Source organism: Propioniferax innocua (assembly GCF_006716235.1).
Classification (GTDB): domain Bacteria; phylum Actinomycetota; class Actinomycetes; order Propionibacteriales; family Propionibacteriaceae; genus Propioniferax; species Propioniferax innocua.
The window spans coordinates 115,343-346,028 of sequence record NZ_VFOR01000002.1 but is presented as its reverse complement, the minus strand read 5'-3'; the positions used below and the strand labels follow the sequence as shown (position 1 = coordinate 346,028).

The window sequence follows — 230,686 nt, the reverse complement described above, 5'->3', positions numbered from 1 at the left end:
GCGCCCCGGAGCTTGTAGGAGCGCACCGGCTGGAGATCTTCCCGTTTGAGGAGCACGCGAGCGCCGGTGAACTCACTGAGCCGCTCGTTGTACTGCAGCGGTGAGCGGTTCACCACCGTCCGGACGTTGGCTACGGCCTGGTCGATGTCGGCCGCTGTGGGCAGGGGGCTGGTGGTGGGGTCATTCACAACGATTCATTGTGCCTTGTTCACCCCGTGCTCCAGAGACCGTCCCGCTCGGTGGTTGATGAGATGTCGTCGCCAACGTCCGGATGCGAGCCGTCGTCGCCACCATCGTCTGCCTCCAATGCCGGTGATGCCGGGGTTCGCGCGTCGTCGGGATCGGCGAAGAACTCCTCGGCACTCACGCTGCGGGGCAGCTCCTCGACCGCCTTGAGGCTCTTGAGCTCGGTGTCGCTGACATCCATGGCCGTGAACCTGCGTGCGGTCACCATGACGCGGGCCTCCAGCGACCCGACCATCTCGTTGTACGACCGCACCGCCGTGTTCAATGAGCGGCCGGTCTTCTCCACATGCGCACCCATCTTGGCCAGGCGTCCGTGCAGCTCGCGTCCGAGTTCGAGCACTTCTGCAGCGTCCTCGGCGAGGGAGACCTGTTTCCAGCCGTACGCGACCGCGCGGAGCATCGCGATGAGGGTGTTCGGTGTGCCGATCACGATGTTCTTCGACGCCGCGTATTCGTGCAGGTCCGGGTACTGTTCGAGAGCCTCGAACAGGAAGTTTTCGTTGGGAAGAAACAGCACCACGAACTCCGGGGTGCCGATGTCGGCCTTCCAGTACTCCTTGCTCGAGAGGTCGTCGATGTGGCTGCGGACGTTCTTGCCGAACTGCTTCATCTTCTCGGCCCGCGTGGTGTCGTCGGCGGCTTCGAGTGCGTCGAGGAATGCCGAGAGGGGCACCTTGGCGTCGACGAACACGTGACGCCCATTGGTCAGGTTGACCCGCATATCGGGACGGATCGTGCGATCGGCGGAGGTCGTGGTGGTCGTCTGGGTGTCGAAATCGCAACGTGACACCATGCCCGCGTACTCGGCGATGCGTCGCAACTGTGTTTCGCCCCATGCCCCGCGCACCTGAGGTTTGCGTAGAGCCGTGGCCAGCGAGTGGGTCTCCCGGCGCAGGTGCTCCCCGGTCATCTGGACCGCCTGCACCTGGCTGCGCAGATCGGCCGCCATCGTGGCACGTTCCTTCTCCACCTCCGTGAGCCGGTTCTGATATCGCTCCAACAACGCCTGCAGTGGCTCCAGGGCCTGCTGCGTCCTCTTCAGGCGTTCCTCCGCCGTGGCATCGGCAGCCTTGCCCTGACGCTCGAGCGATTCCCCGCTGAGCACCTTGAACTGGTTGACCAAACTCTCGCGATCGGCGGCAAGTTGCTGGGCACGTTGGGTCGCGGCATCGCGTTCGGCCCGCATCCCAGCCAGTTGTGCCGAGGCCTCGGCCTGCTCGGTGCGGGCAGCTGCCGCCTCGGCTCGGGCTTCGGCGACATCGGCGCGGTATTGCTCGACATCGGCCTTCGCTTCGGCACGGAGCCCCCGCAGTTCGGCGGTCTCGGCGCGGGCACTCTCGGCATGGGCGGTGAGCTCCTGGAGCCTGGCGTCGCGTCGGGAGGCTGCGAGGCGGGCTCCGATCAGAAGACCGATCGCCACGCCCGCAGCCAGCGTGAAGATCAGCAGAAGAACCGATGTGATGTCCATGCCGACATCCTGACGCAGGGGTACGACAAATCTGGCGCGGGAGGTTTTCGGATCGGCAACCCCGTCAGGTGTCATGCAGGGGCACGGTGATTGGATGGTCCCATGCCACACACAGATGCACCGCCGCATGCCGAGAATCTCGCCGCCTTCGTCCAGGCCTCGCCCTCGAGTTACCACGCGGCCAACGCCGTGGCCGACCTGCTCGTCGAGGCCGGCTTCACGCGTCAGGACGAGACCGAGGCGTGGGACGCGAGCCCCGGAGGGCATGTGCTCGTCAGAGACGGTGCGGTGTTGGCGTGGCGTGTGCCCGAGAACGCCACGCCCGGTGACGTGGGATTTCGCATCGTGGGTTGCCACACCGACTCCCCGGGATTCAAGGTGAAACCCGATCCGACGCTCGGGGCTGCTGGGTGGCAGCAGGTCGGCGTCGAGGTCTACGGAAGCCCGCTGCTCGGTTCGTGGACCGATCGAGAACTCGGCATTTCCGGGCGCGTCCACACCCGGAGCGGGGAATGTCGGCTGGTGCGACTCGACGGGCTCATGCGGATCCCGCAGTTGGCCATCCATCTCAACCGTGGCGTCAACAACGACGGGCTCAAGCTTGATCCGCAGACGCACGTGCAGCCCATCTATTCGGCGCGTCGTCCCGACCTGCGTCTGCTCGACCTGCTCGCTGAGAAGGTGGGGATCGAAGCCGAGGACATCGCGGGCCACGACCTCTTCGCACACACCTGCCAGGCGCCCGAGGTCTTCGGCGCCGATGACGAGTTCTTCGCCTCGCCGCGACTCGACAACCTCTCCAGCGTCCACGCCGCACTGATCGCGCTCATGAATGCGGACGAATGCGATGACATCCAGGTGTTGGCTGCCTTCGACCACGAGGAGGTTGGGTCAAGTACCCGTTCAGGGGCCGCCGGGCCGCTTCTGGAGGACGTCCTGCGGCGCACTGCCCACGCCCTGGGTGCCGACGCCGACCAGTTCGCGCGCATGATCGCCCGCTCCACCTGTATCTCGGCCGACGCCGGACACGCGGTGCATCCGAACTACGCCACGTTCCACGATCCGGTGCACCATCCGTTGTTGAACGAGGGGCCGTTGTTGAAGGTCAACGCCAATCAGCGTTACACGTCGGATGCCTCCGGGGCGACCCTGTGGGAGCGGGTGTGTGCCGTGGCCGGGGTGCCGACGCAGACGTTCGTCTCCAACAACCAGCTCCCGTGTGGATCAACGATCGGCCCCCTCACCGCGACGCGGTTGGGGATCACGACCGTTGATGTCGGCGTCCCTCTGCTGAGCATGCATTCGGCGCGGGAGATGGCTGGTGTCGACGATCTGTATTTCCTGACGCGTGCCCTGCAGGCCTACTGGGCAGGTGCCTGACCGTTCTTGCGGACGCCCGGTAACGTTGAGGTCAACCGAGCCGACAGACCTGCGGTCGGTACCGACAGGGAAGGGTGAAAACCATGGCCGAGCACAAGTGGACCCAGCGTATGGAAGTGGCTGGAGAAGAACTCGTCGATCAGATCAAGGCCCTGTTCGATGATGCGAACGCCAAGCGGGTGGTGATCCGTGACCAGCAGAACCGCGAGTTGCTCGCAGTGCCGTTGACTCTCGGCGTCGCCGGTGGGGCGATCACCGTGCTCGCTGCTCCGATTCTGGCTGCGGTCGCCGCCATTGGAGGAGTGGTGGCGAAGGTCCGTCTGGACGTGGAGCGTGTCGACAACCCCACGATCCCCGGCGAGGCGGTGGACGCCGATCAGGCCGCCGAAGAGGACGGCCAGTCGGCATGATCTGATGCCCCGGCGTGGGGTCGCCCGGCGTTGAAGGGGATCAGCGCGTCCTGGTGAACCTGATACGCCACACGTCGGGGCCTTCTGTCACATACTCATGCCTGACCTCATCGCCGTGCCGGCTCTCGATCTCGGCGATGAGGGGGAGTGGCTTGTGGGGTGCAGCCAGGATGAACTCGCCTCCGGGCTGCAATGAGTCGACGACCCCGTTGATCGCAGCATGGCGGATCGCATGTGGGATCGTGCGGGCATCGAGCTCGGGAGTGCCGTGGTCGTGGCCGCAGGCGCAGCCGTGATTCTCGGTCAAGGGAATGTTCACAACTCCATAATAATCACACTTCCCTCGTTGAATAAAGGGGGTTGGCGTCTCCTCTTTTCTGTGTGACCTGCATCACTTAGGGTGGGGGTCCCGATCAGTGCCGATCGGGTGACGCCAAAGAAGGGCCTGACCATGACCGTGTATGCACATCCAGGTACCGACGGAGCGATCGTCGAGTTGCAGAGTCGCTATGACCACTGGATCAACAACGAGTTCGTTGCCCCCGTGAACGGTGAGTATTTCGAGAATCCATCGCCGGTGACGGGGAAGATCTACTGCGAGGTGGCCCGCGGTACCGCGGGTGACATCGAGGCGGCGCTGGATGCCGCTCACGCTGCAGCCGGAAGCTGGGGAAAGACATCCACCCAGACCAGAGCGGGCATTCTCAACAAGATCGCAGATCGTATCGACGAACATCTCGAGCAGCTCGCCGTCATCGAGACCTGGGACAACGGCAAAGCCATCCGTGAACCGCTGAATGCAGATCTGCCTCTGGCGGCCGACCACTTCCGCTATTTCGCAGGGGCCCTGCGAGCACAGGAGGGGTCCCTGTCGCAGATCGATGATGAGACCGTCGCCTATCACTTCCATGAGCCCTTGGGGGTCGTGGGCCAGATCATTCCCTGGAACTTCCCGCTGCTGATGGCTGTATGGAAGCTCGCTCCGGCGTTGGCGGCCGGCAACTGCGTCGTGCTCAAGCCGGCGGAGCAGACGCCGGTGTCGATCCTTGAGTTCATGAAGCTGGTCGGGGATCTCCTCCCGCCGGGAGTGGTCAACATCGTCAACGGGTTCGGGGCGGAGGCGGGCAAGCCCCTGGCCTCGAGCCCGCGGATTGCGAAGATCGCCTTCACCGGTGAGACCACCACCGGCCGGCTCATCATGCAGTACGCCTCACAGAACCTCATCCCGGTGACGCTCGAGCTCGGCGGCAAGAGCCCCAATGTGTTCTTCGCCGATGTGATGGATGCCGATGACGCTTTTCGCAACAAGGCGTTGGAGGGATTCACCCTGTTCGCGCTGAATCAGGGAGAGGTGTGCACCTGTCCATCACGTGCGCTGATCCAGGAGTCGATCAATGACCGGTTCCTCGAGCTGGCGCTCGAGCGCGTGAGCCAGATCAAGCAGGGAGACCCGTTGGACACCGAGGTCATGATGGGTGCGCAGGCGTCGAACGACCAGCTCGAGAAGATTCTTTCCTACCTCCGCATCGGTCGCGAAGAAGGCGCCGAAGTGCTCATCGGTGGGGAGCAGAAGCATCTGGACGGCGCATTGGCCGACGGCTACTACGTGCAGCCGACCGTGTTCGCCGGCACCAATTCCATGCGCGTCTTCCAGGAGGAGATCTTCGGCCCGGTGGTGGCTGCCACGACCTTCACCGACTTCGACGACGCCATGCGAATCGCCAACGACACGCTCTATGGCCTGGGTGCCGGTGTCTGGTCGCGGGCTCAGCAGACGGTCTATCGAGCCGGCCGCGCCATTGAGGCAGGACGTGTGTGGGTGAACCACTATCACAACTACCCGGCGCATTCGGCGTTCGGTGGCTACAAGCATTCGGGCATCGGACGGGAGAACCATCTGATGATGCTGGAGCACTACCAACAGACCAAGAATCTGCTGGTCTCCTACTCCGACGAGGCGCTGGGCTTCTACTGATGAACAGCGGCGATCGTGCGGAGGGTGGGTTCATCGCCAGCCGCGTTCTGGTGAGCCATGCCGCTGCGGCCCTGATGCGCGAGCTCATCGACCGACACGGACCATTGCTGTTCCACCAGTCCGGTGGCTGTTGTGATGGGTCGGCGCCGATGTGTTACGAGGACGGAGACTTCCTCATCGGTGACACCGATGTGCTTTTGGGGCGGCTCGCGGTGGGGGAAGCGCCAACCGAAGTGTGGATTTCAGGGCCGCAGTTCACGGCGTGGCAGCACACTCAGTTGTTGATCGACGCTGTGCCCGGGCGAGGGGCAGGGTTCTCGTTGGAGGCCCCCACCGGTCAACGCTTCCTGAGTCGTGCCCGTGTCATTCCCGAAGCCGCCGATCTGCCTGTGGCGCTGACCGGGGCGGAGGTGGAGGCCGGTGCGAACCTGCCCGGGCCCACCGCGCCGGTGGACCCGGAGTCAGTCGGTGTCTTCTGCGGCTGACGGACCGTCGTTCGGAGTCGCGTGATCGGTTGTGGTGCTCTGGTGGGATGCAGGCTCGTCGGGGTTGGTCTCGGCGGCCTGATGGCCGTTGCCGCGGAGGCGTCCGAAGAGTTCGACGATGGCTACGACCACAGCGCCCCAGGCGAGCCCGAGGATGAGAGAGAAGAAGGTGTTGGTGAGCCACGCCAGCGCGCCTCCGACCGCGGGGATGTTTGCGAAGATCCCCTCGGCGTGGTGAACAAACTCGTAGGGTGCGCTCAGGCCGATCTCGTCCAGACCGACGAGGATGATGTGTCCACCCACCCACAGCATCGCGAATACGCCGACCACCGAGATCACCGTCATCACCTTCGGCATGGCCATGACCAGGCCCCGTCCAACCTTCTGTGCGCCGGGGCTCTCGCGCTGGGCGAGGGAGAGGCCGATGTCGTCCATCTTCACGATGAGGCCCACCGCGCCGTACACCAATGCGGTGATGCCGAGCGCGACCACCGCGAGGATCGCCGCGCGATTGAAGATGGGCTCGGTGGCCACTTCGTTGAGGGAGATCACCATGATCTCGCAGCTCAGGATGAAATCGGTGGTGATGGCACCCTTGACCAGTTTGTCCTCGGCGCCGGGACCCTTGTCGACCGCCGGGGTTTCCTTGTGATGGCCGCTGATCTTGCCCCAGATCTTCTCGGCACCCTCGAAGCACAGGTAGGTGCCGCCGAGCATGAGAAGGGGGGTGAGCAGGAACGGTGCGAACTCGCTGAGCAGCAGCGCCCACGGCAGGATGATCGCAAGCTTGTTGCGTAGCGACCCCATGGCGATCTTCTTGATGATCGGCAGCTCGCGAGTGGGGTTGACGCCTTCCACATACTGCGGGGTCACCGCTGCGTCGTCGACCACGACGCCGGCAGCCTTGGCGCTGGCTCTGGCCGATGCTGCGGCGATGTCATCGACGCTCGCTGCGGTCATCTTTGCGATCGCGGCGACGTCATCCAGCAGTGCGGCCAGACCGGACATAGGACCTCCATGGAACGTGACGTGCAGTGGTGAGCCGGCACGTGGCAGGCCGTGGTGAGTTTAGGGCACGAGGGATTGCATGCGTGGCGTCAGCCGCTGATGGCTGCGGTGAGCGGTTGGGCTCCGAAGTAGATGACGAATGCCACCGAGACGGCCCACATGATCGGGTGGATCGATCGGGCCTTGCCGCTGAGCGCCTGCAACAGCGTCCACACGATGAAGCCGATGCCGATGCCGTTGGCGATCGAATAGGTGAAGGGCATGGCGACGATCGTGAGGAACGCCGGAAGGGCGATCTCGAAGCGGTTGAAGTCGATCGAGGTTATCTGCCCGATCATCAGTGCGCCCACGATGACGAGGACCGGTGAGGCGGCCTCGAAGGGGACGATCTGGGTGAGAGGGGTCAGGAACATGGCCAGGAGGAACACCGCTCCGGTGACGACATTGGCCAATCCGGTGCGAGCGCCGTCGGCGATGCCTGCCGCCGAGTCCACGTAGACGGTGTTCGACGACGATGAGCCAAGGCCGCCGGCAACGGCACCGAGCCCTTCGAAGATGAGTGCGGGCTTGAGGCCGGGGAGGTTGCCGTCATCGTCCATGAGCTCGGCCTGGTGACCGAGGCCGGTCATGGTGCCCATGGCGTCGAAGAAGTTGGCGAGGACGAGGGTGAACAGCAGCAGGGCTGCGGTCAGGGGGCCGACGCTGGTGAAGGCGCCGAACATGTCGACCTTGCCCACGAGGGAGAGGTCGGGGATGCCGAACCACTGATCGGGGATCTGGGGCACCGCGAGCGACCAGCCGGTGGGGACGGGTTCACCGTCGACCATCGAGGGGCCGGGCTTGGCGACCATCTCGACGATGATGGCCACCACGGTGGTGCTGATGATGCCGATGAACAGGCCACCGCGGACCTTGCGTGCGGTGAGGACGCCGCACAGGATCAGGCCGAAGAGGAACACGACCGTGGGCCAGGAGCCGATCGAACCGCCGATGCCCAGGCCGACGGGAACGGTGGTGTTGGCGGCGTCGGGGAGGCGACGGACGAAGCCGGCGTCGACGAAGCCGATGAAGGAGATGAACAGGCCGATACCGACGGTGATGGCGGCCTTGAGCTCGGTTGGGATCGCGTTGAAGACCATGGTGCGGAAGCCGGTGATCGCGAGGATGACGATGATGATGCCGTCCCACACGACCAGCCCCATGGCTTCGGCCCAGGTGAGCCCCTCCACCTGGACGAACGTCACCGCCAGCAGTGTGTTGATGCCCAAGCCGGTCGCGATGCCGAAGGGATATCGCGCACCGATGCCGAATGCGATGCTCATGACGCCGGCGACCAGGGCGGTGACACCGGCGACTTGCAGGGTGGTGAGGGTGTCGCCGTTGCGATCGGGGATGTTGCCGAGGATCAGCGGGTTGAGCACCACGATGTAGGCCATCGCGAAGAAGGTCACCAAGCCGCCGCGCAGCTCGGTGCCGATGCTGGAACCGCGCTTGGTGATCTCGAACCAATGGTCGAGGAAGCCGCCGCTGGCAGGTGACGGGGTGGAATCCTCAGCGGTCGATCGCGACATGGAACCTCCTGGGCGCAGGCGATGGTGACGGCTCATCATCGCACTCGGCGTTCGGGGGTGCCAGTTGCGGATGGGTCAGGTGAAGTCGAGGCCGTTCACCACGTTGGTGATGGTGACCTCGCGCAGGTGGTACTTGGTCTCGTCGTCAAGATCTTTCAGCGCTCCGGTGGTGACGAGGACGCAGAAGCCGTGACCGGCGGACCACAGGGCGACCGACAGTTCACGTGAGCGCTCCAAGGCGGGCGCATGGCCGAGCTGTTCGACGCCCAATGCGTGCACGACCTCGACGAACGCATCGAACACCGAGCCGTCCTGAGCGGGGCTGAAGCCATTGTTCAGATGAGCGAAGAGCTGGGGATTGGCGAAGGCGAAATCGAAGTAGGCGTTTCCTGCGGCCAAGAGCTTGTCCCGGGCTGTGCCGTGGGTGCTGCTTACGGCTGCTTCGAGGTCGCGAGAGAGCATGCGGTCGATCTCCCTGGCCACCTTTTCGCGAAGTTCCTGCTGATCGCGGAAGTGACGATATGCGGCAGCGGGGGAGACGCCTGCTCTGCGCGTGATCTCCCGGATGCCGACAGCGTCCGAGCCGCCCTCGGCAGCAAGCTCGAGGCCGATTCGGATCATCTCGTCGCGCAGGCGTCCGTGGTGATAGCCGGTGGTCACAGTCAAGGAGTCTAGGTGCAGCTGCGCGGGCGCGGGGGCGGTTCTGGGATGTTGACGTGAACCCTCCCTCCCGCTACCGTTGTTAACGGCGTTAACACCGGCCCGCCCGAAGGCATGCGGGCAGCTGGAGTGCATACGGGGGGATGCCCGAAGTTTGCGGGCGGGCGGTGTTGCATGGCAGGGAATCTTCCGGGGAAATCTCCGCCGGTGACGATGAGGTCATCGGGGCGGTGACTCTGCAGCGTGGAGGTACCCCCTAGCAAGGAGACCTGCTCGTGAAGAAAATCGCTGCCCTCATCGCCAGCTGCGCCGCTGCGGCCGCCTTCGCGGTTCCGGCCACCCTCTCACTGACCCCTCCCGCTGACAACGCTGTCGCTGCTACCGCGACCTCTGCGGTCGACTACCCGATCGTGCTCAAGGAAGGCATGCGCGGCAAGGACGTCACCGCCCTGCAGCTCATGCTCCGGTACTCCTCGCCCGACCTGAAGGTGGACGGTGTCTTCGGCGCCGACACCAAGGCCGCCGTGATCGCCAAGCAGAAGGCCGCCGGGATCGCCGCCGATGGCGTCGCCGGTGACGACACGCTGAACGCCCTGATGGTCAAGGTTCGCTCCGGTGACCGCAGCCTGGCCACCGCCGCGACCCAGACCCTGCTCAACAAGCACGGAGCCAGCATCGAGGTCGACGGAGTCGCCGGAACGGCAACCATGGGCGCCATCAAGGAGTTCCAGAGCAAGAAGGGGCTCCAGGTCGATGGCGTCGTCGGCCCCAACACCTGGTCGGCGCTGTATGGCGAGCCGCAGAGTGACTCCGCGCCGGTTCCCAATGAGCGCGCCCAGGTGGCCGAGTACGCCAAGAAGTTCGTGAATGGTGATGCCATCCCCGCCAAGACCCTCGAGGGTGGCGTCACGACCCAGCCGTGGAAGGGCGGGGTCATCCCCTACACGTGGAGCGGTGGACACGCCAAGGGCATCGGCCCGACCGTCGGCAACTGTGACTCGTGGCGCAAGGACTACCGGTGTCTCGCAGAGGAGCGCGTCGGCGTCGACTGCTCCGGCTTCGCTCGCTGGGCCTACGCTCTCGCCTACGGCAAGGACGTGCTCGGCCCCAGCTCGTCGAAGCACCAGGCCAAGAAGGGCCAGGTCATCAAGCGCAGCGAACTGCAGCCCGGTGATGCGGTGTTCTACGGAAACTCCACCGACTCCATCTACCACGTGGCCATCTACATCGGTGATGGAAAGGTCGCACACACCTACAGCCAGAAGCACGACCCAGCGATTGACACGATCGATGACGCTGCAGGTGGCAACCCGTACTTCCGTCGCTACTGATCCGGCCTGAAACGCGCCGACTCCACTCAAGGCCACGGCTCGCCTAGACTGGCGTGCCGTGGCTTTGACTATTGGAATCGTGGGACTCCCCAACGCGGGCAAGTCGACGTTGTTCAACGCTTTGACGAAGAACGACATCCTGGCGGCGAACTACCCGTTCGCGACGATCGAACCGAACGTGGGGGTGGTCGGGCTCCCCGACCCGCGGCTGGACAAGCTCGCCGAGATCTACGGCAGCGAGAAGACCATCCCGGCGACCGTGTCCTTCGTCGACATCGCCGGCATCGTCCGTGGCGCGTCGCAGGGCGAGGGTATGGGCAACGCGTTCCTGGCGAACATCCGTGAGGCCGACGCCATCTGTCAGGTCACCCGCGCATTCACCGACGCCGACGTCACCCACGTCGACGGGGGAGTGAACCCCAGTGGTGACATCGAGACCATCTCGACCGAGCTGATCCTCGCCGACATCCAGACGCTGGAGAAGGCGCTGCCGCGGCTGGAGAAGGAGGCCCGGATCAAGAAGGACTCCCAGCCGAAGCTCGCTGCATGGCAGGAGGCGCTGGGCGTGCTGAACGAGGGCAAGGGCATTTTCCAGGCAGGGCTCGACATGGAGCATCTGCGGGAGCTGTTCCTGCTCACTGCCAAGCCGTTCATCTATGTGTTCAACTGCGACGCTGACCAGCTCGCCGATGAGGACGCCAAGGCCAAGATGGCCGAGGTCGTCGCCCCGGCGGAGGCGATCTTCCTCGACGCCAAGTTCGAAGCCGAGCTCGCGGAGATGGACGAGGAGGACGCGCAGATGTTCCTCGACGACGCCGGGGTGGAGGAGCCCGGGCTGGATGTGTTGGCCCGTGTCGGGTTTGACACCCTCGGGCTGCAGACCTACCTGACCGCCGGGCCGAAGGAGGCCCGTGCCTGGACGATCCCGAAGGGCGCCACGGCTCCCGAAGCCGCCGGAGTGATCCACACCGATTTCCAGAAGGGCTTCATCAAGGCCGAAATCGTGTCCTTCGATGACCTCGTCGCAGCCGGCTCGGAACAGGAAGCCAAAGCCGCTGGAAAGATGCGTCTTGAAGGCAAGGACTACGTCATGGCTGACGGTGACGTGGTGGAGTTCCGGACGGGGCTTACGTCTGGGAGTAAGAAATGAAGACAACTGATCTTGCCAAGGTTCGCGCGACGCTGTGGAGCGCCGCGGACGAGTTGCGCGCGAACTCCAAGCTGACGCCTGTCCAGTATCGCGACCCAGTCCTCGGCTTGGTGTTCCTCGCGTACGCCGAGAACCGTTTCGAGACCGTCCGCGAAGAGGTTGAGGCCAACTCCAGCGCACGTAACCCCGCGACGGTCGCGGACTACAAGGCAAAATCGGTGCTGTACGTCCCCGACGAGTCACGGCTGTCCAGCCTGGTCGATCTTCCCGAGGGTGATGACGTCGGTAAAGCCACCGACGATGCGATCAAGGCCATCGAGGAGGCCAATCCGGAGCTCAAGGACATCCTGCCCCGCGGCTACCAGAAGCTTGAGCGTTCGACGCTGATCGAGTTGCTTCGGCTCTTTGCGCCGCTGCCCACCCAGCTCGCGGGCGATGCCTTCGGCTTCATCTATGAGGACTTCCTCTCCAACTTCGCCGCACAGGAGGGCAGGGGTGGCGGCGAGTATTTCACGCCGTACTCCATCGTCCGACTCATCGTCGAGGTCCTGCAGCCATTCCACGGCCGCGTTTTCGATCCAGCATGTGGCTCGGGTGGCATGTTCGTCCAGTGTGCGAAGTTCGTCGAGCGTCATCACGAGTCGGCCAGCCGCCAGCTCTCTGTCTTCGGGACGGAGAAGACCGAGGACACCGTCCCGCTGGCCAAGATGAACCTCGCGCTGCACGGGCTCTCAGGGGATATCCGCCAAGCCAACAGCTATTACGAGAACCCGCATAGCGCGGTTGGCGCCTTCGACTATGTGATGGCCAACCCGCCGTTCAACGTCGACAAGATCAAGAAGGATCAGCTCGCTGGCGACAAGCGATTCCCGTTCGGGTTGCCGAAAGTCGACAACGGCAACTTCCTGTGGATCCAGCAGTTCTACGCGGCACTCTCACCGAAGGGTCGAGCAGGCTTCGTCATGGCCAACTCGGCCGGAGACGCGGGCCACTCAGAGAAGGACATCCGCAAGCAGTTGATCGAGTCGGGAGCCGTCGACGTTATGGTCGCCATCAGCCCCAACTTTTTCTACACCGTCACCTTGCCGGTGACGCTGTGGTTCCTCGACAAGGCCAAGGGAGGGACACCGCGCGAGGACACAGTGTTGTTTATCGACGCCCGGCACATCTTCCACCAGATCGATCGTGCCCACCGTGACTTTACGCCCGAGCAGATCGAGTTCCTGGCCAATATCGTCCGGCTCTACCGTGGCGAGGACGTACAGACAGTCGATGGCAGCGCCGACCTCGTTGCCGAGAACTTCCCCGACGGGAGGTACGTCGACGTCGGTGGCCTGTGCAAGGTCGCCACTCGAGCTGAGGTCGAAGCCCAAGGTTGGAGCCTTAATCCGGGCCGCTATACCGGCACTGCCGCCGTCGACGAGAGCGATGTCGATTTCATGGGCGATCTCGCTGCGTTGTACGAGGAGTTCACCACGCTAAGTGACGAGGCCGACGTGCTGCGAACCAAAGTCGACGCGGCAGTTCAAGGGATCCTCGAAGTATGAGCGAGTGGCGTGAGGTAGCAGTCGAGGCACTGTGTTCTCGAGTGACCAGTGGCGGGACTCCCAGTCGCAAGCGAGCCGACTACTATACCGATGAAGGTATTCCCTGGGTCAAGTCGCAGGAGTTGATTGGGGCACGGATCGCTACGACCGAGGAGCACATCTCTGAGGCCGGACTCGAGAGATCCTCCGCAAAACTGCTTCCACCCGACACCGTACTGTTGGCCATGTACGGGGCAAACGTGGGCCAGCTGGGCTGGCTGGGCGTCGAAGCGACCGTCAATCAGGCTATCTGCGCGATGGTCACCGACCCCAAAGAGGCGGACGCTCGCTTCCTCTACTACGCGCTTGCGGGTGCCCGCGAGCGCCTCGTCGGGAACGCGCATGGTGCCGCTCAGCAGAATCTGAGTCAGCAACTGATCAAACCCTTCAAGCTGGCCGTCCCTGCCCTGGCGACTCAGCAACGCATCGGAGCGATCCTTCGTTCCATCGACGAATTGATCGAGAACAACCGGCGGCGGATCGAGGTGCTGGAGAAGATGGCGCGGGCCATCTACCGCGAGTGGTTCGTGAAGTTCCGTTACCCCGGCCACGAGGGCGTGCCCATGGTCGACTCGGCCCTCGGCCTGATACCCGATGGATGGGAGGTCCAACCCCTTGCCGCCATCGCCACAGTTAATGGCTCTTCTCGTAAACCAGGTGGTGACGAGGTATTCCGATACCTCGATATCTCGGCTCTCTCGGAGCGCCACATCGGCGAGCTGGAGGCTATTGGCGGCTCGAGTGCACCCGGCAGGGCTCGTCGAGTTGTGAGCCCTGGCGACACTGTATGGGCAACCGTGCGGCCCAACCGTAGAGCGCACGCTCTGCTCGTTGCTCCCGATAGCGACTGGATCGCATCGACTGGGTTGGCGGTGCTGACCCCATCGACGGTCTCACCGGATTTCCTCTTCGAGACATCATCGGCGACAGCGTTCTCAGACTGGCTCGTCGGGCGTGCAACCGGGTCGGCGTATCCCGCGGTTCGAGCGAAGGACTTTGAGGAAGCTCCGATTGTCGTCCCCGATGTCGCCGTCGACGCGGCGTTTGCTGACAAGGTGTCTCCAATGCACGATCTGAGCTGGAGGCTGCGCAATGAGTGCTCCCGTCTCGCCGCGCTCCGAGATCTCCTACTGCCGAAGCTGGTCACAGGACAGATCGATATCTCGACGCTAGATCTTGATGCGTTGGTCGCGAGGCAGGTGGCGGAATGACTCCCACGGGCCCGGAGTACTGGTACGTCGAGAAGCCGAGCATCGAGCTTCTGGTGGAGCTCGGCTGGACTCCAGTCGACGCCTTCCAGGAGATCCTGGGACCCGGGGGCAGCCTGGGGCGCGACTCCCAACGCGATGCCGTGCTCGTTCACCGGCTGCGGCTTGCTATGCGCAAGCTCAACCCCGAGTATGTGCCCGATACCTCGATCGATGAGGCCGTTGAGGTCCTCACCAAGGACCGATCGGCCATGGACCCCGTCCGCGCCAATCGGGAAGTCTATGATCTGCTGCGTGACGGCTATCTGGCGGAGTGGGTTGACGACCAGGGCGTGAAGCAGATGGAGGCCTTACGGTTCCTCGACTTCAAGGATTCATCGAACAATGACTTCTTGGCGGTTCAGCAGATGTGGGTCAAGGGCAACCTGCACAGCCGGCGGCTGGATCTGGCGCTGTTCGTCAACGGGGTACCGCTGGTGCTGATGGAATTCAAGGAGCCCAACGAGTCGGTCAAGGCGGCCTACGACGACAACCTGACCGACTACCGAGACACGATTCCGCAGCTATTCATCCCTAACTGCTTCGTGCTGCTGTCCAATGGAAGCCAGGCGAAGGTCGGGTCAACTTACGCGCCGTGGGAGTTCTTCAACGACTGGAAGGTCATCGACGCCCACGGCACCCGCGGTGTGGTCGCTCTGGAGACTGCGCTTCGAGGTACCTGCGATCCGTCCGTCCTGCTTGACCTGCTGGAGAACTTCGTCGCGTACATGGAGCGGCCTGGTGGTCTGATCAAGGTGCTCGCGCGATCTCACCAATTCCTCGGTGTCAACGCGGCGATCGAGAATCTGCATCGGGCCCGGGCCGACCAGGATAAGCGCCTCGGGGTATTCTGGCACACTCAGGGCTCCGGAAAATCGCTGTCGATGCTGTGGTTCACGCAGAAGGTGCTGCGCCAAGTACCGGGCAATTGGACATTCGTCATGGTCACCGACCGCACGGAACTGGATACTCAGCTGCATGGTGAGTTCGCCGACGCCGGAGCTATCTCGCCAGAGGCCCGGGTGCACGCGCAGTCCGTCGCCCACCTGCGTGAATTGCTTGCAGCCGATCACCGTTACGTATTCACACTCATCCAGAAGTTCCAGCCGTCCAAGGCACTGGGGGAGCGGCAGATGCCGGTGCTCTCGACCCGCTCCGACGTTATCGTGATCACCGATGAAGCGCACCGCAGTCAGTACGACACTCTCGCGCTGAACATGCGCACGGCGCTGCCGAACGCGTCGATGATGGGCTTCACCGGCACCCCGCTGATCGAGGGTGAAGAGCAGGTGACGCGCGAGCAGTTTGGTAATTACGTCAGCGTCTATAACTTCCGTGATGCCATTGAAGATGGCGCGACGGTCCCGCTCTATTATGAGAACCGCATTCCCGAACTTCAGCTCACCAACGAAAACTTCTCCGACGAACTCGAGGCTATTCTCGAGGATGCTGAGCTCGACGAGGACGCAGAAGGCCAGTTGGCCCGTGACTTCGGCACGCAGTACACGTTGCTCACCCGCCCGGAGCGATTGAAGACGCTTGCCAGGGACCTTGTCGCACACTTCGTAGGGCGCGGGTTCAGTGGTAAAGCAATGTACGTCGGGCTCGACAAGGCTGCTGCCGTCCGCATGTACAACCTCGTCCAGGAGGCCTGGGGCGAGCACTTGGCGGCATTGAAAGCCGAGCACGACGCACTACCGGAGCTTGAGCGGCCATGGCTCGCCTCGCGGATCGAGCTCATGGAGACCACCGACATGGCTGTGGTCGTCTCGCAGAGCCAGAACGAGTTGAAGATGCTCGACGACCTCGGGCTGGACATTCGGCCGCACCGTGAGCGGATGAACCGCGAGGACTTAGCGGAGAAGTTCAAGGACGCCGAGGACCCGCTGCGACTGGTGTTTGTCTGCGCGATGTGGATGACCGGTTTTGACGCGCCGAGTGTCTCGACGATCTATCTCGATCGCCCGATGCGCAACCACACGTTGATGCAGACGATCGCCCGTGCGAACCGCGTATTCCCGGAGAAGGACAATGGCCTGATCGTTGACTACGTCGGCGTTTTCCGAAACCTGGAGAAGGCCCTGGCGATCTACGGTGCCGCGAACGCCGTCGAGTCGCCCATCGAGATCATCGATGCACTCGCGGGTGAGCTGGATGCAGCTGTGGCCGACTTGTTCACCTTCTGCTCCAGTGTCGGAGTCGATCTCGCGACGATGAGGGATGCGGAGGGATTCGACCATGTCGCCAAACGCGATGCTGCAGTCGAGGCGCTCCTGGTGGATGAAGAGATCCGCAACGACTTCCAACAGAAGGCACGGCAGATCCGAAAACTCTTCAAGGCCCTCCTGCCAGATCCGAGCGCAGCAGGCCAGCAGCGCAACGTGGCAGCAATACGTGTTCTCGCCGAACGCATCTCCGAAGTCACGCGGCCACCCGAGGCCGACCTCGGGACGGTGGCGGATGCGGTGGACGCCCTGCTTGACCGGTCAGTGGGTGCCGAGGAGTACGTCATTCGCGCCGCTGCCGAAGGCACCAAGCCAGACCCGCTGATCGATCTGTCTTTGATCGACTTCGAGGGCCTCGCGACCAAGTTCGCTGGTCGTAAGCGAGCCGAGACGGACCGGCTGGCGCAACTGCTCCGCCAGCAGGCCATCGTCTCGGCGACCCGTAACCCCACCCGGTACGAACTCGTCGAGCGGATCGAGCAGCTGATCGACGACTACAACTCCGGCAGCGTGAACATCGACGAGTACCTGCGACGCTTGATCGAGCTGTCGCAGAACCTGACCAAGGAGGAGGAACGGTCGGCTCGTGAGGGGATGACCGAGGAAGAGCTAGCACTCTTCGATCTGCTGACCCAGCCCGATCCTGTGCTCACCGACGACGAGCGTGACACGGTGAAGGCCAGCGCGAAGAAGCTGCTGGAACATCTCCACGACAAACTAGTCCAAGACTGGCGACGAAAGGTCGACGTGATGAATGACGTCGACAGCACGATCCGACGAGTCCTAGACCAAGAGCTGCCCGAGACACCCTACACACTTGACATCTTCTCCTCGAAGGTGCGACTTGTCTTTGATCATGTCCTCACCGCCTACGGCGACGACGGAGAGAGCGCCTACACCCCGCGGGTCGATTTCCAGTGGCCCGCGCAGTCGGTGGAGTACGACGGCCCAGACGGGCCTCTTGATGTGGACAAGATCGCTGACGACGTCGTCGCCCGCATCCACGTCGATCCGACCTTCGCCTCTCAAGTGGCCGCACAACTGGGTGTCACCGACTCAGCGACGTGAAACGCACAAGAGTTTCCGAAAGTGCCGACAACGGTCTCGATGATGCAACGTCGGTTCGAGCGAGCGTGGCGACCAGGAGAGTGCGATGACACGCGACGACGATGACCGTGAGGACGATCTCGAGCCCGCCCAAGAGAGGGAACGCAACTCGGAGAGCGAGCAAGACGGAGACTCTGCTGCGGACGACGGGGTGAGGCTTCGACTGTCGCCAAGGTTCGCGCAGTCTTTGATGCCCAACATCGACGTCACCGTTGCCAACATGCTCGCGCCTATCCGAGAGCAGATGAAGGCGATGCTCCCGGACCCCTCGGCGTACGCGCGGGACATCATGGGGCCGTTGAACCGGCGCCTCCAGGAGCAGATGAAGTCGGCGCTGCCTGACTACGACGCGCTGGTCAAGAATGCGCTCGAGCCGTACAACGAGCGGGTCAAGTCGCAGGTGGCGTCGATCGTGGCGAGCCTACCGACGTTCACGGGGCCGATGATCGACTTTCCGACGCTGAAGGGCGTCGGAGTCAGCCCAGCGATCGAGCCGATGCTCAAGCAGATCGCGAGCCAGCAGGCCGCGATGCTCGAGGGGCTGCGCGGCTCCCTGAAGCCGCTCTTCGACCCGCAGATGCTGCGCGGGTTCAACCGGGCGCTCCTCCCGCCTAATCTGAGGAGCCACGCAGACGAGATCAAGGCCTATCAAGTGCATGAGTTCCTCGAGCAGGAGGGCATCCCGCTCTACCTGGTGCCTCGCGGCCGCACAGTGCTCCGCCTGCTCCGGGCACAGGACCGCTCGGGCCGTCGGCGGGTGCTGGGTGACTGTTACGAGTCGATCACCGACGACTGCGCTACCGTTCTTGAGCAGGCGAACCGCGACGTAGTCGGCGACGAGCTGAAGTTCGTACTCGACGGGCTCGGCGCGATGCGTTCTGGACACTTCCGCTCGGCCCAGGCGATGTTCACCGTCACGCTCGACACGCTCATCTACCGCTTCTACCCCGACCAGGCCGCCCGACGCCTCATCACGAATCGGAAGAAGGGCGCGGACGTGCCGGCCGCCATCGACGAGATGGGTGTCCACGAGGCGATGGTCTGGCTGCCGATCTGGAACGCCCACGAGCAGTTCTGGAAGCACAAGGGCGACAAGGTGCCGAACTACTACTCGCGCCATGCGAGCGTGCATGGCGTCTCCTCGCGTCAGTTCAGTAAGCGCAACTGCATCCAGGTTCTCATGTTGGTCACCAGTCTCATCGGCTACGCAAACCGGCTCATGTTGTCGGCTGGGCGTGCCAAAGCTTGATCGCGGTGTCGCCGTCGGAGTAGAGGGCTTCACCGCCTTTGACCATTACACGCTCAACGAGCTCCTCTACCCCTCACACCGCTTCGACAGGGAAATAGGACCTGACGTGGGACAACGCCCTAAAGAATGGGGGCACTCGTGGCTTGGTCGGGGGTCCAGCTCGAGTTCGAGACAATCATGACCACGCCAGCTATTCAGGCTGCGTGACTAACCACTGTCACCTGTTCGTGCAGCAGTCCCCGATCATCTGCTACGACCTCGACAGACTCACTCGGCAGCCCCGGCAGCTGGAAGACTGGATCGACGCCGCCGAGCTGCGCGGACTTGCCCTCGTCACAGCCAACGTGACGCGGACCTCTCCACCGACGGTGGGCGCATGTATGCACGCATCAAGGCCGCCGTGGCGCGTGCTGAGATGGAACGCAAGAGCGCCCGTCAGTCCGCAGCCCAGCGTCAGCGCGCCATGCAGGGTCGTGCTCCGAAGGGTATGCGACCACTCGGCTACGCCGTAGACGGCGAGGTGATTCCCCACGAGGCAGAGGCCGTGAGGGCGATCTACGACCTGTTCACCAGGATCGAGCACCCCGAGTCGCTGCGTTCGCTCGCGCGGGCGCTCGGCGGCTCCGAGAAGATCGATGACCTTTCGCCTCTTCCCAAGCACACGCACATCGTGAGTGTCGAGCGCGCCGCCGCCCGCGAGCGGCAAGGCCTCGAACCCCGGCCGATCGTCGAGGACGGTCCGTGGTCTCCCTCGACCGTGCTGGGCATCCTGCGGAACCCGCGCTATGCGGCGCTGAGTACGTACACGCCGAAGCTTGCCCAGGCGGACGGGAAGCGCCGCCGGATGTGGAAGCCACAGATCCTCCGCGACGACGCCGGTGAGCCGATCCGGGGGCAGTGGGAGCAGATCGTCGACGACGAGACGTGGTGGAAGGCTCAGCAAGTCCTCGACGATACGGAGCGAGTGACGAACACATCCGGCTCGACTAAGCGCAAGCACCTTGGCAGCGGGCTCTACCGGTGCGGATACGCCGACGAGGAGACCGGCGAGGTGTGCGGGAGAAAAGTGACCGGAGCACCGCGCGGCTACAAGTGCGCAGGGCACATCGTCCGCTCGGGCGCGGCCATCGACGATTTCGTCATGACGGTCATCGCCAAGCGTCTGGCGCGTAAGGACGCGAGGGTCATGGTCGAGCTCGCGGACGGCGGGCCACAGACGGCAGGTATCGACTCGGCGATCAGTGACCAGCGGGTGCGCAATTCTGCGCCACTTCCGGAGGGTCTGATACGCGCCGTAGCCGAGCGAGACGGCTTCCTGGAGCGTGATGTAGTGAGTGAGATCGGACGAAGGAGGTGGGGAGTACCCCATGACAACTCCAGACAGCTTGAACTGTCCGGAGACGGGGGAATAGTTGTCCGGCTACTTTCCCGGTCGCCGTGCGCGATGCTCCACTGGGCCCTGTCGGGCCTCCGTGCCTTACGGGAGAAGTCGCTCCCTGCCGGGTCGTCTGTATCTCAATCTCGACGTGGTTCCCGGCGCTACCCGGTGCTGACTATGCGCTGCTCACCACAGCCCACGTGGGGTCATCCTTCTCCAACCACCTTGCGGTCGCGGTGATTAAGACTTGACGCGGTCCTATCCGGTCGGTCAAGTGGTGGCAAGTTCGAGTGCTCTAAACGAAAGCAGTGTCCATAACGCGGTGGAGTTCCGTAGCGGATTCACCACTGGCGGGAAGAAATGATCTGCCCGAACACGGCTTGCGGGGCGGAAGTCCCCCAAAGTGCGCGGTTCTGCCCGGAGTGCGGCAAGCGGCTAGGAAATAGCGATAACGGAGCCAATCAGAACGTCGATACCGGTGGCGGCGATATCTCGGGTGGTGTGTTTCAGGCTGGTGGTGACATTCACCTGGGAGGTGAGCCCCAGGAAGCCCGCGCCACATATGAGCCGAAATGGTCTTGGCGAAGCCCCTTGACGCTTGCTGTTCTCACCTGGATCAGCGTGATCTCTGGACTCCTGAGTCTTGGGTCGGTCTACAAGGTTGTCGAACCTTTAGTCAGCACGTTTCTCGGTATGGATGGTATCGGAAATCTCAAGCCGGCCCAGCCTGTCTGGGCGTTTGTTTTCTTGGGACTCGTAGTCGTCTTTTCCCTAGCCATGTTTCTGCGTCGCGTTGCAAGGAACGAGACCCAGCATTTCCCGTCACTGTCTTGGCTCCCGGCGCTTACTGGCTGGGGTAGAAGGATCGGTCTTGCTCGCATGCAAGGAACCTGCCCGTTCGACGGTGGTCGGCTGCGATTCTACGACAAGCCTGTTCAGTGGGAAGATGATCTGAACACGGGGAAGCGCAAAGTTACGCAACGGCGAATGGCTGCGGAATGTGTCAAGAACGACGAACATTGGTGGCCTGTAGATAAGACAGACGGAGGCGACCAATGAACGAAGACGTGGTCGAATTCCGCTTCAATAACTAACCTCTGGGGTTGGAGTCGCATTCTGCGGCACTGCTCAATTCGAAAGTCACGACGTCGATGCTGTCTTCCATTTCGAGACCGGGATAGTGCATGTCGAGGGCTTTGTGCAGCTCGGTCAATGAGGCGAAGCCGTCACGCTGTGCTTGTTCCTCGGTGAGGTCGCAACGGCGTGTGGAAATCACGGAGGTGACCTTCGCGTCGACGGTAGTGACCTCGCCGCTCTCCTTTTCGAAGACGAGCTGTGCTGGCCCAGGTCGGAAGGGATCGTCGACGCGGATGGTCTGGCGCTTGGACCCATCTCTGATGGCCGGCTCGTAGCCTTCCCACATGAAGACCTTTTGTGGGAGTTCCATGGCGCTCCAGTCATAGGCGTGAGGAAGCAGGTCGGAGACGCACAGCGCTTCGAGCCCGTTGCTGCCGCGGACAATGCATTGGATGGCGGGGTCGATATCGAACAGCACTTGACGACACTTTCCGCACGGAGAAATCACTTGGCCTGTCGGGCCGTATACCGCGACCACGGTGACAATGGGGTCATCGGGGCATGTGGCCGCGTGGTTGGCCAGTGCGGAGATTTCGCCGCATGGACCGCCGAGGAAATGGAAGGCGTTCAAGCCAAGTACGGTCTGACCTGACCTTGTCAGCAAGGCGGCGGCGACTGTGTGGTCGTTGTCATCGTTGCACCGCTGCGCATGGGCAGCGGCGGTCTCCATAAGCTGTCGGAGTGCGGCGGTGATCATGTCTTGACGCTATCAATCGGAGAGCAAGCCACGCCGAAGCCGGCGAATCCGTGCCTGCGGGCGTGCGTCCTAGAGGTTGGTACGTGCCTGAACCCGGTGGAGTTCCGTTTCAACGTCTGAGGGTCGTCCATGGTGTGAGGGGCGTGCCCGAGTACGCTAGGGGCATGGCCCCCAACGCTGCGACGTCGGAAACTCTCGCCATGCGTGAGCTCATCGAGTCGCGCCGCGATGATCTTGAGCGTCTGCTTGCGAAGTACGGTGCGACGAACCCGATGCTGTTCGGCTCCGTGGCTCGGGGCGACGCGCATGTTGGCAGCGATATCGACATCCTGGTGGAGATGGGCCCTGCAGACGGCAATCTGCTGATGCGTGCCTCTGGCCTCATGGAAGAAGTCCGGCTGCTCCTCGGAACCGATACGGTGGACGTCTTTCCGGTGCAGCTGCTGAAGCGGCAGGTCTCGCAGACGGCGCTGGACGACGCGGTGCCGTTGTGAGCCGTTCGGCGGGCGACCGGGTGGCAGACATCCTGGAAGCGATCTCTCGATCCACCCGCTACGTGGAGCTCCTCGCTCAGCACCAGCATGACGCCGACATCGTCTCCATGGCCGAAGACGCCCTCGAGCGGAATCTCCAGATCGTCGGGGGAGGCCGCGAAACATCTGCCCGAATCGATCACCGCTGCGCATCCAAGCATGCCATGGCCGCAGATCCGTGGGTTCCGGAACATCCTGGTCCACCAGTACTTCGGGGTCGACATCGATGTCGTCCGCGATGTCGTGGAGGCTCATCTCCCGCCGCTTGCCGAGGCGCTGCGGGCGCACGCTGCTGACGGCTGACTGCCCCGCAGCGTCGGCCTGCGTCGCCCACCGATGGCTTTATTCACCGAAATGCGGCTAAAATTACGATTTAACGTATAGCGTTATTGATGCGTTGCGTCATGTCTGGCACTCTTGAGTGGTGATCAAATCCTTCGGTGACCGTGACACGGAGCTTGTGTGGCTACGTGAGCGGGTGCCGCGGATCGATCCGAGAATCCACAAGACGGCGAACCGGAAGCTGCATCAGCTGGACGCTGCGGTGTCCCTCAATTCGCTTCGGGTCCCTCCGGGGAACCGGTTGGAAGCGCTGAAGGGCGACCGCAAGGGTCAGCACAGCATCCGGATCAACGACCAGTGGCGGATCTGCTTCGTGTGGACCGACGCTGGCCCGGAGAACGTGATCATCGAGGACTACCACTGAGGTGCACCATGACTGAGAAGCTCTACGCGCCGATCCATCCTGGCGAAGTCCTGATGGAGGACTTCATCGAGGGATTCGGCATCACGCAGCACAAGCTCGCCGTGTCCATCGGTGTCCCGCCGCGACGGATCAACGAGATCGTGCACGGCAAGCGGGCGATCACTGCTGACACGGCGCTGCGGCTGGGGCGCTACTTCGGGATGGAGCCGCAGTTCTGGCTCAATCTGCAGAGCCGGTATGAGCTGGAAATCGCGGAGGAACGCGTTGCTGGTCAGGTGGCCGAGATCAAGCCCCTGCAGATCGCGTGATGGCGTCACTGGGCGCCCCTTCGCTTCCTGTCGTCGGCTCGCGCAACGCGAGAGCGGTATCGCGTTGGCAGGCATCGTCATGCAAGGCTGCCGGCATGGATATCTTGCTGCTGGGCGGTACGGGGTTTCTCGGGCGACACATCGCGCGTGTTGCGCTAGAGCGGGGTCACCGCGTCACGTGTCTTGCTCGGGGAACGGGGGAACCGCCTGTTGGGGTTGAGTTCGTTGTCTCGGATCGTGACCGCGAAGATGCCTACGATAAAGTCGCCATGCGGTCCTGGGGCAGTGTCGTCGATCTGACGAGTCACCCGAAGCATGCGCGCGACGCGGTTGAGAAGCTGGATGCTGAGCACCGGGTGTTGGTGTCCTCGAGCAGCGTGTACGCGGATCAGGGGAGCGTCTCTGTCGAGTTCGATCCCGTGGTCGATCCGCTCGATGTCGACTGCATGGAGAGCATGGAGCAGTATCCGGCCGCCAAGTCCGCTTGCGAGGCGGCGTACCGTGCTGTCGAGGGGCCGGTGCTGGTCGTGCGTCCCGGCCTGATCGCAGGCTATGGCGACGAGACCGCACGTAGCGGCTACTACCCGTGGCGGTTCGCTCACCCCACCGGCGGGGACGTGATCGTTCCGGACCCGACCTTCCCGATCGCCATGATCGATGCGGAGGATCTGGCTGATTGGATCGTCAGATCTGCAGAGGACGGTAGGAAGGGGGCCTTCAACGCGACTGGCCACGCCACCACCTTGGCGGATGTGTTCACGATCTCCCGCGAGCTCACTGGATCGCAGGCGACGGCGCGACCTCTCACCGATGAGCAGCTTCTCGCGTGCGGAGTGAGCCCTTGGATGGGGCCGAAGTCACTGCCTCTGTGGGTGCCCGGCGAGCCATGGCGCAACGTCGCGCTGCTCGACTGCGCGGCGGCCTGTGAAGCCGGCCTGCAGGTTCGCCCGTTGAGGGAGACGCTGGCGTCGGCTCTGCGGTACGAGCAAGAGCGGCTGGGAGAGAGGCCGGCAGGGCTCAGTGACGAGGAAGAGGTCGCGCTGCGCAAATGTGTAGCGGCTGGTGGATGACCTCGGGGCGAGAGGCTGGTAAGTCCCTGAACCCGTGATGTACGTACCCACCTGAACCCGGTGGAATTCAGGTTCAATGTCTGAACCTGGCTCGTGGGGGCAATCGCTGCTGCGGCGGGTTTCGCCTGTTCGGCCAGGTCAAGCCCGGTCCTCGTGTGAGGGCGTGGTAGTTGTTGTCGCATGTTGCCCGGCAGTCCGGTCGGGGCTCACGCGCTCATGTTTGCCGACCGAAGATGCTCATATTTGCCGGATCAGCGGACTCACATGTGCTGGATTAAGACGCTCACGTTTGTTGGGTTTGCATGGTTGATCCTGCTAGGGCGACAGCATGCAGCTCGATGGCCTCGTTCCCCGCCGTGTCAGTGATCTGTTGGCCGAACAGGTGCGCACCGAGCCGGTGATCGCGCTGCACGGTCCACGGTCGGCGGGAAAATCGACGGTGCTCCGCGGCTTCGCTGAGGCAGTAGGCGGCTCGGTGATCGACCTCGATGATGTTGAAGTGCGTGAGGCGATCCAGGGGAACCTGGCCGCTTCGGTGCGTGCAGGGCCCCGATCTGCGTCGATGAGTACCAGTGGGTGCCAGGCATCCTCGATGCGCTCAAGGCTCGACTGAACCGCGAGGGGAGCCTCCCGGGAACGGCGATCATCACGGGCTCGACGAGGCAGGACGCTCTGCCGGCGACAGCACAGGCGCTGACAGGTCGACTCCATTCGCTCGTCATCTGGCCGTTCTCCCAAGGGGAACTCGGGGGAGTGCGGGAGAACCTGCTCGAAGTGCTCGCGGGTGATGCCGACGCCGTCGTCAGCGCTGTCCCGTCGTCAAGAACGACGCGGCCCGAGTATGTCGACCGCGTGTGCTCCGGGGGATGCCTCTCGCCCTGCGTCGGTCAGTCTCAGCCAGAGCTCGCTGGTTCGATGACTTCGTGCGAGCGTCCGTCGAGCGCGATGCCGTCGAGCTCAGCAGGATCCGCGAGCGTCAGGCGTTGGCCGGCCTCTTGGGGCACATCGCGGCGCAGGCCGGTCAACTGTTGAACGTGGCAGCGACGGCGGAGAAGGTGGGGACCAACCGGGAGACGACGGAGAGCCATCTCCGGCTCCTCGAGGACCTGTTCCTGGCTGTGCGTCTCCCCGCGTGGGGCAAGAGCCTCCGCTCGCGGGTGAGCGCGAAGCCGAAAGTCCACGTCGTCGACTCCGGGCTGGCTGCCCGACTGCTCCGGCTCACGCCGGAGAAGGTCACCGGCATCGACCCGACGTCGCTCACCGACTTCGGGCACCTGCTGGAGACCTTCGTCGTCGGGGAGCTGCGCAAGCAGGCGTCCTGGCTCGATGATCCCGTCACGCTCGGGCACTGGCGTACGAGCGACGGGGCTGAGGTCGACCTCGTCGTCGAGTACGACGATGGCAGAGTCGTCGCGTTCGAGGTCAAGGCCAGCGAGCGGGCCCCGGGCAAGGACTTCCGCGGGCTGGCGCAGCTTCGCGACCTGCTGGGGGAAAGGTTCATCGGCGGCGTCATGTTGACGACCGGTACTCGTTCCTACACCTACGAGGAACGGTTGCACGTGATGCCCATCGACCGGCTCTGGACGCCTGTGCCTGTCTGAGCGATCGCGCAGATGGTTCTACGTGCCGGAACTCGGTCGAGCTCAGGTTCAACGTATAGGAGCGCAAGCCGGGGATCTTCACGGCAGGACAACAGGCAACACCGTCACCTCGGGCCAGAGAACCAGAGGCCATGGGCTGCTTGTGCGGCGAGAATGAAGCCGACGACTCCGATGACCCACGCGGTTGTGGCCTGTGCGTTTCTTGTGAGCCAGCTGTCAAGTCTTGTCAACGGTATTTCAAGTGCAGAGTGAGCGACAAGCCTTCCCCCAGAAAGGAGGAGAGCTGGAAGAGTCATCGCAAGGCAATACCCCAGCAGGAGTAGCCCGTCGAGGGGCCAGCCAGGGCCTTGTACGGTGATGATGCCGATGCCCGCGAGATAAGGCAGCATTGTTGCTGCTTCGATGAGGACGGCGGTGAAGGCTATCCCGAGCAGCGTAGTCATCGAGCCGGACGATGCGTCGCCTCCCATGATTCGAGTGCGCCATGTCAGGATCTTGCCGTCTTCATGAACGGCGCGCTCGGCAGCCTTCGCGCGAGCCTTCTTCGTGTCCATGAGCTGGCTGATGATCAGCAACACGATCCCTGTAGAGAGTTGTGCGATGCGGAAACCCTCGGTGTCCTGGACGTGAGTCTGGGATGCGAGCAACGTACTCGTCCCGAACATCAGCGCCAGACCGATGACGAAGTAGGTGCTGGCGACAACGCCCAGATACAGCAGGACGCGCCCGATTCGCAGTCGCCCCGGTGTCATCAGCAGCCAGATTGGGATGAGGAGGGTGCCGAAACTGGTTGAGTCGATGAGAGCGAGGATGGCGAGAGTTCCGAAGGTTTCAATCATCACGATGCTCCGAGCCGCAGGCTGCGATCACACGTGGCTGTGGCTGAACTTCCTTCGGCCCGGTGGCTGGCGACGACTTGGCCGCCTGTGCTGATGCTGCATTCGATGTAGCTTGCGGCAGGGTCGGCTACGACCTCGACGTGTGTGGCGCGTAGCGGGAACATTGAGTCCGTAGCCACGGTGTATTCCCGCTTGAAGGGCAAGGGGACGGACTTCTTGCGAAGGCTCTGACCGCCCCTAGGGGAGTCAACGTCCACAGTCAGCTCGCCAGAGGTCTCGGCGTCGCTCTCCACGGTGATCGTCACGGTGAGCCCGTCCGTTTCCTCGGGCCGGGGTGGGCTCGGTCTCGATGGCTGGCTGGTGGCGCTCGGCTCGGTCATCCCGTCGATCGTGTCCTGGACGACACCGCATCCGCTCAGCGCGACAACCACAACGGCCAAGAGCGCAGAAGCTATGAGGGCCTGCTTCTCTGCTGCGGGCATTCCGACTCCTTCCTTGTAGCACAGGTGTGCTACAAAGCGAACCTAGCACAACCGTGCTAGATTGTGGCTTGTGGCCCGGCGGCTTGATGTTGATGCGAGGAAGGAACAGCTGGCCGAGGCGGTGTGGCAGGTGATCTTGGATAGGGGCATCTCCGCCGTGTCGGTTCGCAGTGTTGCTGATCAAGCCGGGGTGGTGGTTGGATCGCTCCGGCACGTATTCCCAACCCGCGCCGAGTTGATGCAGTTCTCCTCTGAGCTGATGCTGCGACGAGCGACTGAGCGAGTGCTCGCGGTGTCGTCGACGGATGACCCAGAGCAGTATGCCCTCAACGTCATTGAGCAGTTGCTTCCGTTGTCCGCGGACTCGCGGGCGGAGATGGAAGTGGACCTGGCGCTCGCAGCTGAGGCTGCGGCGCTGCCTGAACTTGTGGCAATCAAGGACGAAGCTCATCGGCAGCTGCAGGAAGTCATGCTCCGCTTGGTCGAGTTGCTGTCGGGCTGTTCTCGTGAATCAACGGACATGCGCGCATCCGCTCAGCGACTCCACGCGCTCATCGATGGCATCGCATTCCATTTGGTGCATCGCTCGCCGGATGAGGATCCTGGATGGGCTCTCGACATCATGCGAGCCGAAGTGTCAACCATTCACTCCAGATGTGAAACGCAGAGATAGTTCCTTGGTTGCCGCCGGGTTTCCTGAGAGGCGGCCTGACCAGCACCAGGCGGGCGATCGCGGCAAGTGCCTCATGTGGCTCATCCTTGCCCCCTTCGGATTTCCCAGAGAAGGCGTGCCTTTCTGTGGGGGATTGGTGGTGGCTCTATCCAACGAAACTCGGTGGAGTTCCGCTTCAACGTGTAGTGAATCGGCTCAGTCGTCGTAGGCCTTGTCGCGGCGACCGATCGAGAAGACCTCGATGGTGACGATGTCGTCGTGGATGAGAGCGAGGATGCGGTAGGAGCCCACGCGGTAGCGCCATTCGCCTGAGCGGTTCGCGGCCAGCCCCTTGCCGAAGGCGCGCGGGTCGGCACAGCCGTCGAGGTTGTTCTTGATCCAGGTGGCGAGGATCCTGGCGTCGAACCGGTCCATCTTCTTCAGCTGCTTGCGTGCTCGTGCGGTCAGCTCGACGCGGTATGGGCTGGTCTGTGGGGCCATCAGGCGAGTTCGGTGAGGATCTCGTCGATGGTGAAGCGCTCGCCGGTGTCCTGCGCGATCGCCTGGCGCAGTTCCTGCAGGTCGTAGGAGTCCTCGATCTTCTCCAGGATCGCGGTGCGGGCGAAGTCGGAGATGGTGACGCCCTCGAACTGGGCGAACTTGCGGACCAGTTCAGCGTCCTGCTCGTTCATGCGCACTGTCATGGTGCTCATGGGGCCTCCTCTTGCGGGCGTGAATACAGTGTATTCAGGGTGATGGATGGGGGCAAGGCGGGGTCCTCTGGGGTATGGCCTGTTCGCGTTCGTCGCGTCATGGCCGTATCCATCGGAACTCGGTGGAGTTCCGGTTTAACGTCTAGCGTTATAGAGTGTTGGCGTGATCGTCTCCTTCCGTGATCGCGATGCCGAGCGGCTCTACTTGCGGCAGCGGGTGAAGCGGCTCGACCCTCGAGTCCAGAAGAAGGCGCTCATCAAGCTGCTGCTGTTGGACGCGGTTCACGAGCTAGACGAATTGCGTGTCCCACCTGGGAACAGGTTGGAGGCGCTCAAGGGTGACCGGTCTGGCCAGCACAGCATCAGAATCAATGATCAATGGCGGATTTGCTTCGTCTGGACCCCGGCGGGTCCCGGCGAGGTTGAGATCGTCGACTATCACTAGGAGGTGCGACGTGGAAGGTAAGATGCCCCCGGTCCACCCTGGCGAGATCCTCATGGAAGAGTTCCTGGAGCCAATGGGTATCACGCAGAACAGGCTCGCGGTTTCCATCGACGTGCCTCCGCGGCGGATCAACGAGATCGTGCACGGTATGCGGCGGATCACCGCCGACACGGCTCTGCGGCTGGGACGCTTCTTCGGCATGAGCGCCCAGTTCTGGATCAACTTGCAGTCCCATTACGACCTTGAGGTCGAGCGTGACGCGATCGGGGATCAGCTCGACAAGATCCAGCCGCTGCACGTCGCGTGAGTTCTCCGCGACAGGCCTCCCGCTCGCAGGGCTGGAACCATAACCTGCACTATCGGGAGCTGATTCTGGAGCAGGTTAACCCTGCGATGCGGACCGCATTGGATGTTGGATGCGGTGAGGGCGAGTTGGCGGAGGCCCTCAGTGTCCGCGGGCTCTCGGTGACTGGACTTGACGTGAACGGTGACGTGCTAGCGGTGGCACAAAAGCGTGGCTGTGATGTGACGTGGGTGCAAGGTGATGTTTTGGGTGGCAGCCTTGAAGGGGAGCAGTTCGATCTGGTCACAGCTGTGGCGTCGATCCATCATCTTCCAGATTTCGGTGACGCGCTGGCTCACTTGACTGAGTTGGTGACTCCGGGCGGAAAGCTGGTCGTCCTCGGTCTGGGGAAGAGCAGCACTCCGATGGACTGGGCCTATGACGCTATTGGGGCAGTGCAGCACAGGTGGTATTCACGTTATTGCGGGTATGTCGAGGGTTCTGCGCCAAAATGCTTCGACGTGCCCACGACCTACAGATGGATTCGACGGGAAGCGGCTGCCGTTCTGTCTGGGTGTGCGTTCCGGCGGCTGCCGCTGTTCCGTTATCTCTTGGTTTGGTCGAAATCCTGAGTGGGTGGATGGGGTTTCCCGTGGCCCACAGGTGGTCATCGCCGCGGTGACGTGGTGGAGTTCTGTTTCAACGTGTGATTGCCGAGAGCTGGTCTTCGGCTCGGCTGTGGTCTGATTGTCTGCTTCAGGCGACGCGAGTGCCGTAGCGCTGGCGGGCTGCTTCGCCGGAGGTGCCGACGAAGGTGCCGATGTTGGCCCAGGACATTCCTGAAGCGCGTGCGTTCTTGACGGCTTCGAGCAGATGGCGTTCGGCTGTTGACTGTTCGACCACGGCGTCCCTGAGTTGGCGGATGGCCGAGGGGTCGAGTTCATGCTCGGCATCGGGTTCGTAGTTCTCGAACCGGGCGGCAAGCTCATCGGCGTGAGCGAGGATCTCCTCGACTGTGCGTGGCATGGTCATCACCTCAGGAACTTCTCGCGGGCTCGCATCGCGTGGACGATGACGACGGCGGTGGAGCCCTGGATGTAGCCGACCTCGAGGATGAGAGCGGCGTGGTTTGGGCCGATGATCATCGTGAATCCTTCCCCGAGATCCCAAGCTCGCAGCGGATTCCTGTACGCGTGGAGGATCTCGTCTTCGGTCAGCCCATGCTTGAGTGCTGACTGGGCGATGATCGGCTCGTCCATGGGGCCAAGTTACCTTGCCGTCATGTCTGGTTCAATGACGCAGGCTGTTCCAGCCGTGGGGATGCGGTCGAGTTCCGTTTCAACGTGTAGCACTGATCTGGGGTCGGTCGTCGAGATGCGGGTGTCTGCTTTGAGGGATGCGCTTGTTGGCCTGCTCGACCGTGGGTAGGTGGCCCACGCGAGTGCTTCGGCGCGATCTTGTTTGATCACGTGGTGCTCAACGGTGTCGAAAACGTGGTGGAGGTCTGTTTCAGCGTGTGGGTCCGCTGTGCGGGTGGTCGAGCGGGGCCGGCTTGGGTTCGTTCAGTGGGATCGTGCGGGCGTGGCGGCGTTCCGGGTTCGTGTGGTCGGTCAGGTCTGGGGGACTCTAGAAGCGGCTTGGGCAACTGCTTCGCGATATTCGGCGGCATCGAAGACGAAGGGGCCGAAGGAAGAGTAGTTCCAGCCAGGCTGACAGGGCTGGCGAAATCCGGTCCAGACCACCGTTCCGTCCGTCTCCGTGATTTCGGCTTCAAAGGGCCAGCAGCCGACCTCGCCACAGTCGCAGCCGAGCAGCCACGCTCGTCGCCCCGGCTCTGGCCACTGAATCTTGCTCCGCCCCAGATAGTAGGCGTTCAGGTCGCCGCAGTTGATGAAGTCGGGAATCAGTCCGCCGTAGGCGCCAGACGGGGTGAATCCTTGCGAGGATTCAAAAGCGGCGACAAGTTCGATGAGTGAAGAGCCGTCCACATGGGGAACCACCTCGAGAATGCTTAGGCGGTGATTCTCCAGAACCACGAAGTCAATGGTCTGCATTTCAGCCTCCTGGGCGACCGACGTGTGTGACTGTACGGGTCGGCTGTCGGGGTCATGGCCGTATGTGCGGGGCGTGCGCCGGGAATCGTCGCCTGTCCGAAGGTGGGCAGATTCGGTGGTCTCCCCGTCCGTGGGGCAGGGTGCAGAGGGTCGGTGGCGCGTGCCTGGTCAGGCCGAGGGGGTGTGCCTGTTGGGGCGTGCTGTCGAGGTTAGTGCGGTGACGGCAAAGGCCAGTGCAGTCACGACGCTGACGCCGAAGGCCGGGAGCCACGCCTGCGTCCACCCCGGGGGCGCAAGGTTCGCGTCGGCATAGTCGAAGCCGACCCACCACGCTGCAGTCGCATAGATCAAGGTGCCTGACCAGAGGGTCGCCAAGGCGGCCAGTGCGCGGCGGCATCGGGGCGCCTTGATGGCAAGTGTGACCATGGCGACCGCGCCAAGTAGTGGTATCAGATATGGGGTCACGAGTAGGGCGATGGTCAAGGGCGTGCCCCAGCCGATCATCATGGGTGCTGCCCCGCGTTTCCCGGTGAGGCCATGGGTCACGTGGCGTCGCCGTAGTTGCCAAGCGGTCTTCCGGAAGCCCCGGTGGAGGTCGGCGGGATCGAGGTCGAGTTCAGTGGCGCCGTGGAGGTCGGCCAGCCATTCCTGCTTGCGGCGCTCCCGCTGTCCGGCCGGGACGATGCGCAATGTGCGGTCGAAGGGCTTCATGCTGTCGCCACCTGTGACGTCGTGCGGAAGGCGGGCTGCCTCTGTGTCGCCAGCTGTTCGTGGGCCCAGGTCTCTCCCGTGGGGGAGAGGCGGTACAGGCGTCGACGCGCGCCGGGCCGGTCGTTGTCCGCCTCCCATTCGGATGTGAGGAGGTCGGCGTTCTCCAGCCGGTCGAGCAGGGGGTAGATGGTGCCCGATGGGTATCCGGTCTTCTTGATGATCGCCAAGCCCCACAGGGGCTCTGGGGACTGTGTCAGTACGTGCAGGACGCTCATCAGCGTCGGGGTGCGGCGAAGCGGAGTGCTCATGCTCTAAGTCTACACATGTAGGCAATGGAGCCCGTTGGGGGTGTCGGCGTGGGGTGGGTTTGTCAGGCGGTCGCCAATAATCCTGACAGTGCGTCGAGCACCTCGGGGCGAATCCAGTAGTGCACATAGGTTCCCCGGCGTTCGCAGGCGACGATGCCCGCCTCGCGCAGGGTCTTCAGGTGGTGCGAGATCGTTCCCGACGACAGGTCGAAGGCCGGCGTGATCTCGCAGACGCATAGCTCTGGAACAGCTGCGATCATCGACGCCATGCGCAGTCGAACGGGGTCTCCCAAGGCCTTGAATATCGGGGCGATCCGCTCGGCCTCCTGCGCGGTCACCGGCGACGTCGCCAGGCCGCACCGGGCGGTTGCGTCAGCGCCCAGGGCGCTCTCCAGCAGTTCCATGCCCTTATCTTGACAGGTATCGAATCAATCTGCCACCATGATGCACATGGCTGATTCGATGTCTATCGAGACAAGTTCCATTCCGGGTGAGGATGTGCGCGCTCACGAGGGGATCCGGGAGGCCGTGCAGGGGCGTTACGCATCGGCTGCTCGTATCGCTCTGGACGACGCTGGCTCGTCCTGTTGTGGTGGAGGTGGTGCCATGCGTGGCGTCGACCCCATCACGTCGGGTCTCTATGACGAGTCCGACGCCCCGTTCGACGCTGCCCTCGCAGCGTCCCTCGGTTGCGGAAACCCCACCGCACTCGCCGAACTCACGCCGGGGGAGGACGTTCTCGATCTGGGCTCCGGTGGTGGGCTCGACGTGCTCCTGTCGGCCCGTCGGGTTGCTCCGGGCGGGATGGCCTACGGGCTCGACATGACTCCCGAGATGCTCGAGCTGGCCGAACGCAACCGAGCCGAGGCCGGCGTCGAGAACGCCCGGTTCCTGCAGGGCTCCATCGAGGACGTGCCGCTCGATGACGCGATGGTCGACGTCGTGATCTCCAACTGCGTGATCAACCTCAGCCCGGACAAGGACGCGGTTCTGCGCGAGTCGTTCCGCGTCCTGCGGCCAGGCGGCCGATTCGCCGTCTCCGACATCGTCCTGCTCCGAGAGATCCCCGACGCCCTGCGCGGCGTCATGTCGTTGTGGACCGGATGCATCTCCGGATCGCTGCTCGATGCGGATTACATCGCCAAGCTCACCGATGCCGGTTTCGTGGACGCCTCGATCGAGGTCACCCGCCATTACGACCGTCAGGCCCTCCAAGAGATGTCCGACCAGCTGGCCCCGGAGAGCCTCCCGAAGGGCATGACCCTCGATGATGCGCTCGCGGCCCTCGACGGGGCCTTCGCCAGTGCGTTCATCCGCGCGGCCAAGCCGGGGGAGTCGGCATGACGTCCCGTGGGGTGAAGCAGGACGCTTCGGTCGCCCAACGTATGTCGGTGCTCGATCGGTGGCTCCCTGCCTGGATTCTGGTAGCGATGATGGTGGGGCTTCTGCTCGGTCGTGCTGTGCCGGGACTCGGGCAGGCCCTGTCCTCGGTCCAGCTCGACGGCATCTCGTTGCCGATCGCCATCGGGCTGCTCGTGATGATGTACCCGGTCCTGGCCAAGGTCCGCTACGACCGGCTCGACACCGTCACCTCCGACCGGAGGCTGCTCGGATCCAGCCTGGTCCTCAACTGGGTGATCGGCCCGGCGCTGATGTTCGCCTTGGCCTGGCTTCTCCTGCCCGACCTGCCCGAGTACCGCACCGGCCTGATCATCGTCGGTCTGGCCCGCTGCATCGCCATGGTGATCATCTGGAACGACCTCGCCTGTGGCGACCGTGAGGCCGCGGCCGTGCTGGTGGCCTTGAACTCGGTGTTCCAGGTCATCGCCTTCGCCGGACTGGGCTGGTTCTACCTCTCCGTGCTGCCCGGTTGGCTCGGCCTGCAGCAGGCCGGCCTCGACATCTCGATGTGGCAGATCGCCAAGAGCGTCCTGATCTTCCTCGGCATCCCGCTGTTGTTGGGGTACCTCTCGCGCAAGATCGGCGAGAAGCGGTGGGGGCGTGCGGCGTATGAGTCCTCGTTCCTGCCCCGCGTCGGCCCGTGGGCCCTGTATGGGTTGCTGTTCACCATCGTGGTCATGTTCGCTCTCCAGGGCGACCAGATCATCGAGCGTCCTCTCGATGTGGGCCGTATCGCGATCCCGCTGCTGGCCTACTTCACACTGATGTGGGGCGGGGGATATCTGCTGGGCAAGGTGCTCGGCATGACCTACGAGCGCACCACGACGCTGGCCTTCACCGCCGCCGGAAACAACTTCGAGCTCGCCATCGCCGTCGCGATCGCCACCTTCGGGATCACCTCAGGGCAGGCCTTGGCCACCGTCGTCGGTCCGCTCATCGAGGTGCCGATCCTCGTCGGGCTGGTCTACGTATCGTTGGCGCTGGCCAAGCGTTTCCCGCACAGCGCGGATCAGAGCCCAGACGACGCGACACCTCGACCATCGAACTGAAGGGGCCAGCTGTGAGTGTTCAGGAATCCCGACCCTCCGTCCTCTACGTCTGCGTGCACAATGCCGGGCGTTCCCAGATGGCCGCCGCCTACACCCATCACCTCTCCGAGGGGCGGGTCGAGGTCCGCTCCGCCGGGTCCGCGCCGGCCGACAGCATCAATCCCGCGGTCCGCGATGCGATGCTCGAAGAGGGCATCGACATCTCCGCCGAGCAGCCCAAGATCCTCACCGCCGACGCCGTGCAGGCCTCCGACGTGGTCATCACCATGGGATGCGGTGACACCTGTCCCTATTTCCCCGGCAAACGCTACGAGGACTGGGTCCTGGATGATCCGGCCGGGCAGGGCGTCGACGCCGTGCGGCCGATCCGGGACGAGATTCGCAGACGGGTGGTCGACCTGCTCGAAGATCTCGGTGTGAGGTAGCCCGGGGTGAGCGCCTGTGAAGTTCGGCGCGCAAAGGCTTCTATGCTGCCCTGATCCGCTTGTCCACCGCGAGTTGACTCTCCAGTTGCTGGACGCCTCACGGTGGTTCTGTCAGCAGATGCTGACGATGAGACGGAAGGGCTTGCACATGATGAATATCGGCCAGTTTTCTTACAGCACGGGGCTGAGTGTCAAAACGTTGAGGTATTACGACGACATCGGTCTCCTGTCGGCGGCCGACGTGGATGAGTTCAGTGGCTACCGCAGTTATCGGGCCTCGCAGTTGCAGGAGGCAGTGCTGCTGCGGGTGTTGCGCGCGTCCGGCATGGGAGTTCCCGAGATGAAAAGGGCGCTGACGCATCCTCATGAACTCGAGGAGTTGATTGCTCAGCGTCAGGCCGAGCTTGCGGTTCAACGCGAACTCGAGGACTGGGCCTTGACGGAGGCGCCGCGTTGGCGCGAGATCGATGCGAGCCAGGTGAAGACGCGGCAGCGTGCTGCACAGCAATGGGTCGGTGTCTTCCTGCCGTTCGATCTCAAGGACATGAACGACGACGGAGAAGGGGACGCTGCCGCCGAAGAGCGCAGCGAACATCTGGAGACTCTGGCCGGTCGTCTCTTCGCCGAGATGAGCTCGCGCGGCCTGGCTCCTTCTGAGGAATCGGATCACCGGTCTTGGTGGATGGAATTTCGTAGCGAGCCCAGCCGGCCGAGCGTGGTCCAGGTCGGATACTGCATCGCCGTGAACGAGCCGGTGCAGCCGGATTTTACCGTCGACGGGTACGAGGTGGTGTGTGGAGAACTGCCCGAGCGTGTCGAGGCGTTCATCACCACGGAGATTCCCGTTGAAGGCGATCTCTCTGCAGCAGAAGCAGGACCGGAGGGTCGACTCGTCGGTGGTCTGCTGCCGCAACGCGCCGGGGTCGCGTTGGCCATGGCAGCCGAAGATGCCGGGGCCGACCCGATGCGCGTACGCCAACAGACAAGGGCTGCCGATAAGAGAGTCGTGCTGGACTTCAGTCTCACCCTGCCCTCATGAGGGGTGGGGCTGAGTAGGGTCCGGGCGCTTGAGCCGTGGCGCATCGTCGACGGAGTAGGCGATGCGCCGGTCGGTGTCGCTCGCCAGCACACCGAAGACAAGGGTGTCGGTCCATTCGCCCTTGTTCCACCAGTCCTGACGCATGTGCGCTTCCTTGGTCATACCGACGCGTTCAGCCAGTCGTGCCGACGCCTTGTTGCGAGCGTCCATCTGTGCGACGACCCGATGGAGCTCGAAGTCGTGGAAAGCCATGTCGAGAACTGTACGGACCGCCTCGGTGGCCAGCCCGCGACCGCCCTGATCCGGATCCATCACCCAGCCGATCTCGGCCACGCTGCGGTCGGGGTCGGTCAACCACAGGGCGACGTCACCGATCACCTCGTCGTGATGTTCGATGACGAGAGCCAACGCGGTCCGGCCGTCGTCCAGCCCGGTTCGGAGCATCCGTCGTGCGACCTGCTGTTCTGCGTCCGCCATCGACCACGGATCCTCGAGCAGGTACCGAGCGACATCGTGGCGCCCGTAGATCCGCTGCAGCGGGCCCACATCACGATGCTCGTGCAGGCGTAGTCGCAGCCGTTCGGTTTCCCGTGGAAAGGCGCCGAGCGGTGCGACGGGTCGGGCGTAGTGGGTCAGCAGGGTCTGCTCGCCCGATGGCGCCGTGCCGTGGGTCTCCTCGCCGCGTCGGAACCCTGCGCGTTCCAGCGAGCGCTGTGAAGCGATGTTCTCCGGGACGGTCCGGGCGGTCAGCCGGGTGAACCCGCTGCGGCGCACGAACTCGATGGCCAGTAGCAGGGCCGCTGCGGCAAAGCCCTGCCCTCGGTGGTCGGGGTGAACCCAGAATCCCACCTCGATGGAGGTTTCGATGGCGCCGAAGAGGACCAGGCTTCCGACGAACTCGTCGCTCCGGGCATCCGCAACCGACAGTACGGCCAGGTCTCCGCGTTCCAGACCCTCCTGGATCGGTCCGTGGATCAGGCTGCTGACCGACTCTTCGGTGTAGTCGGGTTCGGGCAGGTGAGCATGGGTACGAACGGCGACGTCCTTGGTGCCGATGGCGTATTTCGCGGCATCGCCATCGTGCATGGGCCGCAGGCGAGCTTGGTCGTCACGTAAGGGGAGCAGCGTTGCGTCGAGCATGGCCACTAAACTAACACCGTTTGAATAAGATGGTGGGTGTGAGTTACTGGGACCATCGCAAGCCCGTCACACGGCAGCGTGCCGTCGACACCTCCGAAGTTGCCCGCACCGCGGGGCGCATCCTCGACGCTGGTGGGCTGCGCGCTCTGACCGTCAGGGCTGTGGCGAAGGAGCTCGATGTCGCCGCGGCGAGTCTGTATTCGCGGCTCTCGTCGGCTGACGACATTCTCGACCTCGCCCTCGACGACGTGTTGGGACGCGACGCGACCCTGCAGGCCGCTCTGGACAAAGCGCCTCTCCGTGAGCTGTTGATGGCGTACTTCCGTCACCTCGTCCGGCACCCCTGGGCGTGTCAGGTCATCGCGATGCGTGCCCCCAGAGGGCCGAACTACCTTCGGCTGTCTGAACGCATGTGCGTGTTGCTCATGGAGCAGGGGTCGCCGGATCCTCTCGGTGACGCCTACGCGTTATCCAACTTCGTCATCGGCAGCGCAACGACGGCGCCGATGGCCGATCAGGAGCGCGTCAGCGCCGTGGATGGGGAGATCGCTCCCGCATACGCGGCCCTGCATGTGGGGCACTGCGTCGACCCGGAGGAGATCGTGAGTTCCGGGCTCGACGCGCTGCTTCGTGGCCGAAGTTCCTGAGCGTGGTCATGGGGTGATGCGGGTCCTGCCTCCAGGGGTTCAAGGGCAATTGGTATCGGCGTCGACGCTGGTGCGGCGAAACGTTAGATTGGGGCGGATCTGCTCGCCTCCGCGTGCGAGCGGCGTGACTCCACCGCGGTTCGAGAAGAAAGTGTGATGACCGTGCCCCTTGCCTCTTCGGTCCGGGCTCGTCCCCGGAGTGCGCGACGTCTTGCGGCTCACGTGGTGGTGATGTGGCTGCTCGGCCTGTGCTTGGTCGCTTCCCCCATGCATGTGCTCCCGGCGCACGCAGCGGGGGATTCTGTCGATTCGTTCGACATCGAGTACACGGTCAACAAGGACGGAACCATCGACGCGACCGAGACCATCGTGTGGCGTTTCGGTGACGATTCGGGGCGACGTGGAATCCTGCGCGAATTCGTCAGCAGAGAGCCCGAGAAGGACGACCGGACCAAGGACATCGTCTACCGCTACTCGGACTTCGCCGTGGAGAGCCCTGATGCTCCCGACCAGTTCACCGAAGAGTCTGGGGGCGAGCTGGGAAGCCGGGTGCAGACCACCACCCTGCGCATCGGTGACCCCGAATCCACCGTCGACTCGGACACCGCAACCTACGTGATCTCCTACACGCTCGAAGGCGCGCTGCGCGGTCAGGACGAATATGACGAGCTCTATTGGGACGTCGTGGGCACCGGTTGGCAGGCGACGTTGAACGACATCACGATCAGCGTGAAAGTCCCCGAAGGGGTGCAGGACGCGAGGTGCTACGTCGGCGAGATGGGGAGCACCACCGAGTGCGACCGATTCGGAGTCACCGACGGCACCTACCGGGCCACTCAGGAACGCTTGCCGGCAGGGGAGGGGCTCACCGTCGGTGCCATGATCACCAAGGGCGCCGTGGACAATGCCGCCCCGATCCTCGAGGCGTCCTTCTTCGATCGGCTGCGCGCCGAGGCGGTCGACAAGGCCAAGATCGGCGGCGTCCTGGCTGCCATCGCTGCGGTGTTCACCGCGATCGGCGGATTCCTGACGCTGGCCCGTCGTCGCGACCTGCGCTACCTGAATCTGCCCGCCGGGACCGTGCCGGGGCGTGGGGATGACACCCGCGTCGGCCCATCGACCCGTGACACGGTCATTCCGGTCGCCTTCGAACCTCCGGAGCTGGATGTGGCCGCCGCCGGGTGGCTGCATGATGCGAAGCTCACCGGTCGGGAAACCGCAGCGACCCTGATCTCGATGGCCGTGCGGGGCGTCCTGCACATCGCTGGTGACAGCCGACAGGGATACCGGCTCACCCTGCTCGACGCATCCTTGGCCCGTGGTGAGGTCGAGGAAGCCGTGGTGTCGAAACTGTTTCCTGCCGGGCGCAGCGGTGAGGTGCGTGCACTCCACGGCGAGAGTTCCCTGCGCCGTACCCATGTGGCCATGAGCAATGCGGTGCGGTCCCGCGATGAGCGTGAGGGCTGGTGGCTGCACCGTCCCGGGGACAAGTTCGTCACGCCCCTGGGGCGCGTCTTCTCGCTCATCAGCAAGACCATCGGCGTCGTCGTGACGATCGGCCTGCTCCTGGCGATCCTTCTCGTGGGTGGTGATGGTGCATGGGCCGACAACGAGTGGGTGCGCGCACTGCTGCAGCGCCTGCGCGGGCTCGATCCATGGCTCCTGCTGTGGATCATCCCGGTCGTGCTCGTGATGATCCCGATCCGTTTCGGACTGAACCTCATGGCGAAGGCCGGCTCGAAACGAGGGCAGCGCAGTGCTCACGGACGTGCCATGACCGACCGCGTCGAAGGATTCCGGCAGTACCTCGCCACAGCCGAGGCCGATCAACTGCAGTTCGAGGAGGGACGCGACATCTACTCGGAGTTCCTCCCATGGGCGATCGCGTTCGGCCTCACCGACAGGTGGTCCAAGGTCTGCCAACGGCTCGTCGAGCAGGGACGCATCCCGCAGCCTTCGGCCAGGTGGTGGGACGGCGGACGCGATGGCCGGTACTTCGACAGCCGAGACTTCGAACGTGACGTGCGACGCTCGACGGCACCATCCAGCAGCTCGAGCAGTTCGGTCAGCTCCAGTAGGGGTACCGGCGGCGGAAGCCGCTCCAGTTCGTTCTCGTCTCGGGGAGGATCCTCCGGTGGAGGTGGCGGCGGAGGCGGCGGCAGCTCGTGGTGAGTCGGTGTCCGCGGGGCTCAGCGCCCACGCATCACTCCGCAGCAGGCCGCCGTCTGGTGGCCTTGATCTGGGAGCGTCGACGCTTCGCCTCCAGGCGCCTGCGCACTGAACCACGCGTGGGCCGTGTCGCTCGACGCGTCGGTGGTGGCGGGGCCACGGCCTGCCGGAGCAGTTCGGCCAGACGCCGACGCGCCTCGGCCCGGTTCTGACGCTGGGAACGTTGCGTCGACACCGAGACCATCAGGACCGTGCCGTCCAGGCGAGTCGCAAGGTTGCTCAGGATGCGCTGTCTCTGCTTCTCGGTGAACACATCCGCAGTGGCCACATCGATCGACAACTGGACCCTGCTGTCGGTCGTGTTGACTCCCTGCCCGCCCGGGCCGGAGGAACGCGAGAACACCTCGGTGAGGTGTGTCTCGGGGATCCGCAGACCGGCGGGGATTCCGGGGCCCGGGCTGAGGAACAGCGCGTCCATGGCGTCCAGCCTAAATGTTGTGGTTGGCAGTGACCTCCGATGGACACTTCCGCAGTAGGGCTCTGTGGTTCTGGCACGTCCGCATGCTGCGGTCGGCGCAGAGGCGGTCACTACTGACTGGAGCGGCCAACGAGCTGGATGTGCGCGGTGTGCCCGGAGGCGGTGAGTTTTCTGTCACAGGTGAGCAGAGGAGCGTCGAGTGCCTCGGCCAGGGCCAGATAGAAGCTGTCGTAGCTTGTGAACTGGTGACGCAGGCTCCAGATCCGTTCGGTCAACGGTTCCATGTTGTGCCGCACGATGGAGAAGTCCCAGTAGTCGCGAAGCCCCGTGAGTGCGGCATCTCGAGGAAGGACTCGGCCGAGCTCAAGACCTCGCAGCACCGAAGTCACCTCGACATCGAGCAGGTTCGGCGCATGGAGCTGCTGCGTCAGGGCGTCGAGGAGCTCATCACTCGGTGATGCGCCGACCAGGGCCTCGACCATGGCGGAGGCGTCGATGACGATCATCGCCGTGATTGGTGCAGTTCGTCGAGGATGCGGTCGGTCGTGACAGCGTTGGCACGGTTGCGGGCGCGGAGTCTTTCCACCAGTGCCTCGTTGGTGGGCCTGTTGGCGATCTGCGAGAGCTGCCCGTTGAGGAATGCCGAGAGCGACTGGCCGCGCTCAGCAGCCCGTTGCTTCAGTGTTTCGGCCACGTCCTCTGGCACATCACGGATGTAGAGGGTCGTCATGCCTTGATGCTAGCAATGTGCAAGCAAGGTGTTTCGGTGGTCGGGAGGAGGCGGCATTGTGAACGTGATGATGTCGAAGTCCGGTGCGTGGCGTGACGCGAGGGGGCGATGGGTGTGTTCGTGGCCCTGCCTGCGCTGGGTGCGCACTGATCCCTCATGCCTTGCGCAGGTCGCTGGTCAGATGATTGGTCGCGTCGACGCCGACCGCCGCCATGTCGAACTCGCTGTGTATGGCGGTGAGGTTCTCGTCGAGGGTGTATCGGCGGGCGGTGCTGGTCACCGTCTTTGCCGTGGGTGAGTTCCCGACCGACGTCGATGTGAAGGTCAACGATCTGTGGTCGGTCGATGTGGTGCCTTCGAGGATCTCGACCTGCCCGGTCGGCTGGGCCAGTGTGAACTCCAGGGCGTCTCCGCCGACGAACCGCAGGAACCCCGACTCGGTGTGCATCGGAGTGCCGGTGGGGGACATCGTCCGCTGCTCGTACTTCAGGAACGGTTTGCCGGGGATTGCGGTGAAGGTGATCGTCTCGGTGTAGGTGAAGTCGTCGATGGTGGGGTAGTGGCCGCGGCCCTCGCCCGACCATGTGCCGATGAGGAAGGCGAACGGCTCGACGTCGACGTGGAGTTCCATGCCTGAACTCTATGCGCGCCCTCGTGGAGGATGACCGACGGCGTGCGGGGCCCCGGCCCCATCGCACCGCCGGGCGGGCCCTTCGCCTGTCCGCGGGATCGCGGCCGGGGTGCGCGGGCCGTGGGGAGGTGCGCCACTGTTGCAGCCACACCGGAAGGAGGTTAAGGTTAGGCTCGCCTAAAACGAAGGGGTGAGTATGGCGAACACGATGACCGACGTGCGTGGGCGTACGCGCGGGGCCGACGGGCGGGCCGACCGGGAACATCGGCGCGCACCCCACCGGTCGGCCAAGCGCATACTTCCGCTGGTCTCCTCGCTCTACATCACGCAGTATCTCGGCGTCGGATTCATCTACGTAGGGCTGACCGCCATGCTGCGCCAGCGTGGAGTCGCTCTCGAGAGCCTTGCCGCGATGAGTCTTGCGGGGATCACCTGGGCGCTCAAGCCTCTCTGGGCCCCGCTCATCGACCGCTTCGGACGCACCCGACACGGCCACTACCGAACGTGGCTGCTGGTGCTCCAGCCGCTTCTGGCGCTCACCGGCCTCGGCTTGGTCGCGCTGCCCGCCCCCGAGCGCAACCTCGGGCTCCTCGGCGTCCTCATCGCCACCTACACATTCGTCAGTGCGACGCAGGACATCGCCGCCGATGGTCTCACTGCCCGAGCCGTCACCGACCGAACACGGCCGCTGGCCAATGGCATCGCGAACGCCGCCCAGTGGCTCGGCAACGTCTTCGGCGGCGGAATCATCGTCCTTGTCTACGATGCCTTCGGCTGGGTGGCGGCCATGATCACCCTGACCACGTTGTCCCTCCTCCCGCTCCCCATGGTGCTCGCCCACCGCGAGAAGGTCTCCGACGCCCCTGTGCCCGGGCTCGCCGGTGCCTATTCTGCGCTCATGCGCGTCTTCGCTCAGCCTGACGGTCGCGTATGGGGGTTGCTGGTCATGCCGTTGTTCCTGGCGGGAACGACCTCGGCCTACGGACTCCTCAGTCCGGCCCTCGCCGACGCCGGCTGGGGGCTCGACCGACTCGGGTGGGTTCTGGGCATGTTCCTCGCGGCGCCCGCAGCTCTGGCGTCATTGGTGGTGGGGCCGTGTGTGACGCGTTTCGGGCGCCGGAACTGTCTGCTCGTTGCTGGCCTCGTCGACGCTCTCGCCACGTTGGCACTTCTGCCTTTGGCCCTCGGGCACGCCCCGCTGGTGCCCACCATGGTGGCTCTCAGCGTCTTCGTGGCGGCCATGGCTGCGGCCAGCACCGTGGTCTACACGGTGAACATGTCAATGTGTCGCCCCGGTTCGGAAGCCACCGATTTCACCATGCTGGCCGCTGTTGCGATGGTCGCCAGCTACATTCTCGGCGCCGCCCTTCTGTATGCGGCCGGCACATTCGGCTACCACGTGGTTCTGGTGGGATGCTCGATCCTCGCGCTGAGCGGCACCATCGTGGCCGTTCGGCATGCCGCTGCGGCCGACGGGAGCGGGGCGAGCAATGAGAACAGGCGTCAAGGAAGCGCGGCATGAGCACGATCACCGTCACGCAGGAAGGCGGCCCGCTCCGCGTCGAGGTGGTGAGGGCCGAGCGGATCACGCCCCACATGCAGCGCGTCACCTTCACCGGTGCTGACCTCGACCGGTTGCACTGGCGCGGCTTCGATCAGTGGGTGCGGCTCTTCCTGCCCTCGGCAGACCTGAGTGGGCTCGATCAGGTTCCACAACGCATGACGATCGGCTCCTACCGCAAACTTCAGGCGCTTCCGGAGTCCAGGCGTCCCACTGTTCGGAGTTACACCCTGCGCAACTGGCGTCCCGAAACACGGGAACTCGATATCGACTTCGTCATCCACGGCGATTCTGGGGTGGCCGGTCCCTGGTCCCTCGCGGCGCGGCCCGGCGACCCGGCGGTCATCCTCGACCAGGGCTGCGGTTGGCCCGACGCCCGTGGGCACCTGCTGATCGCCGCCGATGAGACCGGCATCCCCGCCGTACTGGGGATCCTGCGGGACCTGCCACAAGATGCCCGAGGGGTTGCCATGATCGAGGTCGCAGATCTCGCCGACGCCCAAGGCGTCGATGCTCCTGAAGGTATGGACCTTCAGTGGTTGCTCCGTCGCCCGGGGCAGAACCCGGGGGACGCGGTTCTGGCGGCGCTCGTCGGTCTCGGCCTTCCCGAGGTCGATCGCCATGCCTTCGCCGTGGGTGAGTCCCGGCTCGCCACGGGAGTGCGTCGGCACCTCGTGAAGCAGCGCGGCTGGTGCAAGGGCGAGGTCACCTTCTGCGGGTATTGGAAGCGCTGAGTGCGGGCTGTCGCCCAACCGGAAGAAGGGCCGGTTCCGTATCGAGGCCGATTTGCGCTGTGGGTCATCGGCGCACGGGGTGATACCGCGAAAATGTCGGCCGTTACGGTGGGTTCATCGGCGATGAGGAGGAGCCACCATGAATGCTGACGAATCCCCCGAGACGGTGACGGCCGGGCTGGTCGATCAAGGTTCCACCGCAGGTGACAGTGAGGGAGAGGCGACGCTCGCCGCCCTCATCGATCAGGCCGACAGTCGCAATGGCAAACCCGGCGCCAAAGCCGTTCTCGCCGTCGACGGCACCAAGGTGGTGGCCTTCGAGTTCGCCACCGGTGATGTGCTCGCCGACCACGCCGCCCGCCACCCCGTCCTGATCCAGGTGATCCGGGGTCGCGTGGAGTTCACCCTCCCCGACGGTCCGATCACCCTCGAACCGGGCCAGGTGCTGCATCTGACGCCGATGCTGCGGCATGCGGTCACGGCCCTCGAACCCACCACACTGACGGTGACGATGCTGCTGCCCCGCGACTGAATCGGGGCCGACGAGAAGGGCAGGCGTCTCCGGGAGGCAGGGCGCCTCAGGCGGGTCGAGGGTCCGCGGTGAGGCGGCTGAACAGCACCATGTCCACCGGCTCGCCATCGATCACGTTCGCGTGGCGCAGCGTCCCCTCCCGGGTGAACATCGCGCGTTCGGCGGTGGCCAGCGACGCGGCGTTCCCGGTGGCGACATGTATCTCGACGCGACGCATCCCCTGGGTGTCCAGCGCCCAGTCGGTGATCGCGCACAACGCCTTGGCCGCGATACCGCGGCCGCGTGCCCATGGAGCCACCCAGTAGCCGGCTTCGGTCCGGCCCACTCGCCAGTCGGTCTTCTTCAGGCCCACGACGCCGACGAACTCGCCGTCCACCTCGACGCCGCGCTCGATACCGTCACCCGACGCGTGCGAGTGGGGTGCGAGCTCCAGTGCGAACTCCCGCGCCGAATCGAGCGTGTACGGGCGGAGGATCGGCAACCAGTACTGCGACGCAGGGTCGGCGCAGGCCTCGGCGATCAAGGGGACATCAGCCTCGGTGAGAGGCCGTAGACGTACGCCGTGGCTGTCGATGACGGTGTCCTGAAGAATCGGCATGGTGCGAATCATAATCAACAATAGGAGGGGCGGCGACGTGGCTGTCCGTGCATGAAGGGCCACTGCATGGGGGGCCTTCGCGTCGCACGTACCCTGTCGCCGTGGCCAACAAGACCCAGCCGACCGATGCCTCCATCGACGATTTTCTCGCTGGTCTCAGCGAACGTCGACGTGACGAGGCACGCCAACTCATCGCGATGATGCAGGACATCTCGGGAGAGCCGCCGGTCCTCTGGGGTCCGAGCATCATCGGCTTCGGATGCGTGCAGTACCGGCTGGCGTCCGGGCGTATCGGTGAGATGGGCGCGATCGGGTTCTGCCCCCGCAAAGCGGCGCTCACCATCTACATCGCCGAGGGTTTCGATCGCTACGGCGATCTGCTGGGCCGGCTCGGCAAGCACCGCACCGGCCGCAGCTGCCTCTACCTCACCAAGCTCGCCGACGCCGATCTTGGCGTCCTGCGGGAGCTTGTCGCCGCGTCCCACCGGCATCAGACCGAGATGGAGACGTGCTCTGTGGCTCACCTTGACGTTGCGCCGGGACAGCCCGGCACAACGTCAAGGTGAAAGCGGGGTCTCGTTCAGAACTCCCAATCCTCGTCCTGGGTGTCGACGGCCTTGCCCATGACATACGAGGAGCCCGAACCGGAGAAGAAATCGTGGTTCTCATCGGCGCTGGGGGAGAGCGCGGCCAGGATCGCCGGGTTCACCGCCGTGGCCTCCTTGGGGAACAGGGCCTCGTAGCCGAGGTTCATCAACGCCTTGTTGGAGTTGTACCGCAGGAACATCTTCACGTCCTCGGTCAGACCCAGAGGATCGTAGAGATCCTCGGTGTAGGCATCCTCGTTGTCGTACAGCTCCTGCAGCAGCGTGAAGGTGAAGTCCTTCAATTCCGCCTGACGCTCCGGCGACGCCTCGGCTGCGGCCAACTGGAACTTGTAGCCGATGTAGTACCCGTGCACGGCCTCATCGCGGATGATGAGCCGGATCAGGTCGGCGGTGTTGGTGAGCTTGGCCCGGCTCGACCAGTACATGGGCGCGTAGAAACCGGAGTAGAACAGGAACGACTCGAGCATGGTCGACGCCACCTTGCGTTTCTCCGGATCGTCACCCCAGTAGTTGTCGAGCACGATCTTGGCCTTGCGCTGCAGATTCTCGTTCTCCTCGCTCCAGCGGAAGGCATCGTCGATCTCATCGGTCGACAGCAGCGTGGAGAAGATGGAGCTGTAGCTCTTGGCGTGCACCGACTCCATGAAGGCGATGTTGGTGTAGACCGCCTCCTCGTGCGGCGTGCGGGCGTCGGGCATGAGCGAGATCGCGCCGACGGTGCTCTGGATCGTGTCGAGCATGGTCAGCCCGGCGAAGACGCGGGTGGTCATGGTCTGCTCGTCGGCGGTGAGCGTCCGCCACGAGGAGAGGTCATTGCTGAGCGGAACCTTCTCGGGCAGCCAGAAATTGCTGGTGAGACGGTCCCAGACGTCGGCATCGATGTCATCGGTCACGCGATTCCAATTGATCGCCGGGACGCCTCGCAGGGCGGGTGTGGTGGTCATGGTGGTCCTTTCTGATCAGAGCGTGCAGCTGACGCAGCCGTCGACCTCGGTGCCCGCGAGGGCCTGCTGTCGCAGCCGGATGTAGTAGAGGGTCTTGACGCCCTTGCGCCAGGCATGGATCTGCGCGCGGTTGATGTCACGCGTCGTGGCGGTGTCGGGGAAGAAGAGCGTCAGAGACAGGCCTTGGTCCACGTGTTTGGTGGCCTCGGCGTAGGTGTCGATGATCGCTTCGGGGCCGATCTCGTAGGCGTCCCGGTAGTACTCGAGGTTGTCGTTGGTCATGTACGGGGCGGGGTAGTAGACGCGGCCGAGCTTGCCCTCCTTGCGGATCTCGACCTTGGCCACGATCGGGTGGATCGAGCTCGTGGAGTGGTTGATGTAACTGATCGACCCGGTGGGAGGAACCGCCTGCAGGTTCTGGTTGTACAGCCCGTACCGGGCCACGTCGGCGGCCAGTTCCCGCCAGTCGTCCACGGTGGGGAGGTGGATGCCGGCGTCGGCGAACAGTTCGGCGACTCGGGTGGTGCGGGGCGTCCATTCACTCTCGAGGTATTTGGTGAAGTAGTCACCGGACGCGTAGGCGCTGCGCTCGAAACCGTCGAACCATTCGCCGCGTTCCTGCGCGATGCGGCACGAGGCCCGCAGTGCGTGGAATGTGACGGTGTAGAAGTACATGTTCGTGAAATCGAGCCCCTCCTCGGAGCCGTAATGAATGCGTTCACGGGCGAGATATCCATGCAGGTTCATCTGCCCGAGGCCGATCGCATGACTCATGGCGTTACCGCGTTCGACGCTGGGGGCGCACCCGATGTCGGACTGGTCCGAGACCGCCGTCAGGCCCCGCACGGCGGTCTCCACAGTGTGGCCCAGATCGGGTGAATCCATCGCCCTGGCGATGTTGAGTGACCCGAGGTTGCACGAGATGTCCTTGCCGATCTCGTCGAACGAGAGGTCCTCGCGGTAGGTGGACGGCGTCGACACCTGCAGGATCTCCGAGCACAGGTTCGACATGGTGATACGCCCGTCGATCGGGTTCTCGCGGTTCACCGTGTCCTCGAACATCAGGTACGGGTAACCCGACTCGAACTGGATCTCCGCGAGGGTCTGGAAGAATCGTCGCGCATTGATCTTGGTCTTGGAGATCCGCTTGTCATCGACCATCTCCCGGTACTTCTCGGTGACCGAGATCTCGCTCATGGCGACGCCGTACACCCGCTCCACGTCGTAGGGGCTGAACAGGTACATGTCTTCGTTGTTGCGAGCGAGTTCGAAGGTGATGTCGGGGATCACGACGCCGAGGGAGAGCGTCTTGATGCGGATCTTCTCGTCGGCGTTCTCCCGCTTGGTGTCGAGGAACGCGAGGATGTCGGGGTGATGGGCGTTCAGGTATACGGCTCCGGCTCCCTGACGGGCGCCGAGTTGATTGGCGTAGCTGAACGAATCCTCCAGCAGTTTCATGATCGGGATGACGCCGGAGGACTGGTTCTGGATCTGCTTGATGGGTGCCCCGGCCTCCCGCAGGTTCGTGAGTGACAGGGCGACTCCGCCGCCGCGTTTGGAGAGCTGGAGCGAGGAGTTGATGGCCCGTGCGATCGACTCCATGTTGTCCTCGACGCGCAGCAGGAAGCAGGAGACCAGTTCGCCCCGCTGCGCCTTGCCGGCGTTGAGGAACGTGGGGGTGGCGGGCTGGAAGCGTCCGGACATGATCTCGTCCACCAGATGCTCGGCCAGGGTGCGATCGCCGGCGGCCAGCGTCAGTGCGACCATGCAGACCCGGTCCTCGAACCTCTCCAGATAGCGGGTGCCGTCGAAGGTCTTGAGCGTGTAGGAGGTGTAGTACTTGAAGGCACCCATGAATGTCGGGAACCGGAACTTCACCGCGTAGGCGCGTTTGAACAGGGATTTGATGAAGGCGAAGTCGTAGTCGGCCAGAACCTGTTCCTCGTAGTAGCCCTCCTCCACGAGATGGTCGAGTTTCTCCTTCAGGGAGTGGAAGAAGACGGTGTTCTTGTTCACGTGTTCGATGAAGTAAGCGTGGGCGGCGCGGCGGTCGGCATCGAACTGGATGCGACCGTCGGCGTCGTAGAGATTCAGCAGGGCATTGAGGGCGTGGTAGTTGGCCCGTTCTTCGGCGATCGGTTCGGTGCCGGTGTCGGTGAGCAGGGAGGTCATGCGGTGAGCAGCCTTTCTCGGATGCGACTGACGTCCTCCTGTGTTCCCAGGAGTTCGAAACTGTCCAGATGGGGCACGGCGCACTTGTCGGCGATCATCCGGCCGGCCATGCAGTACGACGAACCGAAGTTCGTGTTGCCGGAGGAGATGACGCCACGGAGCAGGGCACGATTGGCCTCGATGTTGAGGAATCGGGCCACCGGGCGGGGCACCGCGGTGCGTGGGTTGCCGCATCCGTAGGTGGGGACCAGAAGGATGTAGGGATCGGTGATCAGGGGAGCCGGTGCATTCCGGCCCATGGGGAGGCGGATGGCGTCGACCCGTGTTCCGTTCGTCTGGAGTTTGAGGACGAACCGGTGGGTGTTCTCCGACGCTGCCGAGAAGTAGACGAGCTTCACGGCTCCGCGTCGCTCAGGCGCTGAGCAGACGCTGCGCCGCGGCCTGGATGCGGTCGGGGCGGAAGCCCGACCAGTGGTCGTCGCCGTTCACGACGACGGGGGCCTGCCGGTGGCCGAGCGCGGTCACCTCATCCATGGCACGGGCGTCCTCGGTGAGATCGATGACCTCGTAGTGGACGCCGACCTTGTCGAGGGCGCGATAGGTGGCGGTGCATTGGACGCAGGCGGGCTTGCTGTAGACGGTGATGGGGGTGGCGTCGGTGGTCGACATGCTCTCTCCTCGAAGCAGAAGGCCCGTGGGGAGGTGGCATGGATCATTGCGCCCGGTCCTCCCACGAGACCGATGTGTCGGACAACCGGGTGGTGACCCGGCTGCTGGCAGGTATTCGGACTCGAGGGCGGGCGTCACATAGACGCGGACCTACTGTGCGGCGCTTCCCAGCCGTTGTGGCCAGTGCTTGATGCCGCGGTTCGTTCCCTCTCACCGCTGCGGGGCAGTCCCTGATTCACACAGGGTTCCCTGTTGTCTCGGCCGACGATTCCATGGTGCCCATATAGGAGAGTGTCTCCATATATGGGGAATTTCCGACCGAACCAGCACTAGGGATGGTAGTTACAGCGGTGTGAGTATGTCAATGCCCAGATGTGCTGCGGAGCGACACCCTGGTCACTGACGCCCCACCTCGACGTTGTGCCGTGACTGCACGGCACAACGTCGAGGTGGAGGCGCAGGTGTGGGGGCGTAGGCCCGGCTTGACGCGCGTCAAGGCGGAAAAGGCGGTTCGAGGATTCCATGGAGTCATCTGATTCACCGGAGGTCGAATCGATCTCCCTCAGGAAAGGACATGACAATGACCCTCGGAACCTTCACCACCAAGCCGTTCAGCTGCCCCTCCTGCATCAAGAAGATCGAATCGGCCGTGGGCCGTATGGACGGCGTCGAATCTGTCGATGTCGGCTTCAATTCCTCGCGCGTCAAGGTCGTCTTCGATGACTCCCAGACCTCGGCCGAGACCATCGGCAAGGTCATCGACGGGCTTGGGTACCCCGTGGTCAAGACCCGCACCACAACGCACTGAATCCTGCCCCGTCCAGATGAAAGGAGTCGCCGACATGCGCAAACTCACCTCAGAACACCTTGTTTGGGGCGCCGGCGCCGGTCTGATCGTGGGATTCGGAGCGTGGCTCCTCGACGCCCCGGTCATCCAAGATGCGGCGCTCATCGCTGCGTCGGTCATCGCCGGGGCACCGATCGCCAAGAGGGCGATGGCGGCGCTCCGCTACCGAACATTCTCGATCGACCTACTGGTCACGATCGCTGTCATCGGCGCGCTGATCATCGGTGAATACGTCGAATCGGGCGTCGTGGCCTTCCTGTTCCTCTTCGGGGCCTGGCTCGAACAGCGTTCGTTGGAACGCACCCGGACCTCGATCCGTGAACTGGTCGACGCCGCTCCCACCACCGCACGCATCCGGCGTGATGGTGAGGAGATCGAGATCGATGTGACCGAGATCGCCGAGGGGGACCTCGTGGTCATCAAGGCCGGCGATTCGGTGCCTGTCGATGGCCGCATCGTCGAAGGCGTCGGCCACTTGGAGCAGGCCGCCATCACCGGTGAGCCCGTGCCCGTCGAACGTGCAGCCGGTGACGATGTGTTCGCCGGAACCACGCTCGACAACGGTTTCCTCATCGTCTCGGCGTCCCAGGTGGGCGACGACACCACCTTTGCCCGCATCATCGAACTCGTCGAGGATGCCCAGGACGCCAAGGCGCCGCGGCAGCAGTTCCTCGATCGGTTCGCTGCCATCTACACCCCGGCCGTCATTGTTGCGGCCGTCCTCTTCGGTCTCATCATGCGTGATGCGTCGCTGGGGCTCACATTTCTCGTGATCGCCTGCCCCGGTGCGTTGGTGATCGCAACGCCGGTCGCGATCGTCGCCGGTATCGGCAATGGCGCGAAACGGGGAGCCATCCTCAAGGGCGGCGACGCCGTGGAGCGTCTGGCCGGGGTCGACACGATGGTGCTCGACAAGACCGGAACCCTCACCGAGGGCCGTCCCGTCGTGACGCAGGTGCGTGCTGTCCAGGGCACCGAGGAAGAGCTCCTCGCCGCTGCCGCCTCGCTCGAGCTGGCGTCCGAGCATCCGCTGGCCCGTGCGCTGGTGACAGCGGCTCGTGAGCAGGGCCTCGACCTGCACGGGCCCGACCAGGTGGAGGTACTGCGCGGCGTTGGGCTCACTGGAGTGGTCGGTGGACGCAGCGTCGGTGTCGGCTCGTTCAGGCTGGTCGACCAGCCCCTGAGTGACGATCTCGCCGCCGAGGTCCGGGCCGCCGAGGCGCAGGGGGGCACTGTTTCCTTCGTCGTCGTCGACGGTGAATTGCACGGCCATGTCGTGATCGCCGACGCGCTGCGCCCCGGCGTGAGTGAGGCGATGGCCGCCCTACACCGTGGCGGGGTCAAGGAGCTCGTCATGCTCACCGGCGACAACCCCCGCGCAGCCGCCCATGTGGCGCAGCAGGCCGGCATCGATGAGGTGCGCGCCCAGCTGTTGCCCGAGGACAAGGTTGCGCATGTGAAGCGGCTCGTTGACGGTGGCGCCAACGTGGCGATGGTCGGCGACGGCCTCAACGATGCTCCTGCCCTCGCTGCTGCGAACGTGGGTGTCGCCATGGGGGCGGGGACGGATGTGTCGGTTGAAACCGCAGACGTGGTCCTGGCCGGCAACCGGCTGGAACAGCTCGCCCATGCCCAGAGGCTCGCCCGCCGCACTGTCGCCATCATGACGCAGAACACCGTGATCGCTCTGGCGACGGTTGTGCTCCTGCTCACCGGCGTCGTCTTCGAGCGAGTGGGGATGTCGATCGGCATGCTCGTGCACGAGGCCAGTGTGCTGGCAGTGATCCTCAACGCCCTGCGTCTGACGCGGTGGCAGCCGAAGGACATCGTCACCCCGCGGACTTCCGCTGGGTCGGCGCAGCCGGCGAAGTTGACGAACGTCTGACGAGACGAGCTCAGGCTCGGGTCGCTTCGATCAACCCGTCAACGTCCAGAAGGATGAAGCCTCGTGGGCCATCGAGTTCCACGAGGCCCTTCTCGGTCAGGCGGGTCACTCCACGGCTGAAGCTTTCTGGTGTGGTGCCGAGCATCGAAGCGACGTCTTTTTTGGGGAGCTGGAGTTCGACGCGCAGGTCAGCGCTGGCTTCAAGCCCCAAGAGGTGGTCCGCGATCCGGGCCTCGACGCTGCGGCTTGCGACCTGCTCCAAGGAATCCTGTGCATCGCCCAAGCGTCGGCTCAGCTCGCCCAGCATCGCCATGCCCACACCTGGGTGCTGGGCGAGAAGCATGGTGAAATCCCGGTGGACGAAGGAGCAGGCAATGGCGTCGCCGACCGCGATGGCGCTGTGATCGGGGCGAGCGCCGGTGAGCAGGGAGGACTCGCCGCTGAAGTCTCCGGGCTCCATGAGCGCAATGACGCGCTCGCGTCCTTCGCTGCTGACCCGGGTCAACTTCACCGCGCCTTCATGAAGGATGATCAGTGGTGCGTCCGCGGCACCCTGGTGGTAGAGGTACTCGCCGTCGGCGGCATGCAATGGGCGCGCACGTTCGGCCACGGCCTCCTGATGAGGCCGTGAGAGGTGGCGGAAGATCGGCACCTGCGTGACGCAGAGGTCAGTCATCGTGACGCTCCTGGGTGCAGGTCATCGCACGTGCTCATGCAGCCACTCCTCGATGATCGGCACATGGCTCCGGTCGATGTCCTTGGCGTCGGTGAGGAGCACCACGGCCCGGTTCTTGGGAAGATCGGCGAGCCGGTCGAGCGTCTCCTGGTGATCGGTTTCGTCGAGCTCATGGATGAATCGCTCGGCGAACTCGTCGTGGCGTCCCTCGGGGTCGGCATGGAACCACTTGCGAAGGTCGGTGCTGGGTGTGAGGTCCTTCGCCCACAGGTCGACGTCGGCATTCTCTTTCTTCATGCCGCGGGGCCAGATGCGGTCCACCAGAACGCGTGAGCCCTGCGGTGCCTCGCCGTCTCGGATCCTGGCTCGTGTGAAGCGCATGATCCAACACTACGTCGGCGTCAGCTCTGCAGGGCCTCCAGGATCGCCCGCTCGGCGCCCTCCCGGTCGACGCCGGAGATGAAGGCGATGCCCGGCACGACGGGCACCCCGTAATCCGCGTCGACGCGCGTGGTGGCCACGATCAGATCCGCGCCCTCCACATGGTCGGGAAGTTGGTTGATGCGGCACTGGTGCACCCGAGCGTCGATCCCGTGCTTCTGGCACAGGGTACGGACTGCGTCGGCGGCGACCTGAGCGGTGACGACGGCGCCGCCGCAGGCGACGAGGATGTTCTTCATGGGTCTCCTTGGGTGTCGGCGGTTGGGTCATCAGCGATTGGTCTTTCGAGGGCCGGGTGGGGCCGGGCGGTGACGGTGCGGCCGGATCGGACTCGGGGTGGCGCGGCGGGGGAGTGGTGCATCGCGGCGGGGTCGGTTCGCTCCATCTGGCTGTGCTCGCAGTGGGAAGGGATCGGAGGCGTCGAGAACTCCACCTGCATCATCCTCCTCGGGATGAAGTATTTCAGGTTCCTCCGCTGCTACCTGCGGGTGGCCCGTTCACGGGCGCTGCGTGTGGTCGAGGTCTCATCGGGGCGTGGGGTCGACGAAGAATCATGAGGGGAACCGTGCGAAAACGGGTTCTCGGCATTCGCGTGCCTGCGGACGGATGGCTACGATGAGTCGGACCTGCGGAGACTCTCCGCACTTGTACGCCATTTGGTTCAGGAGACACCCTTGCCCACGACTGTTGAGAAGCTGAGCCCGACCCGGGTCAAGATGACCATCGAGGTTCCTTTCGAGGAGCTGAAGCCGACGCTCGATCGGGCCTATCGCGAGATCGCGCAGCAGGTCAACGTTCCGGGTTTCCGCAAGGGGAACGTGCCGCCCGCCATCATCGATCAGCGCTTCGGCCGCGGTGCGGTGCTCTCCGACGCGGTGAACCAGGCCCTGCCCGGTATCTACGCCAACGCGATCGATGAGAACGACCTGCACCCGCTCGGGCAGCCGGACATCGAGATGACGCAGCTTGAGGACAAGAAGTTCGTTGAGTTCGTGGCCGAGGTCGACGTGCGCCCCGACTTCACTCTGCCCGACGTCTCGAAGGTGTCGGTGGATGTGCCGATGCCGGCGGTCGAGGAGGGGCAGATCGAGGAGCAGATCGAGCTGCTCCGTGAGCGCTTCGCCACCAGCGTCGACGTGGAGCGTGCCGCTGCCAAGGATGACCTGGTGATCATCGACCTCGTCGGTAAGAAGAACGGCGAGGAGCTCGAGGACGCCTCGGCCGAGGGAATCTCCTACATCGTCGGGCAGGAGGGCATGCTCGAGGGCCTCGAAGAAGCCGTCGTCGGCCTGTCGGCTGGCGAGAACGCCACCTTCGAGTCCGAACTCGTCGGTGGCCCGCTGCGCGGCGAGAAGGTCGACATCACCGTGACCGTGCAGAAGGTCCAGCAGCGTGAGCTGCCGGAGGTGGACGACGAGTTCGCCCAGATGGTTTCGGAGTTCGACACCGCTGAGGAGATGCGTGCCGACCTGAGCAAGAACCTCGAGAACCGCGCTCGCCTGGAGCAGGCCGACGAGGCCCGCAACAAGGTGCTCGAGAGCATCCTCGAGGAGCTCGATTTCGAGCTTCCCGAGAAGTTCCTCGAGGAGCAGGTCAAGAACCGGCACGAGCAGATCAACGCTCAGCTCGCTCGCGCAGGCATGACTCTGGACCAGTACCTCGAGAACTCCGACGACGCCGAGAACGCCGAGGAGTTCTGGGCCGACGTGGACAAGGCCGCCGAGTCGGCAGTTCGTGGTCAGCTGGTGCTCGACCAGTACGCCGACGAAGCCGATGTGCAGGTGGGCGACCAGGACATGATGCAGCACATCATGTACCGGGCCCAGCAGAACGGAACCTCCCCGCAGGAGGAGTTCCAGCACATGAACGAGCACGGGCACCAGGCCGAGTGGGCTCAGGAGATCCGCCGCAGCAAGGCCATGGCCGACATGGTCGAGAAGGCCAAGATCACCGATGGCGAGGGCAACGACCTCGACTTCTCGCGTCTGCGTCAGGACGGTTCGCTCGCGTCGGAGGAGGAACTCCAGGCCGCGCGGGACGCCGCTGCTGCGATGGAGGAGGCCCAGGCTGCTGCCGCCGCCGAGGGTGCCGCCAACAAGGCCGATGAGTCGGAGTCCGAGGCCCCTGCTGACGACGAGACGGCTGACGGCGAAAAGGCCGAGGACGCCTGAACACGCTGACGCTCTGACGCCTCGAACGCGCGTGCGCCCTGCAGGGTGCACGCGCGTTCGTGATGTTCAAGGTGTTGGAACGTGTGGTTTCAACGATCAGAGACGGCGCGCGCTCTCGTGCCTTCGTGTCGACAACCCTGGGGACCTTGTCAATGCGGCCCTTGCCAATGTGGCTCTTTGTCAACGCGGCCCTTGCCAATGTGGCTCTTTGTCAACGTGGCTCCTTGTCAATGCGGACCCTTCGAACTCATTCCGCAGAGTTCGAAGAGGCCGGCAGCCGATCACACCGGCCGTTTGGTTCGCCCTGGGGGACCTGTCAACCAAATACGCGGCAGACCCTCGTTCCACCTTGACGTTGTGCCGGGTCTGTGCGGCGTTACGTCGAGGTGGGGTGGCGTCAGCAACGTTTTGGGGTGCTGTTGCGGGTTCATCTCTGCGTTGTGCCGGGTCTGTGCGGCGTTACGTCGAGGTGGGGTGGCGTCAGCAACGTTCTGATATCGGGTGTCCGCGGCGGGGCGGGTCAGGTGACCAAACCCTCCTCGGCCCCGCCGCATACGCACTCTCAACCACAAGTGCGCGGACACCTTCTGATGGTAACCAGCCCGCCGCTCGGACGCTCGCCGATCTGCCCGATCCCCAGCGCTGATTCGGCGGTGGGGCTCGAAGCGTGCACCCGCGGCGAACATCCGCGTTCGCGGTGGGCACCCGCATCCACGGCGGGCACCCACACCCACGGTGGGCACCCGCATCCGAGGTCGCACCCGCATCCACGGCGAACACTTGTGCCCACAGCGAACACAGGGGGAGATGCTCCGATTCTGTCGGGCCGCTCGGGTAGCGTCGAAGGCGTGAATCAGCAGAGCAATCTTCCAGGCATGCCCGGGCCGCGTGCGGCCTCGGCTTCCTCGACCGGTATCAGCATGACCGACAACGTCTATCAGTCGTTGCTGCAGAACCGCATCATCTTCCTCGGCTCCGAGGTGCGCGACGAGAACGCCAACGCGATCTGCGCACAGATGCTGCTGCTCAACGCCGAAGATCCCGAATCGGACATCTTCCTGTACATCAACAGCCCCGGCGGTTCGGTCGACTCCGGCATGGCGATCTACGACACCATGCAGTGGATCTCCAATGATGTGGCCACCGTGGCCATGGGGCTGGCGGCATCGATGGGCCAGTTCCTGCTGTCCGCCGGCGCGAAGGGCAAGCGGTACGCGCTGCCGCACAGCCGCATCATGATGCACCAGCCCTCCGGTGGCCTCGGCGGCACCGCCTCCGACATCCGGATCCAGGCCGAGCAGTCGTTGCACCTCAAGCGTCTGTTGGCCGATCTCATCGCCGAGCACACCGGCCAGAGCGTGGACCAGATCAACGCCGATTCCGATCGGGACCGCTGGTTCACCGCCGAGCAGGCGCTCGAGTACGGCTTCATCGACCACGTCTACCGCCAGGCCTCGCAGATCACCAGCGACGCCCCGAACAACTGAAGGAGGGCGTGATGAACTTCGAGATGCCCCAGATGCCCCAGATGAACCAGATGCCGCAGACACCACCCATGTCGCCGTCGATGGATTACTACATCCCGCAGTGGGAGGAGCGAACCTCCTACGGCACGCGCCGGATCGATCCGTACACCAAGCTGTTCGAGGATCGCATCATCTTCCTCGGTACCCCGGTGACCGACGACATCGCCAATGCCGTCATGGCCCAGCTGCTCTGCCTGCAGTCGATGGACCCCGAGCGTCAGATCAGCATGTACATCAACAGCCCCGGCGGCTCGTTCACCGCGATGACGGCGATCTACGACACCATGCGCTACATCAAGCCCGATGTGCAGACCGTCTGCTTGGGTATGGCCGCCTCGGCCGCTGCCGTGCTGCTCGCGGCCGGCACCAAGGGCAAGCGGGTCGCGCTGCCGAACTCGACGATCCTGATCCATCAGCCCTCGACTGGGCAGGCGTCCTACGGGCAGTCCTCGGATCTGGAGATCCAGGCGAACGAGATCATGCGCATCCGGTCGCTGATGGAAGACATGATCGCCGACGCGACCGACAAGCCCAAGGAAGAGATCTCCAAGGATGTCGAGCGGGACAAGTACCTGACCGCACAGGAGGCCAAGGAGTACGGCCTCATCGACGACATCTTCGAATCGCTGAAGAACGACAACTGACCCGGCACGAGAATCTCGATCGAGGTTCCTCCCGCGCCCGTCCCGGATCCACGAAGGTGACGCCGGGGCGGGTTAGGGTGTCGGGACTTCGGCAGGAATCAGGAGAGTGGGATGGCACGCATCGGTGAGAGCGGTGATCTGTTGAAGTGCTCCTTCTGTGGGAAGAGCCAGAAGCAGGTCAAGAAGCTCATCGCTGGCCCCGGCGTCTACATCTGCGATGAATGCATCGACCTTTGCAACGAGATCATCGAGGAGGAGTTCTCCGAGGGAGGCGACCTCGGACTCATCGATGAATTGCCCAAGCCGCGTCAGATCTTGGAGTTCCTCGACGAATACGTGATCGGGCAGACCAGCGCGAAGAAGGCGCTCTCGGTCGCGGTCTACAACCACTACAAGCGCGTGCAGGCACAGATGGGCGCTACGCCGCGCAGGTCGGCGTCCGATGACGATGTCGAACTCGGCAAGTCGAACATCCTGCTCATCGGCCCCACCGGCTGCGGCAAGACCTATCTCGCCCAGACGCTGGCTCGTATGCTCAACGTGCCGTTCGCCATGGCCGACGCCACCGCTCTCACCGAGGCCGGTTACGTCGGTGAGGACGTCGAGAACATCCTGTTGAAACTCATCCAGGCCGCCGACTTCGACACCAAGCGGGCTGAGACCGGCATCATCTACATCGATGAGATCGACAAGGTCGCGCGCAAGTCCGAGAACCCGTCGATCACCCGTGACGTCTCGGGTGAGGGCGTGCAGCAGGCCCTGCTGAAGATTTTGGAAGGGACGCAGGCGTCCGTGCCTCCGCAGGGTGGACGTAAGCATCCGCATCAGGACTTCATCCAGATCGACACCACGAACATCCTGTTCATCGTCGGTGGCGCCTTCGCCGGGCTGGATCGCATCATCGATGACCGGGTGGGCAAGCGTCCGCTGGGCTTCAACAACGATCCTGAGTCGCGCCGTTCTGCGGCCGAGGCCACTGCGGCAGAAGTGCGTCCGGAGGATCTGCACAAGTTCGGGTTGATCCCCGAGTTCATCGGGCGTCTGCCGATGATCTCGACGGTGGAACCGCTCGACAAGGAGGCGCTGATGCGCATCCTCATCGAGCCACGCAACGCGCTGACCAAGCAGTTCCGCAAACTGTTCGAACTCGATGGGGTCGATCTCGAGCTCACCGAGGACGCCATCGAGGCGGTCGCAGATCTTGCGTTGGAGCGTCAGACCGGTGCTCGTGGTCTGCGGGCCATCCTCGAGGAGACCCTGCTCAACGTGATGTTCGACGTCCCCTCACAGGAGAACATCGCCAAGGTCATCATCACCGGCGACACGGTGCGGGATGGCGCCGAACCCGAGGTCGTGCAGCGTGCCCGCCCCGCCAAGCGGTCACGATCGAAGAGCGCCTGAGATTTTCCGCACTTAAGGTGTGCTTCACCTGAGAGCGCCTGCGTGGCTGAGTAGAATCCGTCCTGACAGTCAACCTCGACCAATGGTGTTCTCACATGACCGAAGATTCTGTGGCCTCCGCCAGCAAGGTGAAGTCCTCCAACCCGCGCATCGTCAATCTGAGCTGGGCCGTCAGCCTGTTCGGCACGGCGGTTGGGGCAGGGATCCTGTTCCTGCCGATCAATGCAGGTGCCAGCGGCGTCTGGCCTCTGCTGATAGTGACGCTTCTGATCGCGCCGATGACGTACTTCTCGCACCGGGCTCTGGCTCGTTTCGTGTGCAAGTCGCCCCGGCAGGGTGAAGACATCACGGTCGTCGCCGAGGATTACTTCGGTACCGGGGTTGGTCGTGCCATCACGTGGCTGTACTTTCTCGCGATCTATCCGATCGTGCTGATCTATGGCGTGGGTATCACCAACACGGTCGAGAGTCTGCTGGAGAACCAGATCGGTGTGGCAGCCCCGCCACGGTGGATCCTCTCCGGTGTGTTGATCGGCCTGATGATGCTGGTGATGATCCTTGGCGAGACGCTCATGCTGATCGTCACGCAGGCCTTGGTCTACCCGTTGATCCTGGCGTTGTTCGGCATCTCACTCTATCTGATCCCATCGTGGGACCTCTCCGGTCTGCAGGGCGACACGTCCTTCTCACCCGGTGGCTTTCTGCTCGCAGTGTGGCTGATCATCCCGGTGCTGGTGTTCGCCTTCAACCATTCGCCGGCAATTTCGCAGTTCTCGTTGGCGATGCAGCGTCAACATGGTGAACGTTCGGCACAGGAGGCGTCGAAGACGTTGATCATCACCACAGGCCTGCTCGTGGTGTTCACCATGTTCTTCGTGTGGTCCTGTGTACTCGCGCTGGGCATGGACGGACTCAGCGACGCCAGGGAGGCGAACATCCCGGTGCTGTCGCACCTCGCGAACGTGTTCGACGCGCCAGTCATCTCATACATGGGGCCGGCCATCGCCATCGCGGCGATCTTCTCCTCATTCTTCGGTCACTACCTCGGAGCCGCCGAGGGCGCGGCCGGTATCGCGCGTGGGCTCATGCCCGAAAAGGCTGAGAAATGGGGCCCCAAGCGACTGGCCGCCGGAGTCGCAGTGTTCATGTTCCTCACGACGTGGGGCGTCGCTGTGGTGAACCCGAGCATCCTCGGTCTCATCGAAAGCCTGTCCGGCCCGGTCATCGCGTCGATCCTGTACATCATGCCGATGATCGCGATCTACAAGGTGGAGGCTCTCAAGCCGTTCCGCAAGGCGTACAGCAACTACTTCGTGATCGTGATGGGCGTCATCGCCATCGGCGGTATCTTCCTGGGCTTCTTCAACTGACGCGGTGCCCGCATGGCCGGGCATCCATGACCTAGCCTGACTGGTGATGAACAACTCCACGCCTTCCACCGTCCCCAGCGTCATCGCCGGGCGTTTCGAACTGCGCGAACAGATCGGCTCAGGTGGCATGGGGGCGGTGTGGCGTGCCTTCGACCGCAAGAGCAACCATGAGGTGGCGGTCAAGCAGTTGTCTGATGCGGGATCGTCGAATCTGCTGCGTTTCGTGCGTGAGCAGGGACTGCGGTTCGATCACCCGCACATCGTGGCGCCGAGTGGCTGGGCCGCCGATGACGACACCGTGGTGCTCAGCATGGATCTCGTTCGCGGCGGCACCGTGGAGACCTTCATTCGCGATCACGGGGCACTCCCGGAAACCTTCGTCGCGGTGCTTGTGCACCAACTCGTGCAGGCCCTCGGGGAGATCCATCGCCACGGGGTCGTGCACCGCGATATCAAGCCGGCGAACCTCCTGTTGGAGGCCACCGGAACTGGCCGCCCTTGTCTGCGTGTCGCCGACTTCGGAGTCGCCGTGGTCCGGGATGAGCCGCGCCTGACCGAAACGATGATGAGTATCGGGACGCCCGGCTATCTGGCACCGGACCTCGCGCTGGGCGCCGAACCGGCACCGATGCATGACCTGTACGCCGCCGGAGTCGTCGGCAAACGACTGCTCACCGGAGAGCGCGCCGGGGAGGTGCCCGTCTCTTTTCCGGCACGGCTGTGGCCGCTGCTGGCCTGGATGACCCACCCAGATCCCGCCCAACGTCCCCGCGATGCCGACGCGGTGTTGGCGGTCATGGCCAGTGAACATCTCGTTCCCGACGGTGCACCGTGGGCCGATTTCCCCGACGCCCCGTGCGTCTTCGACCAGTTCGCCACTGATCCGACACCGGTCGAACCGACGCGCCTTCAGGACGCGGCACCACCGGAGCGTGTGCGAGGTCTGAAGGTGCTGGCCATCGGATCGTTCGCGGCGTCGTTCCTGCTGCTCCTCGCAGCGGTTGCGGTGCTTGTGCTCTGACCGGCGTCAGAGTCGACGCAGGAACCAGACCGCACCGAGGCCCAGACCGGCCAGGAGTACAGCTCCTCCGGCGAGCCCGCCGATGAGGCCCCAGTTCTGACCGCTGCTCCCATCATCGGACTCTTGCTCTCCTTCGGGTCGGGGTGCATCGGGCCCAGGCTGCGGCTCCTCGGCCTCCCGGTACGTGGGTTCCCCGGTCCCGGCGTCGCCCATGACATCGACTTGGAGCGTGCCGGGTGTTTCGAGGTTGAGGGAGGTGTTCTCGTCGGCGTCACCGCCGGCGACGACCACGTAATACCGTCCCGGAAGAGCGGTCTGCCCGCGCGCGCCCACTTCGCCCCGGTTGTTGTACCGGACCTCGGGAGTCGCGTTCTTCAGAGTGACGCCGTCGTTGAGATTGCCGAAGGATTCGGTGCCCAGGTCACCACTCGGGGAACCGAACTGGCTGTAGATGTCGATCGACCAGTGCATGTAGATGTTCTCACCGGCCTCCATCGACGCCTGGGCCTGCAGGCTCTGGCCCCAGTCGAGGTCGACAGCGAAGAACTGGACCTCGCCACGAGTGAGGTTGATGGGGTGAGCGGAGCCGGGCTCCAGCACGGGCGCGTCGGCGAGGGAAGCACCGCCGATCAGGGGGTCGCCGTCGGCTTTCTCCTCGGGCATGTCCTGCCATTGCGGCGACGACGCGGCTTCGGGGAGTGATTCGGGGTCCTCCACTGCGGGCTCATCGACGATGGTGAACTGGACCGGCAGCTCGGTGTCCTGATCCAGGGACAACTGCAGCAGGAGTTCGTCGCTGGGCTCGGTGCAGGCAGTGGTGAACGTGCTGGAGACGCTGGGGACCGCCACACCTCCGAGGTTGAAGCCGTCCCCGCCTCGGGTGGAGGACTTGTCCCACGAGCAGTCGTCGTCGAGATCGTTCGGGTGGTACCAGCGGATGGCCAGGGCATAGCCCCGGTCGGCGGCGTTCTGGATGAAACCACCGGCCCACAGGGTGTTCTCGGCCATGGCCCGTGGGACGCGGTACCAGCGGGGCTCTTCGTTGGCGGGCAAGGTGTCGGTGTACGTGCCGGGTTCGAGGACGGGCGCGTCTTCGGGGGTCGGGGAGCCGGTGACGGGCTCACCGGACATCGTTAATCCCTGTCCGGTGCGTTTGGCCGCTTGGTTGAGGGCTTCTTCGAGATCTTCGGCGTTGTCCACGTCGTAGTACTCGCCCTTGCCTTTGTCGGCGATGCATTGCAGCTGCTCCTTGGCCTTGCCGGAGACGTTGAGGCCGATGACGTTCACTGAGACGTCGATGCCTTTCTCAGCGAGTTCGGCGGCAGCCGGGCAGGGGTCGGGGACGCACGTTTCCTCGCCATCGGAGACGAGGATGACGGTGTACTGCTCATCCTCCCCGGGAGAGCCGATGTCTTTGCCCGCTTCCCGCAGCGAATGATCGATGGGTGTCCAGCCGACGGGTTTGTATTTGTCGACTTCGGTGCGGAGCCGGTCGCGGTTGTCGGTGGCGATGGGGACGACGAGGTCGGAGTCTTTGCAGGATTCGGGGCTGCCTTCGGGGTTGTCGTGGGAGCCGTAGACGCGCAGTCCGAGTTCGGTGTCGTCGGGGGTGTTGTCGATGACGCTGTGGAGGGCTTTTTTGGCGGCGTCGATGCGGGTGGTGCCTCCGCCGGTGGGTTCGGCCATGGAGCCGGAGGAGTCCATGATGAGGTGAACTTTCCGGGTCTGCTTTGTCCCCGGCTCAGGCTCGGCCGAGGCAGGTGCGCTCGAGAGGGAGGTGAGGGCCAACGTGCAGGCGGTGAGGCCGGCGAGGATGCGCGGTGTGATGGCTGGCATGGTGCTCCTTCGGGTGTCGTTGGGGTGTCAGAGTCGACGCAGGAACCAGACCGCACCGAGGCCCAGACCGGCCAGGAGTACAGCTCCTCCGGCGAGCCCGCCGATGAGGCCCCAGTTCTGACCGCTGCTCCCATCATCGGGCTCTTGCTCTCCTTCGGGTCGGGGTGCATCGGGCCCAGGCTGCGGCTCTTCGGCCTCCCGGTACGTGGGTTCCCCGGTCCCGGCGTCGCCGATGACATCCACCTGCAGTGTGCCTGTCTGCTCTTCGTGGAGCTCGTCGGCAGTGTTGGTCTGGCCGCCCACGATCATGATGTAGTACCGGCCCGGAAGGGCGGTGGACTGCACGTCCCCGGACTCCTCGCGGTTCAGGTACCGTACCTCGTGGGTGCCGGCGGTCATCATGAGCGGTTCGTCGGACCTGGTGCCCGAGTCGTAGCTGTCGTGCGGAGCACCGTCGGGGTTGACCGGGACACGCGGCCCAAGGTCGGAGTGGATGTACGTCCACCAGTAGCGGTTCTTGTCGACGCCCTCGAGAGTGATCTGGCTTTGGAGGCGTTGGCCCCAGTCGAGGTCGACGGCGAAGACCTGGGCCTCGCCGGGGGTCAGCCCGATCGGATACGCTCCGGGCTCCAGCACCGTCGCGTCGGCGAAGGACTCCCCGCCGTAGACCGGGGCGCCGGTCGCGGACTCGGTGGGCATGTCCTCCCACTGCGGATCGGCGGGTTCGGGCAATCCGGTGGTATCGGCCGGTGCCTCCTGGATGATGCGTAGGCGCACCGGGATGGCCTCGTCGCCACGGGGCTCGGCGGTCACCTTGAGCAGTAGCTCATCGCCGGGCTCACAGCCGGTGCTTGGGGTGGCCGCGCCGATGAGTGCCACCGGTTCGGCACCCATGTTGCGGCCATATCCGTGGGCGCAGGACGCATCCCCGCCGGGCGGCACGAGCTCGACCTGCACCTGGGTGCTGCCACCGCTGTCGGCGACGTCGTGGATCATCGCCCCGGCCCACACGGTGCCCTCGGCCTGCTCGCGCGGAATCCGATACCAGCGCTCTTGTTCTGCTGCGATCTGGTCGGAGTAGACACCTTCGTTCAGCACCGGAGCGCCCTCGGGGGTGGGAGTTCCCTCCACGGGCTCGCCGTCCACGTTAAAGCGCTGTCCGGTGCGCTTGGCCGCTTGGTTGAGGGCTTCTTCGAGATCTTCGGCGTTGTCCACGTCGTAGTACTCGCCCTTGCCTTTGTCGGCGATGCATTGCAGCTGCTCCTTGGCCTTGCCGGAGACGTTGAGGCCGATGACGTTCACTGAGACGTCGATGCCTTTCTCAGCGAGTTCGGCGGCAGCCGGGCAGGGGTCGGGGACGCACGTTTCCTCGCCATCGGAGACGAGGATGACGGTGTACTGCTCATCCTCCCCGGGAGAGCCGATGTCTTTGCCCGCTTCCCGCAGCGAATGATCGATGGGTGTCCAGCCGACGGGTTTGTATTTGTCGACTTCGGTGCGGAGCCGGTCGCGGTTGTCGGTGGCGATGGGGACGACGAGGTCGGAGTCTTTGCAGGATTCGGGGCTGCCTTCGGGGTTGTCGTGGGAGCCGTAGACGCGCAGTCCGAGTTCGGTGTCGTCGGGGGTGTTGTCGATGACGCTGTGGAGGGCTTTTTTGGCGGCGTCGATGCGGGTGGTGCCTCCGCCGGTGGGTTCGGCCATGGAGCCGGAGGAGTCCATGATGAGGTGAACTTTCCGGGTCTGCTTTGTCCCCGGCTCAGGCTCGGCCGAGGCAGGTGCGCTCGAGAGGGAGGTGAGGGCCAACGTGCAGGCGGTGAGGCCGGCGAGGATGCGCGGTGTGATGGCTGGCATGGTGCTCCTTCGGGTGTCGTTGGGGTGTCAGAGTCGACGCAGGAACCAGACCGCACCGACGCCCAGACCGGCCAGGAGTACAGCTCCTCCGGCGAGCCCGCCGATGAGGCCCCAGTTCTGACCGCTGCTCCCATCATCGGACTCTTGCTCTCCTTCGGGTCGGGGTGCATCGGGCCCAGGCTGCGGCTCTTCGGCCTCCCGGTACGTGGGTTCCCCGGTCCCGGCGTCGCCGATGACATCGACTTGGAGCGTGCCGGGTGTTTCGAGGTTGAGGGAGGTGTTCTCGTCGGCGTCACCGCCGGCGACGACCACGTAGTACCGTCCCGGAAGAGCGGTCTGCCCGACCACGCCCACTTCGCCCCGGTTGTTGTACCGGATCTCGGGAGTCGCGTTTTTCAGGGTGACGCCGTCCTTCAGCAGCCCGAAGGATTCGGCGCCCAAATCACCACTCGCGGTACCGAACTGGCTGTAGATCTCGATGGACCAATGCATCTGGACGAGCTCGCCGGCTTCCATCGACGCCTGGGCCTGTAGGCTCTGGCCCCAGTCGAGGTCGACAGCGAAGAACTGGACCTCGCCACGGGTGAGGTTGATGGGGTGAGCGGAGCCGGGCTCCAGCACGGGCGCGTCGGCGAGGGAAGCACCGCCGATCAGGGGGTCGCCGTCGGCTTTCTCCTCGGGCATGTCCTGCCATTGCGGCGACGACGCGGCTTCGGGGAGTGATTCGGGGTCCTCCACTGCGGGCTCATCGACGATGGTGAACTGGACCGGCAGCTCGGTGTCCTGATCCAGGGACAACTGCAGCAGGAGTTCGTCGCTGGGCTCGGTGCAGGCAGTGGTGAACGTGGTGGACACGCTGGGGACCGCCACGCCCCCGAGATGGAACCCGTCCCCGGCCCGGGTGGAGGATTTGTCCCAGAAGCAGTCGTCTTCGGGATCGTTCGGGTGGTACCAGCGGATGGCCAGGGCATTTCCCCGGTCGGCGGCGTTCTGGATGAAACCACCGGCCCACAGGGTGTTCTCGGCCATGGCTCGTGGGACGCGGTACCAGCGGGGCTCTTCGTTGGCGGGCAAGGTGTCGGTGTACGTGCCGGGTTCGAGGACGGGCGCGTCTTCGGGGGTCGGGGAGCCGGTGACGGGCTCACCGGACATCGTTAATCCCTGTCCGGTGCGTTTGGCCGCTTGGTTGAGGGCTTCTTCGAGATCTTCGGCGTTGTCCACGTCGTAGTACTCGCCCTTGCCTTTGTCGGCGATGCATTGCAGCTGCTCCTTGGCCTTGCCGGAGACGTTGAGGCCGATGACGTTCACTGAGACGTCGATGCCTTTCTCAGCGAGTTCGGCGGCAGCCGGGCAGGGGTCGGGGACGCACGTTTCCTCGCCATCGGAGACGAGGATGACGGTGTACTGCTCATCCTCCCCGGGAGAGCCGATGTCTTTGCCCGCTTCCCGCAGCGAATGATCGATGGGTGTCCAGCCGACGGGTTTGTATTTGTCGACTTCGGTGCGGAGCCGGTCGCGGTTGTCGGTGGCGATGGGGACGACGAGGTCGGAGTCTTTGCAGGATTCGGGGCTGCCTTCGGGGTTGTCGTGGGAGCCGTAGACGCGCAGTCCGAGTTCGGTGTCGTCGGGGGTGTTGTCGATGACGCTGTGGAGGGCTTTTTTGGCGGCGTCGATGCGGGTGGTGCCTCCGCCGGTGGGTTCGGCCATGGAGCCGGAGGAGTCCATGATGAGGTGAACTTTCCGGGTCTGCTTTGTCCCCGGCTCAGGCTCGGCCGAGGCAGGTGCGCTCGAGAGGGAGGTGAGGGCCAACGTGCAGGCGGTGAGGCCGGCGAGGATGCGCGGTGTGATGGCTGGCATGGTGCTCCTTCTCCTGGCTGAGTGGTCAAAAGTTTCCGAAAGGAAACATATGGTTCCGGTCGGGTTTGAGTCAAGCTCTAGTAAAGTTCGGAGTCATGGACGCGAACATGGGCAGCCAGCGACGACTCTACGGCGAACCGGTGTCCGACATCGTCGCACGCATCGTGCGCTTTCTCGGTATGAACCAGTCGCAGATCGCGCGCGGCATCGGCTTGTCAGCTCCCATGCTCTCGCATCTGGTCGCTGGGAGGCGTGTCAAGATCGGCAATCCGCATGCCCTCGCCCGCCTGCGCGGTCTCAACGACCTGGCTCTCGGCGTCGAATCCGGGGTCGTGCCGCCCGCCGAGGTCGAGGTGCGCGTCGCTGAAGTCGTCGACGCGCATTACGAATGGAATGAGCAGACGACCAGGCAACTGCGTCGGCGACCCGACAAGCGAGATGAAGAGGCCGCCGTCCACGATGTCCAGGCCTTGTTTCGGTCCGTGGCCAGCGCGGAGGAGTGGCTCGAGGTCGTGGCGTCGCTGCGGGTGAGCCACCCCCGCGTCGCCGAGTTGTTGCATGCTTATGGCATCGCCCGCAGCGACGAGGCCTTGGCCCACTGGATGAAGGTCTTGGGCTGAACGCCGCCGTGGGCGGGCTGCCTTCGGGGTGGTCGTGGGAACCGTAGACGCACAGGCCCATGTGGGTGGATCCGTCGGGCATGTCGACGACGTTGTTGAGTGCGTCCTTGATGGCTTGGATGCGGGTGGTGCCGCCGAACACCAGCAGACAGGCGACGACGATGAGGGTGCGGCCGAGAGGGTTGGTCATCGCCCCCTTGGCTTTTCCATGTGGAACTGTGCATTGACACGCGGTGGGGTCGTCAAGGCGCCACGGGCCGGAAGTCCCCGGTCAGGCTTCGAGCGCCAGCGCGAACGGCAGCACGCCCGGGCAGCCTGCTCGCAACAGTTCTCGTGCCACCACCGTCATCGTCCACCCCGTGTCGATGCGGTCATCCACGAGCAGCACGGGGCCGTCGAGCCCGGATAGCTCGGCGGCCATCGCGTCCGGAACCCGCACTCGGCCCCAGATGGACGCCACGCGGTACGTGCTGTTCCCTCGACCCGGCTGGGGGAGCGTCGGATCGAGATCCAGCGACCCCAGATCCACCATGCGGCCCATCGTGGCGATACCGGCAGCAGTGGAACGGACCAACTCCGGCCGTGTCGCAGAGGGGATGGAAACCACCGCTGCCGGGCGCTGCCAGTCCCAGGCGCGCAAGACCTCGATAATTGCTGCGCGCAGTGCCTCGGGCATCGGCTGATCCTGAGGCCGGCCATCGGGCCCGGGGGCGAACAGGGCACGCAGCGTCTGCCCATGGCCAAGATCGGTCAATCGTGCGATGACGCGACCCTCGGCCGGGCGTTCGTCCTCGGGGATCTTTCCCTTGAGCTGGACGCCGCGTTTGGCAAGGCCGCTGGGCCACTGCTTGCGTGGGGTCACCACGACGCCTGCGCGACTCACGACCTCCTGCGCGCGGGTCACCCACTCCGGAGGAACATCGGCTGGATACCACGCCGGTTCCCCACGCGCGGCCAGACAGGTGTCGCAGCGGCCGCAGGGGTGTGCGTTCGGGTCGTCCAGCTGTCGGGTGAGGAACTCCATCCGGCATCCGGTGGTTCTTTCATACGCGAGCATCGCCTCCTGCTCGGATTCCCGGGTCTGAGCGACCCGTCGGTAACGCTCGGCGTCGTACACCCAACGGTTACCCGAGAGCGCCCATTCGCGGCCCTGCTGTTCCACTGCACCTTCGACGGCCAACACCTTGAGCAGCAATTGCAGGGGGGAGCGTCGAAGGTCGACTGCGGCCTCGATCTGCGTGAGCGTCCGCGGGCCGTCGGCGAGCGCGCCGAGAACGGCTTCGGCACGTTCTTCGGAGGGCATCGAGGCGGTGGCGAAGTATGCCCAGATGTCCTTGTCCTCAGCACCTGGCAACAACAGCACGTCAGCGTTCTCCACGGCGCGCCCCGCGCGTCCGATCTGCTGATAGTAGGCCACTGGCGACGATGGAGCTCCGAAGTGGACGACGAAGCCGAGGTCTGGCTTGTCGAAGCCCATCCCCAGCGCGCTGGTGGCGACCACGGCCTTGACCTCGTTGGCCTTGAGCCGCGCCTCGATCTCCTGACGCTCTTCCGGGTCGGTCTGGCCGGTGTAGGCAACGGCGTCATGTCCTGCCTGAGCCAGCAACTCCGCCGTGTCATGAGCGGCGGCCACGGTGAGGGTGTAGATGATGCCGGAGCCTGGAAGCTCGTGGAGATGGGCCAGGAGCCAACCGAGCCGCTGTGTGGGGCTCGCCAGCCGCAGGACGCCCAGACGCAGAGATTCCCGGGCGAGCGCTCCCCGCAGGGTCAACACGTCGTGGGAGGAAGCCGCGCTGGATGGGGCCTGGACGCCCGGATGCGGGACGTCGTGACGCACCGACAGCTGCTCGGCCACGTCATCGACGACGCGTTCGTTGGCGGTGGCGGTGGTGGCGAGCACCGGAACACCGGTGGGGAGGCCGGCGATGAGCTCTCGGATGCGGCGGTAGTCCGGACGGAAGTCGTGGCCCCAATCGGAGATGCAGTGTGCCTCGTCGATCACGAGGAGGCCCAGATTCTCCATGAGGCGTGGCAGGACCTCGGCCCGGAACCTGGGGTTGACGAGCCGTTCGGGCGAGACCAGCAGCAGGTCGATGTCCCCGGTGGCGATCTCATCGAAGATGTCCTGCCACTCGTCGATGTTGCTCGAACTCACCTCCGCCGCACGCAGATGAGCGCGCTGGGCGGCGGCGACCTGGTCGCGCATCAGCGACAGCAACGGCGAGACGATGAGCGTCGGGCCGAAGCCCTGCTGGCGGCGCATCCGACCGGCGACGAAGTAGACCGCCGACTTTCCCCAACCCGTGCGCTGTACGACCAGCACACGGCGCTGGTCACGGACGAGCGCTTCAATGGCTTCGAACTGGCCGGGACGAAAGGTGGCGTCGTCTCGGCGGGTCAGATCGTGGAGGATGCGGACGGCGTCATCACGCAGGGCCATGTAGTCACTGTTTCATGGAACTGCGAAGTTGTTCGGAGATCGGAAATCTCCCCAAGCGTGGCCTCCTCGAGGCAAGAGGAACGGCGCGAAGTGGGTGCCTTCACATCGATACGAGCAACAATGTGGTGGTGAACACGATGCCGGATGCGATCAGGCTGACGGTGGTGTACCCGAGGATGTCGCGCATGCGAAGCCCCGCGATCGCCAACAGCGGCAGCGCCCAGAACGGCTGGATCATGTTGGTCCACTGGTCGCCGTAGGAGACAGCCATGATCGCGACCGCCGGATCGACGCCCAAGCGGTTGGCGGCGTCAAGCATGATCGGGGCCTGCACGGCGAACTGGCCTCCACCGGAGGGGACGAAGAAATTGGTGACGCCGGCGCTGATCAGAGCCAATACCCCGAAGGTCGTCGGTGTCGCCACGCTCACCAGGGCGTTGGAGAAGAGCTCGATGAGACCGCTGGTCTCCATGATCCCGAGGATTCCGGCGTAGAGCGGGAACTGCAGCAGGATGTCCCCGACGTTCGCCGCGGCACGTTTGGTCAGGTGCAGAACCTCGAAGCCATTGCGGGACAGCAGCAGGATCAGGGCCAGGAACGACCAGTTCACGATGTCGAGGCTCAGGCCGCCGCCCTGCACGAAATTCAGTACGAGGTAGGCCACCAGAGCCAGGCCGATCAGCGTCGTCGGGATGCGGCTGGCATCCAGTCGGTCGGCAGGGGTGTGCACGTCGTCCACGTGGTCGGCATCGGGATCGGCGTCGGCGCCCTCGGGGAGCTCATGCGCCTGTTCGGGATCACGCGGCGCGATGAGGAACAACGCCAAACCCACCACGAGAAGCGTCGCGACGATGGCGAGCAGGTTCCATGTGGAGAAGATCGTCCGGGTCACAGGGATCGTCTGCCCATGGAGGGATTCGGCGATGATCGAATCGGCGGTCGCCGCGGTCAGCGGGCCCGATCCGGAGTAACCCATGTGCCAGACGACGAAACCGGAGAAACCGGCGGCCACCAGCATCGGGAAGTGGAGCTTCAGACCCCGTTCACGCCCGACCTTGGCCACCTCTTTGGCCATCAGGGCGCCGACGACCAGACCGAGCCCCCACGTGATCAGCGACGCGACGCCGGCCACCATGAACACGAACAGATAGGCCTGCATGGGGGTGCGGGGGATGGCGGCGAGCCGATCCAGCAGCCGGGAGACCGGTCCAGTGTGCGCGAGCATGTGCCCGAGCATGAGCACCAGAGCCATCTGGGTCATGAACTCGAGAAGGCCCGAGAGTCCTTCGCCCCATCCGCCCAGAACCTCGAGCGGACCGGCCGGGGTCAGCACGAAAGCCAGCGTTGCCACGACGAAGGTCAGCGCGATACCGAAAAACAGTGCAGTCGGCGTCCATTGCTCCACCAATGTGTTGATGGGCTGCATGGCCCGCGACAGGGGCGTGCCTTTTGGACGTGTCTGGCTCTGCTGGTGTGTCTTCCCGGGCTGCGGCATGGATCTCTCCCTCAAGCGGCGCTGCTTCAGGCGGGGACTCTAGCGGAAAACAGCCTCCGGGATAGGGGTGACTCTTCGCAAAACCATCCTCCTGGGCGACTCATGAGGGATGATTTCCCTCATGAGTCGCCGGAGAGGGAAGTTTTGCGAGAGGGCTACTTTCGCTTGGCCGGAGGTTCTCCCAGCACGACATCGTTGACGCCGACCTCATCGCCCTCGAGCCACGTGATGTCACCGGTGATGCTGCCGACAGCCCGCAGATCCTGCTCGATGCTGCGCAATCGCTTCAGAGATTCGGCAGGACCGGCGATGGTGACCGAGAGGATCGGTGTCTTCATCGAGACTTTGGCATCGGACTTGGCTCCGCGGACCCCGATCAGGGCGGAGGCCAGATCAGCGACCAGTTCCGGATCCCCGTCGGCGGGCAGCTCATCGATGGTCGGCCATGACTGGCGATGCACCGAGCCCTCGCGCCACCACGACCAGACCTCCTCGGTCACGAACGGCATGAAGGGGGCGAACAATCGCAGCATCACGTCGAGAGCCTGCGCGAGAGCCGCCCGAGCCGAAGCCGCTGCTTGGTCGTCGCCGTGAGCGCGCTTCTTCACCGTCTCGATGTGGTCGTCGCAGAATGCCCAGAAGAACTGCTCCGCGGCCTCGAGCGCTGAGGTGTAGTCGTAGGAATCGAAGGCATCGGTGGCCCGCTCGATGACCGAGCGCAGGGCCGTCAGCATCGCAAGATCGAGTCCTTCGGTGACCTCACCGTCGATCGGCCCCATGGTCAGGGCGAATTTGGCCGCGTTGAGGATCTTGGTCGCCAGTCGTCGGCCGACCTTCATCTGCGATTCGTCGAACGGGGAGTCCATGCCCGGACGCGCCATGGCCGCGCGCCAGCGCACCGCATCGGGGCCGAAGCGTTCGAGGATGTCGGTGGGCACCACCACATTGCCCTTCGACTTCGACATCTTCTTGCGGTCCGGATCCATCACGAAACCGGAGATGGTCGCCCGCTTCCACGGCAACACGTCGTTCTCGAGGTGTGCCCGGACCACGCGCGAGAACAGCCACGTCCGGATGATGTCGTGGGCCTGAGGGGCCATGTCCATGGGGAAGGTGAGCCCGAACAGCTCGTCATCGCGGCCCCAGCCGGTGGCCAGATGCGGGCTGAGCGATGACGTGGCCCAGGTATCCATCACATCGGGGTCGCCGATGAAACCACCGGGTTGATTGCGTTGGTCGGCGGTGAAGCCCTCCGGTACATCAGACTGCGGATCGATCGGCGGCGACGACTCCTCGGGCATGATCGGGGAGTCGTAGTCGGGCTCGCCATCGGCGTCGAGGCGGTACCAGACGGGGAAGGGAACACCGAAGTAGCGCTGACGCGAGATGAGCCAGTCGCCGTTGAGCCCGTTGACCCAGTTCTCGTAGCGATGGCGCATGTGCGCAGGCACCCACTCGAGCTCGTTGCCGCGATTCAGCAGCTCCTGTTTGAGAGTTTCGTCGCGTCCGCCGTTGCGGATGTACCACTGACGCGTGGAGACGATCTCGAGCGGCTTGGTGCCCTTCTCGAAGAAGTTGGCCTTGCGCTGTGTCTTCTCCGGTTCGCCGAGCATGTCACCGGATTCACGCAGCATCTCCACCAGGGCTTCACGGGCCGAGTGAGTGGTCTTGCCCGCGATCTGCTCGTACGGGGCGGTGTTCACCAGCCACTCCGGGGTTTCACGCAGGAGACGCCCATCTCGGCCGATGACGGTGCGGGTGGGGAGCTGGAGTTCTCGCCACCACTGCACGTCGGTCAGATCGCCGAAGGTGCAGCACATGGCGATACCGGCGCCCTTGTCCATCTCGGCCGCCGCGTGGGCGAGCACGGGGATTTCCACATCGAACAGTGGTGAGCGCACCGACGTGCCGAACAGCGGTTGGAAACGCTCATCATCGGGATGGGCGATCAGGGCACATACTGCGGGCAGGAGCTCAGGGCGCGTGGTCTCGATCTGCACGTATTCCCCGGGTGCATCGACCTTCTCGAAACGCAGCGTGTGGTACGCGCCGGGGTAGTCACGAGCCTCGAGCTCGGCCTGCGCCACGGCGGTCTGGAAGGTCACGTCCCACAGCGTCGGTGCATGGGAGAGATAGGCCTCACCCCGTGCGACATTGCGCAGGAAGGCCTTCTGGGCCACGGCCTGCGAGTCGTCGGAGATGGTCGTGTAGAGCTGGTTCCAGTCCACCGACAGGCCGACCTGACGCCAGAGATCCTCGAAGGCCTTCTCATCCACCTGAGTCAGCTCGTGGCACAGCTCCACGAAGTTCTTGCGGCTGATCGGAACCTGCTTCTTGGGATCCGGCTTCTCCGGGGGCGTGAAATCGGGGTCGTAGGGGACCGACGGATCACAGCGGACTCCGTAGAAGTTCTGCACACGACGCTCGGTGGGCAGCCCGTTGTCGTCCCACCCGATGGGGTAGAACACCTGCTTGCCGAGCATGCGCTGATAGCGCGCCACCACGTCGGTGTGTGTGTAGCTGAATACATGCCCGACGTGCAGGGACCCCGAGACCGTGGGCGGTGGGGTGTCGATCGAGAACACCTCGTCCCGGGATCCGGGACGTACGAACGCGTAGGTCTGGTCGGACTCCCAACGGGCCGACCAGGTGTCGGCCAGCCCATCGAGTGTCGGCTTCTCCGGAACGCGTGCGTGTGAAGTCATGCGCGTCAGCATAGTGGGCGCACGCGGCGGTATCAGTTCAAGACGGCTTCGCGGAATGCCTCGGGATCACCGATGCCCTTGAGGTCGATCTCCTCGCCGTCGACGCGCACCGTCGGGGTCCCGGTGATGCCGGCCTTGGCCGCTTCCGTATCGACCTTCTTGACATAGCCGTCGAACTTCTTCTGGTCGAAACACTGCTGGAAGGAGGTGAGAGCCTCACCTTCCATGCCGATCTGTTGTGGGATCTGCTCGCGCAACAAGGCTTCGCTGTAGCCGCTGCCCTCGGCAGGCTGATTGGCGAACACGGAGGTGTGGTAGTCCTCGTAGAGCCCTTGGGCATCTGCACAGTACGCGCCGTTGGTGGCCATCGTCGACGAGTCGTTGCGCAGATTTCGTTCCATGAACGTCATCGTGTGGTAGGTGATCTTGACCTCACCGGATTGGGCCATCGATTCCAGCGTCCCTGCCATCTGCTGCTCGAACTGCTTGCATGCCGGGCACTGGTAGTCGAAGTAGATCTCGAGTTCCTTGGCATCGGGGCCAGCGGTGTCGGGGTTCATCACGATGCCGGTCCGTGCTTCGTTGGCGCTCGGAGGAATCGTCGCCTCCTGCCCGGAACGGATCTGCAGCCACGCCATGATGCCGCCACCGACGACTGCCAGCACCGCCACGACCACGACGACGGTGATGACGATGCTCCGATTGCGCTGCTTGCGCGCCTCGGCCTGCTGCATGGCTCGCAGCTGTGCACGCCGGTTGTCGAAATCCTTTTTAGCCATCAGTCCTCGCAGTTGTCGTGATCGTTGCCGTTGTCATGGTCGGTTCGGGGAGGGTGGTTCGCAGGGGCTGGTTCAGGCCCGGGATTCGAGCTCGTCAGGAGTGGAATCCGGCTCGTCTGATTCCACGGAGAACTCCGGGGCCCCGAACAGGGCCTCATCGGCGCTGAATCTACTCCGTGGACGCCACACCAGCCATGCTCCTGTCAGGAACAGGGCGATATCGCGTGCGATCTCCCACGGGTAGGCGGCCCGTGCCTCTTCCCAGGCGACCTCGCCACCGCCTCCGAAACAGCCGCAATCGATGGAGATGCCGCGAGCCCACGCCTGGGAGATCGCAAAGATGAACACCAACATGAACCCGGCGCCGGCCAGTCCCGCCCAGCGTGTGAGCAGTCCGGTGATGAGAAGCAGACCGACCAGCACTTCCAGAAAGGGCATCGTGTACCCCACCGCCATGGTGATCCCGTACGGCAGCACGTCATATCCGCGCACGGCGAGCACCGACTGCTCCAGTGCGGGGATCTTGATGGCGCCGGCCACCAGGAGGACACCGCCCAGGATGAGACGACATGCAAGGCCGATCCAGTCGAACATCGCGGAGCGACGGTTGGTGCTGTCGGGCAAGCTCATGGGCGTCATCATAGAATGCGCGCGAAATGATTGATGAATTCACAGATCTCGTCCAGGACCTCACAGCCCGGTGGCCCGAACACCGCGTGGCTCCCAGCCTCAGCCGCGTCGGAGCCCTGTGTGGTCTTCTCGGGGACCCCCAGGCCGCAATGCCGGTGATCATGATAACCGGGACCAACGGCAAGGGATCGACCGCGATCATGGTCGACGCCCTGCTGCGCTCAGCGGGGCTTCGAACGGGGCGTTTCACCTCGCCGCACTTGGAATCGGTGACCGAACGCATCGTGATCGACGGGCAACCGATCTCGGAGGAGGACTTCGTCCGCACGTGGGAGGACATCGCTCCGTACGTGGCGATGGTGGACGAGCAGCGACTCGATGGCGTGACCATGACCTTCTTCGAGGTCATCACCTGCATGGCCTACGCGGCCTTCGCCGACGCGCCCGTCGATGTCGCGGTCGTCGAAGTGGGTATGGGGGGCCTGTGGGACGCCACCAACATCGCTGACGCAGCCGTGGCCACGGTGCTGCCGGTGGCGCTCGATCATCAGCATCTGCTGGGGGACACGCTCGAGGCGATCGCCGCCGAGAAGGCCGGCATCATCAAACCGGGGGCGCGTGCGGTGCTGGCCGGTCAGGAACCCGCGGTGGCGTCGGTGTTGATGGAGCGGTGCGCCGAGGTCGGTGCTGTGCCGATCCGCGAAGGGGTCGAGTTCGGTGTTCTCGGGCGCATTCCCGGTGTGGGTGGGCAGGTGGTGCGTTTCGATGCGACCAACGGCGCGCTGGGAGAGCTGTTCGTCCCTGCGCATGGCTCAGCCATGGCGCGGAACGCTGCGGCGGCGTTGGCCACGGTTGAAGCACTTCTCGCGGGGAAGCCCCTGGGGCACGACGTGCTCGACGAAGGGTTCGCCAGGGTCCGTCTGCCCGGACGCCTGGAGCTGGTCCGGGAACGGGTCATCCTCGATGGGGCACACAACCCGGCTGCGACCATCGCCAGCCGTGACGCTCTTCTCGAGGCCTACACGTTCGAACCCCTCATCGGCGTGGCCGCCATGATGCGCGACAAGGACGTCGAAGAGGTCCTGCGTCTCTGGGAGCCGGTGATGGCGCAGATCGTGTGCACGCAGCTGGCGTCCACGACACGATGCTTGAGCGCCGAGGAGCTGGCGCAGGTCGCCGAAGGGATCTTCGGGGCGGAGCGGGTACGCGTCGAGCCGTCGATGGTCGAGGCCATCGACATCGCGGTACACGCCAGTGAGGACGATCTGGGCAATGGCGGTGTGCTCGTCACCGGTTCGGTCATCGCCAGTGGGGAGGCGCGTTCACTTCTGGTGCAGGACGAGGTCGACCCGGAATTCGACGGCACAACCTTCGAAGAGACGGCATCTGCCGATGAGCCATTTCTGGGGGAGCGGGGCTTCGGAGATCATGGACCGGGGGAGAACGAGTGAAATTCCTGCAGCTGGATTCCGCCAACCCCATGCGCGTGGTGTTGGTGATGACGTTGGTGTTCGAGGCGATCGTCCATGGGCTTGCCATTCCGGTGATGATGTTGGTCACACAGACTCCGGCTTGGTTGGCGGTCGTGGCCGGAGGCGGAGCAGCGATACTGGCCCTCGTGGCGTCGATGATGATGCGGCGCCCCCACGTGGGGTATCCACTGGGGTGGGCCACGCAGGTCGTGGCGCTCGCGTTGGGCTTCCTGACCACTGCGATGTTCGCTCTCGGCGGGCTTTTCTTCGCACTGTGGGCCATCTCGTTCGTGTTGGGCAGGCGTCTGGAGCAGCAGGGGGAGGCCTGAAGGGCGGGGCTGTGGCTCGACCGCTAGGATGCGGGCCATGACCATTGAGCGCACTCTTGTCCTGATCAAGCCCGATGCCGTCAAGCGTGGATTGGTCGGTGAGATCCTGGCCCGTTACGAGCGCAAGGCGCTTCGCATCGTGGCCATGGAACAGCGCGAAGTCGATGCGTCGATGGCCGACAAGCACTACCACGAGCATCTGGACCGCGATTTCTATCCGGCGCTGCGGTCCTTCGTCACCTCCGGGCCGTTGGTCGCGCTCGTGCTCGAGGGCGATGACGCGGTCTCCGCGGTCCGTCTCCTCAATGGCGCGACCGATGGACGCCGTGCAGAGCCCGGCTCCATCCGCGGTGACTGGGCGCTGTCGAACCGTGAGAACCTCGTGCACGGTTCGGACTCACCGGAGGCGGCCGCTCGCGAGGTCGGACTGTGGTTCCCGGGTCTGGGCTGACACACGCCGTCGCCTCCGCGGCGTACGGAGGTCTGCGCTGTGGGCGCCACCAAGCGCAGGGTTGAGCACGTCAGGGTGCGCATCAGCTAACGCGTATGAGGGGCTGCACGTCATGGTGCAGCCCCTCATGCGCGTCTGGAACCTGGACGCCTGTCGTTTCAGGTCTTGTTCTTTGAGGACACGGTTTCCTAGAGTTTTTGCGCCTCGGGGTGGGTGGTCATCGGCCGCCCCAAGAAGGCATCAGATTCAGTTGGGGTGCTTGCAGGTGGGGCAGCTGCAGTCGTTGCAGGTGCAGTTGGCGCACGTGTCGTCGCAGTTCTCGCAGCTGCACGTGGCGTGATTGCAGGTGGGGCAGCTGCAGTCGCTGCAGGCGCAGGTGGCACAGCTGGCGGAGTCGCAGGACGAACACTGACAGACATTGCATTCGTCGTAATGGCCGTCGTGCTCACGGTGCACGTGGCCGTCGTGGAGATAGTCGACGTGATCTTCGTGGACCACTGCTTCGTGGCCGCAGTCAGGTCCGTGGGTGTGGGTGTGCTTCTCGGCGATGGTGTGGGTCATCTCTGCTCCTTCATGTGGGTGTATGCGTCCAGGAAGACGTGGGCGACATGCTCATCGGCCAGCGCATACGTGACGCGTTGACCCGAGCGGTGGGACGTCACCAGATGTGCGCTGCGCAGCACCCGGAGATGTTGCGAGATCAGGGGCTGGGAGACGTCGAGTTCCTGGGCCAGTTCGCCCACTGACCAAGGGCGTTCTGTCAGGCGATGAACGATGGCGGCGCGGACTGGTGTGGCGAGGGCCGAGAAGAACTCGGTGACGTCGCCGTAGACCTCCGCTGTGTGTGCGTTCATGCACATGATCTTATATAAGGCTTTGTGCATGCTCAAGGGTGTTTGGTTCGCCGCCGTCCCCGTGTCATGGCCTGCGACGCGCCAGCCGGCGGTAGCGCTGGTTGGCATCGGGGCGCGAGCGTTCATGACGAGAGCGGCGATGGGTTCTTGACGTATCGTTGACACGCGAATCACTCTCCGCCGGGTTCTGGCTGTGGGGGAGTGCGATCACGATCCGCGACATCAGGGAGTTCTGGATGACCATGGCCGACACGGAGGCCCAGACCCTCTTCGAGCGCTTGGAGCCCCTGCTGGCCCGCGTCAGCAAACCGATCCAGTACGTGGGCGGTGAGCACAACTCGGTGAGCAAGCCATGGGATGAAGCTGAGGTCCGTTGGGCGCTCATGTATCCCGACGCCTACGAGGTGGGTCAGCCCAATCAGGGTGTGGCGATCCTCTATGAGGTGCTCAACGAAAAGGACTGGATCCTCGCTGAACGGACCTACGCCGTATGGCCTGACCTGGAGGAGCTGATGCGGGCCGAAGGCCTTCCCCAGTTCACGCTCGATTCGCATCGTTCAGTGCGGGCTTTCGACGTGCTGGGCGTCTCGTTCTCCACCGAGCTCGGATACACCAACCTGCTCACCGCGCTCGATCTCGCACAGATCGAGCTGCACAGCGTCGACCGCTCCGAGTCCGCCCCGATCGTTCTGGCAGGGGGGCATGCCGCGTTCAACCCCGAGCCGATCGCCGACTTCATCGACGCCGCCGTGCTCGGAGACGGCGAGGAGATCTCATTGGCGATCTCCGATGTCATCCGGGAGTGGAAGGCCGAGGATCGTCCTGGCGGACGTGACGGCCTGTTGGAACGGTTGGCGGCGTCGGGCGGTGTCTACGTTCCCAAATTCCACGATGTGGAGTACCTGCCCGATGGCCGCATCCGGAAGGTTGCGCCCAACCGACCCGGTGTGCCGTTCCGTATCGCCAAGCACACCCTCATGGATCTCGACGCCTGGCCGTACCCGAAGAAGCCGCTGGTTCCGTTGGCCGAGACCGTGCACGAACGCTACTCGGTGGAGATCTTCCGCGGATGCACGAGGGGCTGCCGGTTCTGTCAGGCGGGCATGATCACTCGGCCCGTGCGTGAGCGGAACATCGAGACCATCGGTTCGATGGTCGCCGGTGGGCTGGAGGCGACGGGCCTGGAGGAGGTGGGTCTGTTGTCACTCTCCAGTGCCGACCACACCGAGATCGGTGACGTCGCCACATCCTTGGCCGACCGCTACGAGGGCACCAATGTCTCGTTGTCCCTCCCCTCGACACGGGTGGACGCCTTCAACATCACCCTCGCCAATGAGCTCTCCCGCAACGGCCGACGCTCGGGCCTGACGTTCGCACCCGAAGGTGGTTCCGAGCGGCTCCGCAAGGTCATCAACAAGATGGTCGACGAGGAGGACCTCATCCGCACTGTCGCCACCGCCTATGCCAATGGGTGGCGTCAGGTGAAGTTGTACTTCATGTGCGGGCTTCCCACCGAGACCGATGAGGACGTCCTGGAGATCGCCGATATGGCCAAACGGGTCATCGACACCGGGCGCGAAGCCGCGGGACACAAGGACATCCGCTGCACCATCTCCATCGGCGGGTTCGTCCCCAAACCCCACACGCCCTTCCAGTGGGCGGCCCAGCTCGACCCCGAGGCGACGAACGCGCGTCTGCACAAGCTGAAGGAAGCGGTGCGTTCGGAGAAGAAGTACGCCCGTGCGGTGGGCTTCCGCTATCACGAGGGCGAGCCCGGCATGATCGAGGGGCTGCTCTCGCGTGGCGACCGGCGTGTCGGCAAGGTCATCGAGGCGGTCTGGCGCGCCGGCGGCCGCTTCGACGGCTGGAACGAGCATTTCTCCTACCAGCGATGGGTGGATGCCTGCGTCGAACAGCTCGAACCGATGGGTGTCAGCCTCGATTGGTTCACCACGCGGGAGCGTGATTACGACGAGGTGCTCCCGTGGGACCACCTCGATTCGGGTCTCGACCGTGATTGGCTGTGGGAGGACTGGCAGGATGCCCTCGATGAGATCGAGGTGGATGATTGCCGATGGACGCCGTGCTACGACTGCGGTGTCTGCCCGCAGATGGACACCGAGATCCAGATCGGCCCCACCGACAAGACGCTGCTGCCCATGCCCACGGTTCGCTCGAATCTTGGCCCGACCGAGTGATCACCTGCGGCGCTCGAGCCTGATGGTGCCGAAGATGCCGGCCACACGCCAGCACTGATCGAGAACGGTCCGCCGCGATGAAACGCAGCGGGCCGTTCTCGATGTAGCTGTTCTTGGTCCGGGCTCGGTTCAGCGTTCCTGGATCACTTCGCGGTGTCTTTGTTCTTGCCCTTGGGGGTGTACTGGTTGGTGACCGCCTCGACGCGCGGATAGACCGGTTGCCACATCTGTGCCCAGATGTCCTGCAACGGGTTCTCGAGGGGTTCGGCGACCCCTTCATCGGCAGCGGCCTTGGCCACCGCCACGGCGACGGTGGCCGACACGGTGCGCATCGCGTCCATGGAGGGGAGCAGCGCGTCCCCAGCGGCATTGATCTCGGTCATGTCGGCCACGGCCTGCGCAGCGGCGGCGATCATGTGGTCGGTGACGCGGCTGGCACGACAAGCGATGACGCCAAGGCCGATGCCGGGGAACACCAACGCGTTGTTCGCCTGTGCGATACGGAACTCGGCGCCGTTGTGCTGGACTGGCTTGAACGGCGAGCCGGTGGCGATCATGGCGCGTCCGTCGGTCCACTGGATGAGGTCGGAGGGCACGGCTTCATGGAGCGTCGTCGGGTTGGAGAGCGGAAGGATTATGGGCCGATCCACATGGGCGGCCATCTCTCGCACGATGTCCTCGGTGAACGAACCGGGGCGTCCCGAAGTGCCGATGAGGATCGTGGGATGCACATTGGACACGACATCCTTGAGCGTTGCACGGCCCGGTTCGGTGAGGTCCCAGTCCTCGATCTCATCGGCGGGGCGCGCATAGGGCTCTTGGAAATCGCGCATCTTCATGCCCTCACGGATCAGCCCTCGGCTGCCGAGGCAGTAGAAGCGTGCGTTCGCCTCCTCCTCGCTGAGGCCCTGTTGCATCATGACGTCCTTGAGCAGGTCCACGATGCCGATTCCCGCTGTGCCCGCGCCGTGGACGACGATGCGTTGATTCTTCAGGCGCTGGCCAGATCCCTTGATGCCGGCGAGGACGGCGGCCACCACGATCGCGGCGGTGCCTTGGATGTCGTCGTTGAACGAGCAGACCTCATCGCGATAGCGGTTGAGGAGGGCATGTGCGTTCGAGGCGCCGAAGTCTTCCCAGTGGAGCATCGCCTTCGGGAAGAGTTTGTGGGTGGTCTTGACGAACTGATCCACGAACTCGTCGTAGCGTTCGCCCCGGACCCGGGCGTGACGGACGCCGAGGTAGCCCGGGTCATTGAGCAGCTCGAGGTTGTCGGTACCCACATCGAGCACGACGGGCAGGACGCGCAAGGGATGGATACCGGCTGCGGCGGTGTAGACCGCCAGCTTGCCGATTGTGATGCGTACGCCGCCGACGCCTTGATCGCCGATGCCCAAGATGCCCTCGGAGTCGGTGACGACCACGAGATCGATGTCATCGGGGCCCTGGTTGGTGCTGCTCATCGCGGCCTCGATCTGGTCGGGCTCGTCGATGGAGAGGAACACGCCACGTGGCACGGTGAACCAGCTGCTGAACTGCGTGATCGCCTCACCGATGGTGGGGGTGTAGATGATCGGCATCAGTTCGTCGAGGTGCTCGGCGACGAGAGCATGGAATGCGATCTCGTTGCGATCGTGGAGCTGCATGAGGAACACATGCTTGTCCAGGTCATTGGGCAGACGCTGCAGTTGGGTGTAGAGACGCTTGAGTTGGATGGGCAGCGTCGTGACGGCGGGAGGGAGCAGGCCGGTGAGTCCGAGCGCCTGACGGGTCTCGAGCGAATAGGCCGTCGAGAAGTTGGTCATGGGCCGGTCAAGCACCTGCTTGCCGCGGATCGCGATCTCCACGACCTCCTTGCCATTTTCGTCGGTGCGGTAACGGAATTGGCGGGTGATGTCGCTCATGGCGGCTCCTTTGCTCATGACGTTCTGCGGCCTGTGGCCCAGATCGTGTTCAACTTACTTGCTCACCAGCCGCCGCCGCCACCACCACCGACGCCTCCGCCGACTCCACCGGCGAAACCACCACCGCTGCCGGCGGATGCGGTGGACGCCGCTTGGCTGATGGAACTGGAGATGGCGGAGGAGAGTCCGGTGGAGATGTTCGAGAGCCCGGCCATGTTGCCCCAGCCGTAACCCATGGCGTAGCCGTGGAACCAGGTCGGCTCCACGGTGTAGACGCCGCGGGCGCGCAGGTCCTCGAAGACCTTGGTCCAGCGGTCGGCGCAGTTGAACATGATGGCGTAGGGGAGGTACTTGCTGAAGATGTCCTCGCCCTCTTCCCAACGCAGTTGGTCGGCCTCGGCGGTCATGAGATATTCACGGAAACCGAGGAGCTGATCGAGCATCGCGCTGCCTTCGGGGGTGCGGGCCGTCAACTGTTGGGAGACTCCAGCGATCGCGAGGCCCGTGACGGCGACCGGGATGCCGATGAGCCCGTGGCCTCGCGTGCCCAACGCCAGCGTCATCAATGCGCCCACACCCGCGATGGCGAGGCCGATGAGCAGCCAGGAGAGGCGCATGATCCTGGGGTTGTGACGGAACCACCCGAGTTGCTGCGCGCCGCTGTAGAGGCGGCTGCGGCTCTGCTCCATGCCGTTGGCGATGCGCTTGGCGAGGTTCTGGTTTCCCTTGACCACACGCATGTCGAAGACGTTGCCATGCCCGAACAGACCGCTCATGAGTCGTGATTCGTGCGGCAGCAGACGGTCGCTGTTGACGGGTGCGGTGCGGTGGAGGCGGTAGTTGATCTGATCCACCTGCTCGACCTTCAAGTGGCCGCGTACCGCGAGGTCGATGATCGTGGCGGTGAGGTCACGGTCGTCGACCCTGGCGTCGATGAGGGTTCCGAGCAGCCCCGGGTTGCGCTCGGTGGGTGGTTCGAAGCGAACGGTGACCGGCGTCTTCCTCCTGTCCTCGACGTCGACCGACTGGTCGCGTATGGGGTCGACCGACTGGCCGTGTCCGGGGGAGAGCCCCGGGACCATCCCGCTGAACGCCTTGTCACGCTTCGAGCGCCGCAGTGAGGTGACGCCGGCCACTCCCGCCAGAGCGGTGATCGCGGTGCCGATTCCGCTGATGGGAGAGAGCTCGAACATGTTGCCGAGGTGGACGCGACGGGAGTAGGTGACGGCGGTCTCCGGAAGCGTGCCGCCGGGGTAGTCGGTGGCGATGGTGAGCCCGTCGCCAGGGGCGAGACGGTCATGACGGTACGTCGCGGTGGTCCCGGAAGATGCGGCATCGGCGCATGATGAGGTGCTGTCGACGTCGCCGGCGAAGCAGGCCGCGTTCTGTACCTCGGCGGGACCGTTCACGGTGACCGAGATGTCGTTGAGGGGAACCTCCCAGTAGGGACCGATGACGTTCCAACCGAGTTGATCGATGTCACTTCCGCCGGCGTGGGGATTGGGGAGCCCGGCGACGGTGTATTCGATCACATAGGTCTGTTGTCCATCGACGGTGATGCCGGGGTCGCCCACTTTTATCATGACGCCATCGCTGTTGCGTTCCACATGGGTGTCGGCGGGGGCACCGGTGGGGCTGCTGGCGGAGATGTCGCTCACTGGGATGTCGCGCCACAGATCCTTGTTCCCCGGGACGGCCTGACGCTCGGGCAGCGTCACGAAGGGTCCGTGTCCGGGCTCGCCCATGAAGTCGAAGTCCATCTCGACTCGCACATCGGTCATGCCCTCTTCGTCGAGAGTGGCTGTCACGTCGTACCGCGTGATCTCCCACCACGGGGATGGGTCGTCATCGGCGTGCGCACTGAGCGGCCAGGCCATCACCGCCAGAAGAGCCAGTAGCGGGATGAGGAAGATCCGGAGAGTACGACTCATACCCCGAGCGTATCCGCCGTTGACATGGTTCCCAATGAGGGGATGAGGACGTCTGAGCGGGGGCGTCCAGCAGGAGGATTCGAAGTCGGAGCCCCGACCGTGCCCCTCGGAAGAGCGTCTGTGCGGTCAGTCGTTGGAACCGGCGATGAGCTCGTCCTCGATGAGCCGTGGACGACTGGCCGCCAGCCCGAAGCCGACGAGCGGCAGGAACAGCACCATGGTGACGATGATCGGAACCTGGAAGTCCCCGGTCAGTCCGCGGAGAGCGCCGAACAGGAACGGGCCGATGGCGGCGATCAGATAGCCGACGCTCTGGCTGAACGCCGAGAGCACCGCGACGCCATCGCTGCTGTTGGCCCGGCGTCCGAGCAACGCCAGGAAATAAGGGAAACCGCTCATCCCGATGCTCAGGAGTACCGCCCACAGCCATGGCAGCGTCAGGGGAGCGAACAGCAGACCGGTGTAGCTCGTGATGCCGCAGACTCCGAACAGCCACAGTGCCCGTTGTGGCCGTTCCGAGCGTGAGACGTACATGGGCACCAGGAATCCGAAGGGGATGCTCAGCCCGGTCAGGATGCCGAGCATCAGTCCGCCGAAGGAGGGGGAGGCACCGGCGTCGACGTAGATGCTTGAGAGCCAGCCGAAGGCTGTGTAGGCCTGCGTCGACTGGGCACCGAAGAACAACGCCATCAGCCATCCGAGGCGGGTGTGGACGATGTGGCGAAAACCCCACGCGGCGTGCCGCGCGATGGGTTCGTGGTCGCGGTCGGCGCTGACGAGGAACAACCAGGGAACGCAGCTGATCACGGTCATGCCCACCCAGATCCACATGGATTGACGCCATCCGCCCAGCCACATGGCCAGGGGTGCGGTGAACAATCCCGCGAACATCGTGCCCACGTTGAGCGCTGTCGAGTACAGGGCGGTGATGAATCCGATGCGGCTTGGGAAGTGTCGTCGCACCAGTGAGGGCAACAGCACATTGGCGACCGCCATGCCGCCGAGTGTGATGACCGATAGCAGTAGGAACGGAACAGGGGCGTCGACGAGGAGGCGTCCGCTCTGTCCGGCGACCATCGCCACGAGAGCCATTCCGATCGTGCGATGCGGCCCGACCCGGTTGGAGAAGATCGGTGCCATGGCGCCGAATGCAGCGAAGCACAGCGCGGGCAGGGCGGTGAGGACACCGGCGGTGGTGGCGTTCAGCCCCAGGTCGGCGCGGATCTCTCCGAGAACCGGGCCGACCGCGGTGGCTGCCGGCCGCAGGTTCAACGCGAGCAGCACGAGGCCGGCCATGACCATCAGGGCTGCATGACTGGTGGCGTTGCGTCGAATGTGGGGCATCACACATTCCTATCTCACCGAACGCGAGGCCCACAGTAGGGTCGATGCGTGGGAAAGCAACGACAACCTGAACAGCAGGCTCCTCCGGTGCAGAAGATCCGGCTGCGATACGCCAAGCGGGACCGCGCCCGATTCACCTCGCATCGTGACTTCGGCCGTGCCTTCGAAAGGGCGCTTCGGCGGGCCCATGTGCCGATGGCGTACTCGTCGGGGTTCAATCCCCACCCGCGCATCTCGTATGCGAACGCCTCGCCCACCGGGGCTGCGACCGAGGCCGAGTATCTGGAGATCGGGCTGTGGGAGGTCTGTGACCCGGAGAAGGTGATGGCCGCGCTCAACGAGGTGTTGCCGCCGGGGTTCGTGATGGCCGGAGCCGTGGTGGCCGAATCGGGCTCACTGGCGGACGGATTGGAGGCGTCTTCGTGGGAGGTGCGGTGGCACTTCGCCGACGGTGAGCGGGAGATTCTGGAGGCTGCTGTGGCAGCGTTCGACGACGCCGAGAAGATCGAGGTGGAGCGCATGATGAAGAACGGCCTGCGAACCTTCGACGCGCGCGGTCCGGTGGAACTCCTCGAGGTTCTGGACGCGGACACCGAAGGCCGTGCCGGGCTGGGCATGGTGATCTGCCACGCCGTTCCGTTGGTGCGGCCCGAGGATGTCCTGTCCGCGTTGGCCGTGGTGTCGGATTTCGTCAAGCCCGTGGGCCCGCGACAGACGCGTCTGGCACAGGGGAAGCGCGTCGGAGAACGTGTCGAGAACCTGTTCTGAGTGCAGTCTCCCGAGTACCTGTGTGATACTGGACGCAGGTTTGGGGAGACCGCCGGTCTTCCCCCGACTCACTGGACTGCTCGGTCGTGGTGACAGCACGATTCGATTGGTTGACCGCGACGTTCGTCGACCGCGGGGCCGCAGTTCGAGGTCGGAACCGCAGGACTTGCCGTCGGCACCGGACCACCGTCCGACGGGAACCGCCGGGCTCGCCCGGCCGAAGGAGCCGAATTGCTCGACAACGAGCCGAATTCCAACGATGTGACAGCTTCGACCAACGTGGACACCGGTGCGACGGTGACGCCGGAACCGGCGTCGCGTCCGCGGCGCCGGGCCGTGAGTCGAAAGGCCGGTCCGCCCGCGCCGGTGACCGAGGTGCAGCAGCCATCTGCGCCCACCACCAGCGCCCCGATGCAGAATCCTGATGCGGTCGAGGTCACCGAACCCGCCGTCAAGGAGCGTCCGGCCCGTCGACGTGTGACGCGTGGGGCTGCCGCGCCCAAGCCGCTGCCCGAGCCCGAGCAGCCGGTCCTCGCCGATGCCGCTGAGGGCTTCGCCGTCGAGGCTGACCCCGTGGCTGCGGTGAAGGATCAGGCGGCCGCAGGTGCCGAGAAAGCTGTGGTGGGCGAAGACTCTGAACCGGCGGTGGAGTCGAGCGCATCCGACGAGGCAGAAGTCGCCGAGTCCGATGAGCCTGAAAGCGGCCAGGACGAGGACGACACCGACGCCGATGATCCGCTGGCCAGCTCGTTGAGCGCGCTCGATGAGAGCATGGCCAAGCGCAAAGTCGTCGAGTCTGTGGCGGACCCCTTCCAGGCGCCACCGGACCCCGCCGAGATCCTTGGTCTGCGAGATTCGGAGGAATCTTCGGGCGATGAGCCGAAGGCCGAGAAGCCCGCTGCGGGCCAGGGAGACGATGGGAAGTCCTCGGACTCCAAGGACACCGAAGACGCGAGCGATGACTCCGACGGCGGGTCCGATTCGGGAGACGATTCGGATTCATCTGGTGGTGGTCGCCGTCGACGTCGCCGCCGGGGTGGGCGCAGGCGCCGCCGTGGTGGCGGCTCCGATGACTCCGATGCGTCGGGCGGCTCCGATGACAGTGACGCCAAGAATGATTCCTCGAAGGAGTCTGACTCCAGCGACGATGGGTCGGGCGCGGAATCGTCCGATGACGAGGGCTCATCCGGTAATCGTCGACGCCGCCGTCGTCGTCGACGCCGTGGCGGCGGAGGGACGGATTCCGATTCCTCTGACGAGGTCACCGGTATCGAGGGATCGACCCGTATGGAGGCCAAGCGCCAGCGTCGCCGTGAGGGACGCGCCAGTCGGCGCCGCGCCCCGGTCTTGAGTGAGGCCGAGTTCTTGGCACGCCGGGAGTCGGTTGATCGCAAGATGATCATCCGGCAGAACGAGGAGCTCGCTCAGATCGCCGTGCTCGAGGACGACGTCCTGGTGGAGCATTACGTGGACCGTGCCTCGGCGAGCTCGCTGATCGGCAATGTGTACTTGGGCCGTGTCCAGAACGTGTTGCCCTCGATGGAGGCCGCATTCATCGACATCGGTCGTGGACGCAATGCCGTCATGTACGCCGGTGACATCGACTGGGACGCCCATGGCGTCGACTCGAACAACCGCAAGGTCGAGAATGCCCTCAAGTCGGGGCAGACCGTGCTTGTGCAGGTCACCAAGGACCCGGTTGGAGCCAAGGGTGCCCGACTGACGAACCACATCTCGCTGCCGGGTCGTTACATCGTCTACGCCCCCGGTGGGCACCTTTCGGGGATCTCCCGCAAACTGCCTGACACCGAGCGCAAGCGTCTGCGTGACGTGCTCGGTGACCTCGTGGGGGATGACGCGAGCGTGATCGTCCGCACTGCGGCTGAAGGCGTTGCCGAGGAAGGCCTGGTGCGTGACGTCAATCGGTTGAAGGCGCAGTGGGAGGCCATCGAGAAGCAGGCGGCGAAGGGCAATGCGCCGGCACAGCTGTACGCCGAACCCGACGCCACGGTGCGAATCGTGCGTGACCTGTTCACCGAGGACTTCTCCAAGCTCATGATCGAGGGCAATGGCGCCAGCAATGACGCCTATGACACCGTGACCGCCTACGTGGAGCATGTGGCGCCGAACCTGTTGGAACGGATCGAGCGTTGGGATGGTGATGGCGATGTCTTCGCAGGGCATCGCATCGACGAGCAGATCGCAAAGGCGCTGGAACGCAAGGTGTTCCTCCCTTCGGGGGGTTCGCTGATCATCGAGCGCACCGAGGCCATGACCGTGATCGATGTCAACACCGGAAAGTTCACCGGCTCGGGCGGCAATCTCGAAGCCACCGTCACCTCCAACAACCTGGAGGCGGCCGAGGAAGTGGTGCGGCAGCTCCGTCTGCGCGATATCGGCGGCATCATCGTGATCGACTTCATCGACATGGTGTTGCCAGCGAACCGCGAGTTGCTGTTGCGTCGCCTCGTCGAGTGCCTGGGCCGTGACCGCACCCGCCACCAGGTGGCTGAGGTCACCAGCCTTGGGCTGGTGCAGATGACGCGCAAGAAGATCGGTACCGGCCTGGCCGAGGCCTTCACCGAGGACTGTGAGCACTGTGCCGGTCGCGGTTATGTGACGCACGACATGCCGGTGGACTCCCAGGAGGCCGCCGACGGTGGAGAGCGTCGCCGTCGTCGCGGCGGAGGCGGCGGACGCCGACGCGGTGGCAACTCCGGCGGTGGCAACTCCGGCGGTGGCAATAAGGGCGGCAACGGCTCCAAGGGCGACTGACGCATCGGTGGCAGGAATGGCACGTGATGACGAGCGAAGATCCGATAGGCCAGACTACGAACGTCGAGAAGAGGAGCGTGCTGCTTGGGGCTGCGCCATTCTTCTGATCTTCCTCGCCATCAGTCCGATCATCTGGCTGATCGCGCTGATCAGCCGCAGTGAGCTGGAGGAGACCTTCCGCTGGCCCGCGGGGATCGGGATCGTGGTGGTCACGCTCCTCGGGCTCGTCGTGTGGCGGATGGGCCGGGAGCCCGGCCAGCCACGGTTGTGGAAGAAGGTGAGCCTTCCTGCCGGGGTGCGTCGTGAGCAGGAACGCGTCAGCAGATTCTGGGAGGGTGCCCCGCGGCCCGACGTTGTCATGAACGGGCGGCAGTTGATCCGTTCTCACCGCGTGGAGGTGGGCGGTCGGTCGGTGTACGGCTTCGTTGCCCTCGACACCGACAGCGGTGACGAGGACTGGTTCGAATTGTGTTCCCTGAGGTATGCCCTGCCCGATCTGGACCTGACCGGTGCACGCACTCCAGAAGGCGTCATGCTCGACGCCGGTCCCGGATCGGTTGGGGCATCCTTCGTCGCCGACATGGATTCACCGCAGCTGCGGGGAGCCCTGGCTGGAACCGACATGAAGATGCAGATCCGGGGGCGGTGCCTTTTCGTGAGACGCGGCAAAGCCCGCCCGGTTCGCTACATCGCCCATCTCATGGAGGACGCCCCGCGTATCGCCGCGGTGGCCGACGCCATCGGTCATGACGTCTATCTTCGGTGGAGTCCTGAAGCGCGCACCGCTCTGGGTGGGGGAGAACCCGAGTGGGAGATGTGGAATCCGGAGGCTCGAGGAATCGTGCAGGACCCCGAGTGATGGATGTGGGAGGCCGCAGCGCGCGAGTTTGACCCACGGGCTGCTCGTCCGTAACATTGGACCTCGGTGTTTCGGCGCTCAGTGGTGCCGCCACCCATCGATCCTCGTTCCCGTAGAGGTCAGCGTTTCTTGCCGCGGCGCCCCGGGGGTAGGTGTCGATTACCGTGAACGTGAGAAGAGAGTAGGTCAGGCGTGTACGCGATTGTGCGTAGTGGCGGCCGCCAGCACAAGGTCGCCGTTGGCGACGTTGTCGAGATCGACAAGGTCGCTGACGAGGTGGGCTCGAGCCTCAAGTTGCAGCCGCTGCTGCTGGTCGACGGTGACACCGTCACCTCCGACCGTGGCGCGCTCGACAAGGCTTCAGTCACCGCCGAAGTGCTGGATGAGTCCAAGGGTCCGAAGATCCGTATCGTCCGTTACAAGAACAAGACCGGTTACCGGCGTCGTGTTGGCCATCGCCAGCGCTACACCCGGGTGAAGGTCACCGGAATCGAGAGCTGAGGCAGAGCTATGGCAACAAAGAAGGGTCTGGGCTCGACCAAGAACGGTCGTGACTCCAATGCGCAACGCCTCGGCGTGAAGCGCTTCGGGGGCCAGGAGGTCAACGCCGGCGAGATCATCGTTCGTCAGCGTGGAACGCGTTTCCACCCCGGAACAGGCGTCGGCCGTGGTAAGGACGACACTCTGTTCGCCCTCCGTGAGGGGCGTGTGGAGTTCGGCACGCACCGTGGCCGCAAGGTTGTGAATGTGCAGCCGAGCGTCGTTGCGACTGCAACCACATGAGCTGAAACCAGAACAACATCATCAAGAGCCGGCCCTTCGGGGCCGGCTCTTGGCGTCTTCGCACCATGGCATCGCGTCGAGTCTCGATGGGCTCTACCATCTGGCGTGTCGGTTTCTGACGCTTCTCGCATCGGGGGGGGCAGGGCTGCCCGGAAGGTTCCCGCGGTGCTGGCCGACTCCCTGACACGGACCATGGGACAGTGGTGCAGCACAGGAGGTGGACCTATGGACATTCGTTTCGACACAGCGGCCATGCGCGCCGGTGGTCAAGCCATCAACGACTCGGCGAACGCCATGGGGACGGAGCTGGAAGCGTTGCTCGGCCAGGAGCCGCAGTGGGGCGAGGACGGGATCTCGGCCCTGTGCCAGATGGTTTACCAAGCGATCGTGGACGTCGCGACCCAGAGTGGGCAGGGCGTCCAGGAAACGTGGGCAGGGCAGGCTGAACGGCTCGAGGCGGCTGCCACCATGTACGACGAGACCGAAGCGGCAGCCGTCGAGATGGCCCAGTGGAAGGCGTGAAGGATGGGAATCGTACTCCCCGGTGAAGTGTCATATCTGCTGGAGATGCTGGGCTTCATGTGGCCCAACACAGACGAGGAACAGACCTGGTCCAAGGGCGGCGAGTGGCAGAAATTCGCGTCGGCAGGAGCGGCCACGACCGGTGAGGCGGGCGCTGGAATCCAACACGTCCTGTCGGCCAATGAGGGTGAGGCCATGCGTGCCTTCCGGGAGAGCGCCGAGGGCGGTGAAGACCCGGTGCAGACGGTTGCCCAGCAGATGTCGGCCGGATCTGCCGGCGTCGGCGGTGCCATGTATGTGATGTCCGGCATCCTCGTGGCCCTCAAGGTGGCGACGGTGGTCCAGCTTGTTGCTCTCGCGATACAGATCGCGTCGGCGATCGCTGCTGCGGTCCCCACCGCAGGAGCCTCCATGACGCTGATCCCGCTGTTCAAGATCGCGGCACGTCTGGCCATCGAAGTGGCCATGAACGTGGCGATCACCGCGCTCATGGGAGGCTGATTCCATGACGGAAGACTTCAACGCGGTTCTGGAACGGCTCCAAGGCAATCTGGGTCAGTTCGTCGACGACCCGCAGTCGGCGGCCGGGGAGTTCCAGATTCCCGAGGTCGAAGGCCACGGGACGGCGCTCGATGAGCAGATCAACGTGACGATGTCCCAGGAGAAGTTCACCGAGCTCACGATCGATCCGCGTGCCATGCGGCTCGCCAACGCCCAGCTCGCAGAGCATCTCCTCGAGGCGTTCAACGCAGCACTCGAGGATCACAACCGGCAGATGATGGAGCAACTGACGCAGCAGCATCCGACCGGCGACGGTGAATCCTTGCAACAGGATCTGCGTCAGATCCAAGCCGATTCATTGCAGGCCATGAAGAAATACACCGATTCGCTGTTCGACGCCCTGGGCCAGGTGCGTCGGCTCAGCGGCCAGGAGTGAATCATCGGCGGAGTGATCCGGGCCGGGATATCCCGGGCGGGGTCTGACCCATGTCATCGTGAAGCGGCGGTGAGCCGGATGATGGCAGGTAGACTGCATCGTTGCACCCGATCAGGAGAATCCCATGGCCATCCCCTCGTTCGTCGACCACGTGACCCTTGACGTGGTTGCAGGCAACGGCGGACACGGTTGTGCGTCGGTGCACCGTGAGAAGTTCAAGCCACTCGGCGGGCCCGATGGTGGCAACGGCGGTCGCGGTGGGTCGGTGATCCTTCGCGTCGATCCCCAACTCACCACGCTCGTGGAATACCACCGTTCGTCCCAGCGCAAAGCCCCCAACGGTCAGCCGGGGAAGGGTGGTCACGCCAATGGCGCCAACGGTGAGGACATCGTGCTGAGCGTCCCGGAGGGAACCATCGTCACCGACGCCGAGTCCGGTGAACTGGTGGCTGACTTGACGGGGTCCGATGCCGAGGTCGTCATCGCGGCGGGTGGCCGAGGAGGGCTTGGGAACGCCGCCTTGGCGACGGCGGCCCGCAAAGCACCCGGCTTCGCGCTCCTGGGCGAGGAGGGCGAAGCCCGGACCATCCGCATGGAGCTCAAGGTCGTGGCCGACATCGGCCTCGTCGGGTTCCCCAGCGCCGGCAAATCATCACTCATCGCAGCGATCTCGCGGGCACGGCCCAAGATCGCCGACTACCCCTTCACGACCCTGGTGCCCAATCTCGGAGTCGTGGTGGCAGGGGAGACCACCTTCACCGTCGCCGATGTTCCGGGACTCATCGAAGGCGCCAGCGAGGGACGCGGCCTCGGCCACGACTTCCTCCGGCACGTGGAACGATGCGCCGCGTTGGTGCATGTCATCGATATGGCGACGTTCGAGCCGGGCCGCGATCCGGTCAGTGACCTGGAGATCATCGAAGGTGAGCTGGAGGCCCATGGTGGGCTTAAGGACCGGCCGCGTCTCGTCGCGTTGAACAAGGTGGACGTCCCTGACGGCTCCGACATGGCCGACATCGTTCGCGGCGACCTCGAGGCGGCCGGCCACCGTGTCTTCCCCATCTCCGCCATGTCGGGAGAGGGGCTCACCGCACTGACCTACGCGATGGCCGACATCGTCCGCGAACGACGGCGCACTCACCCGGGAGAGGCCCCCGGACGTCCGATCCTGCGACCGGCGGCGACCTCGCGTCGACACAGCACCGAACCGGAGTTCACCGTCAAGCAGATCGGTGACGGCGAGGGCGGCCTCATGTGGCGGGTGCGGGGAGAAAAACCCGAACGCTGGGTGCGACAGACCGACTTCGCCAACTCCGAGGCCGTCGGCTATCTGGCCGACCGGCTGAACCGTATCGGCATCGAGGACAGGCTCCTGGAACTCGGTGCACGTGCCGGTGACGCCGTCGCGATCGGCGGAGAGAACGCCGTGGTCTTCGACTTCGCCCCCCAAGTGGAGAGCGGAGCGGAGATCCTGGCCCGTCGGGGTGAGGATCAGCGTCTGGAGACACAACGCCCCGCCGTGGCGCGGCGTCGTGAACGAGACGCCGAGTACCACCGTGCCAAGGCCGAAGCGGCCGAGATCGAGGACCGGCGGTGAGCACATTCGCGGCGGCGTCGCGCGTCGTTGTGAAGGTCGGATCGTCCTCGCTGACCACACCCGACGGGATGCTCGACCTGGGCAGCGTCTGGCGTCTTGTCGATGTCCTCGCCCGAGAACATGGACGTGGCCGCGAGATCGTCCTGGTCTCCTCGGGTGCGATCGCGGCGGGGCTCCTCCCGATGGGCCTTGAACGGCGACCGGCCGACCTGGCGTCCCAACAGGCTGCCGCGGCCGTCGGCCAGGGGCTGTTGATGGCTCACTACCAGAAGCGCTTCTCCGAACATGGGCAGAAGGTCGGGCAGGTCCTCCTCACCGTCGAGGACGTCACACGTCGTGGTCATTACAGCAACGCCGAGCGGGCACTCAACGCCCTCATCGGATACGGCATCGTGCCCATCGTCAACGAGAACGACTCGGTGGCGACCCACATGATGCGTTTTGGTGACAACGACCGTCTCGCGGCGCTCGTGGCCCAACTCGTGCAGGCCGACGCCCTGGTGCTGCTCACCGACGTCGACGCCCTCTACACCGACCACCCCTCGCGGCCCGGTGCCCGGCGCATCCCGGTGGTGCACCACCGGGATGAACTGCTGAGCGTCGACACATCACGCACCGGTTCGAAAGTGGGGACCGGCGGGATGAAATCCAAGGTCGAGGCCGCGACCATCGCCACCTCCATGGGAATCCCCACACTCGTCACCAGCGCCACCAATGTGGAGGCCGTCCTGGCCGGGGAATCCGTCGGCACGCGGTTCGACCCCATCGGGCGCAGACAGGGAAGCCGTCGACGCTGGTTGGCGCATGCATCTGAGATCCGCGGCAGTCTCGACCTGGACGCCGGCGCGGTCGCCGCGGTGGTGGACGGAACCGCGTCGTTGCTCCCGGTGGGCATCACAGCGGTGAACGGTGAGTTCGAGGCCGGAGACCCGGTGGAGTTGCGGGATGAGGACGGCGTCGTCGTGGCTCGCGGGTTGGTGTCGTTCGACTCCGCCGATCTTCGTCGTGTTCTGCGCAGGGATTCGGCAGGGGTGGTCGCCGAACTCGGGGAGGACGCCCCCGGGGAGGCCGTGCATCGCGACGTGCTGGTCGTCCTGCCCCAGGGGCGACGCGTACCGTGATCTGTTCGTGACCTGAATTCCTTCGTTCAGGCCTGTTCGCATCCGCAGAGGTTCCGGTATGGTCCGGGTCTCGCATCAATTCATGCAACGAGGCGTGAATGCGATGAGAACGAAGGGATAGAGATGTCCAAGCCAGTGTGGGCAAAGATGGCCGCTGCTGCTGCCGTGTTGAGTCTGGGATTGACCGGATGCGTGCAAAGTGAACGAGATCCCGACGGGGGTGCGGGGGACGACACGTTCGTGTTCGCCGCCTCCAGTGACCCGGTGATGCTCGATCCGGCGATGGCCAGCGATGGCGAGAGCTTCCGTATCGCACATCAGGTCTTCGAGGGGCTCGTGGGCGTCGAACCCGGCACCCTGGAGCTGACGCCACGTCTGGCCACCGAGTGGGAGGCCTCCGAGGACGGCAAGGAGTTCACCTTCACCCTGCGTGAGGGCGTGAAGTTCCATGACGGAACCGACTTCAACTCCGACGCCGTGTGCGCGAATTTCGAGCGGTGGGCCAACTGGAAGGGACTCAACCAGAACGAGAACATCACGTACTACTACGGCAAGCTCTTCCAGGGGTACAAAAACCCCGAGAACGGCGGAAAGCCCGGCATCTATGACAGCTGTGACGCCGCGTCGCCCACCGAGGTGACCATCAGGCTCAACAAGCCGTTCGCCGGTTTCGTCGACGCCATGGTGCTCCCGGCCTTCGCGATGCAGAGCCCCACGGCCATGGAGGAGTTCAACGCCGATGACACGCAGGGGACCGAGGACGACCCCCGTTTCTCGAAGTACGCCACGGAACACCCCACCGGCACCGGTCCGTTCAAGTTCAACTCCTGGGAGCGCGGTCAGCAGATCACCCTCGACCGCAATGAGGAGTACTGGGGCGACAAGGCCAAGGTGTCCCAGGCCATCATCCGGGTCATCGAGGATCCGAACGCCCGCACCCAGGAGCTTCAGGCCGGCAACATCGACGGTTACGATCTGGTGGCTCCGGCAGATGTACAGCCGCTCAAGGACGAGGGCATGCAGGTGATGGAGCGTCCGCCGTACACGATCCTGTACCTCGCTTTCAACCAGAAGAACAAGGCGTTGCAGGACGAGCGTGTGCGCAAGGCACTCAATCACGCCATCGACAAGGACGCGGTGATCTCGCAGTCCCTGCCCGAGGGCACCGAGAAGGCCACGCAGTTCATGCCCTCCAGCGTCGACGGCTACGCAGATGACGTGGAGGAGTATGAGTACGACCCGGAAAAGGCCAAGCAGCTTCTCAAAGAGGCCGGGCAGGAGAACCTGACGCTGCGTTTCGCCTACCCGACCGGCGTCTCGCGTCCGTACATGCCGACGCCCGAGGACACCTACGTCGCGATCAAGGCCCAGCTCGAAGCCGTCGGTATCACGGTGGAGCCGGTCACCGCGAAGTGGAGCCCCGACTACCTCGACATGGCACAGGGCTCCGATGGCGTCGACAAGCGGGACATCCACATGCTCGGATGGTCGGGCGACTACAACGACACCGACAACTTCGTCGGCGTCTTCTTCGGAAAGAAGACGCACGAATGGGGCTTCGACAACCCGGAGCTGTTCGAGGAGCTCGCCGCCGCGCGTGGAATCGGCGACAAGGAGGAGCAGGCCAGCAAGTACGAGGAGATCAACCGCCAGATCGCCGAGTACGCACCGGGTATCCCGGTGGCCCATCCCGCTTCCTCGCTGGCGTTCGCACCGGGAGTTGAGGGGTTCACTCCGAGCCCCATCAACGATGAGGTGTGGAACACCATCTCGGTCTCGCGCTGAGGGCGGTAGCCACTGATGTTCCGCTTCGTCATCCGGCGACTCCTGCTGATGGTGCCGGTGCTGTTCGGGCTGAGCGTGTTGCTGTTTGCATGGGTGCGCGCGCTGCCGGGAGACCCGGCGCGCGCGCTGCTCGGAGACAAGGCGACCCCCGATGCCATCGCCCGAGTCAATGCCCAGTACGGATTCGATCAGCCCCTCCACGTGCAGTACCTGACGTACATCCGCAAGATGGCCGTCGGTGACTTCGGTACATCACCGCGAACGGGGGAACCGGTCCTGGCGACCTTCCTGGACCGGTTCCCCGCCACGATCGAGTTGGCGGTCATGGCCCTGCTGTTCGCGATCATCGTGGGCATCCCGCTCGGTTACATCGCGGCGAAGCGCGCCGGGGGTTTTCTCGATGTGTTCGCCGTGGGCACCTCGCTGATGGGGGTTGTGGTCCCGGTCTTCGTGCTGGCCTATCTTCTCAAGCTGGTCTTCGCGGTGGGTGTGCCCGGGCTCGACTTCCTCGCGGTGCTGCCCACGTCGGGGCGGCAGGAAGTACGGATCGACGCCACTCATGTGACGGGATTCTTCGTCCTGGATGGTCTGCTGACCGGTGAGCTGGACGCATCATGGAACGCCATCAAGCACCTCATCCTGCCAGCTCTCGCGCTGGGCTCGATCCCATTGGCAGCCATCACCCGCATGACACGGGCGTCGGTGTTGGAGGTGTTGGGTGAGGACTACATCCGCACAGCCACCGCCAAGGGGCTGAAGCAGATCATCATCACCTGGCGTCACGTGATGAAGAACGCCATGATGCCGGTTCTCACCACGATCGGTATTCTCACCGGGCAGCTCCTGGCCGGTGCGGTGCTCACCGAAACGGTGTTCGCGTTCAACGGCATCGGTTCCTATCTGTTCCAGGCCATCAACACCCTGGACTACGCGGTGCTGCAGGGCTTCATCCTGCTGATCGCGCTGATCTACGCCGTGGTCAACCTCGTGGTCGACCTCCTGTACGGCGTCATCGACCCGAGGATGCGTGTGCGATGAGCAGTACGACCCATGAGCTTCCTGAACGCCCGGCCAGTCTCGCCGCTGTCATGGGGGAGCAGAACGTCGACGAGAAGGGCATCAGCCTGTGGGCCGGCGCCTGGCGTCGGCTGCAACGTGACCCGGCAGCGATCATCGGTGGCATCATCGTGCTGCTGTTCATCAGCGTGGCATTGGCCGCGCCTCTGCTCGCACCCCACCAACCGTCCTCGGTGGAGTGGGCCGGTGAGGTCACGCCCTCCTCTCTGCCGCCCGCCAGCGCCGATCACCCGCTGGGTCTCGATCCGTTCGGATCGGACCTGTTGACCCAGCTTCTGTACGGGGCACGCCAATCGCTCATCATCGGTGTGGTCTCGACTCTCATCGGCCTCAGCGGCGGGTTGGTGCTCGGCGGGGTGGCCGGTGCCTTCGGTGGATGGGTGGACACGCTGATGATGCGCATCGTCGACATCCTGCTTTCGATCCCGGCGCTGCTGCTTGCGGTCAGCGTCGCCGCAATCGTGGGACGCCGACCCGAGGCACTCATGATCGCCATCGCTGCTGCGCAGGTGCCCATCTTCGCGCGCCTGCTGCGGGGCTCGATGCTGAAGCAGCGCAATCAGGACTACGTGCTTGCATCGTTCTCCCTAGGGCTCCGTCGCCGCACCATCGTCATGAGCCACGTGCTGCCCAACTCGATCAGTCCGGTGATCGTTCAGGCCACCCTGACGCTGGCCACCGCCATCATCGAGGTTGCCGCCCTGTCCTATCTGGGTCTTGGAGCGCCGGATCCGACGGTTGCCGAATGGGGCCGCATGCTTGTGAAGGGGCAGGAACGCTTGGCATCTGCCCCACACCTGACGCTGCTGCCGGGCATCTGTATCGCGGTGACCGCCCTGGGATTCACCTTGTTGGGTGAATCGTTGCGTGAAGCCCTCGACCCGAAGTCGCGGAGGCGATGATGACCGATACGACCGACAAGACCCCGGACACGGGCCAGAAGAACATCGCTGTGAAGGACGCCGGGCAGAAGGCGGTGGCGGATCCTCAGCCGCTGCTCGACGTCAAGAACCTGTCGGTGACGTTCTCCAAACGCAAGGGTGAGTCGTTCACCGCTGTCGACGGGGTCGATTTCGACGTGCGACCCGGTGAAGTGGTCGGCATCGTGGGGGAGTCCGGCTCCGGGAAGTCGGTGACCTCGATGGCGGTCATGGGCCTTCTGCCGCGCCGCGGTGTGACGATCGAAGGAGAGGCGCGTTTCGACGGCACCGACCTGCTCACGATGCCGAAACAAGAGCTGACCAGATTGCGGGGCGGCGATCTCGCCATGGTCTTCCAGGATCCGATGAGTTCGCTGAACCCCGTGGTCACCATCGGCAAGCAGATGACCGAGGTGCTGCATGCCCACCGCACGATCTCGGCCAAAGACGCCCGTGATGAGGCGATCGATCTCCTGCGCCGCTGTGGCATCCCCGACCCTGCTCGGCGTTTCGGCGAATACCCGCACCAGCTTTCGGGTGGCATGCGTCAGCGTGCCCTGATCGCGATCGCCCTGGCCTGTCAGCCGCGTCTGCTGATCTGTGACGAACCCACCACGGCCCTCGATGTGACCATCCAGGCGCAGGTGCTGGAGCTGCTCACCGAACTGGTGCGCGACATGGGCACCGCGATGATCATGATCACGCACGATCTCGGTGTCGTCGCCGGATTGTGCGATCACGTCAACGTCATGTACGCCGGACGCATCGTGGAGTACGCGCCACGGGAGGCCCTGTTCGCCAGCCCACGACATCGCTACACCCATGGCCTGATCGACTCGATCCCACGTCTCGACCAGCGCCGTGACCAGAGGCTGACGCCGATCCCCGGCACCCCGGCAGACACCGTTCCCTGGAGCAGGGCCTGTGCCTTCGCGCCGCGCTGCAGGCACGTGACCGATGCCTGCGTGACCGACGCGATCCCCCTCGAAGAGGTCGGATTCGAGCATCGGGCCAGGTGCGTGAACCCGGCGTCGGATGCCGAGAACAGTACGCAGACATCGCAGGTGATGGCTTCCGGCCAGATGGCACAGGAGGAATCGGAGTGAGCGAGAACCTCTTGGAGGTCACCGGCCTCAAGGTGCATTTCCCCATCCGAAAAGGAATCGTGTTCGACCGAACCGTCGGCCATGTGAAGGCTGTCGACGGCATCAGCCTCGGCGTCTCCACCGGCCAGACACTCGGGGTGGTGGGTGAGTCGGGTTGTGGCAAGTCGACGCTCGGCCGCGCGATCCTGCGTCTGGAGGAACCGACCAGTGGAACGGTGAAGTTCAACGGGCAGGACATCACCTCGCTGCCCGCGGAGAAGATGCGGCGGCTGCGTCGCCGCATGCAGATGGTGTTCCAGGACCCCCTTTCGAGTCTGGATCCGCGACAGTCGATCGAATCGCTGCTCATCGAACCGTTGACCGTGCACGGTCTCGCGGAGTCCGATCTGGAGAAGATCGGGCGGGACAGCCCCGCGAATCACCGGCGCAAGGCCCTGAACATGTTGGAGTTGGTGGGGCTCCCGGCATCGGCGATGGCCAAGTACCCCCATGAGTTCTCCGGCGGACAGCGGCAGCGCGTCGGCATCGCGCGGGCGATGATCTGCAGCCCCGATCTGGTGATCGCCGACGAGCCGGTCTCTGCACTCGACGTCTCGGTGCAGGCACAGGTGATAAATCTCCTGGAGGACCTGCAGGCGGAGCTGGGCGTCACCTATGTGGTGATCGCCCATGACCTCGCGGTGGTGCGACACATCTCCGACCGCATCGCAGTGATGTACCTGGGGCAGGTGGTGGAGGAGGCAGGCAGTGATGAACTGTACGAGAAGCCGTACCACCCGTACACGGTGGCGTTGATGTCGGCCATCCCGGTGCCCGATCCGGTGGTGGAGGATTCGCGGGAGCGGATCCTGCTCGAGGGGGACCTTCCCTCACCAGCCGATCCACCGTCGGGATGCCGATTCCACACCCGCTGTCCGTGGGCACGGGAGAAATGCAGTCAGGAGGATCCCGAGCTGCGTGAGATCGAGCCCGGCCGTCGCGTCGCCTGCCATTTCGCCGAGGAGGTCGCGCAGAAGATCGCCGACGACCGTGAAGTGGAGAACGAGCGTCTCGCCCACGGTGCGGAAGCGCCGCAAACTGCGAGCAACGGCTAGGGTCTGCGCATGGACATCACGACGCTCGGCACCCGCGCCCAGGCGGCGTCACGGGTGCTCGCCACGGCGACGACCGCGCAGAAGAATGAGGCGCTGAACGCGATGGCCGATGAGCTGCTGGCGGCTTCTGCTGCGATCGGTGAGGCCAACGCCCAGGACGTGTCGGCGGCCCGCGACGCGGGGACTGCGGAATCACTGCTCGATCGCCTGACGCTCACCGAGACGCGACTGCAGGGTATGGCCGATGGGCTGCGCGCCCTGGCTGATCTCGCCGATCCGGTCGGGCAGATCGTGCGGGGATGGGTCAACCCGAACGGTGTGGCCGTGCGTCAGATACGGGTGCCATTCGGCGTCATCGGCATCATCTACGAGGCCCGCCCCAATGTGACCGCCGACGCGGGAGGGATCTGCTTGAAGTCGGGCAATGCCTGCCTGCTGCGGGGATCGTCGTCCGCGCTCCGCACGAACAGGCAGACGATCACCGCACTGCGGGCGGGGCTCGAGAAAGCCGGGCTGCCCGCAGACGCGGTGCAGCTCGTCGAAGGACCTCGTGAGGCGACGCATGAGTTGATGACCGCGCGAGGACTGGTGGATGTCCTCATCCCGCGTGGGGGAGCGGGACTCATCCAGACCGTGGTGGAGAACTCCACCGTGCCGGTGATCGAGACCGGAACCGGCAACTGCCACCTGTACGTGGACAGCGCCGCCGACCTGGACATGGCCACGACGATCCTGCTCAACGCCAAGACCGACCGTCCATCGGTGTGCAACACGGCCGAGACCGTGCTTGTGCATGCCGATGTCGCCGCGCAGTTCTGGGCACGTGCCGCGTCGGAACTCGCCGCCGCGGGGGTCACCGTGCACGCCGATGAACGCACCCGCGCCCTCGTCCCCGACGCGGTGGCCGCCACCGAGGACGACTTCGTCGCCGAGTGGTTGTCCCTGGACCTGTCGGCCAAGGTCGTGGACGACATCGACTCCGCCCTCGAGCACGTGCGTCAGTACTCCACGGGCCACTCCGAGACGATCGTGACGCACGACCTGGTCGCTTCCGAGCGCTGGTGCGCGGAGGTCGACGCCGCAGCGGTGCTGGTCAACGCATCGAGCCGTTTCGTCGATGGCGGTGAGTTCGGTTTCGGTGCCGAGATCGGTATCTCGACGCAGAAACTCCATGCGCGTGGCCCGATGGGGCTCGCCGAGATGACCTCGACGAAATACCTCGTCGTCGGTTCCGGACAGATTCGATAGGATCCCCGACATGCTCAACGTTCTTCTGCCCCTGGCCGGTGAAGGGTCCAAGCTCGTGAACGAGACGCCGATCCCGGCACCGTTCATCGGACTCATCGCTTTGGCCATGCTGCTCATCGCGCTCACCGCCGTCCGCGGGGTCGGCCACGGTCGCCCGCACAGCGAGGGCGATGGCTCCGAGGGCAACTGACCCGGGCGTCACGGCCGCATGACCGTATCCACCGGACTGCCCCGTCCCGCCGGCGCCACACATCGGCTCGGTGTGATGGGTGGCACCTTCGACCCCATCCACCACGGGCACTTGGTGGCCGCCAGCGAGGTGGCTGCACGCTTCGAACTCGATGAAGTGGTTTTCGTGCCCACCGGCGTCCCTTGGCAGAAGAAGGGACGCCGCGTTTCACCAGCCGAGCACCGCTACCTGATGACGGTGATCGCCACTGCGTCGAATCCGCGCTTCACGGTCTCACGTGTCGATATCGACCGTGAGGGTGACACCTACACCGTGGACACGCTCAAGGATCTGCGGCAGTTGTATGGCGACACCACTGAGATGTTCTTCATCACCGGAGCCGATGCCCTGGCCAAGATCCTCACGTGGCGGGGTGCTGACGAGCTCTTCGATCTCGCCCACTTCGTGGGCGTCTCACGCCCCGGGGTGGAGCTTCATTCCCCCGCGGTGGAGCACCTGCCGCCTGAGCGGGTCACGTTGATGGAGGTACCTGCATTGGCGATCTCCTCGACCGACTGCCGCGAACGCGTCCGCGACAACATGCCCACCTGGTACTTGGTGCCCGATGGCATCGTGCAGTACATCCAGAAGACCGGGCTGTACAAGTCCGGCGTCGACGTGGCGAGCGGCACCACATCCGAACCCCGGATCCCCGAATCCGAGAGCGCCGACTCAGAAGGGACCACATGACCGCCGCCGATCAGGCCTTGCAGATGACACGGCTCGCCGCCGAAGCGGCTGTCGAGAAGAAGGGCCGCGACCTGGTGGCGTTCGACGTCTCCGAACAGCTTGCGATCACCGATGTGTTCCTCGTGGTCACCGGCACGAGCGACCGTCAGGTGGGTGCGATCGTCGATGCCATCACCGAATCGATGCGTGATGAGTTGGGCCTGTCCCCGGCGCGTCGCGAGGGGGACAAGGAGAACCGCTGGGTGCTCTTGGACTACCTCGATATCGTCATCCACGTCCAGCATGAGGAGGAGCGCGTGTACTACGCGCTCGAGCGGTTGTGGGCAGATTGCCCCGAGATCGATCTGGAGATCGAGGAACAGGAGTAGTCGTGGGCGTTCGTCTGGTGTTGTTGCGACATGGGCAGACCGCATGGAACGCGGAGGGCCGTCTGCAGGGACAGGAGGACGTACCGCTCAACGAGAAGGGGCTGCTCCAGGCAGCTTCGGCGGCGACGCCGGTGGCTGTCTACCAGCCGGTCCGGATCATCGCCTCGGACCTGCAACGTGCCGCCATGACCGCCCAGGCGCTCGGTGAGGTCACCGGGCTCGAGATCACCTACGACTCACGTCTCCGCGAGATCGGCTATGGACAGTGGGAAGGGCGTACGCGTGACGAGATCGGCGCGGATGTGCTCGCCGAGGTCTACGAATCCGCGGAGAACCCCCGGGGCGTCGATGGTGAGAGCCTGACCGACGCCGCTGCCCGCACCGCTGAGGCGTTGGCTGAGATCGCCGCGTCGGGCAAGGATGGTGAGACGATCGTGGTGGTGACCCACGGCACCGTCGCGCGGGCAGGTGTGCAGCATCTGCTCGGTGTGCCGCATGAACTGTGGGAAGGCTTCCGGACCATGGGCAACTGCCACTGGCTGATCCTGGAGCGTGAACCGCATCGTTGGCAGCTGGTCTCCTACAACCTGCACGCTTGATGGAACGCGGCCTGGTCCATCGCGCCATGTCCACTCCGGTGGGGGAGCTGGGATTGGTGGCCTCGGAGGAAGGCCTGATGCGGATCGCCTTTGTCGGCGACGACATCCCCGAGACCGGCGTCGGCGACGACATCCCCGAGACCGGCGTCGGAACCGAAGCCGCCGAACAGCATGTGTACAGGGCCATCGAGCAACTGAAGGAATATTTCGCTGGGGAACGCCGTGAGTTCGAGATGGATCTGGACCATGGCGCATCCGGCTTCCGGGCCGAGACTCAGTTGGCGCTGACCGGCGTCGGCTACGGGGAGACGGTGACCTACACCGAACTGGCAGCCATGGTCGGGCGACCACGGGCCGTGCGAGCGGTGGCGAGTGCGTGTGCCACAAACCCGTTGCCGATCGTGTTGCCGTGTCACCGGATACTGAGGGCAGATGGCGGGCTGGGTGGCTACCGCGGTGGACTCGATGCCAAACGCTGGTTGCTGCGGATGGAGGGCTCGCTGCGTGACTGACCCGCTGTTCGATACGGCCGTGCCTCTGCCGGAGGGTGCCCATCATGTGCCGGGCTTCCTGACTCTCGAACAGCAGAGATGGTTGGTCGCGCGATGCCGTGAATGGATGCGGGGCCCGGTGCCCGCGCACTCGCCCAGGATTCGTGGGCATGCGATGAGCGTCGAGATGGTGTGTCTGGGCTGGCACTGGCGCCCCTACGCATACACGCGAGAAGCGGTGGACGTGAATGGTCGGCGGGTTCTGGAGGTGCCGCCGTGGATGGGGCGTCTGGCCCGGCAGGCACTGGAGGCCGTGGGCGAATCGGATGCCGAGTACGAGCCTGATGTGGCTCTGGTGAACTGGTATGGGGCCGATGCCCGCATGGGAATGCACCAGGACCGGGACGAGCGCGCCTCGGCGCCGGTGGTGTCGTTGTCGGTGGGGGACAGGTGCCGGTTCCGGTTCGGGAACACCGAGAACCGTGGGAAGCCGTATCAGGACTTGGAGCTGGCGTCGGGGGACCTGTTCGTGTTCGGTGGACCGGTGCGACTCGCCTACCACGGAGTGGTGAAGGTGTTTCCCGGTACGGCTCCGCAGGGTTGCGGTGTGGAACAGGGGCGATACAACATCACCCTGCGCGTGACAGGTTTGGAGGGGTGACGGTGGGGCTTGCGTCGAACGGTGATGGCGAGGTTGCTGAGCAGACGGGTCGCCTGGCAGCCGAAGCAGGCGTGGTGGTAGGGGCCGATGGCCTGGCGCGCCCGGCGTGGGCGGCTTCGAACCCTCTGCTGCGGGAGTACTACGACACCGAGTGGGGCATGCCCGTTCGTGATGAGCGCGGGGTGTTCGAGCGGCTGAGCCTGGAGGCGTTCCAGTCGGGGCTGTCGTGGGCGACGATCCTGCGCAAGCGGCCGGCGTTTCGGGAGGCCTTCGACGGTTTCTCACCAGACCTCGTGGCGGGCTACGGGGAAGCCGATGTGGCCCGACTTCTGGCCGATGCGCGGATCATCCGCAATCGGGCCAAGATCCTGGCGACGATCCAGAATGCCGGAGCCACCCTGCGCCTGCGGGAACGCGGGGGACTGGCAGACCTGGTGTGGTCTTTCCGGCCCGCAGAGACTCCGCGACCACACACGATGGCGGAGGTGCCGACACAGTCGGCCGAATCGGTCGCCCTTGCGAAGGCGCTGAAGAGCGAGGGATTCGCGTTCGTGGGGCCGACCATGATGTTCGCGCTGATGGAGGCCATCGGGATCGTTGACACGCACCTGGTGGGGTCTCATCGCCGTGGGAGTTCGGGGGTGTGGCCCGGTGAGCCGCCGAATGCAGCGTTTCATCCATGATCATCAACGCCAGCGAAACGATCATGGATGAAACGCTGCATTCGGTCGGGCAGGTGTGCATGCTGGCCGGCAGAGCAGGGAATGCAGTGGAGCTTTGGAGGCCGGCGAGGCGTGGATTTGTGTGAAGAGTTCGGTTTGGGTTAAAGTTCTCTGGTCGGTTCTTCCGGGGTGCCATATCCCGGGTTGTGACCACGGGGCTATGGCGCAGTTGGTAGCGCGCTTCCATGGCATGGAAGAGGTCAGGGGTTCGAATCCCCTTAGCTCCACAGAAGAGAAACCCCGCCACGGCGGGGTTTCTTTGTTTCTGAAGGCAGATCTGCCCCACGTGGTCATGGCTGGAGACGAGAAGTTCAGATGCGGCCGGGCTGGGAGCCACTGCCGTTGTGATGGGAGCCATCCTGGATGGCCGGGAGCTTCTCCTGATGCGTGGATAGTCTCTGGGCATGCGGAGCCCATCGCGTTATTATCCCGCGTTCGACAAACCTCCGTTCTGCTTGGCCGTTGCTGATGTCACAGCGATTCCGGGGCCGATCCTGATCGACCTGATGACTCGGTTGGATCTCACCGAATCCGCCAATCGCTCAGTGCTCAACAGGATGGTCTCCCGTGGCTCTCTCGCTCTTTCGCGCACCGGTCGGGTGGGGGTCTATCGCTTGGCCGGGCACCTGTTGGCCAATTTCGAGCGGATCCGCGGCGGAGGGCAGCCGCCGAGCTGGGACGGGCGTCTGCACGCTCTCATCTACGACACCTCCGAAACGCGGCGCACCGCGCGGGAACGCTTTCGAGCAGCGGCCATGCGGGTCGGGTACCGATCCCTCCGGCCCGGAGTGCTGGTGTCGCCCAGCGACCAGAGCAGCGCGCTTTCCGGACAGATTCATGAGCTGGGGGTCATGCCCGGATTCTTGGACACTGATGTGGACACGGCGCGGGCCATCGCGAACCGGGCCTGGTCCCTGGGTCGCGTGCGCGAAGAGGGGGAGCGTTTGTGCGAACACCTGGAGGCCGCCGTTCCCGAGCTCTCTGGCCTTGGCGCGGAGAGCGCTTTTCGTCGTCTCCATGGGCTCATTCGACCGGTGGTCGCGTGGACCGTGGAGCTTGGCGGCCTCCCTGCGGAGTTGATGCCCGAACACTGGCCCGGCCGCCGTGTTCATCAGTGCCTGGCGGACATCCACGGTGTCCTGCTGCCCAGTGCCTCGGCATTCGCTGAAGAGGTCATCCGGGCGAGCCCCTACCTGGAATTGGTGGAGTGGCGCTGAACGCGCTGCACCGGTGATCGTTGCAACGACACACGCGTGCTTGTGCATCAATCACCGCGTTGGAAGGGTTGCGGCGTCGAAAGGGGTCCTGATGCACGTCTCCTACGGTGCCCTTCTCGTCGGTGCGCTTGGGCTGGTCTACGGGTTGGTCGGCAGGCAGCTCAGCAAGCGACAGGTCACCATCGGCGCCTTTGTCCTACTCGTGGCTGCGTTGGCACTCGTCGTGGTGCCCTACTTCATGGGAGTGCCCTGGTGAACGAACAACCCCGTTACTCGACCCCGATGGTCGCCGCGACCACCGTCCTCGCCATGATCTTCGGGCTGGCGATCGCCTTTCTGGGGGTCACTCCTGAAAGCCGGCCCGTGTGGTTCTGGCTGGGATGCGCCGTGGTCGGCATCCTCTTTGTCGTGTTCCTCCTCGTGCCCGTCGTGCGTGGTCTCCGGCATTGACCCACGACCCGGGGCGGTGGGCCCCGACGTGGGTTCACCGCCATGCGGGGCATCGCCACACCGTGGCGCACCGGCCTGCTTCGGCGACTCTGTCAGCCGTGTGTGTCATGCCCCGGAAGCTGTGACAGCTCCTCGTGAGCGTGGTCGAGCGCATCGTTGATGATGCCGAGGACGTGGTCGTCGTCGAGGGCGTAGTAGGCCTGTCGGCCGCTGCGTCGGACCCGTGCGAGCCGGAGCCCCCGGAGGGTCTTCAGGTGTTGGGAGACCAGCGGCTGGGAGAACCCGGTGGCATTGACCAGCTCTGTGACGGTGGCTTCGCCGTCTGCGAGAGCCAGCAGGATGCGAAGCCGTGATGGTGTGCTCAGGGCGCCGAATGTCTCGGTGGCTCGTTCGATCGCGGCTTCGTGGAGGTCTGCGGCGGGCATGACCAGAAGCATATGTGAGAATGGTTCGCAACAGTTTCCGGGGGTGAGGGCGGGCTCATCATGCTCCGGCGCCAGTGAGCACCAGAGGCGCCCGGGCATCACAGCGTAAGAGGCGCGTCGGCTTAGGGTGCAGTCATGCGATGGCGGAGCGTCTGCAACTGGATCAACCTTTCGACGCCTGCAGGGCTGGGTGTCGCGAGGCTCGGACGTTGCGGGGTGCGGCGAGGAACCGAACGCCTGTGGCTCGCCGAGGGCTACCGGTTCGGGTTTCCCATCGCGGGCGCCTTCACCGTTGGAAACGTTGTGATCACCCCACACACCTTCGACGCCCTGCTGAAGCAGAACCCGGGTCTCCTGCACCACGAGGCAGTACACGCCACGCAGTGGGCCCTGCTCGGGCCGCTGTTCCTTCCGCTCTACACCGGGGCCATGGCATGGTCGTGGCTCCGGTCGGGAGACAGGGCGAGCCACAACGTGTTCGAGACCGCCGCCGGGCTGGAGCACGGGGGATATCGTCGCAGCGCAACGCGAGACCTGGCCTCGGCGGCATCCTCCCTCATGGACCGCTGGCGCAAGACGCCACAGGCGGCGTCGGACGGACTACCCTGATGTCGTGATGGTGTTGCCCGAGCCCGAGTGGCGTCTGCTTCAGCAGCGACATCATGCTCGCGTCGATGAGGCCCTCGCCGGGCACAAGGAACGTTCTTCGCGGGGGATCAAACATCCGATCGAGGATTTCCTGTTCGAGTACTACTCGTTCCGCCCGTACCAGCTGCGTCGCTGGCACCCCGGGCACGGCGTCGCGCTCGAGAACGGCGACGAGTACCTCGAGGTGCGCGACTACACCCGGCTGGCCGGGGGTGTGGGCGTCGATGTCGACGCAGTGCTGGGCCACCGCTCCGGCACCGTGCTGTGGGCCGAGCGTCTGCTCCGTGCCACGGCCCAGCGTCCGCCCACGTTCCGGTGTTTCGGCATGCACGAATGGGCCATGGTGCACGGGCTACGTCCCGAGCAGACGCGGCATCCGCAACTCGGGCTTCGGCTGAGCCCCGAGGAGATCGTCGACGCGATCCGCGACACCGGGCTGCGCTGCACGCACATCGACGCCTACCGGTTCTTCACACCCGACGCCAAACCCGTCAATCGCTATGAGCCGACGCGGGAGCGGCAGTCCGAGTTCGACGATCCCGGGTGTCTGCACGTGGGTATGGACCTGTACAAGATCGCCTACAAACTCAGCCCGTTGACCCCCACCGACCTGCTGTGGCGATGCTTCGAACTCGCCCGTGAGATCCGTCAGCTCGACATGCAGGCGAGCCCCTATGACGTGAGCTCTCACGATCTGCCGCCGGTGCGCGTCGAAACACCTGAGGGACGCGCCGAATATGTGCGACGCCAACGCGAATTCAGCGATCGTGCAGCACCGCTGCGGGCTGAACTGTTGGCGTCCATCGAGCCGCTGGCCCATACAGTGAGGCTACGCTCAGCCACGTGAACAAGGCCCCGCTCTCCCTCCTCGTCGTCCTGGTGACGGCCATGACGGCCGGCCCCCTGTTGGGATACGGCGTGGCAGCGGCGGGGCCCGCAGTCATCGAGCAGATCGGTATCACCCCGGGCCAGCTGGGGTCGCTCGCGTCGGTGGCATTCGTCACGGCGGCACTGACGAGTTCCTGGTTGGGACGGCTCGCCGATCGGATCAGCGTCCGGGCCCAACTCGTGGTGGTGCACCTGTCCTCACTGGCTGCGCTGGTGCTCGCAGCGGCGGCACAGAACTATTGGATGCTCTTGGTGGCCTCGGTGCTCGCGGGGCCGCCGTTGGCGATCTGCAATCCGACGACCAACGGCATCCTCATCCGTGACGTGCCTCCGGCGCAGCGCAGCGGTTGGTTGGGGATCAAACAGTCCGGTGTGCAGGTGGCCCAGCTCTTCTCCGGACTGTTCTTTCCGGCCATGACGTTGTGGCTCGGCTGGCGAGGTGCGGCCTTGGGAGCTGCGGGCGTCGTGGTGCTGTTCTGGATCCAGTCCCTCGTGACCGTGCGCGCGGTGGGGGCCACTGAACCCGTGGGGCGCGGCCGACGGGGGAGCGGCGCGTCGGAGCCCCTGCCCGGAACCGTGTGGTTCCTCGCTGGTTTCGCTCTGCTGACCGGGTTCGGGATGCAGGCCACCAACGTGTATCTGCCGACGTTCGCAGTGCAGTCGCTGGGATACCCGCTGATGGTCGGTGGTCTGGCAGCGGCGGTGACCGGCACGGTGGGCGTTGTGTTCCGGGTGTTCTGGGGACGTCAGATGCGGGCGGGCCGACGCGCGACCACGGTCTTCCTCATCATCTCCGCAGGTGCTGTGGGGAGCGGGCTGGTCCTGCTGGCCGCCGACCTGTGGGCGGTTCACGTTCTGCTCTGGTTCGGGGCAGTGCTGCTCGGCGCCTGCACACTCGGCGCCAATGTGGTGGTGAATGCGACGATCATGCAGGTGGTGGCGAAGGGAAGCGTCGGCACGGCAACGGGGATCACCTCGATGGGCATGTACATCGGTTTCGCGTCGGGCCCCATGGCGATGGGGGTGCTCCGGGACGCCACCGGCGACTTCCGTGCCGGGTGGATCATGGTGGCGGCCGTTTATGCGATCGGTGGCCTTCTCGCGTTGGCTCTGCGGCGGCGCGAACCCGGCGAGCTCTGATCAGGATGTGGGCCGGAGGAACATGCGACACGCGGTTGTCCACAGCGTCGCTCCGCTGTCGAGCTCCGTCCACAACCAAGCTTCTTGGCGGAACCATTTGCGTCCACCCCGTCCATAACGTGGGGCATGACCTCCACGCCTCCCTTGATCCGCGCCCGGTCCCACGAAGGAACTCTCGCCGCCATTCCATATCTCATGGGTTTCCACCCGGAGAACTCGCTCGTGTTCCTGTTCGCGGCCGACCGACGTGTCGTCCTCACCGCGCGCATCGACCTGACCTCGAAGAAGCCGGACGCCACGGCTCACGACATCGACGACTTCCACGGCGATGACCTCAGCACGCAGGCGACGGAACCGGCCCATCTCCTCGATGACCTCGAGGGGGTCAACAGGTACCTGAACCATCTGGTGAGTGTCTCCGGGGCCGATCAGGTCTCGTTGGTCGCCTATGGGGACGACCCCGACACCGGACTCCGGATCGTGAAGGCGGTCGCCGATGTGAGCCCCATCCCCGTCGCCGACCGTATCCATGCCACCACGACGCACTTCTGGGCGGCCTGCTGTTCGAGTGATCCGGAGCCCGAGCCCTACGAGGTGGAGAGCCATGAGGTCGCGGCCCAGGCGGTCATGGCAGGGGTCACGGCTCTGCCGGGCCGTGCTGCGGTGGTGGATCTCGCCGCGGGCCCCGACCCGGAGGACCCGGCGTGCCGGGCCGCCCAACGCGCAGCTGCACGTCAGCTCAAGGCGATCAAGCGACGCCGACGCCTGCCGCTGGCAGAAGCGATCGTGCAGCGTCATCTTTCGAACCCCGGAATGATGGACGCCACCACATGCGCCCTGCTGGCTCAGCTGGTTGACGATATCCAGTGCCGAGACGCGGTGTGGTTGCTCATGGACCGTCCCACTGCTGAACAGCACGTGGCGTTGTGGAGCCGGGTTGTGGCACACACCCTGCCGCAATGGGAGGTGCCACCCCTGTGTCTGTTGGGGGTCGCTGCATGGATAGCGGGGAACGGAGCCCTGCTGGTGGAGTGTGCCAGCCGAGTCCGATCCGCCGACCCGGACTACTCACTCGGCAGGATCCTCGACGACATCCAGGCCCGCGCGCTGCCGCCGACATTCTGGGACGAATTGCGCCGTGACCTGCAGGATGACCGCGGGGAGGATGCGAAACGGGCCTCGTAGGCTGGGGGCATGAAGTTCGTCGTGTGCGGTGAGGCCCTGGTCGATCTTGTGCCCGAAACGCAGTGCAGCACGTTCGCCAGTACGTGGCAGGCGCAGTCGGCCGGTGGCCCGATGAACACGGCGATCGCTCTTGCTCGGCTGGGGGAGAACGTGGAGTTCTGCGGCCGGATCTCCCGGGACGACTTCGGGCGCCAGATCGCCGAGCATCTCGCCGACAACCACGTCGGTGCGGCGCATCTGGTGCGTACTGACGATCCGACCTCTCTTGCGGTGGTGAGCCTCGATGAGCAGGGCAAGGCGTCCTACGCGTTCCATTTCTCCGGGACGTCCAACTTCGGCTGGGGCGCAGAGGAACTGACAGCACCTGCTGAAGGGTCGTGGCTGCACGTGGCGTCCCTGGCGTTGGTGGTTCCTCCCTCGAACCAGGTGCTGCTGGAGTGGGCACGGAACCATCGCGGCCCGATGTCGATCGATGTGAATGTGCGCCCCACCGTCATCCCGGATCGGCAGGAGTACTGGCGGCGTATCCAGCCATGGTTCGAGGTGCTCGGGGAGCACGCCGGAGTGCTCAAGGCTTCCGATGAGGACCTTGTGTTCCTGGCCCGCGGCGCCGGAATGGAGCCCGACCCGCTCGAGGCGGCACGCCGCTGGAGCGATCAGTTCGGATTCTCGCTGGCCGTGACGACTCTCGGCCCCGACGGAGCGGTCGCGCAGCGGACCGGGCAACCTGACATCACCGTTCCGGGGGAGCGCATCGAGCTCGCCGACACCATCGGTGCGGGGGACACCTTCATGGGCGCGTTCCTGCGTGCGCACGCCAATGATCCGGCAGATCTCGCCGGTTCCCTGCAGGAGGCCGTGGTGGCGTCGGCACTGGTGTGCGAGCGCCATGGGGCGCAACCACCAACTGGCGCGGAATTGTCCGACCGACTCCGACGCTGAGCGGTAGGCTGCTGGGGCGCATGAGGAGGAACATTGACTGAGAACGCCCCGTACGACATGGTCGCCGCCCAGGAGAAATGGCAGAAGTTCTGGGAGGAGAACCAGACCTTCACACCGCTCGATGATGGTTCGCGGGAACGACGCTATGTGCTCGACATGTTTCCGTATCCCTCCGGTGATCTCCACATGGGGCATGCCGAGGCCTTCGCGATGGGGGATGTGCAGGCGCGCTACCTGCGGTTGAAGGGCTACGACGTGCTGCACCCGATCGGGTGGGACTCGTTCGGCCTGCCCGCCGAGAACGCCGCCATCAAGAACAACGCGCATCCGGCCGAGTGGACTTACGCCAACATCGAGACGCAGGCCAACTCGTTCAAGCGCTTCGGGTTGAGCTTGGACTGGTCGAGTCGTCTGCACACCTCCGACCCGGAGTACTACCGCTGGACCCAGTGGCTGTTCCTGCGGTTCCACGAACGCGGGCTGGCCTACCGCAAGGACTCGCCGGTCAACTGGTGCCCCGGGTGTCAGACGGTGCTGGCCAACGAGCAGGTCGTGCAGGGTGAGTGCGAGCGCTGTCACAGCAGCGTCACCAAACGCAAGCTCACCCAGTGGTACTTCAAGATCACCGAGTACGCCCAGCGCCTGCTCGATGACATGGAGCAGCTCGAGGGCAAGTGGCCCGATCGGGTGCTCGCGATGCAGCGCAACTGGATCGGTCGCTCCGAGGGAGCCCACGTCGACTTCCGTGTCGAAGGACGCGATGAGCCGGTGACGGTGTTCACCACCCGCCCCGACACGCTCTACGGTGCCACCTTCATGGTGGTCGCCCCTGACGCCGACCTGGCCGCCGAGGTCGTCACCGACGAATGCCGCGCCGAGTTCGAGGCCTACCTGGAGAAGACCAAGCAGGCCACCGAGATCGAGCGGCAGTCCACCGAGCGCCCCAAGACCGGTGTGTTCCTCGGCGTCCACGCGATCAACCCGGTCTCGGGGGAGCGCATCCCGATGTATGCCGCGGACTATGTGCTCGCCGACTACGGCACCGGCGCGGTCATGGCGGTGCCTGCCCACGACCAGCGAGACCTCGACTTCGCCAAGGCCCTCGAACTTCCGGTGCGGGCCGTCATCGACACCGGTGAGGCTGACCCGGCCAAGAGCTTCGTGGCCACCACCGGCGACGGCGTCTACGTCAACGCCCCTGCACTCGAAGGAATCGAGGGCACCGAGGCCGGCGTCCGTGCCATGATCGAGAAGTTGGAGGCTGACGGAACCGGCCGGGGTGCGGTCACCTACCGCCTTCGGGACTGGCTGCTCAGCCGCCAGCGTTTCTGGGGCGTGCCCATCCCGATCCTCCACACCGAGGACGGACGCGAGGTCCCGGTGCCTGACGACCAGCTTCCGGTGGAACTGCCCACCGATATGCGCGGTGAACAGCTTTCGCCGAAGGGCACCTCGCCGCTGGCGGCCGCCACCGAGTGGAAGACAACCACCACTCCCGACGGTGAACCGGCGATCCGCGACACCGACACGATGGACACCTTCGTCGACTCGTCGTGGTACTTCTTCCGGTACTGCTCGCCCCACTACGAGGACGGTCCGTTCGATCCGGAGGCCGTGGCCCGATGGATGCCGGTGTTCCAATACGTCGGTGGTGTCGAGCACGCGATCCTGCACCTGCTCTACATGCGGTTCTTCACCAAGGTGCTGCACGATATGGGCTTGGTGCCGTTCAACGAGCCGATGGTGCGCCTGCTCAATCAGGGGCAGGTGATCAACGGGGGCAAGGCGATGTCGAAGTCGCTGGGCAATGGCGTGGATCTCGGCGCTCAGATCGACCAGTACGGCGTCGACGCGATCCGCACCACCGTCATCTTCGCCGGCCCGCCGGAGGACGACATCGACTGGGCCGATGTCTCGCCCGGATCGACGCTGAAGTTCCTGCAGCGCGCGCATCGCATCGCCACCGAGGTCACCAGTGAGGTGGGTGCCGACCCTGCCGAGGGGGACGTGACGTTGCGGCGTCAGACTCACCGGGTCATCCACGAGGTGACCACCGCGATCGACACCCAGCGTTTCAACGTGGGCGTCGCGCGGCTGATGGAGCTGGTCAACGCCACGCGCAAGGCCATCGACTCCGGATGTGGCGCGGCCGACCCGGCGGTCCGCGAAGCGGCCGAGGCACTCGCGGTCATGCTGTCGTTGTTCGCCCCCTACGTGACCGAGGAGATGTGGGAGACGCTGGGGCACGAGCCCTCGGTGGCCAATGCGTCCTGGCCGGTCGCCGACCCCGACCTGCGCGTGGCCGAAGCGGTCACGTGCGTGGTGCAGATCAAGGGCAAGGTGCGCGCCAAGCTCGAGGTCGCCCCCGACATCACCGCAGACGAGCTCGAGAAGCTCGCTCTCGCCGACGAGAACGTCCAGCGCTCCTTGGGTGGTGCCGAGATCCGCAAGGTGATCGTGCGGGCGCCCAAGTTGGTGTCGATCGTTCCGGCCTGATCGGTCAGCGTTCGGGCCGGGTGGTCAACCGATCCACGTGTGACGCTTGTCGCTGACCCACAGGTCGGCTTCGCCCCAGTGCTCTGCTGGGCAGTAGTCGGCCTGACGGTCGGTCACGGTGGAGTGTTCGGTGATGCCGACGCGTTCTGCGATCCGGGTCAGGTCGGGGTCGTCAGCGAGCACGCACAGGGCGGCAGCCGTGCCTGTGCGGTGGTTCATGATCAGCATGCGGCAGGCCTGATCGTCGATCTCCGGCGTCACCACCACCAACGGGCGGCCCTCGAGTTGAGCCCGGCCGAGGGGGCCCACGAGTTCTGCCTCGGAACGGATCGGGTCTGCGCAGACCAGCACACGCACGTCCTCCAGAACGATGCGGCGTCCATCGTTGGCGAAGTCGGTGGTGGCCCACGGGGCGGCGATGCCTTCGGCCTCGTCGTCGGTCAGCTCATCTGCGCGTCTCTGGCCATCTGCGCTGGGAGGCGATGGAGCCGCGCCGATCCCATGCTCCGGGGTGAGGGCCTTCGGCGTCCCGGATTTCTCGGTGAGCGTGGCCCCATCGTCCGGGGCGAGCGACGCCGGGTTCGATGTTCCGGGCCGACGCAGCATCATCACGCACACGATCGCCCCCACGCTCAACGCGACCGCTGCTGCAAGCGTCCATTGCCACGCATCCATGCACCCATTCAAACAGGACGCCTCATCACGCGCCCCACCTCGACGTTGTGCCGGGCTGTCACGGCACAACGTCGAGCTGGGGGAGTGAACGCGCGTTCTTCTACTCTTGGTGGGCAGGTTCGTGCCGATCGCGTCGCAAGGAGAGTCACATGATCACCGGTGCCGCGCGGTTCTGGATGGGATTCCGCGGGCTCCTGCTCGCCATGGCCGTGCTCATGAGCGCCATGATCGTGATGCCGGTGCCTTGGGCGATCGCGGAGGGCGTCCCGGAGGACGAGTGGTCCGAGGTGGTCGTGGTGCTCGCGGTCATGGTGGGACTCGCGGTGTTCTGGCTGGCGGTTCTCGCCGGAGTGGCGTCGCCGCGCTCGTGGTGGGTGACGTTTCGGTACGCATGCCTCGAAGCGTTGTCCTTGAGTTTCCTGTCGCTGGCCATGGCGTGTTTCTTCGTGCCGTTGGTCATCGACCCGGCGAGGTCGCTCACCTTGGTGATGATGTTCATCGCTGCCATCATCACTGCCGCCCTCTTCGTTCTGGCGTGGTTCAAGACGCGCGACGGTATGGCGCGGTGGCGTCGACGCCGCGCGTTGCGGTTGCTCATGTCAGCACCGACGCATGGGCGGCTGCGTGTTTCGGTGGGGCGAGTCGAGGACAGCGTCAGAGCGGGGCGATGGATGCGGATGATGCAGGTCGGTTACGTGCCGAATGGGAGTGAGCCGTACCGATTCTGGACGCTCGGCTGGAATGACCCGCCGACGCTGATGCTCGTCACCTACAACCCGTCGCGGCCCGGGGCGGTGCGTGACGTTGTGTCGGTGTCGGCCGATTCGTTGCGTGAGCACGGCTGGGATTTCAGCTAAGCTGTCCGGGCCCCTATAGCTCAGTTGGTTAGAGCAACGGACTTTTAATCCGTGGGTCCTGGGTTCGAGTCCCAGTGGGGGCACCGAATGGCACTCTGCCCAAGACATGTCCCTTCGCCCGGGGCAGGCCCGAGCGAAGGTCAGCGTCACTTGCGTTCGGAGAGCGTGCCGCCCTCGAACTTCTGCGACCAACCCCATGAGTGTTCGACCTCATCGGCGATCGGGTAGCCCAGATGTCCGTGCATGGCGTCCTGTTCAAACCACTGGTCGGCGATGTGTCCGGTCACGGCGAAGGCTCCTCGGTGCGGCGTCCACGCGATGATGCCGTAGCCGAACTCCTGCACACAGCCACCTTGGGGGAGGCCGCAGTATTCGCGGTCGAGCGCATAGCTGAGCTCGCCCCCGAACTCATCGTATTTGGCCCCGATGGCACCCCAGACCGGATGACTCCAGTACTCCGGCGTCCAATGGATCGCACCACCGGTGAAGAACTGGTGGCAGCCGACCCCGGCTTCGCAGTTCTCCGCGCCGATGGGGTAGCCGAGTTTGCCGTTCTCCCAACCTGTCGCCTCGTAGGTGCTGCGGATCGCACCCCACACCGGGTGCGCGCCGGCGTGACGCTGCCAGTAGATCAGGCCGCCTTGGAATTCCTGGACGCAGCCGCCGTCCTTCAACCCGCAGCGTTCACCCGAGATGGGGTAGCCGAGCTTCCCGGTCTCCCAGCGCGCCCAGTCGTAGGCGCCACGAATGGCTCCCCACACGGGATGTGCGCCGGTGCGCGGCGTCCAGTACATGAGGCCGCCCTGGAAACGCTGGAAGCAGCCGCCGTCCTTCAGGCCACAGAACTCGCCGGAGGTGGGGTAGCCCAGCGTCGAGGTCTCCCACCGCACCGAGGCATAGCGTTCGGCGATCTTGCCCCACACCGGGAATGCCCCGGTGCTGGGTGTCCAGTAGATCAGACCGCCCTCGAAGCGCTGGACGCAGCCGCCGTCTTTGAGGGTGCAGTCCTCGTCGGAGGTGGGGTAGCCGAGTCGGCTGGTCTCCCAGCGCACTTCGGCGTAGGCCTGCCCGATGGCACCCCGCACGACGTGGAGGCCGGCGGGGGAGGAGTAGATCAGACCGCGCTCGTAGCGCTGGACGCACCCGTCACGCCGCAGGGTGCAGTCGGCGGATGCATGGAGCTTGCGGCCCAGAGACCCGTGGGTCCTCGAGAACTCCTCAGCCTTGCGAGTGACGGCCTGATCGAGCTCGGCCTGATCGTTGGCGGGGGCGGCCGACGCGACCCCGGGTGGGCCGGCGACTGCAGCCACGCCGACCATCGCCGCCACTGCCATGGTGGCCAACAGTGAACGGATCCGTGACGTACGGATGCGGGATGACAAAGACATGGTGGTTCTCCCTCAGTGCGGCGACGCCCGGGAAGACCTGCCAATGCCCATGCGCTGACAGGGGGCGCAACCTGAGGATCATCTCAGGCTATCTTCGGAGTCCAATCAGCGAGACGCGCCGTCTGAGATGCAAGTGTGACCTTCTGCCCGGGCTCGATGCCGTGTGGAGATGCCCAGCGGCCCCTTCAGCGACCGATCGCGTCGTGCGCTGCGGCCATCATCGGGGCGTGATCCACCTTTTCGCCAAGACCGATCAGCAGGACCCGGTCCACCTCGGTGATGGCCACCTCGGTGTACATCACGTCCAGATTTCGACGATAGGTCGCCTCGTTCTCGGTCGCCATGAGGTCGGACACCGGGGTTGCGCCATCGGGCCCGCACTGCTGCAGCCGTTCGGTGAACAGGCCGAACCATGTGCCGGCCGCGTCGGCGTCGGGGAACTGCATGGTCACGGCCATGCCGAGGTTGCCATCGGGATCGATGTAGGCGCCGGCAAGGGCGTGGTTCGCGGCGGGTGCGTCCACGGCTTCCTGCATGTCGCCGCATGCCGGAAGTGCCTCGAACGACGCGACCGGGCCCTCGGTCTCGGCCACCCACGTGCCGTTCGGGGCACCGATCTGGCGGGCCGCGCTGGCGTCCCCCCGATAGTCGAGCACCTGCTGGGGGAGCGAATCCTCCGTCAACGGACCCGACGCGGTGGCCAGCGGAGATTCGAGGTCACCGGTCGGGCGAGGCTCCTGCGGCCCCGTATCGGTTTCCTCCGCGCCGGGTTCATAGGAGACCTCGGACGTCGGGGGTGGAGGCATGGACGGGTCTTCGGTCGGTTCACCCGAGCCGCCACACCCCGTCGCGGTGACAGCCGCGGCGGCAACGGCCGCCAGTAGCCCCCGCCGCATCACAGCTGGAAGTGGTGGTAGTCCTTGCTGGCCCACCAGCCGCCCCAGAAGAAGCCGTTGTCGATCAACGCGCGCGACATCGGATCATGCGAGGTGAAGACGCCCTTGCCGTGGCGCTGCTTGATCCACTTGGTGCCGTTCTCGGGCCACCACTTGCGGCCGTCGAAGTACGGGTTCTGCACCGGATTCACATCCAAGGCCGTGCCGTAGGCGTGCGGGCTCTGGCGATACGGATTGCCGACCACCGGACGGCAGTTGAACGCCGAGGTGTTGTTGTCCCGCATCATGGCCGGATCGCTGCCTTGGTAGTGGTCGGGGTTGCGCATCTTCTCCACGGGGAAGGACGCCCAACCGCCGGCGGAGAGTCCATTGGTGTAGTTCCCGGTGCGGCCGGCGCGCACCACGAGCTGACCGCGGTGGATGCGGCCGTCATAGCCCAGATGGTTCATCTCGATCACGCGCAGGTTGGACGGTCCGACAGGGCAGCCCGAGCGGTAGGTGTGCCGCACGTCGCCGGAGGTCGCGTTGCGGATGTACACGTTCGCACGGGCCTGCGTGCGGTACGTGCCGTTGTCCATGTAGAGCAGGCGACCGTTCGTGAAGTCCTGCCCCCAACCGTCCTTGAAGCGCCATTCGTTGCTGGTCGGGAAGCCCAGGTCGCCACCTTCCCAGTTGCGGCGTCCATACTCCTGCAGGAGCTTGCCGTAGACGGCATGGGCTCCGGTGCCCGGCGTCCACACGATGATGCCGCGCTGGAACCGGCTGACGCGGGCGCCGTTCTGTCCGGTGAACTCATCGGAGACCGGGGCGCCCAGAGCCCCGCCCTCACCGCCGAGGCGGTGCCACGTCTCACGGATCTTGCCGCGCACCTCGTACGTTCCAAGGCCCGGGGTCCAGATGATCGTGCGCGGGCCGTCCGGCCCCTGGAACCAGTTGAGCCGGGAGACGCCGCGGTTGTTGCCGCTGAACTCGTCGGTCGTGGGGTAGCCGTACTTCTCGGCGCCGAGGCTGCGCCACTTCTTGTGGATCTCTCCGTACACCGCGTGGGCGCCGGCGTTGGGGTGCCACATGATCGTCGCGTTGCCCTTGAACCGGTTGTAGTAGGTGCCGCGAGCGCCCTTCGACTCACCGGACACGGGGATGTCGAGGTGGCCGTGCTCCCAGCGGTAATCGCCGTACTTCTTCAGGATCTGTCCCACCAGGTGCGTCGCCCCGACATCGGAGCGCCAGTAGATGTTGCCGCCCTGGAACCGCTGCACCAGCACCTTGCGGCCAGCTACGAACTCATCGGACACCGGGCGACCGAGCTGCCCCTTCGCGCCACCGAGCTTGTTGTAGTGCGCCAAGATCGCACCCTTGACGACGTGACGCCCGATGCGCACCTCGCCAGCCTTCGCCTGTGGCGTCACGGTCGGGGTCGGGGTGGGCGTCGGCGTGGGGGTCTGCTCGTCGGGCGTGACCACGTCGGATGGGGTCGGGGTCTCGGGGGTGGGGGTGGCGGTCGCGTCATCGGGTTGTGCGTCCTCCGAAGCCGAGGGGGTGGGTCCCTGATCCAGCTGCGGTTCGGCAGGAGTGGCGGTGACGCTCACCGAGGGGGTGGGAGTCGGTGTGGGCGTCGGAGTTGGCGTCGGTGCCCCCGAAGCCACCGGCGCCAGGGCACCGGAGAGCGACAGGCTCAACCCGAGCATGGTCAGAAACACGGCGATGCGCTTCACAAGGTCCTCCGAACGATGTGCTGTTCTCCCAGAATGACCGTTCGCAGCCTAGCCTCCGCGATGAGGGAAGTCTAAGGGTGAGTGAAAACTCATCGGATCGACGCCCGTGGGCCCGCCGAGCAGCCCCCGGGACGGTTCTGGGCATCATCCGGGACAATGGGGGCCGGTACACGAGTCCAAGGATGGAGCGATGAGCGAACAAGGTGAACGTGCGTTGGAGGTCGAGCGCAAGTACGCCCTCCCCGAAGGTGTGGAGATGCCCGACCTGCGCGAATTGGGGTCGATCTCCGAACCCCGTACCGACACCCTCGTGGCCGATTATCACGACACCGCCGAGCTGACGCTGTCTGCCGCACGCACCACGCTGCGTCACCGCAGCGGAGGAGCTGACGCCGGGTGGCACCTCAAGACACGTGCGAAGGGGGACGCCCGGCACGAGGTGCGTCTGCCCGGAACCAGGCGTCACGTGCCCGCCGAGCTGCGTGCAGAGGTCGCCGAGGTGCTCCAGACACGAGCCCTGCTCCCGGTGGTGCGATTGATCACCACCCGCACGACCACCGAACTGCTCGACGATGCCGGTGTGGCTCGTGCCGAGATCGTCTTCGACGAGGTCGACGGGCGAGTGCTTCGTCCTGGTGTGAACCGTCACGTGCAATGGGTGGAGGCCGAGGTCGAGTTGGTGGGGGACGAACCGGAGGAGACCTTCGCCGATGTGGAGAAGGTGCTGTTCGGCGCCGGACTGCAGCGTTCACCGTGGGCGTCGAAGCTTGCGCATGTGCTCGATGGTGTTGAACCGGCCACGCGACCGGACATGGACGCTCCGGCGATCCGTGCGGTCGCCTGGGTGATGGGGACCCACGTGGGGCGTCTGCAGTCACTCGAAACAGGCGTGTGGGAGGACGCCCCGGATGCGGTGCATCAAGCGCGGGTGGCCGCCCGGCGGATGCGGAGCATCCTGCAGATCTTCGGATCGGTGTTCGAACGGGACCGACAGCGGGCGCTGCGTCAGGAACTGCGATGGGCCGGCGCCATGCTCGGGGGAGCCCGTGACGCCGAGGTGCTCATCGAGGAGTTCTCGAACCTGCTGGACGGGCTCGACTCCGATCAGATCGTCGGCCCTGTGCATGATCGCATCATGGATGGCCTCCGTGCCCGGCACGGTGACGCCCACACCGAGGTGCGTGGTGAGCTCACCGGAGAACGATGGGATGGACTGCTGGCCGAACTCGCCGAATTCGTGGCCGATCCGCCGTCCGGGAAACGCAGTGGGCGAGCCGATGACGTGCTCGTCGCGCTGGCGCAGAAATCGGTGAACCGTGTGCAGGAACGCTTCGAGACCGCCAAGGCCGACCCGGAGGAGGACGAGAACTGGCACGACGTCCGTAAGGCCGCCAAGGCCGCCCGTTACGCGTATGAGCTGCTCGCCGAACTCGGGCACGAATCGGCCGAGGACGAACGCAGGAAGTGGAAGGCCGTCGCCAGCACTCTGGGGGAGATGCAGGACGCTCGGCTGCTCGCCGATGAACTCGAGGTCTTCGAACAGCAGGCACGCGACGCCGGTGAACCCCTCGAGACCTACCGGACCCTGGCCGGGAGACTCGCCACCATGCACGACGAGGCATTGAGCACCGGAAGAAGGCTCGTCACTGAACTGATCTGAGAAACCGCTCCGAGCAGTAGGGCTGAGAACTCATCTGTGCCGGGTGCTCGAGTGAGCACCCGGCACAGGGGTCACGCCTGTGTGGCGTCGGTCTGCTTCACCTCGCTGTGCAGGAGCTCGAGCATCTTGTCGAACTCCGCATCGATCTTGGGCTGCTCCTCCGGCTTGGCCTTGGAGACCACGAGGCCGAGGATCAGCGACACCGCGAAGCCCGGAAGCAACTCGTAGACCACCGCATCCAGGCCGAAGATCTTCCACAGGGCTACGGTCAGCGCACCACCGATCATCGCGGCGATGGCACCCGGGCCGGTGAAGCGTCGCCAGAACAGCGACAACACCACGACCGAGCCGAAGGACGCACCGAACCCGGCCCAGGCGAATCCGACGAGGTCGAGGATCGAGGAATCGGGGTTCCACGCCAGCGCGATGGCGATCACCGCGACGAGGCCGACACCGGCTCGGCCGAGCCACACCTGGCGTCGGGGGCTCATCTTCAGGTCGTCGCCGAGGACCATCTTGGTCAGGTCCTCCACCAGTGCGGAGGAGGAGACGACCAGCTGGGAGGAGATCGTGGACATGATCGCGGCGAGCACCGCAGCCAGCACCAGACCGGCGATCACCGAGGGGAACAGCTGCTGGGCCATGTCGAGGAACACCGTCTCGCCGTTCTCGGTGTCGGTGACGGTCAGGGCGTCGCGCTGGCCGATGTAACCGATGCCGACGATGGCCGAACCGATCGCTCCGGCGACACACAGCGCCATCCAGCCGATGCCGATGCGGCGTCCGGTCACGGCATCGCGCATGTCGCGCAGAGCCATGAACCGCACGATGATGTGGGGCTGCCCGAAGTAGCCCAGACCCCAGGCGAACAGGCCGAGAACCGTGATGAAACCGCCACCGGCCTCCATATCGAACAGATTGAACGAACCGGGTTGAGCCTCGTTGACATTGCTGACGACCTCGCCTGGGCCACCGGCGATGAACAGCGCCACGATCGGCACCAACAGCAGCGCCAGGAACATCAGCACACCTTGGAAGAAGTCGGTGTACGAGGCGCCGAGGAACCCGCCCACCAAGGTGTAGGCGATGGTGACCCCGGCCACCACGAGCATTCCGGCCATATAGCGCGAACCGTCGTCGGAGAGGCCGAGCGACGACAACACGTCACCGAACGCCGAGACCGTGAACTGGCCACCGGCGACGAAACCCGAGGAGACATAGAAGGTGAAGAACACCAAGATCACCAGGCCGGCGATGACGCGCAGAGCCCGGCCGCCGGTGGCGAAGCGGTTGTCGAGGAACGAGGGGATCGTGATCGCATTGCCCGAGACCTCGGTGTAGATACGCAGTCGAGGGGCGACGATCTTCCAGTTCACCCACGCGCCGAGCGTCAACCCGATCGCGATCCAGGCCTGAACCAGTCCACCCATGTAGATGGCGCCGGGGAGTCCCATGAGCAACCAACCCGACATGTCGGACGCCCCTGCTGACAAGGCGGCCACGGCGGGTGGAAGGTTGCGGCCTCCCAACATGTAGTCCTGCATCGTTCGGGTGCGCTTGGTGGCCCAGACGCCCACCGCAATCATTCCTGCGAAATACAGGAGCATCGCGATGATCTTCACAACTGTGTCGGGAGACATGCTTCTCTTTCAGTGTGGGATTGTTCGGCTGGGTCAGACTAACCGGAGAGACCCCCGCTTTGGCTACTTGCGCGTAGTCTCAGGCCGCTCGGGGAGATCACGAAACCGGCCTCGAGGAAGGCATCTGCGAATGTGGAGCCGAGAGCCGACTCGCCGTTGATCGTGTCCAGACGCGCGGAGGGAATCCGGCCTGCCCGGGCCGCAGCCACCCAGACACCGGCCGCAGTCGGGACATGGGCGGGGGAGAGAACCACCGCCGATCGTCCGCCACGTTCGATGAACAGCGCCGCCGTGCCCTCGACGATGGCGACCATGGCGCCTGCTCGGCGCGCCGGACGCGGGGCACCGGTGGTCTTGGGCCACGGCAACGCCGCACCGAACGGGTTGGCCGGGTCGGTGGCCGCCAACAGGCGTGGTGGGGCGCTTGCATGGCGGAAACCGCGCAATGCATCCACGGTTGCCGAGGTGGCGAACTGTGCCGCGCCGAGCCCCTCGACGAAATAGCCTCGCTGTGCCAGGCCCGCGTCCTCGAATTCGCGCAGAACCCTGTACACCAGTGCGAACCCGCCCGCCACCTGCTCGGTGCGCACGGCATCGCGAGTGACGATGCCGTGACGGTGCAGCAGGATCTCGCCGAGGGCCTGCCCGTGCTCGGCAACCGCGCCAGGACCAGCGGGATCGGTGTTCGTCACGTCCATGCGGGGCAGACGCGTCCAGCGTCCGGCCACCCGTGGGCCGCCGGACTGCATCCGCCGCGCCTGCGCCATCTGTGCTGCGGAGGTGCGTCCCAGCCGGAGGCGGTGTCGTCGGGTTGGGGCCGAGCGAGCAGAACGTTGCGGTTGCAGCATGGCGCGCACCGGGGCGAATGAGTCCGGGGTGGTCAGACCGGCCCACCACAGGTCGAGGAGCTGTTCCTCCCATTCGGCCGTGGTGTGATCGTGCCCCTCGGCCCGGGCACGTTCCACGATCTGGGTGAAGAACAGCCCGCCTTCATCGAGGAAGGGAGCCAGTTTCGGTTCGACATCCGGTGGACGCTGGCCCAGCGTCAACGGTGCGATCTCGGTCGGGTGCAGGCTCACCCACCCATCACGGCGTCCGGAACGACGGTGACCACAGGCCACGACATCACCCGACGCGATCAGATCGTCGAGCATCTGCGGTCGATAGTCGGGCACGCGGGCCGGAAGGATCAGGCTCTCCCACGCCGATGCGGGCAGCGCGACCCCGGCGAGTTGCTCGATGGCCGCGAAGGTTCCGTCGACGCCATGCTCGGCGCCGAGCCGATGATGTACGGCGAGGAACTCCGCCAGCGCGCGTTGTTCCACCGGTTCGATCTGGGCACGGGTGGCGGCCAGACTGCGGGCGCGGATTCGCCGCAGCACCCCGGCGTCGCAGAACTCCACCCCGGCAGCGGCTCGGAACTCTCCTCGCACCACATCACGGCGGATGCACAACTGCTCCAGCCCGGCCCGCACCACCGCCTGTCCGAGCCCGAGTGCCTCGGCGGCCGTGGCCACCGAGAAGGGTCCGTGGGTCCGGGTGTACCTCCTGAGCAACGCGGCGATCGGATCGGCCGCGACCGGGCCGGGCGTCGCTTCGACGGGCAGGGCGACGCCCACCGCATCATGCAGCGTCGCCAGGTCGTCAGTGGCGGCGAACCGTGTGCGTCCCCCGATCTCCACGGGCCAGGCTCTGGCCGAGTTCGGGCGGTCACCCGCGAGGCCGGCCTCCAACACCGCATCATCGACGCAGCGTGCGGCGATCTCATCCCTGGTCAGGGGGCCGAGAGTGCGCAGTAGATCGGTGACCTGATCGGCGTTCCGTGCGTGACGCTCGGGTGCCAGATGCTGCAACTCGCGTTCCACCTCGTCGATCACCGTCGGATCCAGCACCTCGGCCAACCGGGCGGTGCCGAGTAGCTGGGCCAACAGATCGGGGTCCAACGACAGCAACGCCGCCCGCTTCTCGGCCAGGGGCGTGTCGGCGTCGTACACGAAGTTCCCCGTGTACTCGAACAACAACGCATGTGCGAAGGGCGATGCGCTCTCGCGCTCGACCTCGGTCACCTCGATGCGGCCGACGCCGAGCCCCTCCATCACACGGCGCAACGCCGGGAGATCGTAGACGTCACCGAGGCATTCACGTGCGGTCTCGACGCTGATCGGGAAGTCGGGATGATGACGGGCGACCTCCAGCAACTGTTTCGCGCGCAGACGCTGCTGCCACAGCGGTGCCCGAGCGCCGGGGTCGCGGCGTGGCAGCAGGAGCGCACGTGCCGCGCATTCACGGAAACGAGACGCGAACAGGGCAGAGGATGCGACCCCGGTGCGGGTGATCTCATCGATCTCGTCGGCTTCGAAAGCGATCAACGACGCCACATCGACCTCCCCATCGGGCAGGCGCAGGACGAAACCGTCGTCCCCGGCGACCGGCACCGGGTCGATCCCCGTGGCGTCGATGAGCCGAGCCGCGATGGCTGCCGACCACGGCTGGTTCACCGCACGCCCCCACGGGGAATGGACCACGATCCGCCAATCGCCCAGGTCATCGCGGAGTCGTTCCACCACCACGTGGCGTTCATCGGGGATGACGCCGGTGGCGGCACGCTGGTCGGCGATGAGGGAGACCAGGTTGGTGAGCGCGTTCGTGTCGAGGTCGGGTGCTTCGGGGCCCGGCTCATGGAGCCGTCGAACAACCTCGCCCAACCGCTCGGCCGCTGCTGCAGGCCGCGAGAGCAGGTCCCCGTGCCAGAAGGGCAGACGCCCGGTGTGACCGGGGGCCGGGACCACCAGGACCCGCTCGTGGGTGATGGCCGTGACCCGCCAGCTCGAGGCGCCCAATGTGATGACATCGCCGATGCGCGTCTCGTAGACCATCTCCTCGTCGAGTTCGCCCACCCGCCGGGCGGCCTCATCCCCGGCGTCGAGGTAGACCGCGAACAGGCCCCGGTCGGGGATCGTGCCACCACTGGTGATGGCCACCCGCTGGGCTCCGCGGCGCGGCGTCAGCAGTCCGGTATCGGCATGGTCGACGCGGGCCCGCAGGTCGGGGAAATCCGTGGACGGGTAGGCCCCGCAGATCAACCCGAGGGTCCGATCGAAGGCCTCGCGGTCGAGGCCCCGGTAAGGCCCGGCGCGACGCACCATGTCGAAGCACTCCTCGACGTCCACACCATCGGGGTGGGCGGCCACGTGTGCGACGAGTTGCTGGGCCAACACATCCAGGGCATTGGGAACCATGGCGATGCGCTCGATGTCGCCGGCCCGCATCGCGTCGACGATCGCCGCACAATGAAGCACGTCGAGACGATGCAACGGATAGAAGGTCGAGCGGGAGACGGCATCGACGCTGTGCCCCGCACGTCCGGTTCGTTGCAGCGCCGAGGACACCGAGGGTGGGGCACCCATGTGGATGACCTCGTCGATGGCGCCCATGTCGATGCCGAGCTCCAGCGAACTGGTGGCCACGACACACCGCAACGTCCCGGCCTTCAGCGCCTGTTCGGTCTGCTGGCGTTCCTCCTTGCTCACCGATCCGTGATGCGAACGGGCGATCACCTCGGGTGGGTCGGCCATCTCATCTCGCGGCGTCATCAGCTGTGCGGGCAGGTGCCCCGAGCGGTCCACACGGTCGCCTCCGAGACGCTCGTGGTGCAGTTCGTTGAGCCGACTCGTGAGGCGCTCACAGGTGCGTCGTGAATTGACGAACACCAATGTGGAGCGGTTGGCCTCGATGCGATCGAGGAGGTCACCCTCGATGTGCGGCCACAGCGACCCGGCGGTCGGGAGCGCGGAATCGGTGATGTCCACCTGTTCGGGGAGCTCGGGCAGGTCGGTGAGGTCGTCGACGGTGACGCGGACGTTGAGATCCCACTTCTTGGTGGAAGGTGGGGTGATGGTGCGTACCGGCTGATCCCCGGCCAGGAACTGAGCGACCGTGTCGAGAGGCCGTACCGTTGCCGACAGGCCGATGCGTTGGGCGGGGCGTTCCAGAAGGGCGTCGAGTCGCTCGAGGGAGAGCGCCAGGTGGGTTCCGCGTTTGGTGGGGGCCACCGCATGGATCTCATCGATGATGACGGTCTCCACCGTCCTCAGGATCTCCTGCGCCCGGGAGGTCAGCATCAGATACAGCGATTCGGGCGTCGTGATGAGTACGTGCGGTGGGCGTCGCAGCATCCTGGCCCGGTCCGACGAAGGAGTGTCACCGGAACGGACGGCGGTGCGGATCGGCGGTAGCGCCGTCCCTGCGGCAGCGGCCCTTTCGCCGATCCCTTCGAGGGGTGCGGCGAGGTTGCGTTCGATGTCGACGCCCAATGCCTTCAACGGCGACACGTATAGGACGCGGACGCCTGCCGGGGCGTCCGGTTCTGCGGTGAGTTCACGGAAGAGCGAATCGAGTGACCACAGGAACGCCGCCAGCGTCTTGCCCGACCCGGTCGGCGCGACCACGAGGGAATGCTCACCCGAGGAGATCGCGTCCCAGGCCCCGATCTGCGCGGGTGTGGGCGCGTCGAAGGATTCGGTGAACCACCGTGCCACCGGTGCGCTGAAGCGGTCGAGGGAACCCACGTCGGGATTCTAGGCTTCTGCTCCTGCGTTTGGGCCCTGCGATCTGGTCACTGGATGCGGGTGATGTTTCAGCCTTGTCGGACAGGAGCCGGGCCGCCCCTGTGTGGCACAGCCATGGCGGGGTGTGGCACAGCCATGGCGGGGTGTGGCCAGAGCCATGGCGGGGTCAAGACCTGTCCTGGGGGTTGCTTTTTTGTCGTACCCCCTGCCTATAGTTGGACATGTTCGAACGCGTGTTCGATCGGCCTTGGGGAAGAGCCGTCGGACTGCGATCGAATGCATGGGCCGGCCCCGTCTGCGTATCGATCTCGACCCCGATGCGCAGACGGGGCTCCCGGGTCGAGGTGCCGCATCCCCACAGGTTGCAATCCAGAGGCCGTACCAGGAAAGGATTTCGCGTGGACGCCGCGGAACCCCTTGCTCAGACCCAGGGAGTCGTCATGTTCAGTTCGCCCAGCTCTCTTGCCGCTTACAACTCATCCGCGCCGGTTCCTGCAGAACCCGATGATTCCGTGACGCCCGCAGCCGACCTCCGACGGGCTCGAGCCGCCCTCCTCGCCGCGGAGTTGGCTGACTCGGCCTCCGAGAGGTATGTGGCAGCACATCGTGCAGCTCTGCAGGGAGCGGCAGCGGTGTTCCGGCTGCGAGGAAGAGGCGTGAGACGGCTTGGCCAGCCGGTACAGATGTGGCATCTCCTCGCGGTGCTGGCCCCCGAGCTGGGGGAGTGGGCAGGGTTCTTCGAACTGCTCCATCCCCGTGTCGCCGCTGTATCCGCAGGCGCCCGGGTGGGGCAGAGGCAGGCCGATGACCTTCTGCGGGACGCCGAGACCTTCCTCGACGACGTGGGCGCCATGCTCAATGACCATGCCCGTGGCGACGCCCCGCAACACGCGGGGATGCGGTTCCGGGCCGAGGCGCATCGTGAGGCAGGGCAGGGTGCCTGAATGCAGCTGGCTCCTGGGCCCTGCCTGCACTGCCCAAACCGTGACGCGCCAGCCCCGGGCATCCCAGATGACGGGAAATCACACTAGGCTGGCCCCGATGGGCCAACCACATCGAGGAGGAACAGTGACGGGCATGTACAACTCCGCGCGTTGGTCCGTCTCGCAGCAGTGGTTGATCACGCTGCTCGACGAACAATTCACCGAACACACCAGCGGCTCCCAGGTGGTGGTTGACCTCGGTGGCGGAACCGGGTCCATAGCTGCTCATCTGGCCCAGCATGGTCACGACGTGATGGTCATCGACCCCAGCCCCGATCAGCTCGCCAACACCGACAGACGCGCCCGGGAGATGGGTCTCACCGAACGGCTCACCACGCATCAAGGTGACACCGGCACCCTCTGTGAGGTCGTGGAGCCCCACAGCGTCGATGCCGTGCTGTGCCACCTGGTGCTTTCCGACGTCACCGACCGCGCTGGAACGCTGCAGAACATCGCCTCGGTGTTGCGACCAGGCGGTGTGGTCAGCCTGCTGGTGCGTCAGCCGTATCAGCGGATCCTCCGGCATGTGATCGACGGCGACCTCCGCACGGCCCGCGAACTGCTCGAGGACGACGGCTGGGTGCGACGCGAGGATCTGCTCGCCATGCTCGAGGCCGCCGATTTCACTGTTCTCTCCGAATATGGAGTCGGGGCGATCGCCGATGTCGTCAGCGCTGACGTCTCGACCCACGAGCTGCTCGAACTCGAACGGGCCGTCGCAAGCCGCGCCGAATGGATCACCGCCGCGTCCTCCCTGCATGTGATGGCTCGATCCGGGGCCGTCGATAAGACCGTCACGATCTGACCCCGGCCCCTGTGCCTTCCTTTCTCCACGTTCTGCCCTCGGTGCGTTGGACGGCACAGAGAAGTCTCGTCAACTGGTTTCGTCCGCGCCACGCGGCCATCTAGACTTGACGTGTCCCCACCGTGGGGAGCATCACGGACGTGTTGGAGGTGTCGAGTGGCCCTGTCCGAAGAGGAACAGCGACTTCTCGAGCAGATGGAGAAGGCCCTCACCGCTGACGACCCCAAACTCGCGCATACCATGCGCGGCGATCACACCCCGAGGGTTCTTCGTCGTAAGCAGGCCGTTCTGGCCGGATTCGGCTTCTTGGCCGGAGTGCTCCTCCTGATCGGCGGCGTCGCCATCAATGGCGGGGCATTCTGGTTCATCAGCGTCATCGGCTTCATCCTCATGCTCGCCGGTACCGTGTTCGGTCTCCGTGCCTACCAGCCGGCATCCGAATCCGAGCAGCCGACGCCCCCCTCGCGGTCCCGCGTCGGGCAGGGCGGTGGCTCCGGAAGCGATGCGTTCATGAGCAAGATGGAAGAACGCTGGCGTCGCCGTCAGGGCGAGGATCGCTGAACCACCTGAAAAAACCGGCTGACGGCGACCCGGCTGAGGACGCCCCAGCGCCGCGACCCCACCGCATGGGATCGACACCTGCGGGATGGATACGGGCGGGATATACGGGGATCTCGCACGACGAACAGGCATCAATACGGAAGGCCCCTGAAATACGGAAGGCCCGGAGCGCACGCTCCGGGCCTTCCTCATCATCGGCTCCGTCACACCGTCACGACTTCCTGCCGAACAGTCCCAGCCACAGTGAACGGGGCCACCAGTTGGCGGCGAATTTGGTCGACAGATCCTGATCGTGGAGCAGGCCGCGTCGGACGTCCTGCGCAATGGCGGCCAGATCGGCATTCACCGAGTTGGATCGTGCGTACCGCTGCCGTTCGACGATCAGCGACAGTACCTCCATGGCTCTGGCCGACTGGGTGTCCAGCCGTTCGCCGACGAGTTTGCCGATCACGCGTGGGGAACCGGTGGGCCAGTTCTCTCCGGCGTCCAGGACGGAATCACGCACCTCGGCCCACGCACCTTCGACGCGTTGATCCATGTCACCGGTGGTGGCCAGACGATGCAGGCGGCGTCGACGGCGGATCAGGAAGGGGATCGAGACGAACAGAGCCAGACCTGCCACGACGCCGACGACGAGCCCGATGAACACCAGCGTCTGCACCCAGGCGGGGCTCTCCGGGGGGTCGACCGGTCCGGGCAGCGGGGCGTCAGGCTTCTCGGACGGAGTGGGGGTCGGGGTGGGGGAGGGGGACCCCTCCTGAGTCGGCTCGGGCGTTTCGCCCTGGCCGTTCCCTTCCTCGGACCCCTGGCCCACCACGGTCCACGATGGTGCCACGCCGACGCTCGGTGTCGGTTCGAAACGCACCCAGCCGTAGCCTTCGAAGTACAACTCGGGCCACGCGTGGTAGTCGCGAATCGACACCACGTGGTCATCACCCTGCTTCTCCCCGGGCAGGAAACCGACGGCCACGCGTGACGGAATACCCGCCAGGCGTGCCAGTACGGCCATGGATCCGGCGAACTGCTCGCAGTAGCCCTTCTTGTCGGTGAACAGGAAGTTCTGCAGGGCGTCGTATCCGGTGCCCGGCTGCGGCTCGGTGGAGTAGGTGAACTCGTCCGAACGCAGATAACTCTGGATGGCGGCGGCCTTCAGCGCTGGCGTCGGCTGATCCGAGGTGAGCTGCTGCGAGAGCTCGAACAACTCCGGGGGCAGGTCCTCGGGGATGGGAACCGTGTAGCGCGCATCCGGTGGGTTTCCGGTCTGTGCTTGGGAAAGGCCTTGGCCGTCGGGCTGTACGTCGAGGCTCGAGACCGAATACTCAAGATCGCGGGTCGCCTCGGTTCGGTTGTCGCCGGTGGCCATGACCATCAGGGAGTCGGGGTCGTATTTCCATTCCCCGTCGACCTGCAGCTCCTGCGGGGCGTAGGGGGCGGGGAGGTATTCCGAGCCGAACTCGGTGACCTGGATCTGGGTGTTGATCGTGTCGTAGTCGACGCTCGTCACACCCGGCGGAGGATCCAGTGGCATGTCCCTGAGCTGGACGCCGGAGCTGTGCCATCCGGTGCCGTCGAAGGCGGGCAGGGAGGTCATGCGCAGATAGACGCCGTCTTCGGCCTCGGTGGAGTAGCGGATGACTTCGCGGTCCTCAGGCTGGTTGAGGTTGCGGCGCAGATCCAACGAGGGATCGGACATCGTCAGGGGGCCATCGGCGCCCTTGGGCTTGTCACGCGTCCATTCGCCATTCATGAGCACCGGAAGGGCCATGCCACCCACCATGGCAAGGACCAGAGCGGGCACCGCGATCAGTGCCGAACGCAGCGCCAGTGCGCCATTGGTGCGGTCGGTGTCTCGGCGACGCACACCGCGGGGCCACCATGCGGTGACATTGACGCCATCGGCGAGCAGGATGACCAGGTAGCCGCCGAACATCGCGGCCACGGTCCAGAACGGCGTTTCGTTGCGGAGCGTGAAGGTGGGGATGACCCACACCATCGCCAGCGGCAGCAGCGACCACGCCGGTCGTTGGATGGTCTGCACCATCACATCGGTGAGGATCGCGATGACGCCCATGAAAGTGGTGAACAGCAGTGTCACGCCGGCGTTGGGCTCCATGGGGGAGGCCTGCGACATGATGTGTTCGGATGCCTGCTCATACAGACCCCACCAGCCCGAGAAGATCCCGCCCTCGGTCTTGAGGGACTGCGCCACGGCGAGCAGGAAAGCCGTCATCAGGATGATCTGGACGATGAGCGTCATCAGGCTTCCCAATCGGAGCCTGCGCACCACCAGGGAAGCCATCGACAGCAGCGCCACGAGAGGGATGGTGAGCCACATGTAGCTCCATCCCATGACGAGCATCTTCAATGGCAGGGCCGCGAGGATGACGCCAAGACCGATGGCCACCGACGCGCGGTCGGAGGATGTGATGACCTGGGGTCGTGGGGGTGCCGGATTTGCGGCCCGTGCAGGACGTGCCATCAGACGAACTCTCCGATCCGCTCGAGATCCTTCCAGGCATCCCTGATCGGGGTGTCCCTGTCGACCTCCACCACGCGCCAGAGGTTGGAGCGCAACACTCCGACTGCCTTCTCGTGCTCGGTGCGGTGCTCCGAGAGAGTCGAGGAGAACGAGTCGACGTCGATGACGATGGCCAAGCCATGCGAATGGGAACGACGCGAACGCACGAGCGCATCGGCATCGGCCTGCGTGATGCGGCCCAGCACGGCCACGAGGACCTGCCCGGAAGTGTCGGAGCTGACGGCCCCGATGCCGGTCAGAAGGTTGGTCGAATCGGATGCCTTCAGGTCGGTGTAGGTCGAGATGATGTGACGCCTGCCCACCTGAGTGGTGGTGGACGAGGCCATGACCCCGTCGGCGTCGTACAGGCTGGCGTCGAAGGATTCGGCGACGAAGTGGCAGGCGATGGAGGCGGCGCAGGACACGGCGTACTCCATCGAGTTCCCGCGACCGACGCCGGCGTGAGCACTCGTGCGGTTGTCCACGAGGACGGAGACGCGGGGATCCCATGCCTGTTCCTCACGGCGCACCATCAGCTCACCGCGTCGCGCGGTGGAGCGCCAATGGACGCGGCGTACGTCATCACCGTGGCGGTACTCGCGCACCAAGACATCATCCTGGCCGGTGACGCCGAGCTTCTGCGGCCGGTGGTCGCCCGAGGTGCCACCACCTGCCACATTGCCCATGGATCCCAGGGGGTGGATACGGGGGGTCACCATGACCTCGGAGGTCAAGGAGAACTGGCGGTCGAATTTCACCATGCCGAACATGTCTGTGCTGCGCACCAGCAGGGGGCCCACGGTGAAGCGTCCGCGCTGGTGGCCGTGCAATGGGTAGTGCACATCCCGTGACCACGTGCCCCGCACCTGGTTGATCGTGAACCGGGGGCGGCGGCCGAGCTCGGGAGGCATGGCCTCCTCGAACATGAGAATGCCGGCTGACATCCGGCCCTTCTTCGACACCACCAGATGTGAGTCGAGCGTCTGGCCGATACTCATCTCGCCATGGGTGAACGCGCGTTCACACGACAGGCGAAGGCGGCTGCCCATCATGAACGCAAAGGCCACGATGGGCAGAAGGAACAGCACGAGCCCGGCCCACACCAAGCCGACGACACCCACGAGCATGCCGGTGAGGACGAGTGCGGGTCCGGTGATGAGGAACACCCGCCCACGTGAGGTGAGGCGGCTCCACGGATTGCGGCGCATCACTTCTCCGGCACGGGCACCGATCGCACCACCCCGTCGATGATGTCGGTCGCCGAGTGACGCTGGAGCTGGGCGTCGGTGGAGGGCAGTACGCGGTGGGCCAGCACAGGCGCGGCCAGGTGGGCTACGTCATCCGGGTTGACGTAGTCGCGTCCCTGCATGGCGGCGTAGGCCTTGGCCGCACGCAGGAGATGGAGTGCAGCACGAGGTGAGGCGCCCAGACGCAGGTCGGAGGAGTCACGTGTGGCATCGATGATGCCGATGAGATATTGGCGCACCGGGGGAGCGACGTAGACGTCCTTGACGGTCTCGATCAGTGCGAGGATCGTGCCAGCGTCGGTGACGGGCTCCAGATCCATGAGGGGGTCATGGGCGCCGTGGTGCTCGAGCATCTCCAGCTCGGCGCGCTGCGTCGGGTAACCCATCTCGATACGCGCCATGAAGCGGTCGCGCTGGGCCTCGGGGAGGGGATAGGTGCCCTCCATCTCGATCGGGTTCTGGGTCGCCACGACCATGAACGGCAGATCGAGTTCATAGGTGGTGCCGTCCACCGACACCTGGCGCTCTTCCATGGCTTCCAACAGAGCGGACTGCGTCTTGGGTGAGGCCCGGTTGATCTCGTCGCCCACCACGACGTTGGCGAACACGCCGCCGGGCTTGAACTCGAATTCGCGACTCTCCTGGTTGTAGATGGAGACGCCGGTGATGTCGGAGGGCAGGAGGTCAGGGGTGAACTGCAGGCGGCGTACCGAGCAGTCGATCGAGCGGCCGATCGCCTTTGCCAGCATCGTCTTGCCGACGCCCGGCACATCCTCCAGCAGCAGGTGCCCTTCGGCGAGCAGCACCATCAGCGCGGTGTCGACGCTTTCGCGCTTGCCCTCGATCACCGACTCGATGCCCGCGCGCACGCGATCGATCGTCTGCACCAGATCTTCGATGTTGTACTGCGGGGCCATGGGCCCTGCGCCGCGACGACCCATGGGGTTCGGGTCTTCCGGTCCGGCGTAGCTCGTAGTCAAGAGTCGGTCCTTCCGCAGATCTTGTCGTCGAGCCCGTTCGCGGGCGCCGACCGGCCCTCCGTGAACGGACGTGAAGGGCTTCTCGGCCCAAGTCCGTGCACACCTTACGCGTTTCGGGCGAAGATCACGATTCGGTGACGACGAAGTTCCCTGCTCTCCACCGCCCCGCCCCTGTTGCTCCACTTTCCTCCCCCTTTGCTCCCGTCGGTGCTCCCCATGGGGTGATTCGGTTGCTTTCGGGGCCTGTCGCCTCGCATGCCATGGCGCAACCCTCCACCCCGCCTTGACCGTGAAAAGCCTGTTCTTGTGGGACTTTTCGGGGATTCTCTGAAACTCTCCTCCTGAGGGTTGCGCGTTGTGGGGGAAAGTGGAGTACTGTGGAGCGCAGTGGAGCAGATCGACCGTGATCGCTGAGCTTGAGGGGGTGGGTGCACCGTGTTTCTCGGCACTCATGAACCGAAGCTCGACGAGAAGGGTCGTTTCTTCCTCCCGGCCAAGTTCAGAGAGCAACTCACCGACGGATTGGTCGTCACTCGGTCCCAGGACCGGTGTCTGGCCATCTACCCCGAGCAGACCTTCCGTGAGATGGCGCAGAAGATGGCTTCCGGGCCATCGACGGTGAAGGGGGTCCGCGACTTCCAGCGCATGCTGGCGGCCGGAGCCTCCAGTGAGGTGCCCGACAAGCAGGGGCGTCTCAGCATTCCGCCGGCACTGCGCGCGTATGCCGGCCTCGGCAAGGACATCGTCGTGGTCGGCGCGATCGACCGCATCGAGATCTGGGACCGCGAGGCATGGGAGACCTACTCCGCGGAGCAGGAATCGGTGTTCGCGCAGATGAATCACGAGGTCGTTCCGGGTGAGTGATCCTGCGGTGTGGCTTCGTCTCGAGGGACGGGCATCCTGACGCAACTTCCCCTGCGGCAGGCTGCACTTCCCGCCGGCCCTCGAGGCGAAACCTCATCGCAGGAGCCCGAGGTGGGTTGCTCGACTCGTACCTCCACGCCTGTGGAGGGTCGGTTCGGGGCATGCCTCGCCGATCACGAGGGACGGGCCCGGGCAGCCGGGCCATACGCACCAAAGATCGCGCAGACAGAGTAATCAGCGCTGGGGGAATCAGCGCCGGGGCGACGACCTGGCAGATGAATCGAGTGAACGAGGAGGGGGCATGACGGAGGAGACGCCGACGTCCGACGTGCACGTCCCCGTGCTGCTCGATCGGGTCGTGGAGCTCTGCGTACCCGCCCTCGCCGAACCCGGCGCGGTGCACGTGGACTGCACCCTCGGTCTTGGTGGACATGCCGAGGCCATCTTGGAGGCCTGTCCCGAGTCCCGGGTGATCGGATTCGACCGCGACCCGGACGCTCTGTCCCACAGCCGTCAGCGTCTGGCGCGCTTTGGCGACCGGGTGGAGTTCGTCCACGCGGTCTATTCGCAGTTCGCCGAAGCTCTGGCCGATCTGGGGGTCGCCGAGGTGTCCTCGGTGCTCGCCGATCTCGGCCTCTCCTCGCTGCAGATCGACACCATCGACCGAGGCTTCGCCTATCGGGTGGACGCGCCGCTGGACATGCGAATGGGGGACGCCGGTCCGACCGCCGCCGATGTGTTGAACACGTGGTCCGGAGCTGAGATACGACGCATCCTCACCACCTATGGCGAGGAGCGCCACGCTGACCGGATCGCCCGTGCGATCGTGGCAGCCAGGGAGGTCGAGCCCTTCACCACATCGGCCCGGCTGGTCGAGGTCATCGTGGAGGCGCTTCCCGCCGCGGTGCGGCACGCCACCACCGGTGGGCATCCGGCCAAGCGCACGTTTCAGGCTTTGCGCATCGCGGTCAACGATGAACTGGCCGCATTGGAGGCGCTGCTTCCGCAGGCGCTCGATGCCCTGGTGTCGCCCACGGCATCGACCCCGGGCGGGCGCATGGTCGTTCTGGCCTATCACTCGTTGGAGGACCGCCTCGTGAAGAACGCCTTCCGGGAACGCACGATCGATCGTGCACCCCGTGACCTCCCCGTCGTCCCGCCCGAGATGCGGGCCACCATGCAGCTCCTCGTCAAGGGGGCCGAGCGGCCGGGCAGGGCCGAGACCACCACCAATCCGCGTGCCGCATCGGCGCGGCTGCGGGCCATCGAGCGACTGGAGGCGGCAGCATGAGCGTGTCCCCACTTCCCACCACATCTGATGACCCCCGTGGCGGGGGAGCCCCCCTTCCGCCGTCTCGTCCACGACTCGCTCTCGTCCCGGCCAGCCAAGGGCGCATGGGGCGCGCATCATTCCTCGTCGTGCTCGGCGGTCTCCTCGTGGCCGGTCTTGTGGGGCTGCTGTTCCTGAACACGCATCTGCAGGCCCAGGCGATGCAGGCGAACGATCTGCGTGCCGAGGCGGTCGAGTTGAGCTATCGCGAAGGTGAGCTGAAACAGCAGGTCATCGAGGCGTCCTCCACCGGCGAGGTCACGCGCAAGGCCTCCAAGCTGGGGCTGCGCCCCAATGACCACATCGCCTTCGTGGACCTGCGTACCGGTGAGATCAGTGGCGATGTCGCGCCCTCCGATGGGAAGGCCCGGCCCGAATCGGTCATCCTGACGTCCGATGAGGAGGACGCGTCGCAGGAGTCCAAAGCGCAGGATTACGCCGATACCCGGCGGTCCGAAGCCGAGGACGCAGCAGCGGCGGCCCGGGAACGTGCTGAACAACTTCGCCCCCAGGGCGAGTCGTACCCGGCCAATCCGGGCGCCGACCAGCAGAATCAGGGGCAGGGTCAGCCGGAGAACCCGGCGTTCCCCGGATCGCCGGCACCGGACGGCCCGAGCAGTGGGCAGGTGCAGCCCGGTCAGCCGGGCCCCCCGCCCCCAGCACCTGAAGCGCCCGAACCCGGGCAGCAGGATCCGGCGCCGCAGGGCCCGGAGCAACAAGCGACCGAATTCGCCCGTGGAGGCCAGTGATGGCAGACGACCGCACACCGCGAGAGCGGTCACGCTCATCGAAGCGCGTGCGTTCCCTCGATGAGGCTCGCAGACGCCGAAACCGTTCCGGCGACGGCGCTTCGGGGTCGGCGAAGTCGCGGCGGTCGTCCCGTCATCCGTCCTCCCGACGCCCGTCCTCCCATCGCCCTTCCTCCCGGGGGTCGACCAGGCCTCCGACGCGACTGAAATTGGCCTCGGGCGTCTCCCGGTTGCAGGTGATGCTCGTGGCTCTGGCGATCGTGGTGTCGGTGTGTGCCGGTCGTCTGGTGCAGCTGCAGGTGCTCGACACCCAGGCCTATGCGGCGTCGGCAGAGGCCGCGATGACGCGATCGGTGCCATTGCCCGCGGAGCGGGGCGTTCTCACCGACCGCAACGGTGCGGTGATGGCGGTCAGCCAGCCTGCGATGGATATCACCTGTGACCCGACGCTCACCAGGGAGAAGGCCGATGAGATCGCGGCGTTGATGGTGGCCCACATCGGCGGGGACGCCGAGAAGTACAAGGAGGGCCTCACCAAGGAGGGCACGCGTTTTGCCTACGTGGCACGCAAGGTCCCTGCCGCGCAGTACGACCGTCTGGCTGCCGATCTGGCTGAAGCCCAGATCTACGGCGTCTTCCGCGAGTCGAGCCCGATCCGGACCTATCCCGAGGGGTCCAATGCGGCAGCGGTCGTCGGTTTCATCAACGGCCAGAACGAAGGCGTCGCCGGGCTGGAGATGCAGCTCGATGAGCAGCTGGCGGGTCAGCCCGGGCAGGAGGTCTTCGAAGCGTCACCGTCGGGGCAGCGCATTCCGCTCGGTCAGAACGTGTTGACGCCCGCGCAGAACGGCGTCTCCTATGAGCTGACGCTCGACACGCGCGTGCAGGCGGTGAGCGAGCGAAAACTCGCCGAGCAGGTGAAGAAGCACAACGCCGACTCGGGCGTCGCCATCACCATGGACGTCAAGACCGGCGAGGTCATCGCGATGGCCAACGTCCCGACGTTCGACAACAACCGCATCGAGGACGCCGACTCCGATGACATGTTCAACCGGAGCATCACCCAGGCGTTCGAGCCCGGGTCGGTGCAGAAGATCCTCACCATGGCCGCGCTCACCGATTCGGGAACCGTGGCTCCGCAGACGCGTCTGGTGATCCCGCCGTCGATCGAATCCGGCGGTGGCACCGTGCGAGACGTGGTGCAGCACAACTACGCCCAGATCACGGCGCGAGGAGCCTTTGCCTACTCGTCGAACATCGGCATGATCATGATGTCGCGCGAGATGCCCAAGGAGAGGATGCATCAGTACCTCTCCGACTTCGGGCTCGGACGCCCCACGGGTATCGAGCTGCCGGGCGAGGCCGCTGGTTCCCTCCCTCCTGCGGACATGGAGGATTACACCCGTGATCAGATCGCGTTCGGTCAGGGCGTGTCGGTGACCGCACTGCAGCAGACAGCCGCCATCGCGGGGATCCTCAATGACGGCGTGTACAACCAGCCGACGATCCTGCGCAGCGCGACCGATGCGAATGGGCAGGATGTGCCCATCAAGCGTGCCGAGCCGCGTCGGGTGGTCTCCGAGGAATCCTCGGAGATGGTGGCGTCGATGATGGAATCGGTCGTCGGTCCGGGCGGTTTCGCCACGAACGTCGCGATGGAGGACTATCGCACGGGAGGCAAGACCGGTACCGCTGAGAAGTATGACCCCGAAACCGGCGGCTACAACGGTTACACCGCGTCCTTCGTGGGCATGGCCCCGGCCGAGGATCCGCAGTACGTCACGTATGTGGCGATCGACAACCCCCGAAATGGACACACCGGCACCGCGGCAGCCGCTCCGGTCTATCACGACACGATGCGGACTGTTCTGGCGAATTATGGTGTGACGCCCTCCACGACGGAGGGCCCGACGGAGGATCAGCTCACGTGGTGACCGGATCGCCGGTGCACGTGCCGCGCATCGCGGTCAGGATCGGATAGCCTCCCCGAGATGAACGAGCGTGTTCCCGAACCAAGAATCGGCACCGGGCCGACGATGTTGACATTGCCCGACGGGCAGAATGTCGCTGCGTCCGGTGTCACGCTGGACTCCCGTCGTGTGGCACCGGGGGATCTGTGGGTGGCCCTGCCGGGCACGCGTGTGCATGGAGCGCGATTCGCACGTCAGGCCGTCGACGCGGGTGCGGTGGCGATCCTGACAGATGCCGAGGGGGCTGAACAGATCCGGGCCGAGGGCCCGCTGACGGCGGGCGATGGTGCCGAGGTGGCGGTAGCCGTCAGCCCGGATCCGCGCCGTGACATGGCGGTGTTCGCCTCACGCGTGCATCAGGATCCGTCGACCACTGTGCAGATGTTCGGGCTCACCGGCACCAATGGGAAGACGACCACGGTTCACCTCATGGCGGCGCTGCTGCGCCAGGTGGGACTGCGGGTGGGGACGATCGGGACCCTCGGGTTCGAACTCGACGGCGTCCGGATCGACCAACCGACGTCCACGGTGACGACCCCCGAATCGCCCGACCTGCAGGCGATGCTCGCCCAGATGCGGGACCGCGGCGCAGAAGCGGTGGCCATGGAGGTCTCCTCGCATGCGCTGGCGCTCAACCGGGTGGATGGCATCGAATTCGCCGGTGCGGGCTTCACGAACCTCAACCGCGAGCATCTCGATTTCCACGGAACGATGGAGGAGTACTTCGAGGCCAAGGCCCGGTTGTTCACCCCGCATTTCACCCACAACGCGGTGGTGCACATGGACGATCCGTGGGCGGCACAGCTCATCGAACGCGCCCGCGCGAACGGGCTGAGACTGCGGACGGTGGGACGCAGCGAGCAGGCTGATTATCGGATCCTGCCTTCGGCACCTGACGAGTTCTCCCTCCAGCATCCGGGCGGAACGCTGACGGTTCCGATGCGACTCCCCGGTATGTTCAACCGCACGAACGCGGCCATCGCGATGGCGCTCGTCGACGGACAGGTCGTTGCCGGACAGCTCGTCGCCCCCGAGGCCGTCGCCCCCGCTCTGGCGACGGTGGACGTACCCGGGCGTATGCAGCCGGTTCCGTTGGGGGATCGCGCTCCAGAAGCCTATGTCGACTTCGCGCACACTCCGGAATCGGTGGCCGCGGTTCTGAGTGCGTTCACCGAGCAGCGTCAGGCTGGGCGTCGCGTCGTGGTCGTCGTCGGTTGTGGCGGTGACCGGGACCGTTCCAAGCGTGAGCCCATGGGCGCCGCCGCGGCGCAGGGCGCGGACGTCACGATCATCACTGACGACAACCCGCGTACCGAGGATCCTGCAGCGATCCGAGCGGCGGCTCTGCATGGAGCACGCAGCGTGAATCCCGATGCCCTGGATGTGGGCGGACGCCGCGCGGCCATCGCCGAAGGGCTGCGGCGGGCAGGTTCCGACGGGATCGTCGTGGTACTCGGCAAGGGACATGAGCAGGGCCAGATCGTCGGCGATGAGGTGATCCCGTTCGACGACTCGACAGTTCTCGCCGAATCCTGGGCCCAGATCGGCACGGAGGAGCTTTGATGCGTCCGGTTTCAGTGGCAGAAATCGCGGCGGGGATCGGCGGGGTGACTCACGACCCGGGCGATCTCGTCGTGGGGCCCGATGTCTGCATCGATTCGCGCGCGGTGACCCCGGGCGCGCTGTTCGTGGCACTGCCGGGGGAGAACGTCGACGGGCACCGTTTCGTGCAGGCCGCGCTTGATGCCGGCGCAGCGGCCGCCTTGGTGAACCACGTTCCCGATGGCGTCGACGCATCACGCTGCATCGTGGTCGACGCCGGTGCGGATGGGCTCGGCGTCCGGGAGGCCTTCGGCCGGGTCGCCCGCCATGTCATCGACGCCCTGCCCGGGCTGAGGACCGTCGCGCTGACCGGTTCGCAGGGCAAGACCTCCACCAAGGATCTCCTGGCCACCGTCTTGGGCGATGCCGGCGCCACCGTGGCTCCCGAGGGCAGCCACAACAACGAGATCGGCGTGCCCCTGACAGCCGTCTCGTGTGATGAGGACACCCGCTATCTGGTGGCTGAGATGGGAGCCCGTGGCAGAGGGCACATCGCCTACTTGTGTGGCATCGTGCCGCCCAGCGTCGCAGTGGTGCTGAACGTCGGCGTGGCTCATCTGGGGGAATTCGGTTCGCGAGAAGCGATCGCGCAGGCCAAGGGTGAGATCGTCGAGGCGTTGGATGCCGACGGCTGGGCAGTGCTCAACGGCACCGATCCGTACACGCTTGGGATGGCCCCCAGGACCCGTGGTCGCATCGCGTGGTTCAGCGGGGCGGGGCGCCCCACCGAACCGGCCGACGTGATCGTGTGGGCCGATGACGTGCACGCCGGCGATCTGGATCGTCATTCCTTCACCCTTGTGGTGGAACGTGGGGACCATGTCGAGCGTTTCCCCGTCGAGCTGCAGGTTTCCGGACGGCATCAGGTCGGCAATGCGGCGGCCGCAGCGGCGGCAGCGGTGGTGCTGGGCGTCGATCCTGCTGCCGTCGCGGCGTCCCTGACCGCTGCCACTTCACGCTCACGATGGCGTATGGAGATCACCCGCCGAGCAGATGGGCTCGTGGTCTGCAATGACGCCTACAACGCCAACCCCGACTCGATGCTCGCCGCCTGCCACAGCCTCGCAGCCATCGGCCGCGCCGAGCAGCGCGAGCATCCCGGATCGCGCACCATCGCAGTCCTGGGGGACATGCTCGAGCTCGGTGACGCCTCAGCCGCTGAACATCGTGCGATTGGCCGTGCGGTCGCAGCGCTGGGGATCGATGAACTCATCGCGGTGGGGGAGTTCGCCGACGACATCGTCGCCGGGGTGAGTGAAACCGATGGGGGATCACCGGTGTCCACGCATCGGGCCGCCGACACGCAGGAGGCCAGGAAACTGGCGAAGCAGGTGGCGAGTGGTCATGATGTGGTGCTGGTGAAGGCATCCCGTTCGATGGCTCTCGAGGCCGTGGCCGACGAGTTGCTTGGTGTCGACGATTCCAGGAGCGGCGTGTGAAGACCATCCTGCTGGCTGCAGCAGTCTCTATGATCGCCACCCTCATCGGTACGCGATTCGCCATCGGCGTCATGGTCAAGCAGGGCTATGGGCAGTTCATCCGTGAGGACGGACCCACCGAGCACCTGACCAAGCGCGGCACCCCCACCATGGGCGGCATCGTCATCATGATGGCGGTCGTGCTCGGCTACATCGTCGCGCACGTGATCACGTGGCGGCCACCGACGGCTTCGGCAATGCTCGTGCTCTACCTGTTCGTGGGGCTGGGCGTCGTCGGGTTCCTCGATGACTGGATCAAGATCTCCAAGCAGCGCAGTCTCGGGCTCGACTCCAAGGCCAAGCTCATGGGTCAGTCAGTGGTGGCGGCGAGCTTCGCGATCCTCTCATTCCAGTTCCCCAATGAGCGTGGGCTCACCCCCGCGTCCCAGGCCGTCTCGTTCCTGCGGGACATCCAGCCGCTGACGCTGCCGCTGATCCTCGCCGTGGTCTGGATCATGGTGTTGATCGCGGGCGCCTCGAACGCGGTGAACCTGACCGATGGTCTCGACGGTCTGGCCACCGGGGCGTCGACGATGGTGTTCGGCGCCTACACGCTGGTGAACATCTGGCAGTACAACCAGTCCTGCGCGTCGGTGCTGACGGCCAATCCGCGGTGCTATGAGGTGCGGGACCCGCACGATCTCGCGGTGGTGGCCGCCTCCCTGGCCGCGGCATGCTTCGGGTTCTTGTGGTGGAACACGAAGCCGGCGAAGATCTTCATGGGTGACTCCGGCTCCCTGTCGCTCGGCGGTGCACTGGCCGGCTTGGCGATCTTCACCCGCACCGAGCTGCTGCTGGTGATCCTCGGTGGCCTGTTCGTCATCATCACCTTGTCGGTGATGTTGCAGGTGGGGTACTTCAAACTCACCAAGGGCAAGCGTCTGTTCAAGATGGCTCCATTGCAGCACCATTTCGAGCTGCTGGGGTGGGGCGAGTCGACGATCGTGGTGCGTTTCTGGATCGTGTGCGGCATCTGCGTCAGTCTTGGACTTGGCATCTTCTACGCCGAATGGGTGGCGGGGCTGTGATCGGCGGGCTCGATCTCGATCCGAACGCCGTCGGCGGTCTGCGTGTCGTCATCGCCGGTCTGGGGGCCTCCGGCTTCGCGGCCGCCGAGGCAGCCCGTGAAGGCGGGGCCCGGGTCATCGCGCTCGACGACTCCACCAGCGAGGCCACTTGGGACAAGGCCGAGCTCCTTGGTTCGCTCGGCACCGAGGTGCGGACCGGTCCGGGGGCGACCGCAGAACTTCCCGAGGACGCCGATCTGGTCATCGCCTCGCCGGGATGGCGCCCCAGTGCACCGCTGTTGACGCAGGCGGTTGAGCGAAATGTGCCGATCTGGTCCGAGGTCGAGCTGGCATGGCGCCTGTCCAACGGACACCGAGCCATTCCGGAGCGGACGCCGTGGCTTGGAGTCACCGGCACCAACGGCAAGACCACGACGGTCACCATGGCCGCGGCCATGCTCGAGGCCGCCGGGAAATCGGTGGCACTGGTCGGCAACATCGGGCGACCGGTGTGTGAGGCGATCCTCGACACCGACACCGTCTACGACGTGTTCGTCGTCGAGCTCTCGAGCTTCCAGCTTCACTGGACCCACACGCTGCAGCTCCATGGTGCCGCGGTGCTGAACATCGCTCCCGACCATCTGGAATGGCACGAGTCATACGACGAGTACGCCGCCGACAAGGCCCGCATCTACAACGGTGTGACCACCGCCTGCGTGTACAACGTGGATGACCCGGCCACCGAACGCATGGTGGAGGAGGCCGATGTGGTGGAGGGCGCTCGCGCCATCGGCTTCACCCTCGGAATCCCGGCTCGCTCCATGACCGGGATCGTCGACGAACTGTTGGTGGATCGTGCGTGGATCAAACAGCGCGATGCATCGGCTCTGGAGCTGGCCGGCGTCGCCGATGTGCATCCGAACGCGCCGCACAACATCGCCAACGCCCTGGCCGCTGCGGCGTTGACCCGATCCCTGGACATCCCGCATGCCGCGGTGCGGCAGGGCCTGCGCGACACCCGTGCCGGCGCGCATCGCATTGAAACCGTGGCGTGCTTCGGCGATGTCACATGGGTGGACGATTCGAAGGCCACCAACCCGGCGGCGGCGTCTGCGTCACTGCAGGCGTTCGAGAAGGTCGTATGGGTCGCCGGGGGACAGGCGAAGGGGACTGACTTCGATGAGCTGGTGCGTACCCATGCCCACCGGTTCCGTGGGGCAGTGCTCCTCGGGGTAGATCGGGAGCATGTGAACGCGGCACTTTCCCAACACGCGCCCGAGGTTCCCGTGTTCATCGTGGAATCCGACGATGATGGAGCCATGACGCAGGTGGTGGCTGTGGCCGCTGACATGGCTCAGCCGGGCGATGTGGTGCTGTTGGCCCCCGGCTGCGCGAGTCTCGACATGTATGCCGGTTACGGTGCGCGGGGCGAGGCCTTCGCCGCGGCAGTGCGAGGGATCGCCCCCGACGCCTGACGCCGACCGCTGAATCCACCGACTGGAGGACCCCGTGGCGTTGCTTCCCCCGCCGCAGAAGAGCCCCTCACAGAAGGGGCGTGCCCGTATGGAACCGGCGTCGGTCGGTGAGCCCTCCGCCGACGAGGAGCAGAGCCCTCGTGGCGTGGTCGCCATCATGCGCGACACATTGGCACGGCCTCTGGCCGACTACTGGATGATCATCGGGTCGGCGGCCCTGCTGATCGGGCTCGGGTTGATGTTCGTGCTCTCGGCCAGCAGCGTCTACGGGCAGCTGCAGGTCGGGGACTCCTTCTTCTTCGTGAAGCGGCAGAGCGTCTTCATGGTGGCCGGTCTCATCGGCGCGGTGTTCCTGGCGCGGGCGTCATTGCAGTCGTTGCAGGTGATGTCGTGGGCGGCATTGCTCCTGGCCTATGGGTTTCTCGTGCTCACCTATACGCCGCTCGGCGTCGATGTGAACGGCAACCAGAACTGGGTCGAGCTCGGTACCCCGCTGCTGCGGTTCCAGCCCGCCGAGTTCGCCAAACTCGCCCTCGTCATGTGGGCCGGTGCCATCTTCACACGCAAACAACGGAAACTGGATGAACCGGCGCACCTGCTGATCCCGTTCCTGCCGCTGGCCGGTCTGGTGCTGTTGTTGGTCGTGTTCCAAGGAGACATGGGTACCGCGGTCATCATCGCAGGGATCCTCGTGTCGTTGTTGCTGGTGGTCGGAACCCCCAAGCGGGTACTGCTGGCCCTGAGCGGTGTCGGGCTGCTCGGTGTTCTCGCGATGACGGTGACGTCGGCCAACCGCATGCGGCGCCTGCTGGCTTTCATGAATCCCGGACAGGACCTGGATGGGACGAACATGCAGGCGACCGTCGGTGTCTACGCCTTGGCCACGGGGGGCTGGACCGGTACCGGGATCGGTAGGTCCCGTCAGAAGTGGGGAAGCCTGCCCGAGGCGCACACCGACTACATCTATGCCGTGATCGGTGAGGAGCTGGGTCTGTTCGGGGCACTGCTGGTCCTGGCGTTGTTCTTCGTCCTCGGCTTCGCCGGCATCCGGGTGGCGATGCATTCGGAGACGCTGTTCGGACGTGTCACGGCCACCGGAATCACCACGTGGTTCCTGTTCCAAGCTCTGGTGAACATCGCCGTCGTTCTGCGCATGCTGCCCGTGATGGGTGTTCCACTGCCGATGCTCTCCTACGGTGGTTCGGCGCTCATGGCGAACATGCTCGCGCTCGGCGTCCTGATCGCCTGCGCGCGTGATGTGCCGCATGCTCGGGAAGCCCTCCAACGCAAGCATGACGCGAGGCCGTCGCGCGTCACCTCCATCGTCGGCTCTCGCGGCTGACGCGGTATCGTCGCAGCGTTCCCGGATCCCGGGCATGAGTGGATCCCCGCCATTGGGGTCTGGACGTGCGGAGATCTGGGGCCATGTGGAAAGCGACCATCCGAACGCACTGGTATTCCGAGTCCGAACAGAAGGGACCTCCATGGTCAACGTAGTTCTGGCCGGCGGTGGCACCGCCGGGCATACCTCGCCGCTGATCGCGACGGCCAATCGTCTGGCTGAGTTGGACCCCGAGGGGAGCCGCGTTGCGATCGGGACGCCGAAGGGCCTCGAGAGCCGTGTCGTCCCCGAGGCCGGTCTGGATCTCGAGCTCATCTCTCCGGTGCCGATGCCGCGCAAGCCCGGCCTCGAACTCGCGATGGTCCCGATGCGTCTGGCCCGTGCGGTGGGGGAGGCCAAGGAGAAGCTCCGCAAGCATCGCGCCGACGTGCTCGTCGGATTCGGCGGGTATGTGGCGACGCCGGCCTACATCGCGGCCAAGCAGCTCAAGCTGCCGGTCATCGTCCACGAGCAGAACTCGGTGCCGGGTCTGGCCAACAAGGTCGGTGCGCGGTTCGCTGAAGGCGTCTACACGGCGTTCCCCAACACCTCATTGAAGGGCGCCGAGTGCATCGGCCTCCCGGTGCGTGACGAGATCACTCTGCTCGACCGTGCTGCGGAGCAGACGAAGTGCCGTGCGTTGTTCGAGTTGAAGCCTGATCTGCCGGTGCTGCTCGTCAGTGGTGGGTCGCAGGGGGCCCGGTCGATCAACGAGGCCGTGATCGACGCCATCGACCCGCTGCTGGCCGCCGGGGTGCAGATCCTGCATGTGCTGGGTGCCAAGAACTTCACCGACGAGATGGTCTCGGTGACCGATTCCGACACCGGTGCGATCTACCGCCCGGTGGCCTATGTCAACCGCATGGAGCAGGCCTATGCGGCCGCTGACCTGATGTTGGCCCGCTCCGGGGCTGGCACGGTGGTGGAGACCGCCATCGTGGGGCTTCCCGCGATCTTCGTGCCGCTGCCGCACGGCAACGGTGAGCAGGCTCGCAATGCCGAGGCACTCGTGCACGCCGGTGGGGGCCGGCTCATCGCTGATTCCGGTCTTTCGTCCACCTGGCTCGCCGGAGAGATCCCCGGGATCATCAAGGACACCGCCGGTCTGCAGACGATGGGCACCATCGGGCGGGATCTGGTGCCCGGCGAGGCGGCCACGACCTTGGCCGAGCGCGTGCTGGCGGCGGCCCGGTCGTGAGTTCGATCTTCGGCGCCCTGGTGCCCCCGGTGCCCTTGGTTCCGGTGTCCGACCTGGGGCCGGTGCACTTCATCGCGGCCGGTGGTGCGGGAATGGCGCCCCTGGCCGAGTTGTACGCCGGACGCGGCGTCCGGGTCAGCGGGTCGGACCGTTCCGACTCGGCGAATCTGGCCCGATTGCGTGACCGCGGCGTCACGACCTTCGTGGGGCATGCCGCCGAACAGGTCGGCGACGCCGAGACCGTCGTGGTCTCCTCCGCCATCGCGGCAGACAATCCCGAGGTCGTGGCTGCCCGCGAACGCGGGTTGCGGATCTGGCATCGCAGTGCCGCTCTGGGAGCGTTGATGGAACCCGCTGCCGGTGCCGAGCGGCGGGTCGGTATCGCGGTGGGCGGCACACATGGAAAGACGACCACCTCGGGCATGCTCGCCCACATCTTCTGGTCGCTCGGCATGGATCCCGGCTTCGTCGTCGGTGCGCCCCTGGCGACGACGGGGGAGGCCGCCGCGGACGGGACCGGTCCGTTCGTTGTGGAGGCCGATGAGTCGGACGGCTCGTTCCTGCAGTACCCGGCGGAGTTGCGTGTCATCACCAACGTGGAGGCCGACCATCTCGACAACTGGAAGACGCCGGAGGCGTATGCCGAGGGGTTCGTCGAGTTCGCCGAGAAGGCCTCCTGCGTGGTCATCAACATCGCTGACGCCGGGGCCGCGCGCATCGCTGCCACCGTGGTGGAGCAGAAAGAATCGTCGACGCGGATCGTCACAGTCGGCCCCGGTGGGGATTGGTGGCTCGAGGATGAGTGCCTGGAGGGGTTTGGTTCACGGGCGACGCTGCACGGCCCGGCCGGTCCGATCCGGCTGGCTCTCCAGGTGCCGGGTCTGCACAATCTCCACAATGCGGCAGTCGCTCTGGTGACAGCGGTCACCCATGGGGCCGACGCGACGCGTGTGGCCGAGGCCCTTGGGGGATTCCGTGGCACCGCGCGACGCTTCACCCCACATGGGGAGATAGGTGGGGTTCGGGTGTTCGACGACTACGCCCATCACCCGACCGAACTCGATGTGACTCTGCATGCGGCACGTGTCGGCGTGGGCGATGGTCGGGTCGTGGCCTGCTTCCAGCCGCACTTGTATTCGCGGACGCGAGACTTCGCCGAAGAGTTCGGTGAGGCCCTCGCACTGGCCGATGAGTGCCTCGTCACCGATGTCTTCGCCGCACGTGAGGAGCCGATCCCCGAGGTGGACGCCTCGCTGCTCGTCGATTCCTGTCGTCGCGCCGGTGGTGTGGCGCGGTGGGTGCCGTATGACGAAATCGTGGCGAGCGTCACGGAGATGGTCGGCCCCGGTGATGTGGTGTTGACGCTCGGGGCCGGTGACATCACGCAGATGGCGCCACGGATCGTGGAGGGGCTGCGGAGAACTCGGGAGTCCCATGGCCGGGCCTGAACGCAGGAGCCGCCGCACTGTGATCGGAGTGGGCTTCGTCGTCTTGTTGCTCCTCATCGGCGTGATGGGCTTCAGCCCGTTGTTCGCGCTGCGAGAAGTGCGGGTCGAGGGAGCTGGGATTCTCGCCGTCGAGCAGGTCGTCGACGTCGCCGATGCTCCGATGGGGAGGCCTTTGGCGCAGGTGTCCGAGCGTGAGATCGCCGAGCGGGTTGCAGCTCTTCCGCCCGTTGCGGAGGCGCATGTCAGCCGTGGTCTCCCCGATGTGGTGACGATCCAGGTCGTGGAACGGGAGCCGGCATTCGTGCTCGACACGCATCCGGCTCCGACCCTCGTCGACGCCGAGGGCTTCACTTTCGCAGAAGCTCGGGAAACCGCTGGTCTGGTCACGGCCACCGCGCCGGCCGACCCGGAGACCTTGCGGGGCATCGCCGCAGTGCTCCGCGAGACCGGGGATCTTCGTGTGGATCGGGTGGAGGCGCACAGCCCCGACAGCATCACGTTGTTCCTCCCGGAAGACCGCCGCGTGGTCGTCGGTTCGGGTGAGGACGTGGCGTTGAAGATGAAGGTCGCCAGGGCTCTGCTGGGAGCCACAGAAGCCCGTTTCATCGACGTCACGGCACCGGAAAACCCTTCGACCCGCTGACCGCATACCCTCAAGTACCACTTGAGAGACACCCGCCGGGTTGGCCGTTTTGGTTGCGATTGGCCGAAGCGCTTCAATAGCCTGACGGGCAGCCAGGAACGGCACTCGCCGCCGAAGCAGGAGAAAGAGGCAACCCCCGTGGTCAATCCTTCCCAGAACTACCTCGCCGTCATCAAGGTCGTTGGCGTTGGTGGTGGTGGCGTCAACGCTGTCAACCGCATGATCGAGGCCGGTCTGCGGGGCGTTGAGTTCATCGCACTGAACACCGACTCCCAAGCGTTGCTGATCTCCGATGCGGATGTGAAGCTCGACATCGGGCGTGATCTCACCCGTGGTCTGGGTGCCGGCGCCGACCCGGACAAGGGTCGGCAGGCGGCCGAGGACCATGCCGAAGACATCGAGGACGTGCTCAAGGGTGCCGACATGGTGTTCGTGACCGCAGGTGAGGGCGGTGGCACCGGTACCGGCGCTGCGCCCGTCGTGGCACGGACAGCGCGCTCCATGGGAGCCTTGACGATCGGCGTCGTGACTCGTCCGTTCATGTTCGAGGGGGCCAAGCGTTCGCGCGTGGCCGATGAGGGCATCGAGAAGCTCCGCGAGGAGGTCGACACCCTCATCGTCATCCCCAACGAAAAGCTGCTGGAGATGAGCGATGCGCAGGTCAGCATCCTCGACGCCTTTCGCCAGGCCGACACCGTTTTGATGCAGGGTGTCTCGGGCATCACCGACCTCATCACCACTCCGGGACTGATCAACCTCGACTTCGCCGACGTCAAGGCCGTCATGTCGAATGCGGGCTCGGCCCTCATGGGCATCGGCTCGGCCAGGGGAGAGGACCGGGCGAAGGCCGCTGCAGAGATGGCGGTCTCCTCGCCACTGCTGGAAGCCAGCATCGATGGCGCTCAGGGCGTCTTGATGGCCATCTCCGGTGGCTCCGACATGGGGTTGTTCGAGGTGTCCACCGCGGCGAGCCTGATCCAGTCGGCGGCTTCGGACGATGCCCAGATCATCTTCGGCACCGTGATCGACGATGCGCTGGGAGACGAGCTGCGGATCACCGTGATCGCCGCTGGATTCGCCGATGGTTCCCAGAAGCGTCAGCAGGGCGTCTCTCGTCACGAGAACGAGCGCACGGCCATCTCCGAGCGCCCGATCATCGAGCAGCAGCGTCCAGCCCAGCCGTCGGCCCAGAAGGAGGAGCCCACGTCGGTGAGCACTGCTCCGACGCGGCCGAACACCGGTGGTGGCGCTTCCGACGGCGGTGACAAGCCGACTGAGCGTTCCACGTGGCAGGCCCCGACGCAGCAGCGTCCGGCCGCCCCCAAGCCCGATGATGGCGACGACCTGGACGTTCCCGACTTCCTGAAGTGACGCCGTGTTCGCGTTGAGGCTCGATCCGGGAGACACGGTTCCGGGAGTCGGGCTGGCCTTCACCGACCGCCTCGGTGGACGATCCCAGGGGTCGTGGAGCTCGTTGAACCTTGGTCGCGTGGGAGTGGACCCCGCGGTTCACGACAATCTCGAGATCGTTCGACGGGAGTTGGGCCTTCGTGCTCTGATCCGCGTCGACCAGATGCACACCACCAACGTCCATGTCGTCCACGATGCCGTCGATGGGCAGCAGTGCCCCGAGGTGGAGGCCGACGCCTTGGTGACCACCGAACCCGATGTGGGCCTGTTGATCAGAGTGGCCGACTGTGTCCCGGTACTGTTCGCGTCCGAGGACGGATCAGTCGTCGGAGCGGCTCATGCCGGCCGTGTCGGTCTGCTGGCCGGGGTCTTGGAGGCCACGGTCGAGACGATGCGTGGGTTGAGCCCGGCACCGCTGCGGGCCTGGATCGGTCCGCATATCTGCGGGGACTGTTATGAGGTTCCCGAGCCCATGCGTGACGCGGCCGCCGAAATCCTTCCCGCCACGAGGGCGACGACCACGTGGGGGACGCCGGCGATTGATCTGGGCGCAGGTGCAGACGCCCAGCTGACCGAGATGGGGGTACATGTGGAGCGGCACGATCGGTGTACGCGCACTGACCCGGAACGCTTCTTCAGCCATCGCGTCGATGCGGCGGCCGGGCGACAGGCGGGCATCGTGTTCTGTACCGGGCGTGTCGGTGAGTCCCGTAAGGTGGGCCTCGGATAACGTCGTCATGACGTGCACGAAATAGGAGGCACCGATGGGCAGTCTCAAGAACGCAGCGGCGTGGCTCGGCCTCGTCGCCGATGATCGCTATGACGACTACGACGAGGACGATCGTCGTCGCCGTGATGGTCGCCATGACGATGAGCTCGAGGATGAGTACACCGAAGATGTCGAATTGACCGAAGGTGTCGGTGCCGAGGATTCCGCCGAGGTTCATGAGATCGACCGGCGACGTGGCGATCGTCCCGCCACGCGACGCCCGGGGGAGACCTCGGCTCGAGGCGGGGTGGCACGAACCGAGTCCACGCGTGATCCTGAACCGGAGCCGAGTGTGGCTGACCTTTCCCGCATCATCACCGTGTGCCCCCGTACCTATAACGAAGCACGCACCATCGGTGAACATTTCCGCGATGGCGTGCCGGTGATCATGAATCTCTCGGAGATGGAGGACACAGACGCCAAGCGTCTGGTCGATTTCGCCGCGGGGCTCATCTTTGGTCTCCATGGCAGGATTGAACGCGTCACCAACAAGGTGTTCCTGCTGTCACCGAAGAATGTCACGGTGACGGCCGAAGACAAGGAACGGATCGCGGGCGGGTTCTACAACCAGAGCTGAGCCTCAGAGGGAGTGCACGTGTCGTTGCTCGGACAGATCATCAACACGGTGCTGACGCTGTATCTGTGCGTGTTGTTCGCCCGCATGGTTCTGAGCTGGGTGCCGATGTTCGCGCCGTCGTGGCGTCCGCGGGGCATCATGCTCGTGATCGCCGAGACCATTTACACGCTCACCGATCCGCCATTGAATTTCTTCGGCAGGATCATCCCGCCGGTGCGGATCGGGAATGCAGCTCTCGACCTCGGCTTCATGGTTGTGTGGTTCCTGGTGTTGATCCTGCTGCAGGTCAACGCCATGATCTTCTGAGCAGTGCCCTGATGGTTGCCTTCGGCTTGCGAGACCGAAAGCCGCTGGTACGGTAAGTCTTCAGTGGTGGCTGGCTTGTCCCATCGAGGTGCGGCGACACCATGTGAGTGACACTTGAGGTGGCCCACCACCCAATTCTCGACGTGAGGTGAACGATGTCCCTGACTTTGGAAGAAGTCCGCAACACCAAGTTCCACGTGGCCCGAAGGCAGGGGTACGACACGACCGAGGTCGACCTGTTCGTCGACAAGGTCGAGGCCTCCTTCGGTCAGATCGTCGAAGAGAACGAGATGATGCGTTCCCAGCTCGAGGCGATGAAGGAGTCGCAGCTCGAGCAGGATGAGCAGTCCACGGCGGCTCCGCAGGCCGCCGAGGGCGAGATCCGCAAGCAGGTCGAGGCTGAGTACGAGAAGAAGATCGCTGAGCTCAAGGAAGCGCACGCCGCTGATCTGAAGGCGGCCAGGGATGAAGCCGCGAAGGCGAAGCAGGACGCGCAGAAGGCCCGTGAGGACGCCAGCCGCGCCGGTCAGCAGGCCCCCGCAGCAGCCGCACCGGCTGCCGCGGTCGGCACCAACGCTCCGGTCACCGATGAGAAGGGCCGCGTCGTGGTCACCACCGCAGCCGAGGCCGGTGCCTGGGTGCAGCGTGCGGTCGAGGACGCCAACAAGATCGCCGAAGAGGCTGACGCCGAGGCGAGTACGACCATCGAGAACGCCAAGCAGCAGGCACAGCAGATCACCGATGAGGCCAAGGGTCGCGCGGCACGCGTTGAGCAGGATGCCCGCGCCAATGCCGAGCGCATCACCTCCCAGGCCCAGACTCGTGCCGGCGATCTCGATCGTGAGCTGGCCGAGAAGCGTCGTGAGGCCATGAGCAAGCTTGAGGGCGACCGCGATCAGCTCAACGCGACGGTCTCGCGACTCCGTGCTTTTGAGGGCCGTTATCGCCAGAACCTCACCAAGCATCTTCAGGATCAGATTCGTTCGCTGGAGTCGGGTGGTCTGGAGCCTGAGGGCGCTGATGAGAATCCCGGCACCCCGCGTCTTGATGCGCTGGCGGAGGGCACCAACCCCAACGCGTGATCTGAAGTTTCACCGCACGCGGCGGACCGCTCTTGGAGCGGTCCGCCGTTTGTCTGCGGGAACACGGTCCGCTGGGGCAGATGTGTTTCCGCGACCAGATGTGACTTTTGATGAGAAGGTTGTCGAATGCCGCTACCATGGCGGTCTCCCGTCACGGGACGGGTATGCGAGAGGAGCCACCATGGCGAACCAATCCGCGTCCAAGCTTGACTTTCCGGTTCGGGAGGGAGAGGAGCAATGGACTGCAGAGGAGATCGCCCAGCTGCGTGCCGAGCTCGAAGAGGAGCTCGAACAGCATCGGGAAGCCCTGCATCGAGCTGAGGAAGCCCTCAAGGGGATCCTCGGTGATGAGGGAGCCAGCGGCGATGCCGCCGACATCGGTTCGGCGAACTTCGAGCGCGACCATGAGATGACGCTGGCCGCCAACGCTGGGGAGATGATCGAGCAGACACGTACGGCTCTCGACGCGATCGACGACGGCACATACGGGCACTGCCAGGAGTGTGGCGAAGCCATCGGCAAGGGCCGTCTTCAGGTGTATCCCCGGGCGATCCTGTGCATGGCGTGCAAGCAGCGCCAGGAAAGGCGATGACTGCTTCGGAGGCCTCGTCGTCTCGACGGAATGATGGTGTGTCGTCTCGACGGAATGATGGTGTGTCGTCTCGACGGATCAGTGGCCGTCGGGGGTTCACCTTGTGGATCGTGACCGCACTCGTCGGGTGGGGGATCGATGCGGGAACCAAGCAGTGGGCACTGTCGACGCTTCCTTGGGGGACGCCGATCCCTTTCATCGGTGAGCTGCTGCAGTTGCACCTCATCGCCAATCCCGGTGCGGCTTTCTCGCTCGGTGCTGGCCACACGTGGATCTTCACCGTGCTCTCGTTCGTGGTGCTCGCCTTCGTCGTGGCGCTGGCACGGACGCTGCGGCACACCGGTTGGGCATTGACGTTGGGCATCATCACGGCCGGAATCCTGGGCAATCTCACCGACCGGTTGTTCCGTCCACCGGGGTTCGCGGTGGGGCATGTGATCGACTTCCTTCGGCTTCCGGCTTGGCCGATCTTCAATGTGGCCGATATCTGTGTCACTCTCGGAGCCGTGGCGCTGGTGATCGTGTGGTTCCGGAGCGGCGTGGGCCCAGATGGCCTTCCCGACAACGTGGTGGTGTCCGGGGAGAACCCCAAGGGCGTATCGGGGCCCAGGGGCAGGTCTGAGGCCGGGGGTGAAGGCGCGGATGCCTGAGCGGGTGTTCCTGGTGCCGGGAGGGCTGGAAGGTGACCGCGTCGATGCGGCGTGCGCCCGCATGACGGGGCTGTCCCGTAGCCGTGTGGCCGATCTCGTCGCCAATGGTTCGGTACGGCTCGACGGCGTCGTTGTGTCGAAATCGGATCGGGTCGATGCGGGGCAGATGCTGGAGGTCGACATCCCCGAGGACCCGGTGGGTGTTCGGGTGCGCCCTCAGATCGTGGAGGGGCTGCGCATCGTCCACGATGATGCGGACTTGATCGTCGTTGACAAGCCGGCGTGGGTTGCGGCCCATCCGAGTCTGGGGTGGAAAGGTCCGTCGGTCGTGGAGCATCTTGCTGCGGCGGGATTTGCGATCTCCACGTCGGGAGCGGCCGAGCGTCAGGGCATCGTGCAGCGTCTCGACGTGGGAACCTCGGGGCTCATGGTGGTGGCCAAGAGCGAGCGGGCGTACTCATTGCTGAAACAGGCGTTCCGGGAGCGCACCGTCGAAAAGACGTACCACGCCCTCGTACAGGGGCATCCCGACCCGTTCTCCGGGACCATCGACGCACCCATCGGGCGCCACCACAGTGGGGAATGGAAGATGGCGATCGTCGAGGGGGGACGGGAGTCGATCACCCACTACGACACGCTTGAGGCGATGGCGGCCGCCACTCTCATCGAGGTGCATCTCGAGACCGGGCGCACGCACCAGATCCGCGTCCATATGGCTGCGACTGGGCACCCGTGTGTTGGTGACGCGTTGTATGGGGCGGATCCCAGACTGTCGGAACGTGTGGGGCTGGAACGACAGTGGCTGCATGCGGTCGGTTTGGGCTTCGAGCATCCCGGCAGTGGGGAGCAGGTGCATTTCACCTCCGAACCTCCGGAGGACCTGGCTCATGCCCTCGAGGTTCTGCAACGCGCCTGAGGCCGAGGCCGAAAGGCAGGCACAAGGCCCCCATCGATGATGAGAAGGTGCAGGACTATGCTTGGGGACCGTGCGTAGAGCCAAAATTGTTTGCACTCTTGGTCCGGCGACCAACGATCTGGACAAGATCGTCGGTCTGGTACAGGCGGGCATGAACGTCGCTCGACTCAACATGAGCCACGGCGATCATGCCGAGCACGATCGCCGCCTTCAGTTGGTGCGGCAGGCCGCCGAGAAGGTGGGGCGCCCGGTGGGTGTTCTCGCGGATCTGCAGGGACCCAAGATCCGACTCGGGAAGTTCGCCGAAGGCAAGGTCACGCTCGGATACGGCGATCGGTTCACGATCACCACCGAGGATGTGGAGGGCGACAAGGAACGCTGTTCCACGACCTACAAGGGATTGACCGGCGATGTGACGCCGGGGGACCGCATCCTCATTGATGACGGAAACGTGCATCTCGTCGCCGAGGAGGTCAGCCGGACCGACGTGGTGTGCCGCGTCACTGTCGGGGGGCCGGTCTCGGACCACAAGGGCATCAATCTCCCGGGGGTGGCGGTCAGCGTCCCCGCGATGAGTGAGAAGGACTGCGACGACCTTCGATGGGCGTTGCGCAGCGGGGTTGACATGATCGCCCTGTCCTTCGTGCGCAGTGCCAAGGATGTCGAGCCGGTGCACGAGATCATGCGCGAGGAGAACCGCACCGTTCCGGTCATCGCGAAGATCGAGAAGCCTCAGGCTGTGGAGGCCATCGGTGAGATCGTCGACAGTTTCGACGCGGTGATGGTCGCGCGTGGCGACCTGGGCGTCGAGCTTCCTCTGGAGCAGGTGCCGATGGCGCAGAAGCGCATCATCGTTGCCGCGCGACGCTGGGCCAAGCCGGTCATCGTGGCCACCCAGATGCTGGAGTCGATGATCCATGCTCCGCGGCCGACGCGCGCCGAGGCCTCGGATGTGGCCAATGCGGTGCTCGATGGAGCCGATGCCGTCATGCTCTCGGGTGAGACCTCGGTGGGGCAGTACCCGATCACGACGGTCGAGACGATGCGCAACATCGTCCGTAACACCGAGTCACACGGCATGGATCGCATCGACGTCATCGACTGGGATCCGCACACCACCGGTGGCATCATGTCCAAGGCCGCCGCCGAGGTGGCTGAACGTATCGGCGCCACGTACCTGGTGGCCTTCACCACCTCCGGGGACACCGCTCGCCGTCTGGCGCGGTTGCGGCCGGAGATCCCCATCCTGGTGTTCACGCCCAGCCGATCGACGGCACAGGCGCTGACGCTGTCATGGGGCATCAAGACCTTCCTGGTGCGCGACTGTGACAGCACCGACGAAATGATCCTCGAGGTGGATCGCGCCCTCGTCCACGGTGATTTCGTGAAAGTGGGGGACCGCGTCGTGACCGTCTCGGGCTACCCGGTGGGGGTCCCCGGTAAGACCAACGCGGTGCGGGTGCACAAGATCAAGCCGCCCACGAGCGGTCACCCGTCCCTCTGAGGAGCCCCCATGGCCCGGATCATGAGCCGGGCCAGGCCCTCGTCGGTGGGCCGGTTCGCGGCTGGGGCCGTCGATGAGCTATATTTTCGCGGTGCCCCGAGGGATACATGTGTTCCCGGGCGCGCCGGAGTGGCGGAACGGTATACGCGGACGGCTCAAACCCGTCTGGCTCTAAAAGGCCTTAGGGGTTCGAATCCCCTCTCCGGTACCGATCGGTGGTCGTGGCATCGTTCAGCCGTGACGTCTCCGTGTGGCCGTTCTCGGCGTCGGATGCCGCCGAGAACAGGCCAGGATCGGTCGTTTCCTGGTGACGCATCCTTGGTGACGCACAGGTGGTGTACTGATTCCATGGAGATCTGGGCGCACAGGGGAGCGAGCGCGGAGGCACCGGAGAACACGATGAGCGCCTTTCGGCTTGCGGCCGAGCAGGGAGCGGACGCCATCGAGTTCGACGTGCACCGCACAGCCGATGGCGAGCTCGTGGTGATCCACGATGAAACCATCGACCGCACCAGCAATGGGCGTGGCGTGGTGGCCGACCTGACACTCGAGCAATTGCGGAGGTACTCCTACGACGCCTCCCACGGTTCGGTGGCCCATGGCCTGGGGAATGAGCATGGCCCGTGGAATGAGCATGAGAGGGAGTCGATCCCCACGCTCGAGGAGGTCCTCGAGTGGCTGCCGGCCGATATGCAGGCCAATGTCGAGCTCAAGACCCTGCCCACGTTCTACCCGGGGATCGCGGCCCGAGCAGCGGACATCATCACCGTGTCCGGGGTCTCTGATCGCGTCTGGGTCTCGTCGTTCAACCACCACACGCTCGCCGAGGTGCGGGCGCAGGCACCGCAGCTGCGTCTGGGCGTGTTGACGGGGGCGCATCTGTGGCGGCCCGCCGACTATGTGAGTTCCTGCGGCGCCGCCGCCTATCATCCGTCAGCGGCGTCACTGCAGACACCGGAGATCGTCGCAGAATGTCATGGCGCAGGTCTGCGTGTCCACGTTTGGACGCTGGACGACCCCGAACACATCCGGCTGGCGGAGGCACTCGGGGTCGATGCGGTGATTACCAACGCCCCGGGAGCGGCCCGGGCGGCGTTGAGGGGCTGAGGGCCGGGGAGATCTGGTCAGGCGATGCGGGAGCGCACCGCGTCGGCGACGGCCTTGCCGTCGGCGCGGCCTTCGGCCTTGGCATTGACCGCCTTCACCAGAGCGCCCATGTGCTTCATGGTCGGCTCCTCGCCGAGAGCGGCGATCTCGGCGTCGACGAGCGCAGTGAGTTCCTCGCTCGAAAGCGGCTGGGGGAGGTAGGCCTCGAGAACCTCGGCCTCCGCGATCTCGGCGTCGGCGAGATCCTGACGCCCGGCATCACCGTACGATTCGGCGGAATCGCGACGCTGCCGCGCCTGCTTGCGAAGAACCGCGAGTTCCTGCTCGGCGGTCAGCTCGTGTGAAGCGTCACCGGAGACTTCTTCGGCGGAGAACGCCGCCATCACCGAGCGGAGCACGGTGACGGTGTGTCGGTCCTTGGCCTTCATCGCAGCGGTCATGTCGGTGCGGAGCTGGTCTTTGAGTTCTGCCATGAGCACATCATTCCACTGTTCGCCCGTGCTCTGAGCATCCACATCGACGTGGGGTACGCTGAGGCGTTGTGGCTGATGCAGATCTTTCGACCGAAGTGGACGCGCTGGAGCATGCTCTGGCATCGATCGAGGCCGTGAGCGACCTCGAATCCAAGCGTTCGGAGATCGTCGAGCTCGAAAAACAGGCGTCCGCACCTGATCTCTGGGACGATCAGGAGAATGCCCAGAAGGTGACATCCCGGTTGTCCCACCTGCAGTCCGAGGTGGAGCGTGTGGAGAAACTGCGCGCCCGTATCGATGATCTGTCCGTGCTCATCGAGCTCGCGGAGGAGGAGGACGACGCCGACTCTCGCGCCGAGGCCGAACGCGAGATCGCGGCTCTGCGCGTCGCGGTGGACGCACTCGAGGTTCGCACCCTGCTCTCGGGCGAGTACGACGAACGTGACGCCTTGGTGACGATCCGTGCCGAAGCCGGTGGTGTCGACGCCTCCGACTTCTCCGAGAAGCTGATGCGGATGTATATGCGATGGGCCGAGCGTCACGGCTATGGCACCGAGGTCTATGACACCTCCTATGCAGAAGAGGCCGGTATCAAATCGGCCACCTTCGCCATCAAGGCTCCATTCGCCTATGGCACGCTCTCGGTCGAGCAGGGAACGCACCGTCTGGTGCGCATCTCGCCGTTCGACAACCAGGGGCGGCGTCAGACCTCGTTCGCCGGTGTCGAGGTGCTCCCCGTCACCGAAGAGGCCGACCACGTCGACATCCCCGAAGCTGATGTGCGCGTCGATGTGTTCCGCAGCTCTGGTCCCGGCGGTCAGTCGGTCAACACCACTGACTCCGCCGTCCGTCTGACGCATGTGCCCACCGGCATTGTCGTCTCGTGTCAGAACGAGAAGTCGCAGTTGCAGAACAAGGTGGCGGCCATGAAGGTGTTGCAGTCCAAGCTGCTGGAGAAGGCGCGCAAGGACCGCGAGGCCGAACTGAACGCCCTCAAGGGGGACGGTGGCAACTCCTGGGGCAACCAGATGCGCTCCTACGTGCTGCACCCGTACCAGATGGTCAAGGATCTGCGCACCGATCAGGAGACCGGTAACACCGATGCCGTGTTCGATGGGGAGATCGACGACTTCATCGAGGCCGGTATCCGCTGGCGCAAGAACTCCGAGAGCGAGTGATTTGACGCGCCGGTCGTGCATCCCCTGATCGGGGGTGCGGCGGCCCTAGACTCTGGCCACGTGATCCGGTTCCAAGATGTCACCAAGACGTATGAAGGGCAGCGTCGAGCGGCGTTGCGCAATATCGACGTCGAGATCGAGGCCGAGGAGTTCGTCTTCCTCGTCGGTACCTCGGGCTCGGGCAAGTCGACCTTCCTGCGGCTGATCCTGCGCGAGCTGCGTCCCAGCAGCGGCAGCATCCATGTGGCCGGCCGGGACCTCAACAGGCTTCCAAGCTGGAAGGTGCCTGGTCTGCGTCGTCAGATCGGCATGATCTTCCAGGATTTCCGGCTTCTGCCGGGAAAAACCGTCTATGACAATGTCGCCTTCGCGCTGCAGGTGATCGGTCGCCCGCGTCGGGAGATTCGCAGCAAGGTTCCCGAGACGCTCGAGCTGGTCGGGCTCGGGTCGAAGGGCGATCGAATGGTCGAAGAACTCTCCGGGGGTGAACAGCAACGTGTCGCCGTCGCACGGGCCTTCGTGAATCGGCCTCCGATTCTGATCGCCGATGAGCCCACCGGCAACCTCGACCCCGCGACCTCGGTGGGGATCATGAAACTTCTGGATCGGATCAACCGTGCCGGCACCACCGTGCTCATGGCCACGCATGACTCCACGGTCGTTGACCAGATGCGCAAACGTGTCATCGAACTCGACGACGGCGAATTGGTGCGTGACCAGACCAAGGGCGTCTACGGGTACCAGTGAGGGAGAGCTGATGCGTTACACACTGTCCGAGACCTGGTCCGGCATCAAGAGCAATATCTCGATGACCATCGCGGTCATCGTCACCATGTGGGTCTCCCTGTCGCTGTTCGGCGCCGGCCTGTTGGCCTACCAGCAGGTCGAGCTCATGAAGGGCGGCTGGTACGACAAGATCGAGATCTCGGTCTTCCTCTGCAATGCCGATTCCACCGGCGACAACTGCACTCCCGGTGAAGACGTCACCGAGGACGAGAAGGCTGCCATCGAGCAGACCCTCCGGGAGAACCCCGAGGTCGCCGAGGTCCATCACGAGACCAAGGAGGAGGCGTTCGAGGAGTTCCAGAAGGCCTTCGCCGGCACTTCGATGGAGGGCACCGTCACCGTCGAGCAGATGCAGGAGTCCTATCGCATCAAGCTTGTGGACCCCGAACAGTACGAAGGCGTGGTGAGCGCCGTTGTCGGTATGCCAGGGGTGCAGGCCGTCCAGGATCTGCGTGAGGTGCTGGACCGGCTCTTCGAATGGCTCGGCCTCCTGCAGTGGGGGACCGTCATCGCGTCGGCCCTGTTGCTGTTGGCCGCGTCACTGCAGATCGCCAACACCATTCGCATGGCAGCATTCGCTCGCCGACGGGAGATCGGGATCATGCGTCTGGTCGGTGCGAGCAACTTCTACATCATGCTTCCATTCCTGCTGGAAGCACTCATCTCAGCTCTCATCGGCGCCGCGTTGGCGTGCGGAACGCTGGCTCTTGGGATGCAGTTCCTGATTCGCCAAAAGGCTCAAGTCTTGATTCAGGCTTCACCTTGGATTGGCTGGCAACACGCGGGATTGGCCATGGGCGGGGTTGCAATCGTCGCAATCGCTCTGGCCATAATTCCAACGCTTGTGGCGACTCGTAGGTATCTCCGGGTCTGACCCGGGTTGACCCCGTGGTCAGCATCGGGGCGTGCGATCGCAGCAAGCACGTCAACCGATGTGATTGGGGTCAATTGTGCAACGGGGTCTTCCTCACACTCATCCGAGTGTCCCGGGCCGTTTCGCCGCCGTGCGAAGAACGCTGACGCGTTCCACGGTGTCGCTGGCTGTTTCCTTTGCTGTGTGCTTGGGGGCTGCTCCGGCGTTTGCTGACGGTCTGGACGATCAACAGACGCAGGTGAGTCAACAGGTGGAGGCGGGCAACAACCGTGTCGCCTCGTCCGAGGGCGCCGCGCAGCGTGCCGCCGACAACCTGGAGAGTGCGCGGAACCGATTGGCAACCGCCCGCACCAACCTGAAGAACACACAAAACGAGCTCGCCGCTGCGAAGCAGGCCGACGAGGAACTCGCCGAGAAGTTGAGCACCGCTCGAGCCGATCTCCAGACGGCCAAGGACAAGGTGGCCGAAGGGGAGCGAAAGGTCGAGGAACAGCGCAAGAAGGTCGGTGAGGTCGTGCGCTCCGGCTACCAGCAGCGCAATGACCTGGCCGGTGTCGGCGTCGTCGTCGGCTCCAGTGACACCCACGAGCTCGCGAACCAGTCGCAGTGGACGCAGACGATGCACGACGGGACCAATGCCGATCTGAAGGCCTACGAGAAGGCCCAGAAGGATCTTGAGGCGCGGCGCGACTCCCTCGCCGAAGCCGAGCGGATCCTCGCAGAGCGCAAGGCTGAGGCGTCCGCAAACGTTCAGGCCAAGCAGAATCTCGTGGATCAGGCCAGCCAGCAGCAGGCGCAGGTCAGCGAATTGGTGGAAGCCAACGAGGACGCCAAGGAAGCAGCCGAGGCGCAGGCCCAAGCTGACCGTGAATACCTCGCGGAGGTCGAGCAGGAACGCGCGAACGTCGAGGAACGCCTCAACGATCGGGCGCAGGAGTCCCAGCAGGCCGCCATCGATCAGGCCGTGGCCGAGCGTGAGGCCCGTGAACAGGCCGCCGCACAGCGCACTCAGGGTGAGGGAAGCCCGAGCGAATCCACGGCGATGCCGCAGAACGGGACTGCGGAGAAGGCTGCGTCGGAGACCACACAGGCTGCCCCCACCGATACCACGCCGGACTCCGCACCCACGCAGGATGCGGGGGCTGCTGCAGAGAATCAGGCCGAATCTGAAGCCGGGGAGGCTCCACGTGAGCAGCCCTCACAGCCGGCGGCACAAGCCACGGCCGAGTCGACCGCAGGGGAAGCGGCCGAGTCGGGTGAGAGCGAGGCTCCGGCGTCCACCGAGCCGACGGACGAGTCGACCGCAGGGGAAGCGGCCGAATCGACCGAGGCAGGGGAAGCGGCTGAACAGGCTGCTGAGGAACAGGCTGAGGCCACTGAACCCCAGCCTCCCGCTGAGGCCGTTGAATCTGAACCTGCTGGATCCGAGCCGGCAGAGCCGATGCCTGAGGACTCGCCGTCCACCGAGGCCGAGGCTGCTGCCGACCAAGCGGCCCAGGAAGCCGCCGAGGCGCAGGCCCGTGTCGACGAGGCCCAGCAGGAGGCCAACCAGGCCGCCGAGGAGCAGGCACAGGAAGCTCCGGTCGTGCCGGAGGCACAGCCGAAGATCGAGGCCGAGGATCCTCGTGACGCCACTGGCGCCACCCCGGCTGCCAATGGGTTCGTCATGCCGTCGGAGGGAGGTGTCACCTCGGCCTACGGAATGCGTATGCACCCGGTGCTGAACGTGTACAAACTGCATGATGGCACCGACTTCGGTGCAGGTTGTGGCACGCCGATCCGGGCTGTCAGTGACGGTGTCGTGACCGAGAGCTACTTCAACGCCGGTTACGGAAACCGCCTGATGGTGGACCACGGCAACGTGAACGGCGAGAACATCGTCTCGTCCTACAACCACGCGACGGAATACATCGTGAGCCCCGGTCAGCAGGTGACGCAGGGACAGACTCTCGGGTATGTCGGTTCCACCGGATACTCGACCGGTTGCCACCTGCACTTCATGGTCTATTCCAACGGCGAAGCAGTCGACCCCATGGGATATCTGGGCTGACGCCCGGGGGGATATCTGGGCTGACGCCCGGGGGGATATCTGGGCTGACGCCCGCGAATGTGTCACACGAGCGGCCCAGCCACCTTCGAGTAAGGTGGCTGGGCCGCTCGTTCGCATCTGTCAGCCAGGCTCGGTGCGGGGCGCATCAATCGAGGAGGTGTCATGGCCAAGTCCAAAGGCCCGGTGAAGGGTGTGTCCACCGAGGGCGTCGTGGCGCGCAACAAAAAGGCACGGCACGATTACAAGATCATCGACACCTACGAGGCGGGGATCGTCCTGGCCGGGACTGAGGTGAAGTCCTTGCGAGCAGGCTGGGCCAGCCTTGTCGACGCGTTCGCCACCCTCGATGATGGAGAGGTCTGGTTGCGTCAGGCCAACATCCCCGAGTACAGCCACGGCAACATCTTCAACCACAGTGCCCGACGCACGCGCAAGCTGCTGCTGCATCGGCGTGAGATCGAACGTATCGCCCGCGGTGTGGAGCCCACGGGTCGGACGCTCGTCCCTTTGTCGCTGTACTTCAAGGATGGGTACGCCAAGGTGGAGCTGGCCGTGGCCGAGGGCAAACGTGAGTACGACAAACGTCAGACCATCCGTGAACGAGATGCAGATCGTGAGGCTCAGCGGGCACTGGCCGCCCGCAACCGGAGGGCTCGATGAGGCTGCTGGCTCGTGCCTGCATCGCTCTGGGGGTGCTGATCGGAGGCTTGGCGATCCACGTGGACACCGCAGCACCGGCGCATGCGGGCTGGCGTGATGTCGTGCACTCCATGGAAGCCGATTACGTGGTCCGACCCAATGGTGATGTGGATGTCACCCAGCGCATCGAGTACGAGTTCGGCGCTCGGGGCCGCCCAGGTATCGAGCTCGACATCCCGGCCCGAGAACCTTGGGACTCGAGCCGTGACGTCGTTTACGCCGTGTCCGATGTGGTCGTCTCCAGCCCCACCGGAGCGGCCACCGATGTCTCCCAAAGAACCGTGCAGGAACACGGAACGGGTCGAACACGCCTGCGGATCGGGGATCCGTCCCGCCCGGCCGACCGTACCGAGACCTATCTGATCCGGTACACGATCCGCAGTGCGACGCAGTCCCAACCCGGCTTCGACGAATTCGTCTGGGATGTCTCTGCTGCAGGCCCGGGCGCTCCGGTCGAGAAGGTGGAGGTCAGCGTCAGCGCTCCGGGAGGCGTTCAGGGAGCCCGGTGCTCCCTCGATGAGGAGGACGAGGCGCCATGCCCGGGAGCCACCGTGTCGTCTGACGGTCGGGGGCATTACCAGACGTCGAGTCTCGGCCCCGACGACACTTTCCGTGTGGCGGCACTCCTCATCCCCGGTGCGGTCGAGCCGGGACCGGAGCTCGTGGCCCGCGCCGAGCCGGTGCGGCGCTCCCTACTCATCGGGGGCTTGGCCATGGTGGCATCGACGCTCATCACCTCGGCTCTGGTGTGGCGTGAGCTCCGACGCAGTCAGGGCATCGCTCGGGTCGCGCGGCCGCGTCGGCATGTTCCCGACGACAGGGTGCTGCTGGAGCCTCCGGACATCTCGCCGGCGGAGGCGTCGCTGTTGGTGGACGGAGTGTGGGGAGCACGCCACACCGCGGCCACCTTGATGGATCTCGCTGTGCGGGGTGTGGTGGACATCGGGCCAGCCGTGGCGGGAGAGGCCACCATCGCGGTGCGCGACCCCGGCCGGGTGCGTCGCGGCTACGAGTCGGCCCTCCTGGCCCGGTTGTTCGGGCATCCCAAGTCAGGGGCGACGATCACGCTGGGGCCTCGACGCCCCATCCCCGATGTGCACGCCGCACTACGCAGGGCGGTGTGCTGCACGGTGACCGAGGCGAAATGGTTCCCTCGGCGACGGGCGCTGTTGACGGCGCCGACGCTGTTCGGACTGTTGCTCGCTGTGGGCACGGTGCTCGCACTCTCGGGGTTCGCACTGTCGGGGGTGGCCTCGGTGCAGGTCGGCTGGGCGGTGGTCGGGGTGTTGGCGCTCCTGCCCGTCGCGATCGGTGTGGTGTGGATGGTGAGTTGGCGTCGATGGGCGTTGCCGACCGAGCAGGGCGCGAAGGTGAGCGAACGCGTGCGGCTGCATCGGGAGGCACTGGCTGCGCTGGAGGCCGATCAGGTGGAGCCGGGAACCTCGATGTTGACCGAGAGCCTGCCATGGTCGGTGAGTGTCGATGACACCGAGCGATGGGCGTCCATCATGCAGGAGGCCATCACGCTGGGGCGTGTGTCCGACGAGATGCCCCCGTGGTGGAGGGGCGCGACGTTCTCCCCGTTCGCCGTCATCGGGGTGGTGCGGGCGTTGGAGTTGGCCGCGACGGGTCCGCAGGGCGCGGTTTTGCAGGGGCAGGCTCAGGGACGAACCTGATGTGCAGGTGGCCGTTGCGGCGCACACTTGACGTATGACCTTTCCCCAGTACGTCGATTACCAGTTCACCGAGCACCGGCCGCTCGACCACGACGCGGCTCCACGGCAGCCGATGCCAGTCTCCGCGGCGACGCCGTTGCCGGTGCACACCGACGACCGCTCGGGGACGCGGATCGCTGCTGCCGGTGCCTACATGTCGGCCCTGCCGCTGAGCGTGTTCGGCCCGGCGCTGTTCTGGCTCACTGCACGTCCCGGCTCGATGGTGCGGCGCGAGGCTGCGAAGGCCTTTCGCCTCACCCTGGTGATGGGAACCCTGACGCTGGTGGCGGCATTGTTGCTGGATGGGAGCTTCCTGGCCGAGAAGGCGTTCGTCGCCGGTTTCGGACTGTGGGTGTTGCTCTCGGTGGCAGGGGCGGTGCAGGCCGGCCGCGGTGAGGATTGGGAATCGCCAGTCGACGCGCTCATCGACCGCATCGGGCGTGCACGTTCGAGGCACTAGTTGTTTGACCGTCATTGGTCCGGCCCCGGTGCGACGCGCTAAGCTGGATCGATCCACGTATCCGGTGGTCCGGGTGGGTGGAACAACTCAACAGGGGGATGATCGGTTTCGACTTGGGGCGGTGATCCCAGGGGAAGCGGGCCGAGGATCCAGAGTTATCTCGTTAACGCTCTCTGGAAACCAATAAGTGCCGATTCTAAGCGCACTGACTTCGCTCTCGCTGCCTGATCAGTGATCGAAGGGTCAGCCCGGGCTAGCCTTCGGCTCGGTGTCTGGCCTCGACCAATGGAGGCTTGCTCCGCTCACCACGCCGTGGGGTGAGTGGGGGACTTTCACACGGCTGGGCTCGTCTGCAACTCGCTGGCAGGAGTGCAGGAGCCGAGTAGAACGTCAATTGTCAGCTGCGCCCGGAGAAGCCCTGGGACATCCTTCGAGGACGCGGGTTCGATTCCCGCCATCTCCACAAATACCCCTTGGGTACGCGTTGAACTCTCTTGGAGAGCTCAACGCGTACCCATTTTGTTGTGCTTGGTGAGCTGTTCGTGGGGGATGGGTTCCCCACCGTTGTAGTAGCGCGTGGTGATGGTCAGCTTCTGCTCTCCGGCGATGAAGGGGTGGAGCAGCAGGTCTTTGGTGATTGGTTTGCTCAGCTTGGCGTTGGCGAATCTCTGGTAGAAGGCGGCGCTGGCGATCGCATCTTCGTGCAGGATTGTCTTGGCTTGTTCGCTCTGGATGGCTTGGTCCAACTCTTGCTGGCGTTGTTCCAGTGCTTCCATGGCTGTCTGGGTGGCGGTGTTGAAGATGCCTGCGCGATGACTCATGCGAGGGGGGCTGGTGTAGGACGTTGATGCTAAAATGTTTTACGGAGGTGGTTGTCATGGCATCAGTGACCGTTCGTGTGGATGAGTCGACGAAGGAGCGCGCTGCGGAGATCGCGGAAGACTTTGGGTTTGACTTGTCGTCGGTGACGCGCGCCTTCTATCGGCAGATCGTGCGCGAGAACCGGATTCCCCTGAACCTCAGCTACGGCGAGCCGAACCGGGAGTCGCTCGAGGCTCTTCGCGAGGCGGCGCAGATCGCCGAGCGTGGCACGTCGCGGTTCGCTGACGCGGACGAGGTGTTCCACGCTCTCGGCATCTGAAGCTCAGTATGTTGCGTCCTGAATTCACGTCGAAGTTCGAGCGTGATGTCAAGCGGTTGCAGAAGAAGCACGTCGCCGTTGAACCGTTGAAGGACGTTATTCGACTCGTTTTGGTCAACGATGCGGCGTCGCTGGGGGAGCTCCGTCGACGGCATCGTATGCACGAGCTGAAGGGCGCGTGGCAGGGAGCCAAGGAGTGTCACGTCGCGAAAATGGGGGATTGGTTGTGCGTGTGGCAGACCACCGACGAACTGGCCATCTTCCTGCGGACAGGCACGCATGATGAGATCTTCGGGCATTGATCCACCAGCATGAGGTGCTGACAGACCGTCAAGGGTTCGACACGTGCCCCCCTCATCTCCACTCATCCCTGTGTCGGAAGGCCGAGACTGCATGTGCAGTTTCGGCCTTCTGTCGTGTTCGGATGCATTGGGTGTCTTCGTGGCACTGCAGTTGGGGGCAAGCGCCAACGTCGTGGTGTCCGGGATCGTTGGAACATTCAGGTGGTGTCACATTGGTATCGTTGGTGCATGGCGATGACACTTCGACTCACCGAACGCGACGAGCAGGCGTTGGCTGCGCTCGCGGCGGCTGATGGTGTGAGCAAACAGGAGGCGACGATCCGTGCGATCCATGAGGTCGCGGAACGTCGCGGGCATCAGGCCCGGGTTGCGGATGCCTCTGCACGTGTTCGGACCCGCTATGCGGATGTCATCGAGCGGCTGGGGCAGTGACTGTCTTCCTGTCCACGGAGGATCTGCTGACGCTCGTGACCGACCTGGGGGTCGGCCCTGTCAGGGATCTTGGTTTGCTGGAGTCGGCTGCGCACCGGCCGACGACTTCGCTATGGGGTCAGGAGGCGTATCCGGCGCTGGAGCTCAAGGCTGCGGCTCTCATGGACTCGCTTGTCAACAATCATCCGCTCGTGGACGGCAACAAACGACTGGGATGGTTGGCGACCTTGGTGTTTCTGGATCTGAACGGCGTCTGGATCGAGGCTTCCGATGACGATGCCTATGATCTCGTGATCACCGTCGCGAGCGGCCAGGTGGTGTTGGCTGACGTCGCTGATGCGCTTGCCGACTGGGCGAGATGTGATGCCACCTAGCCGGTCCTGCTTCGGGACGCATCGCCACACTGGTGTCCCTCACATCGCGGGCGGTGGAGGCCCGTGCTTTACCCTCGAGATCATGCTTCGTCGTCTCGCACTCCGCCTGCGGAGGCTGTGGTTCTGGCCCGTTTCGGTCGCCCTGACTCTCGCCTTGGCCGGATGTGGCGTCCTGTGGTCCGGTTCGAACGAACTGCGCGGTTGGGCGGAGAACCATCCACTGCTCACGGACGTGACGTTCGAGGACATCTCGGAGCTCCTGTTCGGAGCGACGATCGGGCATCGCGTCGTGGCGCGTACGGCCTCACATGCCGATGCCGCCGTGGTGCTGGACGACCTGCGTGATCATGTGTCCTCCCGGGAGATTCGCCGTTGGGGTCTCGAGCTGCGATGGGACACCGAGGCTGGCGTCAGCGGGATCGACGTGGGGAACAGTCCGCAGTCGGAGGACGCCCAGGGGTTGGCCATGGCAGCGCAGCCGTTGCCCTCCGGCGTCGACGAGCGGATGGTCCGCTGGGGCATGCGCGGCTCCAACTCAGGCCCTCGAAGGGAGCGGGACCACTTCGGCCCGGATGCTGCTGCCGCAGCGTCGTGGAATGACGAAGCGGGCACGTCATGGGCCGACATCGTGCGGTTCTGCGAAACCGAGGACACCTGCCTCCAGGGGGAGACCATGCAGGAGCTCACTGGCCGGAGCGGGATCGTCGCTGCGGTGCAGGACGCCGGGCTGACGGTGGCCCTGACGCCTCGACATCCCAATCTGATCACCGTGGATGATGATCCTGCGGTATTGCGGGCCGTCGAAGTGGCCGCACCCCTGCAAGCACCGCAGGTGGAGTTCACCGGTGACGCCTTCACCGTCGCGAGCGACACCCCACCTCAGGACCTCCCCGAACTACGACGATTCCTCGGCCGCATCGATTCGGTCGTCTACGTGCCCGGCAGACGGAGCACATTCACCGCCACCACCGCCGAGCAGAGCCGCCGCCTCCTCGCCGAGGCGCCGACGCTCACCCACCCGGTCCGGCTCAGTGGCGAGGCCTCCGGGCAGACGAAGTGGATGGTGGAGGACGTTTCGGGCGAGTCCGTGCGTCGCGCCGCCCCGGCGATGCAACGCGTCCTCGACTCCGGCGACGCTCGCATCTGGCTGGAATCCGACGGGGCGCGCGTCTGGCTGGACGACGACCCCGACACGTGGCCGGGTGTTCTCGGCGAGGTGCGTGACATGTGGGACGACGGACACTGGTCCCTGACCGTCACACACCTGGATTCATCGGCACGATTCCGCAGCACCCCCGACGGGGACGCCGAGGCGTCCACCATCGCAGGGGACCACGGACAACAGATCGTCGAGGCCTGGAACGCCAGCTCCTGACCGGGGAATCGTCAAGAGCAGGGCTCAGACCACGCCGAGCGCCAGCATGGCGTCGGCCACCTTGATGAACCCCGCGATGTTGGCGCCGGCCACGTAGTCATCGGGCTTGCCGTATTCATCGGCGGTCTCGAGGCAACGCTGGTGGATGCCCCGCATGATCTGGCCCAGACGGTCCTCGGTGAAGCCGAAACTCCAAGTGTCACGGCTCGCGTTCTGCTGCATCTCCAGGGCGCTGGTGGCGACGCCGCCGGCGTTCGCGGCCTTGCCGGGGGCGAAGTGGATGCCTGCCTCGCGGAAGCGTTCGATGGCCTCCGGGGTGCTCGGCATGTTGGCGCCCTCGGCCACGTAGCGGCAGCCGTTCTTGATGAGCGTCAACGCCTGCTCCTCGTTGATCTCATTCTGTGTGGCACACGGCAATGCGATCTCGCAGGGAACATCCCACACCGAGCCGGTGGAGCTGAACGGCACGTTCTTCTCCTCGGCGTACTCACTGATCCGCCCGCGGCGACGTTCCTTGATCTCGCGGAGCAGATCGAAGTCGACGCCGTTCTCATCGACCACATACCCGCTGGAGTCGGAGCAGGCCACGACGGTGCCGCCGAGTTGCTTGACCTTCTCGATCGCGTACAGGGCGACATTGCCCGAGCCGGAGACCACGACGCGCTTGCCGTCGAAGCTCTCCTTGTTGGCCTTCAGCATCTCCTCGGTGAAGAACACCGTGCCGTAGCCGGTGGCTTCGGTGCGGACGAGGGAACCGCCCCAGTGGATGCCCTTGCCGGTGAGGACGCCTGACTCGTAGCGATTCGTCACGCGCTTGTACTGCCCGAAGAGGAAGCCGATCTCACGCTGGCCCACGCCGGTGTCACCGGCCGGCACGTCGGTGTACTCACCGATGTGCCGATGCAGCTCGATCATGAACGACTGGCAGAACCGCATGATCTCCATGTCGGAGCGGCCCTTCGGATTGAAATCAGAGCCTCCCTTGCCGCCGCCGATGGGCATGCCACTCAGGGAGTTCTTGAAGATCTGCTCGAAGCCAAGGAACTTCACGATTCCCAGGTACACCGAAGGGTGGAAGCGCAGCCCGCCCTTGTAGGGGCCGAGTGCCGAGTTGAACTCGACGCGGAAGCCACGGTTGATCTGCACCTGCCCGCTGTCGTCGATCCACGGGACACGGAAGATGATCTGACGTTCTGGTTCGCAGAGGCGCCGGATGACGGCGGCATCCACGTAGTCGGGGTGCTTCTGGACAACGGGGCCCAAGCTGCTGAGGACCTCACGAACGGCCTGATGGAATTCGGCTTCCCCCGGGTTGCGGCCCAACACCTCGTCGTAGATGTCGTGCAGTTTTGCGTCGAGCGCCACGTATCCTCCTTCATTGAACCGGGGTCAGATTACTCGTTCTCGAGCCCCCGTCTCACATCGTCGCCTGCGTGGACACCGGGCTACTGTGTGGTGGAAGTCCTGTACACGTGCTATGCGTCCGAGGGGTGGCATGTCGATCGTCGAGCCCGGAGACCTTCTGATCTCCCATGTGACTCTGCGGGATGGATGGTTCGACGACGCTGTGGTTCTCGTGCTCGATGTCGATGACGGCGGCGTTCTCGGAGTCGTGCTGAACCGCCTGACCGATGTGGATCTGGCCGAGGTGCTGCCGCAGTGGGTGGACCAAGTGAGCCCGCCCGGTCGTCTGTACTGCGGTGGTCCGGTGTCGCCGAATGGCGCGATCTGCTTGGCCAGTGCGATCGATGATGATGAGCCGCCGGGATGGCGTCGGGTCTTTGACAGGGTGGGCCTGTTGCACTTGGACACGCCGGTCGAGCTCGTGGCCGGTGCCTATGACCACATCCGGATCTTCGCCGGTTACGCGGGGTGGAGCCCGGGGCAGCTTGAGAGCGAGATCGCACGTGACGCCTGGTTCGTCGCCCGTGCGCGCTACGACGACGTGTTCGGGCTGGATCATCAGGGGCTGTGGCGCTCGACGCTGCGTCGGCAAAAACCGGAAGTTGCCGTTTGGTCGACCTGGACCGCCGATTCGGGCTCCAATTAGTGGTTTATTGGCCTCATGAACGACTGGGGCATCCCCGCTGACGACGACATCAATCCCCTGGGGCCGACTCCCGCCGGACTCGACACAGAACCCGCCGAAGGCGGAGAAGCGGTGGAGGAGTTCACCGATGGCACCGGGTCTGTGACGCTCGGTGTGGATGATGACGGTGTCATCGTGGCGATCAGGATCAAGAACAACTGGCAGGACGCCGGCCGCGGCCAGCCCCTGAACGCACTGGTGATGTCCGCCGGCCTGGCCCTCAGCGGGCGGATGCCCCAAGGTGACATGGGGGTGGCTGTCGTCTCGCCCTCGATGCCACAGGTGGACTCGCGCAGGTTGATGGATCAGGACTATTTCGACCCCGAGGTGATCTCCCGCATCGAGCGAGGCTTCGCAGAGCTGGGGCAGCCGGTGGATCCGGACGAAGAGGGCTATCGGGATCGCACGGATTTCACGCCCGCAGAAGGAAGCAGCATGAACCGGAAGATTACCGTCGTTCTCGGGCCCGGAAAACTGCTGCAGAGGTGCACGATTGATCCGGAATGGAGTTCGGGAGCACGCGTCGACAAGATCGCGGAGACCTTCATGGAGGCCCATGGCCGAGCGCTTGCTTCCTACTCCCCGCCTGAAGTGATTCCTGGTCGTGGCCGCGAACGCGTGAAGCTGACGCAGGATGTCGCTCAGGCGACACTCGATCTGCTCGCAGGTCGTTCCGCACGTGAGGGGAAGGACACCCAGTGACCGACGAGACGATGCATGACCCTTGGGACCAGGCGCGGGTTCCGACGCTTCAGGAGCTCGCCGCTCACCGCTCGGGCATGACGCAGATCCGCGCTGGAGATGAGTTCGCTGAGGATGATTCGGACATCTACGAGGCGCTGATCGACCCCAATGGCGCCGGCGGTAAGGAGAGCGGCGGCAAGGGCGGAGGATCTCCGATGATGATGCCGCCTCCGATGATGGGCGGTATGCGCGGCGGTGCCGGTGGAGGCATGGCCGGTGGTCCCGGTGCGGGAGCCGGTACAGGTGCTGGAGCAGGTGGTATGACCGGAGGCGCTGCGGCGCCGATGGGTGCTTCCGGAGGTGCTGGAGCCGCGCCCATGGGCGGCCCTGGGCTGACCAGTGCGGCTGGTCTCGACCCGAATGTCTCCGGCATGGGCGGACCCGGTGGTGGTCTTGGTGGTTTTGATCCGTCGTCCATTGATCCGAACGATCCGAGTACGTGGCCGCCTGGGTTTGATCCGAATGATCCGAGCACGTGGCCTCCTGGGTATGACGGTGGCGGTTCGATGCCGGGGACCGACGGTCCGGGGCTTGATGGTTTCGATCCGAGTGACCCGAGCACTTGGCCACCGGGGTACGACGGTCCTGGCCTGGATGGGCCGGGGCTCGATTTGCCGGGTTCGAAGCCCTATGACCCGAATGATCCGAGTACGTGGCCGCCTGGGTTTGATCCGAATGATCCCAGTACGTGGCCTCCGGGGTATGACCCGGATGATCCGAGTACGTGGCCGACAGGGTCGGATGATCCTCGCTTCGGCCCCGGTGCCGGGGGGCCGGGGATGGACGATGTCAGCATGCCCGGTACGGACATGCCCGGTGGCGGTATGCCCAGCACGGACATGCCCGGTGGCGGTATGCCCAGCACGGACATGCCCGGTGGTGGTATGCCCAGCACGGACATGCCCGGTGGTGGTATGCCCAGCACGGACATGCCCGGTGGTGGTACGCCGAGCACGGACATGCCCGGTGGGGGAATGCCGGGTGGTGGTATGCCCAGCACGGACATGCCCGGTGGTGGTATGCCGAGTGGGGGCATGCCCGGTGGTGGTATGCCGAGTGGGGGCATGCCCGGTGGTGGTATGCCGAGTGGGGGCATGCCCGGTGGTGGTATGCCGAGTGGGGGCATGCCCGGTGGCGGTATGCCGGGAGGAATGTCGGAGTTCGAGCCCACGTCGTTGCGTGATCTGGCCAAGAAGTGGCGACGGTTCTCGGATGATTTCGACGGGCACAAGACCGACGTGATGGGGTTCGCCGTCGGTGAATCCGACTTCCCGTTCGCCTCCGCCCGGCTTGCCTCCAGCTATCAGGCGCTCAGCGGGCGCTTGGAAACCTACTTCGGTGATGGCGGTGGTGAGTTCACCACGATCGCGGACAAGCTGGACGAGGCCGCCACCCGATATGGCGAGACCGAGGACGAGAACACGCAGTTGGCTGCAGACGCAGCGGCGGCCGGACATGAGACCGGATCGGGTGGGGCGGGCAGTGGGCCGTCCACTCCCGGCGGCGGACCACGGCCCATGATGGCTTGAGGAGCGAGAAGATGACTCAATCGGTGACATCGCCCAGCTTGGACATCAAGCAGTGGCACATGATCGATTCGTTCATGGTGAACGACCACATCAATCCGCTGAAGACGGCAGTGGAGAACGCCTGTCAGAGTGATGGGTCGTGGCTGAGTGACACGATGGACTTCCTGATGCCTGACTGGATGTCCCAGGCGCTGGATGCGCCGATTCGCCTGTTCGACGCTTTGGTGCCGGGGGATCAGGTCAACTTTCCCGACATCGTCAAGGCTGATGGAACCGTGCTGGTGTCGAACGGCCCGCACCAGATGGCCACCAACGCTCGGGACGCCTTCCAGTCATTCGAACAGGAGGCCAAGCGGTTGGCCGACGAAGTTCTCACGCTGTGGGAGACCGAGTACCAGCCGTATTCCAGCGCACCGAAGAAGCTGCACGACGTCGGCACGTCGTGGCATGACATCGCCACCTCCATGGCGGAAATACCCACGGGGATCGCTGAGGCCCAGCAGATCCAAGGGTGGTCTGGTGAAGGCGCTGAGGCATACGCGCGTGTCGTTCCGCATCAGTCGGCAGCGTCGCAACAGACCGGGGAGCTGGCCACGGCCAGTGGAAATGTCCTGAACAACGCCTCCAGGGGACTGCAGGGGCTGTATCTGTCATTCGCGGCCCAGCTGGCACAGGCAAAGGCATCCATCGAGGGCTATGAGGTGCAGGGGATCGAGAAGACGTGGGGGTGGTTTTGTAATACCGCTCCTCGGGCGCGTCAGGCCACTGCGGTGCTGGAAGCAGTCTTGGATTATCTGCGCAATGACCTGCCCACGAACGAGACCTACTGGGCGAGCAATGTCGATGAGGCGTCCACGATCCTCACCGACAACGAGTCCGTGGATCGCGATGTCTTCGTGGGCGGCAAATGGCCGGCATCGGAAGCGGAGAAGCTGGGCAAACTCGAACAGGGCGGTGGCGGCATGCCGACCTTCCAGCAGCCGCAGATGCCGACGCCGACGCCGACGCAGACGCCCATGCCCGAGCCCACGACCGGGATGCCGGTTCAGGGGCAGGACACGACCCGGACCGATGACATCGATCAGTATGCCGCCGGGCCTGGGGTCTCCCCGTGAATGTGGCCGTCATGTTCAGGCAGGGGTGAAGTCGGGCAGTCCTCAGATCCCGGCACGCCGACATGGTGTGGCGCGGGATCTGCGCTGATCCGCTCTAGACTGTGGCCAGTTTCCTGAAGATGAGCTGGGGGAGAGTGTGACTGAGTCGAAGCCGACCATTCTGGTGGTCGATGACGATGCGGCGTTGGCCGAGATGCTGCAGATCGTTCTGCGGCAGGAAGGTTTCGACAGTGAATGGATCAGCACCGGTGACGGTGCCCTCGAAGCATTCCGGAGCCATCAGCCGGACCTCGTCCTGCTCGATCTCATGCTGCCGGGGCGCGATGGCGTCGATGTCTGCAAGGACATCCGCGCCGAGTCCGGTGTTCCGGTGATCATGCTCACCGCGAAGTCCGACACGCTCGATGTCGTTGCTGGCCTCGAAGCCGGCGCGGACGACTATGTCGCCAAGCCGTTCCGTGCAAAGGAGCTTGTGGCACGCATCCGAACGCGTCTTCGCCGCATCGGGAATGATCAGCCCCAGGAATCGGAACTGACGATCGGGGACCTCACCATCAACGTGGCCGGACACTCGGTTCGCCGCGGAGAGACGGAGATCTCCCTGACCCCACTGGAGTTCGACCTCCTGCTGGCGCTCGCGCGTCGCCCCAACCAGGTGTTCTCGCGTGAGACGCTCCTGTCCCAGGTGTGGGGCTACCGACATGCGGCCGACACGCGTCTGGTGAACGTTCACGTGCAGCGTCTGCGTTCCAAGATCGAATCGGACCCCGAACATCCACAGATCGTGATCACGGTGCGCGGCATCGGTTACAAGGCGGGCGAGTCGGCTGAGTGACCGGCTGACGCGACTGTTCACCTGGCCCTCACGAGTGTGGTGGGGGTCTGTGCCGCTGCGCGTCATCGGCACGACGCTGTTGGCATCGGCATTCGTGATGGTGCTCGGGGGCATGCTGCTGATGCGTCAGGCCAGCGATGGTGTGCTCGAAGGCAAGAAGCAGTCCGCGCTCGTCGAATCGTCGGTGGCCGTGGACACTGCTCAGCGGCGTCTCCAAGCCGCAGACTTCTCCAGCAGCAACGTCAACGAGCTGCTGACCCAGCTCACCTACGAGGTCGCTTACCGCGGTTCCTTGGGGGGCCAGTACCACGTGGTGTTGCAGGGGCCGGTGGCCGAAAGCAGTTCCGATCAGGTGCGCCCGGCGTCGGTTCCCGATGAGTTGCGGCGACGCGTCACCGAGAGCACCTCGACCGATCTGCTGGTGACCCCGACGCTGATCCAATACAGCGATGGGCGTCCCGATGAACCCGGGTTCGCCGTTGGCGCCAGTCTCAGTGCGAATGATCAGACGCGTTTCCCGATGTATCTGGTGTTCCCGCTGACGCAGGAGGTCCAGACCCTCGATGTGCTTCAGCGAGCGGTGTTCACCACGGGCATCCTTCTGGCGCTGCTCCTGGCTGCGATCGCGGCCCTTGTCTCACGCCAAGTGGTGACGCCGGTGCGCCAGGCACGTCTGGCGGCCGAACAGATCGCATCGGGACGTCTGGAGAACCGCATGGAGGTCCGAGGCACCGACGACCTTGCTTCCCTGGCGGAATCCATGAACAACATGGCTGCCGAGCTGCAGCGTCAGATCACCCAGCTCGAGGAACTCTCACGTGTTCAGCAGCGCTTCGTCTCCGATGTCTCCCATGAGCTGCGCACTCCACTCACCACGGTGCAGATGGCCGCGCAGGTGCTCTACGACGGACGCGGGGAGATGGATCTGGTCGAGCGACGCTCCGCCGAACTCCTGCAGGACGAGCTCGAACGTTTCGAATCACTGCTGGCCGATCTGCTCGAGATCTCCCGGTTCGACGCCGGCGCGGTGAAACTGAGCCTGGACCCGGTCGACATGGTGCAGGTCGTGGCCGATGAGGTGGACGCCCAGCAGGCTTTCGCGCATCGTTCGGGAACGCACCTCACCATTCAGGAGGATGGGCCTGCGATAGCCGAGATCGATGTGCGCAGAGCACGTCGGATCCTGCGCAACCTCATCACCAATGCCATCGAACACTGCGAGGGTGAACCCATCGAAGTCATCGTCGCTTCCGGCTCCAAAGCCGTTGCCGTGGCGGTTCGTGATCATGGCATCGGGTTCGAAGCGGGGCAGGCCAAGCAGGTCTTCCACCGGTTCTGGCGTGCCGACCCCTCGCGGAATCGTACGGTCGGTGGAACCGGGCTCGGGCTCTCCATCGCCATGGAGGACGCGCGGCTCCATGGCGGTTGGTTGAACGCATGGGGGCGCCCGAACCAGGGAGCACAGTTCCGGCTGACCCTGCCCAAGCGCGCCGGAGATGTGCTGGAGGTTTCTCCGCTCCCGGTGATCCCGCGTGATCTGGTGCCGTCGCAGCCCATTGAGCAGGTCCGCGTCATTCCGCTTCCCGGACCGACACGCGCCGCCGGCGTCGCCGATGATGCTTCGGAGTACGCCACCTTGGAGACCGCCTACACACCCACCGACGAGGAGGGCGGCATCGACCGACCGCGGCGGAGCGCGGAGTCGAACGCTGCCTCCGCCGATCTCGCAACCGGTGCCCGAAACGCTGATGATGCGAGTACCAGCGATGGGGACAGGGCGGACGCAGCCGCGACGGGAATGGGCACAGATGCCGCAGGCTCGGGGAGTGAAAGCCGAGACGAGCAGGACGACAGGGACGAGCGTGAGAGGGGGACATCGGAGTCATGATCGGGAAACTTGTTCGAGGCGTGGTGGCACTGCTGGCTCTGTTGACGCTCGTCGGCTGCGCGAACATCCCCACTCGTGGCCCGGTGGAGGTCGCCCCGGGAATCCAGGAGGAACCCGATGTGGGCGTTCAGGTGGCTCCCGAGCCGCCGCGCGCCGATTCGTCTCCGCGCACCGTGGTGGAGGGGTTCTTGCAGGCGATGGCCAACTATCAGCCCGGCTACCACGTGGCCAGGCAGTACCTCACCGAGGATGTCGCCGAGAGTTGGCGTCCGGAAAGTCAGGTGTTGATCTACGCCGATGGCTACAGCGTCGCCACCACACCGGACTCTGCGACATTGACAGCTCCGTTGTACGGGCGTATCGGCCCTGACGGAGCGTTCAGCCGTATGGACCGAACGCTCAAACTGGACTTCGGGCTGCAGCGCAATGAGGACGGTGAATGGCGGATCTCACGCCCGCCGGATGGCGTGGTGATGACGCAGTACACGTTCGACAACTTCTACAGCAGCGTCGACACCTATTATTTCGACCCGGCCTTCTCCCGTCTCGTGCCGGATCCGGTGTACATGCCGCGGAACAACCGCACTCCCACCACGGTTCTCCAAGCTCTGCTGCGTGGGGCATCGGACTGGCTCGAGCCATCCGTGGCCAGTGCGGTGCCGCCCCAGACCCGGCTCAACGTGCAGTCCGCATCGATGGATGAGGCGGGCGTCGTGGATGTCTCGATGACCGACCACGTGTTGGGCCTGTCCGAGGAGCGACGCACGCGCATGGTCACCCAGATGTTGTGGACGCTCCGCCAACTCCCGCAGGTCTCGGGGCTTCGTATCAGCGTCAACGGTGAGCCGTACCCGGTGCGGGAACAGGACGCCACCGGGATCGTCCCGATCGAAGCGGCCGAATCCCTGGCCCCCGATCCACCGGTGAGTGACGACATGTACGGGCTCTCCGAGGATGGGGTCGTCTCGGTGGAGCCGGGGGCCGCCGGTGCGGCGTTGGTGCCGGTGGAAGGCCCTCTGAGCGAGCAGCCACAGGCGTCCTCCCTCGCGGTGAGCGGAGACCGCTCCCAGGGAGCTGTGGTGTCCGATGGGGAGACCTCCCTGGTGGTGGCGCCCTTCGCTGGAGAGGAATCCGAGTCGATCGTCGATGGCTGCACCGATCTGCTGCGCCCCGACTTCGTCGGTTCCTCCACCAGCGAGCTGTGGTTCGTCTGCAGGGCCGACGGGCGCCAGCGCATCGGCATGTGGGACGGAACCGACCTCATGCCGATTCGCACGGACCTGACCCAGAGCGCGGAGATCGTGAACTTCTCCATCGCTCCAGATGGCGTCCGGTTCGCCGCGGTTCGTCAGCTGACGAGCGGGCGCAAGGAACTCGGCATCGGCCTCATCGACAGGTCTGGTGCCATACCGACTGTGGGCCATTGGCGAACGGTCTCCCTCGCCGAGCCGGGCCAGCCCGCGCAGGTGCAGGCCACCGACGTCGGGTGGGTGTCGGGGGCCTCGTTGGCGGCACTGGTCACAGATGAGGCCGAGAGCAGCAGTCGGGTCATCAGGATCGACCAGAGCGGAAGCCACTACGCCGACATCGGCCAGCCAGAGGAGTGGGACGTGACCCATGTGGCGAGCTCGGCGACTCCGGACCGGGTACGAGCCGCGGTTGTCGGCCGCGGGGCATGGCAGTTCGAGGACGATCTGCGCTGGACCGAATTGAACCCCAATCTGCACGCGGTGGCCTACCCGGGCTGACATGCGCCTCGTCGACGCTGCCGCTGACCTGCTGCTGGGGTCCTGCTGCCCGGGATGTGATGAGCCGGGTTTTCGGCTGTGCTCCGTATGCCGTGGGTTGCTCGCTGCGCCCCAGGCGTTCCGGCTTCCGGGTCTGACCCCTCCGGTCGTGGCAGCTGGTCCCGGTGATGCTCTGGTACGGCGTCTTGTCAGCGCCCACAAGGAACGCTCGGCTTGGTATCTTGCCCGACCGCTGGGAGACCGTCTGGCCGGTGCGGTGGATCATCTGGCCGCCGGTCTGGGTGCCCCGGAGGGTGCCCGTGTCGTGCTGGTGCCGGTGCCGTCGACACGCAGCGCGGTGCGGCGTCGTGGGTATGACGCGACAGCGGCGTTGGCTGTCCGCGCGGCCAAGGCCACCACAGCGACGAGAGCGGAGGTGCATCGGGCGCTGCGACACACCCGTGCGGTACAGGATCAGTCTGGCCTGGACCGTGCTGAACGCACCGAGAATCTCCGGGGAGCCCTGGTTGCGATGAAGCCGACCTCCGGCCGTCCGGCGATCGTGGTCGATGATCTGACGACCTCGGGAGCAACGCTGGCAGAGGCATTGCGTGCTCTTTGCGCAGGCGGTTGGAGTGTTTCCGGGGCTGCCGTGGTGGGAGCGGTGGGCAACTTCACAGGTGACAAGGGGGTTAATCACTGGTGAACCGCCACCGAACAGAGTAGCGTTTGGGCATGGTGCCTTGCGGGTTTGACTTCAGTTCGTGGGGTTGACCTCAGTTCGTGATTTTGACTCGACTCTGTGGGTGTGACTGAGAACGGGTGGATCCAAAAGGCGCCTGTGCGTTGCCCGTCACAGGTGACGGAAACGAACGCACGAGCACACCGAGGAGGTTCATGATGGACATCAAGGTCACTGGTCGGCACATGGGTGTGAGCGACGATTTCGAAGCACGTGTGCACGAGAAGCTGGAGCGGGTCGAAAAGCTTGCTCCCCGTGCGATCCGTATCGAGGTCCAGGTGGCTGGCTATGGAAATCGTCGGCACCCCGATGAAGCGTCGCGGGTCGAGATCACGTTGTTGGGGAAGGGCCCGGTGATCCGGGCCGAGGCTCATGCCCAGGACAAGTACGCCGCCCTCGACAGGGCGGTCGACCGACTGGTGAGCCAGCTCCGAAAGGCTGCCGACCGCAAGAAGGTACGGCGTGGACAGCGAAATCCTCAGTCACTGCATGACGCCATGGCCGACATGCCGGTGGAGTCCGTTCAGGAAGCGTCAGACGAAGCCGTGCCCACCCGCCATGTCGCAGGTATGGAGGTGACCGGTGACGGGCCGCTCGTCGTGCGGGAGAAGACGCATGAGGCGGCGCCGATGTCCTTGGACCAGGCCCTGACCGAGATGGAGCTGGTCGGGCACGACTGGTACCTGTTCGTCGATGCCGAGAGTGGGCGTCCCAGCGTGGTCTATCGCCGCAAGGCCTATGACTACGGTGTGATCCACCTCGACGTCCCCGGCCATTCTGCAAAGACCGCTTGATGTCCTGACAGAACGGCCGTGGCTCGGTGCGATACCTGGATCAGGTACCGCAGGTCACGTGCCGCAATATGACACGAAGGGTCCGACGCCAGCAGGCGGCGGGCCCTTCAGCCTGTCGGCCTCCGGTTCATCCCAGGGTCGGGTCACCGCTGCGAGGAGCTCGTTGAAGGGAGCGAGGTCTCCCTCCTCGGCGGCGTCGACCGATTCCTGGACCAGATGATTGCGCGGGATCACGATGGGATTGACGCCATGGCGCGGTGGGAACGCATCGGTGAAGTCGCGTCGTGCATCGGCGAGCCCGGTGAGGAACTGCTCGCGTTCGTCGGCGTCGATGTGGGCGACCCCGAGCTTGCGGGCAAGACCTGCATCGAATGTCGCCTGGTGGATCTCGGCCATGCAGTGCACCACCTCGGTGGCGGCATCCACCCGTTGGTCGCTGCTGCCCTGCATCATGGGCAGGAGGGCCTCGGCGAGGCGGGCGATGTTCCATCGGATGATGGCGGGTTGCTGGTCGTAGGCGTAGCGTCCGCCACGGTCGATGGAGCTGAACACCGCGTGCGGGTCGTAGGTGTCCATGAAGGCACACGGCCCGTAGTCGATGGTTTCACCGCTGATCGTGGTGTTGTCGGTGTTCATCACGCCGTGTACGAAACCGGTGAGCATCCACCGGGCCACCAGCTGCGCCTGTGTCGTGGCCACCGACCGAAGCAGGGCGAGCGCCGGGTCGGCGTCATCACGGGCGCTCGGATGGTGTCGGTCGATCGCGTGGTCGGTCAGGGCACGGAGGGTGTCATTCTCCTGCAGGGCCGCAGCGAGCTGGAAGGTGCCGATCCGCAGGTGGCTGGAGGCCACGCGGCACAGGACCGCGCCGGGCAGGGGGCGTTCCCGTTGTACGGTCATGCCGGTCGACACCACCGCGAGGGCGCGTGCGGTGGGGATGCCGAGCGCGTGCATGCCCTCGGCCACCAGATACTCGCGCAGCATGGGGCCGAGTGCGGCCAGTCCGTCTCCACCACGGGAGAAGGGTGTTCGTCCCGAACCCTTGAGGTGCAGGTCCACACGACCACCATCCGAGGTGGGGAGTTCCCCGAGTAACAGAGCCCGGCCATCGCCGAGGACGCCGGCGAAGTGACCGAACTGATGACCTGCGTAGGCCTGCGCCGTGGTCTCGGGGACGCCGTTCCCGGTGAGCCAGGCGATCCCCTCATCGCTCCGCAACCAGGCTGCGTCGAGCCCGAGTTCGGCGGCCAACGGTTCGTTGAGAACCACCAGCTCAGGGTCTGGCCACTCCTGGGCCGTCCACGCGCGGGAGAGCGTCGGAACCGTGGAGGCGTACGTGTGTTCCAGCTTGGGTGCGGGCATGGCCTCGAGCGTACGTCTTTCGCCTCCACCTCGACGTTGAGCCGCGACTGCCCGGCGCAACGTCAAGGTGGGCGGGTGCGTCAGCGTTGGCGTCGGTCACTTGCGAAGGGCTTGTCCGGTGCGGGCACCGGCACGGGCTCACCGGTGGGGAGGGCCTTCAAGCCCACGATGGCTCCGATGATTCCGATGAGGAACACGACCTTCCCCGCTGTCACCGACTCCGCGCCGGTCGCCATGGACCAGATGACGGTCAAGGAGGCGCCGATCCCCACCCACACCGAGTACGCGGTGCCGATCGGCAGATGCTTGGCGGCGCGGGCGAGCCCGACCATCGAGATGACGCCTGCAACCACGAACACCAGCGTCGGGACGGGGCGACGCAGGCCATCGGACATCCCCAACGCCGTGGCCCAGACCGCTTCGAACACAGCAGAGGCGATGAGTATCAGCCAGGGCATGTCAACTCACCGCCTTCAATCCGACGATCGAGCCGATCAACAGCCCCAGGAGCAGCGTTCGCGCCAAGGTGATCCGCTCCTGACGTGTGATGATGGCCCACACCACAGCCAACACTGCGCCGGTCCCGGACCACACCGCATAAGCGGTCCCCGCCGGAATCCACATCATCGCCCATGACAGCCCGCCCATCGAGATGCAGCAGGCGATGATGAAGACGAGGGTGGGTTTCAGACGCGTGAATCCGGCCGACATCGAGAGGGCCGCCGCCCAGACTGCTTCGAACATGCCGGAGATCATGAGGATGGTCCACGCCACGGGTGCTCCTTGGGCCACGAGTGCTCCTTGGATTGGGAGAGAGTCCGTGAGACAGTCTTGGCTTCGCCACCGGAGCCGATCCTGGCCAGCGGTGGTCGCGGGTACTGCTCCCTCGTCCGCGGCGAAAACCGTACTCCATTTCCAGTTGGAAGCAGGGCTAGGGTGCCGGTGTGGAACCTCTCAAGACGCGTGAAGATGTGCTGGCGGTCGCAGGTGAGGACCCCTTCGTTCGATGGGGTGCCGGGGCCGAGGGCGAGCGGGCTTGGTCGGCCGATGGCATCGTGGTCCTGGAACGCCGGGATGATCGGCCCGGGTACTGGGTGCTCACTGGGGACGACACCAGTGAGTCCGATGTGGTGGCCGTTCTGCGGGAGATCCGAGACTCCGGGATGCTCGAGGGAATGTTCGGCATTTCGGCGGATCGTCGATGGGGGCGAGTGCTCGAGGCGGAGATTCCTGCGGGGACCGGTGGTGAATGGGACTGGATGTGGACGCAGACCCGGCCCGAGGTGGATCCGGCCGAGCCGACGTTGATCCCTCTGGACGACACCGTCGATGCCGAGTTGATAAATGCCTTCATCGAGGAACACAACAGGCGTCCTTGGGTGCGGGCCGGTGACGGCAGCGTCAAACGGTGGGTCGGCGTGGCCCATCCGCGCGGCGGTCTGCGGGCGGTGGGCGGTGCCACGATCAACTGTTGTGACGTCCCGGAGCTGGTGGGATTGACCACCGCCCAAGACGCCCGTGGCCAGGGCTGGGGGCGCATCGTTTCGGGCTACCTGACGCGGTGGGCGGTGCGTCGCAGCGGGGTCTGCACGCTGGGCGTCCACGCCGACAACGACGCGGCACTGCGTCTGTACCGGAATCTTGGATATGAATCCGCGCGTGAGTGGTCCTCCCGGCGACTGCATGAAGTGGGTTCTGTGCTCTAGGGTCTACCCTTGAGCGTGGTCGCCACCCCGGTGATCGCCCGTGCACGCTATCGAGGAACAAGATCCGTGTCTGTTTTCGACAAGTTGCTTCGCGTCGGTGAAGGCAAGATCCGCCGCAAGCTGAAGTCCATCTCCGAGCAGGTCAACCTCATCGAGGAGGACTATGAGGAGATGTCCGATGAGGAGCTGCGGAAACAGACCGATGGGTTCCGTGAGCGCCTCGACGACGGCGAGACATTGGACGATGTCCTTCCCGAGGCCTTCGCCACGGTCCGCGAGGCTTCTCGCCGCGTGCTGGGAAAGCGTCACTTCGATGTGCAGATCATGGGCGGGGCCGCCCTGCACATGGGCACCATCGCCGAGATGAAGACCGGTGAGGGCAAGACCCTCGTGGCGACGTTGCCGTCCTACCTCAATGCGCTCGAGGGCAAGGGCGTCCACGTGGTCACCGTCAACGACTACCTGGCCGAGACACAGTCCGAGCAGATGGGCCGTATCCACAAGTTCCTCGGACTCACCGTGGGGTGCATCACCGCAGGGATGACGCCGGCCCAGCGTCGGGAGGCTTACAAAGCAGACATCACCTACGGAACGAACAACGAGTTCGGATTCGACTACCTGCGTGACAACATGGCCCAGCGCATCGAGGACTGTGTGCAGCGGGGGCACAACTTCGCCATCGTGGACGAGGTCGACTCGATTCTGGTCGATGAGGCGAGGACGCCGCTGATCATCTCCGGTCCCGCCGAGGACAACCATCAGTGGTATCCCGAGTTCGCCAAGATCGCGACGCGACTGCGCAAGGACGTCGACTACGAGGTCGACGAGAAGAAGAAGACGGTCTCGATCCTGGAACCGGGTATCGCGAAGGTCGAGGATCGTCTTGGTATCCGCAACTTGTACGAGTCGGAGAACACTCCGCTCATCTCGTACCTGAACAATGCGATCAAGGCCAAGGAATTGTTCCGCAAGGACAAGGACTACGTGGTCAACCGCGGCGATGTGCTCATCGTCGATGAGCACACCGGCCGAACCCTCGAGGGACGTCGTTACAACGAGGGCCTGCACCAGGCGATCGAGGCCAAGGAACGCGTCGAGATCAAGGACGAGTACCAGACGCTCGCCACGGTCACCCTGCAGAACTTCTTCCGCATGTACGACAAGCTCGCGGGCATGACCGGTACCGCCAAGACCGAGGAGGCGGAGTTCCAGAAGATCTACGGCCTCTCGGTGGTGGAGATCGAGACCAACAAGCCGATGATCCGCGTCGACGAGAAGGATCTGATCTACCGCACCGAAGAGGCGAAGTTCGAGGCGGTCGTCAAGGATGTCCAGAAACGGCACAAGAAGGGGCAGCCGGTTCTCATCGGTACCGCCTCGGTGGAGAAGTCCGAGGCGCTCTCGAAGTTGCTGACCAAGGCCAAGGTCACGCACGAGGTCCTCAACGCCAAGAACCACGCACGTGAGGCGTCGATCGTGGCCATGGCCGGACGCAAGGGCGCCGTCACCGTCGCCACCAACATGGCCGGGCGAGGAACCGACATCATCCTCGGTGGCAACGCTGAGTTCCTGGCCGAGGCCAAGCTCAAGGCCGACGGTCTCGACCCACTGGAGGACTCCGAGGAGTATGAGAAGCGCTGGCCTGAGACCCTCGAGAAGTTCGAGGAGCAGGTCAAGGCCGAACACGAGGAAGTCGTCGATCTCGGTGGCCTGTACGTGGTGGGGTCCGAACGTCACGAGTCGCGGCGTATCGACAACCAGCTCCGTGGCCGTTCGGGACGTCAGGGCGACCCGGGCGAATCCCGTTTCTACCTGTCGCTCGGCGACGATCTGATGCGGCTGTTCAAGAGCGACATCGTGGAGTGGGTGCTGACTGCTCTGAAGGTGCCCGATGATCAGCCGATCGAGAACAAGCGCGTCTCGGACTCCATCGCCGGTGCCCAGAAGCAGGTGGAATCGCAGAACTTCGAGATGCGAAAGAACGTCCTCAAGTACGACGACGTGATGAACCGTCAGCGTCACGCCATTTATGCCGATCGACGCAAGGTGCTCGAGGGTGCTGACATCGAGACGCACATGCGCTCGACCCTCGACAAGGTCGTGGAGCAGAGCGTCCGGGCACAGACCCCGGGGTTCGCCGAGGACTGGGATCTCGAAGCCCTCTGGGATGGCATGAAGACCCTCTACCCGGTGTCATTGGACATCGAGGAATACGAGGATGTCGAGATCACCCAGGACCAGCTGGTCGAGGATTTCGTCGAGGACGCCAACAAGCGCTACGACGCCCGCGAGGAAGAGCTCGGCGAGGACACCATGCGTGAGGTGGAGCGTCAGGTGATGCTTCAGGTTCTCGATCGCAAGTGGCGTGAGCACCTCTACGAGATGGACTACCTGCGCGAAGGCATCGGACTGCGAGCCATGGCTCAGCGCGACCCACTGGTGGAATATCAGCGGGAGGGCGGCGACATGTACGTCGCGATGATGGAGGCCTTCACCGAGGAGGTCATCAGCCAGATCTTCACCGTGAAGGTGCAGCGGCCCCAGGTGGGGATGGTGCGTGACGCCGATGGGAAGGCTGTGACGGCGGATTCCATCGCGCGGCGCATCGACGCGGGCAAGGGGGCCGAGGCGGGAGCGGAAGCCGATACCGCCACGACCACTGCCGATGGGGATGAGGGCTCCGAGACCACGCCCACGAACCGGGCCGGACGCCGACGCCCCCGCAAGAAGGCCAAGGCCGTCGCCGACAAGCGCACGGCTGCTGGAGACGACGAGGGTGTAGAGGAGACCGGGGAACCGAAACCCAGTCCTCTGCGTGATCGCATCCAGGTTGGGGAGGGCGCCAAGCGTCGGGCCGAACGGCTGCAATACTCGGCCGCAGATGAGTCCGGCAAGGCCGTTGCCCAGGAGGCGAACGCGCCGGAGGCGACCGATCCGTACGCCGGCACCGGACGTAATGAGAAGTGTCCGTGTGGTTCGGGGAAGAAGTTCAAGCAGTGTCACGGGAAGCGCTCCTGAAGCTTCCCGATTGCTTGAACCCTGTGCGGCGTGCCTGAGAGCACGGGCATTGTTCGACGCTTAGTTTGGGGGCATGAAGCGGATCCTCGAGCTGATGGTGCCCGGTCTCGTTGGCGTCCTCATGATGGGGGCCGGTGTCGGTGTGCTGCCTGTCGGCGGAGCGGCTCAGACCGAGGAAACCCTGCCGACCCCCACTGCTCCTGTCGCCGAGCCGTCCTCGGATGTCTCCGCATCGGAGGAGGAACCGGTTGATGGGAAAGCCGGTGACGAACCGGGAATCGAGACAGCTGCCGCAGCTCCCGCGATCGATTGTGCCGTGTTGAAGTGCGTCGCCCTCACCTTCGATGACGGGCCGTCACCGGAATACACGCCGCGTGTGCTGGACACCTTGGTGAGTGAGGGCGTCCCCGGAACCTTCTTCATGCAGGGGTCCAACCTCAAGGCCTACCCGGAGGTCGCCAAGCAGGTGGCTCAGACACCGGGAATGGAGATCGCCAACCACACTGCGACCCACCCCGACCTCACCGGCGTCAACGATGAGCGGCTGCGGGCCGAGATCGGGGGCGCGGCGGATGAACTCGAGAGGGTCACCGGAAAGCGTCCGGTCGCGCTGCGGCCGCCATATGGGTTGCAGGACGAGACCGTCAGCAAGGTGGCCGGTGAGCTTGGTCAGGCGGTGATCCTGTGGGACGTGGACACCCAGGACTGGCAGGAGTCCGACCCGGCGGCCATCAACCAGACTGTGACAGAAGAGGTCCAGGCCGGATCGGTCGTGCTCATGCATGACATCCACGCCTCCGCTCCCAGTGCGCTGCCCCAGATGGTGCGCTCGTTGAAGGAGCAGGGGTACACGTTGGTGACGGTCAGTGAACTCTTCGGGAAGCCCGAACCCGGCAAGGTCTACGAGAACGGCGCCGAATCGGTCTGACGCACTCGAGCAGGCCGCGCTGTGCTGCGGCGTGTCGTGGACGTCTGCGGCTGGGCATTGCAGGCTGGCTGCATGATCCCTCACGTCGAACCGCTTCCCGGGCGGATCCCCGAACCTCGGCCCCACTCCTTGGATGCCGATGTCGCCACGAACAGCTCTGCTCAGCCCCTCCTGCCTCAGAGCGCTGACGCCTTGGGCCGCAACCGTACCGCCAGCCCTCTCGAACCGCATGTGCGGCGTCTGCTGCAGGTGCTTCTCGAGGGTGTGGTGGGGCGGCGTCCCATCGGCCAACTCGCGGCATGGGCGACCTATCCGGTGTTGGCGCAGGTTCGTGAATGGTCGTCTCGAACCGACCGCGTGCACCTCACACCTGCCTCCCTGCGCATCCAGCATCCCGGGGCCATGTGTGCCGAGGTCACCGTCCGGCTCCATGTGGGTGGCCGCGCGGTGCGTCCGCGTTCAGTGGCCATGGCCCTGCGTATCGATCTGATCGGGACACGTTGGGTCTGCACGGCTCTCGACGCTGGGCCTGCTGCGTTGCGTCCTCTCGTGACACCTCCGGTGAGCCACCTCCGCGTCGCCTGAACGCCACCGGCTACCGTGGGGCCATGCCCCAGCGACTGACCGCTAGTGAGGCGGCCCTGCTGGCTGCCGAGTCACGACGCACACCGCAACATGTGAGTTCGGTGGATATCTTCACCGGCGACGATATCGACGTCGACGCCATCGCCGCGTTGATCGAGGAGCGGCTTGCCTACGTGCCGCGCTACCGCCTGCGTGTGCGCGAGGTTCCGGGTGGGTTGGCAGCGCCGGTGTGGGTGGAGGACGCTGACTTCGATCCGGCGTTCCACATCCGTCACAGTGCTCTTCCGCGGCCGGGGACTGCGCGGCAACTCGATGAGTTCGTCGCGCGGGTGACAGCTCGGCAGCTCGACCTCGACCGGCCGCTGTGGGAGTGCTACATCGTCGAAGGGCTTCAGCCGGATCCAGACACCGGCCAGCAGCGTTGCGCGTTGATAACCAAGACCCACCCGTGTCTGGTTGACGGTATCGACGCCGTTGAGCTGTGTCAGGTGCTGCTGGATGACATCGTCGATGACGATGATGCCGATGATGACGAGACCGATGATTCGTCGTGGGGATCGGAGGATGAACCGTTCGAGCCGCTGCCCGAACCCCGGATGGTCGATTTGGTGTTCGACGCCGTGCGGGAAGGGCTCTCCGGTCCGGGGCCAGCCTTGGCGGTGGGACGCCGCAGTCTCAGCAGCGCGGTGACCACGGCCTTGGCCGCTGGCGAGGCCTTCGTCGCCGGGGGCTCGATGGGGGGTTGGGCCGGCACGGCGCTGCGGGGCAACCGTGGGCCGCTGGGGACGCCGTTTGGTGGTGTGCCCAGCGAGCAGCGGCGTTTCGCCCGCACCGTGCTGCAGTTGGATGATCTGCGGGCGCTGCGTGGTGCCTCCTACACCATCAACGATGTGATTCTGACTGTGATCGCGGGAGGCCTTCGGGCATGGCTGGCTGCGCAGGATGTACGTGCCCGCGAGCTCTTGGCGCTCGTACCCATGAGTGTGGTGGACACCGATGGTGAGCCTTCGGCTCTCGGCTCGCATGTGTCGCCGCATCTGATATCGCTGCCACTGTTCGAACCGAATCCGTTGATGCGGATGCGACAGATCTCGCACGGCACACGTGCTCACACCGACACCGGAAGGGCGGTCTCTGCACACAGCATCCGCGATATCGCCGGTTTCGCCCCCATGACACTGCATACGCTGGCGGTCCGCGCCTCCCATGAGCTGGTGCTGCGTCCGCATCATCTGTTGGTGACCAACGCGCCAGGGCCGCAGCATGGAATCGCTCTCGATGGGGTGACCATGACAGCGAGCCATCCAGTACTTCCGGTGGAGCCCGGAAGATTGCTCAGCATCGGCGTCACCTCCTATGACGGGAAGATGTTCGTCGGAGTCAACGCCGATCGTGATCAGGTTCGCGATCCGGAACTTCTGGTGAGCTGCATCGATGAGGCGGTGGGAGAACTACAGGCGGCTTGGGAGGATGGCTGACTCAGGCCCCGCTTCGTCCCGTCTCCCGGAGGAGCCTGCATGCTGAGGAGAAAGAGAACCGAACAGGAGAGTCATGGGTGAACTGGTGTTCGTGCCGGTGTCGGCACACGAATTGGAGAGCTTGCGCAGGGGCGAAACCCGAAACATGCGCGGCTTCGCCGGAACCCAACGCATGCTCGACACCTTCGGCTACACCGATGGCGCCGATGAGGAGGTCGAGTACGCGCTGTGCATGATCGCAGGGGTTGATGCTCTGGTCTCCCACGGGCGTCGTCTCGTACTGGCGGTCGCCACCGACGATCATGAGCCCGACCTGGGGCCAGATGCCGACTTCGGCCTCGTTCAGGTGGGGCCGTTCGGATGGCGCCGCGTCCAATCGATCTTCGCCGACGAAAGTGAGGGGGACGCTGCGGCATCAGATGTGCAGATTCCCCAGGCGGCCGACAACGACTCGGTGTTGGCAGCTGCCTGGGAATCGGACATCGTCCAGGGGTTCCTCGAGAAGCATGACCTCATGTGGTTCGGGCCAAGTGAGGCGCAGCGTTTGATCGAATGAACTCCCTGCGGTTCAGCAGGGCCAACTCAGGCGAGACGCTTCTTGCCGACGCTCTCCCATGTCTCCACGCCTTCGATGATGAGGGGGGCGGCCATCTTCTCGATCTTCTTGCCCATGAGTGGGATGTTGACCTTCAGGTCGCCGTTCACGTCGCCGACGGTGCCGGGGCCACCGGGGGCCATTTTCACGGTGCCGTTCATCTTGGCGGGTTGACCCTTCACGGTCACGGTCACGGTGCCGGAGCGCGAGCCATCTGCATCGGCTTCGTCCCATTCAACGATTTCTTCGACGCGCAACGTGTCGCCGGTGATCTTCTTGGCCATGTCGGGTGCCGGGAGGTCGCGCCGGCTGATGGTGGTGTTGCCATCGACGCTGATCTCGACATTCGTTCCCTCGCTTTCGAGAGCCACCTGCTCGAGGAACGACGGGTCGGTGAGCATCTCGAAGGCGTGGGCGGGGTCAGTGGCGAATTCGACGTGTGCGTTGATCTCCATGGGCACCATCCTGCCGTATCTGGTGGTGGTCGGGGTGGCGGACCTTCGGCTTCGTCGCCGGATCGAGCCGGCAGGGGTTCACGCCTTTGTTGAGGAACCGAGTGACATCGCGACCCACTGGGCATGAGTCGGCGTGAGCCGGTTAGAGTGAGCCGCGTGACGGTCGAAGTGGACAAGAGCACGTGGTTGGGGCAAGTGGCGCAGGCGGTCGAACAGGCCGATACGCCTCCGGTACTGGATGATCAGCTGCATGAGGTCGTGACGCAGTACTTCAGACACGTCGACCCCGATGAGCTCGTGCGCATCCCCGCTGAGCGAGCCGGAACGCTGCTGGCGGAGCACCTGCGTCTTGGGCAGGCACTTTCCGATGCCGAGGGGACTCCGGTGATCGGGGCGGTGGAATCAGGAACGACGGGGATGGGCCGCGTCGTCATCCAGTTCGTCATCGCCGACCAGCCCTTCTTGGTGGACACCGTGACCATGGAGGTCCTGCGTCAGGGCTGGGCCATGGTCGACATCCAACACCCGCAACTGGTGGTGCGCCGTGACGAAAACGGAGCCATGCTGCGTGTGCTGCCGACGGCTTCGGCCTACACCGAGACCGGAGCGGTCCGTGAATCCTGGATCCACCTCGAGGTCGATCCGCCGGTCGGCGCCGACTACGAAGAGGCCCGCGACCGGCTGATCGCCGGGCTGGGGGCTGTGATCCAAGGCGTCAACGAAGCTGTCCAGGACTGGCCGGCGATGCGGGAACGCATCAGTGACACCATTCGCCTGCTCGAGGCCATGCCGTCCCCGGTTGACGACCGTGAGTTGGCGCAGACCTCCGAGTTCCTGTCCTGGGTGGATCAGGATCACTTCACCCTGCTCGGGTACCGCGAATACACCATCGACGGCGATGAGTACACCGAACGTGAGGGCACTGGCCTGGGCATACTGCGGCACCGGGACAGGCCAGACGCCTTCCACGCCGTCCCGTCGCGCCACCCCGGACTGCTGGTGGTCACCAAGGACAACTTCCGATCCCGGATCCATCGCCCCGCATACCTGGACTACATCGGCGTCCGCGTCCTCGACGACGACGGAACGCCGGTCGGGGAGCGACGCTTCCTGGGCCTGTTCGCGGCTGCGGCCTACTCAGACTCGGTGGGCAACATCCCGTTGGTGCGTGATCGGGCGCGAGACATCGTGCGCAGGTCTGGTTTCGAATCCGGCTCGCACGGGGCCAAAGCCATCTGGTCGGCACTGGAGACCTACCCGCGCGATGAACTCTTCCAATCCGACGATGCCGCCCTCGCCCGTACCGTCGAGGAGATCGCACGTCTCAAGGAGCGGCGTCAGGTGCGGCTCTTCGTACGCCCGGACGCTTCGGGCCGCTACTTGTCCTGCCTGGTGTTCCTGCCGCGTGACCGCTACACCACACGCATCCGCAATGTCATCGAGGACATGCTGTTGACCGAACTCGGTGGCGAGTCGGTGGACTATCAGGCACGCGTCACCGAGTCGGTGCTGGCACGACTGCACTTCACCGTCCGTATGCCTGAAGGGCGTCAGGTGGGATCTGTGGATGTCCCCGCGCTGGAGGACCGGCTCACCGTGGCGACCCAGAACTGGGACGACCATCTCGCCGCAGCTCTGGAGGACCAACCTGACCAGGAGCTTGCGAGCGTCTGGGCTGGTGCTCGTGGCATTCCCGAGGCCTACAAGGAGGCCTTCGACGTTCGCCATGCCCTGATGGATCTCAACGCACTGGGGGAGACCTCCGTCGATGACATCTCGCTGGCGCTGTATGTGCCCGATGACCCTTCCGAAGCCGATGTTCGTCTGAAGGTGTTCGCACACGAACGCATGACGCTCACCGAGGTGCTGCCACACCTTGCCCACATGGGCGTGACGGTCGTGGACGAACGCCCCTACGACCTCACCGGAGAAGCCGACACCCCGTCGCTCGTCTACGACTTCGGGCTTCGGATCCCTGAAGGCGTTGAGGATGTGTCGCGGTGGAGCAGCACCGACAGGGACCGTTTCCAGAATGCTTTCCGCGCTTCCTGGCAGGGCGACAGTGAGGCCGATGGCCTCAACCGACTCGTCATGGCCGCAGGCCTCGACTGGACCCAGGTGGCGTGGCTGAGGGCGATCTCGCGGTACCTCCAGCAGGCACGTACCCCGTACTCGCAGAAGTACATCGCCGATTCGTTGCTGGCCAATGTGCCGTTGGTCCGCCGTGTGGTGGGCCTGTTCGCGGCCAAGTTCGACCCGGACGCGTTCTCCGACGCTGATGAACGTGGGGCGGTCGTCGAGCAGTACCGTCATGCTCTGCTGGCCGACCTCGAGGTGGTGGACAGCCTTGACCACGACCGCATCATCCGGTCGTTCCTCTCTGTCATCGACGCCACGGTGCGCACCAACGCATTCCGCGAGGATGCCCGGGCCCTCGCGTTGAAGATCCGGCCGACCGAGCTGGAGATGTTGCCCGAGCCACGTCCGGCCTTCGAGGTCTTCGTGTGCTCGCCGCGCGTCGAAGGCGTCCACCTGCGGTTCGGATCGGTGGCCCGTGGTGGTCTGCGTTGGTCGGATCGACGCGAGGACTTCCGCACCGAGGTGCTGGGTCTGGTGAAGGCACAGATGGTCAAGAACACCGTGATCGTTCCGGTGGGGGCCAAAGGTGGTTTTCTGCCCAAACAGTTGCCCGATCGGCGTGACCGCGAGGCATGGTTCGCCGAGGGCAGGGACTGCTACCGGGTGTTCATCAACTCACTGCTCGATGTGAGTGACAACATCATCGACGGGGAGATCGATCCGCCCACGCGCGTGGTGCGTTTCGACGATGATGACCCCTATCTGGTGGTGGCCGCCGACAAGGGCACCGCGACCTTCTCCGATGTGGCCAATGAGATCTCGGTCTCGCGAGGTTTCTGGCTGGGCGACGCGTTCGCCTCCGGTGGTTCGGTGGGCTATGACCACAAGGGCATGGGGATCACCGCACGTGGTGCGTGGGAGTCGGTGAAGCGTCACTTCCGCGAGATGGGGGTCGACTGCCAGAACGAGGACTTCACCTGTGTCGGCATCGGCGACATGTCCGGGGACGTGTTCGGCAATGGCATGCTTCTCAGCCGACACATTCGGCTGGTGGCCGCGTTCAACCACATGCACATCTTCCTTGATCCCGAACCGGACGCGGCCGCGAGCTGGGAGGAACGTCGGCGTCTGTTCGACACCCCGCGGTCCACGTGGGACGACTACGACCGTTCCCTCATCTCGGCCGGCGGAGGCGTGTACTCACGCCGGGCCAAGTCGATCGCCATCAGCCCCGAGGTACGCAGCGCTCTGGGGCTCGACGACCACGTGACGGCGATGGCTCCCACCGAACTGATCCGGGCGATCCTGTGTGCACCGGTGGATCTGGTGTGGAATGGCGGCATCGGAACCTATGTGAAGGCGGCCTCCGAGACCCATGCGCAGGTGGGGGACAAGGCCAACGATCCGGTACGCGTCAACGGCGGGGAACTGCGGGCGCAGGCCGTGGGTGAGGGCGGCAACCTCGGGTTCACGCAGCTCGGGCGTATCGAGTACGCCAAGAGCGGCGGACGGATCAACACCGACTTCATCGACAACTCCGCAGGCGTCGACACCTCCGACCATGAGGTCAACATCAAGATCCTGCTGGCCCAGGAGGTCGCCGATGGGCGTCTGAGCGCCGAGAACAGGGCGGAGCTGTTGGCGTCGATGACCGATGAGGTCGCCGAGTTGGTTCTGGCCAACAACTACGACCAGAACCTCGCCCTGGCCAACGGCCTCGCCCAGGCCGTGTCGGTGGCGCCGGTGCACGAGCGGTGGATGTGCGTCCTCGAGGAGGCCGGGCTGCTCGACCGTGGCCTTGAGAACCTTCCCACCAGCGCCGAGATGAAGCATCGCATCCACAATGGTGAAGGACTCACCGCGCCGGAGCTGGCCACGCTGCTCGCCTACACCAAGATCCATCTCGAGAACGAGGTGATCGCATCGGACCTTCCCGACGATCCCTACTTCGCTGACCGACTGGCCCGCTACTTCCCGCCGCGTCTGCGGGAGAGTCACAGCGACATCATGCGCGGTCACCGTCTGCAGCGGGAGATCATCGCCACCGTCACGGTCAATCGCTTCGTGAACTCCTCCGGGATCACGTCCTACTACCGTCTGAACGACGAGCTGGGTGCCAGCCCGGTCGAGGTCATCCGAGCGCATCTGGCCGCTCGAGCGATCTTCCGTCTCGGGCTGCACGAGGAGCAGACAGCGGCCCTGGACAACAAGATCCCGGCCGACGTGCAGACCTCGATGCGCATCCAGTTCCGTAACCTCGTGGAACGCGGCACACGGTGGGTGTTGGCCAATCGTCGTTCCCCCATCGATGTCGGCGCGGTCGTCGAGGAACTCGCCGATGACGTCGCACGGATCAAGGAATCCATCTCCGAGCTCCAAGTGGGCCGCGGCAAGGAACGTTTCGACTCCATGTGCGCGCGCTACACCGAAGCGGGGGTGGATCAGGAACTCGCCACGGTGGTGGCGACCGCACAGGTGACGTACCAGTCGCTCGACATCGCCACCAACGCCCAGCGGTTGGGCGCCGATGTCATCGATGTGGCGGCGGTGCACTTCCAGCTCGCCGAGGAGACCGGCATCGACCTGTTGCGTGCGCACATCGGTGCCCTGCCGCGGACCGACCGATGGGAGACGATGGCACGCTCGGCGATGCGTGAGGACCTGCACCAGCTCCAGTCGCGACTCACGGCGCAGGCGATGTCCTGCGGTGGCCCCGACGCCAGTCCGAGTGAGCGGGTGGCAGCCTGGGCAGCTGAACTCCCCGAGATTGCAGCGACCGAGCAGACCCTGTCGGAAGTGGTCGCGGCGGAGCCGGAGATCGCTCGGATCTCGGTGGGGCTGCGCTCTCTGCGTGCCCTGCTCGACAAGGAGTGATCATCACCAGGTTGTACCGTGGGTGCAGGACGTGAGGAGCAGTTCATGATCATCGACCTGCATACGCATTCCTTGGTGTCCGACGGGACCGATCGCCCGGCCGAAGTGATGCGGCGAGCCGCGAGGCTGGGCGTTGATGTGATCGCGCTGACTGACCACGACACCTTCTCCGGTCACGCCGAGGCTGAGGCGGCAGCACATGAGATGGGGATCGAGTTCGTGCCGGGGATGGAGATGTCCACGACGCTCGGCGGACGCTCGGTGCACCTGCTGGCCTATGGCGCTGACACCTCGCACGCGCCTCTGCTGGAGGAGCTCGAACGTATCCGACGGGGACGTACCGAGCGTGTCCCACGGATGGTCGCGCGGCTGGAAGAACTGGGAGTTCCCATCACGGTGGAGGACGTCATCGCTCGGGCGGGTGGTGATTCGGTGGGCCGTCCCCACGTCGCCGACGCTCTCGTGGCGGCCGGGCATGTGGCGGACCGCGCCGAAGCCTTCAATCGGTATCTCCACGATGGTGGGTTGGCGCATGTGGGCAAATATGAGTCACCCCTGCCCGAGGCCATCGATCTTCTCCACGACGCCGGGGCGGTCACCGTCATCGCACACCCGTGGGGGAGAGGGAGCCGCGATGTCCTCGACGGCGACACCATCGGACGCCTGGCGCGCGATCACCGGTTGGACGGCATCGAGATCGATCATGGCGATCATGGACCGAGGGATTCAGCCATGCGGGGTGAGCTGCGGAGCATCGCAAGGACCCATGGACTTCTCGTCACCGGTTCGAGTGACTACCACGGCACCGGAAAGGTCGGTCACGAGATCGCCTCGGAGACCACGGCCCCGGGAGTGTGGGAACGCATCCGGGCTCGAATGACCTGACCCGCCCCGACCAAAACCTCTGAAGCCATCGCCCCGAGACGCACGATTCCCCGTCGATGTCCGAAGACATCGACGGGGAATCTGGTCAGCCTGATCGAATCAGGCAGGCCTGCGGTTCAGCCCTGTGCCGGATCCTGACCCTGGCCGGAGCGGTTCTGGGTCGAGCGGCGACGGCGGCGACGTGGGCGTCGTGGCGAATCCCCTTCGGTGTTCTGTGCGCCCGAACCCTGCGATGAGTCCTCGGCTGCCGAGTTGGCCGACCGACCGGCCGACTCGTCGTGGGCTCCGCCACGAGCCTGATCGTTGTCGCCCCTGACCGGCTTACCGTTCTTGGTGCGGCGCCGGTTACGGTTACGCGGTGCCCGCTGACGCCGGGGGCGTTCTGTGCCCTCATCCTCGTCATGGTGGGGCTTCTCTGCCTTGATCCGTCCCTTGGTGCCCTTGGGAATGCCGAGATCGGTGAACAGATGCGGTGAGCTCGAGTAGGTTTCGACCGGCTCGTCGAAGTCGAGCCCCAAAGTCTTGTTGATGACCTTCCAACGGGTCACGTCGGCCCAGTCGACCAGCGTGACCGCGACGCCCGTGCGTCCGGCGCGGCCGGTGCGACCGATGCGGTGCACGTAGGTCTTCTCGTCATCGGGGCACTCATTGTTGATCACATGGGTGACGCCGCTGACGTCGATACCGCGGGCGGCCACATCGGTGGCCACGAGTACGTCGACGGTTCCGTCACGGAACTTTTTCAATGCACGTTCACGGGCCTCCTGACGCAGATCGCCGTGGATCGCAGCGGCCTTGAAACCGCGGTCCACAAGATCGTCGGCGGTGCGCTGAGCGGCTCGCTTGGTGCGGCAGAAGATCATGACGCGGTCACGGTCCTCGGCCCGCAGGATGCGTCCGATGAGTTCGGGCTTGTCCAGGTTGTGTGCCTGGTACACGAACTGCGTCGTGGCCGGAACGGTCTGGGAGTCCTCGCTGCTCTCGGCGCGGATGTTCACCGGCTGCGTCAGGTGCGTGCGGGCCAGCGACGCGATCGCCGACGGCATCGTGGCGGAGAACAGCAGCGTCTGGCGGCTCTCGGGAGTCTTGGCGAGGATGCGTTCCACATCGGGCAGGAAGCCGAGGTCGAGCATCTCGTCGGCCTCGTCCAGCACGAGGACCTTGATGTGGCGAAGGTCGAGAGCGCGGCGGTCGGCCAGATCCAGCAGGCGGCCTGGGGTGCCGACGACCACGTCGACGCCGGCTGCGAGGGCGTCCAGCTGGGGCTCATAGCCCACCCCGCCGTAGACGGTGAGCAGGCGGGCGCCGAGCTTCGCGCCGGCGAGTTTGAGGTCCTTGGAGACCTGCAGCGCGAGTTCGCGGGTCGGTGCGACCACGAGGGCCTGCGGGGCCGTGCCGTGCTCGTTGTCGCACTCGATGCGATGGAGCAGGGAAGCACCGAAGGCGAGGGTCTTGCCCGTTCCCGTGCGGGCCTGCCCGATCATGTCGGTGCCCTGCTTGGCGATCGGAATGGCCATCTGCTGGATGGGGAAGGGCGATTCGATGCCCGCCTCGCGGAGGGCGTCGACAATCTCGGCTCGAATGCCGAGGTCCGCGAAAGTTTGGCTGGTGGGTGTGTCTTCAGCTTGTTCGGTGGTGTTCAGAATGTGTCCTCTGGTCCAGGCCCGGACCCGTCAGGACCCGGAAGATTGCGCGCTCCACGGCGGCGACGCCGAGCGCCTGCTCGATCGGCGGAGCGGTGCACACAGCGTGCACAGGAGCCCACCCTACCTGCCGCTGCCTTTGGGCGGGGTCACGTGGTGGGCGACCCAGTCGGCCGGAGGGTTGTGACGCGTCACGTCATCGACGATGACGACCGGTACGAGCAACTCGCCGCGTCCGAGCTCGCGGATCTTCACCGCGGCCTCATCATCGGCCCACACATCGATCCACAGCACCTCCCGGGCGAGGCCATGGAGCTTCCAACGCAGCCAGATGCAGAACAACGATCCGGGCCGGACGAAGATCCGCACCGTGCCGGGTTCGGCCTCGGCCCGTTCAGCCGCTTCGGCGTGGGAGGTGATGCGCGGAAAGGCCAGTGGCGACGCCAACCACACCATCGGGAGCAACATGGCAGGGGCCCAGAGGGATTCCTCGGCGCCGCGCCACACCAGCAGGGCGCCGAGCCCGATCAACAGCACGGCCCAGAACAGGGCCGGTGTCCACCGACGCAGGGGCCTCATGGGGTACGGCTCACGGTCGACGCCGGGCCCATGCCTGGTGTGACGTCCACGAAGACTCCTCGATGTTCTCGGGCTGCGTCGTGCAGCAGCGGCCCGCCCACGATACCGATGTTCGTCACCCGGTCACGGCGCGGAAGAGCCGATCCCGTCTTCGGCACCGGTCATCGTGGCCGGTGTGGCGGGGGGTGGTTGGTACTGAAGCCGGTATGGCCGGCCCGTCGGAGCGGGCACGTGGCGTCGGTTCCGGGCACGCATGGCACGCCACTCCGGCCGGAAGAGCACCGCCCAGAGCAGGGACGGCAGAACTCCACCGAGGCAGAAGAGCAGATTGATCAGAGGTCCCTGGAAGAGCACCACCGGGATGGCGAGGATCGATCCCAGCGCCAGAAGGGTTGTGAGGATCCCCACGAACCACAAACATCCCCGGAGGTCAGGGCCATACCCCATCTCCTGCGGCATGTAGTTGTACCAAAGTCCTTCCCCGCCGCCGCGTGACAGCGTCCAGGCGTGGTCGGAGGTGGCATTGAGCCGGTGATTCTCCTGCACGGCTTCGAGCAGTGATTTGTGACCATTCTCGCGGATCTGCTGGAACTTCCGGTAACCGGTCTGACGTTCCCAGAACGACTCCGTCTCGGGCTCGGATTCGGCTCGTTCCACACCGGGCTCCGCGGAGTCCGGCGTGGACTCGATGGGGAGCAGCGGCCACTCGCGGTCGAGGAGCTCCTCGTTCGTCGGTTCGACGCCCGCCGCGGCGGGCGCCGACGGAGCATTCGTGGTGTCGGGAGGATCTTCGAGCGGGAGCGACAGACGCTCCGCCCGTTCGTCGAGGCTCTCCGGCGGGACGGTGATGGGCATGCCTCGGGGCGCCGCCAGCCCTGCAAATATTCGGGTACGACGTTTCTTCCGGCACACGATCAGCGCGCCAGCCGCATTCAGCGAGAGCGCGCCCAAGCACATGACTGTCACCAGTTCGGTGCCATCCAGCCAGGGAAGGACCACCGTCAGCAGGGCCGCGATTCCCAGCACGCCCCACAGGAGAGGCCAACTCGTGCTCTCGTTCCGGACGAACTCCGATCGCCGGTAATTCCGGTAACGGCGGTCGATGCCGGCCGACAGCTTCCAGCCCGCGTCCGGCTCTTCCTCGCACAGCGTGCGGTACTCGAAGATGGCGTCGCGAAGCTGCGCGTGGCCAACGGCTTTCCGCTCGGTGCTCATCCGAGGCGGAGACTCACAGACCGAAGCCGACCTTGCGCGCCTTCTCACTGCCGAGGTCGAGGTAGGCCACCGATTCGGCGCGCACGATGGTGCGTCCGCCCTTGGTGTCGACCAGTTCGAAGGTGCCGCCGTTGGCGACTGCCTCCTGGTAGGCCGTCGCGACCTCGTCGGCGCTCTGGTCGGTGTCCACGATCAGTTCGCGGGTGATGTGCTGGATTCCGATCTTGACGTCCACGGGTACTCCTTGTGGTTCGTGTGTGGTGTTCTGGCGCGAATGCGTGCCCACGATACCCGTGGGACATGCTGACCCGCCGGTGCGCAGCGTCAGGAACGATGATTCCGGCGATCCTCATCGGTCGGGTCCGCAGCGACCGGGTACGCCGCACTGCGGGGCGGAGGGACACCGCGCTTGGCCCGCGCGCGTCCGGCCCGGATCTGGATGCCGATCGGGACCCAGAACCCGGTCGTGAGCAGGCCGACGACTGCCGTCGCGATGGCCGTCTCCGTGGAAGGAGAACTGATCAGTCCCATCACGCCCGTGACGGTCAACAAGGTCATCAGACCGGCACCGAGAGAGATCGCGAAACCGCGCCTCGACCACCCTTCGGCCCACCGGTATTCCTCGGGTCGGTAGTTGTACCAGCGTTGGGCGGAATCTCGTGCGAGGATCCATCGGTGGTCGGAGCTGGCGGTGAGACGCCGATTCTCGGCGACCGCACTGTTCAGATCGTCGTGACCGAGTTCATGCTGCCGCCGGTACTTCTCCCAACCCTGATGACGCTCCCACCAGGACTGTTCGGGCTCGTCCTCCTCCGAAGCGGAGGGGAGCAGTGGCCATTCACGGTTCGCCAGCTCCTCGTTCGTCGGCTCCGCGCCGGGGCTGTCTCGGACGATCCACTCCTGGTCCGGACGAGTCCCGGAACGCTTCTCGCCGGGGCCGGTCGTCGCGTCGTCGATCACAGGTGTCTCCTCGATGTGATCGCTCTGGTGACGCCGATGACGCTCGGCCGATGTCTCGGGTGGAACCGGCAGCGGCTTGCGTCCCGCGGGGATGCCCGTCCGGGCACGTTTGGCGCGCACCTTCTGGGTCGCTGTGTACTGCAGGGCGCAGAAACCCAGCCCGAGGGCACCTCCGATGAGCAGCACCAGGGTCGCCTGAACAGCGTCCTCGCCGGAGGCTCCGCCGAGGGCGACGGCGGCCAGCAGCGTCGCGGCGACCATCGGTGCCGTGATGCGGGACATCACCCGCCAGCGATGTTCCTGCGGGAGGAACTCCTCGGGACGGTAGTTGTAGATCCGGCCGTCCACGGCCTCGGCGAGGATCCAGTGGCCTTCGGTGAACTCCACCAGGTTCCGATGCTCCACCAACGCTGCCAGTGCGTCGGTGTGCCCGCGCAGGTCACGGCCCAAGCGGGCCGGGGGAGCCGCATCCCCGGCCGACTTCTCCCTGTCTGCCTTGTCCACGTTCACTTTCTCCACGGATGGATCAGCTGCGGGTTTCAGTCCATGCGGCCGGCTGCGGCCCGGGCTTCCTCCGCCGTGGCACGTCGCAGAACAATCCGCGTCCACGCACCCACGTAGATGCGGTCACTCGGCTCGAGCTCATGGCGACGCCCCGGCGTCAGCGGATCCTCCGGAAGTTTTCCGGCAGCAGGGCCGACGAAGGTGCCATTGGAGGAATCGAGATCCTCGACGAACCAACGCTTCCCATCGGTGGTCAGTTTCGCCTGACGCCGACTGACACCGGTGTCGGCGCCACCTTCGATATCGGGGAAGATCCCTCGGCTGTGCGAGGTACGGCCGATCAGGACCGAGTCGCCGCGCAGCGGAACGATGTCGGGCAGCCCGGGGGACGGAATGGGGTCCGGGCTCTCCTGAACGGCGTACCACTCGGGGTCGATCCACAACTCGGCCACCCAGTCGATCGGATCGTTCGTCGTCATGCCAGCTTCAGGCCTCCGTGCTTCGGGTCGCGGTGTTTCGGGCATGAGAGGAGCATTGCGCGTGGCTTCGGGGGACTGCGACCCTGCCGACTGCGGTGTTGATGGACGGGCCGTCGTTGGACGGGGCGTCGCGGTGCGGGGGACCGGACCGGCAGCAGGGTCGGGCTCGGGCTCGAGGTCCAACGACGGTGACGGTACGGGAGCACTCGGCTTCTCCGCAGCGGGCTGGTTCGCAGCGGCCGAAGCCGACTCATCCCGGTTGGGTGATGGCCCGACGCCACCGGGTGCACTCGCGGCGGGAGCATCGAGGTCGAGCCAGGAGCTGGTGTCGGCGACGCGTGGCATGCTGCCGGTGGTGAAGTCGTAGCCACACGCTTCGCAGAAGAGCGAATCCGGCAGATTGATCGCATCGCAGTTCGGGCAGGTGATTCCGGTCGGTGTGGCCGGCTCCCCCGCGGCCTGATCGGGGCCAGCGGCACGCGATGCCGGGGACGGTGCCCCGGGATCGGTGATGACCGCACCGCAGGTGTCGCAGTAGTCGGTGGAACGGCTCTCGTGTCCGTCGGCGCAACGTGCCATCTCAGCCCCTCACCCGTGTGGTTTTGGTGGACGCGGTGTCCAATGCCATCTCATCGGCCTTGTCCACTGACCGCTTCAACCGGACGGTGCCGGTGGCCTCGTCCTGGACATCGACGACCTTGCGCAGACGCGATGTCGCACCGTCGTTCCCGGTCTCAGCTGCCAGCTGCACGGCACGTCCCAGACGAGTCGTGGCCGTTCGTTCATCGCCCGCAGCACGGGCAGCCAGACCCTCCTGGATGGCGGTGGCGAGTTCGGTCTGCCCGGTGTAGTGGGCGACGGCGGGATTGATGCGTGCGGTCAGGGAGGTATCACCGGACCACTTGGCCTTCACCAACCCCTGCGTCACCACCTGACCGCCGACCTCGAGCTGTACGCGAGCGGCCAACTGCTCCTGGCCCACGGCGCGGGCAGCCAACCGGACCGCCACGTGATAGTCACGTGATTCATCCCCCCACGCGCCGGTGGGGAACGACTGCGTCAGAGGGTTCACCGCCGTACCCCGGTGGGTGAGATCTTCAACCTCGGGGGAGACCTGACGCACGAACAGGACCTGAGAGCCCTGCGGCGCCCACACCTTCAGATTGGCCTCGGCCACACCGCGTGCCATCGACTTCTGCATCAGGTTGGCGAACACCGGGCCGAGCTGGGAGGGGTGAGGGATGATGTCGACCGAGCCGAGCAGAGCCTGGGCGACCTTGCGGATCTCCGAGACCTTCCAATCGACGCCGATCCCTCGGCAATCGGCCTGGAACTGACCGATCGACGACTGGATCGCCATGTCGAGCTGCTGAGGCGTCTCGTTGTGGTTCTCGCCGTCGGTCAGCAAGATGGCGTGTTTCTGCTGAAGCCCCGGGATCGAGTTGAACAGGGCTCGGGTGAGATTGAGCCACGAACCGATCGCGGTACCACCGTCGGCACGGAATGTCCCGATGGCGCGGGCAGCCTGATAGCGCGTCGAGGAATCCATGCGGACCATGCCCTGACCCCCGCGGCTCATCGGGTAGGCGAGGAAGGCCTGATGATTGCCGGCCACGACGGCGAACCACGTGCCGTCGACGATGTGGTCCAATGCCGCGATGGCTGCATTCTTGGCCGCCTCCATGTTCGTGACGCCCATGGAGCCCGAGGTGTCGACGATGATGATCTCGCCTGCCGATCCACTTCCCGTCTGGCCCGCGGTTCCGGCATTGGCGCACTCGACGGTGACGATGGCGCTCACATCGGTGCCGCCGTCGGGCAGGAACTCGTTCTGGTAGACCGCGGAGGTGAAATCCGCCATGGCGCTCCTTCAATCGTCGCAGTCCCGGGCCGGGAACTCGTCGTGCGTTCCCGGTGAGGTGTCGTACCCGTCAGCGGATCGGGAGATCTGGTCCCCACCGGGGTGTCCAGACCAGTATGCCCCGCTTCGGTCACCAGATCAGGCCCTACGCCCGACGACGCTGTGTCAGTCTCCTTGACGTGCAGCGGGGTCCTTGACGTGAAGAGGGTCTGTGGCGTCATCGGAGAGGGCCGTGACCGGAGCGTTCATCGTGCCCGAAGCAGGGGGGGGCACCGCATCGCGGGCAGCAGATCCCGGCATGATGGCCGACACATCCTGGCGTGGCCCGAATCGTGCTGCAGCGACGGTGATGTTGTCGTGTCCGCCCTGTACGCAGGCCCATCGCGTCAGATGCGCAGCCAGATCACGCGGCTCATGGATGCCGGCGAGAGCGGCCTCCTGCACCAGCGTCAGCAGATGCTCAGGAGCGGAGGCGTAGTTCCACAGTCCGTCACTGCACAGGATCAGCCAGCCGTCGCCGGGTACCTGGAAAGAACGTGGGGTGAGCATGAGATCGGGTGCATCGGCCCCCAGCCAACGGGTGATCGCATGGGCCTGTGGTTCGCTTTCAGCGGTCTCGCGGTCGACGCCCATCGCCATGCGCACCTGCGCCATCGAATCGTCCACCGTCAACAACCGGGCATCGGCGTCATCACCGATCCAGTAGGCACGAGAGTCACCGATGTTGGCGACGGTCACAGCATCCTGATCGATCAGGGCCGCGACGAACGTACAGGCGGCCGCACCGCTCGTCGGCGGAATCTGTGCGGCGGCGCCGTCGTCGGTGTGCGATGTCTCGGAGTCTCCGGTCGCACGGATGACGGCGTCGTTGGCGGACTCGACCGCCTGCTGGAGCAGCATGCTCGAGGAGGGGGCACGGCGTGACGAGGCGCTGCGACGCCTTTCGTCGAGCAGGTCACGTGCCGCCCGTGCCGCAGCCATCGACGCGATGTCCGACGCCTCGGAGGATGAGACGCCGTCACAGACCACCATGACGCCGTACGAGCATGGCACGGGGTCGGCGGCCAGCGCCAGAGCGTCCTCGTTGCGATGATGCCGGATCCCACGATCGCTCACACCGGCCAGCCAGACGGCGGGAACCTGTTGGAAATGGTCACGCAGGGGACCTTCGGCGGCGCCGCAACGCAGGCAGTATCCAGTCTCGATGATGCCCTGACAGGACGGGCAGATCGTCTCCAGCCGGTGAACGGTTTCGTCGGATCCATCGGTGTTGCTCGGGGGGAGAGCAGTGGTGACCGAGGACGCCCCCGGTGGTCGGTGTCCCTCGGGGAGCTGCGTCGGCAGCAGGGCTCCACATTCTGGGCACCAGGCGTTCTGGGGGATCGGCAGAACCCCACAACTGATGCACGGAACGGCTTCGGTGAAACCGGACGATCCAACTCCCTCGGGCATGTTCACAGCAGACTCCAGCGTCGGATCTGGTTGGCCTCGTCGATGAGCTCGACCCGGCGCTCCTCCTCGTGACGTGCGAGGCGGCGGTAGGCCTTCTCAAGACCGATACGCAGTTGCTTCTCCTCGGCAGGGTAGCCACTGATCTCGATCTTCTGTGGGCCGTGGTGGAGCACTTCGGCGAGAGCCTGCTCCAGAACGGTCACCTCGAAATGTTCACGTTCACCGGGTGCCATGCGTACGCCCTGCATCGACTCCATCGCCTTGCTCAGTCCTTCCAAGCCCTCACCGAGTTCGATGAGGTGACGCGAGCGACTGCGTCGGGCCTCGGCATAGGCGCGGCTGGTCGTCGGCACCATGTCGAGAGCCGAGACCGCCTTCTTCAGGTCTCCACGAGCCTCCCGGATACGAGCCAGCCCGAACGCCGAGATCGTCACGTAATTGGCGTCGGTCGAGACGCAGGCGAGATACAGCCCCTCGGCGACCTCGGGCTCCCCGGCGTTCTCGCAGGCGACCGCGAGAGCGAGCTTGGGGGCCAGTTCGCCGGGCACCTGCCCGTACACCGCGTTGAACGCGGCCATGGCGTCATGCCAACGATGCTGGGCCATGGCGCCCAGACCCTGCATCCACACCGCCCGCCACTCCCACGGGTTGAGATGCAGCAGTGAGCGCGTCAGCTGATCCAGACGTCGGTGATCGCCGAGTTCGAGGGCGGCGGCGCAGCGGGCGATCCACACCTCCTCGGTGTCCTCCGGAGCACCGTCCAATACCGAGAGCTTGTTGGCCGGATCATCGATGTCGATGTTCGACAACCACGAATGCTGGGGATCGGAGGTGTTGGGACGCAACCTGGGGAGTTGGTGCCAGTCCACCGAATCGTTCACGATCACCGGGGCCTCGAACAACTCCGAGGGGGCTGACGTCAACGCGGTGCCCGGGGTGCGGCGCGCCACCGTCTCACGCAGCACACCCATCAACTGTGTCTGTAGCTCATCGGCGGACGCGAAACGATCGGCCGGGTTCGGCGCACAACATTTCAACAGGAGCCGATACAGCGAGTCGTTCTCCTGGAACAGCGGGGTCTCCTCCACCGGCGGCAGGGAGAACTCGTATGTCGACTGGTAGCCACGGAACTCCGAGCACAGCACCATCAGCGTGCGTCCGATCGTGAAGATGTCGGACTGCACCGAGGGCCCCAGGCGCGCGATCTCGGGCGCCTGATAGCCGACAGTTCCGTAGATGGCTGAATCCTCGTCATCGAGTCGACGCACACCACCCAGATCGATGAGCTTGATCGAATCGCCCATCTGGATGATGTTGTCGGGCTTGAAATCGCAGTAGATCAGACCCTTCTCGTGCAGGTACTGGAACGCGGGAAGGACCTCGACGATGTAGGCGATCGCCTGATCGACCGGAAGCGGATCGTAGATCCCGTTGTTCTTCGCCCGACGGTCCTTGAGCAGGTCCTTCAGGGAACGGCCACCTACGTACTCCATGACGATGTAGCCAGCACCCTCGTGGGTGACGAAGTTGTAGATCTCGACGATCAACGGGTGTTCCACCTGGGCGAGGAACTGCTGCTCGGCGATCGCGGAGGCAAGGGCGTCGGCGTCGCCGGAATTGAGCAGTCCTTTGAGCACGACCCAACGGTCGGAGACGTTCTTGTCACGGGCCAGGTAGATCCAGCCCAGACCGCCATGGGCGAGGCAACCGGCCACCTCGTATTGATTGCCGACGATGTCGCCGGCCTTCAGCTGCGGGTCGAAGGAGAAGGGGTTGCGGCACGAGGCGCAGAACCCCGTGGTACGCCCGCGCCGCCCCTCGCGTGAGCGTCCCACCTTGGCGCCGCAGCTGGGGCAGAACCTTTTGCGCTCGGGCACGACGGGATCGGTCATCATGGCCTTCTCCGGGTCCACCGCAGGAGCCGGGGGAACGCGTGTCAACCCGGCACCGATACGTGCCGATCGCTCTCGAGAGGCTTCACGGATGCGCCGCGTGGATTCGGTGCCGACGATCGACGATCCCAGCGCCGTCGATGCGATGTGGCTGGATGCCTTGGTCACCGAGGACAGGCCGGCATCATCCTCGACAGGGCTTGGCGCGGTGCCCGGGGGCGAGCCGCAGATGTCGCAGTAGCCGTCACGGATCTCGCCGCCGCAGCCGGGCATCGTGCACCGACCCTTGACCTTGGTCGGCGTCGGTCCCGGTCGCGGTGACGGACCCTGCTGGCTGGAGGGTGATGGCGTCGTGGTCGACATCCGGCCGGAGGCGGGGCCGGCCGGTGCGGCCGATTGCGATGAGGCCGACCCGGAAACCTGCTGAGCCCGGGAACCGGAGGACGGGGAGTTGGAGGACGGGGAGTTGGGTTTGGGAGACGGGGACGCGTTGGTCTGCGGCACACTCGTCTGCGGTGCAGCCTGCTGGGACGCCGAAGCGCCCATGCTGGGCGGCATGCCGCAGATCATGCAGTAACCATCGACGATGTCGCCCGTGCATCCGGGCTGGGTGCACCTCATGTGGGCTCACCCTCTCTGGTGGGCGTCCGCTGCTGGGTGAGCGCCCATTCGAGTGCTGCCTCGTAGGTTGCGACCAGATGACGCGCCAGCGGCATGGGGCAGGGGCGTCGGGAAAGAACGTCGTGGCAGATGGCGCTCACACCTGCCACATCCCGATTCTCGGTCAGCCCCAGCGTTCGGGCCCGATCCCGCAACTGCTCGGCTCGGGCTGTGAGCAGGTCATGTTCGTGCAGCGCCTCGGTGTAGGCCTCCTGGACCACCTGCATGGCGCGTGAGACCTTGTCGAGCCGTTCGGAGAACTCCTTGACCCGATCGGGAGTGTTGGGCATCGGGCCCAACACATCCACATCGGGAACGGCGTACTTGGGGGAGGGCGAGACCGTGGCGAGACAGCGTTTGACGAGCTTGCGCATGGCCTCCTCCCGCTCGATGAGGTCATCGAGCTTCTCTCGGGTCTGATCGATCAGACCACGCGCGCGACGCCGCTGGACCCCGCCGACGATGAGATCGCGCTCGAAGGTTGCCGCCTCGATCTCCACCGGGCCGATGAGACCTCCGATGTCACCGCCTTGAGCCATGCGGTCAGTCATGGCGTCGACCCGCTGCTGGAGGTCGGCGAGTTTCGCCGCGGGCTCGGCGCGCAGGGCCGGGGGTTCGAGGGCGACCTGGTCCTGAAGGCGTGACATCTGCGCCCGCAGATCATGCATGCGTCCCGCGTATTGATGTGCGTTCACATCGAAGCTGACGCGGGTGCGCAGCTGGGCGACCATCGCGTCACACAGCCGTGATGCCTCGGGCAGGGAGACCGCCAGCGCACTGGCCTTGGGGTCGCCTGTTTCGAGCCGCCCCCAGATCAACGAGGACAACCGCTCACGCTCCACCGGACCCACCCGACCTGAATCCCAGGTGGCCGCCAACAGGTCATGGCGATCCGAGACCGATTTCCACAGAGTCAGGCACAACGCCACGTCGCCGGTGAGCTGATCCCGGTCGGGGCTGGCCATCACCACCTGGTCGATCTGGTCCAGCTCGGAACGGCGTGCATCGATCCACGCCTGCAGGTCACTGATGTAACGACCGGCCTGCGCTGGATCCAGTGGAACACCGAGCCGTCCCGGGGCGTCGGGGGCAGTGATGCTCATGAAGTCCTTCCATACACGGGGATGACGAAGCTGACATCGGCGTCCAGTGAGTTCACCCATCGGTCGGCACGATCATCGCGCACCGATACCGCATACGCCGAAGGAACGCCCGTGCCGGGGGAGAGTTCCTGTGCAGCCGGGCCTGCGAGCCCGGGACGTCCATCGACGATGCTGTGGGCGAGCGCGAACGGACCGGACACCATCACTGGTACTCCCGCAGACGCACACCGACTCCCCAGATCATCAACCCTGCGGCCAACGGGCCGAGGACGCTGACGGTGACGCCGGCCGCCACGAGCCGAGGACCGGAGTCGTTGAAGGCAGCGGTACTGGCCCTGGCATTGGTACCGAGACGTTCGTCGGCAGAATCGGAGAAGTCGGCGAAGGCCGCACCCACCTCCTGACTGGTTGCCAGTTTCTTGGCACCGTCCACATCACCGTCGGCGTCGAGCGAACGGATCTTGCGGTGGTTGGTCTCGTTCACATGCCACAGATCCACCAGATCCTGTTCCCCTGCGTCACGAAGTGACTGTGTCACCGAGACAGCAGCGTTCTGCCAGGCTGCGTTGAACTCGGCGGACCGCTCCTGCGAGATGAGGCTGAGGTTCTGGTAAACCTGCGCGTTGTAGGCGTTCGAACGGGCATCTGCGATCGTCACGGCCGCAGCGAGATCGTCGTCGGTGACACTCCGCACCTCCGCCACGGTGGTACTGGTGGCCATCGTCGCCACCACGGTCGAGGCCGCCACCGCCACCGTGGCACCCACGATGCCGACATTGACCACGCGCTTGAAACGCCGCGCCACCCAGATCATCAGATAGATGGCGAACCCCAACGGCACGAGTAGCACCAGGAGGACCACTCCTGCCGGGACCATTCGTGTCTGTTGTTCGACCGCGTGGGTATTGGTGGTGATGAGTGAGTCCACCACGGGGAGGGCTTCCTCACGCAGCTGCGTTCCGGCTTCATCGAGGTGGGCCGCTCCCACAGGGAAGTTCTGTTGGTTGTTGGCCGTGGCCAGGCTCGCGGTCGCGTTGTATTCGACGATCGCGGAGTTGAGCCGTGCCAGCTGCTCCTGATCGTCGGGCTGGGAACGGGATGCCTCGACAACGAGTGTGCTCGCCTCCTCGATCGCCGACACATACGTGGTCGCCTCCTGCCCGGTCAGGAATGACGTGGTCGCGTCGGCGTCGGCCTGCAGAAGCAGTGTCTTGATGTGATGCATGCGGATCAGCTGCTCGGTGTGCCCGGCGGCCTGCGTCATGGACCCACGGCCGGAGAACATGAGCACCGCAGTCAGCAGGGATGTCAGAAGGATGACCGCCACTGTTGCTCCACGGATCATCCGCAGCTTCGTGGGGGTGGACCGCTCTTTGCGGGACGTGCCCCGGCCCTTTCCCTTCTGCCCCTTCTGCGACGCCGGAGGTCCGGACGCCGATGTCTTGGCCACAGTGCCGGCAGGCCGACCTGGAGCGCCGGGCTGCTGCTGTCCTGGTGCTGGAGCGGTCGTCGTCCGCCCCGGAACGCCCTGACCCCCGGAACCGGAAGGCTTGCTCATGCCCCATCCTCGGCGGGGGGAGTGATGTCAACGGTGGCGGGTTCGTCGGAGGGGCCGTCGTCGGCGCTGTCTGCACCGGCCGGATCCTCCTCCGGCGGCTCGAGGGGGAGCCCCACATGTTGTTGGAACAGCGACAGATCAGGGAGCTCCTCTTCCTTCTCCAGGCCGTCGAGGTCCTCGGGGATAAGGGTGCGGAGATCCTCCAGCGTCGGGTCGGTCACCTCGCGAAGACGCCAGGCATGGGCACCGATCGCGGCTTCGAGGCAGTTGCGGACGAAGCGTCCGTTGCCGAAGGATTCGTCGCGCGGCTGCGTCGCGAGAACCGTCTTGAACCGCTCGACGGTCTCGTCCGAGGCGTCGTAGTCCGCACGGGCGACCATGCCGGTGAAGATCTCCACCAGTTCAGAGTCGGTGTAGTCATCGAATTCGATCGTGGTGCGGAAACGGCTGGCCAGGCCGGGGTTCTCGGCGATGAAGACCTTCATCGGCTGTGGGTATCCCGCGACGATCACCACGAGATCGTCGCGGTGATCCTCCATCTCCTTGACCAGGGTGTTGATGGCCTCGGTGCCGTACTGATCACCGGAGAGGCTGTAGGCCTCGTCGATGAACAGGACACCGCCCTTGGCGGATTCCACGACCTTGGCGGTCTTCAACGCGGTCTGACCGACATAGCCGGCCACCAGCTCGGAGCGGTCCACCTCGACGAGTTGTCCCTTCGACAGCAACCCCAAAGCCTTGTAGATCCCGGCCACGAGCCGGGCGACCGTTGTCTTGCCGGTACCGGGGTTCCCGACGAACACGAGGTGTCGTGTGACGGTCGGCACGTTGAGTCCCGCATCCTTGCGGAGCCCCTCGACACGGAGCACAGCAGACTGCTGATGGATCTCCTTCTTCACACGGGTGAGGCCGGTCAGATCGTCCAGCTCGGCGAGCAGTTCCTCGACACTGCGCGTCTCTTCCGGCTCTTCCTCGGCCTGCTCCGCGGCCTTGGCGTCGGTCTGGTGTTGGGTGGCGTCGGCCCTGACATCGGCTCTGGGTGCAGCCGACGGCGAAGGAACGGCACCGGGAAGAGGTGCCTCCGGGGACATGTGGTGTGTGGGATCGGCAGCCACGGGGCTCCCGGGAAGTCCGCTGAACGCGCCGGGCCCGAAGGTGTCAGGGTCGAGGTCCAGTGGCGAGCGGCTCAGGTTCGTGGCCAGTTCACGTTGCTGCCGCGCGATGCTCCCCTGCAATTGATCGAGGACGCGTTGCAGGACGCCGACGTCGGGGGTCTCTCCGGCGGCAGGGGCGTCGGGCGAGCGAAGCGGCTCGGGTGACCGGCTGCCGACGCCCGCGTCACCGGCGGACGATCTCGTCGCCTGACCGGTGACGGCGCCGAGCTGCGCAGCAGCTGCTGCCTGGGCATTGCCCATCGACCGGGGCCCCGGTTCACCCAGCACCGCAGCACTGGTGCAGACCTCGGCCAACGCCGCGGCATACGACGCCGCGCTCGTTGGACGGGACATCTGCACCTCCTGCAACAGCCGGGTCGGGGCACTGCGCCAGCGTCGCCCGGCCTGGGCTGCGACCATGAACGATTCGGCGTCGGGCTCGAGCCCTTGGACACCGGCCCACTCCACGAATGCCTGACGGTTGCTCTCGGCCACCGCAGCGGCCAACTGCCAGCCCTCTGTGCGGGCGACCGCTGGGTCCAGGCCGACGTCCTGTGCCGTCGTGGAGAGATGCTCGATGGCCTCGGAGAGGGTACGGGCGTCGGACATGGCGGTCTCCGATCAGAAGTCGAGGTCGAGCGGATTGCGTGGAGTGGGGCCGGGGCCGGTCTGCGTCGAACGCTTCGCCGGGGGCTCTGGATGCGCGGCGGTCCCATTCCCATCAGATCGTGTCGCGGGAGCAGAACCCTCCGATGCGGGGAAACCTTCAGGAGGCGTCCCCGCGACCTCGCCCAACTCGAGGTCACCGGCACCGGCCTGCCCACCGAAACGGGCGTTGAGGAAGCGTCCGTGCGCCACCAGCGCCGTGGCATCGGCACGGGCGACCGCGTCGAGGATCTTGTCCATCGTGGCGGTGAGCAGATCCAGTTGATCGATCAGCAGCATCAGGGCGGTGCGGCCCCGATCCACCGGGCGTGAGTCGGCCCATTCACGGGGCAGACGGAGGTAGGCCCCGAGAGCCTCCGGAAGGTAGTCGGTGGCCGTCGCCATGATCGCGTAGGAGTCCTGCGATCCCAGCCCCTCACGTTCGAGCAGCGGCATCACATCACGCACGGCCTTCGACACCCGATCGACACGAGCGGTCACGACACCGGACAGATTCGCACGATGCGCCATGTCTGCGGTCTTGTTGAGTGCCTGCAGGATGTCGTCCGCGGTCGGCACGGTGTGCTGGCTCTCCAGAGCCTCGGGCTCGAGCTTGTGGTCGACCCCTTTGACCCAGTTCAGGAATCCCATGTGCTCCCGGCTCCCATGTCCTTGACCGCCCGTGGTGGCGGTGTCGTGATCAGTGCGTGTTCCTGCGTGGCTCGATCAGCGCATGTTCTGCTCGAAATCGAGCGCGCCCTCGGCGATGCGCTGGTCCTGCTGCGACACACGGTCGAGGTAGGTCTTGGACTTGTCGACCTCGTGCTGCAGCACGCCCACGGTCTGCGCCATCGAGTCGAGGGCCTGCTCCTTGAACGTGTCGATCGAATCCATCGTCTCGTAGATGTTCGCGAACGCGTTCTGGAGCTCGGGCAGCCCGAGCGTGGCGTCGGCGGCCTGCTGCTGGATGCGGGCCGAGTTGTCCTTGAGCATGACCGAGGTGTTCTCGATGAGCTTCGAGGTGGTCGTGTTCAGCGCCGTGATCTGGTCCAACACCATCTGCTGGTTGGTCAGGGCCTGCGAGACGATGATCGCGGTGCGCAGGGCCGAGATCGTGGTGGTCGACGCGCGGTCGACGCCCTTGATGAGCTCCAGGTTGTTCTTGATGATGATGTCGATCGCCAGGTAGCTCTGGATCGACACCGCGAGCTGCGTCAGAAGGTCCTGATGCTTCTGACGGACGTAGAACAGGACGTCCTTGCTCAGGGAGTCGGCCTTCTCGGGATCGGTGATCTCGAGCTCCTGGATCTGTGCCGAAAGTTTCGCGTCGAGCCGTTCGGCGATGTAGATGTACTGGTTCAACCGGCCCATCGACGCCCAGAGGTTCTTCTTCTCCATGTTGAGCGCGATGTTGTCCTTGGTCAGTTCATCCTTGCCGTTCTGCAGACTGTGCAGCAGGCCGTTCAGATGCGACTGCGCAGACTGGTACTTACGGAAGTAGTCGGTGATGCGATCACCGAACGGCAGGAAGCCCAGCACCTTGCGGGTGCCGGTGGCCTGGCTGGGATCGAGGTCCTCGACGGTGCGACGCAGGTCCAGCAACGTCTGACCGACCTTCGATTTGCCGGAGATCGCACCTTCGTTCATCGCCTTGATGGGGGCGTTCAACAGACGATTGGAGGTCTCGGCGGACTTGCGGATGTCCGCGTCGCCCATGTTGCGCACCGCGGTGGCCTGTGCCTCCATCTCGGGCGACTTCGGCTCAGCCGAGGTCAACGCCGTCATGAACTGATCGACCTTCTCATCCAGCACGGGGGCCTGTTCTGCCTTCACCTGGGGTGCCATGCGTGGCGCCTGAGTGGTGGTGACAGGCGCAGGCGCCGCGGGGGCCTCCAAGGAGAAGGGATCGGCCATGCCCTCGGGAGGAGCGAGCTGCTCGGCCGCGCCGCCGGATGACTGCTCCTGGGCAGCTCCGGGATGCTGCGCGGGTTGGAAGTCGAACTGGTCGGACATCGGGTTCCCCCTGAAGCTGTGGCGGTCTGTCGCTCTGGATCATCGTGAAGTTCTCGTGACGTGGCCGTCACTGTGGGCAGCCTTCGTGCACTGCGGCCAAACATAACGCTTTCGATGGGGCAGCGGAGCGTCGGCGCTCGACTTGGGGGCTTGTTGGGGGTCAGTCACTCTCGCTGCCGGTGCGGGGAAAGGCGGCGACACCTCGCCAACAGAGGATCGTGGTCAGTTCGCGAGCGCGCTCGGCAGAGAGCGAGACCTCGCCGGCGTCATGCTGGGCGCGCCAGCGTCGAGCACTCGTCTGTGCCATACCCACCAAAGAGATGCCCAACAGGGTTGATTCTTGATCGTCGAGGTCGGTCTCCGATGCGATCACCGCGCCGATGGCCGAGCCGATCTCGACCTGTGTGCGCCAGTGCAGGGCACGGACATCGGGGTCGGCGGCCAAGTCTGATTCGAACACGAACCGGAAGTATGGCCCTCCGTCGGTGACGAAGTCGTAGAACCCATCGATCGTGGCGCGGACGCGGTCACGGTTGGTCGGGCTGTCCAGAGCCGCATCGATCGTCTTCGCCAACTCGATGCAGGCTGCTTCGACCAATGCCAGATACAGCGAATGCTTCGATGGGAAATGCTGGTACAGCACGGGCTTGGAGACACCGGCTGCCTCGGCGATGTCGTCCATGGAGGTGTTGTGGTAGCCGTCTTGACCAAACGTGCCCGCAGCGACGTCGAGCAACTGTGCTCGACGCTGTTCACGGGGAAGCCGACGTCCGGGTTCAATGGCCATTTGGCAAAACTACCGTCGTTCGCCGGTTCGGGGTAGTGCTGCGTCGGCGCGTCATCAGGTGCGGTGACCGCGGGCCCTCCGGTGCGTGTCAGGGCACAGGGGCACAAGATCGGGGTGGATCACAGCGTCTAAGGTTGATCTGTGACCACACCTGTACCCGATGGGCTCAAGCGTGACCATCTATCCGATGGGCTCAAACGTGGCCATCTATCCGATGGGCTCAAACGTGACCACGCCGAGCGTCCCCGGCTGGATCGAGACCAGGTGACCCGTTATTCGCGTCATCTCATCATCCCCGAGGTCGGAGTCGACGGTCAGCGAAGGTTGTTGGATGCCCGGGTGCTGGTGGTGGGTGCCGGCGGACTCGGCAGCCCCGCACTGTTGTATCTGGCGGCGGCCGGGGTCGGCACGATCGGCGTCATCGATGACGACGTGGTGGAGATCTCCAACCTGCAGCGTCAGGTGCTCCATGGCGTGGGGGACCTGGGGCGGCCGAAGGTGGAGTCAGCGGCAGAGGCCGTTGCGCGTCTGGATCCTGCGGTGACGGTGGAGCAGCATCAGGAACGCCTGACGCGGGAGAACGCCACCGAGATCGTCGGCCGGTATGACCTCGTGCTCGATGGTGCCGACAACTTCGCGACGCGTTACCTGGTGAATGACGCCTGCGTGCTCACCGGGACCCCACTCGTCTGGGGGTCGATCTTCCGGTTCGACGGGCAGGTGACTGTGTGGAACCCGCCACACGGCCCCTGCTATCGGTGCGTGTTTCCCGAACCGCCACCGGCGGGAACAGTGCCGAGCTGTGCTGAGGGCGGTGTGCTTGGTGTGCTGCCGGCCGCGATCGGTTCGGCGCAGGTCGCCGAGGCGTTGAAGCTGATCCTCGGCATCGGTGAACCGCTCATCGGACGGCTCCTGCTGCACGATGCGTTGCGGGCGACGTGGTCGGAGCTTGCGGTGGAGCGTGATCCGGCCTGCGTGGTGTGCGGTGATGCTCCGACGGTCGTGGCGCCGGGAATCGACGCCGACCAGTGTGATGCGCTCCCGCTGCATGTGGTGGAGGCGGCCCAAGGCCACACCCTCGACGCCGCGACCCTGCGTCGTCGTCTCACCGACCGTGAATCCGGGCGAGAGGATTTCGAGCTCATCGACGTGCGTGAGCCCAATGAGGTGGAGATCAATCGGATCGACGGATCGGTCAACATCCCGAAGGGGCTCTTCGAATCCGGCGAAGCACTGACGCGATTGGATCCGAGCCGACCTGTCGTCCTGTACTGCAAGGGCGGAGTCCGTTCCGCCCAGGTATTGGCGATTGTGCGGGCTGCCGGGTTCGACGCGGATCACCTCGGGGGCGGAATCACCGCGTGGATCGACCAGATCGAACCCGAGCAGCTGCGCTACTGATTCACCGCGCATCATGCGCGGTGAATCAGCGTTGAAGTTCGATCAGATGACGCGAACGTTCTCGGCCTGAACGCCGCGGTCGCCCTGAACGGTCTCGAACTCGACGGCCTGACCCTCATCGAGGGTGCGGAAGCCGTTCGACTGAATGGCCGAGTAGTGAACGAAGATGTCCGCCGAGCCTTCGTCGCTGGCGATGAATCCGTAACCCTTGTCCGGGTTGAACCACTTGACGGTCCCCTGGGGCATGGAGAACCCACTTTCTAACTTGAAAAAAATCCGCCGGATGGCGTGCCACGAATCTTCGCGACATGCTGAAGTGTACGGGGTAAATGTCGACATTGCGACTGCGGGAGGGGGAGTGGGCCAAATATTGAGGAGATTTGTTCACATCGTGAGATCCCTCACCGTCGCCCCGGTCACCGCGACCAGATCGGCGGGAGTCAACTCCATGTCGACGCCACGGCGTCCCGCACTCACCGCCACGTGAGCATACTCCATGGCCTTGGCGTCCAGCACGGTCGGGAGCCGCCGCTTCTGGCCCACGGGGCTGATCCCCCCTACCACGTAACCGGTGATCCGTTCGGCGTCGGACGGATCCATGAGTGACGCACGTCGCCCGCCCAGTGCCTGTGCCGCGCGTTTCAGTGCGATCCGAGCAGACACCGGAGCGATGACGACGCCCGGGCTTCCATCCACCACGACCAGGATCGTCTTGAAGACCTGCCCCGCGGGGAGCCCGAGTGCTTCGGCTGCCTCCTCGCCGTAGGGGAGTCCGCGGGCGACCGCCTCCGGATCGTGCTCGTACTGACGCACGCGGAAGGCGATGCCGGCTTTCTCGAGGGCCAAGGTGGCGGGGGTGGCGACCATGGGTGCACTGTACGACGAGAATCTGTCGGACCCCTCTGGTTGCATGTTCCGTGGACGGAGGAAAGGCATCTGTTCGCCACGACCTGAGGAAGAACGACCCGAGGAAGAACGACTCGAGGAAGAACGTCGGTCTGACCCCCGTCATGGCTGGAACCGTGCCGTGCCCTGGGTGCGTGATGGAACTGAATCCTGGAGGTGGGATGGGGCCCGAACCTGCGAGCAGCGACCGCATGAGCCACGGCCATGTGGACGATGGTCATGTGGATGGTGACCAGACGCGTGACGATGACCATACGCGTGACGATGGCGTCGACGTGATGGTGCATGGTGCCGGGGAGCAGCGTGAGGCTCCTGCATTGTCAGCCGGGCAGCGTCGTGTCGTGGAGCATGCGTCCGGTCCGTTGCTGGTGCTCGGCGGTCCGGGATCGGGCAAGACGACGGCGTTGGTGGAGGCGGCGGCACGCGTTCTGCGTGAGGGGGCACTGCCCCCGCTGGTGCTGACGTATTCGCGGCGAGCCGCGGTGGAGCTGCGGACGCGGATCACCGCGCGGAGTGGGCGCTCCGGCGAGATGGCGCAGGTGTTCACCGTGCATGGGTTGTGTTTGTCGATCCTGCGTCAGCCCCAGGTGTTGGCGGGTGATTCCGGCGGGCATGGTGAACCACCGCGGCTTCTCACTGCGCCACAACAAGAGTTCCGCGTGCGTGAGCTCCTGGCGGTCGATGAGCCCGGCGTGGGGGTCACGTGGCCCGAGACGGTGCAGGAGGCCCTTCCCACCCAGGCGTTCGCCGCCGAGCTGCGTACCGTGATCGCCCGTGCACGACAGTTGGGCATGGACGGTGCCGATCTCGCCGAGGTCGGGGAGCGGGCCGGGCGGCCCGAGTGGGTTTGCGCGGGAACCTTCATGGAGGAATACCTGGAGGTTCTGGGGTTCGAGAACGCCATCGACTACCCCGAGCTGGTGCATCGTGCACGGCTGCTGCTGGCCGATGACGAAATCGCGGCCACGGTTCGTGGACGCTTCGGAGCGGTCTTCGTCGACGAGTTCCAGGAACTCGATGCAGCCCAGGTCTCGCTGTTGCAGCGACTGGTGGGCACCGAGCTGCCCCTGGTGGTGGCCGGTGATCCGGATCAGTCGATCTTCGGGTTCCGGGGGTCCGATCCCCGCGCGATCCTGGATTTCTGCCAACGCTTCGGCACCGACGCCGGGGAACCGGCGCCGACAGTGCTCCTTGGGGCCAGCCATCGTCTGGGCCAAGGGATGACAGCGGTCGCGTCCGCCGTGGCGTCGCGCCTCCCACTGCCCCGACCGGTGCCGGGAGTCGACGGTGCCGGTTTCCGCGTCACGGAGCCTGCGACGGATGTGGACGCCGATGAGGTCCGGGTCGACATCTGTGATTCGGCCGGCGCCGAGGCCGAACACATCGCAGACGTGCTGCGACAGGCGCATCTGCGTGACGGAATCGCTTGGGCCGATATGGCTGTGTTGGCCCGGTCCGGGCGGCGGACACTACCGGGGTTGGCTCGGGCCCTCACCGCGGCCGGGGTTCCTGTTGAAGTGGCCGGTGACGAGATCGCGCTGGCCGGTGAGCCGGCGGTTCGTCCGTTGCTGTGGGCGCTCGATGCGGTCATGACGTGGCCCGATGTGCCGCATGACAAGATCTCGGATCTGCTCACCTCACCGCTGGGCGGCTTGGACGCGTTGGATCTACGGAGGCTCGGACGCCGACTGCGCGCAGCCCAGCGTGCGGTGACCTCGCCGATGGGGACCGATGTTTCCGAGCCGGTGGAAGAGGCGTCGATGAGCTCCACAGAACTCATCGCCCGGCTCGTCACCGATCCTGACGCCTGCACAGACCTGATCGATGCCATGGGCACCACACCCCGTGCGGTGGCGAGGGCTGTCGCCCTGGGGCGCTTGCTACGACGCGCCCATGAGCTCGGGCAGGGGGGAGCACATGCCGAGGATGTGTTGTGGGAGCTGTGGCGCGGGACCACGTGGCCGGATGACCTCCGGCGTGCTGCTCTGCACCAGGGCCGGTTGGAGGGCGCGGACCGGGCCAACCGGGACCTCGATGCTGTCGTCGCATTGTTCGATCTGGCCAAGAGGTCGGCAGAGACGCCGGGCCGGGGTCATCTCCAGACCTTCCTCGCCGAGGTGGAGGCACAGCAGATCCCCGCCGACACCCAGCGTGAAGGTGATGTGCGTGGTGTCGGTGTCCGGTTGATGACGGCACACCGCGCCAAGGGACGCGAGTGGGAACTCGTCGTGGTCGCATCGGTCCAGGACGGGGCGTGGCCCGACCTGCGACGTCAGGGGTCGCTTCTCGAGGCGGACCGGCTGGGGACATTGCCCGGAGCCGACGGGCCGGTGTTCGGGCTCGCGGATCCGGCTTCGGTGACCGAACGACTCGCCGAGGAACGTCGCCTGTTCTTCGTGGCGGTCACCCGGGCCCGCCGCCGACTGGTGGTGACGGCGGTGCAGAGCACCGAGGATGAGCCCGAGCAGCCCTCGCGGTTCATCGACGAGTTGGGGGTCGAACCCCGGTATGTGCGTGGTCGTCCCACCAGACCCCTGGCCTTGGGCGCTTTGGTGGCCGAGTTGCGCCGGGTGGCGTCGGACCCCGAGGAAACGCCGGGCCTGCGCCAGGCAGCAGCCGCACGACTGGCTCGTCTCGCCGACGCCGGTGACGAGGATGGGCGTCCCGTGGCGCCCGGCGCCGACCCGGCGTCATGGTGGGGTATGCGCGAGTTGACACGGGCGCAGGACCCTCTGATCGGCCCCGGCCGGCCGGTGTCGATCAGCCCGTCCACTCTCAGCGCACTGTTGGCGTGCCCGCGGCAATGGTTCCTGTCCCGTCGGGCGAAGGGGGAGATGGGGCGGTCGGCGGCGGCCAACACCGGCAACGTGGTCCATGCGCTGCTGGAACATGCCGAAACCCTCGATATCGAGGAACTGCATGCGCATCTTGACGCCGTGTGGGGGCGCTTGACGTTCGCCTCCGACCAGCTCGCGGAGCGTGAACAAAGTGAGATCGAAGCCGGACTGGAACGGTTCGCGCGGTGGCGGCGTGAGCGCACCGGGACCCTGCTCGGCACCGAGCTCGAGTTTCGGGTACCGGTGCAGTGTGGGAGTCATCAGGTGATGCTGAGCGGCAAGGTCGACCGACTCGAACAGGATCCGGACGGGGCGCTGCGGGTCATCGACTTCAAGACGGGACGCACGGCGATCGGCAGATCTGAGGTGCCGGGCCACGAACAGCTCGGGGTGTACCAACTCGCGGTGCAACAGGGGGCCTTCGACGACCACACCGGAGGTGAACGGCGCGTGGCAGGGGCTGAACTGGTCTATCTGCGTGTGGGGACGGGCTCCACCGGCTTCCCGACCGTCCGCATCCAGGAATCACTGGATCGGCAACCCCACCTGCCTTCGGAGGACGCCTCATCACCGGATGATGTGAAGGGGGATGGCGCCGCCGGAAGCTTTCCCACGTGGGTTCACGAGAAGCTGTCGCTGGCGGCCACCCGCATCATGGACGAGGACTTCCCTGCGACGCCAGGTGGTGCGTGCAGGCACTGTGCATTCTGGTCGAGCTGTCCGGCGAAGGGCGCGGAGGTGATCGGATGAACCGCCGAGAGGTTGACGGCGACGAGGTGCGGCGTCTGCTGGGGATTCCGTTCAGCGATGAGCAGATGGACGCCATCCGGGCACCGCTCGAACCGGGCGTCATCATCGCCGGGGCGGGGGCCGGGAAGACAGCGGTGATGGCGGCCCGCGTCGTGTGGCTGGTGGCCTCCGGGATGGTTCGGCCAGAACAGGTGCTGGGGCTCACCTTCACGCGCAAGGCCGCCGGTGAGCTGGCCCAACGTGTTGGACAATCGCTCGAACGTGCTGGGTTGGGGCCGTCGTTCGCTCCGGGACCCGAAGAGTGGACCGGCGTCGATGAGGTCGGAGAGCCGGTGGTGATGACCTATGACGCGTTCGCGGCGGACCTCGTTGCCCAGCATGGGTTGCGGATCGGCGTGGAACGGGACGTCACCATGCTCACCGACGCCACTCGGTATCGGCTGGCGGGTCGCGTGGTGGTCAGGACCGACACACGCCTGGAGGCGCTGTCGGGACTGCGTCCGGAGACCATCGCCGAGCGTCTCCTCGCCCTGGATCAGGGTCTGGCCTCGCATCTGGTTTCCGCCGATGATGTGATCGAGCACGCGCATCGGCAGCACGCCATGTGGGCCGAGGCGCCCCCCGCACGGGGCGGCAAGCCGTACAAGGATGTGGTGACGGCGCAGGGCGTCCTGGCAGAACGGCTGGAACTCGCGCAGCTGGTGGGGGAATACCGCAGCCTCAAACGAGAGCTGGGTGTTGTGGAGTTCGCCGATCAGATGCAGGTGGCTGCACGTCTGGTACGCGAGGTGCCGGTGGTGGGGCGGATAGCGCGGGAGAACCACGCCGTGGTGTTGCTGGATGAGTACCAGGACACCTCGGCCGCTCAGGTCGAGGTTCTGCGGCGGTTGTTCTCGGGCTCAGCTCCCGACGATGGCCACGGTCATCCGGTGACGGCCGTGGGCGACCCGTTCCAAGCCATCTACGGTTGGCGAGGTGCTGCGGCGGCGAACATCGGGCAGTTCCCCGAGGACTTCCCCGCAACGGATGGGACGCGTGCCTCCTCGTTCACGCTGGCGGTGAACAGACGCTCGGCTCCGGCGATTCTCGATGCGGCGAATCTGGTGGCGAGCGACCTACGCGCCGACGCCGAGCTCGAACAGGATCGAAATGGAGCGAGGGCGGGTGCTGCAGTGCGTCCCCTCGAGGGTCCCGTGCCGCAGGACGGTGAGGAGGCCGAACCGGGAGTGGTGCGCGCGGCGTCGTTCCTGACAGCGCCCGAGGAGGTGGGATGGTTGGTGGACGACATCATCGCCCAGCATGACCGTGTGGGTGTGCGGTGGGGCGATATGGCCGTGCTGGCCCGGCGCAACAGTGACGTGGCGGCGATCTTCGATGACCTGAGTGACAAGGACGTCCCTGCCGAGATCGTCGGGCTGGGCGGATTGCTCGCCCTGCCGGAGATCCGGGATGTGGTCTCGATGCTGCGCCTGGTGCACGATGTCACGGCCAATCCCGACCTGGTCGGTATCCTGACCGGCCCGCGATGGCGGATCGGTCCACGCGACCTTGCGCTGTTGGGGCGCCGGGCCCAGGAGCTCGTCGAGGATGCCCCTCGGGGTCCTGCGTCTGCCGGTGAGGGCTCCGGCGAGGAGCCCGAGCATCGCCCCGATCTGGCCGAAGCGCTGGATGAGGCGGTGGGGGAGGCCGACCCGGCAGAGGTGGTGAGCCTTGCCGATGCCCTTGCCTCACCCGGATCGGGCGCGTACTCCGAGGAGGCTCGGGAACGCTTCGATCTGGTGGCCCGGGAGCTGGACCACCTACGCGCCCATGCCTCAGAACCCCTGCTCGATCTGGTGCGACGCGTCATCGCGCTGATCGGGGTCGACATCGAGGTCGAGGCGATGCCGGAGTTCGCGGTGTCCGATCGGCGGATGCAGCTGCTTGCCTTCTGTGATGCCGTGGCCGAATACGTCGACATCGATGGCGACGCCACCCTGGCCGGTCTGCTGGCGTGGTTCGACGCCGAGGAGAAGTACGGAGTCGGGCTGGAGCGCCGTACCCCATCGGATGGTGACTCGGTGAAGCTCCTCACCGTCCACAAGGCCAAGGGATTGGAATGGCCGCACGTGTATGTGCCGGGCTTGGTGGGGAAGGTGTTCCCCAGCGATTCGGTGACGGACAACTGGACGAGGAGGGCCGAGGCCGTTCCGGCGGAACTCCGGGGAGACCACGAATCGATCCCGCAGCTTCAGGACGCCACGAAGCAGGCACTGGACGATTACCACAAGGAGCTTCAGGCCCAGCAGCGTCTGGCCGAGGACCGTCTTGCCTACGTGGCGATGACCCGCGCCAAGGGGCATCTGACCGTCTCGATGCACCACTGGGGCAAGGGCCTCAAGAAGCCACGGGCGGTATCACCGTATTTCGAAGCCGTGGCGCAGGTGGCGTTCGAGCAGGGAGGCCGCGGCCCCTGGGTTGAACCAGACGAGGTCGGGGACATCAATCCGGTGAAGGCCGAGGGAGAATGCGTCTCCTGGCCTGTCGAACTCGACCCGGAGACGATCGCGCGCCGTCGGGAGGCCGCCGACGCGGTGGCACGATTCCGGGCCGGTGGGGGCGCCTCTGGTGATGACGTGGACCTCACCCCGGACGAGGCAGTGATCGTCGCCGGATGGGACGCCGATGCCGAACGCCTCATCGAGGAGGCCCGACGGTGGCGGCATGGAGAACCGGAGGTGGCGGTCCCGCACACGGTGTCTGTCAGTGACCTACTTCGTGCCCGCAGGAACACCGGCGAATATGTCGACGACATCCGGCGACCGATGCCACGGCGACCGGCTCCCCGAGCCAGGATCGGTACACGCTTCCACGAATGGGTGGAGCAGTATTACGTCTCGCTCGGCCTCGCGACCGTCCCGCTGGTGGATCTGGACGATGTGCCCGACCGTGGGGACCCCGAAACCGCCGATGAGCGAGACCTGGCCGAGCTGGCGAGGTGCTTCGCCACCGGCCGTTACGCCGAGAAACACCCTCTCGCGCTGGAACAGCCGTTCAGCATCGTGGTCGAGGGACAGCGCGTCCACGGACGGATCGACGCGATCTTCACCGAAGACACCCCGCAGGGCAGGCGCTATCAGGTGGTTGACTGGAAGACCGGGGCCAAGGAGAACACCGACCCCGGTCAGCTCGCCCTCTACCAGATGGCCTGCGCCGAACTCCACGATGTGCCTCTCGAGCACGTGGACGCGGTGTTCCACCATGTGCGGACCGACCGGACGGAGCGTCCTGAACTGCCCTCGACCACCGAACTGATGACCTTCCTCCGCAGGAGTCGTCGCTAGGCTGATTCCTGTGAGCACGTGGAGAGACATCTGGACCGAGGCCAGTGCCCTCGACCGGGCCGAACTGTTACGCAAGGACGATGACTGGTTGGCCACCTCATGGCGTTCTCCGCGGAGCTGGCTTGTCCAGACCGTGGGTCCTGGACGGATCGCGATGGCCGAGCAGACGTCGCTGCCGAGACTTCGGCCGCGTGGGACATTCGATGCTCAGCGTCACTTCTTCTTGGGGACGCTGGCCGAACAGGGCGCCGAGCCCCGCGCGGTGTTCACCACCCTTGAGCACGAGGACGCTCTTCCCGAGGGGCTGACTGCGATCTCGCTCCGCACAGCAGTGCCTCAGCTGCCGGGGCCGGAAGCCGATATTGCGGTGGCGGCGACCGCGATCTGCCAGTGGAACCACCGTGACCGGTTCTGCCCCGGTTGCGGGAACGCCTCCACCGTCACCGACGGGGGGTTCGCTCGCTGGTGCGACACCTGCGAGCGGTTCACCTTTCCGCGCAATGACGCGGCCGTGATCGCAGCCGTCCTCGACGATGACGACCGCATCCTGCTTGGGCATCAGAAGTCGTGGGGCGGAGGCCGGGTATCGGTGTTGGCCGGGTTCGTGGAATCCGGGGAATCGCTGGAACAGGCCGTGCACCGCGAGATCGGTGAAGAGGTTGGGGTTCGTCTCCGTGAGGTGTCGTATCTCGGCTCCCAGCCCTGGCCCTACCCGCGGTCGTTGATGGTCGCCTACTTCGCGCGGGCCGCCGACACGCGGGTTCGGGTCGATGACATGGAGATCGTCGACGCCGACTGGTTCACCCGCGAACAGGTGGCTCGCGTGATCGCCGCGCAGGACGATGCAGTGGCGGCGTCAGGCCGAGGAGCATCAGGATGGCCGGACGGGGCCGAGTCGACGACTCGCGACGTCGCTCTGGGCGGAGTGCCCATCTCACTGCCGGGCCCGGGCACCATCGCGCGACGCCTGATCGAGGCGTGGCTCGCAGACGAGACCGGTCTCAGCGTCCCAGCCCAGACGCCCGGTTCGCCGGATGCACCACCGCACGCCTGACCGACTCGGCCGAACCGATGACGTGCACGTGGCGTCGGGCCCGACTGATGGCTGTGTAGAGAAGTTCCCGGGTCAGCAGGGGCGATTCTGGAGGGGGCAACACCACGGTCACCTCCGAGAACTGGCTGCCCTGCGATTTGTGGATCGTCAACGCGCGCATGGGGCGAGCAGCGTTCAACACCAGGGCGGGCAGCAACGCTGGAGTGTCGCCGACGGTGAACGCGGCCCGCAGGCCGCTCGGGGTGCGGATCACGATACCGGTGTCACCATTGGCGAGCCCGATGTCGGGTTGGTTCGCAGTGTTGAGCAGGGGGAGCCCCACGTACCAGTCGTGCTCGGATGCGGCATCACTCAACGGCACCGCTTCATCCAGCCATTCGTGGATCCGTGATTCCCAGGCCGCGACACCCCAGAGGCCGTCGCGATGGGCGCACAGAAGTCGGTGGTGCTCCAGCAGGTCCAACGCGGTGGTGGCGTCACCGGCGTCGGCTGCGGCATGGAGCCGCCGTCCATGGGCGATGACACGTTCGCGGACGGGTGCGAGGACTGTCTGCCCGGCGGTGGCCGCATCGACATCACTGAAGGTGACGTCTTCGTGCCCTGCGGTGAGGACACTGACTGTGGCGTCGGGGTCACCGCGGCGGATGGCGTCGGCGAGGTCGGCGATGCCGCCGGTGAATCGGAATGTGTGCTGGAGTCGGACCACCGGTGGGGCCAGCACGGCGGGGAAGGGGTGCGCAGGGGCTGCGAAGGACTGGAGATGGGCGGTTTCAGCGGCCGAACTCTGCGTCCCACCGGTGGCGGTGATGTCGGCCATGACGGCACCGGCCTCGACCGAGGCGAGCTGATCGGGGTCGCCGACGCAGATGAGTCGGCAATGCGCGGGAAGGGCGTCCAACAGTCGTGCCATGAGGTGCAGCGCGACCATCGACATTTCATCGACCACCACGATGTCGTGGGGCAGGGGGGCATCGCGTCCTCTGGTGAAGCCTTGGGACGGGCGATAACCGAGCAGCCGATGCAGTGTGGTGGCTGCTGGGATGCCATCGAGGAAGGAGCTCCAGTGGGGCGGCAGATCGCCACGGGCCTCGATGATCGATTCGGTCAGC

General features: G+C 65.2%; 216 protein-coding genes, 3 tRNA genes, 1 other RNA gene, 2 pseudogenes and 1 riboswitch (2 of these 223 cut by a window edge). Of the genes and pseudogenes, 144 read left to right on the top strand and 78 right to left on the bottom strand.

From position 1 onward, the window contains the following. Positions 1-188, bottom strand: the 5' end (the start) of a protein-coding gene (gene ilvA / locus FB460_RS08340; RefSeq protein WP_211345920.1) for a threonine ammonia-lyase IlvA. It extends 1,078 nt beyond the left edge of the window; only the first 188 of its 1,266 coding nucleotides appear in the window; the start codon lies at positions 186-188; its stop codon lies beyond the left edge, outside the window. Between the two features lie 20 nt (positions 189-208). After that, positions 209-1,714: a DNA recombination protein RmuC gene (locus tag FB460_RS08335; RefSeq protein WP_170210011.1), complete on the bottom strand. Its 1,506-nt coding sequence runs from the start codon at positions 1,712-1,714 to the stop codon at positions 209-211. A 102-nt stretch (positions 1,715-1,816) separates the two neighbouring features. On the opposite strand from FB460_RS08335, the gene FB460_RS08330 reads away from it, so the two are divergent. After that, complete coding sequence (locus FB460_RS08330) at positions 1,817-3,094, top strand: M18 family aminopeptidase (protein ID WP_142093670.1); 1,278 nt, start codon at positions 1,817-1,819, stop codon at positions 3,092-3,094. 83 nt (positions 3,095-3,177) lie between these two features. Beyond that, on the top strand, positions 3,178-3,504 hold the full coding sequence (locus FB460_RS08325) for a DUF4342 domain-containing protein (RefSeq protein WP_142093669.1): 327 nt from the start codon (positions 3,178-3,180) through the stop codon (positions 3,502-3,504). A 40-nt stretch (positions 3,505-3,544) separates the two neighbouring features. Here the strand turns inward: FB460_RS08325 and FB460_RS08320 are convergent, their stop codons facing one another. After that, positions 3,545-3,823, bottom strand: a complete 279-nt coding sequence (locus FB460_RS08320) for a DUF2249 domain-containing protein (protein ID WP_142093668.1) — start codon at positions 3,821-3,823, stop codon at positions 3,545-3,547. A 132-nt stretch (positions 3,824-3,955) separates the two neighbouring features. Here FB460_RS08320 and exaC point away from each other — a divergent pair, with 132 nt between their 5' ends. Beyond that, positions 3,956-5,479 carry an acetaldehyde dehydrogenase ExaC gene (exaC, locus tag FB460_RS08315; RefSeq protein ID WP_142093667.1) on the top strand — a complete coding sequence of 508 codons (1,524 nt, stop codon included), beginning with the start codon at positions 3,956-3,958 and terminating at the stop codon, positions 5,477-5,479. Continuing rightward, the gene (locus FB460_RS08310; protein WP_142093666.1) at positions 5,479-5,964 is read left to right on the top strand and encodes a DUF779 domain-containing protein; all 486 of its coding nucleotides are present in this window, start codon (positions 5,479-5,481) and stop codon (positions 5,962-5,964) included. Before exaC ends, FB460_RS08310 begins: the two co-directional genes overlap by 1 nt. Here FB460_RS08310 and FB460_RS08305 read toward each other — a convergent pair. From FB460_RS08305 to FB460_RS08295, 3 genes are all read right to left on the bottom strand, one after another. Beyond that, entirely contained in the window at positions 5,941-6,972 is a 1,032-nt protein-coding gene (locus FB460_RS08305) for a DUF808 domain-containing protein (RefSeq protein WP_142093665.1), read from the bottom strand. The genes FB460_RS08310 and FB460_RS08305 overlap by 24 nt on opposite strands. Positions 6,973-7,061: 89 nt before the next feature. Beyond that, complete coding sequence (locus FB460_RS08300; RefSeq protein ID WP_142093664.1) at positions 7,062-8,543, bottom strand: NCS2 family permease; 1,482 nt, start codon at positions 8,541-8,543, stop codon at positions 7,062-7,064. 75 nt (positions 8,544-8,618) lie between these two features. Continuing rightward, a complete protein-coding gene (locus FB460_RS08295; RefSeq protein WP_170210010.1) occupies positions 8,619-9,203 on the bottom strand; it encodes a TetR/AcrR family transcriptional regulator in 585 nt (194 codons plus the stop codon). Positions 9,204-9,478: 275 nt separating this feature from the next. Between FB460_RS08295 and FB460_RS08290 the strand changes: the two genes are divergently transcribed. The 8 genes from FB460_RS08290 to FB460_RS13500 all read left to right on the top strand — a co-directional run bounded on the left by FB460_RS08290 (position 9,479) and on the right by FB460_RS13500 (position 21,535). After that, positions 9,479-10,534, top strand: a complete 1,056-nt coding sequence (locus tag FB460_RS08290; RefSeq protein WP_142093662.1) for a C40 family peptidase — start codon at positions 9,479-9,481, stop codon at positions 10,532-10,534. A gap of 58 nt (positions 10,535-10,592) precedes the next feature. Next, positions 10,593-11,684 (top strand): redox-regulated ATPase YchF, encoded by a 1,092-nt coding sequence (ychF, locus tag FB460_RS08285; protein ID WP_142093661.1) that lies wholly within the window; start codon positions 10,593-10,595, stop codon positions 11,682-11,684. Next, on the top strand, positions 11,681-13,231 hold the full coding sequence (locus FB460_RS08280; RefSeq protein WP_142093660.1) for a type I restriction-modification system subunit M: 1,551 nt from the start codon (positions 11,681-11,683) through the stop codon (positions 13,229-13,231). The genes ychF and FB460_RS08280 overlap by 4 nt, the downstream gene beginning before the upstream one ends. After that, positions 13,228-14,481 (top strand): restriction endonuclease subunit S, encoded by a 1,254-nt coding sequence (locus FB460_RS08275; RefSeq protein WP_142093659.1) that lies wholly within the window; start codon positions 13,228-13,230, stop codon positions 14,479-14,481. Before FB460_RS08280 ends, FB460_RS08275 begins: the two co-directional genes overlap by 4 nt. Further along, entirely contained in the window at positions 14,478-17,810 is a 3,333-nt protein-coding gene (locus FB460_RS08270) for a type I restriction endonuclease subunit R (RefSeq protein ID WP_142093658.1), read from the top strand. The genes FB460_RS08275 and FB460_RS08270 overlap by 4 nt, the downstream gene beginning before the upstream one ends. An 85-nt stretch (positions 17,811-17,895) precedes the next feature. Next, positions 17,896-19,098: a hypothetical protein gene (locus FB460_RS08265; RefSeq protein WP_142093657.1), complete on the top strand. Its 1,203-nt coding sequence runs from the start codon at positions 17,896-17,898 to the stop codon at positions 19,096-19,098. Positions 19,099-19,474: 376 nt separating this feature from the next. Then, entirely contained in the window at positions 19,475-20,716 is a 1,242-nt protein-coding gene (locus FB460_RS08260) for a recombinase family protein (protein ID WP_246044334.1), read from the top strand. Between the two features lie 120 nt (positions 20,717-20,836). Then, positions 20,837-21,535, top strand: coding sequence for a zinc ribbon domain-containing protein (locus tag FB460_RS13500; RefSeq protein ID WP_142093656.1), 699 nt, complete (start codon positions 20,837-20,839; stop codon positions 21,533-21,535). Positions 21,536-21,566: 31 nt separating this feature from the next. On the opposite strand, the gene FB460_RS08245 is transcribed toward FB460_RS13500, so the two are convergent. Next, positions 21,567-22,310 (bottom strand): ASCH domain-containing protein, encoded by a 744-nt coding sequence (locus FB460_RS08245; RefSeq protein ID WP_142093655.1) that lies wholly within the window; start codon positions 22,308-22,310, stop codon positions 21,567-21,569. A 164-nt stretch (positions 22,311-22,474) separates the two neighbouring features. On the opposite strand from FB460_RS08245, the gene FB460_RS08240 reads away from it, so the two are divergent. The 8 genes from FB460_RS08240 (at position 22,475) to FB460_RS13330 (ending at position 26,528) form a co-directional block, all read left to right on the top strand. Beyond that, positions 22,475-22,804 carry a nucleotidyltransferase family protein gene (locus FB460_RS08240; RefSeq protein WP_142093654.1) on the top strand — a complete coding sequence of 110 codons (330 nt, stop codon included), beginning with the start codon at positions 22,475-22,477 and terminating at the stop codon, positions 22,802-22,804. A gap of 87 nt (positions 22,805-22,891) precedes the next feature. Beyond that, positions 22,892-23,146, top strand: a complete 255-nt coding sequence (locus FB460_RS08235; protein WP_211345919.1) for a HepT-like ribonuclease domain-containing protein — start codon at positions 22,892-22,894, stop codon at positions 23,144-23,146. A 121-nt stretch (positions 23,147-23,267) separates the two neighbouring features. Beyond that, positions 23,268-23,549 carry a type II toxin-antitoxin system RelE/ParE family toxin gene (locus tag FB460_RS08230; RefSeq protein ID WP_142093653.1) on the top strand — a complete coding sequence of 94 codons (282 nt, stop codon included), beginning with the start codon at positions 23,268-23,270 and terminating at the stop codon, positions 23,547-23,549. A gap of 8 nt (positions 23,550-23,557) precedes the next feature. Further along, a complete protein-coding gene (locus tag FB460_RS08225; RefSeq protein ID WP_142093652.1) occupies positions 23,558-23,857 on the top strand; it encodes a HigA family addiction module antitoxin in 300 nt (99 codons plus the stop codon). Then, positions 23,857-24,927, top strand: coding sequence for an NAD-dependent epimerase/dehydratase family protein (locus FB460_RS08220; protein WP_342775227.1), 1,071 nt, complete (start codon positions 23,857-23,859; stop codon positions 24,925-24,927). Before FB460_RS08225 ends, FB460_RS08220 begins: the two co-directional genes overlap by 1 nt. A 328-nt stretch (positions 24,928-25,255) precedes the next feature. Beyond that, positions 25,256-25,540 (top strand): hypothetical protein, encoded by a 285-nt coding sequence (locus FB460_RS13340; RefSeq protein WP_246044332.1) that lies wholly within the window; start codon positions 25,256-25,258, stop codon positions 25,538-25,540. Then, positions 25,504-25,959 carry an ATP-binding protein gene (locus tag FB460_RS13335; protein ID WP_246044331.1) on the top strand — a complete coding sequence of 152 codons (456 nt, stop codon included), beginning with the start codon at positions 25,504-25,506 and terminating at the stop codon, positions 25,957-25,959. Before FB460_RS13340 ends, FB460_RS13335 begins: the two co-directional genes overlap by 37 nt. After that, a complete protein-coding gene (locus tag FB460_RS13330) occupies positions 25,851-26,528 on the top strand; it encodes an ATP-binding protein (protein WP_246044330.1) in 678 nt (225 codons plus the stop codon). Before FB460_RS13335 ends, FB460_RS13330 begins: the two co-directional genes overlap by 109 nt. Before the next feature lie 104 nt (positions 26,529-26,632). Here FB460_RS13330 and FB460_RS08210 read toward each other — a convergent pair whose 3' ends face one another. Both FB460_RS08210 and FB460_RS08205 read right to left on the bottom strand, forming a co-directional pair. Continuing rightward, positions 26,633-27,367, bottom strand: coding sequence for a GAP family protein (locus FB460_RS08210; RefSeq protein ID WP_211345918.1), 735 nt, complete (start codon positions 27,365-27,367; stop codon positions 26,633-26,635). Further along, positions 27,367-27,849 carry a hypothetical protein gene (locus tag FB460_RS08205; protein WP_142093649.1) on the bottom strand — a complete coding sequence of 161 codons (483 nt, stop codon included), beginning with the start codon at positions 27,847-27,849 and terminating at the stop codon, positions 27,367-27,369. The genes FB460_RS08210 and FB460_RS08205 overlap by 1 nt, the downstream gene beginning before the upstream one ends. Before the next feature lie 70 nt (positions 27,850-27,919). On the opposite strand from FB460_RS08205, the gene FB460_RS08200 reads away from it, so the two are divergent. Continuing rightward, entirely contained in the window at positions 27,920-28,522 is a 603-nt protein-coding gene (locus FB460_RS08200) for a TetR/AcrR family transcriptional regulator (protein ID WP_142093648.1), read from the top strand. 195 nt (positions 28,523-28,717) lie between these two features. Here FB460_RS08200 and FB460_RS08195 read toward each other — a convergent pair whose 3' ends face one another. Both FB460_RS08195 and relB read right to left on the bottom strand, forming a co-directional pair. Beyond that, the gene (locus FB460_RS08195) at positions 28,718-29,002 is read right to left on the bottom strand and encodes a type II toxin-antitoxin system RelE family toxin (RefSeq protein WP_142093647.1); all 285 of its coding nucleotides are present in this window, start codon (positions 29,000-29,002) and stop codon (positions 28,718-28,720) included. After that, complete coding sequence (gene relB / locus FB460_RS08190) at positions 29,002-29,214, bottom strand: type II toxin-antitoxin system RelB family antitoxin (protein WP_170210009.1); 213 nt, start codon at positions 29,212-29,214, stop codon at positions 29,002-29,004. The genes FB460_RS08195 and relB overlap by 1 nt, the downstream gene beginning before the upstream one ends. Positions 29,215-29,377: 163 nt before the next feature. Between relB and FB460_RS08185 the strand changes: the two genes are divergently transcribed. From FB460_RS08185 to FB460_RS08175, 3 genes are read left to right on the top strand one after another with little or no spacing between them, the layout of a single operon-like run. Beyond that, on the top strand, positions 29,378-29,659 hold the full coding sequence (locus FB460_RS08185) for a type II toxin-antitoxin system RelE/ParE family toxin (RefSeq protein ID WP_142093645.1): 282 nt from the start codon (positions 29,378-29,380) through the stop codon (positions 29,657-29,659). A 10-nt stretch (positions 29,660-29,669) separates the two neighbouring features. Beyond that, positions 29,670-29,966 carry a HigA family addiction module antitoxin gene (locus FB460_RS08180; RefSeq protein WP_142093644.1) on the top strand — a complete coding sequence of 99 codons (297 nt, stop codon included), beginning with the start codon at positions 29,670-29,672 and terminating at the stop codon, positions 29,964-29,966. Next, a complete protein-coding gene (locus tag FB460_RS08175) occupies positions 29,963-30,574 on the top strand; it encodes a class I SAM-dependent methyltransferase (protein WP_142093643.1) in 612 nt (203 codons plus the stop codon). Before FB460_RS08180 ends, FB460_RS08175 begins: the two co-directional genes overlap by 4 nt. 124 nt (positions 30,575-30,698) lie before the next feature. On the opposite strand, the gene FB460_RS08170 is transcribed toward FB460_RS08175, so the two are convergent. The 6 genes from FB460_RS08170 to FB460_RS08145 all read right to left on the bottom strand — a co-directional run bounded on the left by FB460_RS08170 (position 30,699) and on the right by FB460_RS08145 (position 33,419). After that, on the bottom strand, positions 30,699-30,968 hold the full coding sequence (locus FB460_RS08170; RefSeq protein WP_246044329.1) for a hypothetical protein: 270 nt from the start codon (positions 30,966-30,968) through the stop codon (positions 30,699-30,701). Positions 30,969-30,973: 5 nt separating this feature from the next. After that, on the bottom strand, positions 30,974-31,201 hold the full coding sequence (locus FB460_RS08165) for a hypothetical protein (protein WP_142093641.1): 228 nt from the start codon (positions 31,199-31,201) through the stop codon (positions 30,974-30,976). Positions 31,202-31,552: 351 nt separating this feature from the next. Next, positions 31,553-31,996 carry a hypothetical protein gene (locus FB460_RS08160; protein WP_142093640.1) on the bottom strand — a complete coding sequence of 148 codons (444 nt, stop codon included), beginning with the start codon at positions 31,994-31,996 and terminating at the stop codon, positions 31,553-31,555. A 168-nt stretch (positions 31,997-32,164) separates the two neighbouring features. Beyond that, on the bottom strand, positions 32,165-32,707 hold the full coding sequence (locus FB460_RS08155; RefSeq protein ID WP_142093639.1) for a hypothetical protein: 543 nt from the start codon (positions 32,705-32,707) through the stop codon (positions 32,165-32,167). Next, positions 32,704-33,015, bottom strand: coding sequence for a PadR family transcriptional regulator (locus FB460_RS08150; RefSeq protein WP_142093638.1), 312 nt, complete (start codon positions 33,013-33,015; stop codon positions 32,704-32,706). Before FB460_RS08150 ends, FB460_RS08155 begins: the two co-directional genes overlap by 4 nt. Positions 33,016-33,077: 62 nt before the next feature. After that, complete coding sequence (locus FB460_RS08145; RefSeq protein WP_142093637.1) at positions 33,078-33,419, bottom strand: ArsR/SmtB family transcription factor; 342 nt, start codon at positions 33,417-33,419, stop codon at positions 33,078-33,080. A 46-nt stretch (positions 33,420-33,465) separates the two neighbouring features. Between FB460_RS08145 and arsM the strand changes: the two genes are divergently transcribed. From arsM to FB460_RS08125, 4 genes are all read left to right on the top strand, one after another. Next, on the top strand, positions 33,466-34,359 hold the full coding sequence (gene arsM, locus FB460_RS08140; protein WP_246044328.1) for an arsenite methyltransferase: 894 nt from the start codon (positions 33,466-33,468) through the stop codon (positions 34,357-34,359). Beyond that, positions 34,356-35,465 (top strand): ACR3 family arsenite efflux transporter, encoded by a 1,110-nt coding sequence (arsB, locus tag FB460_RS08135; protein ID WP_142093636.1) that lies wholly within the window; start codon positions 34,356-34,358, stop codon positions 35,463-35,465. Before arsM ends, arsB begins: the two co-directional genes overlap by 4 nt. A gap of 11 nt (positions 35,466-35,476) precedes the next feature. After that, positions 35,477-35,890 (top strand): arsenate reductase ArsC, encoded by a 414-nt coding sequence (locus FB460_RS08130; RefSeq protein ID WP_211345915.1) that lies wholly within the window; start codon positions 35,477-35,479, stop codon positions 35,888-35,890. A gap of 148 nt (positions 35,891-36,038) precedes the next feature. After that, positions 36,039-36,929: a MerR family transcriptional regulator gene (locus FB460_RS08125; protein ID WP_170210072.1), complete on the top strand. Its 891-nt coding sequence runs from the start codon at positions 36,039-36,041 to the stop codon at positions 36,927-36,929. On the opposite strand, the gene FB460_RS08120 is transcribed toward FB460_RS08125, so the two are convergent. Further along, positions 36,924-38,069 carry a GNAT family N-acetyltransferase gene (locus tag FB460_RS08120; RefSeq protein WP_142093634.1) on the bottom strand — a complete coding sequence of 382 codons (1,146 nt, stop codon included), beginning with the start codon at positions 38,067-38,069 and terminating at the stop codon, positions 36,924-36,926. The genes FB460_RS08125 and FB460_RS08120 overlap by 6 nt on opposite strands. A gap of 38 nt (positions 38,070-38,107) precedes the next feature. On the opposite strand from FB460_RS08120, the gene FB460_RS08115 reads away from it, so the two are divergent. Next, a complete protein-coding gene (locus FB460_RS08115) occupies positions 38,108-38,716 on the top strand; it encodes a TetR/AcrR family transcriptional regulator (protein ID WP_142093633.1) in 609 nt (202 codons plus the stop codon). 156 nt (positions 38,717-38,872) lie between these two features. Further along, entirely contained in the window at positions 38,873-40,888 is a 2,016-nt protein-coding gene (locus FB460_RS08110; RefSeq protein ID WP_142093632.1) for a DUF2207 domain-containing protein, read from the top strand. Positions 40,889-40,919: 31 nt separating this feature from the next. On the opposite strand, the gene arfB is transcribed toward FB460_RS08110, so the two are convergent. The 4 genes from arfB to FB460_RS08090 form a co-directional block, all read right to left on the bottom strand. Beyond that, the gene (arfB, locus tag FB460_RS08105; RefSeq protein ID WP_142093631.1) at positions 40,920-41,363 is read right to left on the bottom strand and encodes an alternative ribosome rescue aminoacyl-tRNA hydrolase ArfB; all 444 of its coding nucleotides are present in this window, start codon (positions 41,361-41,363) and stop codon (positions 40,920-40,922) included. Between the two features lie 110 nt (positions 41,364-41,473). Continuing rightward, a complete protein-coding gene (locus FB460_RS08100; RefSeq protein ID WP_142093630.1) occupies positions 41,474-41,869 on the bottom strand; it encodes a type II toxin-antitoxin system VapC family toxin in 396 nt (131 codons plus the stop codon). Then, on the bottom strand, positions 41,866-42,093 hold the full coding sequence (locus tag FB460_RS08095; RefSeq protein WP_142093629.1) for a FitA-like ribbon-helix-helix domain-containing protein: 228 nt from the start codon (positions 42,091-42,093) through the stop codon (positions 41,866-41,868). Before FB460_RS08095 ends, FB460_RS08100 begins: the two co-directional genes overlap by 4 nt. A gap of 154 nt (positions 42,094-42,247) precedes the next feature. Beyond that, positions 42,248-42,724: a heme-binding beta-barrel domain-containing protein gene (locus FB460_RS08090; protein ID WP_142093628.1), complete on the bottom strand. Its 477-nt coding sequence runs from the start codon at positions 42,722-42,724 to the stop codon at positions 42,248-42,250. A gap of 196 nt (positions 42,725-42,920) precedes the next feature. Here FB460_RS08090 and FB460_RS08085 point away from each other — a divergent pair, with 196 nt between their 5' ends. From FB460_RS08085 to FB460_RS08075, 3 genes are all read left to right on the top strand, one after another. Beyond that, positions 42,921-44,246 carry an MFS transporter gene (locus tag FB460_RS08085; RefSeq protein ID WP_142093627.1) on the top strand — a complete coding sequence of 442 codons (1,326 nt, stop codon included), beginning with the start codon at positions 42,921-42,923 and terminating at the stop codon, positions 44,244-44,246. Beyond that, the gene (locus FB460_RS08080) at positions 44,243-45,019 is read left to right on the top strand and encodes a siderophore-interacting protein (protein WP_142093626.1); all 777 of its coding nucleotides are present in this window, start codon (positions 44,243-44,245) and stop codon (positions 45,017-45,019) included. Before FB460_RS08085 ends, FB460_RS08080 begins: the two co-directional genes overlap by 4 nt. 139 nt (positions 45,020-45,158) lie before the next feature. Further along, positions 45,159-45,551, top strand: a complete 393-nt coding sequence (locus FB460_RS08075; protein ID WP_211345914.1) for a cupin domain-containing protein — start codon at positions 45,159-45,161, stop codon at positions 45,549-45,551. A 46-nt stretch (positions 45,552-45,597) separates the two neighbouring features. Here FB460_RS08075 and FB460_RS08070 read toward each other — a convergent pair whose 3' ends face one another. Beyond that, positions 45,598-46,149, bottom strand: a complete 552-nt coding sequence (locus tag FB460_RS08070) for a GNAT family N-acetyltransferase (protein WP_170210008.1) — start codon at positions 46,147-46,149, stop codon at positions 45,598-45,600. A gap of 101 nt (positions 46,150-46,250) precedes the next feature. Here FB460_RS08070 and FB460_RS08065 point away from each other — a divergent pair, with 101 nt between their 5' ends. Then, positions 46,251-46,715: a DUF1801 domain-containing protein gene (locus FB460_RS08065; RefSeq protein WP_142093624.1), complete on the top strand. Its 465-nt coding sequence runs from the start codon at positions 46,251-46,253 to the stop codon at positions 46,713-46,715. Positions 46,716-46,729: 14 nt separating this feature from the next. Here FB460_RS08065 and nrdF read toward each other — a convergent pair whose 3' ends face one another. Genes nrdF through nrdH form a run of 4 tightly spaced genes read right to left on the bottom strand, consistent with a single transcriptional unit; the run spans position 46,730 to position 50,542 of the window. Next, complete coding sequence (gene nrdF, locus FB460_RS08060) at positions 46,730-47,701, bottom strand: class 1b ribonucleoside-diphosphate reductase subunit beta (RefSeq protein WP_142093623.1); 972 nt, start codon at positions 47,699-47,701, stop codon at positions 46,730-46,732. 15 nt (positions 47,702-47,716) lie between these two features. After that, a complete protein-coding gene (nrdE, locus tag FB460_RS08055) occupies positions 47,717-49,873 on the bottom strand; it encodes a class 1b ribonucleoside-diphosphate reductase subunit alpha (RefSeq protein ID WP_142093622.1) in 2,157 nt (718 codons plus the stop codon). Then, on the bottom strand, positions 49,870-50,271 hold the full coding sequence (nrdI, locus tag FB460_RS08050; protein WP_142093621.1) for a class Ib ribonucleoside-diphosphate reductase assembly flavoprotein NrdI: 402 nt from the start codon (positions 50,269-50,271) through the stop codon (positions 49,870-49,872). The genes nrdE and nrdI overlap by 4 nt, the downstream gene beginning before the upstream one ends. Before the next feature lie 13 nt (positions 50,272-50,284). Beyond that, positions 50,285-50,542 (bottom strand): glutaredoxin-like protein NrdH, encoded by a 258-nt coding sequence (gene nrdH / locus FB460_RS08045; protein WP_142093620.1) that lies wholly within the window; start codon positions 50,540-50,542, stop codon positions 50,285-50,287. Positions 50,543-50,631: 89 nt separating this feature from the next. After that, positions 50,632-50,840, bottom strand: a riboswitch (cobalamin riboswitch). A 276-nt stretch (positions 50,841-51,116) separates the two neighbouring features. Between nrdH and FB460_RS08040 the strand changes: the two genes are divergently transcribed. Next, on the top strand, positions 51,117-51,350 hold the full coding sequence (locus FB460_RS08040) for a heavy-metal-associated domain-containing protein (RefSeq protein ID WP_211345913.1): 234 nt from the start codon (positions 51,117-51,119) through the stop codon (positions 51,348-51,350). Between the two features lie 34 nt (positions 51,351-51,384). Beyond that, the gene (locus tag FB460_RS08035; RefSeq protein ID WP_170210007.1) at positions 51,385-53,274 is read left to right on the top strand and encodes a heavy metal translocating P-type ATPase; all 1,890 of its coding nucleotides are present in this window, start codon (positions 51,385-51,387) and stop codon (positions 53,272-53,274) included. A gap of 10 nt (positions 53,275-53,284) precedes the next feature. Here FB460_RS08035 and FB460_RS08030 read toward each other — a convergent pair whose 3' ends face one another. From FB460_RS08030 to FB460_RS08020, 3 genes are read right to left on the bottom strand one after another with little or no spacing between them, the layout of a single operon-like run. Continuing rightward, on the bottom strand, positions 53,285-53,950 hold the full coding sequence (locus tag FB460_RS08030) for a Crp/Fnr family transcriptional regulator (protein WP_142093618.1): 666 nt from the start codon (positions 53,948-53,950) through the stop codon (positions 53,285-53,287). 21 nt (positions 53,951-53,971) lie between these two features. Further along, positions 53,972-54,331 carry a DUF488 domain-containing protein gene (locus tag FB460_RS08025; protein WP_142093617.1) on the bottom strand — a complete coding sequence of 120 codons (360 nt, stop codon included), beginning with the start codon at positions 54,329-54,331 and terminating at the stop codon, positions 53,972-53,974. A 20-nt stretch (positions 54,332-54,351) separates the two neighbouring features. Beyond that, on the bottom strand, positions 54,352-54,630 hold the full coding sequence (locus FB460_RS08020; RefSeq protein ID WP_142093616.1) for a PTS sugar transporter subunit IIB: 279 nt from the start codon (positions 54,628-54,630) through the stop codon (positions 54,352-54,354). A gap of 435 nt (positions 54,631-55,065) precedes the next feature. Here FB460_RS08020 and tig point away from each other — a divergent pair, with 435 nt between their 5' ends. The 6 genes from tig to FB460_RS07990 all read left to right on the top strand — a co-directional run bounded on the left by tig (position 55,066) and on the right by FB460_RS07990 (position 62,524). Continuing rightward, a complete protein-coding gene (gene tig / locus FB460_RS08015) occupies positions 55,066-56,562 on the top strand; it encodes a trigger factor (RefSeq protein ID WP_142093615.1) in 1,497 nt (498 codons plus the stop codon). Between the two features lie 875 nt (positions 56,563-57,437). Continuing rightward, on the top strand, positions 57,438-58,049 hold the full coding sequence (locus FB460_RS08010; protein WP_142094278.1) for an ATP-dependent Clp protease proteolytic subunit: 612 nt from the start codon (positions 57,438-57,440) through the stop codon (positions 58,047-58,049). 11 nt (positions 58,050-58,060) lie between these two features. Beyond that, positions 58,061-58,732, top strand: a complete 672-nt coding sequence (locus FB460_RS08005) for an ATP-dependent Clp protease proteolytic subunit (protein WP_142093614.1) — start codon at positions 58,061-58,063, stop codon at positions 58,730-58,732. Between the two features lie 111 nt (positions 58,733-58,843). Further along, the gene (gene clpX / locus FB460_RS08000; RefSeq protein WP_142093613.1) at positions 58,844-60,133 is read left to right on the top strand and encodes an ATP-dependent Clp protease ATP-binding subunit ClpX; all 1,290 of its coding nucleotides are present in this window, start codon (positions 58,844-58,846) and stop codon (positions 60,131-60,133) included. Positions 60,134-60,228: 95 nt separating this feature from the next. Further along, positions 60,229-61,503 (top strand): SLC5/6 family protein, encoded by a 1,275-nt coding sequence (locus tag FB460_RS07995; protein ID WP_142093612.1) that lies wholly within the window; start codon positions 60,229-60,231, stop codon positions 61,501-61,503. A 46-nt stretch (positions 61,504-61,549) separates the two neighbouring features. Next, positions 61,550-62,524, top strand: a complete 975-nt coding sequence (locus tag FB460_RS07990; protein WP_142093611.1) for a serine/threonine-protein kinase — start codon at positions 61,550-61,552, stop codon at positions 62,522-62,524. Between the two features lie 6 nt (positions 62,525-62,530). Here FB460_RS07990 and FB460_RS07985 read toward each other — a convergent pair whose 3' ends face one another. The 3 genes from FB460_RS07985 to FB460_RS07975 are packed head-to-tail and all read right to left on the bottom strand — an operon-like array spanning position 62,531 to position 68,068. Continuing rightward, complete coding sequence (locus FB460_RS07985; protein ID WP_142093610.1) at positions 62,531-64,360, bottom strand: vWA domain-containing protein; 1,830 nt, start codon at positions 64,358-64,360, stop codon at positions 62,531-62,533. A 27-nt stretch (positions 64,361-64,387) separates the two neighbouring features. After that, positions 64,388-66,211 carry a vWA domain-containing protein gene (locus tag FB460_RS07980; protein ID WP_142093609.1) on the bottom strand — a complete coding sequence of 608 codons (1,824 nt, stop codon included), beginning with the start codon at positions 66,209-66,211 and terminating at the stop codon, positions 64,388-64,390. Positions 66,212-66,238: 27 nt separating this feature from the next. Then, entirely contained in the window at positions 66,239-68,068 is a 1,830-nt protein-coding gene (locus tag FB460_RS07975; protein ID WP_142093608.1) for a vWA domain-containing protein, read from the bottom strand. 95 nt (positions 68,069-68,163) lie between these two features. On the opposite strand from FB460_RS07975, the gene FB460_RS07970 reads away from it, so the two are divergent. After that, complete coding sequence (locus tag FB460_RS07970; protein WP_142093607.1) at positions 68,164-68,688, top strand: DNA-binding protein; 525 nt, start codon at positions 68,164-68,166, stop codon at positions 68,686-68,688. Between the two features lie 271 nt (positions 68,689-68,959). On the opposite strand, the gene FB460_RS07965 is transcribed toward FB460_RS07970, so the two are convergent. The 5 genes from FB460_RS07965 to FB460_RS07945 form a co-directional block, all read right to left on the bottom strand. After that, the gene (locus FB460_RS07965; protein WP_142093606.1) at positions 68,960-71,128 is read right to left on the bottom strand and encodes a RecQ family ATP-dependent DNA helicase; all 2,169 of its coding nucleotides are present in this window, start codon (positions 71,126-71,128) and stop codon (positions 68,960-68,962) included. Between the two features lie 100 nt (positions 71,129-71,228). Next, positions 71,229-72,623 (bottom strand): short-chain fatty acid transporter, encoded by a 1,395-nt coding sequence (locus FB460_RS07960; RefSeq protein WP_211345912.1) that lies wholly within the window; start codon positions 72,621-72,623, stop codon positions 71,229-71,231. Positions 72,624-72,778: 155 nt separating this feature from the next. Beyond that, the gene (gene valS, locus FB460_RS07955) at positions 72,779-75,328 is read right to left on the bottom strand and encodes a valine--tRNA ligase (RefSeq protein ID WP_142093605.1); all 2,550 of its coding nucleotides are present in this window, start codon (positions 75,326-75,328) and stop codon (positions 72,779-72,781) included. 32 nt (positions 75,329-75,360) lie between these two features. Then, on the bottom strand, positions 75,361-76,107 hold the full coding sequence (locus tag FB460_RS07950; RefSeq protein WP_142093604.1) for a DsbA family protein: 747 nt from the start codon (positions 76,105-76,107) through the stop codon (positions 75,361-75,363). Positions 76,108-76,179: 72 nt separating this feature from the next. Further along, positions 76,180-76,737 carry a MauE/DoxX family redox-associated membrane protein gene (locus FB460_RS07945; RefSeq protein ID WP_246044327.1) on the bottom strand — a complete coding sequence of 186 codons (558 nt, stop codon included), beginning with the start codon at positions 76,735-76,737 and terminating at the stop codon, positions 76,180-76,182. Positions 76,738-76,763: 26 nt separating this feature from the next. Between FB460_RS07945 and FB460_RS07940 the strand changes: the two genes are divergently transcribed. The 3 genes from FB460_RS07940 to ndk are packed head-to-tail and all read left to right on the top strand — an operon-like array spanning position 76,764 to position 78,989. Beyond that, the gene (locus tag FB460_RS07940) at positions 76,764-78,188 is read left to right on the top strand and encodes a bifunctional folylpolyglutamate synthase/dihydrofolate synthase (RefSeq protein ID WP_142093603.1); all 1,425 of its coding nucleotides are present in this window, start codon (positions 76,764-76,766) and stop codon (positions 78,186-78,188) included. Further along, on the top strand, positions 78,185-78,538 hold the full coding sequence (locus tag FB460_RS07935) for a DUF4233 domain-containing protein (protein ID WP_246044326.1): 354 nt from the start codon (positions 78,185-78,187) through the stop codon (positions 78,536-78,538). Before FB460_RS07940 ends, FB460_RS07935 begins: the two co-directional genes overlap by 4 nt. Positions 78,539-78,575: 37 nt before the next feature. Next, on the top strand, positions 78,576-78,989 hold the full coding sequence (gene ndk / locus FB460_RS07930) for a nucleoside-diphosphate kinase (RefSeq protein WP_142093602.1): 414 nt from the start codon (positions 78,576-78,578) through the stop codon (positions 78,987-78,989). Between the two features lie 557 nt (positions 78,990-79,546). Here ndk and FB460_RS07920 read toward each other — a convergent pair. Beyond that, positions 79,547-79,843: an ArsR/SmtB family transcription factor gene (locus FB460_RS07920; RefSeq protein WP_142093600.1), complete on the bottom strand. Its 297-nt coding sequence runs from the start codon at positions 79,841-79,843 to the stop codon at positions 79,547-79,549. Between the two features lie 236 nt (positions 79,844-80,079). On the opposite strand from FB460_RS07920, the gene FB460_RS07915 reads away from it, so the two are divergent. After that, positions 80,080-82,041, top strand: coding sequence for a TIGR03960 family B12-binding radical SAM protein (locus FB460_RS07915; RefSeq protein WP_142094274.1), 1,962 nt, complete (start codon positions 80,080-80,082; stop codon positions 82,039-82,041). A gap of 143 nt (positions 82,042-82,184) precedes the next feature. Here FB460_RS07915 and FB460_RS07910 read toward each other — a convergent pair whose 3' ends face one another. The 3 genes from FB460_RS07910 to FB460_RS07900 all read right to left on the bottom strand — a co-directional run bounded on the left by FB460_RS07910 (position 82,185) and on the right by FB460_RS07900 (position 87,220). Continuing rightward, positions 82,185-83,936, bottom strand: coding sequence for an NAD-dependent malic enzyme (locus tag FB460_RS07910; protein ID WP_142094273.1), 1,752 nt, complete (start codon positions 83,934-83,936; stop codon positions 82,185-82,187). 71 nt (positions 83,937-84,007) lie between these two features. Further along, positions 84,008-85,876: a DUF2207 domain-containing protein gene (locus tag FB460_RS07905; RefSeq protein WP_142093599.1), complete on the bottom strand. Its 1,869-nt coding sequence runs from the start codon at positions 85,874-85,876 to the stop codon at positions 84,008-84,010. Between the two features lie 126 nt (positions 85,877-86,002). Then, positions 86,003-87,220, bottom strand: coding sequence for an MFS transporter (locus FB460_RS07900; RefSeq protein ID WP_142093598.1), 1,218 nt, complete (start codon positions 87,218-87,220; stop codon positions 86,003-86,005). Positions 87,221-87,268: 48 nt separating this feature from the next. Between FB460_RS07900 and FB460_RS07895 the strand changes: the two genes are divergently transcribed. From FB460_RS07895 to FB460_RS07770, 28 genes are all read left to right on the top strand, one after another. Continuing rightward, a complete protein-coding gene (locus tag FB460_RS07895) occupies positions 87,269-87,988 on the top strand; it encodes a TIGR03936 family radical SAM-associated protein (protein WP_142093597.1) in 720 nt (239 codons plus the stop codon). A 231-nt stretch (positions 87,989-88,219) separates the two neighbouring features. Continuing rightward, complete coding sequence (locus tag FB460_RS07890) at positions 88,220-90,763, top strand: Rne/Rng family ribonuclease (RefSeq protein ID WP_425466980.1); 2,544 nt, start codon at positions 88,220-88,222, stop codon at positions 90,761-90,763. Between the two features lie 16 nt (positions 90,764-90,779). After that, positions 90,780-91,622: a hypothetical protein gene (locus FB460_RS07885; RefSeq protein WP_142093596.1), complete on the top strand. Its 843-nt coding sequence runs from the start codon at positions 90,780-90,782 to the stop codon at positions 91,620-91,622. Positions 91,623-91,814: 192 nt separating this feature from the next. Beyond that, positions 91,815-92,123, top strand: coding sequence for a 50S ribosomal protein L21 (gene rplU / locus FB460_RS07880; RefSeq protein ID WP_142093595.1), 309 nt, complete (start codon positions 91,815-91,817; stop codon positions 92,121-92,123). Between the two features lie 9 nt (positions 92,124-92,132). After that, positions 92,133-92,405 carry a 50S ribosomal protein L27 gene (gene rpmA, locus FB460_RS07875; protein ID WP_142093594.1) on the top strand — a complete coding sequence of 91 codons (273 nt, stop codon included), beginning with the start codon at positions 92,133-92,135 and terminating at the stop codon, positions 92,403-92,405. 225 nt (positions 92,406-92,630) lie between these two features. Next, the gene (locus FB460_RS07870) at positions 92,631-92,927 is read left to right on the top strand and encodes a hypothetical protein (RefSeq protein ID WP_142093593.1); all 297 of its coding nucleotides are present in this window, start codon (positions 92,631-92,633) and stop codon (positions 92,925-92,927) included. A gap of 3 nt (positions 92,928-92,930) precedes the next feature. After that, positions 92,931-93,428: a WXG100-like domain-containing protein gene (locus FB460_RS07865; protein WP_142093592.1), complete on the top strand. Its 498-nt coding sequence runs from the start codon at positions 92,931-92,933 to the stop codon at positions 93,426-93,428. 4 nt (positions 93,429-93,432) lie between these two features. Further along, a complete protein-coding gene (locus FB460_RS07860; RefSeq protein ID WP_142093591.1) occupies positions 93,433-93,864 on the top strand; it encodes a YbaB/EbfC family nucleoid-associated protein in 432 nt (143 codons plus the stop codon). A 124-nt stretch (positions 93,865-93,988) separates the two neighbouring features. Further along, a complete protein-coding gene (gene obgE, locus FB460_RS07855) occupies positions 93,989-95,461 on the top strand; it encodes a GTPase ObgE (protein WP_142093590.1) in 1,473 nt (490 codons plus the stop codon). Further along, positions 95,458-96,582, top strand: coding sequence for a glutamate 5-kinase (gene proB, locus FB460_RS07850; RefSeq protein ID WP_142093589.1), 1,125 nt, complete (start codon positions 95,458-95,460; stop codon positions 96,580-96,582). Before obgE ends, proB begins: the two co-directional genes overlap by 4 nt. Before the next feature lie 123 nt (positions 96,583-96,705). Continuing rightward, positions 96,706-98,367, top strand: a complete 1,662-nt coding sequence (locus FB460_RS07845) for an ABC transporter substrate-binding protein (protein WP_211345909.1) — start codon at positions 96,706-96,708, stop codon at positions 98,365-98,367. A 15-nt stretch (positions 98,368-98,382) separates the two neighbouring features. After that, positions 98,383-99,405, top strand: coding sequence for an ABC transporter permease (locus tag FB460_RS07840; protein WP_142093588.1), 1,023 nt, complete (start codon positions 98,383-98,385; stop codon positions 99,403-99,405). Beyond that, complete coding sequence (locus FB460_RS07835; protein ID WP_142093587.1) at positions 99,402-100,346, top strand: ABC transporter permease; 945 nt, start codon at positions 99,402-99,404, stop codon at positions 100,344-100,346. The genes FB460_RS07840 and FB460_RS07835 overlap by 4 nt, the downstream gene beginning before the upstream one ends. Next, entirely contained in the window at positions 100,346-101,470 is a 1,125-nt protein-coding gene (locus tag FB460_RS07830) for an ABC transporter ATP-binding protein (protein WP_142093586.1), read from the top strand. The genes FB460_RS07835 and FB460_RS07830 overlap by 1 nt, the downstream gene beginning before the upstream one ends. Continuing rightward, a complete protein-coding gene (locus tag FB460_RS07825) occupies positions 101,467-102,564 on the top strand; it encodes an ABC transporter ATP-binding protein (protein ID WP_142093585.1) in 1,098 nt (365 codons plus the stop codon). The genes FB460_RS07830 and FB460_RS07825 overlap by 4 nt, the downstream gene beginning before the upstream one ends. A gap of 9 nt (positions 102,565-102,573) precedes the next feature. Further along, a complete protein-coding gene (locus FB460_RS07820; protein ID WP_142093584.1) occupies positions 102,574-103,812 on the top strand; it encodes a glutamate-5-semialdehyde dehydrogenase in 1,239 nt (412 codons plus the stop codon). 10 nt (positions 103,813-103,822) lie between these two features. After that, positions 103,823-104,002: a hypothetical protein gene (locus tag FB460_RS07815; RefSeq protein WP_142093583.1), complete on the top strand. Its 180-nt coding sequence runs from the start codon at positions 103,823-103,825 to the stop codon at positions 104,000-104,002. Between the two features lie 18 nt (positions 104,003-104,020). Next, on the top strand, positions 104,021-104,731 hold the full coding sequence (nadD, locus tag FB460_RS07810) for a nicotinate-nucleotide adenylyltransferase (RefSeq protein WP_142093582.1): 711 nt from the start codon (positions 104,021-104,023) through the stop codon (positions 104,729-104,731). After that, on the top strand, positions 104,728-105,099 hold the full coding sequence (rsfS, locus tag FB460_RS07805; protein WP_142093581.1) for a ribosome silencing factor: 372 nt from the start codon (positions 104,728-104,730) through the stop codon (positions 105,097-105,099). Before nadD ends, rsfS begins: the two co-directional genes overlap by 4 nt. A gap of 2 nt (positions 105,100-105,101) precedes the next feature. After that, positions 105,102-105,698 (top strand): histidine phosphatase family protein, encoded by a 597-nt coding sequence (locus FB460_RS07800; RefSeq protein ID WP_170210006.1) that lies wholly within the window; start codon positions 105,102-105,104, stop codon positions 105,696-105,698. Beyond that, positions 105,698-106,210: a methylated-DNA--[protein]-cysteine S-methyltransferase gene (locus FB460_RS07795; RefSeq protein ID WP_142093579.1), complete on the top strand. Its 513-nt coding sequence runs from the start codon at positions 105,698-105,700 to the stop codon at positions 106,208-106,210. The genes FB460_RS07800 and FB460_RS07795 overlap by 1 nt, the downstream gene beginning before the upstream one ends. Then, entirely contained in the window at positions 106,203-106,850 is a 648-nt protein-coding gene (locus tag FB460_RS07790) for an alpha-ketoglutarate-dependent dioxygenase AlkB family protein (RefSeq protein ID WP_246044325.1), read from the top strand. The genes FB460_RS07795 and FB460_RS07790 overlap by 8 nt, the downstream gene beginning before the upstream one ends. Continuing rightward, on the top strand, positions 106,847-107,533 hold the full coding sequence (locus FB460_RS07785) for a DNA-3-methyladenine glycosylase I (protein ID WP_342775214.1): 687 nt from the start codon (positions 106,847-106,849) through the stop codon (positions 107,531-107,533). The genes FB460_RS07790 and FB460_RS07785 overlap by 4 nt, the downstream gene beginning before the upstream one ends. Continuing rightward, on the top strand, positions 107,530-107,658 hold the full coding sequence (locus FB460_RS13430) for a hypothetical protein (protein WP_281281834.1): 129 nt from the start codon (positions 107,530-107,532) through the stop codon (positions 107,656-107,658). The genes FB460_RS07785 and FB460_RS13430 overlap by 4 nt, the downstream gene beginning before the upstream one ends. Positions 107,659-107,726: 68 nt before the next feature. Continuing rightward, a tRNA-Ala gene (locus FB460_RS07780) sits at positions 107,727-107,799 on the top strand. 177 nt (positions 107,800-107,976) lie between these two features. Further along, complete coding sequence (locus FB460_RS07775; protein WP_142093577.1) at positions 107,977-108,789, top strand: PaaX family transcriptional regulator C-terminal domain-containing protein; 813 nt, start codon at positions 107,977-107,979, stop codon at positions 108,787-108,789. 91 nt (positions 108,790-108,880) lie between these two features. Continuing rightward, entirely contained in the window at positions 108,881-109,045 is a 165-nt protein-coding gene (locus tag FB460_RS13055; protein ID WP_170210005.1) for a hypothetical protein, read from the top strand. Then, positions 109,042-109,239: a hypothetical protein gene (locus FB460_RS07770; protein ID WP_142093576.1), complete on the top strand. Its 198-nt coding sequence runs from the start codon at positions 109,042-109,044 to the stop codon at positions 109,237-109,239. Before FB460_RS13055 ends, FB460_RS07770 begins: the two co-directional genes overlap by 4 nt. A 92-nt stretch (positions 109,240-109,331) precedes the next feature. Here the strand turns inward: FB460_RS07770 and FB460_RS07765 are convergent, their stop codons facing one another. Further along, positions 109,332-109,664, bottom strand: coding sequence for an ArsR/SmtB family transcription factor (locus tag FB460_RS07765; RefSeq protein WP_211345908.1), 333 nt, complete (start codon positions 109,662-109,664; stop codon positions 109,332-109,334). Between the two features lie 135 nt (positions 109,665-109,799). Here FB460_RS07765 and FB460_RS07760 point away from each other — a divergent pair, with 135 nt between their 5' ends. The 6 genes from FB460_RS07760 (at position 109,800) to leuS (ending at position 116,963) form a co-directional block, all read left to right on the top strand. Beyond that, a complete protein-coding gene (locus tag FB460_RS07760) occupies positions 109,800-110,273 on the top strand; it encodes a hypothetical protein (RefSeq protein WP_142093574.1) in 474 nt (157 codons plus the stop codon). A gap of 7 nt (positions 110,274-110,280) precedes the next feature. Beyond that, positions 110,281-111,159 carry a 3-methyladenine DNA glycosylase gene (locus FB460_RS07755; RefSeq protein ID WP_142094269.1) on the top strand — a complete coding sequence of 293 codons (879 nt, stop codon included), beginning with the start codon at positions 110,281-110,283 and terminating at the stop codon, positions 111,157-111,159. Beyond that, the gene (locus tag FB460_RS07750; RefSeq protein WP_211345907.1) at positions 111,156-112,340 is read left to right on the top strand and encodes an MFS transporter; all 1,185 of its coding nucleotides are present in this window, start codon (positions 111,156-111,158) and stop codon (positions 112,338-112,340) included. The genes FB460_RS07755 and FB460_RS07750 overlap by 4 nt, the downstream gene beginning before the upstream one ends. 126 nt (positions 112,341-112,466) lie before the next feature. Then, the gene (locus FB460_RS07745) at positions 112,467-113,525 is read left to right on the top strand and encodes a DUF4192 domain-containing protein (RefSeq protein ID WP_142093573.1); all 1,059 of its coding nucleotides are present in this window, start codon (positions 112,467-112,469) and stop codon (positions 113,523-113,525) included. A gap of 9 nt (positions 113,526-113,534) precedes the next feature. Continuing rightward, positions 113,535-114,467, top strand: a complete 933-nt coding sequence (locus FB460_RS07740) for a carbohydrate kinase family protein (protein WP_142093572.1) — start codon at positions 113,535-113,537, stop codon at positions 114,465-114,467. Between the two features lie 57 nt (positions 114,468-114,524). Further along, entirely contained in the window at positions 114,525-116,963 is a 2,439-nt protein-coding gene (gene leuS / locus FB460_RS07735) for a leucine--tRNA ligase (RefSeq protein WP_142094267.1), read from the top strand. Between the two features lie 24 nt (positions 116,964-116,987). On the opposite strand, the gene FB460_RS07730 is transcribed toward leuS, so the two are convergent. After that, entirely contained in the window at positions 116,988-117,638 is a 651-nt protein-coding gene (locus tag FB460_RS07730) for a hypothetical protein (protein WP_142093571.1), read from the bottom strand. Positions 117,639-117,787: 149 nt separating this feature from the next. Here FB460_RS07730 and FB460_RS07725 point away from each other — a divergent pair, with 149 nt between their 5' ends. Together FB460_RS07725 and FB460_RS07720 are read left to right on the top strand one after the other, a co-directional pair. Then, a complete protein-coding gene (locus FB460_RS07725) occupies positions 117,788-118,495 on the top strand; it encodes a hypothetical protein (RefSeq protein ID WP_142093570.1) in 708 nt (235 codons plus the stop codon). A gap of 9 nt (positions 118,496-118,504) precedes the next feature. Then, a tRNA-Lys gene (locus FB460_RS07720) sits at positions 118,505-118,578 on the top strand. 63 nt (positions 118,579-118,641) lie between these two features. Here FB460_RS07720 and FB460_RS07715 read toward each other — a convergent pair. From FB460_RS07715 to FB460_RS07705, 3 genes are all read right to left on the bottom strand, one after another. Next, positions 118,642-119,883: a hypothetical protein gene (locus FB460_RS07715; RefSeq protein WP_142093569.1), complete on the bottom strand. Its 1,242-nt coding sequence runs from the start codon at positions 119,881-119,883 to the stop codon at positions 118,642-118,644. Positions 119,884-120,068: 185 nt separating this feature from the next. Beyond that, positions 120,069-120,689, bottom strand: coding sequence for a hypothetical protein (locus FB460_RS07710; protein WP_142093568.1), 621 nt, complete (start codon positions 120,687-120,689; stop codon positions 120,069-120,071). Positions 120,690-120,778: 89 nt separating this feature from the next. Further along, complete coding sequence (locus FB460_RS07705; protein ID WP_170210004.1) at positions 120,779-122,494, bottom strand: M15 family metallopeptidase; 1,716 nt, start codon at positions 122,492-122,494, stop codon at positions 120,779-120,781. Positions 122,495-122,684: 190 nt separating this feature from the next. Here FB460_RS07705 and FB460_RS07700 point away from each other — a divergent pair, with 190 nt between their 5' ends. Then, positions 122,685-124,154 carry a CYTH and CHAD domain-containing protein gene (locus FB460_RS07700; protein ID WP_142093566.1) on the top strand — a complete coding sequence of 490 codons (1,470 nt, stop codon included), beginning with the start codon at positions 122,685-122,687 and terminating at the stop codon, positions 124,152-124,154. A 71-nt stretch (positions 124,155-124,225) separates the two neighbouring features. Here the strand turns inward: FB460_RS07700 and putP are convergent, their stop codons facing one another. Further along, positions 124,226-125,794: a sodium/proline symporter PutP gene (gene putP, locus FB460_RS07695; RefSeq protein ID WP_142093565.1), complete on the bottom strand. Its 1,569-nt coding sequence runs from the start codon at positions 125,792-125,794 to the stop codon at positions 124,226-124,228. A 38-nt stretch (positions 125,795-125,832) separates the two neighbouring features. Next, entirely contained in the window at positions 125,833-130,362 is a 4,530-nt protein-coding gene (locus FB460_RS07690) for an ATP-dependent helicase (RefSeq protein ID WP_142093564.1), read from the bottom strand. Positions 130,363-130,760: 398 nt separating this feature from the next. Between FB460_RS07690 and FB460_RS13050 the strand changes: the two genes are divergently transcribed. The 3 genes from FB460_RS13050 (at position 130,761) to FB460_RS07680 (ending at position 132,711) form a co-directional block, all read left to right on the top strand. Continuing rightward, positions 130,761-131,306: an SAV_6107 family HEPN domain-containing protein gene (locus FB460_RS13050; protein WP_211345906.1), complete on the top strand. Its 546-nt coding sequence runs from the start codon at positions 130,761-130,763 to the stop codon at positions 131,304-131,306. A gap of 133 nt (positions 131,307-131,439) precedes the next feature. Next, positions 131,440-132,150 (top strand): class I SAM-dependent methyltransferase, encoded by a 711-nt coding sequence (locus tag FB460_RS07685; protein ID WP_170210002.1) that lies wholly within the window; start codon positions 131,440-131,442, stop codon positions 132,148-132,150. A 156-nt stretch (positions 132,151-132,306) separates the two neighbouring features. After that, positions 132,307-132,711, top strand: coding sequence for a DUF3040 domain-containing protein (locus FB460_RS07680; RefSeq protein WP_142093562.1), 405 nt, complete (start codon positions 132,307-132,309; stop codon positions 132,709-132,711). Positions 132,712-132,922: 211 nt separating this feature from the next. Here the strand turns inward: FB460_RS07680 and FB460_RS07675 are convergent, their stop codons facing one another. The 3 genes from FB460_RS07675 to FB460_RS07665 are packed head-to-tail and all read right to left on the bottom strand — an operon-like array spanning position 132,923 to position 137,393. Beyond that, positions 132,923-135,190: a transglutaminase TgpA family protein gene (locus FB460_RS07675; protein WP_142093561.1), complete on the bottom strand. Its 2,268-nt coding sequence runs from the start codon at positions 135,188-135,190 to the stop codon at positions 132,923-132,925. Continuing rightward, the gene (locus FB460_RS07670) at positions 135,190-136,437 is read right to left on the bottom strand and encodes a DUF58 domain-containing protein (protein WP_142093560.1); all 1,248 of its coding nucleotides are present in this window, start codon (positions 136,435-136,437) and stop codon (positions 135,190-135,192) included. Before FB460_RS07670 ends, FB460_RS07675 begins: the two co-directional genes overlap by 1 nt. Beyond that, positions 136,437-137,393, bottom strand: a complete 957-nt coding sequence (locus FB460_RS07665) for an AAA family ATPase (RefSeq protein ID WP_211345959.1) — start codon at positions 137,391-137,393, stop codon at positions 136,437-136,439. The genes FB460_RS07670 and FB460_RS07665 overlap by 1 nt, the downstream gene beginning before the upstream one ends. A 498-nt stretch (positions 137,394-137,891) precedes the next feature. Here FB460_RS07665 and mraZ point away from each other — a divergent pair, with 498 nt between their 5' ends. From mraZ to FB460_RS07550, 23 genes and pseudogenes are all read left to right on the top strand, one after another. Further along, positions 137,892-138,320, top strand: a complete 429-nt coding sequence (gene mraZ / locus FB460_RS07660; protein ID WP_142093559.1) for a division/cell wall cluster transcriptional repressor MraZ — start codon at positions 137,892-137,894, stop codon at positions 138,318-138,320. A 301-nt stretch (positions 138,321-138,621) separates the two neighbouring features. Further along, positions 138,622-139,611: a 16S rRNA (cytosine(1402)-N(4))-methyltransferase RsmH gene (gene rsmH, locus FB460_RS07655; protein ID WP_142093558.1), complete on the top strand. Its 990-nt coding sequence runs from the start codon at positions 138,622-138,624 to the stop codon at positions 139,609-139,611. Continuing rightward, the gene (ftsL, locus tag FB460_RS07650) at positions 139,608-140,399 is read left to right on the top strand and encodes a cell division protein FtsL (RefSeq protein ID WP_142093557.1); all 792 of its coding nucleotides are present in this window, start codon (positions 139,608-139,610) and stop codon (positions 140,397-140,399) included. The genes rsmH and ftsL overlap by 4 nt, the downstream gene beginning before the upstream one ends. Before the next feature lie 245 nt (positions 140,400-140,644). Further along, positions 140,645-142,333: a peptidoglycan D,D-transpeptidase FtsI family protein gene (locus FB460_RS07645; protein ID WP_170210000.1), complete on the top strand. Its 1,689-nt coding sequence runs from the start codon at positions 140,645-140,647 to the stop codon at positions 142,331-142,333. A gap of 57 nt (positions 142,334-142,390) precedes the next feature. Next, the gene (locus FB460_RS07640; RefSeq protein ID WP_246044324.1) at positions 142,391-143,932 is read left to right on the top strand and encodes a UDP-N-acetylmuramoyl-L-alanyl-D-glutamate--2,6-diaminopimelate ligase; all 1,542 of its coding nucleotides are present in this window, start codon (positions 142,391-142,393) and stop codon (positions 143,930-143,932) included. Then, entirely contained in the window at positions 143,932-145,410 is a 1,479-nt protein-coding gene (locus tag FB460_RS07635) for a UDP-N-acetylmuramoyl-tripeptide--D-alanyl-D-alanine ligase (protein WP_142093555.1), read from the top strand. The genes FB460_RS07640 and FB460_RS07635 overlap by 1 nt, the downstream gene beginning before the upstream one ends. Then, positions 145,407-146,477 carry a phospho-N-acetylmuramoyl-pentapeptide-transferase gene (mraY, locus tag FB460_RS07630; protein ID WP_142093554.1) on the top strand — a complete coding sequence of 357 codons (1,071 nt, stop codon included), beginning with the start codon at positions 145,407-145,409 and terminating at the stop codon, positions 146,475-146,477. The genes FB460_RS07635 and mraY overlap by 4 nt, the downstream gene beginning before the upstream one ends. Continuing rightward, a complete protein-coding gene (gene murD / locus FB460_RS07625; RefSeq protein ID WP_142093553.1) occupies positions 146,459-147,931 on the top strand; it encodes a UDP-N-acetylmuramoyl-L-alanine--D-glutamate ligase in 1,473 nt (490 codons plus the stop codon). Before mraY ends, murD begins: the two co-directional genes overlap by 19 nt. Positions 147,932-147,965: 34 nt before the next feature. Then, a complete protein-coding gene (gene ftsW, locus FB460_RS07620) occupies positions 147,966-149,273 on the top strand; it encodes a putative lipid II flippase FtsW (RefSeq protein ID WP_211345905.1) in 1,308 nt (435 codons plus the stop codon). A gap of 142 nt (positions 149,274-149,415) precedes the next feature. Next, the gene (gene murG, locus FB460_RS07615) at positions 149,416-150,510 is read left to right on the top strand and encodes an undecaprenyldiphospho-muramoylpentapeptide beta-N-acetylglucosaminyltransferase (RefSeq protein WP_142093552.1); all 1,095 of its coding nucleotides are present in this window, start codon (positions 149,416-149,418) and stop codon (positions 150,508-150,510) included. After that, complete coding sequence (gene murC / locus FB460_RS07610; RefSeq protein ID WP_425466979.1) at positions 150,507-151,958, top strand: UDP-N-acetylmuramate--L-alanine ligase; 1,452 nt, start codon at positions 150,507-150,509, stop codon at positions 151,956-151,958. Before murG ends, murC begins: the two co-directional genes overlap by 4 nt. Beyond that, complete coding sequence (locus FB460_RS07605) at positions 151,945-152,601, top strand: cell division protein FtsQ/DivIB (protein WP_142093551.1); 657 nt, start codon at positions 151,945-151,947, stop codon at positions 152,599-152,601. Before murC ends, FB460_RS07605 begins: the two co-directional genes overlap by 14 nt. Positions 152,602-152,739: 138 nt before the next feature. Continuing rightward, positions 152,740-153,687 (top strand): annotated as a pseudogene (gene ftsZ / locus FB460_RS07600) (cell division protein FtsZ); the annotation flags it as partial. A 289-nt stretch (positions 153,688-153,976) separates the two neighbouring features. Then, positions 153,977-154,741, top strand: a complete 765-nt coding sequence (gene pgeF / locus FB460_RS07595) for a peptidoglycan editing factor PgeF (protein WP_142093549.1) — start codon at positions 153,977-153,979, stop codon at positions 154,739-154,741. Between the two features lie 34 nt (positions 154,742-154,775). Further along, the gene (locus FB460_RS07590; protein WP_142093548.1) at positions 154,776-155,357 is read left to right on the top strand and encodes a cell division protein SepF; all 582 of its coding nucleotides are present in this window, start codon (positions 154,776-154,778) and stop codon (positions 155,355-155,357) included. 18 nt (positions 155,358-155,375) lie between these two features. Then, positions 155,376-155,663 carry a YggT family protein gene (locus tag FB460_RS07585; protein WP_142093547.1) on the top strand — a complete coding sequence of 96 codons (288 nt, stop codon included), beginning with the start codon at positions 155,376-155,378 and terminating at the stop codon, positions 155,661-155,663. 155 nt (positions 155,664-155,818) lie between these two features. After that, positions 155,819-156,745 (top strand): DivIVA domain-containing protein, encoded by a 927-nt coding sequence (locus tag FB460_RS07580; RefSeq protein ID WP_142093546.1) that lies wholly within the window; start codon positions 155,819-155,821, stop codon positions 156,743-156,745. Between the two features lie 181 nt (positions 156,746-156,926). Further along, complete coding sequence (locus FB460_RS07575; protein ID WP_142093545.1) at positions 156,927-157,337, top strand: TraR/DksA family transcriptional regulator; 411 nt, start codon at positions 156,927-156,929, stop codon at positions 157,335-157,337. Then, on the top strand, positions 157,334-157,987 hold the full coding sequence (lspA, locus tag FB460_RS07570) for a signal peptidase II (protein ID WP_142093544.1): 654 nt from the start codon (positions 157,334-157,336) through the stop codon (positions 157,985-157,987). Before FB460_RS07575 ends, lspA begins: the two co-directional genes overlap by 4 nt. Continuing rightward, entirely contained in the window at positions 157,980-158,903 is a 924-nt protein-coding gene (locus FB460_RS07565; protein WP_142093543.1) for an RluA family pseudouridine synthase, read from the top strand. The genes lspA and FB460_RS07565 overlap by 8 nt, the downstream gene beginning before the upstream one ends. 70 nt (positions 158,904-158,973) lie before the next feature. Next, complete coding sequence (gene pyk / locus FB460_RS07560) at positions 158,974-160,407, top strand: pyruvate kinase (protein ID WP_142093542.1); 1,434 nt, start codon at positions 158,974-158,976, stop codon at positions 160,405-160,407. Positions 160,408-160,530: 123 nt separating this feature from the next. After that, positions 160,531-160,615, top strand: a tRNA-Leu gene (locus tag FB460_RS07555). 62 nt (positions 160,616-160,677) lie between these two features. Then, a complete protein-coding gene (locus FB460_RS07550; protein ID WP_342775226.1) occupies positions 160,678-161,514 on the top strand; it encodes a glycerophosphodiester phosphodiesterase in 837 nt (278 codons plus the stop codon). Positions 161,515-161,531: 17 nt separating this feature from the next. Here the strand turns inward: FB460_RS07550 and FB460_RS07545 are convergent, their stop codons facing one another. Beyond that, on the bottom strand, positions 161,532-161,987 hold the full coding sequence (locus tag FB460_RS07545) for a GatB/YqeY domain-containing protein (RefSeq protein WP_142093540.1): 456 nt from the start codon (positions 161,985-161,987) through the stop codon (positions 161,532-161,534). 68 nt (positions 161,988-162,055) lie between these two features. Here FB460_RS07545 and prfB point away from each other — a divergent pair, with 68 nt between their 5' ends. From prfB to ssrA, 8 genes are all read left to right on the top strand, one after another. Then, positions 162,056-163,165 (top strand): peptide chain release factor 2, encoded by a 1,110-nt coding sequence (gene prfB / locus FB460_RS07540; protein ID WP_142093539.1) that lies wholly within the window; start codon positions 162,056-162,058, stop codon positions 163,163-163,165. A gap of 60 nt (positions 163,166-163,225) precedes the next feature. Continuing rightward, entirely contained in the window at positions 163,226-163,912 is a 687-nt protein-coding gene (ftsE, locus tag FB460_RS07535) for a cell division ATP-binding protein FtsE (protein ID WP_142093538.1), read from the top strand. A gap of 10 nt (positions 163,913-163,922) precedes the next feature. Continuing rightward, complete coding sequence (gene ftsX / locus FB460_RS07530; RefSeq protein WP_142093537.1) at positions 163,923-164,825, top strand: permease-like cell division protein FtsX; 903 nt, start codon at positions 163,923-163,925, stop codon at positions 164,823-164,825. 130 nt (positions 164,826-164,955) lie between these two features. Continuing rightward, on the top strand, positions 164,956-166,875 hold the full coding sequence (locus FB460_RS07525) for a peptidoglycan DD-metalloendopeptidase family protein (RefSeq protein ID WP_142093536.1): 1,920 nt from the start codon (positions 164,956-164,958) through the stop codon (positions 166,873-166,875). 162 nt (positions 166,876-167,037) lie between these two features. Further along, positions 167,038-167,535: an SsrA-binding protein SmpB gene (gene smpB, locus FB460_RS07520; protein ID WP_142093535.1), complete on the top strand. Its 498-nt coding sequence runs from the start codon at positions 167,038-167,040 to the stop codon at positions 167,533-167,535. Beyond that, positions 167,532-169,250, top strand: a complete 1,719-nt coding sequence (locus tag FB460_RS07515; RefSeq protein ID WP_142093534.1) for a DUF2207 domain-containing protein — start codon at positions 167,532-167,534, stop codon at positions 169,248-169,250. The genes smpB and FB460_RS07515 overlap by 4 nt, the downstream gene beginning before the upstream one ends. 34 nt (positions 169,251-169,284) lie before the next feature. Then, entirely contained in the window at positions 169,285-169,749 is a 465-nt protein-coding gene (locus FB460_RS07510; protein ID WP_142093533.1) for a magnetosome magnetite crystal formation protein family, read from the top strand. Between the two features lie 94 nt (positions 169,750-169,843). Beyond that, positions 169,844-170,215, top strand: a transfer-messenger RNA (tmRNA) gene (ssrA, locus tag FB460_RS07505). Between the two features lie 37 nt (positions 170,216-170,252). On the opposite strand, the gene FB460_RS07500 is transcribed toward ssrA, so the two are convergent. After that, positions 170,253-170,570: a hypothetical protein gene (locus FB460_RS07500; RefSeq protein WP_142093532.1), complete on the bottom strand. Its 318-nt coding sequence runs from the start codon at positions 170,568-170,570 to the stop codon at positions 170,253-170,255. A gap of 56 nt (positions 170,571-170,626) precedes the next feature. On the opposite strand from FB460_RS07500, the gene FB460_RS07495 reads away from it, so the two are divergent. The 5 genes from FB460_RS07495 (at position 170,627) to FB460_RS07475 (ending at position 173,373) form a co-directional block, all read left to right on the top strand. Then, positions 170,627-170,890, top strand: coding sequence for a type II toxin-antitoxin system RelB/DinJ family antitoxin (locus tag FB460_RS07495; RefSeq protein ID WP_142093531.1), 264 nt, complete (start codon positions 170,627-170,629; stop codon positions 170,888-170,890). Positions 170,891-170,898: 8 nt separating this feature from the next. Continuing rightward, positions 170,899-171,192 (top strand): type II toxin-antitoxin system RelE/ParE family toxin, encoded by a 294-nt coding sequence (locus FB460_RS07490; protein ID WP_142093530.1) that lies wholly within the window; start codon positions 170,899-170,901, stop codon positions 171,190-171,192. Between the two features lie 228 nt (positions 171,193-171,420). Beyond that, entirely contained in the window at positions 171,421-171,624 is a 204-nt protein-coding gene (locus tag FB460_RS07485) for a CopG family transcriptional regulator (protein WP_142093529.1), read from the top strand. Further along, positions 171,621-171,998: a type II toxin-antitoxin system death-on-curing family toxin gene (locus FB460_RS07480; RefSeq protein ID WP_142093528.1), complete on the top strand. Its 378-nt coding sequence runs from the start codon at positions 171,621-171,623 to the stop codon at positions 171,996-171,998. The genes FB460_RS07485 and FB460_RS07480 overlap by 4 nt, the downstream gene beginning before the upstream one ends. An 82-nt stretch (positions 171,999-172,080) precedes the next feature. Then, positions 172,081-173,373, top strand: a complete 1,293-nt coding sequence (locus FB460_RS07475; protein WP_142093527.1) for a hypothetical protein — start codon at positions 172,081-172,083, stop codon at positions 173,371-173,373. Between the two features lie 24 nt (positions 173,374-173,397). On the opposite strand, the gene gdhA is transcribed toward FB460_RS07475, so the two are convergent. Further along, entirely contained in the window at positions 173,398-174,738 is a 1,341-nt protein-coding gene (gene gdhA, locus FB460_RS07470) for an NADP-specific glutamate dehydrogenase (RefSeq protein WP_142093526.1), read from the bottom strand. 130 nt (positions 174,739-174,868) lie between these two features. Between gdhA and FB460_RS07465 the strand changes: the two genes are divergently transcribed. From FB460_RS07465 to hpf, 9 genes are all read left to right on the top strand, one after another. Continuing rightward, entirely contained in the window at positions 174,869-175,423 is a 555-nt protein-coding gene (locus tag FB460_RS07465; RefSeq protein ID WP_142093525.1) for a YqgE/AlgH family protein, read from the top strand. Between the two features lie 15 nt (positions 175,424-175,438). Beyond that, positions 175,439-176,164, top strand: coding sequence for a hypothetical protein (locus tag FB460_RS07460; protein ID WP_142093524.1), 726 nt, complete (start codon positions 175,439-175,441; stop codon positions 176,162-176,164). Continuing rightward, positions 176,161-177,735, top strand: coding sequence for a chromosomal replication initiator protein DnaA (locus FB460_RS13425; RefSeq protein WP_142093523.1), 1,575 nt, complete (start codon positions 176,161-176,163; stop codon positions 177,733-177,735). Before FB460_RS07460 ends, FB460_RS13425 begins: the two co-directional genes overlap by 4 nt. Positions 177,736-177,746: 11 nt before the next feature. After that, positions 177,747-178,850: a hypothetical protein gene (locus FB460_RS13045; protein ID WP_170209997.1), complete on the top strand. Its 1,104-nt coding sequence runs from the start codon at positions 177,747-177,749 to the stop codon at positions 178,848-178,850. 136 nt (positions 178,851-178,986) lie between these two features. After that, positions 178,987-179,685 (top strand): MtrAB system response regulator MtrA, encoded by a 699-nt coding sequence (mtrA, locus tag FB460_RS07450; protein WP_281281832.1) that lies wholly within the window; start codon positions 178,987-178,989, stop codon positions 179,683-179,685. 49 nt (positions 179,686-179,734) lie between these two features. Beyond that, the gene (gene mtrB, locus FB460_RS07445; RefSeq protein WP_246044322.1) at positions 179,735-181,573 is read left to right on the top strand and encodes an MtrAB system histidine kinase MtrB; all 1,839 of its coding nucleotides are present in this window, start codon (positions 179,735-179,737) and stop codon (positions 181,571-181,573) included. Then, positions 181,570-183,321, top strand: a complete 1,752-nt coding sequence (locus FB460_RS07440) for an LpqB family beta-propeller domain-containing protein (RefSeq protein ID WP_142093522.1) — start codon at positions 181,570-181,572, stop codon at positions 183,319-183,321. Before mtrB ends, FB460_RS07440 begins: the two co-directional genes overlap by 4 nt. Before the next feature lies 1 nt (position 183,322). Beyond that, entirely contained in the window at positions 183,323-184,006 is a 684-nt protein-coding gene (locus tag FB460_RS07435; RefSeq protein ID WP_142093521.1) for a ComF family protein, read from the top strand. 191 nt (positions 184,007-184,197) lie between these two features. After that, positions 184,198-184,836 carry a ribosome hibernation-promoting factor, HPF/YfiA family gene (gene hpf / locus FB460_RS07430; RefSeq protein ID WP_342775213.1) on the top strand — a complete coding sequence of 213 codons (639 nt, stop codon included), beginning with the start codon at positions 184,198-184,200 and terminating at the stop codon, positions 184,834-184,836. Between the two features lie 54 nt (positions 184,837-184,890). Here the strand turns inward: hpf and FB460_RS07425 are convergent, their stop codons facing one another. The 3 genes from FB460_RS07425 to FB460_RS07415 form a co-directional block, all read right to left on the bottom strand. Further along, entirely contained in the window at positions 184,891-186,198 is a 1,308-nt protein-coding gene (locus tag FB460_RS07425; protein ID WP_142093520.1) for a protein adenylyltransferase SelO, read from the bottom strand. An 80-nt stretch (positions 186,199-186,278) separates the two neighbouring features. Next, positions 186,279-186,656, bottom strand: a complete 378-nt coding sequence (locus tag FB460_RS07420; RefSeq protein ID WP_142093519.1) for a DMT family transporter — start codon at positions 186,654-186,656, stop codon at positions 186,279-186,281. A gap of 1 nt (position 186,657) precedes the next feature. After that, the gene (locus FB460_RS07415; protein WP_142093518.1) at positions 186,658-186,972 is read right to left on the bottom strand and encodes a DMT family transporter; all 315 of its coding nucleotides are present in this window, start codon (positions 186,970-186,972) and stop codon (positions 186,658-186,660) included. Between the two features lie 170 nt (positions 186,973-187,142). Between FB460_RS07415 and FB460_RS07410 the strand changes: the two genes are divergently transcribed. The 6 genes from FB460_RS07410 (at position 187,143) to FB460_RS07390 (ending at position 194,469) form a co-directional block, all read left to right on the top strand. Next, complete coding sequence (locus FB460_RS07410; protein WP_142093517.1) at positions 187,143-187,904, top strand: GNAT family N-acetyltransferase; 762 nt, start codon at positions 187,143-187,145, stop codon at positions 187,902-187,904. Between the two features lie 66 nt (positions 187,905-187,970). After that, positions 187,971-190,922, top strand: a complete 2,952-nt coding sequence (gene secA, locus FB460_RS07405) for a preprotein translocase subunit SecA (RefSeq protein ID WP_142093516.1) — start codon at positions 187,971-187,973, stop codon at positions 190,920-190,922. 73 nt (positions 190,923-190,995) lie between these two features. Next, positions 190,996-191,850, top strand: coding sequence for a polysaccharide deacetylase family protein (locus tag FB460_RS07400; protein ID WP_142093515.1), 855 nt, complete (start codon positions 190,996-190,998; stop codon positions 191,848-191,850). Between the two features lie 72 nt (positions 191,851-191,922). Further along, complete coding sequence (locus FB460_RS13040; RefSeq protein ID WP_170209996.1) at positions 191,923-192,435, top strand: Rv3235 family protein; 513 nt, start codon at positions 191,923-191,925, stop codon at positions 192,433-192,435. Between the two features lie 23 nt (positions 192,436-192,458). Continuing rightward, a complete protein-coding gene (locus tag FB460_RS07395; protein WP_170209995.1) occupies positions 192,459-193,913 on the top strand; it encodes a wax ester/triacylglycerol synthase family O-acyltransferase in 1,455 nt (484 codons plus the stop codon). Positions 193,914-193,986: 73 nt separating this feature from the next. Continuing rightward, complete coding sequence (locus FB460_RS07390) at positions 193,987-194,469, top strand: DUF6912 family protein (protein ID WP_142093513.1); 483 nt, start codon at positions 193,987-193,989, stop codon at positions 194,467-194,469. Positions 194,470-194,495: 26 nt separating this feature from the next. On the opposite strand, the gene FB460_RS07385 is transcribed toward FB460_RS07390, so the two are convergent. After that, entirely contained in the window at positions 194,496-194,963 is a 468-nt protein-coding gene (locus FB460_RS07385; RefSeq protein WP_170209994.1) for a DUF2505 domain-containing protein, read from the bottom strand. Between the two features lie 156 nt (positions 194,964-195,119). On the opposite strand from FB460_RS07385, the gene FB460_RS07380 reads away from it, so the two are divergent. Together FB460_RS07380 and FB460_RS07375 are read left to right on the top strand one after the other, a co-directional pair. Then, positions 195,120-199,916, top strand: coding sequence for an NAD-glutamate dehydrogenase (locus tag FB460_RS07380; protein ID WP_246044321.1), 4,797 nt, complete (start codon positions 195,120-195,122; stop codon positions 199,914-199,916). Positions 199,917-199,934: 18 nt separating this feature from the next. Next, a complete protein-coding gene (locus FB460_RS07375; RefSeq protein WP_211345904.1) occupies positions 199,935-200,801 on the top strand; it encodes a PHP domain-containing protein in 867 nt (288 codons plus the stop codon). 116 nt (positions 200,802-200,917) lie between these two features. Here FB460_RS07375 and FB460_RS07370 read toward each other — a convergent pair. The 16 genes and pseudogenes from FB460_RS07370 to FB460_RS07295 form a co-directional block, all read right to left on the bottom strand. Then, positions 200,918-202,529: pseudogene (locus FB460_RS07370) on the bottom strand (DEAD/DEAH box helicase). Between the two features lie 38 nt (positions 202,530-202,567). Next, positions 202,568-203,023 (bottom strand): thioredoxin domain-containing protein, encoded by a 456-nt coding sequence (locus tag FB460_RS07365; RefSeq protein WP_142093509.1) that lies wholly within the window; start codon positions 203,021-203,023, stop codon positions 202,568-202,570. 123 nt (positions 203,024-203,146) lie between these two features. Further along, entirely contained in the window at positions 203,147-204,238 is a 1,092-nt protein-coding gene (locus tag FB460_RS07360; RefSeq protein WP_142093508.1) for a hypothetical protein, read from the bottom strand. 13 nt (positions 204,239-204,251) lie between these two features. Beyond that, complete coding sequence (locus FB460_RS07355) at positions 204,252-204,473, bottom strand: DUF3107 domain-containing protein (protein ID WP_142093507.1); 222 nt, start codon at positions 204,471-204,473, stop codon at positions 204,252-204,254. 89 nt (positions 204,474-204,562) lie between these two features. Then, positions 204,563-205,717 (bottom strand): hypothetical protein, encoded by a 1,155-nt coding sequence (locus FB460_RS07350; protein WP_142093506.1) that lies wholly within the window; start codon positions 205,715-205,717, stop codon positions 204,563-204,565. A gap of 20 nt (positions 205,718-205,737) precedes the next feature. Next, positions 205,738-206,760 carry an FHA domain-containing protein gene (locus FB460_RS07345; RefSeq protein ID WP_142093505.1) on the bottom strand — a complete coding sequence of 341 codons (1,023 nt, stop codon included), beginning with the start codon at positions 206,758-206,760 and terminating at the stop codon, positions 205,738-205,740. Position 206,761: 1 nt separating this feature from the next. Further along, the gene (locus FB460_RS07340) at positions 206,762-208,042 is read right to left on the bottom strand and encodes a vWA domain-containing protein (RefSeq protein WP_142093504.1); all 1,281 of its coding nucleotides are present in this window, start codon (positions 208,040-208,042) and stop codon (positions 206,762-206,764) included. 165 nt (positions 208,043-208,207) lie between these two features. After that, on the bottom strand, positions 208,208-209,494 hold the full coding sequence (locus FB460_RS07335) for a PP2C family protein-serine/threonine phosphatase (RefSeq protein WP_142093503.1): 1,287 nt from the start codon (positions 209,492-209,494) through the stop codon (positions 208,208-208,210). A gap of 2 nt (positions 209,495-209,496) precedes the next feature. Continuing rightward, positions 209,497-212,007, bottom strand: a complete 2,511-nt coding sequence (locus FB460_RS07330) for a serine/threonine-protein kinase (protein ID WP_142093502.1) — start codon at positions 212,005-212,007, stop codon at positions 209,497-209,499. Then, complete coding sequence (locus FB460_RS07325; RefSeq protein ID WP_142093501.1) at positions 212,004-213,149, bottom strand: hypothetical protein; 1,146 nt, start codon at positions 213,147-213,149, stop codon at positions 212,004-212,006. Before FB460_RS07325 ends, FB460_RS07330 begins: the two co-directional genes overlap by 4 nt. After that, complete coding sequence (locus tag FB460_RS07320) at positions 213,146-213,355, bottom strand: hypothetical protein (protein ID WP_142093500.1); 210 nt, start codon at positions 213,353-213,355, stop codon at positions 213,146-213,148. The genes FB460_RS07325 and FB460_RS07320 overlap by 4 nt, the downstream gene beginning before the upstream one ends. Further along, the gene (locus FB460_RS07315; RefSeq protein WP_142093499.1) at positions 213,352-214,707 is read right to left on the bottom strand and encodes a hypothetical protein; all 1,356 of its coding nucleotides are present in this window, start codon (positions 214,705-214,707) and stop codon (positions 213,352-213,354) included. The genes FB460_RS07320 and FB460_RS07315 overlap by 4 nt, the downstream gene beginning before the upstream one ends. Beyond that, positions 214,704-216,470, bottom strand: a complete 1,767-nt coding sequence (locus FB460_RS07310) for an AAA family ATPase (protein WP_142093498.1) — start codon at positions 216,468-216,470, stop codon at positions 214,704-214,706. The genes FB460_RS07315 and FB460_RS07310 overlap by 4 nt, the downstream gene beginning before the upstream one ends. Before the next feature lie 12 nt (positions 216,471-216,482). Beyond that, on the bottom strand, positions 216,483-217,157 hold the full coding sequence (locus tag FB460_RS07305; protein WP_211345903.1) for a hypothetical protein: 675 nt from the start codon (positions 217,155-217,157) through the stop codon (positions 216,483-216,485). A gap of 75 nt (positions 217,158-217,232) precedes the next feature. Then, positions 217,233-218,519, bottom strand: a complete 1,287-nt coding sequence (locus FB460_RS07300) for a toxic anion resistance protein (RefSeq protein ID WP_142093497.1) — start codon at positions 218,517-218,519, stop codon at positions 217,233-217,235. A gap of 160 nt (positions 218,520-218,679) precedes the next feature. Continuing rightward, entirely contained in the window at positions 218,680-219,306 is a 627-nt protein-coding gene (locus FB460_RS07295; protein WP_142093496.1) for a TetR/AcrR family transcriptional regulator, read from the bottom strand. Positions 219,307-219,447: 141 nt separating this feature from the next. On the opposite strand from FB460_RS07295, the gene moeB reads away from it, so the two are divergent. Further along, a complete protein-coding gene (gene moeB, locus FB460_RS07290) occupies positions 219,448-220,707 on the top strand; it encodes a molybdopterin-synthase adenylyltransferase MoeB (protein ID WP_281281831.1) in 1,260 nt (419 codons plus the stop codon). 42 nt (positions 220,708-220,749) lie between these two features. On the opposite strand, the gene FB460_RS07285 is transcribed toward moeB, so the two are convergent. Both FB460_RS07285 and FB460_RS07280 read right to left on the bottom strand, forming a co-directional pair. Beyond that, complete coding sequence (locus FB460_RS07285) at positions 220,750-220,953, bottom strand: cold-shock protein (protein ID WP_142093495.1); 204 nt, start codon at positions 220,951-220,953, stop codon at positions 220,750-220,752. Positions 220,954-221,091: 138 nt separating this feature from the next. Next, positions 221,092-221,574: an aminoacyl-tRNA deacylase gene (locus FB460_RS07280; RefSeq protein ID WP_142093494.1), complete on the bottom strand. Its 483-nt coding sequence runs from the start codon at positions 221,572-221,574 to the stop codon at positions 221,092-221,094. Positions 221,575-221,804: 230 nt separating this feature from the next. Between FB460_RS07280 and FB460_RS07275 the strand changes: the two genes are divergently transcribed. Genes FB460_RS07275 through nudC form a run of 3 tightly spaced genes read left to right on the top strand, consistent with a single transcriptional unit; the run spans position 221,805 to position 229,577 of the window. Beyond that, positions 221,805-225,200, top strand: a complete 3,396-nt coding sequence (locus tag FB460_RS07275; RefSeq protein WP_211345902.1) for an ATP-dependent helicase — start codon at positions 221,805-221,807, stop codon at positions 225,198-225,200. Further along, positions 225,197-228,523: an ATP-dependent helicase gene (locus tag FB460_RS07270; protein ID WP_142093493.1), complete on the top strand. Its 3,327-nt coding sequence runs from the start codon at positions 225,197-225,199 to the stop codon at positions 228,521-228,523. The genes FB460_RS07275 and FB460_RS07270 overlap by 4 nt, the downstream gene beginning before the upstream one ends. A gap of 10 nt (positions 228,524-228,533) precedes the next feature. Beyond that, positions 228,534-229,577, top strand: a complete 1,044-nt coding sequence (nudC, locus tag FB460_RS07265) for an NAD(+) diphosphatase (protein ID WP_142093492.1) — start codon at positions 228,534-228,536, stop codon at positions 229,575-229,577. Here the strand turns inward: nudC and recD are convergent. Further along, positions 229,525-230,686, bottom strand: partial view of an exodeoxyribonuclease V subunit alpha gene (recD, locus tag FB460_RS07260; RefSeq protein WP_142093491.1) — the 3' portion only. Its footprint extends 725 nt past the window's final position; 1,162 of the gene's 1,887 nt are visible here — the last part of the coding sequence; its start codon lies beyond the right edge, outside the window; its stop codon occupies positions 229,525-229,527. The two genes, nudC and recD, sit on opposite strands and share 53 nt — an antisense overlap.

Excerpts from the sequence above, each read along its gene's own strand:
- FB460_RS07665 (WP_211345959.1), bottom strand. The coding sequence starts at position 137,393 with ATGGCCCCGCAGTACAACATCGAAGATCTGGTGCAGACGATCGATCGC.
- ftsX (WP_142093537.1), top strand. The coding sequence starts at position 163,923 with ATGCGTTACACACTGTCCGAGACCTGGTCCGGCATCAAGAGCAATATC.
- FB460_RS08205 (WP_142093649.1), bottom strand. The coding sequence starts at position 27,849 with ATGCCCGCAGCAGAGAAGCAGGCCCTCATAGCTTCTGCGCTCTTGGCC.
- FB460_RS07725 (WP_142093570.1), top strand. The coding sequence starts at position 117,788 with ATGATCACCGGTGCCGCGCGGTTCTGGATGGGATTCCGCGGGCTCCTG.
- FB460_RS08070 (WP_170210008.1), bottom strand. The coding sequence starts at position 46,149 with ATGCCGATTCTTCAGGACACCGTCATCGACAGCCACGGCGTACGTCTA.
- FB460_RS13500 (WP_142093656.1), top strand. The coding sequence starts at position 20,837 with ATGATCTGCCCGAACACGGCTTGCGGGGCGGAAGTCCCCCAAAGTGCG.
- FB460_RS07970 (WP_142093607.1), top strand. The coding sequence starts at position 68,164 with ATGGACGCGAACATGGGCAGCCAGCGACGACTCTACGGCGAACCGGTG.
- FB460_RS07550 (WP_342775226.1), top strand. The coding sequence starts at position 160,678 with ATGCCGCCGAGAACAGGCCAGGATCGGTCGTTTCCTGGTGACGCATCC.
- FB460_RS07515 (WP_142093534.1), top strand. The coding sequence starts at position 167,532 with ATGAGGCTGCTGGCTCGTGCCTGCATCGCTCTGGGGGTGCTGATCGGA.
- FB460_RS07365 (WP_142093509.1), bottom strand. The coding sequence starts at position 203,023 with ATGAGGCCCCTGCGTCGGTGGACACCGGCCCTGTTCTGGGCCGTGCTG.
- FB460_RS07905 (WP_142093599.1), bottom strand. The coding sequence starts at position 85,876 with ATGAGTCGTACTCTCCGGATCTTCCTCATCCCGCTACTGGCTCTTCTG.
- rsmH (WP_142093558.1), top strand. The coding sequence starts at position 138,622 with ATGACGGAGGAGACGCCGACGTCCGACGTGCACGTCCCCGTGCTGCTC.
- FB460_RS07975 (WP_142093608.1), bottom strand. The coding sequence starts at position 68,068 with ATGCCAGCCATCACACCGCGCATCCTCGCCGGCCTCACCGCCTGCACG.
- putP (WP_142093565.1), bottom strand. The coding sequence starts at position 125,794 with ATGTCTCCCGACACAGTTGTGAAGATCATCGCGATGCTCCTGTATTTC.
- FB460_RS08330 (WP_142093670.1), top strand. The coding sequence starts at position 1,817 with ATGCCACACACAGATGCACCGCCGCATGCCGAGAATCTCGCCGCCTTC.
- FB460_RS08085 (WP_142093627.1), top strand. The coding sequence starts at position 42,921 with ATGGCGAACACGATGACCGACGTGCGTGGGCGTACGCGCGGGGCCGAC.
- FB460_RS08170 (WP_246044329.1), bottom strand. The coding sequence starts at position 30,968 with ATGCCACGCACAGTCGAGGAGATCCTCGCTCACGCCGATGAGCTTGCC.
- FB460_RS07775 (WP_142093577.1), top strand. The coding sequence starts at position 107,977 with ATGCGGAGCCCATCGCGTTATTATCCCGCGTTCGACAAACCTCCGTTC.
- FB460_RS13430 (WP_281281834.1), top strand. The coding sequence starts at position 107,530 with ATGATCATCAACGCCAGCGAAACGATCATGGATGAAACGCTGCATTCG.
- FB460_RS07295 (WP_142093496.1), bottom strand. The coding sequence starts at position 219,306 with ATGGCCATTGAACCCGGACGTCGGCTTCCCCGTGAACAGCGTCGAGCA.
- FB460_RS07345 (WP_142093505.1), bottom strand. The coding sequence starts at position 206,760 with ATGGCACGTTGCGCCGACGGACACGAGAGCCGTTCCACCGACTACTGC.
- murG (WP_142093552.1), top strand. The coding sequence starts at position 149,416 with ATGGTCAACGTAGTTCTGGCCGGCGGTGGCACCGCCGGGCATACCTCG.
- FB460_RS07950 (WP_142093604.1), bottom strand. The coding sequence starts at position 76,107 with ATGGCTAAAAAGGATTTCGACAACCGGCGTGCACAGCTGCGAGCCATG.
- FB460_RS07330 (WP_142093502.1), bottom strand. The coding sequence starts at position 212,007 with ATGAGGTGCACCCAGCCCGGATGCACGGGCGACATCGTCGATGGTTAC.
- FB460_RS07710 (WP_142093568.1), bottom strand. The coding sequence starts at position 120,689 with ATGCCTCCACCCCCGACGTCCGAGGTCTCCTATGAACCCGGCGCGGAG.
- FB460_RS08125 (WP_170210072.1), top strand. The coding sequence starts at position 36,039 with ATGATGAATATCGGCCAGTTTTCTTACAGCACGGGGCTGAGTGTCAAA.
- FB460_RS07700 (WP_142093566.1), top strand. The coding sequence starts at position 122,685 with ATGAGCGAACAAGGTGAACGTGCGTTGGAGGTCGAGCGCAAGTACGCC.
- FB460_RS08245 (WP_142093655.1), bottom strand. The coding sequence starts at position 22,310 with ATGATCACCGCCGCACTCCGACAGCTTATGGAGACCGCCGCTGCCCAT.
- FB460_RS07995 (WP_142093612.1), top strand. The coding sequence starts at position 60,229 with ATGACCGAAGATTCTGTGGCCTCCGCCAGCAAGGTGAAGTCCTCCAAC.
- FB460_RS08020 (WP_142093616.1), bottom strand. The coding sequence starts at position 54,630 with ATGAAGAACATCCTCGTCGCCTGCGGCGGCGCCGTCGTCACCGCTCAG.
- FB460_RS08165 (WP_142093641.1), bottom strand. The coding sequence starts at position 31,201 with ATGGACGAGCCGATCATCGCCCAGTCAGCACTCAAGCATGGGCTGACC.
- FB460_RS13040 (WP_170209996.1), top strand. The coding sequence starts at position 191,923 with ATGATCCCTCACGTCGAACCGCTTCCCGGGCGGATCCCCGAACCTCGG.
- FB460_RS07760 (WP_142093574.1), top strand. The coding sequence starts at position 109,800 with ATGCGATGGCGGAGCGTCTGCAACTGGATCAACCTTTCGACGCCTGCA.
- FB460_RS07360 (WP_142093508.1), bottom strand. The coding sequence starts at position 204,238 with ATGAGCACCGAGCGGAAAGCCGTTGGCCACGCGCAGCTTCGCGACGCC.
- FB460_RS08090 (WP_142093628.1), bottom strand. The coding sequence starts at position 42,724 with ATGGAACTCCACGTCGACGTCGAGCCGTTCGCCTTCCTCATCGGCACA.
- hpf (WP_342775213.1), top strand. The coding sequence starts at position 184,198 with ATGATGGACATCAAGGTCACTGGTCGGCACATGGGTGTGAGCGACGAT.
- FB460_RS07730 (WP_142093571.1), bottom strand. The coding sequence starts at position 117,638 with ATGGATGCGTGGCAATGGACGCTTGCAGCAGCGGTCGCGTTGAGCGTG.
- FB460_RS08005 (WP_142093614.1), top strand. The coding sequence starts at position 58,061 with ATGAACTTCGAGATGCCCCAGATGCCCCAGATGAACCAGATGCCGCAG.
- arsB (WP_142093636.1), top strand. The coding sequence starts at position 34,356 with ATGACGTCCCGTGGGGTGAAGCAGGACGCTTCGGTCGCCCAACGTATG.
- FB460_RS08195 (WP_142093647.1), bottom strand. The coding sequence starts at position 29,002 with ATGGCCCCACAGACCAGCCCATACCGCGTCGAGCTGACCGCACGAGCA.
- FB460_RS08335 (WP_170210011.1), bottom strand. The coding sequence starts at position 1,714 with ATGGACATCACATCGGTTCTTCTGCTGATCTTCACGCTGGCTGCGGGC.
- FB460_RS08035 (WP_170210007.1), top strand. The coding sequence starts at position 51,385 with ATGCGCAAACTCACCTCAGAACACCTTGTTTGGGGCGCCGGCGCCGGT.
- FB460_RS08305 (WP_142093665.1), bottom strand. The coding sequence starts at position 6,972 with ATGTCCGGTCTGGCCGCACTGCTGGATGACGTCGCCGCGATCGCAAAG.
- ndk (WP_142093602.1), top strand. The coding sequence starts at position 78,576 with ATGACCATTGAGCGCACTCTTGTCCTGATCAAGCCCGATGCCGTCAAG.
- FB460_RS07305 (WP_211345903.1), bottom strand. The coding sequence starts at position 217,157 with ATGGGATTCCTGAACTGGGTCAAAGGGGTCGACCACAAGCTCGAGCCC.
- leuS (WP_142094267.1), top strand. The coding sequence starts at position 114,525 with ATGGTCGCCGCCCAGGAGAAATGGCAGAAGTTCTGGGAGGAGAACCAG.
- FB460_RS08030 (WP_142093618.1), bottom strand. The coding sequence starts at position 53,950 with ATGACTGACCTCTGCGTCACGCAGGTGCCGATCTTCCGCCACCTCTCA.
- FB460_RS07575 (WP_142093545.1), top strand. The coding sequence starts at position 156,927 with ATGGCGAACCAATCCGCGTCCAAGCTTGACTTTCCGGTTCGGGAGGGA.
- FB460_RS07980 (WP_142093609.1), bottom strand. The coding sequence starts at position 66,211 with ATGCCAGCCATCACACCGCGCATCCTCGCCGGCCTCACCGCCTGCACG.
- FB460_RS07580 (WP_142093546.1), top strand. The coding sequence starts at position 155,819 with ATGTCCCTGACTTTGGAAGAAGTCCGCAACACCAAGTTCCACGTGGCC.
- FB460_RS07400 (WP_142093515.1), top strand. The coding sequence starts at position 190,996 with ATGAAGCGGATCCTCGAGCTGATGGTGCCCGGTCTCGTTGGCGTCCTC.
- rpmA (WP_142093594.1), top strand. The coding sequence starts at position 92,133 with ATGGCAACAAAGAAGGGTCTGGGCTCGACCAAGAACGGTCGTGACTCC.
- FB460_RS07460 (WP_142093524.1), top strand. The coding sequence starts at position 175,439 with ATGAACGACTGGGGCATCCCCGCTGACGACGACATCAATCCCCTGGGG.
- FB460_RS08160 (WP_142093640.1), bottom strand. The coding sequence starts at position 31,996 with ATGCAGACCATTGACTTCGTGGTTCTGGAGAATCACCGCCTAAGCATT.
- FB460_RS07590 (WP_142093548.1), top strand. The coding sequence starts at position 154,776 with ATGGGCAGTCTCAAGAACGCAGCGGCGTGGCTCGGCCTCGTCGCCGAT.
- FB460_RS08225 (WP_142093652.1), top strand. The coding sequence starts at position 23,558 with ATGACTGAGAAGCTCTACGCGCCGATCCATCCTGGCGAAGTCCTGATG.
- FB460_RS08240 (WP_142093654.1), top strand. The coding sequence starts at position 22,475 with ATGGCCCCCAACGCTGCGACGTCGGAAACTCTCGCCATGCGTGAGCTC.
- FB460_RS07965 (WP_142093606.1), bottom strand. The coding sequence starts at position 71,128 with ATGGCCCTGCGTGATGACGCCGTCCGCATCCTCCACGATCTGACCCGC.
- FB460_RS07885 (WP_142093596.1), top strand. The coding sequence starts at position 90,780 with ATGGCACGTGATGACGAGCGAAGATCCGATAGGCCAGACTACGAACGT.
- FB460_RS07565 (WP_142093543.1), top strand. The coding sequence starts at position 157,980 with ATGCCTGAGCGGGTGTTCCTGGTGCCGGGAGGGCTGGAAGGTGACCGC.
- FB460_RS07425 (WP_142093520.1), bottom strand. The coding sequence starts at position 186,198 with ATGCCCGCACCCAAGCTGGAACACACGTACGCCTCCACGGTTCCGACG.
- FB460_RS07635 (WP_142093555.1), top strand. The coding sequence starts at position 143,932 with ATGCGTCCGGTTTCAGTGGCAGAAATCGCGGCGGGGATCGGCGGGGTG.
- FB460_RS07985 (WP_142093610.1), bottom strand. The coding sequence starts at position 64,360 with ATGCCAGCCATCACACCGCGCATCCTCGCCGGCCTCACCGCCTGCACG.
- FB460_RS08310 (WP_142093666.1), top strand. The coding sequence starts at position 5,479 with ATGAACAGCGGCGATCGTGCGGAGGGTGGGTTCATCGCCAGCCGCGTT.
- FB460_RS08300 (WP_142093664.1), bottom strand. The coding sequence starts at position 8,543 with ATGTCGCGATCGACCGCTGAGGATTCCACCCCGTCACCTGCCAGCGGC.
- FB460_RS07340 (WP_142093504.1), bottom strand. The coding sequence starts at position 208,042 with ATGGCGGATTTCACCTCCGCGGTCTACCAGAACGAGTTCCTGCCCGAC.
- FB460_RS07465 (WP_142093525.1), top strand. The coding sequence starts at position 174,869 with ATGTCGATCGTCGAGCCCGGAGACCTTCTGATCTCCCATGTGACTCTG.
- FB460_RS07860 (WP_142093591.1), top strand. The coding sequence starts at position 93,433 with ATGACGGAAGACTTCAACGCGGTTCTGGAACGGCTCCAAGGCAATCTG.
- FB460_RS07335 (WP_142093503.1), bottom strand. The coding sequence starts at position 209,494 with ATGCCCGAGGGAGTTGGATCGTCCGGTTTCACCGAAGCCGTTCCGTGC.
- murD (WP_142093553.1), top strand. The coding sequence starts at position 146,459 with ATGGGTGGCGGGGCTGTGATCGGCGGGCTCGATCTCGATCCGAACGCC.
- nadD (WP_142093582.1), top strand. The coding sequence starts at position 104,021 with ATGACCGTATCCACCGGACTGCCCCGTCCCGCCGGCGCCACACATCGG.
- FB460_RS07945 (WP_246044327.1), bottom strand. The coding sequence starts at position 76,737 with ATGAGCTTGCCCGACAGCACCAACCGTCGCTCCGCGATGTTCGACTGG.
- FB460_RS07315 (WP_142093499.1), bottom strand. The coding sequence starts at position 214,707 with ATGAGCAAGCCTTCCGGTTCCGGGGGTCAGGGCGTTCCGGGGCGGACG.
- FB460_RS08110 (WP_142093632.1), top strand. The coding sequence starts at position 38,873 with ATGACCGTGCCCCTTGCCTCTTCGGTCCGGGCTCGTCCCCGGAGTGCG.
- obgE (WP_142093590.1), top strand. The coding sequence starts at position 93,989 with ATGGCCATCCCCTCGTTCGTCGACCACGTGACCCTTGACGTGGTTGCA.
- FB460_RS08040 (WP_211345913.1), top strand. The coding sequence starts at position 51,117 with ATGACAATGACCCTCGGAACCTTCACCACCAAGCCGTTCAGCTGCCCC.
- FB460_RS08150 (WP_142093638.1), bottom strand. The coding sequence starts at position 33,015 with ATGAGCACTCCGCTTCGCCGCACCCCGACGCTGATGAGCGTCCTGCAC.
- FB460_RS08095 (WP_142093629.1), bottom strand. The coding sequence starts at position 42,093 with ATGACGACCCTCTACATCCGTGATGTGCCAGAGGACGTGGCCGAAACA.
- rsfS (WP_142093581.1), top strand. The coding sequence starts at position 104,728 with ATGACCGCCGCCGATCAGGCCTTGCAGATGACACGGCTCGCCGCCGAA.
- FB460_RS08145 (WP_142093637.1), bottom strand. The coding sequence starts at position 33,419 with ATGGAACTGCTGGAGAGCGCCCTGGGCGCTGACGCAACCGCCCGGTGC.
- FB460_RS08120 (WP_142093634.1), bottom strand. The coding sequence starts at position 38,069 with ATGCTCGACGCAACGCTGCTCCCCTTACGTGACGACCAAGCTCGCCTG.
- FB460_RS07395 (WP_170209995.1), top strand. The coding sequence starts at position 192,459 with ATGCCCCAGCGACTGACCGCTAGTGAGGCGGCCCTGCTGGCTGCCGAG.
- smpB (WP_142093535.1), top strand. The coding sequence starts at position 167,038 with ATGGCCAAGTCCAAAGGCCCGGTGAAGGGTGTGTCCACCGAGGGCGTC.
- FB460_RS13340 (WP_246044332.1), top strand. The coding sequence starts at position 25,256 with ATGCAGCTCGATGGCCTCGTTCCCCGCCGTGTCAGTGATCTGTTGGCC.
- FB460_RS07640 (WP_246044324.1), top strand. The coding sequence starts at position 142,391 with ATGAACGAGCGTGTTCCCGAACCAAGAATCGGCACCGGGCCGACGATG.
- FB460_RS07605 (WP_142093551.1), top strand. The coding sequence starts at position 151,945 with ATGGCCGGGCCTGAACGCAGGAGCCGCCGCACTGTGATCGGAGTGGGC.
- exaC (WP_142093667.1), top strand. The coding sequence starts at position 3,956 with ATGACCGTGTATGCACATCCAGGTACCGACGGAGCGATCGTCGAGTTG.
- FB460_RS13055 (WP_170210005.1), top strand. The coding sequence starts at position 108,881 with ATGCACGTCTCCTACGGTGCCCTTCTCGTCGGTGCGCTTGGGCTGGTC.
- FB460_RS07835 (WP_142093587.1), top strand. The coding sequence starts at position 99,402 with ATGAGCAGTACGACCCATGAGCTTCCTGAACGCCCGGCCAGTCTCGCC.
- FB460_RS07440 (WP_142093522.1), top strand. The coding sequence starts at position 181,570 with ATGATCGGGAAACTTGTTCGAGGCGTGGTGGCACTGCTGGCTCTGTTG.
- FB460_RS07795 (WP_142093579.1), top strand. The coding sequence starts at position 105,698 with ATGGAACGCGGCCTGGTCCATCGCGCCATGTCCACTCCGGTGGGGGAG.
- FB460_RS07490 (WP_142093530.1), top strand. The coding sequence starts at position 170,899 with ATGTTGCGTCCTGAATTCACGTCGAAGTTCGAGCGTGATGTCAAGCGG.
- ftsL (WP_142093557.1), top strand. The coding sequence starts at position 139,608 with ATGAGCGTGTCCCCACTTCCCACCACATCTGATGACCCCCGTGGCGGG.
- FB460_RS07435 (WP_142093521.1), top strand. The coding sequence starts at position 183,323 with ATGCGCCTCGTCGACGCTGCCGCTGACCTGCTGCTGGGGTCCTGCTGC.
- FB460_RS07285 (WP_142093495.1), bottom strand. The coding sequence starts at position 220,953 with ATGCCCCAGGGGACCGTCAAGTGGTTCAACCCGGACAAGGGTTACGGA.
- lspA (WP_142093544.1), top strand. The coding sequence starts at position 157,334 with ATGACTGCTTCGGAGGCCTCGTCGTCTCGACGGAATGATGGTGTGTCG.
- FB460_RS07960 (WP_211345912.1), bottom strand. The coding sequence starts at position 72,623 with ATGCCGCAGCCCGGGAAGACACACCAGCAGAGCCAGACACGTCCAAAA.
- FB460_RS07870 (WP_142093593.1), top strand. The coding sequence starts at position 92,631 with ATGGACATTCGTTTCGACACAGCGGCCATGCGCGCCGGTGGTCAAGCC.
- FB460_RS07675 (WP_142093561.1), bottom strand. The coding sequence starts at position 135,190 with ATGGCACGTCCTGCACGGGCCGCAAATCCGGCACCCCCACGACCCCAG.
- nrdF (WP_142093623.1), bottom strand. The coding sequence starts at position 47,701 with ATGACCACCACACCCGCCCTGCGAGGCGTCCCGGCGATCAATTGGAAT.
- FB460_RS07755 (WP_142094269.1), top strand. The coding sequence starts at position 110,281 with ATGGTGTTGCCCGAGCCCGAGTGGCGTCTGCTTCAGCAGCGACATCAT.
- FB460_RS07990 (WP_142093611.1), top strand. The coding sequence starts at position 61,550 with ATGAACAACTCCACGCCTTCCACCGTCCCCAGCGTCATCGCCGGGCGT.
- valS (WP_142093605.1), bottom strand. The coding sequence starts at position 75,328 with ATGACTTCACACGCACGCGTTCCGGAGAAGCCGACACTCGATGGGCTG.
- FB460_RS13045 (WP_170209997.1), top strand. The coding sequence starts at position 177,747 with ATGACTCAATCGGTGACATCGCCCAGCTTGGACATCAAGCAGTGGCAC.
- FB460_RS07920 (WP_142093600.1), bottom strand. The coding sequence starts at position 79,843 with ATGAACGCACACACAGCGGAGGTCTACGGCGACGTCACCGAGTTCTTC.
- FB460_RS07840 (WP_142093588.1), top strand. The coding sequence starts at position 98,383 with ATGTTCCGCTTCGTCATCCGGCGACTCCTGCTGATGGTGCCGGTGCTG.
- FB460_RS07830 (WP_142093586.1), top strand. The coding sequence starts at position 100,346 with ATGACCGATACGACCGACAAGACCCCGGACACGGGCCAGAAGAACATC.
- nrdE (WP_142093622.1), bottom strand. The coding sequence starts at position 49,873 with ATGACCTCCCTGCTCACCGACACCGGCACCGAACCGATCGCCGAAGAA.
- FB460_RS07915 (WP_142094274.1), top strand. The coding sequence starts at position 80,080 with ATGACCATGGCCGACACGGAGGCCCAGACCCTCTTCGAGCGCTTGGAG.
- FB460_RS08210 (WP_211345918.1), bottom strand. The coding sequence starts at position 27,367 with ATGATTGAAACCTTCGGAACTCTCGCCATCCTCGCTCTCATCGACTCA.
- FB460_RS07310 (WP_142093498.1), bottom strand. The coding sequence starts at position 216,470 with ATGTCCGACGCCCGTACCCTCTCCGAGGCCATCGAGCATCTCTCCACG.
- FB460_RS07865 (WP_142093592.1), top strand. The coding sequence starts at position 92,931 with ATGGGAATCGTACTCCCCGGTGAAGTGTCATATCTGCTGGAGATGCTG.
- FB460_RS08280 (WP_142093660.1), top strand. The coding sequence starts at position 11,681 with ATGAAGACAACTGATCTTGCCAAGGTTCGCGCGACGCTGTGGAGCGCC.
- FB460_RS07495 (WP_142093531.1), top strand. The coding sequence starts at position 170,627 with ATGGCATCAGTGACCGTTCGTGTGGATGAGTCGACGAAGGAGCGCGCT.
- clpX (WP_142093613.1), top strand. The coding sequence starts at position 58,844 with ATGGCACGCATCGGTGAGAGCGGTGATCTGTTGAAGTGCTCCTTCTGT.
- FB460_RS07275 (WP_211345902.1), top strand. The coding sequence starts at position 221,805 with ATGAGCCACGGCCATGTGGACGATGGTCATGTGGATGGTGACCAGACG.
- FB460_RS08155 (WP_142093639.1), bottom strand. The coding sequence starts at position 32,707 with ATGAAGCCCTTCGACCGCACATTGCGCATCGTCCCGGCCGGACAGCGG.
- FB460_RS07485 (WP_142093529.1), top strand. The coding sequence starts at position 171,421 with ATGGCGATGACACTTCGACTCACCGAACGCGACGAGCAGGCGTTGGCT.
- FB460_RS07545 (WP_142093540.1), bottom strand. The coding sequence starts at position 161,987 with ATGGCAGAACTCAAAGACCAGCTCCGCACCGACATGACCGCTGCGATG.
- FB460_RS08100 (WP_142093630.1), bottom strand. The coding sequence starts at position 41,869 with ATGATCGTCATCGACGCCTCCGCCATGGTCGAGGCCCTGGTCGGCGCA.
- FB460_RS07510 (WP_142093533.1), top strand. The coding sequence starts at position 169,285 with ATGACCTTTCCCCAGTACGTCGATTACCAGTTCACCGAGCACCGGCCG.
- FB460_RS07390 (WP_142093513.1), top strand. The coding sequence starts at position 193,987 with ATGGGTGAACTGGTGTTCGTGCCGGTGTCGGCACACGAATTGGAGAGC.
- FB460_RS07940 (WP_142093603.1), top strand. The coding sequence starts at position 76,764 with ATGATTGATGAATTCACAGATCTCGTCCAGGACCTCACAGCCCGGTGG.
- FB460_RS08260 (WP_246044334.1), top strand. The coding sequence starts at position 19,475 with ATGTATGCACGCATCAAGGCCGCCGTGGCGCGTGCTGAGATGGAACGC.
- FB460_RS07820 (WP_142093584.1), top strand. The coding sequence starts at position 102,574 with ATGGACATCACGACGCTCGGCACCCGCGCCCAGGCGGCGTCACGGGTG.
- FB460_RS07270 (WP_142093493.1), top strand. The coding sequence starts at position 225,197 with ATGAACCGCCGAGAGGTTGACGGCGACGAGGTGCGGCGTCTGCTGGGG.
- FB460_RS08235 (WP_211345919.1), top strand. The coding sequence starts at position 22,892 with ATGACGCCGACATCGTCTCCATGGCCGAAGACGCCCTCGAGCGGAATC.
- FB460_RS07500 (WP_142093532.1), bottom strand. The coding sequence starts at position 170,570 with ATGAGTCATCGCGCAGGCATCTTCAACACCGCCACCCAGACAGCCATG.
- FB460_RS07670 (WP_142093560.1), bottom strand. The coding sequence starts at position 136,437 with ATGCGCCGCAATCCGTGGAGCCGCCTCACCTCACGTGGGCGGGTGTTC.
- FB460_RS08270 (WP_142093658.1), top strand. The coding sequence starts at position 14,478 with ATGACTCCCACGGGCCCGGAGTACTGGTACGTCGAGAAGCCGAGCATC.
- FB460_RS07815 (WP_142093583.1), top strand. The coding sequence starts at position 103,823 with ATGCTCAACGTTCTTCTGCCCCTGGCCGGTGAAGGGTCCAAGCTCGTG.
- FB460_RS07325 (WP_142093501.1), bottom strand. The coding sequence starts at position 213,149 with ATGAGCATCACTGCCCCCGACGCCCCGGGACGGCTCGGTGTTCCACTG.
- FB460_RS07900 (WP_142093598.1), bottom strand. The coding sequence starts at position 87,220 with ATGCCCCACATTCGACGCAACGCCACCAGTCATGCAGCCCTGATGGTC.
- FB460_RS08220 (WP_342775227.1), top strand. The coding sequence starts at position 23,857 with ATGGCGTCACTGGGCGCCCCTTCGCTTCCTGTCGTCGGCTCGCGCAAC.
- FB460_RS07475 (WP_142093527.1), top strand. The coding sequence starts at position 172,081 with ATGCTTCGTCGTCTCGCACTCCGCCTGCGGAGGCTGTGGTTCTGGCCC.
- FB460_RS07385 (WP_170209994.1), bottom strand. The coding sequence starts at position 194,963 with ATGGAGATCAACGCACACGTCGAATTCGCCACTGACCCCGCCCACGCC.
- FB460_RS07745 (WP_142093573.1), top strand. The coding sequence starts at position 112,467 with ATGACCTCCACGCCTCCCTTGATCCGCGCCCGGTCCCACGAAGGAACT.
- FB460_RS08325 (WP_142093669.1), top strand. The coding sequence starts at position 3,178 with ATGGCCGAGCACAAGTGGACCCAGCGTATGGAAGTGGCTGGAGAAGAA.
- FB460_RS08010 (WP_142094278.1), top strand. The coding sequence starts at position 57,438 with ATGCCCGGGCCGCGTGCGGCCTCGGCTTCCTCGACCGGTATCAGCATG.
- FB460_RS07715 (WP_142093569.1), bottom strand. The coding sequence starts at position 119,883 with ATGTCTTTGTCATCCCGCATCCGTACGTCACGGATCCGTTCACTGTTG.
- relB (WP_170210009.1), bottom strand. The coding sequence starts at position 29,214 with ATGAGCACCATGACAGTGCGCATGAACGAGCAGGACGCTGAACTGGTC.
- FB460_RS08075 (WP_211345914.1), top strand. The coding sequence starts at position 45,159 with ATGAATGCTGACGAATCCCCCGAGACGGTGACGGCCGGGCTGGTCGAT.
- FB460_RS07280 (WP_142093494.1), bottom strand. The coding sequence starts at position 221,574 with ATGGTCGCCACCCCCGCCACCTTGGCCCTCGAGAAAGCCGGCATCGCC.
- FB460_RS07300 (WP_142093497.1), bottom strand. The coding sequence starts at position 218,519 with ATGTCCGACCAGTTCGACTTCCAACCCGCGCAGCATCCCGGAGCTGCC.
- nrdH (WP_142093620.1), bottom strand. The coding sequence starts at position 50,542 with ATGTCGACCACCGACGCCACCCCCATCACCGTCTACAGCAAGCCCGCC.
- FB460_RS07420 (WP_142093519.1), bottom strand. The coding sequence starts at position 186,656 with ATGCCCTGGCTGATACTCATCGCCTCTGCTGTGTTCGAAGCGGTCTGG.
- FB460_RS08025 (WP_142093617.1), bottom strand. The coding sequence starts at position 54,331 with ATGCGCTTCACACGAGCCAGGATCCGAGACGGCGAGGCACCGCAGGGC.
- FB460_RS08275 (WP_142093659.1), top strand. The coding sequence starts at position 13,228 with ATGAGCGAGTGGCGTGAGGTAGCAGTCGAGGCACTGTGTTCTCGAGTG.
- arsM (WP_246044328.1), top strand. The coding sequence starts at position 33,466 with ATGGCTGATTCGATGTCTATCGAGACAAGTTCCATTCCGGGTGAGGAT.
- FB460_RS08265 (WP_142093657.1), top strand. The coding sequence starts at position 17,896 with ATGACACGCGACGACGATGACCGTGAGGACGATCTCGAGCCCGCCCAA.
- FB460_RS07765 (WP_211345908.1), bottom strand. The coding sequence starts at position 109,664 with ATGCCCGCCGCAGACCTCCACGAAGCCGCGATCGAACGAGCCACCGAG.
- FB460_RS08080 (WP_142093626.1), top strand. The coding sequence starts at position 44,243 with ATGAGCACGATCACCGTCACGCAGGAAGGCGGCCCGCTCCGCGTCGAG.
- arfB (WP_142093631.1), bottom strand. The coding sequence starts at position 41,363 with ATGGACGCGCTGTTCCTCAGCCCGGGCCCCGGAATCCCCGCCGGTCTG.
- FB460_RS07740 (WP_142093572.1), top strand. The coding sequence starts at position 113,535 with ATGAAGTTCGTCGTGTGCGGTGAGGCCCTGGTCGATCTTGTGCCCGAA.
- FB460_RS07685 (WP_170210002.1), top strand. The coding sequence starts at position 131,440 with ATGTACAACTCCGCGCGTTGGTCCGTCTCGCAGCAGTGGTTGATCACG.
- FB460_RS07845 (WP_211345909.1), top strand. The coding sequence starts at position 96,706 with ATGTCCAAGCCAGTGTGGGCAAAGATGGCCGCTGCTGCTGCCGTGTTG.